The sequence below is a fragment of the Enterococcus durans genome, from assembly GCF_002277935.1.
GTDB classification, from domain to species: domain Bacteria; phylum Bacillota; class Bacilli; order Lactobacillales; family Enterococcaceae; genus Enterococcus_B; species Enterococcus_B durans.
On the sequence record NZ_CP022930.1, the window covers coordinates 460,886 to 670,000 of the forward strand.

Here is a 209,115-nt window from a genome sequence, read left to right on the forward strand (position 1 = left end):
TCCTTGACCATCGGAAGTCATCGTAAAATTATCAAGTGCAACACCCGCATCTAATAATTGTTTCAATGCTTTACTAAAACGGACTTCTCCATCTGTTTTTTCCCAAAAATCAGGATCTTCGCTTGCAGTGAAATCGATAGTACCGCCATTTTTAGCAAATTCAATACATGCATCAAGTAATTCCTGTGTGCGATTCGCATGGGTTGGTAAAAATTGTGAAATGGGAATTTCTGTTTCTTCTACTACTTTTTTCAATAGTTCAAGTTTCCTTGTTCCCCCACCTAGATGGACATTCACGATTCCAGCTTTACCTGATAACATCCCACCCACACGTGCATCAGCAGTGGCACGAGCAAATTCTTCAAAAGTTGGCTGAGAAGAACGGTGATCAGAAACAGCAATTTCACCGATTCCAATTATTTTATCGATTGTCAAAAAATCTTTGATGATCGAATCAGTGACAGTTTTGACAGGTAATCGATACGAGCCTTCATATACAAAAGTAGTGATCCCTTCTGCTTCTAAGCCTTTCGCTTTACTAATGAGCGCAGTCATATCCCGCCCTTCACCATCTGTTCCTAAACAGCCGACCACAGTAGTCACACCAGCTGATGTCAATTGACTCAATGTGACTTCTGGCGTGCGATTTTGAAAGCCTCCTTCACCACCACCTCCTAGGATATGGAAATGACAGTCGATAAATCCCGGTGTCAACAGTTTCCCTTCCCCAGAAATTTCTTCCACCTCTAATTCAGAGTAACCACCTGTAATGTTTTCCTCTAGTGCAATGATCTTATTTCCTGCAAGTAAAACATCTAATTTTCCTAAATAATCTGGTGCGTATACTTCAATTTGTCGAATAAGTTTCATTTTTTTCTTCCTTTCTTATAAAAAAGCAACTGCACCTGCTATAGGTCCAGCTGCTTTTTTGTTCTTCTATTCTTTTATTGTAAACCAATGGCTATCGCGATCATAATAAAAATCGTTCCCAGTACAAAGAAAAATCCTTGCATTTTTATCTGGAATTTTGCCCATTTAGCCCATTCGATACGTGCCACACCTAGTACCCCAATCAAGCTTGCTGATACTGGTGTAAAAGCATCCATGAACCCTGAACCTAATTGGTAAGCTAATACAGCTACCTGGCGTGAAACACCAACTAAATCCGCTAACGGTGCCATGATCGGCATCGTCAACGCTGCTTGTCCTGAATTTGATGTAACGACTAAATTGAAGAGACTTTGGAAGATGTACATCGCCCAAGCGCCAATCACTGCCGGCACACCTGATAATAGTGAACCAATACTGTGTAAGATCGTATTCAATGCAGAAGGCACAGATGCATCTGAACCACCTAATACTAATAAGATTCCTTTCGCCATCCCTACAACAACTGCAGTTCCAGCTAAATCTGCCGCTCCGGATTGGAACGAAGAAGCGATATCATTGACTTTCATATCATCAAGTTTGAAAATCACAGCAATGATCCCAGCTGCCAATCCCATCACAAAGAACTGAGATGCAATTTCTGGAATATAATAGCCTTTCTGGGTAACGCCCCAAACGATCCAAACTAATACAGCCAACATTTCAACTAAGATCAACTTATGTCCTAAGGTAAATGCTTTTCGCTCATCCGTTGTTTTCTTCAAATGACTTCTGAAATATTCATCTGATTTATATGTTACAGAACTTTCCGGATTTTTACGAACTTTCTCTCCGTAGATCATCAAATACCCTGCAGATAGTGCCGTAACGACAATCCACATGATCAAACGGAACGTGGCACCAGATAGTACTGGTATTCCCGCAATCCCTTGCGCTACTGCTACACTGAATGGACTCATCCAAGAGGTAGCATTACCAACTTGAGATGCTACGTAAGTCACCGTAACTGCAACGATCGAATCATACCCGAGAGCAATGACAAAGGGAACCATTACCATAGAAAATGGGATTACCTCTTCTGCCATCCCGAATGTTGCGCCTCCAAATGAAAAAGCGAAAAATAATAACGGTAAAGCAAGGCGCTCTAATCCTTTTGTTTTACTGATAAAAGCATAGATACCTGCATCAATAGCGCCGGTACGCATGATGATCCCAAACGCTCCACCGACAACAAGAATCAAGGCAACGATCCCAACTGCAGAACCATACTTATCGCCAGAAACTAGACCTTCAAAAACAAAATTCAAAAAGCCGAATCCACCAAAATCATCGGTTCCCCAAATCTTCGCTGTTTTATGGAGTTTCTTGGAAGTATCATAAATGCTTTCTCCATATTGGTCATATAACACATCGTCCGTTAGAGAAATTTTGTCAAGTTTCTCTTGTGACAGATTTTTTTCTCCCTCAGAAATGACCTCTTCTAAGCCTTTTTCTGGAACATCTAGTTTTTCTCTTTGTGATGGGTTATCTTGTAAGTCCTCCAACTGGTCAAACACATAAGACTTGTCTAATTCATATGCATAACGGAATGAATCTTGTCGTAACACCGTCCGTGTGCTAGTTTCTCCGTTTGCATCTTTATATTCAATGTCTTGTGTACTGAATTTTCCTGCTGGAACAAGAAATGTTAGTATCCATGCAAATATAACAACGCCAAAAATAATGACATACGTATGCGGAGTCGTCATTTTTGTAAGATCTCTTTTAGGTTTTCCCGAAGAAATTTTTTTCTTCAAAAGCAATTCTTCCTTTCTGTTTACAAATTTAATGAATAAAAAATGGATAAGCAACTAGATTATACAGTAAAAATATACTTGAGACATGAATTATCCATTAAAAAAATTTTTTTCTTTTGACTAAATAAAAATCTCCTAATCGTCATCAAAATATATCTAGTTAAGAAAAATAGGTATATTTTATAATTAATCTTCGATTAAAAAAATTGGGAGCGTCAATAATTTTGTGTAAATAACTCGTCCTTCTGCAAAATAATGGGTTACTCAGTAAACATTGAAGCTAATGTATCCGTCACTTGTTGGAAGCCTTTATGGCTTCTATTTAAGAATTTTTGATTGTATGTATCAAAGATGGATACTAGGAAACGCTCTAGTGATTCTTCATTTTGAAACTGCTCTTTTCTGCGGCTGTATTTCTTGATTTGTTTATTGAAAGATTCGATTAAATTAGTTGAGTAAATGCTTCGGCGGATACCAGGCGGAAACTCATAAAAAGTCAATAAATCTTGATTTTTTATCAGTGACTGCGTCACTTTAGGATAAGTTTTCTGCCACTTCTCAATCATACTCCCTAAAAAGGTATTTGCCTCTTCCTTTGAGCTAGCTTGATAAACAGCCTTAAAATCATCACAGATTTCTTTTCGATCTTTGACACGTACTTTATGAGCAATATTACGGGAAACGTGAACACAGCAATGTTGGTATTTAGCTTTAGGATAAATCTGGTGAATCGTATCTTTCATGCCTTTTAAGCCATCGGTAATAAACAGTAAGACATCATGAACCCCTCTGGAGTAAATGTCCTCTAACAACTCATTCCAAACGTAGGTCGATTCAGTCGGAGCAATCGCATAACTTAGTACTTCTTTAGTGCCGTCTTCTCGTATACCAATGGCAATATAGATTGCTTCTTTGGAGACGGTTTGCCGTTTTAAAGGAATATAAGTAGCATCCATGAAAATAGCGACATACTTATCATTTAGAGTTCTAACTTTAAATGCATTTACTTCTTCAGTCAGCACTTTAGTCATGTTGGACATGGTTTGGGGCGTGTAGTGATGCCCATACATTTTCTCAATCAAGTCTGCGATTTCCGACATGGTAATACCTTTTCGGAAGAGGTGAATGACGGTCTCCTCTAAGGTATCATTCGTCCGTCTATAAGCAGGAACAGTCTGTTGCTTGAACTCGCCGTTGCGGTCGCGCGGAATCTGGAGATGAAGTTCCCCGTACTCGGTCTTGACCGTACGGTCATAGGAGCCGTTACGAGAATTACCCGTGTTAAAACCAATGCGATCGTACTTTTCGTAATCGAGGAAAGCCGTTAACTCCGTTTTGAGAAGCGTATTGACAGCTTTTTCCAAATGGACACGGAATAATTCATTCAAATCGCCTTTGTTCGCTAGAGTCTTTAGAATTTCTGTAGTAAAATCGTTCATATGGAAGTCCTCTTTTCTGTGAATGTGTTGTGGTAACTCTATTCTACAGAAGGGACTTCCTTTTTTCTATTTACACAAAATATTTTACACTCTCAAAAAATTTTCTATCTTTCATCTTTTGTAAAAAGTTGATCCATTTTTCTCATCATATGTAGATAACTTCTATTTATTCATTCCCTGATATTTCCAAATATATATTCATGTTTTCTGCTATTTTTTTTCGTGGAAAACGTTCTCTGCATAAATAAGGTCCATTATTTAAGACTTTTTTTCATTCAATAGATAAACTTCATTGCAATAATCATAACTAATGTACTATAATTGCAGTGTAAAGAGTTTTGGGGAAGACTCTTTCATCAACGTGTATTAAGAGACAAGAAAGAATTCGCAAGAATTCTTTCTTGTCTCTTTTTAACTATATTTTCCATTTACTGTTTCAGTTGGCAGACTGTAAAATAGATCATTTGTTGAAGCAATAGCATTGTAGCAATCGAGGCACCGCCGCAAATTTCAGAATCAACATTTGGCAAAGTCAAGACACCATCATTCATCTTTGCATGATTGTCTAATACCAAATCTGCAAACTCGAATAATCGTAATCCACTACTATGATGTGACTTGATACTTCGGGATAGATCAAATCCCGTGACAACGATCAATGTGTAGTCGTTGTCTTTGATCCACTGTGCTAATTCTATTATACTGGGATTTCTGCCTTCATTTGAAAGAAGCAAAAAGATATCTTCCGATTGTGTAGTAAGTTGCTCAATGATCGCTGTACCTGTTCCTTCTATTTCTTCATATATTCCATTTGCCGGATTTTTTATTAGTGTTCCTGGGATCGATTCTGGCAGCTGTTCCCAAAATTCAAAAGCCACACCGCTAAGTGAGCGACTAGCAAATATCTGTAATTTTCCACCCAAAGAGATTTGCCGAGCTATCCATCTTCCGGCTTGTGCCATGAGCGGTTCTTCGATTCTTAATTTCTTTTCCAATTGATTATAGTAATCAAAGTAGCGTAAACCCATCTGTTTCTCCTGCCTTTACATTCACGACAGAAACAGCTTCCTAATTTTAAGTGAGATAGAAACAGAAAATGACTAGTTTGTGGTAGAGTAGCTAAATACAAAAAAGGTATCAGGCGTTCTGCCCAATACCTTGACATAGCAAATCAACAAGCATTCGATCCCTTGAAAAATCTACAGCAAGGGTAGAATTTTCACCTAAAATTAGGTACAATAAATAAGGTCGATGCAACTGCATTGACTATGGCAAATGATCGGTCAGGGTGTAGACGTGTGACTGGTCATTCCTTGGTAGTTAGTTGCCGCTAACTATCAAGGAGCCTTTTTATTCAGCTGTTTCTATCTGCAACTATTGTAAGTAAACTATCCTACTAACGCAAGTATGAAATAGCAAAAAAACAAAGATAAGAATTCTTTACATAACAATATTTTCAATATCACACTAGTCAAAATCCTATTAGTATAGGATTTTTTATTTTGTTCCTAACAAGAATCAACTGTTATCGACAAATTAAATAAACTATTTTTTTATTCTATTTTTGAACATTTACTTGCAGTTACGCTACTATTATCTACAAAAGCTATTATTCCACTCAAGCACACCACTTCATCTACTCTTTCTTTTGTATTTTTTTTATTATATGATGGAATCACTAAAACTCAATGATTAGGGGAAATTTATGGTTTATGTATGGGGACTTATTCTTTTTTTGATTATTCTAAGAAGCAGAAATTCGAATAAAACAAACCAAAAACAGCAGCGTTGGTCAACTATCCTTTTGATTATTTGTGGCCTACTCGCTATTGGTATGATTTTTTATGCTTACTTTAGTGTGAATAGCTATTCATACTAATAAACGACAAAAGCAAGGGCAAACTCTTTTGAAAACAAGCTAAAAGATCTACAAAAAATTTAAAAAGCAGGTTCCATGAATTTATTTTTGCTTTTTGGAGTGGAACACTTCTGTCTCCGCTTCAAATGTCCTTCTTCCAGGAACAGTCACAGATATATTCACACTTCCGCCTCTTCTCATAAAAAGGGGCAAAAAATAAACTCTTTTTTCGTCTACAATTTATCTGTTTCTAAACTGACCAAAGAACTCTACTCGTACGTATATAGCCTACTTGCAAGAATCAGCAATCTAACATAATACAAAGAAAAAGGACTATGCGCGAACATAGCCCCATGTAGGACCCTTAAAAAGACAGTGACAGTTATTAATTATTTTTTTACCATCTAATCGCCTATCAAAGTGTTTAGATGGTTATTTTTTGTTCTTATGGTCAATCATCAGCAAAACCAACGCCGCAAAAGTGTTCAGCAGTTGAATTGCTTCAAAAGTTGACATGTGCGCAAATACTCTTCGGTTTATGAACAACGTGCAATTGGTGCAGGTCTCTTGACACTTTGAGCGCCTGTGTCATCGGTAAAACGAACCTTACCCGAACCATTAAAGAAAGTATAAAATTTTGATGCTAAGAAAATTGGAACGTTGGTTTGCTTAGCAAGCTTCAGTTTTTTAGCGATGGTTTGAATCAAGTCTTTGTACTTTTTCTTGGAATCGTTTGAGCTAATTTTTCTATCCTTTTTCTTTGTTTTTCTGTAAATTTAGCCAAGACTTTTGGGTCAGTCAACAATAAGTTTAATTCATCACTAAGCGCTATGGGTTGATTCGCCTTTAATAAATTATGACTCATTTTCAGAAAGTTACTTATTTTCTCTTTTCGCGGTAAATCAAGGTACTCTGACTTGATGGCTTGAAACTTATTTTGCGTATCACAAACGCTTAAATTTGTGATCAAATCATGGGCAATCATGCGATAATAAGAATTTTTATGAGTATGTAGTTTCCAAAAATCATCCCAGTAAGGATAAAATAGTGCTGGATTGATTGAACTGGCCTCTTTAATGATCAAATAGCTGTTAAAATAATAGTTGATATGCTTTTTTCCATCTATAACATTATGGATCAGTTTTTCTCTGATTTCGTGATCATGTAAAGTTATTTCAATAAATGGTTCAGGATTAAAACTTGTTGTAGAAAAACATGACTCAATTTCAGCATAATTCATAGACAAACTCCTTTTAATCGTTTTTATTACTAAGTCTTTTCCATCTGACTTCTTGGAATAAATTTGGTCTAGGTAAAAGCAATAAACTATGGTCTTCTTACATAAATTCTATTAACTATATCCATTTTCCATATATTCTTTAATAACAAAAATTTATTTTATTCCGCTCTAAAAAACGTTATGTACTCCTAATAACTAAGGATTGACTAAAAAATCAATAACTCAGATTAAATAACTCAAATTATGTATATGAATTGTAGTATTATCATGGTATCGTCTATTAAAAGAGAACGTTTTTTTAGTAAAGGAGGACCAATTGATTGAAAAAATACATAATCACTTTTGTTATAGCAAGTATACTTGCAACTCTTAGTTACTTTATCTTAGAAAAAAACATGTTGCAATATATATGGATCGGATCACTATTGATTGGTATTGCATTATCTGGTACTGCTGTATCAGGTGATAGAATGAGAGCGAATCAAACAACGGGTTCTGAAAGCTATAATCGAAATTATTTTTTATATCCTTTAATTGTCTGCATTCCTTTCTTTATTCTACACAGTTTTTTTAACAATATTTGACACCTGATTTATGACACATAAGGAAAAGAGAAAGTAGCCTCTAGCGATCTGAGTTGCTAGTAGCTTCTTTCTCTTTTATTTGCTAAACACATTTCTAATCTGAAATTCCTGTAAAAACAATCTAACTAATTTAGTTTCCTTCCTCATGGCCACTGTTGCTACTTTTTTGAAGAACTTTATTTCCAGCTATTCCAGAATTTCTAGTAAGCTACGTCTTATGATCTACTTTTGTTGCCCTCTCCTACTCATAGAAGCTGCATGACGTCCTTTTTTACCCACATGAAATTTCTTGAATAAATGTGGGATATACGCCAACAGATACAGTAGAATGAAAATAACAGCAAAAGTCAAAGCTTCCCAACCACCTAAAGCAAGTTCAAGCATCAAACTTAAAATCGAGATTGTAGCCAAATACCAAACGAAAATCAAAAATGTTTCTTTTCGTTTGACCATTCTAAACATGACATATGCGCTAATCAGCAACACTGGAGTTAAAAACAACCAGTTATTTCCTTCCATCAGCCATTTCAATCCATCAAGAAGCGTTTGACTGATTGTGATTACTTTTCCCATGCACGATACACACCTTTTTATTTTACTTTTCTAAAAATCCGACTTTTCCATTCTACTATAGAAATGAAGAAATCTCGTTCAATTTATCTGGCAAAATAGTTTTTTTAACAAAAATTAAAAACGATCATAGCTACCTTCTTTACCTGTCTAAAGTGGAATTATAGTTCTTTGCTCAATTGAATCACGTATTCTTTCAGTGCCTTCCCAATTTCAGGGTGGTGCAACCCATACTCGATACTGGTTTGCAGATAGCCAAATTTATCTCCGACATCATAACGTTTTCCTTCAAAACACCGCGCAACGATCTTCTGTTCTTTGTTCAATCGATCAATCGCATCGGTTAATTGGATTTCATTACCAGCACCAGGTTTTTGTGTTTCTAAAATTGCAAAAATCTCTGGTGTAAGTAAATAACGACCAATAATAGCCAGATTACTAGGTGAATCTTCTGGTGCTGGTTTTTCTACCAATCCTTTGACCTGGTACAACCCTTGGCCTTCTTTTTCTCCTGGATCGATTATCCCATATTTTGAAGTATCTTTCTGATCGATCTCCATCACGGCAATTGCTGAAGACTGTGTTTGTTCATAATCATCGATCAATTGTTTAGTCAGCGGAACTTGATCCACCATTAAGTCATCCCCTAACATCACAACAAATGGTTCGTTCCCTACAAAAGTCTTTGCCTGCAAAACAGCATGACCTAGCCCATTAGGATGTGACTGGCGAATGAAGTGAAGGTTTATTTTCCCTGTTTCTTCCACTAATTTCAACAAATCATTTTTACCACTTTTACGTAGATTCATTTCCAATTCCACATTGGCATCAAAATGATCCTCGATAGGTCGTTTCTCTTTACCAGTCACAATCAGAATATCTTCAATCCCTGAATTCAGCGCTTCTTCGACTATGAATTGGATCGTTGGTTTATCAACGATCGGAAGCATCTCTTTTGCCATTGCTTTTGTGGCAGGTAAAAAACGTGTTCCTAATCCCGCTGCCGGAATGACTGCTTTCTTGACTTTCATCTTATTCGTCCTCTCACTCATTCAGCGAATGAAAATTCTATCTGAAAGAAAATTCATTTTCCATTTTTCCATCACGCAACATGATTTCTTTCGCTGCTTTTTTGATATCTTCACCCTCATATAACACTTGGTAAATCGTTTGTGTAATAGGCATATCTACTCCAAGCTGTTCTGCTAATTCTACGGCAGCCTTAGTCGTTGAGACACCTTCTACGATCATCCCCATATTTTCTAGCACTTCATCCAAGTTATGACCCTTTCCTAGCAGATTTCCTGCGCGCCAATTTCTTGAGTGAACACTTGTACAGGTAACGATCAGATCACCTACACCACTTAGTCCGATAAAAGTTAATGGATTAGCTCCCATTGCAACACCTAATCGACTGATTTCTGCCAAACCACGAGTCATGATTGCAGCCTTTGCATCATCGCCAAATCCTAATCCATGGATTGCTCCTGCACCGATAGCGATAATATTTTTCAAAGCAGCACCTGTCTCTACTCCGATGACGTCATTATTCGTATAGATTCTAAAATAATCATTCATAAAGAGTTCTTGAACATAGGCTGCTGCAGTTTGATCCGTACTAGCCGCAGTAATCGTCGTGATATCATGGACTGCTACTTCTTCCGCATGACTTGGTCCTGAAAGAACCACGATTGCTTGCCTTTTTTCTTCTGGTATCTCTTCTGCAATCACTTCGGAGATTCGTTTGTGTGTCCCTTGTTCTAACCCTTTACTAGCATGGATGATCACTGGTTTTGTATTCATTTTATTGATCAATTCTTGGGCAACGGCACGAATTGCTTTCGTAGGTACGACAAATAATACCGCATCTGCTCCGTCCACTGCTTCTGCTAATTCGTGATATCCGATAATCGTTTCTGGAATTTTTAAGTCTGGTAAAAAATGTTGATTTGTATGATACGTATTGATTTCATCGATCTGTTCAGGAACATTCCCCCAAATACGCACGTCATGTCCATTTTCTGCTAACGTTTGTGCTAAAGCAGTACCCCAAGAACCTGGGCCTAGGACTGCAATTTTTTGTCTCATGGAAATTCCTCCAAAATCATAGTTGATACTATCCATTATAATATAGATTCTTTAAATATTGGACTTATTTTTGTCGTTTTAATTGTTTGTTTAATACTTGACTACATTATCAAGGAGTAACTTGCTGTCCTTTTCCTATGACAGACGAATAGTATTTTTGAGTATAAGACACTTATTCATCCATTTTAAAAATCCTACTAGTTTTTCCCAAAAGATTCAATCCATATCCTCTTTCCAGATTTCGTTAGCTTATCAATAAATTATTTTTATAATTATTAAATAACCATTTTTCATATGAAATCATTGTGTTTTTTTGAATGACGAATCATCTCTAAAGCTATTCTTATGATGATTCAGAAGTTTTTCTGAAAAAATATTATTTTTTATTTTGTTGCAATAACATACATTTTTAATCAACAGCGAAATAGCTTGTTATACTTATTTTATAGAAAGTTACTTTAGTTATTCTTATCAACATCAAAGGAGGAATGTCGGATGGATTGGTCTGTTACACTTCCAGTAGTACTATAAAAGAAAATGTTTACATAACTGGTAAAAAAGGTAAGGTGGATTCCTTGCCTTTTTTACTTGCTTCACAGCATTTTTACCTTAACACAGCTAATCCATGAAATGGTATCTATGTAAAAAAAACATATACGTTGTTTTTCCAGCAGTCCATCAAAAAACTGGGAAGTTTGGTATTGAAAGCATATATTTCTACCATTATTTATTATCCAAAATAGACAAAAAAATAGCGGATCATTTTATTAAGAAAATGATCCGCTATTTTTGTCTAAATCTGTGAGGTTAGGCAGAAATGTTTCACTCCTAGAAATAAGAAGTTCTTTACAAAAATTATTTTTCATATTTTTATTCGTTTCGTCTTATTTTCCGAAGAGGTTGCTTCTGCTCCATCGTTTTTTTAGATACTACTTTGAATATTCATACGTGAGTTTATGCACTCTTTGCGTACTCATTAGCTGATTTTTTGCCATAAAGCAGCAGTGATATCTGGCGTCCAAGAAGGGATTGCGGTGTGTGCTTGAAGGCAACGATAGGTTCCCCCTTTGTATGTCACAATTTCACCGACCCCATAAGCTTTACCACTAGTCCATGTATCTCCTTGAGGACTTTCACCTAGCGTTGTCACTGCGATTGATGGGCTTGCATCTGATGTGCCAACTGCATTAACTGCTTTCACCTGATACTCATACCTTGTTGCGGCCATTAATCCCGCATCAGAAAAAGTAGTCCCACCGGTAACACCTACACGTATACCTGATCGATAAATTTCATACTGCGTGACTTTTTCACTTGCATCATTGGCAGCCCATCTAAATGTCACAGAATTTTGTGTCAAATTTTCCACCGTTAATTCTCTTGGTGCAGATGGTTTTTGAGTTTGCCCTGTTTCTTTGTTGGTTGTCATCATCAATACGTCTGACCGCAAAGAACGATTACCGGCTGCATCAACTGCTTCAATTGAAAAAGAATACTGTGTTTCAGGTGTTAAGTTTGTAACAGTATAACTTGAGTTAGTACTTGTACCAATGAATTGGTTATCTTGATAGATATTGTAATGTGACACGCGGACATTGTCCGTTGATGGCGTCCAATTGATTGAAACTGTCGAATGTGTTGTTGTTCCCTTTAAGTTAGTTGGTTTAGACGGTTTTTCTGTGTCCGGTGTTTTTTCTTTAAATAGATTTTGGTAAGATTTGGCAAAGGATTCATTGTAGGCTACCCCTGCAGAATTCATCCCTTCATCCCAATTGGCACTCCAAGTCATCACTCCTTTTAATGGTGTATTTTCTTTCTCCATTTGTTCGAATACTTGATAGACAGTGGTTGGATCTTTTACAAAGCCATTAGCAGCCGCATCCTCATTGGCTGGGATTCCTATTGCCAATTTATTTGCTGGGATCTGGATGAAACCACCGCTTCCTTCATTGAATGATTTTGAAATACCATATAAAAAGTCGTACTTGCGACTATCATTGTTTTGCGCGATCCATTCTGTGCCAATACTAATTCCGTCACCTGCCTGATTATATAATTGCGGAGCGATAAAATCATATTCATTTTCCAACGCACGAACATATGGCGTATACGCCTGATTGTTTCTTAAATATGGAAATTCTGGTGCCATTGAAATAATAAAATGTTTGTTTTCTTTCTGATAATGTTCACGTACGATTTTTAAAGCAGCGGGTATGACAGATTGGTTATCGCCTGCTGCAACAGCAGTTTGTTCCAAATCAATATCTAAGCCATCAAAGCCATAACGTTCAACTAAACGTATGATCTCGTTTGCGAAGGCTTGTTCCTCCCCTTTATGTAATTCAATGTGGGAGTCCGCACCTCCAAGTGACATCAAGACTACTCGGCCTTCATTGTTCAATACAGCCACTTTTTCACGAAATTCCTGATCTGCTATGTTGTAAGGCTTAAACGTTGGAATACCTTCCCCTTTCATAAATGCTACAGCGATCACATTATAGAATGAGTTGATTTTATCCAGCTCCAAGTTTGCTGGTTTACCACCACGATATCCTGCACCACGTTCCGCTTCCCAGTTATGGTAATAGCCCACAGAAATTTGTTTATTGGAAATATCTGGCATCGTATCCGCTGCATCTGCTGCTAGAACTGTAGTTCCACCACCTAATAATGTCCCAAAAAGCCCAACTGAAAATAATACTGTTTTTTTCTTCATGTTTTTCCCTCCTTATCTTTTTTACATTTTTAATTAAATCATTTTTTGATAGCGCATATATTTTTTGTTTGGTATTACAACATTGAAATTTTCAAACAAAAAATAACTATGTTCAAATAATACAAATTAATATTTAATTTTATCGATACAAAGATAAGTGTTATGTTATGATTAATTCATCAAAAAATATTGGAGGGATCTAAATATGCCACAACACTCATCACTGATACGAAAATTACGTAAAGAACGAGGTTTAACTCAAGAACAATTGACAAGAGGGATTTCACAACGTGGGACACTTGCTGCCTTTGAATCAAGAGGAACGAAAATCGGGTTTGAATTGCTTTTCAATTATCTTGAACGTATGAATATCACTTTAGAAGAGTATCAGTTCCTCCTAAATAATAACAATCTTTCAAATAAACAAAAATTAACTAACTATCTAATTTATTCCAAAGACGTGTCACCAACACAAGAAAAAGAACTGCTGAATGAATACAAAAAAACAGGGAATATCTATTATCGTTTGATCTACAGCCAGCGTAAATTGATTATCAGCTATCTATGTAATGATGCTTTTAACGAAGAACTAAAAGAAGAAATTGAAACGATCAAAAGATACCTGGAAACAATCGATACTTGGGGCCACTTTGAATTGACTGTCTTTTCTAACTGTCTGTTTATTTTTGATGACCAGTATATCATTCACTCCTTTAAAAACAGTGTCTCAAAAATGAAAGCTTACATAGATGCCACCTACTATTCTGAATTACTATCGAATTTCATTTTAAACGGCTTACGTCTCTCCTTTAATCGCCAATCAGTCACTCTTAGAAAACTCTTCTTGACCGAGTTAAAAAAAATAACGATACATCACAAACAAACATTGGTTACCGCTCACTATAAGACTTTTTCTGCTTTGGATCTTTTAGCTGAAGGGGATCAGTCAGTGATTTCTGAAATCGATCAAAGCATTGCTTTCTTTGAATGGTTAGAATTAACATCTACAAAAGAGTATTATCTTAAATTAAAAAACACTCTTATCCAAAAAAATTCTTAAGAATTCCCTATTGATGATTCGCCCATATTGTTGCAATAACATACAAAATATTTTTATAAAAAAGTCCTCCGTTATACTAAAGTTGTAATAAAAAAGAACATTCTAAGGAGGAACGATCAATGAAAAAAGTGGTACAGTTAGGATTAGGGATCATCTTGGCGACAGCAGGATTCACTGCACTATCAACGGTAGAAGTTTCTGCACATGGGTATATTTCTCAGCCTATCAGCCGTGGCTATCAAGGAAATTTAGAGAAAGACAAAAACTGGTCAGCTGCATTTGAAAAATATGGTGCCGTTATCAATGAACCTCAGTCTTTAGAAGCACCAAAAGGCTATCCAACAGGAGGACCTGCTGACGGTCGAATCGCTTCTGCCAATGGTGCTGTTGGAGATTTCAAATTAGATCAGCAGTCTGCCTCTTTCTGGACAAAACAAACTCTCACAACTGGTCCGAATGATTTTACATGGAAATTCACGGCAAATCATTCCACAAGTAAATGGCACTATTACATCACTAAAACTGGTTGGAATCAAAACAAACCACTTTCTCGTGACGAATTTGAATTTATTGGTGATGTAGACAATAACGGAAATTCTTCCGCTACGACACCGACCCATACGATCAATATCCCAAGTAATCGCTTAGGCTATCACGTCATCTTAGCTGTTTGGGATGTCGCAGATACAACCAATGCTTTTTATAACGTCATTGACGCAAATATCCAAAGCCCTACACTTTTAAGTAGCTTGACAAACTAAAGGACCCGTAATGAACAAAGAAAATACTCCCTTTTCATAAGTGAAAAGAGGTTGGGACAGAAGTAAGAAACACTTTTGTCTCATTCTTTAAAAACGAATAAACGGTGAGAACAGAAGTAACTCCTTCTTATTTCTCGGAGTTAAACACTTCTGTCCCAGCCTCTCTCAAATAAACGGCGTCCAAAAGTCAGGTTTTTCGGAAATTTCAAAAAAAAACGAGCAATACAAAAGCGTATTGTTCGTTTTTTTATCCAATTTCTCAAACCTAAACGACTTTTGTCTCGACCTCTTCTTTGATAGGGCGATCAACTGGGTCTCCTTCTTGCTTACTTATTCCAATAGAAAAATAAGACATCCACAAAAATTCTCTCGATAAGCTTCATTTCACTTTAAAAATCATCGCCATTTATCTTTGTAGCCATTCTGATCAATAGTCGAACTGGCGATAATACCGACGGATATCCAATGGATGACAATTCAATTTTTCCACATGTGCATCGATCCGCTGTGTGACTGCATGCATCAATAAATAAGAAAGTACTCGACCACGATGGGCTTCGTCTATTCCTTCAATCGGGTAATCTTTCGTATCGATCAGCGTATAGTTGGCACAAATCTTAGGTAGTAGTCCTGCTACTCTTTCAGCTAAGACCCGCTGTTCATCTTCACCTAGGAACAAGGTGACTGGTGTTGTTTCCTCGATCACTTCCAATGTTCCATGTAAAAATTCAGCGGCATGGATCGATTTTGATCGAAGCCAGCTTTGTTCTTCCCAATAACACATAGCATAGGAATAAACCGCACCCCATTGATTGCCAGCTCCAATAAAGTAATGCATCGCATCATGCCGATGCTTTTCAGCAAAAGCAAGGCCAAATGCATCTGCTTTTTTCTCTGCTTCCACCAAACCAATCGCTAAATAGTCTTCCAGTTGTTGGTAATACTTTTCATAATCCTCAAAATCACCGTTTTTGTGCATCAAGCGATCTGCAACCATAAAGAATTTGATTTGCTCTGTTCCTAGAGCAGGGTAGGTGATCGTGTAATCACAAAGTCGTGCGAGCGGGCTGTCTTTTGTATCGATGAAGCCGATCAACGTTGCTCCGACTTTTTTTATGTCTTCTACTGCGCGCACTACTTCTTGTGTCGTTCCAGTAACTGAGGATAGTACTACGATTGATTCTTTTGTTAACCGCTTGTTCCCTGTTGTATAATATTCAGCTGCATGCTGGATAAAAACAGGGAGATCACTCTTTCCATTGATATAAGTAACGGCTTGCATCGCTGAAGCATATGTGCCGCCAATGCCTAAATAGTAAACTGCGTCAAATTTTCCATAAAGTCCATCAACGATTTCTTCTACTTGGGGACGTAAAGCTAAGGCACCATTAATTGCTTCTATTTGTTGTTGTTCGTTGAATTTTAACATATTATCCACCTCTTAAATTTTACTTTTTAATACACGATCAAAATCACTGAATATTTTTTGACTCAAATCGATTCCTTTTCCAGTGGCAATCTTATAAGCCAATACTTGAAACGGCACAACTAAGCCTAAGCCAGATAGATATTCTTCGCATGAAAATGCTACACTCAAACTGTTTTCATCTGCTGTTTCCTCTGTCGTAACCGTAAATGTTGCCCCTACGTAAGAGTCCATGTATTCTTTTAAGCATCTTGAGCGTTGCTGATTTTCGCTCTTTGCTTCTATAAAAAACAACACATGTGAAGAATCAGCCTCCAGGTAAGGACCATGCATATATGCTTCTAGTTCAAATCCTTGTGAAGGTTCTCGAACGGTCTCTGTAAATTTGGTCTCAACCTCTTTTGCTGTTCCCCAGTTTGGTCCATAACCAATTGCGATAAACCGTTTTGCTACGCGAAACAGTGCTTGATTCTTTTCATAAAAAGCTTCGGTTCGCTGAATATTCTCAGGAATTTCTGTGATGATCTTTTTTAGCTGATCGATTTTTTCATGTCTTTGCGTTTCCGTGATCTTCCCTTTACTTACGCCAATCGTTATTCCCAAAAGGATCAGCTGTAGAACGGTTGCTGAATAACCTTTTGTCACAAATCCAACTTTTTCAATCCCGATCCTTAGATCGATTACTTGATCCGTTTCAGAAGCAATCGGACTATTCTGATCACTTGTTATTGCAATCGTCTGGATACTTTCGGTCGGAATCGCTTTAATCGCTGTGACTGTTGACGCACTTTTTCCGCTTTGTGAAACGGCAATAACTGTATCTACCGCCGTTGACAAATGACCATAGTGTGTAAAATGAAATGGTTCTTGGATATCTACAGTCAATCCACCATAACTTTCTAATGCAGGTTTTGCTGCTAAGCATGCATTATAAGAAGATCCAGTTGCAAGGATCATGACATTTTTGATAGATGTATAAGCGTCCTTGCTTGAAAAATCATATGCCTCGATAATTGCTGATAATGTTTCGTTTTCCTCGTGGATATAGTCCAACATTGTGACCATTTGCTTCCCTCTTTTCTAAAAAATACCGATCCATGAACTAGCAATGCCAAATATAGCTAATCCAATCAAGATCATTAAAGGTTTTACTTCTTTTTTCAATAAATAGAACACAGCGCCAAATGCACCTAAACATAAAATATTGGGAACAATATCATCGAAAATACTTTGCACAGTTACTGCATTTTCACCTGATCCGATTTTCAAAGGAATATTGATACTGATCATCGTAGCAGTCATTGCACCAACTACCATCAATCCAATGATCGAAGCACCAAATGTCAAACTTTCCATCATTCCATTTGCTTGGATTTTTTTCAAAAATCCGGTTCCCAATCGATAGCCCCAACCAGTTGCTAAATAGCGAAGCAAAATGTGTGGAATATTAAAAATCAGAAGAAAAAGAATAGGCCCCAAGATGTTTCCTTGCAATGCAAGTGACGTGCCAACACCTGTAGCGATCAGGCGTAAAGTCCCCCAAAAGAAGGAATCTCCAATACCAGCTAAAGGCCCCATGAGAGATGTTTTGATGCTATCGATAGCTGTCACATCAAACTCTGGATCATGTATATTTTCTTCTTCCATGGCGGCATTTATCCCTAAGATCAGGGTGACGATATGTGGCGTCGTATTGAAGAATTCTAAATGACGTTTCAAGGCTGCAGCCATGTCCTCTTTCGTATGGTAAAGCTTTTTTAGGATAGGGATGATCGCATATGCGTAAGCCATATTCATTTGTCGCTCATAATTCCAAGAAAATTCCATCTGAAAGGAACGCCAAAATACATGGTTCAATTCTTTTTTAGTGATACGATTCTTGTCTTGTTCAGAAGTCTTCATCTTCTTCTACCTCCCCCGCTGAAGTTTGAACAGCTGTCTTTTGAACATTCATGATGTTTACTACTACTACTGCTAAAATGGCCCCAAAAATAGCAATCCCAGTAACTGGTATCTTCAAGTAAGAAGCCAAAGCAAATCCTAAAAAGAAATAAGGCACTACTTTTTTATTGATCAATAGGCGGGCTAACATCGCAAATCCTAATGCTGGAATCAATCCCGTAGCAACAGTTAATCCGTTTTGAACAAAATCAGGGATTTTTTCTAGCAGGCTGCCTATCGTATTGCTTCCCACCATATAGGAAATCGTCACAATTAGGCCTAACATAAGGGACAGTCCAAACCCAGCGAGTAAATGCATATGTTCAACGCCTTTGTAATTTCCCTCTTCTGCATAACGATCTGCTTTATGGGTCATCAACGGGATCAATAAACCTAAATAAACATTTTTCAAGATCAAAGTGAGCGTTGCAATCGGCAACCCTAATAATAGAGCTGTTTCTGTTCCTGCTCCTGCGGTGATTGCAAATGCTGTTCCTAAAATACCACCCGTCACAACATCTGGTGGGATAGAGGCACCAACTGAAAATGAACCAATAAAAGCTAACTCTAAAGTGGCCCCCATGATGACACCTGCTTTAACATCACCTAACACGATCCCGGTAAATAATCCCGTGACAATTGGCCGAGAAAGCAGGGAAGTACCTAACGCATATTCTGATTGTGCAACAAAAGCAACTAGTCCTAAAAGAACCGCTTGTAGGATCATAATTTAACCTTCCTTTCTCATAAAACTTCTTTGGCAGCTACTTTTTTGTCTGCAGGCACTTGACGGATTTCAACTTCTACTTGTTCCGCCAGCAACTGTTTCAATAATTCTTCTTCTTCGGGTAAAACATTGACCGCTTTTCCTAAACTTCTCGTTCCTTCTTTCGCTTTGATCCCTCCTAAATTGATGTGTTTGATCTCAGGGCAAGCTTTTGCTAATGCATAGGCATCTTTGATCGATTCCACCACAATGAATAATTTGTATTTATCTGTGACACCACTTTGCAACGCACTGATTGAATCTTGAATCGATTTGATCACTAACTTTACGCCCTGTGGTTTAGCCAATTTGATTGTTGTTTTACGTATTTCATTCTTTGGTACATCATCATTTGCAATCAAAATACAATCTGCTCCGATTGCCTGTGTCCAAGAAAATGCAACTTGACCATGTAATAAACGGTGATCTACTCTTGTTAAAATAATCATTTGATACCCCTCCTAAAATTCTTCTTCTTCGATTTTTGTTTTTATGCTTTCATTGCAGAACTGGATCGTTTCTTTCGACTCACGTAATGCTCGTTGAATCAATTCAGTGATTGAATCTACCATTTCGACTTGTGCGACGATCTCGATCAACAAAGGTAAGTTCAATCCAGCAATCAAATAGATGTTTGGTTGATCAATATATTGTAAAAATTCATTATTCACGCTTCCGCCAAACAAATCGGTCAAAATGATCAACTCTTTTCCTTTATGTTCCTCGATCAATTGTTTAACTGATTTGGTCAGATCAAATGATTCAGACATGTAACAATCTAAAGCAGTGATCGAATGATGCGTCCCATAGATAAGCTCCAACGAATTTAAAATGCCCGAAGCAAAATGCCCATGGGAAGCAATGATGATTTTTTTTTCCACTTTAACACCTCTTTCTTACTCTCAATTTAAATAAAGCAAGATACATGCCAAAAATAGTGGCCGTATCTTGCTTTGATCAGAATTCTTCGTCTTTCCCTATCTTCTCTTCAATATTTATCAAAATATCATAGATATAGGCTACCTCTGAAGTAGGAATTTTGACACTGTAATGTTCTTCGATGACACTAAATGCTTCTTTTATAGAATCAAACATTTCTTTTTGACACTTCGATATCGTCTCTTGACCGTGATAATTTTCAATGGGAATTTGTCGGATCAGGCGTTCAATCAAACAGCTGACATGGACGTAAAGCGCGATCTTTTTTGGTGTACTGATGTCTGTAGCCAATCTAAGTTCTAATTCACGTACGAAATATTCGATCTCTGTCATTACTTTTTCCGTATCCAGAATTGTGACCGAATCTAAAACTTTTTCCAATGAAAAATTACGTACGAAGCGCTGATCAAAATCTCCCCTTTCTTTTTCGGGAAAAATTGGTACTAACCATTCAGTGAGCTGATCCATTTGTTCGCCTGAGATCAAGGACTCTATAGATAAATAGGGCGTAACTTCAATTTGCGGATTCATCGTTCCGATGACGCCTATGACATCATACATTGAGAAAACAGTTTCTTTTTTCTTTCTTTCAGCTAACACATGATATTCGTAGGGCATGATTTTTAGTGCATGGTTTGTTGGCAAACTTTTTTCCAATAATTCAGCCATATGAGTAGCTGTTCCTATCCCTGTGGCACAAGTGACAAGTAATGCTTTTGGTTTATGTTTTTCAGGATAGATGATCTTCCATTCTGATTTTGTTGCATCAACGGCTTGCTGAACGATCGTCTCTAGATCCAAAAGGTTCTGCATTTTTTCACCGATCGTGATCGCTAAGGGTGTCGTCACGTTATTCAAGATCACGATCGGTGCAAATACTTGATCTTTAAATAATTGATAGATTTCTTTCAAAGAACCCATGTCCACTAGGATGATCAAGCCGTTCGATAGATCATGATGGTTACTGTAATCAATGATTTCATTCGCAATTTGTTGTGGCGTCACATCTAGTGGCATGTCAAATGATTCAAATAGATCTTGTCCTAATAAACGATTTGCGACATTTGCCATGCTGCTGGCTGTTGCATACCCGTGTGCGGCTATGATCGCTTTGGGGATGCTTTGCTCTTTTGACCATTTCGTCCGTTTCAGATAGATCGTTAAAATTATTTTATCCAACAACGTGCTATCTAAATCTAGTTTTGAATGCGTCAACTCCAAAATACGCGTAGCATACTGATAATTCGCTGGATAAAGTAGCTCTAATTGCTGGGATAAGCCCTTCATTAATTGAAGGATTTCTTCTTCATCTGGTAGCCATTTGACTGTACTACGTTGATACAGATAATAACTTAATGCATACACGGTGTTCCCATCAAATCTGATTTGATAGGCACTTTCCATCTGTTTCAGCGTTTCACGGATCGTATGCATCCAATAGACCAGTAATTCATGCTTTTCTTGCCGGCTTGTCTCAAAGAGCAAAAAATCAAATAAATGCACAACTTCTTCTTTTAATTTATCCTCGCAAATGTTCAAAGAGGTCCCACTTTTTTTGAAAGTCAAAAGCAACTCTTCAAAACAGCGAATGATCCGCTCTTGTTCTGGCTGCCTTTTTTCCATTAGATATTCAAGGTTCTGTTTATCAGTGATCCACACAGCTGATTGGGTCGAATTACTATTGGGAGAAAGCGTTAAGAGATATTTTTGCAGATGTTGCAGTTTGATACATAGCTTATCTTCTTCTTTCTGCTCTGCAAATGCTTTTGCTACCGCAACCTTGACGTTATTCTTCAATTCTCCGATATTGCCGCTAAAATCCTGATTCGATAAAATCGTCAGTACTTGTCCGCTTACTTTCATTGGATACTTGATTTTTCGCTGTTCAGCTAAAAAAAAGGAATAGATCAATTCCAGTCGTTCTTCTTTTTGTCGTTCTTTTAAAGAAGGTAAGTCGATTTTGATCGGTATCCTACGTGTAAAAGTGTGGAGAAAATGGCTTGTTACTTCTTCTGTTGTTGCAAAGAACAAGCGAACATCGACTTTTCTTGCATGGTTCGTATCTCCCATGCGATAAATGATTCCTTTATCTAAATACGTAAACAACTTTTCTTGTCCTTCCGGGCTTAGTCGATGGACTTCATCCAAGAAAAGAATACCTCCATCTGCGGCCTCAAATGCACCTATTTTATCTTGAACTGCGCCTGTATAAGCACCTGTGACATGACCAAATAGATTACTTGTTAACAATTCTGGATTATCCGCATATTGCGCACAATTCAATGTGATGAGGGGGGCATTTTCTGTCAGCAGATCATATTCCAAACAATATTGATAAATAATGTTTACAAGATAGCTTTTACCAGTCCCACTTTCTCCTGTAAGTAAGACAGGAAGTCCCCTATCAGGATAAAAAAGAGCTGTTTTGATTTGCTCGATACTTTCTTTGAGACTGGCGTCATGACCGATCACTAATGAAAATAAATCTTTACTGCGCGCAAATATTGGTTTTTCTTCCTTTATTTTATTTGTCGAAGAATAGAACGTCTTGCTTAAAGGAAAAAATTGATGTTCAAACGCACTTTTATGAAAATAATAAACCGGTCGTGAGTTCACTTTTACTAGCAACTCTTCCTCATTTAATTGATTTAAATAATGGCTGATCGTATTTCGTTTCACGTTGAAATATTCTGCCAATTTCTTCGCTGTAAACACATCGCTTATCTGATCGATATCGATAAAAGCAGTTTGATTCTCTAAATAAGTCAGAATTTCTTTTTTTAGCATTTTTTTCACCTCTCTCCAATAATAGAAAACGCATTCATTTTGTCAATAAAAGATTTTGTTTTTTTCACCATTGATTCAAAAAAAGCGGAACAATCAGCGAAAACGTTAAATTCACTTTAAAGTTTCATTTATGAAAAGGCTTGTTCACTTTTCATTCTAAATTTCATAAGCTACAATGTGAGAGTACCTACTTATATATAGGAATGAATTCATTTAGATATCTTTATTGATATCCAATATGTTCAAGCAGCTAAAAAACCATTACTTCTTTTCTGGATAGTGATTAGCTGAAAACTTTGTTAGGAGGAATCATATGATTCAATTATTACGTTATGCAAAAGATTATCGTAAACAGATCATTTTAGGCCCAGTATTCAAGTTCTTTGAAGCTGTGTTCGAATTGATCCTGCCTCTTTTGATGGCGTCTTTGATCGATAATGGGCTTAAAATGAACGATCGAGGAATGATTATCAAAATGGGGGTCTGGATGATCGCTATGTCAGTGATTGGCTTAGTTTGTGCCATCATCTGTCAATATTACGCATCGGTTGCTTCCCAAGGGTTCGGTACCGAACTGCGCAATCAGCTAATCAAAAAAATCAATTCATTTTCACATAGTGAACTGAACCACTTTGGAACAGATACGCTGATCACACGAATGACAAATGATATCAACCAATTACAGCTGGCTCTCGCAATGGTCATCCGTTTGTTGATCCGTGCTCCTTTTTTAAGTATCGGATCAGTAGTCATGGCATTTGTCATTGATTGGGAAGTGGGCTTATTTTTCTTAGCACTATTACCTATTTTTTCAGTTATTTTATATTTTATTATCAAAAAAACAATTCCTCTTTATCAAAAAGTACAAGAAAAATTAGATCGCCTAAACGCAACTGTTAGTCAAAATCTAAGTGGTGTACGTGTGATCCGTGCATTTTCTCGTACAGCTACAGAAATCGATACATTCAATAACGACACTGATGATCTGGCGAAGAATTATCTTCGTGTTTCGAATATTTCTGCTTTATTATCTCCCGCAACCACTTTGATTATGAATGTGGGGATCATCTGCCTATTGACCGTTGGGGGAATCAAAGTCAATATTGGTAATTTACAACAGGGACAAGTCTTAGCCTTGATCAATTATATGAATCAAATGTTATTGGCACTAATCGTCGTCTCTAATCTAGTGGTCATTTTTACAAGAGCCGAAGCTTCAGGAAATCGAATCAAAGAAGTGTTAGCCACAGAAAATACCATTGTTGATGCCGCTGAACCTCTCACTCCTGATTTCCACTCTCAGAATATGATCCAATTCGATCATGTTGATTTTCGCTATACACCAGATTCTGGCTTAGCCTTACAAGATATCACCTTCCAGCTAAAAAGAAAGACAGTCCTTGGGATCATTGGTCCTACTGGTAGCGGGAAAACCACATTGACTCAATTGATCCCTCGCTTCTATGATGTTAGCGCTGGTGCTATTTCCTTTGACGAAGTCGATGTACGTTCTTGGGACCTTGATTCTTTAAGACACCAAATTTCACAAGTACCACAGACTTCTGTCTTGTTTACTGGAACGATTCGTGAAAATCTACAATGGGGAAAACAAGAAGCGAGCGATGAAGAATGTTGGGAAGCTTTACGGATTGCACAAGCAGAAGATTTCGTTCGCCAACTCCCTAAAGGTTTGGATACTAAAGTAATGGAGAACGGAAAGAATTTTTCTGGTGGACAAAAGCAGAGACTAACCATCGCACGTGCATTGATTGCCAAACCAGAATTGCTTATCTTAGATGATTCGTTGAGCGCTCTCGATTATCAAACCGATCTAAATCTGAGAAAAGCGTTACAAACTTCATTGGACAGCACCGTGATCATCATCTCGCAACGGATCCGCTCGATTCAAGAAGCACATACGATTTTAGTAATGGATCAAGGGAAAATCGTGGCTCAAGGTACTCACGAAGATCTACTAGCGCATTCAGCAGAATACCGCGAAATCGTCGCCTCACAGGAGGAAGCATAGTATGAAAACAAAAAAAATCTCTTGGAAAATCCTTAGACGTTTTGTTCCTTATCTTACGGCTTATTCTAAAGACATTTGGTTAGCTATCCTGTTAGGGATCATCAATGGGATCGCGACTGTTGTTATGACCTTACAGATTGGTCAAAGTATCGATCAAATGATTGGTGTCGGTCAGGTAAGATTCACTAAGCTTTTCCACTTACTGTTACTATTTGGCGGTATCGTTTTGATCAATGTAGTCAGTCAGTGGCTGATCCAGGTCTTGAGTAACCGTCTGGCTTATCTTTCAGTAGCTAAACTTAGAAAAGATGCATTTGCTCGTCTGAATAAATTGCCCCTTCGCTACTACGATCAAAATTCTCATGGGAATATCGTCAGTCGTTTTACAAATGACATGGACAATATCTCCATTGCAATATCAGCCGCCTTCAATCAATTATTCGCAGGTGTAGCGATTATCGTTTTATCCTTTATCTTTATGTTAAGATTAAGTCCTTTGTTGACTTTGGTGGTTGTTTGCTCGACGCCAATCATCTTTCTGGTTAGTTGGATCGTAGCTCGAGCTTCTCAAAATGATTTCGACAATCAACAAAAGATCATTGGAAACATCTCTGGATTCGTTACCGAAAGAATTGGAAATCAAAAGATAATCAAAGCTTTCCAACAAGAAGAAGTGAATCAGCAACAATTTAGAGTATTGAACGCAGATCTCTATGAGAAAGGACAGCGTGCTCAATTTTCATCTTCATTAACCAATCCTTCTTCACGTTTTATTGATCACATGGCTTACCTATCTATCGGTTTAGTGGGCGGGTTGCTTGCGCTAAGAAGTGGGTCAGCGATCACTGTCGGTGTGATTTCAAGCTTTACGATCTACTCCAGTCAATTTTCAAAACCGTTCATTGAGCTTTCAGGTATCACTACTCAAATACAGACAGCTTTTTCTGGTTTAGAACGAGCGTTTGAATTGATTGACCAACCTGAAGAAACACCTGATGATCCAGATGCGTATGCTTTGAATCCAGACACGATCAAAGGAGAAGTCGTCTTCAATCATGTTTCTTTTTCCTATGAACCAAAACAACGTCTGATCGAAAATTTCAACTTCAAAGCTGAACCAGGTCAAACAATTGCGATCGTAGGAAAAACTGGTGCAGGAAAATCAACGTTAGTCAACTTGTTGATGCGTTTTTATGAGACCACTTCTGGTTATATCACTATTGACGACTATGACATCAGACATATCCAAAGAGATACTTTACGGAAAAGCTTTGGTATGGTCCTACAAGACACTTGGTTATTTGACAGTACATTAAGAGAAAACCTTCAGTACGGCAAGCCAGACGCTAGTGATGAGGAAATCAATCAAGCATTAAAAGCTTCTTACATGTATGAATTTGTCGAACGTCTGCCAGAAAAATTAGATACTAAAATTGGCGGACAAGGCCTTAAAATCTCTGATGGACAAAGACAACTATTGACCATTGCTCGTACAATGATCAGTAATCCGCCTATGCTGATCTTAGATGAAGCGACTAGTTCAGTCGATACATTGACCGAAAAGAAAATCCAAAATGCTTTTCTCGCCATGATGCAAGGAAAAACCAGTTTCGTCATTGCTCACCGTCTTTCAACAATCAAAAACGCCGACCAGATCCTTGTAATGGACCAAGGGGCAATCGTCGAGATGGGTACTCATGATGAACTACTACAAAAAAATGGCTACTATCATCAGTTATACCAAGCACAATTTACAAAACAATAATAAAAAACAAGCAGTCTTCTGGGATGGGAAGACTGCTTGTTTTTTATTTTGCATGAATAGTTAAACTACTTAATATCTTTTTATATGGAATACTTCGTCCAACATAATAAATCGCTATGGACTGTAGAGGGATCCAAATCACTGTTTTTAAGAGACGAGGTGCCCAAACGACCCAACTAAATAATGGTACGTGGTACATCATCGCTAGCCATAACGGCGTCAAAATCAAGTTGATGATCAACGTGACGCTCAAGGTAGCTAAGATCGCATTTTTCCAAGTGATTTCTTTTCGATAAAAAAAGAACCCATAGATTGCTCCTTCGATAAAGGCATTCAATGTAAATCCAATAAAGAAGGCTGTTTTTGAAAATAATGCCATTCCTACTAAGTCAGCTAATACCGCTCCAATCCCTGACCAGAAAGGACCAAACAAAATCCCCATGATCACTTGTGGAATAAAGGTCACACTGATCTTAATAAAAGGTGTTTCAATCGATACCAATCGGGATAGGGTGACCATCAAGGCGATCAACAATCCCATAATAGCGATCATACGTGCGTCTAATCTGTTTTTCTTCATTTCCTAGCATCTCCTTTAAGAGCTGCTACACAATACATGCAGCGAATGCGAAAATAAAACCGCGAACAATTCTGTCCTTCGTCAAAGAGGCAACATCCCATCCTCTCAGCACTTAACGCTTTATTTCCTACTCTGATTATTTTGGGAAATCATTCCCAGGCAAACTATAGCATAGTTCACTAGTCACTGTAAATAAAAAAACATATATTTTCAAATATACCTATTTCTAAGTTCGTGATTAGACGACATATTTCTGTATCAAATGGCATTATACTTTAAAAATACCGAATTTTATCAAAAAGATAATGGACGCTTTTCTAACTCATGCACGACTTTACGGAAATCTAAAAAGCCAGCTTCTAATCCTCTCAGGAGTACTTCTGCAGTGCCAATATTTGTTGCAAGCGGAATCTCGTAGACATCGGATAAACGAATCAGTGCAGTAACATCTGGTTCATGTGGTTGAGCTGCTAAAGGGTCCCGTAAAAAAATCACCAAATCCAATTCATCTTCAGAAATCATCGCACCAATTTGCTGATCTCCCCCTAATGGCCCAGATTTAAAACGATGGACTTTCAAGCCAGTCGCTTCTGTGATTTTCGCACCAGTAGTACCCGTAGCGAAAAGTTCATGTTTTTCCAATATTGTTTGATAAGCTGTTGCTAATTTGACCATCATCGGTTTCTTTCGGTCATGCGCGATCAATGCGATTTTCATCTCTATCACTCCTTCTTCTTGCCAAAAAATGTGTCCCTTTTCATTTTACATCAAAGATGAGCACATTGACCAAAATTTAAATCAATTGTTGTTCAATGTGACATAGAAAAAAGATAACGCTTTCACATATAATTTGTTTAACGAATAAAACTAATAGAAAGCGTGGAATGACAAATGGTAGAAATGGCATTAAAACATGTATACAAGAAATATGACAACGCAGAAAACTATTCTGTAACCGACTTCAATTTATCGATCGATGATCGTGAATTCATCGTTTTTGTTGGGCCTTCCGGCTGTGGGAAATCAACAACATTGAGAATGATCGCGGGTCTAGAGGATATTTCAGAAGGTGAACTGAACATTGGTGGGAAAGTCATGAATGATGTAGCACCAAAAGATCGTGATATCGCGATGGTTTTCCAGAACTATGCCCTCTACCCTCACATGACTGTTTTTGATAACATGGCATTCGGTCTAAAATTGCGAAAATATGACAAAACAGATATCAAAAAACGGGTAGAAAATGCAGCAGAGATCCTAGGATTGACTGAATATTTGAAACGTAAACCAGCTGCATTATCTGGTGGACAACGCCAACGTGTCGCATTGGGTCGAGCAATCGTCCGTGATGCAAAAGTATTCTTGATGGATGAACCATTGTCAAACTTGGATGCAAAGTTACGGGTTGCCATGCGTGCAGAAATTGCAAAATTACACCAACGTTTAGAAACAACAACGATCTACGTGACCCATGACCAAACGGAAGCAATGACAATGGCTGACCGTATCGTTATCATGAAGGATGGTTTCATCCAACAAATCGGTACACCAAAAGAAGTATATGACACTCCTGTCAATATGTTCGTAGCTGGCTTTATCGGCTCACCTGCAATGAACTTCTTCCATGTGACTTTGAACAATGGCGTGATCTCAGATGGCCATGGTTTGAAATTGAAAATACCTGAAGGAAAAAATAAAGTTTTAGTGGAAAAAGGTTATGAAGGAAAAGCAGTCATCTTCGGTATCCGTCCAGAAGACATCCACAGCGAGCAAGTCGCTTTAGAAGCTTCTCCAGAAGCCGTGGTCAACTCTGAAGTTGTCGTTTCAGAATTACTTGGTGCGGAAACAATGCTTTATACTAAGACAGGTTCTACTGAATTTATTTCTAAAGTCGATGCGCGTGATTTCCATAAACCAGGTGAAATGGTGGATCTAGCCTTCAATATCAGTAAAGGTCATTTCTTTGATAAGGATACTGAAGAAGTAATTACTTTACCTTAAAATCGCCCCCTTTAAGAACGGCACAGGATAACTCTTGTACCGTTCTTTTTTTCTTTTCAAAAATCAAAAAAAGAAAGCTTTATGAGGACGAGTCCTCATAAACTTTCTTCTTTTGATGATCAGCTGATCATTTTAAGCGACTTTTTTAACTGTCTTGCCAATGATTTCTTTTTTTTCTAATTGTTTTGCTTTAGTAAATATTGGGATATCGAAATATTTGCTCAATGTTCCTGCAACAAAGTAAGCAATATTATAATCTACTAAACTATGGATCAAGCCCCCCACACCCATCAAAATAAATACGGTGTAGAAATAACCACCTGAATAATACGTTTCAGGCATATTCCCCATAAAGAAGAAGGCGCTGACGACTAACATTTCAGTAATCGCATGGATGATGCCGATCACCAGATTAAAACTTTGAAAACGCCAATTTGCTAATGTCACTTGACCGTCTTTCAAAACGATTCGTGGATTTTTTTGTAAGTACCATGCCCCAATAACGGCAAATACTAGATGCGATAATGCACGTAATGCAATAATGAATGGTGTAGATAAAAAGAAACCGAATGTTGTACCTAATGCGACAGCAATTGCTACACCAGGTGAAAAAAATAAGGCAATAAATAATGGCACATGGGAAGCTAATGTAAAAGATGCTGGTGGAATCATGATTTTAGGCATCACCATCGGGATAATCACACCCATACCAATCAATAATGCAGAAATCGTAAGTGTTCGTACTGAATTTTTTTTCATTTTTCCCTCTCCTAACATGTCTTGACACATAAATGTCGCTTTATTTTACCTTTAACTACAAAATGTGTCAAGACACATGCGCAAAAAAATGAATAATCTCTAAAATAAATCAATAAAAAGAAAAATAAACCAGATCAACTAGCGGACAAAAGTGTTCTTCACTTTTATCCCATGCTTTTCTGATCTGGTTTATTTATGAAAGCGGAAATCTTTCATTAAATAGGGGTTCGTTACTAAAAACTTTCCGCTTTATACATTTTACTTCTCTTCCAACGCATTACTTAATGCTGCAAACTCTTCTAAAGATAATGTTTCTCCTCGGCGTTTTGGATCGATATTCGCTTTTTCCAAACTTCTAGTGAGCCAAGCCTTCGTATCTTCTTCTTTCCCATAGGTTGCCTGTAAATTATTCCACAATGTTTTTCTTCTTTGTTGAAAAGCAGCCTTCGTCAATCGGAAAAAGGCTTTTTCATTGGTCACTTTGACCGCTGGTTCTGATCTTCTCGTCAACTTCAAAATAGCTGAATCAACATTTGGTTGAGGAACAAATACTGTTTTTGGAACGATAAATGCTACGTTGGCTTCCATGTAGTATTGTACAGCGATGGACAAAGAGCCATATGCTTTGGTTCCTGGTTGAGCAGAAATCCGATCTGCAACTTCTTTTTGCATCATCACGACCATCTCATCAACGACCAACTCTGACTCCAAAAAATGCATCATAATTGGTGTGGTAATGTAGTATGGAAGATTAGCAACCACTTTCAACGGCAATTCTGCGTCAAAATAGTCCATAGCGGCCTGTTGTAAATCAGTTTTCAAAATATCTTGATGGACCACAGTCACATTCGGATAAGGAGCCAGTGTGTCTTCTAATACAGGGATCAAACGATCATCGATTTCAAAAGCAACGACTTGTTTGGCATTTCTGGCTAATTGCTCGGTTAAAGCACCAATTCCTGGACCTACTTCGATAACGTTCGTTTCTTCATTGATTTGACCCGTTTCTACGATTTTTCTTAAAATATTCGGTTCAGTCAAAAAATTTTGTCCTAAACTTTTTTTAAACGAAAAACCGTGTTTCAATAAAATCTCTTTTGTTCTAGAGGGTGTCGCAATATCACGGTATTCACTCATGTTGTTCCTCCACTTTTTTCATTGCTTGTACAAATTCTTCTGGGGTGATCCGAAACATCTTCAAACGTTTTTCCAATTGCTTACCATTGGTATAACCAATCCGCAATTCATCCCCTAATTTTTCGCGTTTTTCTTTTGCTTTCGCTCCAGCTATTAAACCATGAGCAACAAGAATCTGTCTAGTGATCTCAGTAGTTTCTTTTTCCTCAGCAGGAGTCACGACCTTTTTCAAGGCTTCTAATATTGCTTCATCACTTGCATGTTCTACACCAAGACTTCCCTGTTTACGTGGGCGTGCTTGTTTGCGCGGTAAAAATGCATGTTTGGCTTGTGGCACGACTTCCATGATCGTTTTCCGAATTTTTTCTCCCGAAAAATCTGGATCGGTGAAGATGATGACCCCTCGTGTTTCTTGGGCATGTTCGATTTGCATCAAAATATCTTCGTTGATTGCTGAACCGATAGTTTCGATCGTGTCAGCATCCACTACCTCTTGAAGTCTTCTAGTATCGTCTTTTCCTTCAACGACGATGATTTCTTGGATTTTTAACTTAGTCATTTTCATTTAACCTAAATAGACGATGTGCATTTTTCCATGTATGTCTAGCAACTTCTTCCAGCGTTAGTCCTCGTAATTCTGCAATTTTTTCAACAGTATAGCGAGTATATCCCGGTTCATTTCGCTTTCCACGATAAGGGACTGGTGCCAAATAAGGAGCATCTGTTTCTACTAACAAGCGATCAAGCGGTACATTCGTGGCTGCTTCTTGCACATCTGTAGCTTTTTTGAACGTCACGACTCCACTAAATGAGATGTGCATGCCTAAATCGAGGAATCGCTTTGCCCACTCAAAATCTCCGCTGAAACTATGCATGATCCCGCCAATATCACGAATATCTTCCTCTTTTAAAATCGCATACGTATCTTCAAGCGCTTCCCTTGTATGGATACTGATTGGCAAATTCATTTCTTTCGCAATCGCTATTTGTCGACGAAAAACTCTATCTTGGACCTCTTTAGGGTCTTCCATCCAATGATAGTCCAGACCGATTTCTCCTAGTGCAACAACTTTTGGCGTTGTTAACTGTTCTTGTAATTTTTCTTCGACTTCCTTTGTATAACTGCCTGCTTCTGTTGGATGCCAGCCGATAATACTATATATGTTTGAATAATCATGACTAAGCTGCAGTGATTTGTCGATGGTTGGCGTATCAAAGCCCACAACAGCCATTTTAGTCACGCCCAATTCGTTTGCGCGTTCAATCGTTTCTGGAATATCGTCATTGAATTGTTCCGCATTTAGATGGGTATGAGAATCAAATATCATCTTCTATCTCTCCTTTTCTTCATTACTTTAGCATATAAGCAGCTATGGCAGAAGTATTAAAACTAAAAATCAAGATTTATTTTTAGAAAAATAATTTTTTATGGAAAAAGCATGAGGGACAAAACTAAAAATCAGTTTTCTACAAACTCTCGAATAAACGGCGTCCAAAAATCAGGTTTTTCGGAAATTCCAAAAAAAAAAACGAGCGTGGGACAAAACTAAAAATCAGTTTTGCCACAGACTCTAACTCCGAATAAACGGCGGGAGCAGAAGCAACTCCTTCGGAAATAAGCCGAAATTCACAAAAATTTGAAAAACAATTTTCGTTAATTTCTTCTTATTTCTCGGAGTTAAACACTTCTGTCCCAACCTCGTTTTTTCTCCAATTTCTCAAACCTAAACGACTTTTGTCTCGACCTCACTAACGACAAACGGTAGAAACAAAAAGCAACTCCTTCTTTTTTTGGAACTGAAAACTCCTATTCCAGTCTTTCATTCAACGATTCTATATATGTTTGTTTTTATAAAAATAAACCGGTATTCCTAATAAAGTCACGACAATCCCAATCATCGCAAGCCCTGTCTGAGTGAATAACGTCATGCCCAAAATAAAGACAGCTCCCACGATCGCAATCAAAGGAATAACAGGATATAAAGGAACTTTATAAGGTCGAGGCAAATCAGGTTGTTTCTTCCTTAAAACAAATACTCCGACAAAAATAAGTAGGCTAAACAACCACATCACAAATATCAACATATCTGTTAATAAATCAAATGAACCCACTGTCATCATGACACAAGCAATCACTAACTGAAAGATAGCTGGTGTATAGGGTACTGTAAATTTCTTTGAAAGTTTTGTCAGCTGGTTGCTGAAAGGTAGCTCATTTTCTAATGCCATCGCATAAGGAACGCGTATCCCTGTAAGCGTATAGCCATTCAATGCACCATAAACAGAAATCAAGATACCAATCGTCACGATTTTCCCGCCAATTTGACCAAAAATAACACCAGAAGCATCTGAAGCAGCATTGAGATTCCCTGCAATTTGATCAATAGGCAGTGTTTTTAGGAACACATAGTTGATCAATAGATAAACGACTGTGACAAAACTCAAGCCCAAAATAATTGCTTTCGGTAGGTCCTTTTCTGGATGCTTCATCTCACCAGCCATTGCTCCGACACCTAGCCAACCATCATAAGCAAACAATGTTGCCAGTAACGCACTACTCAATCCTTGCGCAAATGAAATATCTTTTCCTGCTTCGATCGGTAATAATTGCACAGTGCCATTGCCAGGAGTAAGCAAACCCCAAATCACGATAACTGCAAGTGGGATCAACTTGATCACTAAGGTAGCAGATTGCACAGTCGTTCCTACTTTGGTACCAAGCAAATTCAGACCTGTGATCGAAATTGCTGTGATAATAGCAATAACTAGTAAATAATCCGTGGATAATTGTAATAAATTGATCAATTGTGTAGCAAAGATGATGGACAGTGCAGCAATATTTGCTGGAAAATAAATCAAGCTTTGTGACCATCCAAGTAAGAAACTAGGCAATTTTCCATAGGCCGCTTCGATATATTTTACAGCACCACCAGTTTCAGGAATTGCGGTAGCAAGTTCTGCTACGGTCAACCCCGCACAGATCGTCAAAAATCCACCTAGTAACCATACCAATAACGTCAAACTAGTGGACTGTGTACTTGCGGTCACTGCTGCAGTTTTAAAGAAAACCCCTGCGCCGATAACCGTCCCCATTACAGTCGCTAATGCACCGAATAAATTAATCTCACGTTTCAACTTACCTTTCATTCGCATCCCCTTTTTCGATTAGATTTTAGTATAACCTCCAGTATAACGGAGAATATTTCACTTTACCATTACTTTTCAGAAATTTTTACTGTAAATATCCCTCTTTGGGCGGAGGTATCCTAGCAAAATGTTCGTTATACTACTGAGTACGATACTAAAGGAGGAGGATTCATGGATTTTAGACGTTCCTATCCAAAAATAGCCGATTTTTTAGAAAAAAAAGAGCCAATTACTAGAAAAAATCAACTGCATTCTCGCTGGCATTGGCTTACCTTGATCCTATTCGGGCTATTGACTGTTGCTACTTTTACCCAACAAATCTTTTTACTACTTGTTTCTATAGTGGTCGTTGCTTTACTAAAAGGGCCAGGAATGATCTTTTTGGGCACGATCTATGCTTTCTTGGTAGGCTTATTCCCACCCATCGGCATCGTTTTGTCCGTTATTTTTTTCTTACTGAATCTGGGGACATTAGCCAAAAACTGGCGACTCTCATTAACAGGATTCTTTTTTTATGGCTATCCGATTGCTGCGATGTTTCTAAGAGTTTGGAGAAATTGGGACAATATTTGGTTTCTCACTGGGAGCTTAGCCATTGGCTTGCTTGTGCTCCACCTTCTCCTGACAAAAATTTACCAACGGTATGGAATCGGTAGAACGATTTTTTGGTATCTTTTCTCGCTACCCTTTGTTTTTCTGACGGCCCTTTTGCCAAAACGTTTAAAAAGAAGAATCAAGCTTCTACCCAAATCATGATCGATCACTATTCTTAAGTCAGAGATACGCAAAATAGGAAAAATTATTTTGCGTATCTTTGGCTTATTTTTTATGCTTTTTCAGCAATTCAATAATTAAAATAGGCTGATTCATTCATTTAAGACAGGAATAACTGGTTTTAGGACAATCCATCCATTCAGGATAACAACTTTGTTAATCTATAAAAAGAATGGATACTTAAAGACCGTATTGTCAAGTTACTGCTCTATCATACATAGCAGAATAGCTCACCTCACTGATAGAAAAGAAAAAGTTTGATCTTCGCTTATTTTGCGACACTGTATTTTTTCGATGACCTAGAGCGATCTTCATGAAACCTTCTGAGCGTTTCTCTCACTAGACTAGTTACCATAAACTGTTTTCAAAGGAATGAGTGTATGAAAAAATTCAAACTAATTAAACAACATGATGCAAAAGATTGTGGCGTTGCTTGTTTAGCAATGATTTTAAACCAGTATCAAACAACGATCCCCATAAGTAAATTAAGACTAATGTCCAAAACTGACAACCAAGGAACGACCGCTTATGGAATGGTTGCAGCAATGGAACAATTAGGATTTGAATGTGAAGTATTCAAATCAGACGCTTCACTATGGCAAGAAAATCTTTCTTTCCCTTTGATTGCCCACGTCTTCGTTGATGGTTCATTTCTACATTATGTAGTGATCTATGGAATAAAAAATGGAAAAATTTTTATTGCAGATCCTGCAAAAGGGAAAACAAGCAAATCGGCAGAAGAATTCAATAAAGAATGGACAGGAATCGTGCTAACTGCCACGCCTACCGAGCAATACAAACCAGTAAAGGATCAGTTGAAAGGATTGCTTTCATTTATTCCATTATTACTGCCACAAAAAAAAATAATCTTTGAGATCACTTTGTTGTCCTTTTTACTAACGGGATTTGGCATCATCGGTTCCTATTACTTTCAACTGATCATTGATAGAATCGTTCCTGCAAGATCCGCCAATTTATTGGAAATCATTTCTATTGGACTATTGACAATGTACGTGATCCAAGCTTTCCTTCAATATTTGAAACGTTATTTGTTGATCCTATTAGGCCAGCGACTAAGTACTTCGATCATGTTACGGTACTTTGACCATGTACTCCATCTGCCAATGTCCTTTTTTTCAACGAGAAAATCTGGTGAGATCATTTCTCGCTTTCTCGATGCAACTAAAATTGTTGATGCACTAGCAAATGCTACATTGTCATTGTTTCTAGACGCATCGATGGTCATTTCAGTTGGCCTTGTTTTATATATGCAAAATGCGCGATTATTCTTCATTAGTTTAGCAACTATTCCAATCTACGCACTGATCGTTTTTTCATTTATAAAGCGATTTGATCAAACAAACGAGGAACAAATGGAAGCTGGTGCTACTGTCAATTCACAAATCATCGAGAGCTTAAAAGGAATAGAAACAATCAAATCATTTAACGCCACTGACCATATCAGTAATAAGGTAACAGAACAATTCAATGAGATGATGGAAAAAACATTCAAAAATTTAAATTTAGACAATATCCAAGCGAATCTTAAAAATGCCCTGCAAGTCATGAGCTCAACAGTGCTTCTCTGGTTTGGGACGACACTCGTTCTTAAAGGACAAATGACCATTGGCCAGCTGATCACTTATAATGCATTGATGATTTTTTTCACTACGCCACTACAAAATATCATTAATCTACAAGTCAAGATCCAAACAGCCAAAGTAGCAAATGATCGACTAAACGAGGTGCTTTTTTTAGAACAAGAACGACTGGCCGAAAGTGACTTGCTCGACAACCCTATTCGATCAACCGATTCTCCATTGATCGAATTCAAAAACGTTTCATTTTCTTATGGCTTTTCCGAAAATGTGCTAACTAGTTTATCTTGCGTCATCCCGGAAAATTCAAAAACTGCAATTGTCGGAATGAGCGGATCGGGAAAATCGACACTCGTAAAGTTACTAATGAATTTTTATACTCCAGAAGAAGGTGAGATTTTTTATCAAGGGCAGGATCTTCGCTCCATCTCTCGATTGGAACTTCGACATTCTCTCAGCTATGTTCCTCAAGATCCCTTTTTCTTTAGTGGAACTATCATGGAAAATCTGTTATTTGGAATCGAAACAAAACCCTCTTTAGAAGAAATTGAACAGGCATGTGAACTAGCGCAGATAAAGTCATACATCGATCAGCTGCCGTTGACTTATCAGACATCAATCGAAGAAGGAGCAACAAACCTTTCTGGAGGGCAAAAACAGCGTCTTGCTATTGCGCGAGCTCTTTTAAAACAATCAAACGTGATGATATTGGATGAAGCAACAAGTGGTTTGGACACACGATTAGAACATCTTATTATTGATAATTTGATGGCTATCCAGAATAAGACGATCATTTTTATTGCCCATCATTTACCCATCGCCAAGAAATGCGACGTTATTCTTGTCCTTGAGGATGGTCAATTAGTTGAATCGGGCTCGCATCAACATCTACTTGATCTAAACGGAACATACGAAACTCTCTGGGAGATGATGACTGTTGCGTAAAGTGGAAAAATATAAACTAATTATGCAATATCTTTATTAAAAAATCCTTGCTATAATTGGAGTAATATTTTATGAAGGAAGTGTTTTTTTGTGATATTACTCAGTTCACTCGCTTATTTCTTCAATGAATTCTCCAATATATTATTATTCATTTTTTTGATTATCTTATGTACAAAAATCAAACAGAAATCGTTTTTTCTTATTTTACTTTTGCTCAGTCTTCCACTTGCACTAGTCTCGATGGAAGACACCTTGTTAGCAGAAATTGCTATGACACTCCTTTTTATTGCAGTGAGGGCACGCGCATGGAAAGCATCAAAGGAACTTGAGTTGAATGAATTACTGGGGTATTTTATTTCTCTGTCCATTTACTTTATTGTTCCTTTTATGGCATCAAGTTTTGTAAGATTCGTATTAGACCTTCCCTTTAACCGCAATATCAATCATCCTTTAGTATTTATAGTGTTGTCCTTTTCATTAAAATTTGCTGTCTCTTTATTCTCTGTTTGGCTCATTCAAAAAAAGTCTTGAACAAAATTGTTCTTCTAGAGGAGAAAAAAATCTATACGATCCAACTGGGCGTCTCATTAGCTATTATCATTGCAGTTGCTGAGATTCTAAGGGAAATGGATATATTAGGTATCGTCAGTATAATCATGTTGGGTTTTCTCATTGCCCAGTATGCAATCACACTGTTCTTAACTTATATCATTTTAAAAAAGAATGCTGAACGTCAAGAATTAAAAAATTTGAAAGAACAGCTATTGATGATGAATGTATACACCGTTGAAGTAGAGAAAAACTATCAGGAAATGAGAAAATTCCGACATGACTATAACAATCTGTTGCTAGGGTTAAGCACTAGCCCTACTGAAAAAATCGACAAAGGGTATTTGAAAGAAATGATCGATTATTCGCATAAGATGATCGATAACAGTGTAATGAGTTTTTCTGGAATAAGCAATTTAAAAATCGTTCCCATCAAATCATTGATTGTCGCAAAGTTGACTCAGGCTCTACAAGCAAATTTAAATGTCCAATTTGAATGCTTAAAATGCATAAATGCTATAAATATAGATGTAGTCAAAGCGATAAGGATCATCGGGATCCTGTTAGATAATGGTATCGAAGCTGCTTGTGAATCAGAAGAAAAAAAACTGAATATCTTATTCATCACTACAGAGGATAGTTTAGAAATAACTATCGAAAACTCTTTTGCTGGAAAACTGCCTTCCTTATCCTTAATGAATCAAGAAGGATTCAGCAAGAAAGGAAAGAATCGTGGCTTAGGCTTATCCAACATCAAAGAACTACTAAAAAATGACACAAATGCTGAAGTGAATCATTACTCAACAGACGGATTATTCGTCTCAACATTAACAATCAAAAGGAGTGAATTAGATGACTCTACCAATTATTCTTTGTGATGATGATATTATGCTGATGACTCATTACAAACAGATAATCAAGAATCTCATTATGATCAACGACTATGATATGGAATTAGTGCTAGTAACAACAGATCCTCATGATGTCCTGCTGTACCACCATAAAGCAAATTTGACCAATTGCCTCTTCTTTCTAGACATTGATTTAGGAAGAAATTTAACCGGAATAGATGCTGCACAACTAATACGAAAAGAAAACGAGTTTGCAAAAATCGTTTTTATCACTTCGCATCAAGAGTTGGCTTTAGAAACACTAAAACGGCAAATCGCCCCCTTGGATTACATCGTAAAAGACGGCAAAACAGAAAAACAGCAAATTGAAAACATCTTAAAAATCTGCAATGAACAAACGGTGATCAATCATAAATCAAATCTACGTCATGTCTCTTTTGCAATTGGTTCCAGAAATTTTAAAATCGATTTAGCTTCCATCTACTTTTTAGAAACATCTGTCACTCCGCATAAAGTGATTCTCTATGGAGAAAATATGATGTACGAATTTTATGGGAAAATGAATGAATTAGAAAAAGAATATCCAGAATTATTGCGCGTCCACCGTTCTTTTTTAATCAATACGAATCAAATCAGATCGGTGGATTTCAAAACACGAAGGATCGTCTTTCCTGAAGAATATACGTGTGACTTTTCCATTTCAAAAACAAAGGTATTAAAAATGAATCTTAAGTCGTAAAACCGGTCTACTTTTCCAGCCTCCATCATTTTTATTCCTGTATTTTTTACCGCAACTCTGCGCCTACTATCCAATAACAGAGAATCCGTATTTAACTATCATTCAGGATCGATTCTTTTCATTTTAAGACAAATGAATCACTTTCGTCTTCAAATTAGCTATACTTTACCTATCATAAGTAGAGGAGTGATTCGATGAGTAAGAAACAAGCATTAAGCAAAGAAGAACTAAAAAAAATCAATGGCGGTACACCAGGAACAGGGGATATCGCAACAGGGCCTAAAGGTTCAGCAAAAAAAGTTTTAGGCATGACTTGGGATTTTTTAACTGGTCTATTTGACGGTAAATAGCAACTAAGAAGCGGATACCTTCAAATAAAAGAAACAGACAATACCGGCTACCAAAAGTTATTCTAACTTTTGGTAGCCGGTATTTCAGTTTTATTTGGAGTAATCTTGTTGGCATACTGTACTTACGACAAAAGGAGGGTGGGACAAAAGTGAGAAACACTTCTGTCCCACCCTCCCATCATCTAGTCAGCTATGCTGGACTTTTTCTTAACTAAGCGATCTCTGAACCATTTGGCATTGATTTAGGTGCTTCGACTACTTGTAAAGAGCCGTCTGGTGCTTCCGCTGAAAGAATCATTCCTTGGCTGATTTGACCACGCATTTTACGTGGTTTCAAATTCGCTACAATCACTAATTTTTTCCCTATCAATTCATTCGGATCAGGATAAAATTCTGCGATACCAGATAAAATTTGTCGATCTTGACTGTCGCCTGCGTCTAAACGGAATTGCAATAGCTTATCTGCACCTTCCACTTTTTGACAGTTGATCACTTCTGCTACTTTCAATTCTACTTTTTCGAAAACATCAAATTTAATTTGTTTTTCTTTCGTAGAAACTAGTTCAGTTTCTTCAGGGTCCCACTTCACTGTATCTTCATTTGTCTGAGTACCTTCAGACATTTTTCCTTTGATATAGCTGACTTCTTCTTCCATGTCTAAACGTGGGAAGATCGGTGTTCCTTTTGAGACCACTTTTGTACCAGAAGGAAATTCACCGAAGTGTAGTCCTTCAAGATTCATCATTTCAGGATCCAATCCTAATTGAGTAAAGATTTTTGTTGGTGTTTCTGTCATGATCGGTTGTAACAGAATCGCTGTGATACGTAGAGATTCTGCCAAATGGATCATCACACTATCCAATTCTTTTTTCTTTTCTTCATCTTTGGCTAATACCCATGGTTCTGTTTCATCGATATATTTATTTGCACGAGAAATCAACACCCAAATCTCAGCCAACGCAGTATTGAATTCCATTTTTTCCATTGCATCATGGTAACGTCCAACGACATTCGCAGCAGTTGTAGATAATTCACTATCAAATGGCGTCACCAAAGAAGCATAATCAGGTACAACCCCATCACAATATTTATTGATCATCGCAACCGTACGATTCAAGAGATTCCCCAAGTCATTGGCTAAGTCATAATTGACGCGCGATACAAAATCTTCTGGTGTGAATACGCCATCAGAACCGAATGGTACTTCACGTAACAAGTAATAACGTAATGCATCCAAGCCATAACGCTCAACCAACATTTCAGGGTAAACGACATTGCCTTTTGATTTAGACATCTTACCGTCTTTCATCAATAACCAACCATGTCCAAAGACTTTTTTAGGTAATGGCAAGTCTAAGGCCATCAACATGATTGGCCAATAGATCGTATGGAAACGTACGATTTCTTTTCCGACCATATGAACATCTGCTGGCCAGTATTTTTGGAACAAGCTATCATCGTCTGAACCGTAGCCTAGCGCCGTGATATAATTGATTAGAGCATCGATCCATACATAGACCACATGTTTGGGGTTGTTTCTCACTGGAACACCCCAAGTGAAAGTTGTTCTTGAAACTGCAAGGTCTTCTAGACCTGGTTTGATGAAGTTGTTGATCATTTCGTTTTTACGAGATTCCGGTTGAATAAATTCCGGATGTTCTTCATAATACTGAAGCAAACGATCTGCGTATTTACTCATACGGAAGAAATAAGATTCTTCTTTGACTAGTTCTACTTCATGACCACTTGGTGCTTTACCACCGATCACGTTGCCTTCTTCATCTCGATAGACTTCCGCTAATTGCGTTTCTGTAAAGAATTCTTCATCGGAGACAGAATACCATCCTTGATACTCACCAAGATAGATATCCCCTTTTTCTAGTAGACGATCAAATACTTTTTGGACTGCTGCTACGTGATAATCATCTGTTGTACGAATAAATTTATCGTAGCTGATATCAAGTGTCTTCCATAATTTCTTGACATCTGCAGCCATCTTATCCACATATTCTTGTGGTTCCACACCTAATTCTGCTGCTTTTTTTTCTATTTTTTGACCGTGTTCATCCACCCCAGTTAGATAAAACACATCAAAGCCCATCAATCGCTTATAGCGGGCAACTGCATCACAGGCAATTGTAGTATAAGAATTCCCAATATGAAGTTTCCCACTTGGATAATAGATTGGCGTAGTAATATAAAAAGTTTCCTTTTCTGCCATGGGGCTCTTCCTCCTTTATCGCATGATGCGAATTCGTTTCCTTGCTAGTATACCATAAAACAAATAGACTGTTACCATTTTTTCGTTAGCTCGTAACAAATGAAACCCATCTACCGATTTTTTTCATTTGAAAACATGCTATAATAAAAAAGGTTTGGAAAGACACCCTTTTCTATTCAATAAATCATACCTTTACTGAATTTTTGGAACACATTCGATCATGCGTATCGATTTGAAGTACAGGGTTCTGATATTAAGCTCTTGGCATGAACACTTAGGAATAACAGCGATCATTGCATGCCCTGACTAGTTGGTTCGCATCCATACTTTTTTACGATCGAACATCAAGGACGTTTTTTACTTATGCCATGTTTTCTCGTAAAAATCCCTACACCTTTTACACTATTTATTACCATTCATATCATTTAGATAAACTATTTGACCAAGAGAGGTTGGAAGCATAATGAAAAAAAAGCATCTTTATTTCACTATCAGTATCGCACTTCTTTCGCTTGTGCATTTACTGTTCAGCTATTTTTATGTACGCATGTATGGCTATTTTAATCTCCACGGAAATTTGAATAGTTTTGTGTTGGTTTCTCAAATACTCCGTTTTGTCTTGGATGCCTATATCATCGTTTGTGGTTTTTTTGCCATCCGAGAAGAAAAACAAAAAATATTGCCTTTTTACTTACTGTTCTTTCTATTTAATTTGATTCTGCCATTTTTATTTCATGTGTAACTAAACAGCTATTTTTCCATAGGAAATCTTTGGTTTTCTGATAGAGTCTGCTACAATGAAGTAAAAAGGACCCTGCAATCGAGCTAGAAGGAGGACATATAATGAAACAGTTTGCTTCTAAAGAAGAAGAAAAACAATATTATGAACATGAAGCAAGTGAAGCTGATTTTCTTGCTTGGTATCAAAAGCAAGAACGGCCAGAGTATGATAAGCCTTCTTTGACTGTCGATATCGTCTTAATGTGCTATAACAAAGAAGAAGATCAACTAAAAATCTTGCTCATTCAAAGAAAAGGACATCCTTATCGCAATTCATGGGCACTACCTGGTGGATTCGTACAAAAAAATGAGTCTACAGGAGAAAGTGTACTACGAGAAACCAAAGAAGAAACTGGCGTAGTGATCTCCCAAGAAAACATCGAACAACTCCATACGTTCAGTACACCTAATCGCGATCCGCGTGGTTGGGTCGTAACTGTTAGCTATTTAGCATTTATTGGGGAAGAGCCTTTGATTGCTGGAGATGATGCAGAGGAAGTCCAATGGTTCACATTGGAACGTCAAGGAAACAAGATCCATCTAGCCAGTGATGATGTCGCTATTTCTTTGGATTTACTGACCGGTGAGTCCTCTGGTAAAGACACTTTGGCATTTGACCATAGCGAGATCATCCTCAAAGCCTTTAATCGTGTGGTAAATAAAATGGAGCACGAACCCCAAGTACTCCAAGTTTTAGGAAAAGATTTTACGATCACTGAAGCGAGAAAAGTTTTTGCAAAATTCTTAGGCATCGATTTCAAAATGATCGACCATTCTAATTTTAAAAAAGCAATGCTTCAATATTTCGATGAGATCGGTGAACGCCCCGTTGGTATTGGCCGCCCATCCAAAATCTACCAGTTAAAGCCAGGGAATGACGAGTAAATCAAAAAGCAGAAAGAACAAAAGACTCACTTTTGTTCTTTCTGCTTTTTGATTTATCATAATTAGTGAGCTTTTCTTTAAAGAAAATTCCTAGAAACAAAAACAAGTTATGTTTTTTATTAGCAAGGCGATCCCTGGCACCCCTACCAGTTCGATTATTCAAAAATCACTTGTTTCCCGATTTTTTCTAACTCCATACTTTTTTTTTCAGGTGGTTCATTCAATTGCTCGTTCACATTGATAAAAAGCAATGTTTTATTGTACCACTGCGCTTTATATCGCAATTTTGTAATCAATTTATACCAATCTTGCAACTGAAAATCGGCTGAAGAAAGTTCAGATGGAACAGCTTCAACAAATAAGTAATCATAATTGCGGATCAAATTACCAGATACTCTTTCCAAGTAATCTTCTTTTTGTAATTTTTGTTCCTGATAAAGATCCATTACTTTTCTCTTTTGTTTCTGATAATTTCTAGCATTTTCCAAGCGAACTTTTCTTTTTTGAGCTGCTTTACTTTTAATCACCAGTTTTCTCTTGGCAACCTTCATCTTATCTCTCGTTTGCCTGAACAATGGCATTTGTACCTCAACTGGTGATGAAGTTTCCACCAATTTCTTTGGATCATATGCTACCCCTAGCCATCGATTAGTAGTTGGCACTCCGGCGATTTGTACTTCACAAAGTAGAGAAACATAGAAACTTTCATTATACCGTGCTGAAATCGTCGCTGACCGTATAACACCTTCGACCGGACGATGTAATCTCACTTGGATCAGCTCTTTTTGTTTCGGCAGTTTCAAGTACTTATCTTCCAAATAAATCGTTCCTTTTTGATTATTTGTTGTATAAGACTGCCACATACTTTTTTTGTTCTTCAGTTTAGGGAAACTAGCACGCCCATTGAAATAATTGCGAAAAGCGCGATCTAAATTTAATTGGGCATTTGCTAATGCTAAGCTATCTGCTGATTTTAAAAATGCGTATTTTTTTTTTAATGTTGCAGGTGTCATCGAATAATCGATGGCACCTGTTCTCGCATAACTTTCCTGTCGTGCTTTTAGCAAATGGTTATACGTAAAACGCACACAACCAAAATTTTGGATGAACCATTCTTTTTGTGAAGCAGTCGGGTAAATTCGGAATTTAAAGGCTTTTAGCATAAGCACTTACCTCCTAATTTGTGACAAGTAAGGCTTCCTTTTGCCGTTTTAATTTTTTTGAATAATAAGGTACTTCTTGTTCCGTAGCATAGACAAAATGTTCAGGAGCGATCTCTCTTAATGCTCGCACTTGTCCATCATCTGGCTCCGGTTGATATTTGATTCGTTTGCGTTGTCTTTCATGATCAGGATCTGGTAATGGAATGGCAGATAGCAGACTTTCTGTATAAGGATGCACGCCATGGTTATAGATTTCATCACTAGTTCCCATTTCCAATAAACGTCCATTGTGCATCACGCCGATCCGATCGCTGATATGTTTTACCATAGACAAATCATGGGCGATGAACAAATAAGTTAATTGGTGCTGTTTTTGCAGATCTTGTAAAAGATTGACTACTTGCGCCTGGATCGAAACATCTAATGCTGAGATAGGTTCATCACAAATAATGAAGCGTGGTTCGATTGCCAAAGCTCGCGCAATCCCGATCCGCTGACGTTGACCACCTGAAAATTCATGTGGGTAACGGGTACCATGTGTAGGGTTCAGTCCGACGGTTTTTAGCAATTCATCGACTTTTTTTGAACGTTCTTCTGGTGTTTTAGCTAAACCATTGACATCGATTCCTTCTGCAATGATATCTCGAACTTTCATTCGCGGATTCAAAGAAGCATATGGATCTTGGAAAATCATTTGGACTTCATGACGAAACAGGCTCATTTCTTTTTTGCCCTTGATTTTCGTGACATCTTTCCCGTCAAATAAAACTTCGCCACCTGTTGGTTCATTCAAGCGAATGATCGTGCGACCCGTTGTAGATTTACCGCTCCCAGATTCCCCTACTAATCCAAAGGTTTCTCCTTCATAGATATGAAAACTGATATCGTTTACTGCATGCACTTCATTTTTCTTGCCAATGTTGAAGTACTGTTTTAATCCTTTAACTTCGAGCAGTTTCTTTTGCATCAATCATTCCCCCTTGGCTTGCTCGTTTTTTTTCTTTGAAAATAGCCCAGCGTCGTTTGATTTCTTCAGGCGGATTCACTTTAGGCGCTTGAGGAGCTAACAGCCAAGTCGCTGCTTTGTGCGTTTTTGATAATTCAAAAAATGGTGGCTCTTGTTCTGCATCGATTTTTAATGCATATTCATTCCGAGGATAGAAAGCATCCCCTTTTGGTGGATTCAATAAATCCGGTGGTGAACCTGGAATAGCATATAAGCGATCATTTGCACTATCCAAAGTTGGCATAGAACCCAATAACCCCCATGTATAAGGGTGTTGAGGATTATAAAAAATTTCTTCCGAGGTACCTACTTCGATGATCTTCCCACCATACATCACGGCTACACGGTCAGCGACATTTGCTACGACACCTAGATCGTGGGTGATGAAAATGATCGATGTATCGATTTTTGTTTGGATCTCTTTTAGAAGTTCGATGATCTGTGCTTGGATCGTTACATCTAGTGCAGTAGTGGGTTCGTCAGCAATCAGGATCTGTGGATAACAAATCAAAGCGATCGCAATAACGATCCGTTGACGTTGACCCCCAGAGAATTGATGCGGATAGCTATTGATCCGTTTTTCAGCTTCAGGAATCCCAACTAATTTTAGTAAGTCTAATGCAGCTTTTTTCCCCTCTTTTTTCGAGACCTTGTTATGCTTACGTAAAGATTCAGCAACTTGTTTGCCAATCGTCATCGTAGGATCAAGAGAAGTCATTGGATCTTGGAAAATCATCGCAATTTCTTTCCCACGAATCTTTTGCATTTCTTTTTCTGTTTTGCCAACGATATTTTCGCCTTTGAATAAGATTTCTCCAGAGTCGATATTTGCGTTGCTTGATAATAATCGCATGATACTTCTAGTCGTGACTGACTTTCCGCTTCCGGATTCGCCTACGATCGCCAATGTTTCGCCTTTATTTAAATGAAAATTGACGCCACGGATTGCTTGGACTTTTCCAGCATACGTATCAAATGAGATTTCTAAATTTTTTACTTCTAGAATTTTCGTCATATTACTCACTCTTTCATTTTAGGATCAAAGGCATCACGTAAGCCATCAGCTAGTAAGTTAAAGGCAATCATGATAACCGATAGGGTTGCCGCAGGAATCCATAGCAGATATGGTAGATACAAGAACGTCTTGTAGCCATCGCTAAGCATTGTTCCTAAAGAGGCAGATGGTGGTGTTAGCCCTAATCCGATGAAACTCAAGAAAGCTTCAAAGAAAATAGCGGATGGAATACTGAACATCATTTGGATGATGATCACACTTGAGATATTAGGTAAGATATGTTTAAAAGCAATTTTCAACTTAGACTCGCCTAATGTCATTCCAGCTAGTACATATTCTTGGTCTTTTAATTTCATCGTTTGCGCACGAACGATCCGTGCCATCGGAATCCAGTTAGTGATTGCCATTGCTGCTACGATGGAGAAAATCCCCGGTTCAAACACCACGAGCATCAAAATCATCACAACTAAATTAGGAATACCTGAAAGGATTTCTAAGAAACGTTGCATTGCATTGTCCACGCGGCCACCTAATAGTCCTGAGATTAAACCATAAGCCACTCCAATAGTCACATCTAAAATTGCTGCAATAAATGCAATCAATAAAGAAATACGTGTGCCCATGAATAAACGGCTCAACACATCACGACCTAAACCGTCTGTTCCTAAGAAGAAATTCGTATTTGCCGGAACATTTGCTTGTGCATATTTATCAACTAATTCGCCACCTACCATGGCTTTTCCGTTCAACCCATTGATATCGATTCCTGGGATACGCGGAGGCAAGTTGATATATTCCACATTTTGTGCAGTTGGATCATGAGGAGAAACAAAAATCGTTACGATCGAGATCAAGATGATGATTGCTAATACAATCATTGAAACGACTGCCGCTTTATTTTTTTTCAAACGACGCCAAGAATCTTGAATGAAGTTCAATGAAGGTGTGGTGATTTGCTCACGTTCTTCTTCAGTATTTTTTTGTAACGGTAGAAACTCATCTGCAGGAATGTCAGCAATTGTTTCATACTTTTTGGGTATCATTTCCATTTAGCTTCGACTCCCTTCAGAAACTCGGATTCTTGGATCAACTAAACCATAAAGTAAGTCAACTACCAGAATGACGAAAATCAACATAAATGAATAAAGAATAGTTACTGCCATGATCGTTGGATAATCATTCGTCGTGATCGATTTTACAAATTGTTCCCCAATTCCTGGAATCGCAAAGATGTTTTCTACTACTAGCGATCCAGTCATCAATCCAACAGCTAATGGCCCTAAGAGTGTCATCAAAGGAATCAGACTGTTACGAAGTCCATGTTTGAAAGCAATCTCCCAACGACTCAATCCTTTTGCTCGCGCTAATTCCACATAATCACTATGCAACACTTCAACCATCTCAGTTCGGATGAATCGAGCAGAATCCGCTAACGGCGACATAGCTAATGCGATGGTTGGTAAAATCGTATAAGCGAAACCATCCCATTTTGCAATCGGTAATACATGTAATTTAATTGCAAAAATATATTGAAGTAATACTGCAAAAACAAAGTTAGGAATTGAACGGCCTAAAATTGCGACTAATGTTGCAGAAGTATCTGCCCACGTATTTTGCTTCATTGCGGAAATCGTACCTAGAGTCGTACCAATCACTGTTCCAAAGATAATCGCCTGTAACCCTAATTGTAGAGAAGGTCCAACACGTCCAGCTAACAAATGTGAAACTGGTTGGTTTTTAAATTGGAATGAGATCCCAAAATTGCCATGTAATAAATTGGAAAGGTAAATTCCATATTGGACAACCACTGGTTTATCCAGCCCTACTTGTTTATTCAGCATTGCAACGGTTTCAGGACTTAAACGTTCTTGGTTCGTGTATGGTGTACCTGGTAATAATTGCATTAGAAAGAAAGTAATCGTTGCAATCAACCAAAGCGTGATGACCATAAAAAAGACACGTTTCAATACATATTTTATATAACTATTCACTACTATTTCCCCCTAGCTTTTGACTTCTGACAAATGTTTCGCTACATTATTAATAATGAACCAAAGATAAAGGAGCAAATGAATGAAGAAAAAATATTTTCCCTATACACTTGCCGGTGTATTGATTATTCTGATCATTATAAAGAATAGCCTGAACCATCAATTAACACTTATTCAATTATCGAATGATTTATTTTTATGTGCGTTGCCGTTTTTGATTATCGGCGGATTTTTATGGGTTTTTTCCTCGGGTTTCTTTGATCATTTTCAACGATCCATCTATTTAGCCCGAACAAGAAACCGCAAGAAAAAACCAGAATTTTCTTCACTCTCGTCTGCCAGCTATGGTATGTATACCTTTTGGCTGATCATTGCCGGAATCTTGCTTGCTCTTTCTATCGTATTACTAATTCTTTCATTGGTGCTTTAAGTATCTAATAATCATTAGTTAAGGAGACGGAGATTGGGACACATGTCTCAATCTCCGATTCTCCTATTTTTTTCAAAATCAATCGATTATTTTTCTATAGACGTCCATTTATAATCCCATGAAGCGCCGGCAGCGTGGTGAACAATTCCTTTGACTTTTTTGTTAACCAAGTGACCTTCTGCTTTTTGGTATACAGGCACAACACCCATATCATCAGCAGTAATGATCTTGTTCGCTTTTTGCAAATCATCCCAACGTGCTTTTTCATCACTAGCATCGCGTGTAGATGAAGCTTTCACTACGTCGTCGTATTCTTTGTTGCTCCATTGTCCACGGTTATAAGAGTTACCTGTTACAAATAGATCCGTAAAGCTACTTGGGTCAGCGTAGTCAGCAGCCCAACCACCTAATACAGCATCAAAATCACCTGTTCCAGAACGGTCGATACGTACTGAGAATGGTACTGGAGTTGGTTTTACTTTTATGCCTTCAAGATTTTCTTGGATTGAATTTTGAACATATTCAATTACTTTTTTCGATGCATCATCATCTGAAGCCAACAAGTCAAATTCTAGAGAATCAATACCAAGTTCCTTCTTCGCTTTTTCCCAGTATTCTTTTGCTTTGTCTTTGTCATAATAAGCTTGTTTGCCTGCTTCTTTGGCAAAGTCTTCGTTTGTATCTGGGCTTTTTGACATATCGGCTGGGATCAAACTAGTTGAAATAGTTGAACCATCACCTAATACTTGTTTCACTAGTGCATTTCTGTCAATTGAATAAGAAATAGCTTTTCTCAAGTTTGCATTTTTGAATGGAGATTTTGCATCACGTTGATTGAATTCGATATAACTTGTACGAGCTTCTTTTACAGAAGTGTATGAAGGATCATTTGCATTTTGTTGTGCTAATTCACCTGAAAGAATAACATCATCAGCTTGTCCATCTTTAAATAGATTCAAGGCTGTTGAAGATTCTTTTACAACACTTACTTTGATTTCAGATAATTTCACAGAATCTTTATCCCAATAATTATCATTTTTCTTGTAAGTCCATTCAGTATCTGTTCCTGGTCCATCAAAATCTGTTAAAGTGAACGGACCATTATAAACAGCTTTGTCACTTGTTGTTGCATAAGAGTCACCATTTTTTTCCACTACTGATTGTTTTTGTGGGAAGAATGATGGGAATGCAAGTAAGTATTGGAAGTAAGGTGTTTGTTTCGTTAATGTGATTTCTAATTCATAATCACCAACAGCTTTGATTCCCAATTCTGATTTATCTTTTTTACCAGCTGTGATATCTTCAGCGTTTGCTACTGGCGCAAATAGATACGCATATTCAGAAGCAGTTGCTGGATCTACTGTACGTTGCCAACCATAAACATAATCTGCTGCAGTTACTGGATCACCATTTGACCATTTTGCATCATCGCGTAATTTGATTTTATAAGTTAGACCATCTTCACTGACATCTGCTAGTTTAGTTGCGCCTGCTGGTTGAGGTTTACTGTCTTTGTCTAAACGATAAATTCCTTCGTATACATTGTTCAAGGCTGTAAAACTAATTGTGTCTGTCGCTAAAGATAAATCAGCAGTCGGCATTTCTTGAGGTACGACTAAATTGAAAACGCCGCCTCCACTAGCTGATCCTCCACTAGCTGAATCACTACTTTTTGTATCTGTGCCCCCGCCATAACATCCGGCTAATACTAGCCCACATAAGGCAACAACGCTAAATGTCCATTTCTTTTTCATTTTTCGTACCCCTTTATCGAAATTTTCAGAATAATTAGTATTTTCTGAGTTGTTTAAGATTTTAATGAATAATTATTAAAAAAGCAATACTTTTTTCTCTTTTTTCCAAAAAATAATGAATTTTTCGTGAATTATTTACATTTTCTTTCTGAAAATCTTTATTTTTAAAGGGTTTAAGCAACTATCCAAAAAAATTAAATAATTTTGCTAACAGATGGTTTTATGCTATTTCAAGCACTGTATTCTCAAAATTTGCAAAAAAAACTTGGAAAGCAAATAAATTACTCTCCAAGTTACTATTTCTTATTTCAATATATTCTCTATTGCTAAAGATCATTCACTTCCATGTTTTCTAGCAATTCGTTTGGCCATCCAAATATCTGGCTTGTTCCAGCCATTCGCATCCGGAATTACCCCAACGATCTGATAGCCAAGTTTCTCATAGAATTCATAAGGATGATCTTTCCTGTTTTGAATCGTTTCAAGCTTGTCAAAGGTATCTTCAAACAGGTCTTCTTCAATCGCCAAGCTTGTTTGCCCTTCCACATCATCAGTTCCTAAATAGACAACGATTCCTCCTTGTGAGGCAATCTCTTTTTCTAGATAACTCACTAGGCGTGTACCAACTTGTTGCTTACGGTACATACTTTCGACGACTAAGGGATGCAGTTCCCAACCAGTTTGACCATATTGTGGAATCGCACCGACAAAACCAATCAGCTCATCTCCTTCGATTGCAGAGACGGCGATCCTTTCATCTTCCAGCAGTCGCTCTACTTCTTTCATCGGCTGTTCACCGTATTCATCTGGCCAAGTCAATCTCAAAAGATCGGCTAATTGGTCACGTAAAACCAAATTATCACGATCAAACTCACTGATAATCATACCCATCCCCCCATTTCTGCCTATTTTAGCAGTAGATGGAAGAAAAATGAACAATTTTATACCAAAGGTTGTGAAAAGGCTGTTCTGCATCAAACAATAAGAATGAACAGAGAAAAACAGCTTCTCATGTTTTTCATCTGTTTAGGCTTATTGTTGAAGATGCAAGCCTTTGAATACCGCAGATAGGTTGTGAAAAGAGCGATTTGACCTGAGCAATAAGGAGAAAAATCTCGAAATAGCTTTCCATGTTTTGAAAAATTCAGACTTATTTCAAGGAGTTGGTCTTTGAACACCGTCAAAAAGGTTGTGAAAAGGCTGCCCTGCATCAAACAATAAGAATGAACAGAGAAAAACAGCTTCTCATGTTTTTCATCTGTTTAGGCTTATTGTTGAAGATGCAAGCCTTTGAACACCGTGGATAAGGTTGTGAAAGAAGCGCCCAGCTCCGAGCAAATAAGAACTAGATTTTTAAAATAGCTTCTCATATTTTGGAAATCTAGGGTTTATTGCTGAGGAGTTGCTTCTTGAACACCGCGGATAAAGGTTGCGAAAAAAGCGATTTGACCTGAGCATCAGCGTAGAAAAAGAGTGTGAAACAAAAGTATTTCTTTTGCCTCACACTCCACGAATAAATGGTGGAGCAGAAGTAGTTCCTTCGAAAATGGACTGGAATCCGCAAAATTTTGAAAAGCAAATTTCATGAATCCCTTTTCGTTTCGCGAAGTCAAACTCTTCTGATGCCTTATTTGCTCGTTGCTTTTTCTTTTTTCATTTGCTTACTGCGTAATTGGCCACAGGCTGCATCAATATCCGTTCCATGTTCTTTACGGATGACACAGTTTACGCCATTTTTCTTCAGTACATCATAAAACTTCAATACATCAGCTTTAGGACTTCGTGAATACTGATCATGCTCACTGACAGGATTATAAGGTATCAAATTCACATAGACTAGTTTCTTTTTATCTTTCAATAAATCAGCCAATTGCTGTGCATGTTCAGGACGATCGTTCACTTGGTTCAGCATAATATATTCGAATGTGATCCGTCGATTTGTTTTTTCTAAATATTCATCTACAGCTTCCATCAGTTTTTCGATTGGAAAACTACGGTTGATTCGCATGATCGATGTGCGTACTTCATTGTTTGGCGCGTGCAATGAGATAGCTAGGTTTACTTGTAATCCATTGTTTGCAAATTCTTTGATCTTGTTCGCTAAGCCACTAGTTGACACAGTAATGTGACGTGCACCGATGGCCAAACCTTTCGCATCATTGATAATATATAGAAAGTTCATGACATTGTCGTAGTTATCAAATGGTTCACCAATCCCCATGACTACCACATGAGATACTCGCTCGCCTTCTTGTCGTTCATCAAAATAATGTTGCACCATCATGATTTGTGCAACGATTTCTCCTGCTGTTAGATCACGATTTTTTTTCAACAAACCACTCGCACAAAATGTGCAACCGATATTGCAGCCGACCTGTGTCGTTACACAGACAGACAAACCATATTCTTGTCGCATCAACACTGTTTCGATCATGTTTTTATCAGGCAATTCAAACAAGTATTTGACTGTGCCATCTGACGCCTCTTGTACGACCATCTGTTTTAATGGGTTGATAATAAACTGGTCACTCAACTTAGCAATCAAGCCTTTTGAAAGATTTGTCATTTCAGAAAAATCTCTTACACGCTTTTGATATAACCATTCCCATACTTGCGCAGCTCGAAATTTTTTCTCGCCATTTTCTAAAAACCATGCGGTCAATTCTTCAATTGTTAAACCATAAATGGATTGTTTTTCCAAGATTATTTCCCTCTTTTTCTCAAAGTATCGCTACATACTATAACTGATTCTCCAAACTAATGCAACTCTTCACAAAATTATACACTATGTAAATAGATGATATGCGTCTTTTTGTTAAATAAAAAACACTCCAAAAATCTCCTTTACTAAGATTTTTGGAGTGTTCCTATTTTTTAACGCCAGCCCAAATCAGGCGCTACGTCTTTTACGATCGATTCTAGTAGATGCAGATTGTATTCGACACCTAATGTATTTGGAATTGTGACTAGTACAGTATCCGCTTCTTTGATTGCTTCATCTTCTGCCAATTGTTTAACGATTTTATCTGGTTCACCGGCAAAAGTTTTACCGAAAATCGTTGGGTTGCGATGATAAGCCAAAAATCCTACTTGATCTGCTGCCTCATCACCTAATTCACCGAATAACTGACGATCTAAATCTGTTGTGATCGGTTGGATAGACCGAGTCACCAAAGTCCTTGGTTCAAAATCATGTCCTGCTTCTTTCCAGGCTTCCTTAAAGGCACGCAATTGTTTGGCTTGCTGGATATGAAATGGTTCTTTGCTTTCAAAATTGACAAGAGTAGAGGATTGTAAGTTCATTCCTTGTTTGGCTGCCCAAACTGCCGTCTCAGTGGAACCTGATCCCCACCAGATCCGTTCTCTTAATCCATCCGAGTAAGGTTCAATGCGTAATTTCCCGGGACCTTGAGGAAACATCGGCATCGGATTTGGTTCGGCGAAAGGCTTGCCCTCTAATAATTTTAAAAATTCCAATGTCCGCTGACGAGTGATTTCCTTAATTTCTTCTTCACTGTAATCATAGCCAAAATATTTCCAACCATCTAAAACTTGTTCTGGTGAACCACGGCCCACACCCAATTGCACTCTACTTTGGGTGATAATATCCGTCAAGCCAGCATTTTCCGCCATCATATAAGGATTTTCATAACGCATGTCGATCAAACCAGTACCCACTTCGATTTTGCTAGTTTTAGCACCGATAGCAGCCATCAGTGGAAATGGTGATCCAATCTGATCGGCAAAATGATGTACACGAAACCAAGCACCATCGATACCAATTTTTTCTGCTTCAACCGCCAATTCGATTGATTGCAGATATGCATCACTTGCCGTCTTGACTAGTGATCCTTCATCCATCCAGTGACCAAAACTTAAAAAACCAATTTTTTTCATTCCAGATTCCCTCCTTTTAACTAGCACTTACTATTTGTTAGCTTGAAGTGATTCTACTACTTTTTATTTTAAAAAACGAATAAAACATCTCGAAAAACACATTTTTGTGAAAATACACACATATATATAGAAAATCATACCTTTTCCACCATTTTCAAAGGGTAAACTGCTCACTTTTTTCTACACGACAAAAAATCTATCCCATCATTTATCAGTTCTATCCAGTACGTTCTCTAAATGGTTCAGATGATTCACAACAGTCGAAAATGATCGCCATAAAAAATACACTCCTTTTCCAAAAATCATTAGGAAAGGAGTGCTTTATTTCAGATAAAATCAATTTGTTATACTCATACTCATTGACTATATTTCAGATAGTCACCCGTTGTTTTTCTCATTCTTGATCAGATGGCAGAGAATCCATCGGATCTTCTGCTTGTTCGATAAATACTTTACGTGGTTTACTTCCTTCAGATGGTCCTACCACTCCGTGAGCTTCTAACTCGTCGACTAAACGAGCAGCGCGGTTGTAGCCAATCCTAAACCGACGTTGTAACAATGAAATACTTGCTGTTTGCATTTCGATCACTAACGCCTTTGCTTCCTCAAATAGTTCATCTTGCGGTTGTTCTGCCGAACCACTTGTTTCTGCTTCATCCGTTGGCATCATCTTCTCTTCATAATGTGCTTCTTGCTGATCCGTTACAAAACTTACGACTCGCTCAACTTCATGATCGGAAATAAAGGCTCCCTGAACACGGATCGGTTTGTTTTCACCCATTGGTAAGAAGAGCATGTCCCCTCTTCCTAGGAGTTTCTCTGCACCATTTGAGTCAATGATCGTTCGAGAGTCGGTTCCACTTGAAACTGCAAATGCCATTCGTGAAGGAACATTGGCTTTAATGATCCCAGTGATAACATCTACACTTGGTCTTTGGGTTGCCAAGATCATATGGATTCCAGCGGCACGGGCCATCTGCGCTAAACGAATGATCGCATCTTCAACTTCATTACTTGCTACCATCATCAAGTCAGCTAATTCATCTACAATAACTACGATAAATGGTAATGTTGGATGCTTCGTTCCCATTTCAAGATTTTTTTGTTGTACAAATTCATTGTACCCGGTGATATTTCGAACCCCAGTTGCAGCAAATTTTTCGTAGCGCTCTTCCATTTCCTGCACTACTTTTTGTAATGCCTGAGCTGCTTTTCTTGGATTGGTTACCACTGGTGTTAAAAGATGCGGTATGCCATTGTACATGTTCAATTCAACCATTTTAGGGTCGATCATCATCAATTTGACCTCATGTGGTTTTGCCCGCATCAAAATACTAGTGATGATCCCATTGATTGCAACTGATTTCCCACTACCTGTTGAACCTGCCACAAGTAAGTGAGGCATTTTAGAAAGATCCGCTGTTTGTACCCGTCCAGAGACATCGCGCCCTAACGGAACTTCTAATAATTTATCTGGATGGTTTGGCTGCGCTTCGATGATTTCTCTAAATGAGACCATACTGATTTTACTATTTGGTACTTCGATCCCTATCAATGATTTCCCAGGAATCGGTGCTTCCATCCGAACATCTTTCGCTGCTAACGCCAAAGCGATATCATCCGTCAAACTAACGATTTTGCTTACTTTGACTCCTACGGCTGGCTGTACTTCGAATTTCGTCACGGATGGTCCTAAACTCGCTTTCACTACTTTAGCATCCACCCCGAAACTTTGGAATGTCTGTTCTAATACGCCAATATTTTTTTCGATTTTCTTATACTCATCACTTTGGTCTGTCGTTTTTACGGAGTCTAACAAATCAATAGATGGCAATTCATAATCATGATTTTCCTGTTCCGCTTCGATTTCAAACTCTAACGCTGTTCCGTCATCTTCTATGCCTTCTTCCTCTAGACCTGACATCGATGAGGAAGGTGATAGTTGCTGTTCTGTTTTCACAGGATCTGTTGCTGTTGGTTGAACCGTTCCCTGAAAACTGTCGATCGGTACAAAACTCAATTGTTCTGGTTCATCTTCAGAAACTTCTTCTTGATATGAACGTGCGGGTACTTCTTGGTGTTTCTTTGATCGCCGATTTTCCATTTCTGCGATTTCCGCTTCTGCTGCTTCTTTTGCTGCTTGTTTTTTTGCTTCTCTCGCTTCTGCACGTGCTTTTTGTCGTTCTTCTTTTGCCGCTTGCTTTTGTGCCTGTTTAGCTGGATCACCTTCCAATAATTCCTGAAGTCTTTCACCCATTGCTTGCAGACCGTCTAGCAATTGATACCCTTGAAGATTACTAAACAGGATCGCACCACCAACTAATAGTAGAAATGCCACAAAATAGCTTCCTGGTTGAGCAATCAAAAAGTAGGTAAAATGATACAAAATTGCACCGATCATCCCACCACCAACATTATTGCCTACTTGACTTTGCTTAATGTCACTTACGAGCAAATCCCAGGTCGTACCTATGATATTAGGCTCGCCGCTGTGTAATTTACCAAACAAGTGCGCATGAAGAAAAAGTAATATCCCTAAGTAAAAAAGGAGACCACCAAACCAGCGTCGACTCTTTCCTATTTTAAAGTCAGTGTTTTTGATAACAACCCAAAAACCAATAATGGCTAGTAACAAACACAGAATTTGATACGTATTTCCGGCAATGACTCGAAAGCCGTTTGCAACTAAAATACCTAAGAATCCCAATTTTAAAAAGCCGAAGACGGCAAATAATATCAAAGCAAAGCCTACACAGATCGCAAGAAGTTGTTCCTGCTGCTGTTTTTGCTTTTTCGTCTTTTTCTTTTTCTTAGCAGGACGTTTTTTCTTTGCCATTTTTATCCCTCATTTCATCAAGTTCCATTATACAAAAAAAAGCGAGGGAACAAAAGTTTTGTTTCAAAGTTTGGTTGTTTCTTTTATTTCGATGAAAGAATACTCATTTTGGCGATGAAAAAACAGCTTGAAGATGCTGTCCCTAAGGTCAACATTTCAAGCTGTACTTATCAGATATTTTTCCCATTTTCTTGGATCACTTGTTGATACCAATAATAGCTGTCTTTTTTATAGCGTGTCAAAGAACCCTTCTGTGTTTCATCTTGATCCACATAGACAAATCCATAACGCTTTTGATAGCCATTTAGCCAACTTAGTAAATCTGTATAAGACCAAGTGCAATAGCCCAACACTTCGGCACCATCAGAAATTGCTTCTTTGATTGCTTTGACATGACTTGAAAGATAAGCAATACGATAATCATCATGAATCTTATTGTCTTCAGTCAATTTATCATATTCTCCTAATCCATTCTCAGTAATCAAAATCGGTGTACGATAACGGCTAGTGATTCTTCTCAAGGCAATCCTCAACCCTTCAGGATCAATTTCCCAATCCCAATTTGTACGTTCAACAAATGGATTTTCTACTTTCTTGTACATGCCCGGAACACCAGTCTCTTCTGACGAACCTTTCTTCCCAGTCGTATTCATCTTCCCTGCGCCCACACCATCTAATGGATTAAAGGCATTCGTTGCTGTTTGATAATAATTGATCCCTAAGAAATCTGGTTTTGCTGATTCAAGTAACTCAGCGTCGCCTTCTTCGATTTTCGGTGCCCATCCTTGTTCTTCTAAGAATTTCATTGCAGCAATTGGATATTTGCCCCACATATAGACATCCATCCAATAGTTCGCCATTAAGTCTTCTGCATTTTCGGCAGCTAAAATATTCTTAGGATCACTATTGATTGGATAATTTGGTGTATACGCGAAACTTGGACCAATCTTACCAGGCATCTCCAATTCGTGGAATTTATTGATAACAGACGCATTTGCTAGATTCGCAATATGATTGACTTGATACATCCGTTTTGGATCAGTGACTCCAGGAGGATGTACCGCTAATAAATAACCTAATGAAGTAAAAATATTTTGTTCATTCAAGCTGATCCAATAATGGACTTTTCCACGAAAAGCTTGAAATAACGTTTCTGCGTAGTTTGTGAAATCAGCGATGATCTGACGTGATTCCCACCCAGCATATTCATCTTGAAGTGCTTGTGGAAGATCCCAATGATACAGTGTCAACATCGGCTCAATATCATTTTTGATCAATTCATCGATTAGATTTTCATAAAAAGCTAAGCCTTCCTGATTGACTTCGCCACGTCCATTAGGGAAAATCCTTGTCCAAGCGACAGAAAAACGATACGCCTTCAATCCTTGTTCTTTCATCAAGGCAATATCTTCTTTAAAACGGTGATAATGATCTACGGCTAGATCGCCATTGGTCTCTTTAAATGTTTTCCCAGGGATACGGACAAAACGATCCCAAACAGATTCTCCTTTGCCACCTTCTTGCCATGCACCTTCAACTTGGTAAGCTGCTGAGGCTGATCCCCATAAAAAATCATTGGAAAATTCAGTTAACTTTTGGTGTTCCATAAACTTCTTCCTTTCTTGCTTCAATCCTTACCATGTAAGAATAACACGAAACCCCTTTCAATTCAAAATAGAACTTATCTCAGTAGAACAACTAAAACAACAAATGATGATTTTCAATAGTATGTTTCGCTTGTATACTATTTTTCTCTTAAGGTATACATCTGCAATACTACTTTTTCGTTCATCCCATCAAGATCAAATCATCCGTTCGTGTTTCATCTGAAAAAGTGACAATTATGGATCATCCCTGATTTGCCTCATATTTTATGAAGACAAATCCTAGATCTTACATATCTGACTACTCAATATATCTAGCTGATTCTATTTTCTTTTAAGCATCCATAGTTTTTTCATTTGAATAGAATATAAAAGAGTTGGTATAGTGTACAATCTCTTGCTGTACACTATACCAACTCTTTTTTATGATGCACCTGGTGTAACATCTTCTCCAAACCATTTATCTGATATCTTTTGGAACTCGCCATTTTTTTCTAGTTGCGCGATTCCATCATTGATTTTCTTCACTAATTCATCATCACTTTTACGGGCACCTACTACAAAGTTTTCACTTTCATAATCACCAGTCGTCATATTGAATTCATCTATTTCATTTTTTTGTTTTAAATAGTAACCCGCGTAAACTTTATCCATCAACAAGCCATCAATTCGACCGCTTTTCAAATCGATCAAAGCTTCGTTAAAACTATCATATAAGACCGCATCCTTATTTTTTACGATATCCTTCAAAGTTTCAGGTTGTCTTGTGAAGATATCATAACCAGAAGAACCGTTTTGAGCGCCAATGATTTTATCTTTCATCTGTGCAAAACTCGTGATTCCAGATTTCTTAGGAGTGATCAATACTTGGGAGTTCTCCATATATGGCTTTGTAAATTGAACTTTTTTGGCTCTCTCATCCGTTTTCGAATAACCATTCCAGATGAGATCGATCGTGCCATTGTTCAATTCGAATTCCTTCATTGACCAATCGATTGGTTGAAATTCAACATTGATGCCATATTCTTTAAAGACAGCAGTCGCAAGATCAATATCAAATCCTGTCAGTTTACCATCTTTATCTCGAAATCCCATAGGTACAAATGTATCATCTAATCCAACGATTACTTTTTTCTCTTCTTTGATTGTGGACCAATTATCTTCTGTTGCTTTTTTGTTTGTACAACCTGAAAGAAGGATGATTCCTGCAATGATTGCAAGTACAAAACTAAATTTTTTCATGACACATATCCTCCCTCTTACTTGTTTGGAACAACTTTCACTAATTGATCACCGACATTTTCAGCAAAGACAAGATCATGCGTAACAATGATCTGTGTCACGCCTTCTTCTTTCAATGATAGAATCAGTTTTTCAACCTGTTGACGCAACTCTGGGTCTAATGCACTAGTTGGTTCATCATAGGCTAGAACTCGTGGGTTCATCGCAAGTGCTCGTGCAATTGCTACCCGTTGTTTTTGTCCTCCAGATAATTGATACGGATAATTGTCTAACAAATCGCTGATTCCCAAAGATGTGGCCAGTTCTTTTGCTTTTTTCGTATACTCTTCTTTTGACTGTTTCAACACCATTTTTGGTGCTAATGTAATATTATCAAAAATACTTAAGTGTGGGAAAAGTTGGAAATCTTGAAAAACTACACCAACAACTTGTTCTTTTGTTTTTAATTCAAATGGATCAAATGGTGTTCCATCTAAATAAAAGTTCCCGCTATCTGCTTTTTCTATTCCTGCCAAGATTCTTAAAAGGGTTGTTTTACCACCGCCAGAAGGACCAACGATTGCCATTGTTTGACCATCTGGAATCGTTAAATCTAGTCCGTTGATTACTTTCTTTTCTCCAAATGCTTTGCTTACTTTTTTTAATTCAATCATGTGCTTTCCTCCTAGCGATAATAGTTCAATTTTCCTTCAACTTGTTTCATGATGATTGTTAAGACTCCAGTTAATACTAAGTAGATGATAGCGACCCCTAGTAGCGGCAACAATGTAGCATCTCGTTCCATCGCAATCTTGCCGGCACGCATCACATCTCCTAATCCCAAGATGTAGATCAGTGAAGAATCTTTGACTAAATTGATTACTTCATTCCCAACTGATGGTAAAACGATCTTCGTTACCTGTGGAATAATGATTTTTGTGACAGTTTGAAATGGGCTTAGTTGCAACACTTGCGCTGCTTCATATTGTCCTTGAGGAATCGATTGGATACCGCCACGGAATATTTCTGCAAAATAAGCGGCATAATTTAAAATAAATGCGATCAATGCAGCTTCAAAACGATCAAAGACGATTCCTATTGTTGGTAACCCATAGAATACAAAAATCAATTGAAGTAGCAAAGGTGTGCCTCGCATGATCCAAACATAAGTCTGTAAAATATAGCGAATCGGTTTAAAATGCAGAGATAATCCTAACGCTAAGATGATCCCTAATGGTAATGAACCAATCAAGGTAAAAATAAATAATTTCAAGGTTGTGAGAGCTCCCACTAACAATTGCGGCATTACTTCAATCAAATAATTCATTTCTTTCTTCCTCCTTTAAATAAAAAAAAATCCTCTTGACTCTCGTCAAGAGGACGTATAACACGTGTTCCCACCTCTGTTTGTTTCTTCTTCACAAAAGAAACCTCTAACAGTCGTTCCCAGAATTCAGATCGGTCCAAATAAGATAATGCTTTACTTGAATAGCCACGAAAATAAAAAAAGTCCTTTGATCAAACGATCAAAGGACGTAAATTACGTGGTTCCACCTTTTTTTGTCAGCACCTCACGGATACTAACCTTATCTGGTCATCTAACAACGACCGCAGCTATAACGGGCTTCCCGGATTTTCCTACTCTATTTCAGAAAATCGACTCCAAGATGTGTTTCACTATTAACTGCTATCTCTTCTCACCTACCAGAGACTCTCTTAAAACATTTAATCGCTACTTTTCTTTTCGATGTCGTTTGTTTTAACTTACGTGTAATTTACATGATTATTTTTAGTTTGTCAACTCTTTTTTATGATAAACTAGTAAAAAATAAAGGAGGCGTCTTATAATATGGCACTTGCAACTGAACAAGAAGCCTACGAGTTGCTTGATCACTTAGGCATTTCTTATCAGAAAGTGGAGCATCCAGCAATAACTTCTGTTAAAAATATCCCATTTACTCTTCCAGGTCCACAAGTAAAGAACTTATTATTAAAAGCCAAAAAAGGAAAACAAATCTATCTAGTTATCTTACCCGATGAAAAACAAGCAGATCTAAAACAACTTGCAGATCAACTAGAAGAAAAACGTCTATCTTTTGTCTCAGAAGAGCAGCTCAAAGATTTATTAGGTGTTGCACCAGGCACAGTTACACCTCTCGCATTGATGCATGATAAAGATCATCTGATCAAAGTAATCATCGACTCTGATATCGATCAAAAAAGTACTGTCGGCTTCCACCCAAATATAAATACAACCACATTGATCCTAAAATTCACCGATTTCCTAACGATATTAACCCATTTAGACCATGAGCCGATTTATGAAAGGTTGTAAAGGTTGTGAAAGAAGCGTTCAGCTCCGAGCAAATAAGAATTAGATTTCTAAAATAGCTTCCCATATTTTGGAAATCTAAGGCTTATTGTTGAGGAGTTGCTTCTTGAACACCGTGGATAAAGGTTGTGAAAAGACCGTTCAGCTCCGCTGACAATAAGAATGGATTTTTCGAAACAGCTCTCCATGTTTTGAAAAATTCAGACTTATTTCAAGGAGTTGGTCTTTGAACACCGTGGATAAGGTTGTGAAAAGACCGCTTTGACCTGAGCAATAAGGAAGAAAATCTCGAAATAGCTTTCCATATTTTGAGATTTTCTTCCTTATTGTTGAAGGTCAGCTCTTTGAATACCGTGGATTAAGGTTGTGAAAAGGCTGATCTGCATCGAGCAATAAGAACAAACAGAGAAAAACAGCTTTTCATGTTTTTCATCTGGTTGGTCTTATTGCTGAAGATGCAAGCCTTTGAACACCGTGGATAAGATTGTGAAAACAGTTCAACTCTTTGAACTGTTATAGAAAAATCTAAAATGTGCTTCATCTGATGATCACCATAATTTCCCAATTTTTCGGCAAAAAAAGGGAGTGTGGGACAAATCTAAAAATCAGTTTTGCTACACACTCTAATTTCGAATAAACGGCGCCCAAAAGTCAGGCTTTTCGGTAATTAAAAAAACGAGCAATACAAAAAACGTATTGTTCGTTTTTCTCTCCAGTTTCTCAAACCTAAACGACTTTTGTCTCGACCTCTATGCGCTAAGCCCAAATAAATAGCATTAGCAGAAGCAACTTCTTGGAAAATAAGCCGAAATTCAAAAAATTGAAAAACAATTTCATGAATTTCTTCTTACTTCTTGGAGTTGAACACTTCTGTTCTGATTTCTTATTCTCTATTTTTCCATGGCTGCTTTTAGTGCAGCTGCCAGTGGACTTTCCTCTGGTTCATCTGCTTGAGAATATTTTTTCATCAATCGACGTTCTTCATGTTTGGTCATTTTTTTCTTCTGTTCTTTTTTTCCTAGCATTTTCTCCGTTGTACCGTCATATTTGCAACGGAAATAAGATCCATTCTTGCCTTCAATAATTTCCATTTTACGATGACATTGTGGACAACGGTGATTGGACACTTTGGGATCTTTTCGACGACGATAATCACAGTCCTGATTAGTACAAACATAGATTTTTCCATCACGCGTATTTTTTTCGCGGAGATTGGACCCACACTCTGGACACTTCTTTTGTGTGATTGAGAAATCTTGATACGTTTGCTTACTTGTTTTAATTTCCTGTACTAAACGTTTTGTTTCTTTTTCGATTTCTTTTAAGAAGTGTTCTGCCTGTTTTTTACCAGCAGCAATCGCCTCTAGGTCTTTCTCCCAACTTTCAGTCAATTCTGGAGAAACGAGTGAAGGATTCACCAACTCTAATAATTGTTTCCCTTTAGGAGAAACTTGTAAGCCTTGTGGCGTACGTTCCATCAATTCAGATTTGATCAGCTTTTCGATAATCTCTGCCCTTGTTGCTGGTGTACCCAAACTGTATTTTTCCATTTGACCTAAAAGACTCGCTTCAGTCAGCGGTTTTGGCGGTGCGGACAGTTCTTTTTTGATCGTAAAATTCGGTTGGATACGTAGTCCTTGCTGCCAATCAAACTTACTTGTTTCTTCTTGGCTTACTGTTTTCCACCCTGCTTGTAACACTTTGGTTTGACGGAAAATAAATTCTTCTTTGTCAAAAACGACAGTAATTTTTGTCTGGCTCACTTTATGCGGTTCTGCAAATAATCCTAAAAAGCGGGTCACGATCATTTGATAGATTTTTTGTTCTTCATTGCTTAGTTTTTCATAACGAGGACGGTTTTCAGTAGGCAACAACGCATGATGGTCAGTTACTTTATTATCCTGAAAGACTTTGGTTTGACGGACTACAGCCCCGTTTTTTAGATATTGTTTGACCTCTGGAGCAAAATCGCTGACTGCTTGCAACCGCTCACTCATTGTACTTTTCATATCATTCGTCAGATATTTACTATCTGTCCGAGGATACGTTACAATTTTATGTGTTTCATATAGACTTTGTACTAACCCCAACGTTTTCTTAGCAGAATAACCATAACGCTGATTTGCTTCTCTTTGGATCTCTGTTAGATCATAGGGTAAAGGCGCGCTCTCAATCTTCGTTTTCTCTTCAATAGATGAAACGGTTCCTTTTTGTTGGCTTAAACGATGAACCAGTGCTTGCGCTTCTTCCTGTGACTTCAACGCAAATTGATTTTTCTGAGCCATTTTTGCTTGTTCTTTTTCTACATTCAACAAAATCGAAAAATATGTTTGTGGTTTAAACGTTTCGATTTTTCTTTCTTGGTCTCTTACCAACGCTAATGTAGGTGTCTGTACACGACCAGCTGATAAATTATCTTGATATTTCACAGTCAATGCACGAGTAACATTCAAACCAACCAACCAGTCTGCTTTTGCTCTAGCTAATGCTGAATCATATAGCGTATCATAAGCTTTAGCTGGTTTTAGTTGCTTGAATCCAGTCTTGATTGCTTTGTCTGTCTGTGAAGAAATCCAAAGTCTTTTCACTGGTTTGTTAAAATGTATATACTCCAAGATCCAACGAGCGACTAATTCTCCTTCTCGTCCTGCATCAGTCGCGATTACCACTTCTGAAACATCTTTTCGTTGAGCTAATTGTTTGATTGCTTTCAATTGATGACCTGTTTTTGGTAATGGTTTGATGCCTAACTTTTTAGGAATCATTGGTAATGTTTCCATCTGCCAACTTTGCCATTCTTTATTTAGGTCTTCTGGCATTTTTAACCCCAGTAAATGACCAAGGGCCCAAGTAACGATCACCTTAGGTCCTTCGTAATAGTTTTTGTATTTTTGATTAGCACCAAGCACCTTGCTTAGGTCTTTCGCAACGCTTGGTTTTTCCGCTAGAATTAGTTGTTTCATAAAATTCCTTTCTGCTTTCTAAGGTGATTGGTTGATGATTTTTCAATAAAGCCAATCCTTTATATTGTTGTAGATCATCATCACACTCTTCACACCATCGTTCCTCGCCATCATTCCAGAAGGCACTTAGAAAGTTGCTTTTTGCATTGATATACTCATATTGATTTTTGATTGTGAGCCATTTTTTTTCATACTCTGCTTGTGCTTCTTCAAAAGAATCAAATGACTCTTCGATTTCAATATCGTCTTCCCAGTTTTCAAAAAACCACCAAGGCTCATTGTCTCCGAACATGATAACTACTTGATACATATTCGTACTCCTTTTCTTCGCTTTTTCTTAGACTCATCTTAGTCACTTTTCAAGAAAGTTGCAAGAATTTTCTCTTATAAAAGGGACATTTTATGAAGGGACTAAAGATAAAATACCGATTGTTTCATTTGCTTGGTAAAGTTGCAATAAAATCATTGATCATCCAAGAATAACTGTCTTCAGGAGAGACTTTTGGTTCCTTAGTGAAATAGCCCAAAAATCGTAGAGAAAGATACCCATGAATCATACTTCTCAATTCTCTACTACGATGTGTTTTTTCTTCTTTTGTTAATGGGAATGAGTCAAAAATTTGAAGAATGATCTGGTTTGTTTCATGTATCCCGTCCAATAGTATTTCCTCATTTGTATGCGGAATACTGATCAGTAATTCGTAAACAGCTTGATTCGCAAACGCAAAAGATTGATAGATCTGTGCATAGATGCGTAAAGCCTCTGCTCCACTTTTCCCTACTAATGCACGACGTAATTCATCATTGAGTTCTTGCAGTAATCTCGCTGTCAAAGCCGTCTTTACTTCACGCATATTTTTAAAGTGGTTATACAATGAAGGCGATTTGACATCCAGACGTTTAGCTAAATGTTGAAACGTGATTTGTGGAACATCCATCTCTTCTGCTAACTCACGGAAACAGGCGATGATTTTCTCTTGAGATAGATTTCTTTTTTTCATTTCTACGGTCCTCTCATAAGTTAAATCCTCAACAAAATAAGTTTACCATGAAAAACCAAGATAAAAAAGAGAGTTTCATTGATAAACTACATATTGTAGTTTATAATAACTAACTGTAAATGGAAATTTTCAGAAAGAAGGATATTGCATTGGCCACACAGATAAAGGAAAAATTGTTTAGAAAAAGAGAGCCATGGGAGCAAAACTTGTTTGTCTTATGGTTTGGTACATTTATGGCAGGTATTGGTTTTAGTCTAGTCATGCCTTTCATGTCACTTTACATAGATACTTTGGGATCTTATACTACATCGCAGTTAAATTTTTGGAGCGGTATAACATTTTCTTCTACTTTTTTAGTCACGACACTTATCTCACCTTGGTGGGGAAAATTAGCGGACCAAAAAGGCCGAAAATTGATGCTTTTACGTGCCTCATTAGGGATGGCAATCGTTATTTCTTTAATGGGCTGTGTCACAAGTGTCTATCAATTAGTCGCTCTACGTTTATTACAAGGAATCTTTTCAGGTTATATCAGTAATGCAACTGCACTCGTAGCAACAGGCACTCCCAAAGAAAAAAGCGGACAAGTATTAGGTACTTTGGCTACTGGTTCTGTTACTGGAACTTTACTTGGTCCTCTACTTGGCGGAATCTCTGCTTCTGCGTTTGGTTATCGTCCAACTTTCTTTATTACTGGGATCATTTTATTCTTCGTTTTCTTATTAAGTCTCTTCTTTGTTCATGAAAAATTCGTACCAATCAAAAAAGAAGACATGTCTTCTGCCAAACAAATTTTCAAAGATTTAAAATATCCTCATGTGGTGATCGGCATGTTTGTGACTACAATGATCATACAAGCATCAAATAATTCGATCAGCCCAATTATCAGCCTGTATATCCGACAGTTATTGAATGGTCATGGAAACGTGACATTGATCAGTGGTATCATCGCTTCGATTCCCGGGATTGCGACATTGATTGCTGCCCCTCGTTTTGGACGTTTGGGTGATAAGATCGGTAGTGAACGGATTTTAGCTATCGGATTAGGATTCGCCATTCTCGTTTATATTCCAATGGCCTTTGTTACTAATGTTTGGCAACTTGCTGGACTTCGCTTCTTGATCGGTATTTCTGATGCGTGTCTTCTACCAGCTGTTCAGGCGTTGATCACGAAATATTCTCCTCACAATGCAGCAGGCAGAATATTTAGCTACAATCAATCTTTCCAAGCAACTGGGAATGTCGTAGGCCCAATGATCGGTTCAAGTGTGTCTAGTGTGTTTGGTTATCGTGGTGTCTTTATTTCAACCTCTGTACTTGTTTTACTAAACTTCTTACTAGTACGTCATAACACACAGGAAATCCACAACGATGCACAATTGCAAGAAGACACCACACAATCGACAGTCTCGCATCAACATAGCACAAAGTAAAAGAGGTCGTGAAAAGACCGTTCAGCTCCGCCGAAAATAAGAATGGATTTTTCGAAACAGCTTCTCATGTTTTGAAAAATTCAGACTTATTTCAAGGAGTTGGTCTTTGAACACCGTGGATAAAGGTCGTAAAAAGAGCGCTCTGACCTGAGCAATAAGGAGGAAAATCTCGAAACAGCTCTCCATGTTTTGAGATTTTTTGACTTATTGTTGAAGGTCAGCTCTTTGAACACCGTAGATAAGGTCGTGAAAAGGCTGCTCTGCATCAAGCAATAAGAACAAGCAGAGAAAAACAGCTTTTATGTTTTTCATCTGGTTGGGCTTATTGTTGAAGATGCAAGCCTTTGAACACGGTGAATAGAGGTCGTGAAAAGGCCGCTCAGCTCCGCCGACAATAAGAATTAAACTTTCAAATTAGCTTCCCACATTTTGGAAATCTAGCGCTTATTGTTGAAAGTCATTTTTCCTTTTTAAGTAATAAAATAATATCTATAAAAAATAGAAGCTAAAAGTTTGATCGATCATCAAATCTTAGCTTCTATTTTTTATATGACTACTAAATTAAAAATTTTTATTTCTCAGTATTGAGGAAAATAGCTACTACCACTATAGAAATAAGGGTAAATACTGCCATTATCCAGATTTCAGTTTGAAAATTTGTGGTTGTTGCAACAATCAATGATAACCCAATAGGACCACCAATTTGATGCATCGTATTCGTTACACCACTTGCAATACCAGCTAATTTATCAGGTGCTTCATAAACACCCGCAGATGTCACCGGTGCTAATATTAATCCTTGACCTAATCCAAGTATGATCATAGGTACAAAAACAGTCTGCCAATAACCATTTACTGGATTTGAGATTGCAAGTAAAATCAACCCTATAGCTAGTATTATTTCTCCAATAAGTAATACCCTATTATTACCAAATTTCCCTGTTAGCTTTGGTAATTGCATCGCAATTATAAAATTAACAATTGTCAGTGGCAAAAAAGCAAACCCGGATTCTAGCGCTGAAAAACCATATTGGCTTTGCATCATTTGTGGTAAAAAGAACCAAAATGGCAACATAGCCATCATAAATAAAAGACGAGTCGCATAAGCACCAGAACGAATCTTATTTTGAAAAAGTGCTAAAGGTAGAATGGGCGAAGAAGTCTTTCTCTCCCATAATATAAACAAGAATATAAAGATAATACCTACAACTATGAAGCTAAATATCCCTTCAGTAAAACCATAGATAATACCCACCAAACCAATTATGGAAAGTAAACTGCCTAAATAGTCGATAGTTTCTTTTCGACGCGCTGATGATTTCACATACTTCAATGTTAATATAAATAATACGAGAGTAAATGGAACATTTATTAAAAAGCCAGCACGCCAAGAAATCAAGCTAGTCAGTCCACCACCAACTAATAAGCCAATACTTGAGCCAATTCCCGCAGTTGCTCCATAATAAGAAATCGCACGTTGTCTCATATTATTTTGATAGGCATCCATGATCAATGCCAAAGTTGTCGGTGCGATAATGGAACTACCAATTCCTTGTACTGCACGCATAATAATGACCATTTCAGCTGTTTTCGATAGCCCAATCATTAAAGAACTGAAACCAAAAATCAGTAAGCCTATCAAAAAAATACGTTTTCTTCCTAACAGATCAGAAAGGCGTCCGCTTAATAGCAAAAAACCTCCAAAAGTGAGTGTATACGCACTTGATACCCATGAAAGTGCTGAGGCAGATAACCCTAAACTTTTACCTATCTGCACAGAACTTGTAAAAATGATTGAATTATCCATCAATATCAAAAAATAAGATAATAATGTAATTGGTAAAATGACACCGAATTTTTCTCTATTCAAATTTCCTAACTTCTTTCTATCCATTAATCTGTTGGTTTTTTTCTGTTTCAATTTGTACACGATCGATCTTCACCAATTTTTTCTTGAATCAGTTCAGCAACTACCTTTGTATTTCCAGTTCGTGAATAATAGACAATAAATGTTTTGAGATTTTTCATCATTTCACTTCCTTTTATTTTACTTATTATTTTAGATAAACTAATAAACCTAATAATAATGAGACATATAATTGTTATTAAAAATATGAAATTCGTTTCTTAAACGCCTTTATCGCTATTTTTATCACTTATTTATCCATAAAAATACTGCAGCATCAATTATCTAATGATTGATACCACAGAATTCACTTTTACTGTACTATATTGCTAAAATTGTATTCTTTTATCAATAAAAATCAGGTTTTGATTTATTTTCTGAACCAGGTTCCCACAAGCCAATACTTCCTCGAATGTCATTTCTTTTTCCTGTGATATTGTCCATTATAAATTGAGCAATGGCACGTCTCGTAATTTGAGCACCTAAAAACGGTTCTCCCTTAGGACTTGCAATATAGTCCTTTCGATTCCCATTATAGAGCCAAGTCATACGCATATAAGTATAATCCAAATCACTTGCTTCCAATGCTTCTACACCACGCTCATGGGCGACTGACCCTCCCATCATGCGACTATTCCATATAGCAAACGGTTCTGCAACTTCACCATACACGCTAAGTACACCTGCTTGAATGATTCGTTTCACACCCGTTTTATGCATCGCATCGATCACAATTTCTGTTACTTTTTTATTATCAAAATTCATATAAATGATATCTTGATTTTTCATAACATTGATCAAGTCAGTTAAATTTCCAGCATCTCCAGAAACCTTTGTTACATTTGTATAAGGTAAGTCAGCGGCATAACGCCCAAATAAAGTCAAATGTAAATCAGGTTGCTCTTGCAAAAGTGGGATTAATACCTGTGGAACCTGACCGCCAGCACCAATAATCAGTATGTTTTTGCTCATTTTTCTGTATCCAACATCCGATTCATAAACCATTCTACTTGTTGGGGTGCATCATGGTCAAAGAACGCAGATTCTTTCCTATCTAAAGCCGCTATCTTTTCAACATCTTCTTTTGAAAGCTCAAAATCAAAAATATCAATGTTTTCAGCCATTCGTTCAGGATGAACTGATTTTGCTAAAGCAACAATCCCTCTTTGCATTAACCAACGTAATACAACTTGTCCCACTGTCTTACCATACTGTTTACCGATTTCTGTTAATACAGGATTGTTAAATAGTTCGTGACGCCCTTCTGCAAATGGTGCCCAAGCTTCCACTTGTACGCTATATTTTTCATGCCATTCTTGATCTTCAACTCGCTGATTCCATGGATTCACTTCGATTTGATTGACTTGAGGTTTTACCTCATTCAAACCCACAAACTCGATCATCTTAGCTGATTTGAAATTTGAAATCCCAATAGCACGTAATTTTCCTGCTTTTTGAGCCTCAACCATTGATCGCCATGCACCATAAATATCTCCGTATGGTTGATGAATAAGATAAAGATCCAGATAATCCAACCCCATTACTTTAAGAGAATGTTCAATCGTTTCCGCAGCTTTTTCTTCTGGTGCTTGAAGAATAAACAATTTAGAAGTAACAAAAAGTTCTTCTCGAGTAACTAGTCCTTCATTGATGGCACGCTTGATTCCTTCCCCTGTTTCTTTTTCATTTCCGTAAATCGAAGCTGTATCAATCAGACGGTACCCTGCTTTAATTGCTTGATATACTGCTGCAGCTGTTTCCTCCAATGGAATTTGATAAACACCAAATCCTAATTGAGGCATTTCTATACCATTGTTCAAAGTTATTTTCTGCATATTGTTTTCCTCCTCTAATTTTCTTTACATGTTCTATCCTAAACCTTAGAGTTAAGTCCATAGCAAGAGAAAAGATTTATTTTTTTCGTTCCCATAATTTTTCAACTTTATCAGGTTCCATTTCACCTGCTTTAAATTTTGCAATATGGTCATCATACGTTTCTATCTTATAAATAAGTAAGTCTCTAACTTCCTGCATTTCCGCTAATTTTTGCTCTAATTCTTTTAATTGATCAGACAAGATCTGCTTCTGCGCTTTTTCTACATTCTTCGTTTTACGCAATTGTGCCAGCTGAGCAAACTCAATGAGTGATTCAATCGATAAACCAGCATTTCGTAAGTTTTTTGCTAGATAAATCCAATTCAAATCATTCGTAGTATAATCTCGATAACCGCTTTCGTTACGGTGAACAGATGGTATGACACCAACACGTTCATAATAGCGTAGTGTATCTACACTCAAATCAAACATTTCCGCAGCTTTTTTAATATTCATCAAATAATCACCTCATCTTTTTATATAAGTTATCATAAACCTTGAAGTGCACTCCAAGGCAAGCTATTCACTAAATTTGTAAAATTATCAAAAACTGTTGTCCAATTCCTTACAACTTTTGGTAGTACCTCTTTACAAATTGCATGACGGACAAATTAATTACTTGCTGATGCATTAAATTACTTCGTCCGTATTGACCGACTGATGTTTAGAACATACAGTTTATTTAGCCAAAAATTTTTATTATCTCTGAAATATATTAGCGACAATTTCCACCAAATATTCGTTGTACTTTAATTCAAGTTCATCTAAATACTTTTTATTGTTTTCATCATTTCCTCTCACAATATTATCCACTTAAAAATATCCTATCACCATTTTAGTATGTTTTTGGACAACATATAAAAAACAAAAGACTGTAGACAAAGAATTTCTTTGCCTACAGTCTACTAAAAGGACACAGCCTTCTCTTGCTATTCAAGGTTTAATTACTGTTGTGATTAAACATATTGTAAAACTTTTGTTTCTTGATATGCATGGTCGATCAAACCGCCACCTAGACATTCCATCCCATCATAAAAAACGACAGCTTGTCCTGGAGTGATTGCTCGTACAGGTTCGTCAAATACTACTTCTGCACGGTTTCCTTCTAACAAACGTACAGTTACCGGTACGTCTTGTTGACGGTAACGGAATTTTGCCGTACATTTGAATTCTTTAGGCATATCTTCATTTGTAGTGAAGTGGATTTCACTTGCATCAAGACTTGTAGCATACAAAGCTGGATGATGGAACCCTTGTCCTACATATAGCGTATTCGTTGCTAGATCTTTTCCAACAACAAACCAAGGTTTTTGTGAAGCTCCACCGCCACCAATTCCTAGTCCTTGACGTTGACCAATCGTATAGTACATCAATCCTGCATGTTGACCTTTGACTTCACCGTCTAGTGTCACCATATTTCCTTTTTTGGCAGGTAAATAGTTACTTAAAAATTGTTTGAAATTCTTTTCACCAATAAAACAAATACCAGTAGAGTCTTTCTTCTTCGCAGTCGCTAATCCTGCACGTTCTGCAATAGCACGTACTTCAGTTTTTTCCATTCCACCTAGAGGAAAGAGTGTTTTTGATAATTGTTCTTGTGATAATTGACTAAGAAAATACGTTTGATCCTTATTATTATCTACACCGCGAAGCATATGCACAACACCATTTTCATCACGTGTTACTTGCGCATAATGACCTGTTGCTACATATTCAGCACCTAGATCCATGGCATAATCTAAGAAAGCTTTAAATTTGATTTCTTTGTTACACATTACATCAGGATTCGGTGTTCGGCCAGCTCGATATTCCGCTAAGAAATATTCAAAGACACGATCCCAATATTCTTTTTCAAAATTAACAGAATAATAAGGAATGCCGATTTGTGCTGCTACTTTCGCAACATCTTTATAGTCTTCGGTCGCAGTACATACGCCATTTTCGTCAGTATCATCCCAGTTTTTCATGAAGATCCCGACTACGTCATAGCCTTGTTCCTTTAACAAAAGTGCTGTTACAGATGAGTCAACTCCGCCACTCATCCCAACGACAACGCGTGTTTTGCTGTTGTCTGTCATGATATCACCATCATTTCAATTAGATTTTCTGAAACATCTACGAGTTGAAGGTCGCAACTTTTCAGTATTTTACATTATACGTCATATTTTTGAAAATTTCATCCTTTATTTCTCACGCCTTGAACAGACCCCGTCATCTTAAAAAATGAACAGCTCATGATTTGAACGGACAACTCTTTTTTATGTAAGTATCTACGATTCACCAGCAGCAACTCTTTTTTTCAATAGTATTTTTAATTAAGAACGTTTGTCTTTTTTAATCACTTACCATTGTAAACTTGTAGTTATCGCCAAAGAATCCAAATAACGATATGAAAATAGGTCGCAAATACATAATTGATTCCTAGCAGTATCCATTTAGTTTTTCCGTTATCAAGGCCTGTTGAAAGAATAAGTCCTACTAAGCCAGAGATACTCATGAAAATGAGATATTTGATAATTTCTCCGTCAAACGCCATTAAATAGTAATTGATTCTAATGAAATAGGTAATTGAATATAACATTGGAGGCCCTAATAAAAGCATCTGCACCCGTTGTTGTGTTTGTTTTCTTGGCAACCTTCGTGACATTGTAGGTACCAATAAATAAGTAAGGATCGATACGATTAAAATTATCCCTCCAGACAACGGGACAAGGATGACAGCAACCAAATAAATACTACTAAAATGAACGAACATCCCCCATCCTTTCAAAGAGTCTAAATGCGTACCTGTAGCAAAAATAAAACTGATACCACTGAGTAAACAAGAAAGATAATAGACAACCGCTACGTCTGCGTGCAAACCACGACTAAACCAAATAATCATCAGCCATGCCAGTAAGAAAACACTACCGATTAAGAAACACTTTGAAACCTTTGTACACGTTCTACTGTTTATTGGAAACATTCACCTTATTCCTTTCAGATAAAAAATTTTTCATATTTTAGTCGCTTTCCTTTCAAGTGATCAACAACGTGTAGAGCGGCATCTTAATGAAAGAAGATGAGGATGAGGAGGTGGTAATAAGCTGCAAAAAAATAATTGATCCCCAGAAGTATCCATTTAGCTTTTCCATTATTGAGTGTTGTCGAAAGAGTCAAACCAATTAAACCTGAAATGTTAAGGATGACCGTGTATCCCAGAGCGTCCCACCCCAATCGTTCCCCATAAATGATTAATTCGTAATTGATCCTACTAAAAAAAACAGTTGAAAGAATCATCGGTATCCCTAAACAAATGATTACTACCCATTTCTGCTCGTAAACTTTCAGTATCCAGATGGACAGTAGCAAATAGGCAACTATTGCAAGTAACACAGCAGAGCTTTCCCACAATAATAAGCCGATGATATATAGAGACAATACATAAATACTACTAAAATGGACAACTGCAGTTAGCCTTTTTAAAAATTTTGAATGCGTACCTCTAGCAAAAATAAAACTGATACCACTGAGTAAACAGGAAAGATAATAGACAATCGCTACTTCTGCGTACAAACTACGACTAAACCAAATAATCATCAGCCATGCCAGTAAGAAAACACTACCGATTAAAAAATACTTTGAAAACTTCGTGCATGTTTTACTATTTATTGGAAACATCAACATCACTCCTTTAAAAAATTCATCCATTTAGCTATTTATTATTTTGTATACGCCTCTATCACACACTAGGGAGCCCCTAACATGGATAGTCATAAGCCAACTAACTATGCGTTCATTTTTGGTCATCCATTTCGTTTTGCCCAACTTCATTTCAATTCGATAAATATAAAAACCAATTGCTCCCTAACACACAGAACAAATTAAGGAAGATACTGCTTCTTTTTAACCACTGAGGCTCAATTTTTGTGGAAATTATTAAATTAGCACTGCCACTCATCCAGCACCCTGCCATAGTGAGCGCAAGAAAAAGTGGGTTCTCCTTCATAAACGGGATAAAATAGAAGCTCGTAAAGAGAATCGTGATTGTTGATAAAGTCAAAGAAATCTTAGTATACGTTTTACTTTTTAGTGAAAACATAAAAACAACTCCTTTTTCAGTTTTCTTTTCTTATTTATTTTAAAAATAGTTCAAATGCTACTACGAAAAAATGAACAATATTCGACATTGTTGCAAAGAGGTAATTCATTACTAGTAGTAACCATCTCCACTTTACAGTCTTTATTTTTGTTGAAAAGTAAAGTCCAATTAATCCTGAAACGATTATGATAAACATAAAAACAAAACTCACAGGGCCAGGATAATCAAGATACACCTCTATCACACACCAAAGAGACACTGACATGGATAGCCATAAGCCAACTAAATACGCCTTCATTTTCATTTATCTCCTTTCAATTGATAAACATAGGATTGCGGTCATCTGTGAAAGAGTCGTACAAGCAGTTATCTGAATAAAAAACGACTCTTTTAGCGCCTTTTCGAGAAGCAAACAATTCGATCATTAAATCAAGGATCAGTAAATCTCCTAATCAAAAAATGTTATCTTAAATAAAACTATCCTTGTAATTTAATAACAAAAATTAAAAATAAAACCATATGTACAAAACTTATTCAAGCCTTTCTTTTATTAATTACTCTGCTAAAAATCAACAATACGAGTCATTAAAATCAGTATTGTTATCATACATCCGAAATTAATGCGTTTACCTTCGAATTTAAACTTATTTTATCTCCACTATCATGTCACTCCTTTCGCCTTAATTAAAAAACATATAAAATTTTATTTAAATCCACTTATTTATTTTTTATATGTTATTATTCTATCATAAAACTTAGGAGGGATACCTTTGAAATTCAAATTCTTTTTTATAACTTAATGCATAATAAGGTCATGGATAACGATTACAGACATACAAAGACAACTGTATCGTTAATCAATTACCACTTTGTTTTTTGTCCAAGGTATCGCCGGAAAATATTTGTTAATTCCGATGTGGACGCTAGATTCAAATCACTTGTCGCAGAAATTTGCCAAGAAAACGAGTGGAACATCCTTGCTATAGAAACAGACAAAGACCATTGTCATTTGTTTGTGAATGTTCAACCGACATATTCGCCTTCTGACATAATGAAAGTGATTAAAGGAAAGACATCACGAACGTTAAGACAAGAGTTTGAACACTTAAGCAAAATGCCGAGTGTTTGGACACGTTCTTACTTTGTTTCAACGGCAAGAAATGTATCTAGCGCCACGATTAAACGGTATGTTGAGAACCAAAGAACAAGATATTGATAACGTTAAGGAGGTGTGCAGAAATGAAGAAGGCTCATAAGATTCGTATCTATCCCAACCAAAGGCAACAAATTCAATTTCAAAAGACATTCGGTTGCGTCCGCTTCTATTGGAATTTTCTATTAGATCAACGCATAACGAATTACAAAACGAAAAAAGAAAATGCTGACTATCAAGAAGATAAGACAACGTATGCGGCATTAAAAAAGATGGATGAATATTCTTGGTTGAAAGAAGTTGAAGCTCAACCCCTTAGCCAAGTGACCATGGATTTAAATAAAGCATACAAGAATACTTTCAAATCTAACTTTGGTTTTCCAAAATTCAAGAGTAAAAAGTATTCAAAAAAATCCTATCGAACAGCTATGGGTATGAAAGTAAATAACAACTACTTTTACGTATCTAAAGTTGGTTGGGTAAAAATGGCTGAAAATTTGCGGTTCAACGGGAAACTAATGAGCATAACAGTTAGCCAATCGAAATCGGGTAAATACTTTGCCACCTTTTTAGTGGATACCGAAAACTTCCAAAAAGAACCAGTTGAAGAATCAATCGGGTTGGACTTAGGTATCGCACATTTCTGCATAACGTCCGCAGGAGAAAAGATAGATAACGAGAAATTCTATCGATCCATGGAAAAACGTTTGGTAATTGAACAACGCAAGCTTTCAAGAAGATTAGAAGTAGCCAAAAAGCACAATCGTAAATTAGATGAGTGCAAAAACTACCAAAAACAAAAATTGAAAGTATCACGTATCCATGAAAAGATTTTTAACCAACGAAGCAACTTTTTACACCAGCTGTCTTCACGTATAACTGATGAAAACCAAATCATTTGTATTGAAGACTTGAATGTAAAAGGTATGGTTAAGAATCACAAACTAGCTAAATCAATTGCAGATGTCTCTTGGAGTGAGTTCGTCAGACAACTTGCTTACAAGTGTGAATGGAAAGGAAGAACCTTAGTTAAGGTTGATCAATTTTACCCAAGTTCACAAATTTGTTCTTTGTGTGGTCATAAAGATGGCAAGAAAGAGCTAAATATTCGTGAATGGACTTGCAGCAATTGTGGTACACACCACGACCGAGACATCAATGCGAGTATAAATATTAAAACCGAAGGACTTTCGGGGATAGCTTAGTAAATTTGTGTCCGTTAGGACGTATTACCTAAGAACCCCACGACTTTAGTCGTGTGGAGTGTCAGGGGATCGATTGGTTGAATCAGTACACAAAAGAACGAACGTTGATCGTTTTTTCAAAAGATATTGATAAAGATATCGACAGACTAAATAAAGGGACCGCCAGGATCGATAAAGGGTTCAACGAAAGTGGCCAATATGTTTACTGCATTTTATGATGCGTAAAATGCAGAACTGACGGCATCAATTTGAATACATAATCGTAGGAATCGACAAAAAAGCAGTCTTCAATCTTGCCTAAAATGGCTTGATTTGAAAACTGCTTTTTGACGTCTATTGTAAATTGGCTAATTCTTTTTGCTTTTCTTCGTAGATTTCTTCAATTTCTTTTTCAGATAAAGGTGTCCCGAATGGTCTTTTGACTTTCAAGAGCTCTCTTTCAGGCGCATCTACCCCCACATTGACATCATTGCCAATAGGAACACTATAATGATGGATATGCCCATGAAGGTTTCGGATGGTATCATTTGGACCCAGCAGCATGGGATAATGTGTTAAATAATATTGATGATGATTGAATTTGACAATTGCTCCCACGTCATAGAAATAAAATTTTTTTTGTTCCATCTTTATTTCCAGGATCATGTTTTTCCAAATAGCGAAAAAAGTTTCGGCTATCGTGGTTTCCTTTGATAAAGTGAATCGTTCCATTGAGCTGCTAAACTAATTCAAGTATTTCTAGGCTACCTTTTTCATATTGCGGATGCATCGCTAAATCACCAAGATGGTAAACGTGATCTGTTTCTTTGACTACCGCATTCCAACTGGTGATCAATTGCTGGTTCATTTCCTCCACTGTAGCAAATAACCTAGGTGCAAAATCATTTTTCCCTAATAGCGCCGCATGAAAAAAGTGGATATCACTGGTAAAAAAATTCATCTTGCATCCTCCTTCTTTCATTCTTTCCTATAGCGTAAATAAAAGTCTCAAATTATTCAAGTATATCACTCATCAACTGATTCTTTCGTTTCTAACTTTCTCTTCTTTTGTAGCACTTGATCATATGTCCTATCAGAAGGGATCGCATATAATGCAATGCCACAAAGTAACATACCGACTCTACAGGAACAATTTTTCTACTCCTAAACGATCTGCTAAAGATCCAACAAACAATAAACGAATTGAACAAGGGATCTTAAAAAAAGGTAAAAGGTTCTGCGCATGGTAAAATGAATAAAAAATAGGAGGAAACGATAATGGAGATTACTTTTCAAACTGTACTGACCCCTTCAGCGATCACTATCACATTGGATCATGAAGTCGAGAAAATAAATGTAACCGAAGAAAAGATTCCTTTACCCGAAAATTCATTTTATCTCTTTTTTGCTCAAAAAGAGTGCCAAGCAATTGGCAAGACGATCGAACCTAAAAAGTGGGATAAAGTCATTCTCATCCAACTGTCATGGGAAATCGAAGCCCCACATATGATTGCTTCTCTACTTGAAAAAGCACAAGCAAGTGGACTGACGATTATGACAGATGAAACATTAGATAGAAAAATCCCCACAAATATCCAGAAAAAATTGGCTACTCCGAATGAAGAAATTTTGACTATCCTCTCACTATTCGGCTATTCATTAGGCGAACAGCAAAAAACGGAAAAGAAAAAAACAGCAAAGGCTCGCCATCGCTGGTCAAAAAAGATCAGCGAAATCCCCTTTACTGTAAACTTCAGAAACAGCCAAGCAACAATATATTGGCTTAGCCGAAATGAAATGTTGATCAAATCAGGTGCAACACTACTTACCGAAGCACCACGGAATAAAGATGGCTCTGTCGGTTATTCAGCAAAATATGGCGAAAAATTACGAGACGACTTCAAAGAGTGTATTTCTAATGGGAAAACGACCAAAGATATCATTGTAAAAAGTGTCAATGAAGCCAGCTTGCTCCTTTATTTCGGTGGCACAAATAGTTGGCTCGAAATAGTTGACGAAAACGGCAAATCCATCGATGAGTGGACAAAAGTGGAATAGACACAAATCCAATGATACAAATAAGAAACAAAGCCAAAGAGCCGAAGAACTGTTCTCTTCGATTCTTTGGCTCTTTTTATTCAGACCATACGATGAAATCATACTTTTTCAAATAGCCCGCGGCTGATCATACCATCCATCAAAAAATAAAATTTATCTTGGCTCATTTTTTGTTTGTCATCTTTGAAGATATTGACAGCTTTCAATCCATTCGCAGTCGTGATCGACATTTTTAACGTTTTGATGTCTTTTGAAACAGTGATTTTCAGCTTAAAGCCTTCTTTACTTTGTGGAGTTGCATCTAGCGGACGAATCAATTGATAGTTTCCGCCATTTGTTTCAGTAAAGCCATTGTCTCTAAGTGTGTATCTTTTTGCATCTGGGTGCAGACGATAACTCGTTTTTGCGCCCATTACAGTTGCTATTTGTTCAAATGCCATGCTTTTCACCTCGGTAAACTTATTCTACTTTTATTATAAAAGTTTCTGATTTGTTTTACTAGGATTTTTTAGCCAGCTCCATCATCTATTCACAGTCCACAGTGCTTTATGCTTCTCCACGTAGAATTGAGAATCTCCTTGTCATTTTACTTACTCGTTTCTGCATATTTTGCTTCTACAAAATTTTTTACTTTACCTAGTCCGAGGCTGCTAAGCAAGATGACTGGGAAAAACTGGATTGGGAATAGAAAAAGCAAAAGTGACATGCTTAAATATGGTTGGCCTAAGATCATGGTCAGACCAGCAGCAACTACTACCCCAACGAGCAATCCTGGCGTATAAGGGAATAGACTGACAAAAGCAAAACCTATTGCTGTACTTGAAAAAATTGCCGGAAAGATTTTCCCTCCTCGCCAGCCGAATGCAAAACAAAAGTTCGTCAATATGGCTTTCCCTATACCTAATAGAACTAAATTGAAAAATGAAAATTGAAGGGCTTCTTTGGATAAAGGCAACAATTGATGTTCCCCAGAAAACAAAAAATAGGGAGACACTAAGCCAAATACACCGATGCCGATACCTGCCAGTACCGCTTTGATCATTATTCCATTGATTTTTTCTGCTATTTTGTTCGTCAATTTTTCAATTTTTAAAAATATCCAACCAAATATCCCTCCAACCAGCCAACCTAAAGGAGCGAATAAAAGTGCCTGCCACTCCCACTGGATCGTAGTGGAAAAACGGAGTGCAAAAACACTTTCCTCTGGCGAAAACTGTTCAATAAATAAAAAACCTACAATACCAAATAATGTACTGATTGCATACAAACCAATTTTTCTGGCTTTATTTTTCAATTTGAAAGGATGCTTGTTATCAAACACTTCACTGATTCCAGCGAACGGTGCCCGAAAAATCGTTGCTAGCATTGTTCCTATACTGAGCTTCAATAGTTCGTCTTTATGCTCAAAAGTTATTTTTAAATGATCCCCCATCCAAGTGATCATGCCACCCACAACACCCGCAAGTGCAGCTTCTGGTCCAAGGCTGGCGCCAAACATCAATACAACGAGCGCAGCCAAGATGTTTTTCCCGATTCTTCCTTTATAAGAAACGCGATTATTTTTTTTGAATTCTCCTAAGGTTTCTTCGATCGTTGTCGGATAGCGGCCTAAATGTTTTTGAAGCAACCCTACTAAAACGCCACCTACTACCCCTACGATCATTGGGCAAAAAGGAAGTGAAACCATACCCGGAATATCTTGCCAAACTAAATCAATAAAAAAATTAGCGACTAGTAAAAAAAAAGCTGCGACAGCACCAACTATCAGACCTAATACACAGCTGTATACCACAAATAACGCAGAAAATCTCATGTCTTCGCCCCTTTTCTAACACCTACTGAAATTTTTAGCCACTTGCTAAATCGCTGTCTTACTCCTCAGATAATCCTTCGATTTCTTTACGAATAGCCAGCATTTCATTTTCCAAATGTTCAATGTCATCTGAAATCCCTTGTAATTTTTCTGAGAGTTCAGGATTTTCTAAATTATTTTTATACCGTAAGCTATGTTCTAAACTAGCACAAAAGTCCATGGCAATCGTCCGAAATTGAATTTCAACTTTGATTTTTTTTGTTTCTTCAAGAAAGTAGACTGGAACTTCTAAAACAACATGGACACTGCGATACCCACTCGGTTTAGGGTGCTTTAAGTAATCTTTGATCGTCAGAATCGTAATATCAGGATGATGACTCAATGAGTTGATCAATGTGTAGATATCGTCACTATAGGAACAAATCACTCTTAAACCTGCAAAATCTCGGACATTCGCAATAATTGCCTGTTTTGAATAATTTACCTGTTTACGATTCAATTTGTTCACAACGCTCTTGAATCGTTTGATCCTTTTCTGAATTTGATGGATACTGTTTTTTCGTCCTCTGTGACTATTGCTACTTAATTCACGGTCAATAATGAATAGTTTTGTTTCCACTTCATCTAAAGCTGAGTGGTAATAAACCTCTAGTTCTTGATACAATTCAATCGCTTCGACACCCAGTGCACGATTTGTCGCATTCGATTCTTTATTTAAGATATTGATCAATTCCTCAATTGGAATTTCGGACATTTCATCTCACTCCTTAGAAAAAAGTATTTTTGGATGGCGCTCTCATTATAATTTTAGCACAAAGCTAATTTTAAACTCAAAATAGCGCTCACTGGATGATCACTAATCGCTAAAAAGTGTGTGGATAAAATAAAAAACCGCTGAGTTGGTTAGGCTCAGCGGAAAAGAGAGTTGTGGGACAAAAGTAAGAAACACTTCTGTCCCAGCCTCATCTGTTTATTGTTGGTTAGCTTGGTTACGTATTCATCATAAATCACTTAAGCTAAACTATCATACAAATAATCTAATATTTAGATTAAATAGCTCTTGTTTTCAGTAAATTCAAGTGTTCGTTTATTTTTTCAATAACAAATTAGTCATTTTTTGAATGGCTGATGAGATATTTTCTGTCGCTTTGTCCTGTTTTTCTTCTGACGCGTTGAACAAAGCTACATCTACTCCATCTTTTATCGTAATACTTTGGATCATTTCTTCACAGCCTGCAACATAAGAAATATAGGCTTTTTCAAAATTTTTGTGGATTCCCATTACTTTGGCTGGTGGACGAAGCTGACTGATTTTCTTTAAAATCAATTGGTATTTCTTTGTTCCCTCTTTGAATAATCCACTGATTTCAGTTAACTCTTCAGAGCTTAGATCAGCCGTTTTATTTTGGTCGATTGCCTCTCTGATCACTTGGTATTTGGGATGCATTGTTTCTCCGATTTCTTCCGTTTCTTTCACCATTCGATCGACAGCTTGAACATAATAGCCCATATTTGGTAACATTCATTTTCCTACTTTCCGATTTTTATTTCATTTGACTCTTTACTTTTTATTTTACCTGTTTTTATTTCTAAAAGACAGGTTTTCTTCATTTACTATTTGATGACTTATTCGTTATTTCTTAAAAAAGCCTTCCTTCAAACTGTATTGTTTTCCGGATACAATATCATATTGGATCATCTTATAGGCATCATAAAGTGTTTCTTGCTCTTTATTCAATTGTGCTTCTTGACGCCATTGCCCGCCTTGATAGTATAATTCTCGTTCAAACGCAGGCAGTGTTTGTTCCATTTCCAATAACAACTGATAGAAACCAGTCGTTGGTTGTTTGGTTTGCTCTAGCAAATTAGCAGCAAAATAAAATGGACTAGTAATCGCATCATGCGTACTGTTCTCAGTCAATTTCCCTTGATTGTCAAACATCAAAAACTGCGTTTCATGTAACGTTTGCTTATCATTTTTATTTTGGATATCTTCTGAATAGATACCCGGTAAATGATCGCCCCAAAAAACAACTAGCGTTCTTCTAGAAAGATCTTTTAACTCCTCGGTAAATTTTTTCAACGCTTGACTGCTGTAAGCAATATCTTGAAGATAATTGTCTAAACTATTGGTACCACTATCGTCCATCGTCTTTGCTGAATAGTCTAGCTTCGAATACTTCCCATTATATGGCATATGCGTCTGCATCGTTACTAGATGGACAAACTGCGGAGTTTCTGTATTCTTCAAAAGATCCATGACTTCTTTATAGGCAGATTCATCTGAAATATAAGGATTATTATCGATCGTTTCTGTATATTTCATCGTGTCCTCACTAATAAAGCGATCAAAGCCCATCACCTTGTAGACATCTTCCCTTTTATACATGGATGTATTAAAAGGATGGATAGCAGTCGTCTGATATTTTTGGGCGTTCAATGTCGATACGAGTGAAGGCAATTGGTCGATTTTAGGCACAAGCATCGTATAAGGAGTGGTCAACTGTGCATTAAATAGTGCCATTGAAAAACCAGTCAGAGCTTCAAATTCGATGTTCGCTGTGCCACCTCCGTAATTTTGGGAGAGCATATTCCCACTGTAGGTTTGATTTGCGACATCATAATAATCTGCCAGTGGATCTCCTGAGATTTCCACACCATTCAACCGGCTAGGATCAGAGAAACTCTCACTCATGACATAGATGATGTTCGGTTGCTCTTCTGTTGCTTCTTGATTTTTTTTATCAGCCAGTTCCTGATATTTTTCGGTGATCTCTTTGATTTTTGCTTCTGAATATCCACTAGGTTCATCCATTGGGTCAATTTTTAAATTATACAAAAAACCGCCAATAAACCCAGTATTGTAATAATTCATCTTTTGGCTGTAAGGAATCCATAATGCTGTTTTATTATAGGCCTTACGCAAAAGATTATTAGGATTATTGAAATGACTGATATATACCAACGATCCGATCGTTACACAGAATGTAATCATGCGTAGTATCTGGAATCGCCGTCCTTTTTTGAAACTTCGGTAAATCCCCCACAAACCACCAAGCAAGACTAGCACGATCAACCCTAGCAACAAGTAAAAGGAGCCTGTCCCAGTCATTTCCTTCAATAAGCTGAACTCCGTGATCATTTTCAAATCGTCTGGGTAGATAGGCTCTTGTCGATAACTCATTTTTAAGTAATTTGCATACCCTAATATCCCGATACTTACAATGTAAAAGAACATACCGAAAAGAAATGATCCCATAGCCGATACTAAAAGTAAAAAAATCATCAACAATACAAGGCATGCCAATAAGAATTTTTGTGTGTGCCACGAAAAAGCAAAGTTCAGCGCAAGGTCAACAGAAAGATCATTTTGACACCATTGTAAATAGAGATTGCTTAATACAACAATCAATAAAGTAAAAATACTGATTGCTGTGTATTTTAAAATACGCTTTTGTGTTAAAGTCAATTTATTTAAGAGATTGCTTAATTTTCTTTTCAAGTAGATACTCCTTCAACTTTCAGTGAATTGATTATTATTACTGTCTACTTTATTTTAGTAGTTAACCTTTTACAAGTAAAGAAACGAGAAGAATTAATGAAGATTTTTGAATCATCTATGAAGACCAATGCTACAACAAGTCCTAACTCAGACTATAAGAAATCAGGCTATTCAAAAAATTAGAAGAGTTTGCTCTAAAGTTTAAAAAACTGAGACACCAACTTTTTGGTGTCCCAGTTTTTCGGCTCTATACGCTTACTTTTATTCGCTTTTAATTTCTGATTTACTTAGATCTGTAATTTATTTCTTCCAAAAATCATCGAAAACTGAGATTGGCAAATGGCGTTTATGTTGCGTTTTATTCCACCATGCTTCAATCTTTTCTTGCGCATCAACTGGAATTTCTCTGCCTTCTAAATAATCATCGATTTCATCATATGTCACACCGAGTGCTACTTCATCTGCAATCAATGGTTTGCCATCTTCTAAATCTGCAGTTGGTATCTTCGTGTATAATTTTTCTGGCGCATTTAATTCTTTTAATAATTGTTTTCCTTGGCGTTTATTCAAGCGGAACAATGGCAAGATATCTGCTCCACCATCGCCGAATTTCGTAAAGAAACCTGTGATATTCTCTGCAGCATGATCTGTTCCTAAAACTGCTCCAGCTCGTTCTCCTGCAATCGCATATTGCGTGATCATTCGTTGACGTGCTTTGATATTTCCTTTATTGAAGTCGCTGATTTCTACGCCAGCTTCACCTAAAACTGTGACTTCTGCATCTACGGCCGGTTTGATATTCACGCGTAAACTAACGTCTGGTTTGATAAAATCTAAGGCTGCTTTTGCGTCTTCTTCATCCACTTGTTCCCCATATGGCAAACGGACAGCGATGAATTGATAGTCCTCATCTTTTGTTTCTTCGCGCATTTCTTCCATTGTTAATTGCGCTAACCGCCCTGCTAATGTTGAATCTTGTCCGCCGCTGATCCCTAAGACGAATGTCTTTAAAAATGGGTGTTTTTTCAAATATGCTTTCAAAAAATCAATACTTACTCGAATTTCAGCTTTTGGATCAATCGTTGGTTTGACACCTAATTCTTGGATGATTTCTTTTTGTAAGTTCATTGTTTTTCCTCCTTACGCTTCATTGTGCATGTCTGCAACACTTTTTTTCATACGTTCCATCGTCGCCATTTTATGATTCCAACAATCCGTAGATAGATCAACTGGATATTTTTGTGGATTAAGGTCACGTTTGTATTCTTCCCAAAGTGAATCAAGGTTCGTTCGAGTGTATTCCTTGATCTCATCTAAAACAGGCAAATCATAGACAAGTTTTCCATCGATATAGATATCTTGTAAGATTGGACGTGCAGTAAAGTCTCGCACAGTTTTATTGATAAATGTATGGATTGGATGGAACATGAAGATTTCTTCTTCTTCTCGTGGATCTTCGTCCCAAAGAGTGACATAATCCCCTTCTGATTTTCCATCGAAATTACGCGTGATACGCCAAACTTGCTTTTTACCAGGAGTTGTTACTTTTTCAGCATTGCTGGATAGTTTGATCGTATCGATCATTTTACCATCCTTACTTTCAATCGAAACTAACTTGAAAACAGCTCCTAAAGCCGGTTGATCATACGCAGTGATCAATTTTGTTCCGACACCCCAGACATCTATTTTGGCTTTTTGCATCTTTAAGTTCAAAATCGTTGCTTCATCTAAATCATTTGACGCATAGATTTTTGCTTCAGTAAATCCAGCAGCATCTAGCTGTTCCCGTACTCGTTTAGAAATATAAGCCATATCTCCACTATCGATACGTACACCTTGGAAATTGATTTGATCACCTAATTCTTTGGCTACTCTGATCGCACTAGGAACCCCTGATTTAAGCGTATCGTACGTATCCACCAAGAAAACACAATCTTTATGCGTCTTGGCATATGCCATAAAAGCTTCATAATCATTTCCGTAAGATTGAACAAGTGAATGTGCATGCGTACCGCTTGCAGGAATCCCGAATATTTTCCCTGCACGTACATTACTTGTGGCATCTGCTCCACCGATGTATGCTGCACGAGTTCCCCAAACTGCTGCATCAAGTTCTTGTGCTCTTCTTGTTCCAAATTCCAATAAAGGATCATCGCCGATAACTGATTTGATTCTAGCAGCTTTGGTGGCAATCAGTGTTTGGAAATTCACGATGTTCAACAAAGCTGTTTCAACTAACTGGCAATGCGCTAGTGGACCTTCCACTTGGATCAAAGGTTCATTCGCAAAAACCAGTTCTCCTTCACGGGCAGAACGAACTGTTGCTTTGAACTTAAATTCTTTTAGATAAGTTAAAAAACCTTCTGGATAAACATTCATATTACGTAAATACTCAATATCCGTCTCTGTGAATGTCAAATTTTCTAAATATTCGACTAAATGTTCTAACCCTGCAAACACGGCGTACCCATGGTTAAAAGGCATTTCACGGAAATAGCATTCAAAAACAGCGTGCAGATCAGCTCGACCTAATTCCCAGTACGTTTGCATCATATTGATTTGATATAAATCTGTATGCAAAGTCAAACTGTCATCTGGGTATATTTTATTCATTTTTTTATTACTCCTCTTGGCAAGTTTTCATTTCTTTCCCATTATAACAAAAAAAAACCTTAGGAGAAGAAATCTTGATTATTTTCTGAAAAACGTACAAAAAAGACCACTAAAATCAGATATCCAAGTGATCTTAGTGGTCTTTTATTTATACAGCCGAGGCGATAGTTCGCTGCTCAACGATTACGATGTCTTTATTTGGTCGCTTAAACTGGATTCCTCTTTGCTCCAAGTCTTGTTTTACGCCAATATGTACCTTGACGTCTTCACGATCAGATTTTAAAATCCGTCGAACCGCAAAGTCTATTTCCTGCTTTGTGATTTTTTTCTTTGTATTGATCATCACTAATTCTTGTTTATCATACGTATCTACAAATAGAATTTGGGTACGATCTAACGAATACAGCTTATAATATTTGATTGCTGAACCGCCAAAGAAAAAATCGACTATCTTAGGGTAAAACGTCTTGATATTCAAATTATTTGTTACAGGTGTCTCGATTAATTTCATCTCATTCCTCTTTTCTTTTTTATATGGATAAGCGCCCTAAGGAATCGCTTTCAATTAAATCAAAGAATAACAGAAAAAAACTTTTTCTGTTATATTTAGTATAACATAAATCCAGCGATAAAAAAATAGTCATCCTTTCCCTTGACCTTCTCGTTACGTCAAGGAATATGCTAAAGATGTCAGGAGGTAGAAAATGGAATACACTATCAAAAAAATGGCTCAACTCTCTGGTGTTAGTCCGCGAACACTGCGTTTTTACGATGAAATCGGTCTTTTGAAACCAGCGAGGATCACATCTTCCGGTTATCGTATCTATGGACCAAAAGAAGTGGACCGTCTGCAACATATTTTGTTTTATCGTTCGCTTGCATTCAAATTGGAACAGATTCGCGAGATTTTAGACGACCCAAAATTTGACCATCAACAGGCATTACTGGAACATCAGAAAATGTTACAGGAAAAAAGAGACCAGATCGATACTCTCTTGACAACTATCCAGCAAACACTGACGAACTACGAAGGAGGAACACATATGACTGATCAAGAAAAATTTGAAGGATTCAAACAGCAAAAATTAGCAGAAAACGAACTGCACTATGGTCAAGAAATACGAGAAAAATACGGCAACAAGGCAGTGCATGCGACAACTAAAAAGTGGCAAGAGATGGATGAGGAAACTTATCGTGACATGGAAACAATCGAAGAACAGCTTCTAGCTGATTTGACTCACTATCTTCAAGATCCTACAAATCAACAATTGGAAGAGTCTATTTTTGCTTCGCATAAGAAGTGGCTCACTTTTAGTTGGCCTACTTACAGTTTAGCAGCACATAAAGGATTAGCGGCAATGTATCTGTCCGATGAACGATTTACTTCTTACTATGATAGCCGTAGTGGTGTGGGAGCAACAAAAGCATTAAGCGAGATCATAAAAAAACAAACAGAATAATCATACTAGTATCAAATAGAAATAAGAAATAGCGATCGTGACAAAAGCTGTCTGCTACAAAACAAGCACAGATTTCCTAAAAATATTTATCTTTTTGTGAAATTTTGATTTGTTTTTGTAATAGTGACTTCTGAATTACCGATCATTCGAAAAAAGGAATGCGGGACAAAAGTAAGAAACACTTTTGTCCCATCCTCTTTTCTCTCCAATTTCTCAAACCTAAACGACTTTGGTCTCGACCTCTTTTTATTGATTATTCTTTTTATTCATCTCTCGATAAATCGATAAGGAATTTTGATTTGTCCCAACCGTTCCTCGATCAGAAGTTGAAATGCCATTTCTCCACAAGCAATCAGCCCGTGATCGATCGTTGAAAAATCCATGATCTCACTGATCAGTAAATTATCCCGACCAACTATCCGCCGATTACTTTCCAAAAAAGATTGCTGTAAAATCCCAGCTGCGACTGTATCTGAATTTGCTAGCACCCCATCAATTGCTTGTTCTTCAAAGAAAGTGCCTGCTTTGACACCTTGCTCATGATCGATGCAATCCCAATAAACATGTTGCTTTTCAAAGTCCGGAAACACTTTTTTGCAAAGTTCTAATGTGATTTTTGAATTGTAACTGAGTCGACTGCTTCTGCCTAATGTCACACCGAGACGTCTGACTCCTTGATCACGTAGAAAGAAAAGTGCTTCTTCAATCGATTGTTCACGGTCAATAAAGACACAGTTTGCCTTTTTTTCTTTGATTTCTTCACAAAATACAATCGGTCCATATTTTTGATAAGGAAGCAAAGCCTCTAAATGATTCGCTCGAGAAGTAATGATCAGCCCATCAAAGGCTTTACCTGCAAATTCTTCCAGATACATCATTTCACGATCCGCTTGGTAATTTGTAGGTAATAAAGTCACCTTATAGTCCTCATTAAAAGCCGACTCAATGATTCCGCCGATCAGCTGATCAAAATATGGATGATTTGCATAGGGCAAAATAACGCCAATATTTCTTGTTTTCCCATAGCTTAACTGTCTTGCACTTGCATTGGGAACATAGTCGAGCTTCTTCATCATTGCCAGAATCTCTGCGCGTTTTACTTCATCCACATACGGATGTTGATTGATCACTCGAGACACTGTTGAAACAGAGTAACCAGTGAGTCTTGCGATATCTCGAATGTTTGCCATACTCGGTTTTCGCCACCTATACGAAAAGATTTTCTTGTAAATAGTCTACCACAGCATGCCCACATTCGAAAAATTGATAGAATGTTTCATCATATTCAAAGCTGATCCGTTGACCACCTAAATATGTGTCTTTTGTTAAACTAGTAATTTCACTTAAAGGAATTTTTTGAACTATCGTTTTATTTAATCCTTGAAAACTAGAGAGTAACAGCATTGACCCCTTAAATTCTACAAAAGCATAAAAGTAATCATTGGTTATTTCATTGGTCGTTTTGATATAGGTATTCATTATAAATCCCTCCTTTGATGCTTTGAGTATAGCTTATGAAACGCGTCTCATAGCAAGGAGTTTGTTTCTGCTTATTCTTCTGGCTCCCCAAGAGTAGGATCCAAACGATTGGCCGCTAGAATGAATGGTGCCCAGATCAAGGCAGCCACTAACAAGTTTATGATTGTCAAGACGATGGCCCGCCAGTCACCTGCCGTTGCAAGAAAACCACTGATGATCGTAGGCATGACCCAAATCACATTCACTACTACCGGACGCACCAATCCTGCCATCGTGGCAAAGTATGCAATGGTCGCAGTTGCTAATGGCGCTAAAATAAATGGAATCATCAACAACGGATTCAAGACGACCGGCAGACCGAACATCACAGGTTCATTGATATTGAACAACCCAGGAGCAATCCCTAGTTTACCCACTGTTTTATAATCAGCGCGCTTAGATAGTACCAAGATCATGATGATCAACACTAACGTCACTCCTGCTCCACCAGGCCATACAAAAGCCTCAAATGAACCAGCTACCCATTTGAAGGGGATCGGTTCATTATTTTGAAAAGCATTCGTATTCTCTACCATCGCTGTTCCATATAAAGTCTGTAAAACAGGCGACATGATATTCGTTCCATGAAGACCAAAAAACCAGAGAACATGGACAAGCAGAACAATAATAAAGACAGCCCCGTAGCCCTGTGAAAGATGCATCAAAGGTCTTTGGATCGCTTCTGAGATCCAATCAATCAAAGGGACGCCAGCAGTTTGTTTGAACAGATAATTGATAGTACCGACGACATACAATGAGACTACTGCGGGTATGATCGCAGCAAAAGCTTTTGAGACAGCCGGAGGAACAGAATCAGGCATACGAATAATAATGTTTTTACGAATTAGAAGTGCGAAAATGATAACCGATATAAATCCAAAAATCATGGCTGTAAAAAGCCCAGAGCCACCCATATATTTTCCAAAATTAAAATAGCCCCACGCCCCCATTGAAAGTGTTTGCCCGCCTTCCGCATCAGCAAGGACTCCACCAGCAGAAGTAATCATCGTTGCTGCTTCTTCTGATAATTTTTCCGGCAATGTCAACACCGCCGTAGCAGCATCAGGTAAACCAATAATAAAAGCAACTAAAGAAACGATACTACCGGAAACTGGATCTACCCCATAAGCTTTGGCTAAGTTAGCCCCTAAAGATAGTGCAAAAACAACCGCCATGATCGCCAATGTTCCATTCCAGATCAGACCATTCACACCGATAACTGGTGTAAAAAATGTAGTTATTGCATTTCCTTCTCCTAGATACGTATTGGGAAAATCGCGCATAAATGCATTTAGCAACACTGCAATTGCACCAGCCATGGTAGCTGGCATTGTTCCAATAAAAGCATCACGTAAAGCAACTAAATGTTTTTCTGAACCTATTTTTGTTGCGACTGGTAAAATATACCTCTCCATCCACTTCATCAATCCGTCCATTCTTATCCTCCTAAAATCTATTTTTCGTCACTTTGTATGCGTATACATTATAACGATATTATAAATATAGCATATATTTCTAAGCGTGCCTACTTAATGTAAAAAGAATTTTTTATGCCTAGGAAAAATAGTACACTCTGTAGTAATTTTTTCATTTATATGTGATAAATGGAGGTTGTCATGAAACTATTTCGTTTTAACGCACTCTCCATTTCTTTATTCATATATTTTTCTTCTTTATTTCCACCTACATTGATTTTATCCTTTCCTCCTAGAGTTCATCTTATTTTCTCATGGCAACAGGGTTTCCCTTTGTTTAACTAAAAAATACGCTTCCTCATTAACTAGTACTTAGGTCTGATTGTTGTGAAATAACTTTAGTGATAGAGTAAAGAAAAGGGGGAATAGATGATGAAAAAAGCTTCGATTGTTTTCTCGCTATTATTTTTTAATGTAGTCTTCATTTTAGGTGTAGCAGCAAGTGTTTATATCTTTATTGCGAGTTTATGGATAGTTACGGGTTCATTTTTGCTCTCTCCACTTCTACTATTAGGAGCAACCTTGTTGACGATTCAGGATTTTTCAGTTTTTCAAAGCATAGCAAGCATCCTATTGTTTGCTTTGGGCGGGCTACTAGTCCCAGTATGTATCAAAGCAACAAAATACGTAGGAAATATTTCAGCGAAGTACATTGCTTATAACAAGAGATTGATTTATGGATAAGTCGTATTACAGGCTCCAAACTTCCGCTAACTGACCACTATCCTCAGATTTTGTTAACTCTTAAGTCTCCCTGAGGTCGAGACAAAGGTCGTTTAGGTTTGAGAAATTGGAGGCAAAACATACTAAGATTAGAGGGTAATTTCATCCGTCGATGAATTTACCCTCTAATCTTAGTATGTTTTTTTCCTCAAAGCTCCTCATTGAAGCACCTTCCTTAACCGTATAAAACTATTGATTGCTAAAACCGCAATTATTACCCTTCTTACCATTACAGGTCTTCACTATCAAGGAATAACTTTTTTATCCAAACAGCTTTTAAAGGAACACTGGATGTACCAGGACAAGTAACCTTGAAAGCATGAATTCAAATAACACCCTTTTCGATAATACTGACGGACTAGTTCCCCAAAGTCTTTTCATTTCCCCTATGATAAACTAAAAATAGTTAGTAGTTTATTCACTTATGGTTCCTTGAATATCAGTGTTTTAATCTTTTTCTATTTTAAGTTGTTCCACTATCCAACAAAAAAGATCAATAGGAGGAAAGTAAATGAAGAAAGCAAATTGCTTATGCGGTGCTATTTCGATGGAAGTTCAAGACATCCATTCCGAGGTGGGCGCCTGTCATTGTTCGATGTGTCGTCGTTGGGGAGCGGGACCGCTGCTTACGGTTGAAGCAGGAACAGGTGCAACAATTTCCATCCAACCTGAAAACTTAGTTACTCGCTATCAGTCATCTGAATGGGCGGAACGTGGCTTTTGCTCAATTTGTGGGTCACATCTTTTTTATCATCTTCTTCCAGGGGATTCCTACAGTATCCCAATCGATTTATTTGCAGATCAGGAAGGAGCAACACTGACAGTCGAAGTCTATTACGATCAGAAACCGTCTTACTACAATTTTGTAAATGACACGAAAAAGCTAACCGAAGCCGACGTCATGAAAATAGTACAAGAAACGTATTTTAACAAAGAATAGGCACTACATTGAGGTTTTGTTCAACGACAACAATCTTCAATAGAAGAAAATATTACGGAGGGGAAATTCAACGGCCGTTGAATTTCCCCTCCGCTCGTTCTTTAGGCTTACATATAATGAAGTACCTCATTGAAAAATAGGCCAAGCAAAACATGTATCCGATTGGAATCAGCTTTTCCATTCCATCCATAATATATGATGATCAATGCTATCCCGCCTGACACTGACGAAATTTTATGAAGAAATCAGTCCAAACATATTACTGATTTTCTACGATTATTTTTCTTTTCACATCATTTCAGGTAACCCATAAACCGATTTGCAATTTTTGGATCTTAGGAGGAAAATACAAACAGAGGTGATGACCATGGACAAGATAAATTGGGCGACTAGTTCGGTCCAAGCGGCTTATCAAGCACTAGCAAGTTCAGAAAAGGGACTTTCGACAGACGAAGTGCAGCAACGCTTAACCAAATACGGTCAAAATGTAATCAACACAACAAAAAAAGAATCGATTATCAAAACATTTTTATTAAATTTCACAAGTCTGATGGCACTCTTATTATGGGTATCGGGTTTTATTGCTTTATTTGCCGGTATGCTCGAATTAGGGATCGCCATCTGGTTGGTCAATGTGATCAACGGGCTCTTCAGTTTTTGGCAGCAATATCGCGCTAGTCAAGCAACTTCTGCCCTACAAAAAATGTTGCCAAACTATGCTCGCGTCTTACGCAACGGTAAAATAGAAAACACTCTGGTGGAAAATATCGTACCCGGAGATGTCGTACAGATCAAAAGTGGTGATAATATTCCTGCGGATGGCCGTCTATTGCAAGCTGACAGCATGCAAGTCAACCAATCTTCTTTAACTGGTGAATCCACCATCGTTAACAAGGATAGCGCCACATTGACTGCTGATGAAGTCAAAACAGCTGGGCGCTTTGCCGAAGCGAATCTGGTCTATGAAGGAACTTCTGTAGTCAGTGGTAGTGGGTTGATGTTAGTTACCCAAACAGGGATGAAAACTGAATTTGGGCAAATTGCTTCTTTGACCGGTTCCGTTGCTGCAACTCCCAGCCCATTAGAAAAAGAACTAAACGTCTTGACGAAGCAACTTTCCCTGATCGCCATTGTGATCGGTGTGATTTTCTTTCTAGCAGCAGTCTTTTTCGTAAAAAATCCTGTTGTAGAATCATTTATTTTTGCCTTGGGAATGATGGTAGCCTTTATTCCAGAAGGGTTGTTGCCAACAGTCACTTTATCTTTAGCGCTGGCAGTTCAGACGATGGCTAAGAAAAATGCTCTCGTTAAACATCTAAATAGCGTTGAAACACTAGGAGAAACTTCGGTTATCTGTTCTGATAAAACTGGGACCTTGACTAAAAACCAGATGACCGTCGAAAAAGTGTGGTTGCCTTATGCACAGTATGAAGTGTCTGGCACTGGTTATGCACCAAATGGTATCGTAACTAAAGACAGCATGCGGATCGAATTAGCTAAAGAAAAAGATCTATTGCAGCTGATCCGTATCGGTACATTAGATAACGACTCTGCTATTCAACAAATAGATCAGGAATATCAATTAGTGGGTAGTCCTGATGAAGGTAGCTTACTCATTTTAGCAGATAAAGCGGATTATGCTCTGGCAGAAGAGAAAGAACGTTATCAAAGGCTTAGTGAACTACCCTTTGATTCAAAACGCAAACGAATGTCGACGATCCATCAGCAACAAAATGATCGCTTTATTTTTACCAAAGGCGGGATCACCGAAGTCCTCGAATGTTGTACTTACTTTTTACTGAATGGAGAAATCAAACCTCTCGATGATGTACGTAAAAAACAGATTCTTGATCAAAATGACATTTTCGCCAAAGAAGGTCTACGAACATTGGCTTTCGCCTACCGCCGATTAAATCCGGATGAAACAGAATACAGCATTGAAAAAACAGAAAATCAGTTGGTCTTCGTCGGTATCACTGCCAGCCAAGATCCACCACGGGAAAACGTCATCGAAGCAATAAAAAAATGTCACGCTGCTAGCATTCGGATCATCATGGTCACAGGTGATTATGGCTTGACCGCTGAAAGTATCGCCCGCAAAATCGGGATCGTTGAAGGTGACGATGTTCGTGTCGTAACAGGCGATCAACTGTCAGCGATGTCTGATGACGAACTAAAGGAAAATCTTACCCATCAAATCATTTTTGCCCGAGTTGCACCAGAACAAAAATATCGGATCGTTTCGCTTTTACAATCCTTAGGTGAAATTGTTGCATCCACTGGAGATGGGGTCAATGATGCCCCAGCTTTGAAAAAAGCTGATATCGGGGTGGCGATGGGAGTCACCGGTACTGATGTCGCAAAAGAAGCCGCCGATATGATCTTAACAGATGATAATTTCACTTCGATCGTCAATGCTATTGAAGAAGGTCGTACGGTCTATAATAATATACGTAAATTCTTGTTATATATTTTAAATAGCAATATGCCAGAAGCTTTTCCATCAATTTTATTTCTGCTTTCTCGGGGAATGATCCCATTGCCTTTAACGGTGATGCAGATCCTTTCTATCGATCTAGGGACCGATATGTTGCCGGCACTAAGCCTAGCCACTGAAAAAACCGAACCTGGGACGATGAATAAACCGCCTCGCAAACGAACAGATCATCTTTTGACCAAAAAATTGATCTGGAAGGCATTTGGTTGGTATGGTCTGATGGCATCTGTAATATCGATTGGTGCTTATTTCGTAATCAATTATTCTGACGGTTGGCCAACTGTTCCATTGGCAAGCACAGGAAAAACTTATGTAATGGCCACTACAATGACTTTAGCAGCAATTGTTTTTAGTCAGATTGGTGCTGTTTTCAACTGTCGAACAGAAAAAGAATCCTTATTCAAGATCGGTTTTTTCAGCAACAAACGAGTTTTGTTAGGTATTCTTTTTGAAATCTGCCTGTTAGCCGCTCTGATTAACATTCCTTTCTTGCAAGATGCCTTCAGCACCACAAATATTCCATTGATTGCTTGGTTTGGCTTGGCATTGATCCCGATTCCGATCATTCTATTGGAAGAGTTGCGTAAAGCCATATTACGACATCGGACTTCGGTGAAATAAAACTGGAAATCATTGAGCATCCAGCTGATATAATTGGTGAGGTTGGGACAGAAGTGTTTAACTCCGAGAAATAAGCCGAAATTCCAAAAGTCAGTTTTTTCGGAAATTTCAAAAAAAGAGGTTGGGACAAAAGTGTTTCTTACTTTTGTCCCAACCTCTTTTTCATATTACTACACTAACCTAAAAAGGAATCGAAGCGAGGTTTCTACCTCATAAGTTGAACTAATGCTATCATTCGATACAAAATTCTTAATGTAGATATTTGTTCGTGTAGTTCTAAAGTTTTATTTACTCTTTGTTGTGATGGCACATTTATTATTACCTACTCACCAATAATAAACTAGATTATACTCTTTACTTTACTCTTCTATAAATTAAAAAAAAGAGAGAACCCAGATATATCAAGGTTCTCTCTTAAATACTACATCATGCCGCCCATCATTGATGGATCCATTGCTGGCGCTGCTGGAGCCGCTGGTTCTGGCTTGTCAGCTACGACAGCTTCTGTTGTTAATAACAATGCAGAAACAGATGCTGCATTTTGTAATGCTGAACGTGTAACTTTTGTTGGGTCAACGATACCAGCTTCTACCATGTTTACCCATTCGCCTGTTGCGGCATTGAATCCTGTTCCTAATTCAACATTTTTCAATTTATCAACAATTACTGAACCTTCGTAACCAGCATTTTCTGCAATTTGACGAATTGGTTCTTCTAATGCACGAACAACGATCTTGATACCTGTAGCAACGTCACCTTCTGCATCTACTGCAGAAACTTTACCGATGACATTCACTAATGCTGTACCCCCGCCAGAAACCATACCTTCTTCAACAGCGGCACGTGTTGCGTTCAATGCATCTTCAATGCGTAATTTCAATTCTTTCAACTCTGTTTCAGTTGCAGCACCGACTTTAACGACAGCCACACCACCTGCAAGTTTTGCTAAGCGTTCTTGTAATTTTTCGCGATCAAAGTCTGAAGTTGTTTCAGCGATTTGATTTTTGATCAATTGAACGCGAGCTTCGATAGCTGTTTTTTCGCCAGATCCTTCAACGATTGTTGTGTTGTCTTTATCCACAACAACTTTTGATGCGTTTCCTAGGTTTTCGATCGTTGCGTCTTTCAATTCTAAGCCTAGGTCATCAGTGATCACTGTACCACCAGTCAAAATAGCGATATCTTCAAGCATTGCTTTGCGACGGTCACCAAATCCAGGAGCTTTGACAGCGACAACGTTGAATGTTCCGCGAATCTTATTCAAGACTAATGTTGGTAGAGCTTCGCCATCCACATCATCTGCAATGATCAATAATGGACGAGATTGTTGTAAGATTTGTTCTAACAATGGCAAGATGTCTTGAATGTTAGAGATTTTTTTATCAGTGATCAAAATGTATGGATTTTCTAGAACAGCTTCCATTTTATCATTGTCAGTTACCATGTATTGTGATAAGTAACCGCGATCGAATTGCATTCCTTCAACTACGTCTAATTCTGTTTCGATCCCTTTTGATTCTTCGATAGTGATTACACCATCGTTTCCAACTTTTTCCATAGCGTCAGCAATCAAATGTCCTACTTTATCAGAGCCAGATGAAACAGCCGCTACTTGTGCAATAGCTTCTTTTGAATCAACAACAGTTGAAATATTGTGTAATTCTTCTACAGCAGCTTTTGTTGCTAATTCGATCCCACGGCGGATACCTAAAGGATTAGCTCCTGCTGTAACGTTTTTTAATCCTTCACGTACGATTGCTTGAGTCAAGACTGTAGCAGTTGTTGTACCGTCACCAGCAATATCGTTTGTTTTTGAAGCAACTTCAGAAACTAATTTTGCTCCCATGTTTTCAAAATGATCTTCTAATTCGATTTCTTTCGCAATCGTTACCCCATCATTTGTGATCAATGGTGAGCCATATGATTTTTCCAATACGACATTACGACCTTTTGGCCCTAATGTTACTTTCACTGTATCTGCTAATTTATCTACGCCACGTAACATTGCTGCACGAGCATCTTCTGAAAATTTCAATTCTTTTGCCATATCTATTCACCTCATCAAAATTTTTCATTCATTTTAATTGATTGCTTTGTTTTTACTCAACGATCGCCATGATATCTTTTCCAGCGACGATCAAATATTCTTTTCCTTCAAATTTCACTTCTGTACCGGCATATTTTTCAAACATTACTTGGTCGCCTACTTTTACAGCAGCAGGAACTTGTTCCCCGTTTTCTAACAAACGGCCTTCACCAACTGCGATAACTGTTCCAGTTTGTGGTTTTTCTTTAGCTGATGAAGCTAAAACGATTCCTCCAACAGTTTTTTCTTCCTCTTTTGCGACTTCAATAACGACGCGATCACCTAATGGTTTTAACACGATAAATCCCTCCGATAACTCTTTTTTGAATTCATTAGCACTCTAACAAGTCGAGTGCTAACCTACATTTTTAATAATACTCATTCTTCCATTTTTTTGCAAGCTTTTTAAATGAAGTTCTATAATTTTTACGTTATCCCTTACGTTTCAAAACAAAAGAAGGTAAATGAAGTATGTTATAATTAAAGAAAGCGTGGGAGCAGAAGCAACTCCTTCTTAAATAAACCGAAATCCACAAAAATTTGAAAAACAATTTTCATTGATTTCTTCTTATTTCTCGGAGTTAAACACTTCTGTCCAAGCCTCGTTATTCTGTCTAATTTTAAGGAGGACCTTATGTCATTAAAAAAATATAGTTTTCTGAGTATCTTTTGCTATGGATTGATTTTCCTTTCACCTTTGATCCTTTCCTCTGTTGGAATCGTCCATACAACCACAGATTTGATTACTGCGACAGCAATTGCTTATATTTTAGGTGCGATCGTTTTAGCCTTCCTTTATTTTAGACAAAGGGAACCTTTATCCATCGAAGCAGCAGTTCCTAGATCTTCTGTACCTAAAATCATTCTTTATGGACTTGTTGGTATTTTTATCGCCTTGATTCTGCAAAGTTTAGCTGTAACATTGGAAACATTTTTATTTGGAGAAAGTGCGCCTTCTGAAAATACACAAAATATCATCCAAATGATACTTGAAGCGCCAGCCTTCATTGTCGCAACTACGATTGCTGGACCGATCATGGAAGAATTCGTCTTTCGTCGCAGCATTTTGGGTATTGTTGGAAGATATAGTAATTTTTGGGTAGGTGCCATTGTTAGTTCCTTGCTTTTTGCGTTCGCACATAATGACGGACATTTATTGATCTACTTTTTCTTAGGTTTTTTCTTCAGCTTACAATATAAGGTAACTGGTCGAATTTGGACATCAATGATTACTCATGTCGGAATGAACACGCTTGTCGTGATTGTCCAACTCGCTATCCAAAAAGGATTGCTTTCCTATTAAAAATTACCATTGATTTGATAAAAATAAAAAAGCTTTCAATAAAAAATAGAACGATACCAGCATAAACAGCTCGTTCATTTTTATAGGAAAAGCTTTTTTATTTTTTTACTGTCTTTTTTTAGATAACACTTCATTGCCAGAAACAGGATTATTTTCTTGTTTTATCTGTTGCTTTTCTCCTTATTTCTGTCACTTCTACTTTTCTTTCTCGATACACAACTGAAAGTTAGCACATGCAGAATCCCTTCGCCAATTTTTCTAAATAGTTCTACGATGATATCTTCAATGAACGTTACCTTAGTCCTGACGAGATCTTATTGCCGACTCAGTCCTCTCATGCAAAATTTTCTTATTAGACATAAATTCATACCCACGTTTCTTCAGATCCGTAATACTCATATAGGTTTCTGCTTCAACTCCACCGATTTCTTTATCATGTAATAATTTTTGTTTATGTATATAGGATGAGTCCAAGTACATTCGTTTCTGCCTTTGTTCATTTATTTCTGGTCTCTCACTTGTTTGTTTGATATTTTGTTCTTTCATTATCAGTTCTAGATTTTTTCTCTCTATAATTACTTCTCTTCTTTCTAAGTCTACTTCTTTTCTCTCTAAGCACAATTCTCTTTTTTCTAGGTCTGTTTTTCTTTTTTTAAAGTCCACTTCTCTTCTTTCTAGATCTACTTCTTTTCTCTCTAGCTCCACTTTTCTTCTTTCTAGGTTTACTTCTTTTTCAATCATGTCGATTTTGTTTAAATCAAGCTTTAATTTATTTCTGTAAGTTTTTAATTTTTGTCTTTTATATTTATATTTTAGACGTTCAACTTGCGCTTTTGTACTAATTTTCAATTCTTGCCTGTTTGTATTCCTCTTACCTGACACATTGGGTATGCTTCTCTCTAGATTTTGCTTTTTTCTCGCCCGATTCGACGACATTTTTGCCGTATCATCGGATTGCTTCTGTCTTAAATCTTTTTGTTTTTCTACAGTTTTTACCGGCGTTGATTTTACACTTTCCTTTTGAAAAGCATTCGTCTTCTTTTTGACAGACTGCCTTATTTCATTTCCTGTGAGTTTCTTTTTTTTGATTAGTTCTTGTTTGACGAATTTTACTAATTTTGGAGGAACATGGCTAGATCTAGCAACCTTTGTTACACTTGTCACTCTGAGTAGTTCACGTTCAATATGACGTCTTTGATTTACGGTTAACACTAATTTAGTTTTTTTTCTCATTTTCTTTCCCCTTTTTTGGATCAAACGTTTGATTGCTTTGAGCATAACCGATTCTTGGAACAAACAAGCCATCATTATTTCTTCATTTAGAAATAGTTGTTCTGATCTATGATGACAAAAAAACAAGCTAGGATTCACAAAAATTTGTGAGTCCTAACTTGTTATGAAGAGAACATTCTTTTTTTAGTGTATAGATACAACTACTTTTCTCTAATCATGGATCGATCATATTGAAAATAGTTCCGTTGCTTCATCTGGATCTGTGTCATAGACATCAAAGTCATAACCAACGCCTAGATCTTTTTCTTTAAGGACATTTTCCATGGTTAAATGCGCAAGTTCTTTCATATTGTTTTCTTTACTTAAATGTCCCAGATAGATCCGTTTTGTTCGGTCACCAATCACATCTGTCATGACTAGTGCCCCGTCTTCATTAGAAAGATGGCCTCGATCCCCTAGAATCCGTTGCTTTAGATTCCACGGATAAGGTCCCATACGAAGCATTTCCAGATCATGATTGCTTTCCATAAGATAGCCATCTGCATTCTTGATGATCCCACGCATACGATCATTACAATATCCGGTATCTGTCAACATGACAAATGACCGATTTTCTTTGTAGAAACGATAGAATTGAGGTGCTGCTGCATCGTGTGATACCCCAAAACTTTCAACGTCTAGATCGCCAAAAGTTTGAACCTTCCCCATTTCAAATAAATGTTTTTGCTCAATTGGAACATTTCCGATCAACGGCGACATCGCTTCCCAAGTTTTTTCATTGGCAAAGACGTCTAAATGATACTTTCTCGCTAATACACCGACCCCATGAATATGGTCTCGATGTTCATGCGTTACTAAAATCCCATCTAACTGGTCAGGTGTCCGATCAATCTGTGCCATTAAAGAAGTAATTTTTTTCCCGCTGAGTCCAGCATCCACCAGAAGTCGCTTTTTATCACTTTCAATATAAAGTGAATTTCCAGAGCTTCCGCTTGCTAGGATACTGATTTTGAAAGCTGGTTTTTCTTCAGCCATTTCACTACTTCCCTTCTTACTTTGTAAACTTTTTTCATTATACCTACTTTTTTAATGATCTTCCACCTTTGGAATCGTATTATTTGTAACAATCGTATTACTGAATGCATTGACTGATTCAACTTGTGTTACTTTATCAGCTGTTTCGATTGCTACATACCAGATAGGTACATAAACATTTTTTTCACGTACTTTAAGAATACAGGAGTACGCCAATTGTCGCCATAAAATCTTTGAACCTCGGGAAATTTTGTTATTTATATATAATGTTTTGATTGCATCTTCTTCTGTGTGTAATTCTGTTTTCTCACGCAGCTGTTCAATACCTGAAAGATGTGTCTGGGTGTATTTGGTGACTGCGTAGCGGTTATCTACCTTATCCAATGAAAACACGATTTTCGCTGTATCATCATAGAAAGGTAAACCTTCGTACACTTGACTTGCTTCAATTTCAGGAGAGTCTCCACCTAGTGTCGAGAAATGCTTCATATAAATATAATCAGTGCCAAACAATACATCATCTTTATTAGCTAAAAAATCTGCAACAGAATGACCTAACTGATCAGGATCAAACGTACTCTTTTCTGATTCTGTTTCTGATAATGTCTTTGTTAGCACATCATCATTTAATACGACCCCGCTACTTAACAAACCTCTTTTATCTGAACTACGGCGATAATCCGTCAGTTCACTGCTAAGATCTGTTTCTTCTGCACTAAGGTAATACCCTTGACGACTTTCAGAGGAGATTTTCCCTGTATATGAGATGTCATCACTGGCAAGGCGTTGCTGGATCGATTCTGTTTGATCAGAGCGAATAACATTGTTTTCTTGATTTACAGCATCATGGTAACTACTGAATAAGAAAATGTTAAGACCTAAAAAGGCAACGAAAAAGATCCATTCAATCTTTTTAAAATCCATTTATTTCGCCTCCGATCCTGGTAACCTTACAAGCAACTCACTTACGGAATACCATTGTTCTTGATATTTCACATACCATTCTGGCAATAGATCGACGACACGATTCGTTTCTTTGATATTTTGCCATGTATACCCTACGATGATCGATTGGATTTTCCCTTTATCTGCACCTTTATCGACTAAATTTTGAATCACATTTTCTGTATTTGGTAATTCTACTTCCTCATCAGAAGGGATCGGCACTTGGATCGTATTCAAACTTGTTTGGATATTCACCTCAGACCCGCCGGAATCATCACCAATCTCAATTCCAACCTGTCCCTTACTATCCGAACCAAAGACGGGAAATCCTTCTACAAATATCCGATAATCGATTTTATTTCCCTTACGATCAAAGTAGCGCATATTACCAAGAGAACTACCTAGCTTACTAATGTAAGGGAAACTTTCGGAAAAAATATCGCCAGAGGCTTCTTCCGGAGTTTCTCCCCGAAAATCAACGACTTGTGTGTCCGAGTGGATCGACATCGTTTCATTTCTATCATAGAAAATCAATTCACTGCTCTCATCATTATTCTTTACTTCGTCAGGTTTTTGAAAAAAAGCATTTCGAAATACTGTATATGGTTGTTGTGACAAGATGTAACTATATTTCTTCAGTTTCACCGGATTTTTTGTATCATACTGCGTTGCCATGATAGATGGTTCAGCATTCATTTCTGTCCATTTAATACCTGTAGCTTTTAATTCTTTCTCTAGATCCGACCAATCGATCGAAATACTCGCCTCATAAATCGTGTGATCAGAATAATTGATAAAACGTACTTTATCCTTTTTCTCATCAAATTGGATACGATTGAAATAAGGCGTATCATCTTCCTTGGTAATTGCTGAAATATCAAAATTCAAATGAAAGGCATCTTTATATTCGCTTAAAAGCAAAGGTGCATTATACGTAAGTTCGACACCCTCATCAATTGTTTTTGTCTGATTGAACTTTTCTAAGTTTCCAGAAACTACTTCAGAAAGTCGACCAAATCTTGCTCCTTCAACGACCGTTTGTAAACGGGTAATAAGATTCTCACTGTTTGTTTCTTTCAGCGATCCAGCATTTATCCAAGTTAGATGCAACGGTAGAAATACCTCTGATGCTTTACGATAATTTTGAGATTCCACTAATTGCGAGCTAGTTTCATCGACATTGATCGATGTCTTTCCTGCTGGGCTTAACCAAATGGCATAAGAGAAATAGATGCTTAAAGCAATCATCAAAATCAGTCCGATCCGAACAACTTTTTCAGATATTTTCATTCCCACCATTCCTCCTCATAAGGTTCATATGGTAAAGAAATATAGAAAGTTGAACCTTGTCCTTCTTTACTTTCTGCCCAGATTGCACCACGATGTGCTTTTATCACTTCTCTTGAAATCGCAAGACCCAGCCCAGTTCCTCCTTGGGCTCTTGCTCGTGCTTTATCAACACGGTAAAAGCGCTCAAAAACTCGGTTCAAGTCTTTTTTAGGAATCCCTAGCCCTTGGTCTGTAATGCTTAAAATCACATTATTGTGTGTTTCTAGTAATCGACAGGTGATCGTTCCACCATCTGGAGAATATTTGATTGCATTATTCATGATATTATCCACCACTTGAATGATCTTATCTGTATCGATTTCCACCCATAGATCTCTTTGGGTAAATTCTCTTTTGATCCGATAATTTTTTTCCTGATTACCAACCATCATATCAAATCGGTCAAGTACAAAATTGACTAGTTCATTGAAATTCACATATTCTAGTTGAAGTTGCGTATTTCCTGTATCCATCCTTGAAAGATTTAGCAGATCATTGATCATCCGAATCATCCGATCCGTTTCATCTAGCGTAACTTTTAAAAAGTTAGGGGCAACTTCTTCGTCTTTCCAAGCACCTTCACTTAATGCTTCGATATAGCTGCGCATACTCGTCAATGGTGTCCGCAATTCATGTGAAACATTCGATACGAACTCACGTCGTTCTCTTTCTGTTTTTTCTTGCTCTGTGACATCATGAAGAACCGCAACTAAACCACTGATAAATCCAGATTCTCTGCGGATCATCGAAAATTCTACGCGTAAAATCATTTGGTCACTTTCCATCAATCCCGTTGAACGGTCGAGAACCATTTCATTCGGATCTTCCAACAATTTTCGTAACGTGTACTCTTCTTCAATGTCCAGTAGTGTTAAGATCGACTGTCCGATCGCCTCTTCATTTTTTACATCCAACAATGAGATCGCCATGTCATTGATCGTGATCACCTTGCCTCGACGGTCTGTGGCAATTACTCCATCTGTCATATGAGAAAGGACGCTATCTAGCCGATTTCTTTCAGCTTCCATCGTATCTTGTGCTTCTTCGATACGTTCAGCCAATTGATTGAATGTATCAGCCAGTTGCCCCAATTCATCTTGACCATGGACTTTGACTTTCCGACTATAATCTCCTCGAGCGATCCGAATCGCCTGCTCACGCATCTCTCCGATTGGTTGGGTGATGGAACGCGCGACTAGGACGGAAACGATCATAGAGATAAATGCAGCAATCAATGAGGCAGTAAAGAAGATAAGTGCGGTATTATTGATTTCTGAATATTTTTGTTCGATATTGCTTTTGACGTAAAGAGCCCCGATAACGGCATCACCGGTCGGGGATAGGATAGGTTGAATATTGATGTTCACCCGCTTATCGTCATTGTCGAGTGCTACATAGCGTTTGGTTGTGAAGTCATTGATGTCGACATAATCATTTTTTTTACCAATAGAACTTTGCTCACTCACATCTGTTGTCCCACGTATGATCCCTTTTTCGTCCACCACACGCATCTCCAGAATATCGCTAGATGCACTCGTTTCAATAAATCGCTTGATATTCGCATTTACTTCGTCTGTATCTGCACTATCTTTACGATTCAACTCAGGGCTGATCGTAGTTGCTAATGATTCAACCGTCTGATTCATATCTTTGATAAACGTATTGATCGTTGAACGTTCCAGTCCTCGGATGAAATACGCTCCAATAATTTCAATAGAGATCAGCAAAATCAAAATAAATGTAATGGCTATTTTAAAATTGACTGATCGAAAAAAGCGGACTTTCCTTTTCATCAACTACTCCTGTTCTTGGTTACGTAAATAGTAACCGACACCTCGACGCGTCACTAAATAATTAGGGTGACTCGGATTATCTTCAATTTTTTCGCGTAAACGTCGTACTGTAACGTCCACTGTTCGTACATCCCCAAAATAGTCATAACCCCAAACAGTTTGTAATAAGTGTTCACGGGTCATCACTTGACCAATATGTTTGGCTAAATAAAAGAGCAATTCAAATTCACGATGTGTCAATTCGATCGTTTCTCCTCGTTTGGTTACCATGTACGCATCTGGATGGATCGTCAAATCGCCGATCACTAATTCTGACGGCGTTTCTTCCTCTACTTCTTTAGATGCAGTTGCTCCTCTGCGAAGATTTGCTTTGACCCGAGCGACTAACTCACGATTAGAAAATGGCTTGGTGACATAATCATCTGCGCCTAATTCTAGTCCTAAGACTTTATCGATTTCAGAATCCTTTGCCGTTACCATAATGATCGGCATATCGTAAGTTTTGCGTACTTCACGAGCCACTTCCAGTCCATCCATTTTTGGCAACATCAAATCCAGTAAAATCAAATCAGGTTCTACCTCAGTCACTTTTTCCAAGGCTTCTTCCCCGTCATAAGCAGTGTAAACATCATAGCCTTCTTTGGCTAAATTAAATTTGACGATATCCGAAATCGGCTTTTCGTCATCGACAACTAAAATCTTTTTCATAAAGAGCCACCTCTTTTTTATTTATTGTCATACTCTTCTATTATAACTTATTTCCGAATATGTTTCATCTCTGTAAAAAACAAGGTCTCAAAAGCCTTTTTTAAAAGAAAAAAGGTGGAACAAAAGTAAAAACCACTTTTGTCTCACCTCTAGATTCGACTAATCGATGACTATGGCAAACACTTTTCTAAGAATAAAGCGAATATCCTCAAAATTTTAAGAACATTTTTTTGACCTTTATTCCTTGAACCTTAGCATTTCCATTTTCGATTCTTCAAACGAATATTTCTGTTTCTCGCTTCTACAGTTTCTTGCTGTCATCACTCAGAATGACACTGACCTCACATCAAGCTTCGATGGTATCTAGATCTTCGGTTTCCAAGAGGTATTTTGCTACAAGTGCCGCAATGATTCCCCCGACGATTGGTGCTACTACGAATACCCAAACTTGATCCAATGCTTGTCCGCCTACTAAGAATGCTGGTGCTAGACTACGAGCTGGATTGGCAGACATTCCAGTCAACGGTACACCCACGAAATGGACTAGTGTCAATGTCAATCCAATAACGATCCCTGCTAGTCTACTGTTTCCTTTGCTTGGACTTGTCACTGTCATGATCACTAATACAAAAATAAATGTGAGGATGATTTCAACTGCCAAGGCACCACCTACACCCATTTCAAATGTATTTTGCCCTAGATTGTCGACACCTTTACCAGCAGAATCTAATATGCCCGCCAAGGATAATGACGCCGCAAAAGCCCCAACGATCTGTCCCGCAATATAATAAAATAATTCAGTTGTTGTAATGCGTTTGTTCAACCACATTGCAATTGAAACAGCTGGGTTCAGATGTGCACCTGAAATCGTTCCGATACTATATGCTGCTGCAATGATCGTCAAACCAAAAGCCAATGCAATCCCAGTAGTACCGACGATTCCTGAAGCACCACCGCCTAGTACAGCCGCTCCCGTTCCTACAAAAACTAAAATATACGTACCAATAAGTTCAGCAATTCCTTTTTTCATAAAAAAACACCTCCGCTTCTGATTATAACATTTTCTGCAAACTTTCAATAACATATATTATTAAATATTGTGTCATTTAAAAAATGTCCTCCTTACGTAGCTCCATTAATGGAAAACTCCGCAAAAATTACCAAGAAAATAGTTTGTCCTTCACAGATGGATTTCCAGCCTGACTTTTTCGAAAGACTTCTTCACTACATTCTTGGTATTCTTTTCAACGATTATTTAGTTTTCCAAAACTTGTATTCCTACACCTAGCAATCCCGGCCCTGTATGGACAACTAACGCTGGAGAGATTTGTCCAAAGTAAACGTGCTGTGCTTGAGGAAATTCAGTTTTTAGTCTTTCCACCATTGCGATGGCTTCCTCTTTCGCATCACCGTGTGCAACCGCTAGATTGAACACTTTAGCTGTGCCAATTCGTTCGCGCACATAGCCAACTGTTTTATCTAAACTTTTCTTACGACCTCTTGCCTTGCCAACAGTATAATAAATACCTTCGTCGTTACAAGAGATGATTGGGTTTAGTTTTAACGCATTCCCAAGGATAGAAGCAACCAAACCGATACGTCCACCTTTTTGCAGATATTCTAAAGTCGCTACATTGAAGAACACTTTTGTGTGCTCAACTAGTTCGTTCAACTTGTCGATCAATGTCTGCCATTCGACTCCTTCTTCTAACCACTTTGCTGCTTGGATCGCAGAGAAACCTGCTCCGATTCCAATGTTCTTCGTATCTAATACATGCGCTTCCAATTCTTCTTGCTGTTCTGCGATCAGTCGTACGATATTGAAAGTACCGCTTAACCCACTAGAAATAGTAATAGCTAACACTTTATCGTAGCCATCTGCTTTGATCTTTTCAAAAATCTTAGTGATCGTTTCGCCATCTGGTAGAGAGGTTCCAGGGATTTCTTGCGGTAATCTTTGATAGATCTCTTCTGGCGTAATATCGACTTTATCTGTATAAACTTTATCTTTATAGATGATTTTTAATGGGATAACATACATCTGATATTTTTCAATCAATTCTTGTGGTACATCTGTACCAGAATCTACTAAAATAGCAATTTTATTTTTCATTTTTTTTCTCCTCAATTAAATACTCTGTTTCTAAGCTAATCGTCTTTTCTGCCAATAACTTCATCGCAAAAGACAACGTGGCAGACCGAACAGCAATATATTCCACCGGCGTTTCTTGATCAAGGAACGGTGGATAATTTTCTCCTTGCGCTAGTCGGCTGACCATTTTGACCGCAGTTTCTTGTTCAGAGCAGAATAGATTGTAGGCTTCGCGGATTCCTACTGTTTTCCCTTGAAATAAGATACCTTCCTTGATTTCAGGAATCGTCAAGACCTGTTTCAAAGTCGTGATCGCAATCAAAAATGCCACATGTTCTTTGTTATATCTTTTCTTGACAGGCGCTGGTATCATCCCAAGTTTCACATAATTATTGACCATTGATGAGGTAAGTAAAGGATGCTTTTCTCCTTGAATGACTGGAGAAAGATAGCGATCGACTAATGTTCTCACTTGATCCATATAAAGATCTAAATCAGGAAGTTCTTCCCAATGTGGCAAGTGGAAATCTTCTAGGTCTTTTCCCCACTCGATTAATTGTTGCTTCATCTTTTCCATGGTTTTATCTCCCTTTTTTGTTTTCATTTACATCTTATCAAAGTTATCAAAAACATTCAATCTAGTTACCTTAACTAGATGAAAAGTTTATATTAATTTTGCATTTTAAAAAAATATTGAGAAAAAACAAATACAATTGCCCACTTGTTATGACTAACTAACTGGGTAATAGATCTTCTCTATATCAAGAAGCCTTTTATGCATAGGCTTTCAATCTCCCATGGTAAAATGTACCTGAACGGAGGGAACGAGAATGATTTCAACAGATAAATACTTCCAAGGGGAACAAAGAAAATATCCTTTTTTTGAAGGATGGTATTTTAAGCAACAAATCGAAAAAGACGTTTATGCCTTTATTCCCGGTTATTCAGTTGGGGAAGATGGCCTGAAATATCCCTTTATCCAAGTCATCAATCATGAGCATTCCGAAATGTTCTATTTTGAACCTCAAGATCTATGGATCAAAGAAGATCAATTATTTGTTAAGATCGGGACAAATGTATTTAGTGAAAAAGGACTTTTTCTGTCATTAAAAGGTCCGAACTTAACGATCCAAGGGACGATCACATTTGGCGATTTTACTGTGCTAAACAAATCAACCTATGCTCCCAGTATTATGGGGCCTTTTTCTTATCTCTCATTTATGGAGTGTTACCATGGCATCTTAAGTATGAGGCATTCTTTAAAGGGAACTTTAGTATGGAATGGAAAAATCATTGATTTTACGAACGGTATTGGTTATTTGGAAAAAGATTGGGGCAGTTCTTTTCCAGCTACGTATCTCTGGGCACAATGTAATCAGTTTGCGACTTCCGAAGCGAATTTTTTCTTTTCTGCAGCAGAAATCCCCTTTATGGGTAGCCGCTTTTTAGGTATCATCTCTGTATTGCATTATCACGGGAAAGAATATCGTTTTGCTACTTATTATGGTGCCAAGATCATGGATATCTTCTGCGAAGAAAACCAGCTGATTATAACAATCAAGCAAAAAAAATATATATTACAGATCAAAGTCCTGCAAAATGGGGGGCATCCATTGATGGCTCCTCACAAAGGACTGATGAATCGTGTCATTCGGGAAAAAGCTAGTACTGAGATGACAGTGACTTTACAAAAGAACAAACAGATTGTGTTCCATCAGTCAGGAATCGCTGCTGGATTCGAACAAGTCGGGAATTTGCATGGATACACTTACTGATAGAGCAACCAGAATGAATAAAAAGCCCCCATTGAAAGTGAACTTTCAGTGGGGACTTTTCTCTTTGTTTCTTTAAGCATCGTTAAGATTAGGAGACCCGCCGCGGGTAACGGCGGGAAGGAGTAAAAAAATGAAAAAGTGTTAGGGTTTGTTCTCTTACAAGAACTTTTGTTGGTTGGTATACTTATATAATAGGGGGCATTTATGAATAATCTATGAATGATTTCCTATAAAGAAGTAAAGTTTTTTTTGAATTTTTACAAACGCAGACTTGCATTTTAAAATCCATAGTGCTACTATTATAAAGTACTTTTCATATGGGCCGTTAGCTCAGTTGGTAGAGCAGCTGACTCTTAATCAGCGGGTCGCGGGTTCGAGCCCCTCACGGCCCATTGGGTGCCAAACCCACGTCATCAGTACATCTTTGGCTACTTCGGTAGTTTCGAAAAAGATGTACGTGATGACATTTTTTTGTTTTCGGGTAGGATTTTTGGGTATTCACTCATCATTGCTTGCGTTTGATTCGATATTCTATACTTATTGAGGATACCTCTTAGCAAAACTAATGTTATACTATTTTTGTAATGCAATTATTTTTTGAATCGTCTGTAGTACCCCTTGTTCATCATTTGATCGAGTGATGAAATTCGCTGCTGCTTTTGTTTCCTCAAAAGCATTTTCCATCGCAAAACTGTACGTAGCAGCATTCAACAATTCGATATCATTTAAACCATCACCAAATGCCATCGTTTCTTCCTTGGTGACCCCTAACAGCTTTTGCAATTCTTTCACTGTCGTTCCTTTATGCACACCCGCATTTGAAATATCGATCCATGCGGCTTCAGAAGCAATGATATATGCCTGTTCTTTGAACTCCATCAGTTCCTTTACATACTCAAAACATCTTTTCTTTCTATCATAGACAGTGATCTTCACAAAATCTTCGGTTATTTTATTAAGCTCTTCTACCAATTGAACTTCTCGATAGGAACCTCTCACCATCTGTTTGTCCTCTTCAGACGTAGTTTCTTTGATCATCGCTGCAGTCGGCGTACAAGCAATGATCGTATAATCATTGGCAATTTCTTCTAGTTTATTGATCAGTTTGATTCCAAGATCATTCGGCAACAACGATTCGTAAACGTATTCATTGTTGTGCTTGATGCGTGTCGCACTATCACCTAAGATCCATAAATCCTTAGAAAGTTCTGGTCCAAAAAGTTCTTCTACACGTTCACATTGTTTTCCTGTACAAGGAGCAAAGTAAATCGCTTGGTCATCCATCGATCCTTTTACTTGTTGATAAAACTCCTTATCGAAGCTACCCTTACTATCCAAAAATGTTCCGTCTAAATCAGTCAATATCAATTTGATCATGTGTTACTCTCCCCTACTCACTAAAATGTCCTTCTTTCCTCAGTGTAACAACTGGCAGCAACAAGTCAATCCATGCTCAGATTTTTGCAACCTCATTTACAAAAAAACATCTAGAATAGAATTGGTTCTTCTACGCTAGATGTTTTCTTATTCCCCATTGAATTTGAAAAGTATTCTTATTCTTTCCAGCTATCGACTGTTTTTTGATTTTCTTTGATCCAGTCTTGTGCTGCTTGTTGTGGTTCTTTTCCATTGTTGATTTCCAACATGACTTTTTCCATATCTTTTTCTGTCCAATGGAATTTATCTAATACTTTATAAGCTTCAGGCTGATCTTCTTTTAATCCTTTACGTACAACTGTGTGGATTTCTTCAGCATCTCCCATCGCTTTTTTCGGATCTTCCAAATATTTCAGATCATATTTAGCAAACATCCAATGTGGTGTCCAACCGGTGATCACAATTGGTTCATGCTTTTTGATTGCTTGTCCTAAAGCAACAGTCATTGCGCCTGATGAGGAAGTTTCGACAGTCCATCCTTTTAGATTATCGTATTGCTTGACCGTGTTTTCCGCTGCATTGACGACGCCTGCACCAGGTTCGATCCCAGTAATTTTTTTATCTGCTTGGTCAGTTAAATCTGCAATAGAGTTGACATCCATATAACTAGGTACAGCTAGGCCGACTTTAGCACCTGTTAAGTTGGCACCTAGATCGTTGATTTGATCTTTGTATTGTGCATATTGTGAACCATGTGTTTTTGGCAACCATGCAGAAACCATCCCATCTGACTCACCTTTTGAAACAGATTCCCACATGATGGAGTTATCAAGAGGAGTGATTGTAACATCATAGCCCATTCCCTTTAACACTTCCGCAACAACATTTGTTGAAGCGACCTCTGTATCCCATTCAACGTAAGAGAGATTGATTTTTTTCGTTTCTTTTGCACTTGAAAAACTACCTAAACCGATCGCACCTAAAAGCACTACGACTACAGCCCCAATGATGATCCCTTGACGCTTTTTATTTGGTTGTTTTGAGCCATTTACTGCTTTTTTATTATTTGGTTGGTTCAAATGCTGTGTGAAACGGTCAATGATGATCGCCAAGATGACTAATGCTACCCCATTAACGAATCCGTTACCGACTTGCGCACGTTGTAAAGCAGATAACACGCCACGTCCTAAGCCAGGTGCCCCAATCATTGAAGCAATGACAACCATTGAAAGAGATAACATCGTTGTTTGGTTGATCCCAGCCATGATCGTACTTTTAGCTAATGGCAATTCTAGTTTGAATAATTTTTGCCAGCTTGTACTACCAAATGAATCAGACGCTTCGACCAACTCTTTTGGTACTTGGCGAATCCCTAAGTTCGTAAAACGAACAGTCGGTGGTAAAGCAAAGATGACAGAGGCAAATACCCCAGGCACCATACCAATCCCAAAGAAAGCAACTGCTGGAATCAAATACACAAATCCTGGCATTGTTTGCATAAAGTCAAGAATTGGTTTGATGATACTTTGAGCTTTACTGCTTTTTGCCATCAAAATACCTAGTGGCACACCAATGACGATAGAAATAACGCTGGATAATAAAACGAGCGTTACTGTGTTCATCAAGTCTGTCCACAATCCTTGATTATAGATAAACCATAAGCCAATCAGTGTGAAGAGCGTTAATCCTGGACGTTTTTTAGAAATAAAGAAAGCAATAATCGTTAATATCAAGATAAACAATGGTGCGGGAATGACCAAAAGTAAATTAGTGATCCCTGACATTACTGCTTGACCAATTGTTTGTAAAAATGAGAATAATCCTGCAAAGGTCGTTGTAAACCATTCTGTGATGTTCTCTACCCAATCAGCGACTGGTAATCGATAGTTCAATAAATTATTCATCATCACTCACCTCACTCGTTTCTGCTAATGCTTCGATTACACTACCGCGAATGACAACACCTTTTAGTTTGCCATTATCCACAACGGCTAGAGGAGTTGGGGAGTCATAAATGATATTGAAGATATCACTAACCACCATATCTTTACCAATCACCGTTACATTTTCATCTAAGAAATCAATCAATGGACGTTTTTGACGTCTTGCTTCTAATGCTTGATCTGCAGTAATGATCCCTTTAAGATGTCTTTTTCTATCAACAGCCATCAACATACTTACTTCTTCATTCCTCATTCTAGTTAGTGCTACATTTGGCCCATCTGATTCGATGTTCGTCGTTAAAGCAGGTACCATGATGTTTTGGGCAGTCAGTACTTTTGAACGATCGACTTCTTCAACAAATTCACGGACGTAATCATTCGCTGGATGGGTCAAAATTTCTTCACCAGTCCCAATCTGCATGATTTCGCCATCTTTCATCAAAGCGATTCGATCACCAATACGTAATGCTTCATTTAAATCATGTGTGATAAAAATGATTGTTTTTTGTACGTTCGCTTGTAAATCAAGTAACTCATCTTGCATTTCCTTACGGATCAAAGGATCAAGAGCAGAAAAAGCTTCATCCATCAGTAAGATTTCTGGATCATTCGCTAATGCCCTAGCTAGACCGACGCGCTGTTGCATGCCTCCAGATAATTGACTAGGATATTGATCCTTGAACGAAAGCAAACTTGAATTTTCCAATGCTTGCTCTGCTTTTTGTTGCCGTTCTTCTTTTGGTACTCCACGAACTTCTAATCCATATTCAGTATTTTCTAAGATCGTCCGATGAGGGAATAAGCCGAAATTTTGAAAAACCATATTGATTTTATGGCGGCGTACTTCACGAAGTTCTTCTTTACTTAATTTTGAAATATCTTCTCCATCAATATAGATATTTCCAGAAGTCGGCTCGATCAATCGGTTCAGTAAGCGGATCAATGTTGATTTTCCACTACCTGAAAGCCCCATGATCACGAAGATTTCTCCTTCTTGCACATCAAAACTTGCATCATAAACACCAACGGTCGCGCCAGTCTTTTTTAATATATCTGTCTTTGGTTGACGGTTCTTCATCATTTCCAAAGCAGCTTGCGTTTTTTTACCAAATATCTTTGTTAAATTTTTTACTTCAACTTTTACCAAACAAATTCTCCTTTACCTATGTAAATTCATTTTTCTTTCTGAAAAAAGTGACCACACTATACTAACATCGTGTAGTCACTTTTGTCAAAAACGCTAACTATATTCTTTTAATCAAACGAAAAAAAGCTCGGCAAATCCCTTTTAGATTGGGATTTACTAAGCTTAAAATTTGATGAGAAAAAGCAACTCACTTGCAACGCTAATTTTCTGGATAAAAGAAATTAGTCATTCGCTGTAATGTAAATTCATTTCCAATAAAGTGGACTGTATCCCCCGCAGTAAATTTAGCATATGGGCCAGGCGACACAAGCAACTCTTCTTCATGCGAGATTGCAATCACCGTCGCACCAGTTGCTTGCCAGATATTCAACTCGCTGATTGACTGATCGAGATGCGTTGCCTCATTCGTCAATAATAGTTCAAACGGCAATAAGGGGTTCATCTTGTGGATCCTCTTCGTTTGATTTACCAGTTGATCCAGTAATTGAGAAAAGTGATCCAACTCTTCTTGTTGCTTTTCCACACTCGCCATGATCTCCGCTTTTGTTTCTTGGATCGATTGGACATCCTGATATTGCAACAAAAAATCTTTTGCCTTTTCTTTTGATGCTACAAAGGCGCCGCTTCCGTGACGAACCTCCATGATTCCAAGATCGACTAGCACATTGATCGCTTTTCTCGTCGTTTCAGGAGATGCATTATATGTACTTGCTAACGTAGATCTCGCGTGTATTTTCTCACCGATTTTGTAACGATTTTCCACAATCCGTTCTGCCAAATCAACAGCAATCTGTTGATATCTCGGCCGAACGATTTTTTTCTTCCCAGCCATATTTTTTCCTCTCTCTTCTACTTTTCTGTTCCATCTTACTATGGGAAAGAAAAATAAGCAAAAGGTTGTGAACCTAGCGCTATGACCCGAGCATTAAAGAGAAACTACTCGAAACAGCTCTTCATGTTTTGAGTAGTTATGATTTAATGCCGAAGGTCAGCTAGGTGAACACCGTTGATTGTTGTGAGCTCAGCGTTATGACCCGAGCATTAAAGAGAAACTACTCGAAACAGTTCTCCATGTTTTGAGTAGTTATGATTTAATGCCGAGGGTCAGCTAGGTGAACACCGTTGATTGTTGTGAGCTCAGCGCTATGACCTGAGCATTAAAGAGAAGCTACTCGAAACAGCTCTTCATGTTTTGAGTAGTTATGATTTAATGCCGAAGGTCAGCTAGGTGAACACCGTTGATTGTTGTGAACCTAGCGCTATGACCTGAGCATTAGATCATGCTTGAGGAAATAAAGCGCCACACGGAAATAGTCAACGAAGACATTCACATGTGGCACTTTATTTTGCTTATTTAATTTATGTTTATTTCGTACATTTCTTTATGCAGATGTGATTTTTTCTAACTAGAAATCAGTCCACCATCGTTTTCTTCTGAACCTTCTTTACAGGACAGGCACTTTTACATTCATCACATGTTTTTCCTGATTTTAATCGCGAATAAACGATAGCTGCTGCACTGCCAAATATCAAGACGCTTAATAAAAATGTTGCCATATTATTGTTCACCTTCTAACGAAATGGTTAATACGTTACTAGTCTTTGCTTTCTTTTTCAATAATGCATAACAGATACCAACGATACATATCCCTGCCAAATAAGTTGGGATGACTAAATGTCCCCCTTCAAACAAGTGAGAGAGCTGATAGATAATAAAGCTGATCAAATAAGCAAAACCGCATTGATAGCCTACTGCGATCATCGTCCACTTCGCAGAATTCATTTCCCGATGGATTGCGCCAATTGCGGCAAAACAAGGAGCACATAGCAAATTGAATGCTAAAAATGAATAAGCAGCAGCAGATGTATACGTATTTTGCAATGCCAGCCAAATTTCTTGACCATTTTCAGAAACTTCTTTGTGCCCAAATAAAATGCCAAAGGTACCAATGATATTTTCTTTCGCAATCAGACCGGTGATGGTAGCCACAGTCCCTTGCCAGTTTCCCCAGCCAAGCGGTTGGAAAATAGGGGCAATCACACGTCCAAAGCTTGCTAAGATACTTTGACTTTCAGGCACAGCTTGTCCGATAAAATTGTATGAAGATGTAAACCAGATAAGGATACTTGAGACAAAAATAATCGTGCCAGCCTTTTTCACGAATGACTTACTTCGATCATATGTCTGTCTTAGAATGATCGACCATTGCGGCAAATGGTAAGTTGGCAATTCCATGATGAAAGGAGACGTGTCTCCAGCAAATAATTTGGTTTTCTTCAACATGATCCCAGAGATGACGATGGAAGTCATCCCTAAAAAATAGGCAGAAGGAGCAACCCATGAAGCATGAGGGAAAAATGCTCCAGTAATCAATGCAATGATAGGCAATTTTGCAGAACAGGGCATAAATGTAGTGACCATGATCGTCAACCGTCTGTCCTGCTCATTTTCAATCGTTCGACTTGCTATTACACCCGGCACCCCACAACCAGTAGCAATCAGCATGGGAATAAATGATTTTCCTGAAAGTCCAAATTTTCGGAACAATCTGTCCATCACAAACGCTATCCGTGCCATGTAGCCGCAGTCCTCTAAGAAACTCAAGCATAAGAAAAGAACGATTAATTGTGGGAGAAATCCTAAAACAGCCCCAACTCCAGCAATGATCCCATTTAAAATCAATTGTTGCATCCAGTCAGCTACTTGCCACTCAACTAATAACTGTTCAATATGGTTTGGCAACCAACCACCGAACAACGTATCGTTGACCCAGTCGGTTCCGATCGTCCCAATCGTTTGGATGGCTAGATAATAGACAAACCACATAACAAAAGCAAAAATAGGTAATGCAAACCACCGATTGGTAACGATCCGATCGATCTTATCACTGATAGAAAGCTGAAAAGAGTCCTTTGTGACCACACAAAGAGCCGTTAATTGGGTCAACCATTCGTACCGTTCGTTGATGATGATCGTCTCGCTATCTTCATCAAATATCTTTTCAGTCAAACGGATCAATTGTTCGACTTCCTTTAATTGCTTTGCAGAAATTTTTAGACCTTTCGGAATCTCAGGATCGCGCTCAAACAGTTTGATCGCATACCATCGTTTAAAAACGGGAACACTCTTGTCTAAAACATCCTCAATTTCATGCAATGCTGCTTCTAGGCGATCATCATATGTACAAGAGAGCGGTGTTGGCAGCTTCTTATAGGTCGCTTGTATGATCATTTCTGTTATTTTTCCTAGTCCTTCCCTTTTCAATACACTGATAGGAACAACAGGAACGCCTAACCCATAACTTAATTTTTCACTATTGATTTTTCGACCGTCTTTTTTAACGACATCCATCATATTTAATCCCACAATAACGGGAATACCTAAATCAAGCAATTGTGAAGTCAAATAAAGATTTCTTTCCAAATTCATGGCATCTACGATATTGACGATCACATCAGGCCGTTCATCAATCAGATAATTTCTAGCAATCACTTCTTCAGGCGTATAGGGGGAAAGGGAATAGATCCCCGGTAAATCTTGAATATAGATGGTAGGATGTTTCTTCAAGTGCCCTTCTTTTTTTTCGACGGTCACGCCGGGCCAGTTTCCCACATATTGATTTGCGCCTGTCAATGCGTTGAACAGACTCGTCTTTCCACTATTTGGATTACCGACTAGTGCAACTTTCATTTTATCTACTCCTCTTTTTGAACCAGGATCAAGGATGCTTCTTCTTTACGGAGTGTCAATTCATACCCTCGTAATGTGATTTCTAAAGGGTCGCCTAACGGTGCTAATTTTCGTACAGTAACACGCACGTTTTTAGTCACACCCATATCCATCAGACGTCGTTTCACTGCACCCTTCCCATGAATGGCAACCACCACACCACTTTCGCCTGTAGTAAGCTGGTCAAGCGAAGTCCAACTTTCTTCGGAGAACTCGCTTTTTTTTACGATAATCTGGCTTAATAACTCACGGTTGACCGCGATCCGATTATTTTTTAGGAGTAAAATCGAGTTGCTGCCAGATCGATTGATAACGACGATTTTACTTCCTATGATAACTCCTAAATTTTGCAAGTGCTTTTTGACTGAGTCACTGGTCTGTATTCTTTCAATCTGATACACAAGATTTAGTTTGGCTTCTTCTAAAGTTTCCATCAAAGCTCCCTTCTTGTGAAAAAAGTCTTCTATAACTTTTCTCCATTTTATCTATCCATTCAGTCCCAATCCATCTCATTTATTGAGAATCATTCTCACAAAGAATACTCTCTCTAATTGAGAATGTCAATGTTACTTGTGATTTTTTGAGCGTATTTTCATTTCTTTTGATTTTTGTGTGTAAAAAAAAACTTTTTCCCAAGTTTTCCACAGTATTTGCTGTACTAAAACAAGCTTTTTTTCACTTAACGCTTGTTTTCAGCTGTTTTTCAAAAACCACAAAACATAGTATTCCACAGTTTCCACAACACAACATGTAGTGTCTGTCGTTTGACTTTTTTACTAATAGTTTTATACTATTCATTATAGATAAACAGCAGAGTCAGGAGGAAAACAAAAATGAACGTAAAAATATTTTCAAAAAACAATTGTATGCAATGTAAGATGGTCAAACGCTTTTTAGCGGACAACCAAATCGACTTTGAGGAAGTCAATATCGATGAACAACCTGAAGCCATCGATTGGTTAAAAGCACAAGGCTTTCAAAGTGTACCTGTGATCACTTCAGACGTTGAAACAGTGATTGGTTTCCGTCCAGATCAATTACGCAAACTTGCTAGCTAATGAACTGTCAATTGGAATGTATCTCTAATCGGATTTGATGGAAGTGAGGACTCTTTGCCCGAACATCCCCCAAATCCTTTTTTACAGCATCAAAAGAAAGAATTTACCAAAATAAGAAATGAAGGTTGGGCGTATTTATGAGTCTTAAACAATTAAAAGATGTCAGCTATTTTAAGTTAAACAATGAGATCAATCGACCTGTGAATGGTCAGATCCCTTTAAATAAGGATAAAGAAGCATTGACTGCATTTTTTGAGGAAAATGTTAAACCAAATACAATGACTTTTGCTACAGCAATGGATAAAATCAATTATTTAATCACTCATGATTATTTGGAATCAGAATTTATTCAGCTTTATTCCCCTGAATTTATTGAAAAGCTATATCAATTTTTAGACAAACAACATTTTACATTTAAATCATTTATGGCTGCTTATAAATTTTATTCACAGTATGCATTAAAAACAAACGATGGTTCTGCATATTTAGAATCTTATGAAGATCGTGTAGCTTTCAATGCTCTTTATTTTGCAAATGGTGACGAAGACCTTGCTCTTTCTTTAGCCGATGAAATGATCCACCAACGCTATCAACCAGCTACACCTTCATTCTTGAATGCTGGGCGCAAGCGACGCGGTGAATTAGTTTCCTGTTTCTTGACACAAGTGACAGATGATATGAATTCGATTGGTCGTTCCATCAACTCAGCTCTACAACTGTCTCGTATTGGTGGAGGTGTAGGTATTACACTTTCTAATTTGCGTGAAGCAGGTGCGCCAATCAAAGGATATGAAGGAGCTGCTAGCGGGGTTGTTCCAGTAATGAAACTTTATGAAGATAGTTTCAGTTATTCAAATCAGTTAGGTCAGCGTCAAGGAGCTGGCGTGGTTTATTTGAATGTTTTCCATCCGGATATCATTGCCTTTCTTTCAGCAAAAAAAGAAAATGCAGATGAAAAAATTCGTGTTAAAACACTTTCTCTTGGTGTCATCGTGCCTGACAAATTTTACGAATTAGCACGTAAAAATGAAGACATGTATCTGTTCAGTCCCTATAGCGTTGAAAAAGAATACGGTGTCCCATTTTCTTATGTCGACATCACTGCTGAATACGATAACTTGGTCGCTAACCCTAATATCCGTAAACAAAAAATCAAAGCACGCGATCTTGAAAATGAAATTTCAAAATTACAACAAGAATCTGGCTATCCTTATATTATCAATATCGATACAGCCAATCGTGAAAATCCAATCGATGGAAAAATCATCATGAGCAACTTATGCTCTGAGATTTTACAAGTACAAACACCTTCTGTTATCAATGGAAAACAAGAATATGAAGTATTGGGAACAGATATTTCATGTAACTTAGGTTCAACAAATATCGTCAACTTGATGGATAGCCCAGATTTTGGTCATTCAGTCCGTACAATGACTCGTGCATTGACTTATATCACAGATGCCTCAGATATCGACGTTGTTCCACCAATCCAACATGGAAACAAATTGAACCATACGATTGGGTTAGGCGCAATGGGCTTACACACATTTTTCGCCAAAGAACAAATGGAATACGGCTCTGAAGATTCATTGGACTTCACAAATATTTATTTCATGTTACTAAACTATTGGACACTTGTAGAAAGCAACGCGATTGCTCGTGAACGAAAACAAGTATTTCATAATTTTGAAAAATCAGCTTATGCAGACGGTACTTATTTTGATAAATATGTTACTGGAGAGTTCCAACCAAAATCAGAAAAAGTGAAACAATTATTTTCTGGCATTTTTATCCCAAGTGCTGAAGACTGGGAAAACTTGAAACAAGCAATCATGAAAGATGGATTGTATCATCAAAACCGCTTGGCTGTTGCACCAAATGGATCAATTTCTTATATCAACGATACAAGTGCAAGTATCCATCCGATCACTCGTATGATCGAAGAACGCCAAGAAAAGAAAATCGGTAAAATCTATTATCCAGCACCTTATCTTTCAAACGAAACAATTCCATATTATACTTCTGCTTATGATATGGATATGCGAAAAGTGATCGATATCTACGCCACTGCACAAAAGCATGTCGACCAAGGAATGAGTTTAACTTTATTCATGCGTTCTGAAATTCCAGAAGGGCTTTATGAATGGAAAACAACAACCAAACAAACGACGCGTGATCTAAATATTTTAAGACACTATGCTTTCCATAAAGGTGTAAAATCAATTTATTACGTACGTACCTTCACAGACGATGCAGAAGAAATCGGCAGCAACCAATGTGAAAGCTGTGTCATCTAATTGGGTAATCAAGAATATTTAGGACTGTATTTCAAATAAAGGAGCATCACTCATGTCAGAAACTTATTATGAAGCAATAAACTGGAATGAAATTGAAGATGTCATCGATAAATCTACGTGGGAAAAATTGACTGAGCAATTTTGGTTAGACACACGTATTCCTTTATCTAATGACTTAGATGATTGGCGTACCCTTTCTCAATTAGAAAAAGACACTGTTGGTCATGTTTTTGGTGGATTGACATTACTAGATACCGTTCAATCAGAAAGCGGAATGGATCAATTGCGCAAGGATGTTCGTACCCCTCATGAAGAAGCAGTATTGAACAACATCCAATTCATGGAATCTGTTCATGCAAAAAGCTATTCTTCTATCTTCAGTACACTGAATACAAAAAAAGAAATCGAAGAAATTTTTGAATGGACGAATACAAATCCTTATCTGCAGAAAAAAGCAGAGCGTATCAACGAAATTTATAAGCATGGCACACCTTTAGAAAAGAAAATTGCCAGTGTGTTTTTAGAAACATTCTTATTCTATTCTGGTTTCTACACACCACTTTACTATTTAGGAAATAATAAATTGGCGAATGTCGCTGAAATCATCAAATTGATCATTCGCGATGAATCTGTGCATGGTACCTACATTGGGTACAAATTTCAGCTAGGCTATAATGAACTTCCTGAAGAAGAACAGGAGCAATTAAAAGATTGGATGTATAATTTGTTGTATGAATTATATGAAAATGAAGAACGTTATACGGAAGAATTATACGATCCAATCGGTTGGACAGAAGAAGTAAAAACTTTCTTGCGCTACAACGCAAATAAAGCTTTGATGAATCTAGGGATGGACCCACTCTTCCCAGATACAGCAAACGATGTAAACCCAATCGTCATGAATGGGATTTCCACAGGAACAAGCAACCATGACTTCTTCTCTCAAGTCGGTAACGGCTACTTACTTGGTCATGTTGAAGCCATGAAAGACGATGACTATTTGATTGGATTAGACTAGACTGTAAAAGTGATTCGGTTTGAGTAAAATAGGCTGGGACAGAAGTGTTTAACTCCGAGAAATAAGCTATCCTTCACTAAGTATACAACTAACTTTCGTGAGAGATAGCTTATTTTTCATCTTGAAAATTTTTGTTTCCTTTCGCATGCTATTTTATTTGCATAACATCCTCATCTAACTTTCGTCAAGATTTCCGTCAAATTTTCAATCTTCTCATCTGCCAAAGATTGATCAATTGCGAAGGGTTGTTGCAACGCCAACGTATACAAATTAGCTCGCTTAGCGGCTAAAATACCTACCGGAGAATCTTCAATGGCTAAGTGATGTTCTGTTCCCAGCAACTCTTTTGTCCGTTGATAAATTTCAGGATGAGGCTTACTTTCCTTTACATGATCTCCACTCATGATTACATCAAAGTAGGCACCCAACTGACAATCATCAAGCATTTTTTTGATTTCACGCCTTGGTGAGGAAGAAGCAATTGCTAATTTTACCTGCCTTTCTTTTAAGGCTTTTATTACTTGTGGCACTTCTTTTCTTAAAACATCGGGATAAAATATCGGATACCTTTTACGATAATCCATATACTGTAGTTTTAGTTTTTCTCTTTTTTCTTTTTCTGGTATTAGGGTATTCCAAATCCCCTGCTCTGTTTTACCTAAACAATCCAATAGATCACTTGTAGTAGGTTCCTCCTTTATTTCCTCGAAGAAAGCCATTCTCCTTTCAAAATAAAACCGTTCTGTATCAACTAAAACACCATCCATATCAAAAATCACACTATCGAACATTTTTTACTCTCCTTTATTCGAAATAATTTCATGGATCAATCGTACTTCTAAATCTGAAAGTTCAATGGTATAGGCTCTTTCTACTTCTTGAAAAGCTTGTTTAATAGCGGCCATCTGACTTTGATACATTTGTTTATATTTTTTTATATCTTCTTGAGGATCAATATTTTCTTTACGTAAAATCCGTTCAACCATACAACAGCAATGGAGATAGAGTAAAAATCGACGATTACTATTAAAAGATCTATCTAAGATTTTTTCTAGTCTTTCAATCGCTGCTTTAACAAGTGCCAAAACTTTTTCTACGTCTAAAATAACTAAATTTTCAATCATCTTTTTGAGAGAAAAATTAAATATCAAATCATCTCTCAACTTCATTGCATCGATCTCTACTTCATGTTCAACGAGCCGGACCAATTTTTCTACTTCATCTCCTGTAATCAACTCTTCTAACCCTATATAGAGAATATCATCTATTTCAGGGTCCTCTGTACCAATGATTGCTAAAACATCGTAAATCTGAAATGGCAATTCATTTTTCTTATATTGTCTCAATTTTTGATAATCATAGGGAATTACTACTATCTCTTTTTCTACATTGTCTAAACTTTTAGTCAATATCTCTTGGATCTGTATAGCGCTCCCCATCCCCGTATAGCAGCAAGTTAAGATAACTTTTTTCCGATTTCTTTCTGGTAAAATAAACTGCTTTTTTATTCGATTCTCCACTTGAAAAGTTTCACTGATTTCTATAATTGAACGACCTTGCGTGATTTCTTGACCGATTTCTAATAACAACGGGGTCGAAACAGAATCAATCATCAGCAAAGGTCCGCTGATTTTATTGATCAATCGCTTACTTAACTGATTCAAAGAACCCATATCAATCAGTAAAATTAGACCAGCTTCTGTGTGATAATTTTCAATATAGTGGATAACCTGATCTTCAATCTCTGATATCGTGCTGTCAAGAGGCATATCAAAAGCCTGAAATAAATTTTTCTTCAACATACGATTTGCTACATTTGCCATACTGCTAGCGGTCGTGTACCCATGTGCTAATACTAGTGCTTTGATTTTACTTGTGCCTTTCGTGATATTCAAACTATACAAGTAGAATGTAATAAATATCAAATCTTCTTCTAAAAATCGGCACTCCATCCGACTAGCTAATTGACTCAATAGTCTTTTAGCAAACCAAAGTGCCTCTCCCATCGCTTCATCTAAAAACTGAAGAATACGTGGCTTGATAGATAGCCATCTTGGGTCTTCACCTAACAACATTTGATTCTCTTTTAAATAGAGAAAATTGGCAATAACCAGTATACGGTGTCCATCTTGTTCGAATCCATAGTTTTCTGTCATGAACTTCAGCGTAGAACGGATATGGTAAGTTAAAAAGGTGAACAAAGACTCTTCGGTTGAAAAAGAAGGGCGAAAAGTAAATTCATCCATCAATATTGTGACTCTACGAATAGTTTTATCAATGAATCGCTTCGTTTCTCGTTGTTCTTCATAGAATAAAAAATCAGCTAATAGATCGGTAAAAAAATCAGCTAATTTTACTAATTCAACAGATTGGAAATTTTGCGGTTTCGTATGTGGAAGATAAGTACAGGGAGTAGCAACTTGCAGGTTGTCCATCACCTGATCTTTTAATTTTACTAAGCATTCCCGAGGTAAATCTTTGATTGAAACATTCACTTGAGTTCTTTTTTTATCTCTAGCATATGCACTCCCACACGCATATTTGATGATATTTTTTATTTTCCCTACATTTCCTTCGAAATCAGAATGCTGTAAATAGTGGATAACTTTTCTTGATACAGATAATTCCTTTTCCAAAATATTGCTTTCTTCCAGGAAAAAACTATCTACTAAGCTCGCTCGTTCTGTAAGTGAACGTTCCTTAAAACTTGGCAGCCCTACGATTACAGGTAATCTACGCAAAAAAGTTGGTAAGAAGGTTTGTTGTAGATCCTCTGTCGTTGCAAAAATCAATCGGACATTGGCTTGTTTCTCGATTCCATCGTCCCCAACTGGTGTATATTTCCCCGTATCCATAAAAGAGAATAATTTTTCTTGCCCTTCACTCGTCAATCGATGCACTTCATCTAAAAACAAAAATCCTTGATTTGCCTGATGCAATAATCCTTCCTTATTCTGCTCTGCTCCTGTGAAAGCACCCTTTGTATAGCCGAATAAGATACTAGATAATAATTCTGGATTATTGAAATATTGAGCACAGTTCAGAGAAACAAACGGTGCTATCTTTTTGACGACCCCCTCTTGAACAGCATAATCATAGATTTTATGTGCTAAAAAGCTTTTTCCTGATCCACTTGCTCCGCAGATCATGATTGGCAAGCCATTTCCCGGATATAAAACTGCCGTTTTAATTTGTTCAATTTGACCTTTCAAACTACCCTTTGCACCAATTACACTAGCTAAAGGAGATTCTTCAGCTGTTTCTTCCAACAATTCATCTAATGAAGAATAATCCGTTTTTCTAGGAACAAAAAAACAATGTTGAAATGTCTCCCGATGTAAAAATAAAACCGGATATTCTCTGATTTTCAGTAAAATACCTTCTTGGTACGCGTGATTCAAATATCCGCTAACTGTACTACGATTTAGTCCTACTGCCTCAGAAATTGCTTGTGCAGACAATAAAGATGACTCACCTTCATTTATCGTTCTTGTTTGTTGGATTAAATAATCTGTAATAGCCTGATTCATTTGAACACCTCTTTCGTTTTTCTTAGTATAAAATAGAGGTTAGAAAAGTTGCATACTGATTTGAGCATTCGTGGTGAAAAAAAGGAAACTGTTCTCACTTTTATTACTGATACAATAAAGAAACCGCAAAACACGCGTATATGCTTTGCGGTACTTGTGACTCATCTACTCTTTGACATTTAGTACTCTAATTTCCACATATAACGGCGTTTTGTCAACGGATGTTCTCTAGCAATAGCTAATTCTTCTGCGTACACTCGAAAAACAGCTGTAATCACCATTGGATTGAAGTAATCTAGTACTTCGGTAGGAACATGTGCTGACAGCCCATGATCCAATGCATCAACTACAGTTGTTTTAGCATTGAAACGTTCTAAAAATGTTAGGGCACGACTATCGATTTTTCTAGTTTTCCCCTCATTCATCAACAAGATGAATGGAACGTCTTTGTCAACGATCTCAAATGGTCCATGGAAGAATTCGCCACTATGGAATGTTCCTGAATTGATCCATTGCATTTCCATCATTAAACAAATTGAAGTGGAATAAGCAACTTCATGAGTAGCACCACTGCTCATCACATATATCACAGAATCTTCTTTATATGCATCTGCGAATTTTTTTGCATCTAATCTCGCACTTTCTGCAGCTTGTTGGCATAAATCATAAATGTTAGCAAAACCTCTCTGTATTTTGTCGTAATTCACGTATCCCTCTACTTGATTCAAAATTTCCACAGCTAATTGAAGTGCATAACCTGTTTTTTCCAGTTTTGCTGCATAACTTTCAGAAAAACGATGGTAAATGACATAGTCTGCCTCTTTTGTTAACGGTGAATCTACTGTCCGTGTCAAACTGATCACATGGGCATTTCTACTTTTGGCTACAGCATTTGCCTGAACTGTTTCTGGTGTTGTTCCGCCTAACGAAGCAGTAATCACGATAGCTGTTTCGTCAACAGAAGTAGGCGTAGCATAATTGAATTCATTTGCTGTATAGTGACTGATACGTAATTTTTTTGCCTCTTGATCCAAGAAATATTTTGCTGGATACAAGTCAGCTTTTGATGCGCCACATCCGACAAAAAAGACAGATCGTATTTCGTTTTTTTGAACAATTCCCTCAATAATTTCCTTTGGATTCATTTGATGAATACCCCCTAAATTTATAGTTAACCAAATTGGTTAGCACTAATTAAAAATACCCAATACATTTAAAACAATCCCGCCAGCAATGCTAATAAACAACATCCAACCTGTAGGTACTTTTTTCTTTAAAAGCCAGTACATAAAAAATGTTAGAGCTAGCGGTATCATTTTTGGCATCATTTGATCTAATACATCTTGTAGAACAAATGCTTTTCCTACTTTGATCGGTGTTGTTATATCGATCATGCTAGCCACCATCGATCCGATGACCATCAAACCAACAATGGAACAAATGTACATCACTTTTTCCATAAGTCCTTCTCGGTATAACTTATCTAAATATTTATTGCCCATGTTATAGCCGATCTTCCCACCATAATACGTAATAAGTGCAGAGGGGAAAAATGAAATAAGAATGGCTAAAATCGGTCCTAAAACACTCCCATTTTGGGCTAAGTTTATCCCCAGACCAAATGCCAGAACACGAACAGTTCCTTGAAAAAATGAATCCCCTACACCTGATAGTGGCCCCATCAAACTTGTTTTGACTGCATTCACTGCTTCAACATCAAAATTTTCTTTATCCGTCGCATATTGTTCTTCCATCGAAGCCGCTAGACCGAGTACAAAAGCACTGGTTTGTGGTGTACAATTGTAATAAACCATGTGACGTTGATACGCTGCTTTCTTCAACTCTGCATCTTGAGGATCTTTATAGATTGCATCAATGATCGGTGCCATTCCATATAAAAAGCCCATATTCATCTGACGTTCATAATTCCATGAAGCTTGGATTGCCCATGATCGCCAAAAAAATTGACGATATTTCCAATCATTTGGATCTTTTTTTGCCATTATTTTACCCCCTTAATCATCAAGTGGATCAACAACTGCTTGTTGATTCTTACTGAACTTCACTTCTGATAACAATACTGCTAGGATACACGCAAAAGCTGCGATACCGATGATACTCAACCCAGAATAGGCAGTAATCAGAAAACCTAAAAGTAAAAATGGTACTAATTTGTTCGTTAACATCGTATTTAAAAGTAGTGCAAACCCATACGCTGGTAAAATTTTACTTGCTAAAGTTAAACCATTCGTAAGCCATTCTGGAATCGTATTTACAATTTGTTTTACTAAATCAGTCCCCAAATAAATAGCTAAGAATATCGGAATAAAGTACATGCTGGAATACAGTATTGGCCCTAATAAGATGTGTATTCGGCGTGCTTGTCGGTACTTCGCCTCTTTGATCAATGTATCGGCTCGATGACTGAAATTTGATAAAACCGTTCGGAGTAAGATACCAATCATCTGACCTAGCACAGAAATCGGAATGGCAATCGTTAAAGCTGTTTCTGCATTAGCATTTGAAAGTATCGCAAAAGCAGTCGCAATGATAGATGCCATATTCATATCTGGTGGTGCAGCAGCTCCAATGTTTACCAAACCAAGGGACATCAACTCAAGGGATGCTCCTACCATCAATCCTTTTTCCAGATCACCTAGAACCAATCCCACTAAAGTACTGACAATCAACGGACGTTCAAAATTCATTCTTCCTAGTAATCTTGAGTCAAGGATACAAAACACCCCAATGCATCCTAAAGAAATTGCTTGAACTAACATTGCCTTCCTCCTTATCTGTGTTTTATAATTTGTTACCTAAATCTTCTTTTTTAGATGTGGGGACTTGTTGGATCGTTAATTTGATTCCCAAATCTCGTAGTTCTTTTGAATTCGCTGTTTCTTCCGCATTCAAAAAAACTGCGTTCCCATATTGTTTTGAACCTTCTTTCTTAGTGATTCCCCCATAGTTGATTTCAGTTACTTTAGGGTAGTGCTGACAAAAATTCAAAGTATCTTTCGTATTGCCAAAAACAACTAAAATATTATCTTTAAGGGTTTCGATCTTAGGCATTTTTTTCAGCATTTCTGCCACACCGAAAATATTCAGTTGGATGCCGTTCGGCTTTGAAAGGTTCAGTGACATTTTTTTAAATTCATCGTTAGCTGCCTCATCATTTACAACAATGATCCGTGTGATATTCAATGCTTTACTCCATGAAAAGACAACTTGTCCATGTAATAAACGATGATCGATCCGAAATAACTTGATCATAATTCTTCCTCCTTCAATTGTTTTTCCTTGATGATTTTAGAGCAGTTGACAATAGCTGTTTGACTTTCCGAAATAAAATCATTTATTTGTTCTTCTGTTATTTTCTTTGACTGACTAGCAAATAACAGAACTAACGGTAAGTTTAACCCAGCTAATAAATGGACCTGTGGGTATTCCTTTAACAATTGGATCATTTCTGTATTGACACTCCCACCTAGGATGTCTGTGAGAATATAAATATCTTTTTCTGTATTTTCCTCAATCAACTGTTGAACCTTCTCTTTTATAGACTGGTCATCATCTCGAAATGCGCTGAATGCATGGAGATTGTCTACTTCACCAATAATCATTTGTAGTGTCTGTTTCATCCCTTGTGCTAATTGTCCGTGACTTGCTAATATAAGCAGATTCATTTTTTCGCCTCCTTGTTGTCATTTGATTAAAAGCAAATTTCATGCCAATAGTTGTTGATAGAAAAAAAAACGTATATCAAGCTGATCAACATATTGTTCAACACTTATCTATTGGGCTTGCTACAATGTTGATTGAAGTGTTGAAAAAAAAGCATCTCCAAAAGTCATGACGACTTCTAAAGATGCTTTTTTCTAATTTTCTGTTATATGGTAGTGTTTCTATTATTCGTTGATCAATCGATCGCTCTCTGTAGTGTGTTCAAATTTTTTTAATAGATAGATTTTTCGGATATTCAATACCAATGTCTTGATGACCGCATAAACTGGGATACAAATCAGCATCCCCATGATTCCAGCCACACTTCCGGCTCCTATCAAAACTAAAATGATGGTTAATGGATGGATATTCATCGACTTTCCAAATAATAATGGTTTGATGACGTTCCCGTCCAACTGTTGGATGACCAGTATAGAAAGTGCCATATAAAGCGCTTGAAATGGTGAAACAAATAAGCCAACGATCACTGCAGGAACCGCGCCAATGAACGGTCCCACGTAAGGTATGATATTCGTGATCCCACAACATACAGCGAGTAACAAACTATACGGCTGATTAAAAATCGTCATTGCTATAAAACTCAATACACCGATGATCACTGCATCCACGATCGTACTACTGATATAGGCCGATAAAGTATCATTCAGTTCTCTCACAGTTTGCCGCAACTCACCACGTATATTTTGTGGGAAAAATTTTGAAAGTGCATCAATAAACTTATGTCCATCTTTGAACATGAACAATAAAATGAATGGCACTGTAAATAATAGAATAAAAAACTGGAGCATGAAAGAAATGATCTTTGATACACTGCTTGTCAAACTCACCAATGCGATATTGAAGAGATTGCTAAGAGATAAGTTTGCAGAAGCTAACTGTTCCTCCAGATTGAAATTTTTAAATTCTTCTCTTTGTGCCACTTCATTCAGCCATTTACTCGTTTCCTCGGCGTAGGTTGGTAAGCTTCGTGTTAATTGAATCGTTTGTTCGACCAATTGAGGAATCACATTCATGATTGCTAATACTGTAACCACGATCACTACAACTAATACCAAGATGTACCCGTACACTCTTGGTATCCGATGTTTTTCCAAAAACGAAACTACCGGATTAAACATATAGTAAAAGAAGCCAGCAATTAATAAAGGCAAGACAATTGCTGAAATCATTTTTAAAACTGGGCTAAAGACATTCGGCATCTGGATAATAAAAAAGACACCGATAATCGTCAATACCAGTTCAACAGTCCAGAATAATAATTTTGATTCTTTAAATTTTGAATACATACATCTCCTCCAACTGTTGATAAGTCTATTCTATCATTCCCATTAAATTAAAGCGCTATTTTATGAGAAATTTTAACTTTTTCCTTATCCAATCATTACAATCAATAAAAAGGACAAAACATTCATCTCTAAGACCCTCAAAAAATGAATGATTTTTGAAGCCTCATGCTTTTTGTTTTGTCCTTTTTTTATTTAGTTGATACAGAATGAATTTTACTGAGCAATGCTCACCAAATGAAGTTTTGTGATATTTTTATAAGTCGATAATTCTTCAATTACTTCTGCGTAGGTCATGTTTTTAGGTAAATTTATCGTATAAATGTTTTTATATACTCGATAATCCTCTACAAACTTCACGTCAAAATTCACATCTTCGATAATAATATCGCGTTTTTCAAAATAATCCGCCAGAAAATCTTTCGTTTCTTTCCGATGGATAAATTGGATCTCCAGCTTTTTAGTCGTTGGGACATGGATAATTTTTTTGACGACCGTCAATGCAAGCACAATTCCGATAAAACTAATAATAGCAATCGCATAAAACCCCATACCAATCGCAATGCCTACCCCTGCAATTGCCCATAAAGACGCTGCGGTCGTTAATCCTGTAACAGACTGTTTAGTGACGATGATCGTTCCTGCACCTAAAAATCCGACACCACTGACTACTTGAGCAATCAGACGTGCTTCATCTGACCGGATCGTTCCAACTAATTCCGGATATTCTAACGCATCACGCATTGCTTTACTAGCGATTTCCACTTGGATCAGTGCGATGATACACGCACCAATACAAACTAAAATGTGCGTACGCATGCCTGCCGGTCTATTTTTGTACTGTCGTTCAAACCCGATTGCTCCACCAAATAGTAATGCAATCCCCAATCTAAGAACGATTTCTGGAATAGTTAATATCATATCATTCATTTCAACACCCTCTACTTCAATATATCATGTTTGAAAGATGGAAACAAAAAAGACTGATTTCTGGTAGAAAAAAAGAGTGCGTGACAAGACGTTTGTCACACCCTCTTTTTTAGTTTTTGAAAAGTTTGCTTATAATTTGCTTCCAGCAGCATCATCGATAATAACGATGACATTATCGTGATTTTGTAATGCACTGGCTGGCATATCTGTTGTTACAGGTCCATCGATCATTCCTTTGATTGCATCTGCTTTGTTTTCGCCATATGCAAGTAAAACAATTTCTTTTCCTTTAAGAATTGAACCTACACCCATTGATACAGCTTTAGTCGGAACATCCTCTGCTTTTTCAAAGAAACGTTTATTGGCATTGATCGTTGATTCAGTTAAATCAACTACGGATGTTTTCCCATCAAATGGTGCGCCTGGTTCGTTGAAACCGATGTGACCATTTTGGCCGATACCTAAGATTTGGATATCGATCGGATGTTTTTCGATCACTTCATCATACTCTTTGCAAGCTGCTTCAAGATCGTCCGCTTTTCCATTTGGAACGAAAGTTTCTTTAAATGGTTTTTTATCAAACAATTGGACATTCATAAAGTGACGGTAGCTTTGGTCATCGTCTCCACCTAGTCCAACATATTCATCCAAGTTTACAGAAGTCATGTTACTGAAATCTAGATCGCTTGAAGTCATTTCTTTATATAATGTGATTGGCGTACTTCCTGTCGCAAGTCCTAAAACCGTAGCACCATTATCCATACCTTTTTTGATAATTTCAAAAGCTTTTTTTCCGCCTTCTTCAGCGTTTTTCACACGAATGATTTCCATAACGACTACTCCTTTGTTTTTGGTATAGCCCAATTATAGCATCCTTTTTTCTTTTTTACAACATTAGTATAGACCAAATATCGTACTTTTTGTATTTTCTTGACAATCCCTTCCTGTCCGTGTTACGTTGCATTAGATACGATGTTTTTTAGACTGGTTGCATTTTATTCAACTATTTTACAAGAGGCTAGGCCGAAAGTATGAATCCACAGAGTTTTTTTCTGTCCCATCCTCTTTTACCTTACTCTTTTTAGAGAAAATACGAGAAATATTTCCCAAATCATTTTAACTATTTCCCTTGAAATTGAGTTTTAAAGTGTCTTCCTCATCGTTAGAAAGGAAATCACAATGAGTATTTTAACTTTAACAAATATTACCCAGCAATTTGGGGATAAAATTTTATATGAAAATGTTCAGCTACAAGTCAATGCCGGCGAACACCTAGGCTTGATCGGACAAAATGGTGCTGGTAAAAGTACCTTGATCAAAATCATCACTGGCGAGATCTTGCCTGATGATGGTCAGATCCATTGGCAAAAAAATATCCACCGCGGCTATTTAGATCAATATGTAGAGGTAGATGAAACCTTAACGATCGAAGAATTTCTAAAAACAGCTTATTCAAAGGAATTTGAAAAAGAGGCAAAAATAGCTGAACTATATCAAGAATATGGTGAGAATTTCGATGATAGTCTCCTTGAAAAAGCAGGAAAGTTACAAACAGAACTAGATCAGGGTGTTTTTTATCAAATCGATACTTTGGTAGCAGAGATGAGCAGTGGCTTAGGGATCGATGTCCTAGGTCTAGATACCCCTCTAAAAAATCTTAGTGGCGGACAACGCTCGAAAGTCATCTTGGCAAAATTATTGTTGGAGACCCCAGATGTCTTAATTCTAGATGAACCAACCAACCATCTAGACGACCAGCATATCCAATGGCTGACACAGTTTCTCCAAGAATTTGAAGGAACATATATTGTCATCTCACATGACCAAGAATTTCTAGACAAGATCACTACCCACATCGCAGATATCGAATTTGGTAAAATCACAAAATATACGGGACATCTAAAGCAGGCATTGAAACAAAAAGAACAAAATCGTGAAAGCTATTTGCGTCAATTCCATGCACAGCAAAAGCAGATCGAGAAAACAGAAGCTTATATCCGAAAATATAAAGCTGGTTCACGTTCTACGATGGCGAAGAGTCGCCAGAAACAGCTAGATAAAATCGAACGCTTGACACCACCTGCTTCCGCAGCTAAAGCGATTTTTGATTTCCCATTTGCACCGATCGTGACTACTCTTGCTGTTGAAACAACTGATTTAGTTATCGGTTATGAACGTCCTTTACTGGCGCCGATCAATCTGACGATCCGTTTTGGTGAAACAGTAGCTATCCGAGGATTTAACGGGATCGGTAAATCCACGCTTCTAAAAACATTGATTGGAGAAATCACACAGTTAGATGGTGACTATCATTTTCCTGATAATACGAAAATCAATTATTTTTCACAAGATCTCCATTGGGAAAAACCTTTAGAAACTCCTTTACAATATTTAAGTGCCCAATTTCCGAAGGCAACGATCAAGGAGTTACGACGCCAATTAGCTAAATCAGGGCTTGTCAATCAATTAGCCAGTGAACCGTTATCGACCCTCAGTGGTGGTGAGCAAACAAAAGTCAAGCTTGCTCAATTGACGATGAATCAAGGAAACTTATTGATTCTTGATGAACCGACAAATCATATCGACCATGAAACGAAGGATAGTTTGCAAAAGGGTATCCAAAAATTCCCTGGTACTGTCATCATCGTTTCCCATGAACAAGAATTTTACCAAGATCTAGCAGATCGAGTCATTGAGATCGAAGGATTATAACAAACTATGTTAACTAGTTAAACAAGAGGCTAGGACAAAATTGTACGATTTTGTCTTAGCCTCTAACTTATTTTTGAAAAATGCGTTCGTTCATCAATTCTAGGATACTTGATGCGTTTTTTCCCTAAAAACAACATATTGGAAGAAAAAAGCACATAATTGGAAAGCAATTCCAGCCAGTGTTACGCCTGTCCAACCATATTGTTGCCACATTGTAGTACCAAGCAATGAACCAGCTGCTCCACCAATAAAGTACATAAACATAAAAATAGTATTGTTACGATTGCTTGCTGCCTCTCCCAAACCTTGTACTCTCGTTTGGTTCGCCACTTGTCCAAATTGGTTCCCAACATCTAACAAGATGATTGCTAACAATAATACAACCAAATAATCACCTGCAGTAAATAAAGCAATGAAACTGATCGTTTGCATAGCCAAGCCCATACCTACGATCTTGCGTTCTGAATAGGAATCTGCTAGTCGCCCAACAATTGGTGCTGCTACAGCCCCAGATAAGCCAAATATAGCTAAGATCCCAGCTTCAAAAGTTCCCCAATGATACGCCGGACTACTGATATAAAAAATCAATGTTGACCAAAAAATCGAAAATGTCCCAAACATAAAGAAACCGCTGATAGCTGCTTCTCGTAGCAAACGTTGTGTTCTTACTAAATGTGGCAAGCTTTTTAAAGAGTCCACATAAGAAACTGTTTTCGTCGTTGCTACGGTCGTTCTTGGCATTTTCCAATATAACAGTCCTGTTAAAACAGCAACCAAGACTAATGCAAATAAGTAAATCATCCGCCATGAGAAAAGACTCGCTACGATCCCTGAAACAGTTCGAGAAAGCAAGATTCCCACTAAGAGACCACTCAGTAATGTCCCCATCACTTTTCCTCTTGCTTTTGGTCCAGCTAGAACCGCTCCATACGGAATAATGATTTGCGGTACGATAGATAATAAACCGATCAAGAATGATGCACAAGCAAACAACGTGAATGATGGCGCAAAAAAGGCTGCTAATAATGAAATTGCTGATAATGCTGCCATCCGAATAATCAATTTAGGCCGATCAACAACATCACCTAACGGAACTAAAAATAATAATCCTAGTGCATAACCAAGTTGAGTCAACATCGTCAAGATTCCGACGGCACTCGTACTGACGGACAGACTAGTCGCTACTTTCGTTCCAATCGGTTGGATATAATACATATTCGCTACAACTACGCCGCATGTGATCGACAAAAGTAAAATCAGCGAGCGTGTTAACGGTGTTTGTTCGTTTTTTTCCATTTATTTTCCCCATTTCCTTTATTAGTTTACAACTTCTTTAAAAAATAGGAAACAGGAAAGTCTAGCACAACCAATCTTTTATCGATACAAGACAAACATTCGTTATTGAAATCTTTATACAAGAAAAAAATTCATTCTACTTGTTTTTTTCTATGGTCTTTATAGATAACTACAATCAACAAAGTCAAAATCAGCACACTTGCAATCAAGAGCAATGCTGTTTTGCTATATCCATGGAATAAAGCCTCTCCTCCACACGCATACAAAACAGAAGATGGGATCACCCCAATGATGATCGACATCAAAATTTCTCGCACCTGTAAATTCAGCGTCGTCGTTGCAAAGTTGATCACTGATGAAGGAATGATAGGCACCATGTATCCCACCATGATCCCGATTTTTGGGTGTTTCATGCTACGAATCGCTTTGACCCAACGATTTGATTTTTTAGAATGGTCCACTAATTTCAAATGTTGCATAAGAGAAATCGCTAAAATATTCCCAGAAGCATTCCCTACAATATTGATCAATGCACCAAGAAAAGGACCATAGCTTAACCCTACAATCACTCCGATGACTGCAGTAGGTACTCCTGGAACAGCACACATGATCCCCATCAATAAAATCAGGATCACTGCCGCAGAAAGACCATGGGAGCGTACACTATGCAACAATTGTTGTTCATTTGCTTTAGGATCAATTAACAGATGGATATCTGATTGGTATTCCAAGTACAAGTGGTACCCTAAAAAAAGGATCAGCAAAATGCCCAGCGCAATCAATACTTTCTGTAATTTTTTACTTTTCATTTTTTCACCTACCAAAACACTGATTATGTATTAGTGTACCATATATCTAAAAAGAACCAGCCAACCTAAAGATTGGATCAGCGAGTCCTTGTTTATTTCTTGGAATTTGGTTTCTGTCCTTTCATCCTAAAGCCAAACAAAAAAAGCTAGAACCCTCATAGTAAGGATTCTAGCTCGTAATAATCAAGAGTGATTATTTAACAGTGTTGATAATTTAGATGTCTAGTAGTCTCTGTTGCTTATTAGAACAAGATTTTTATTATTTTTCGAAAAAATAAAAAAACTGATATACTTCCATTAAATTTACAAAGTATGGGCAAAAAATAGTCAGAAAATCTCCAGTATGTCAAAAAACTAAATGATGCCATGTTTCTACTCTACGTCAACTTCTTAAGAATCCCCATTAATCTCCTTATCAAGGATAGCAAAACCCTCTGGGGAAATATAGTTAGGAAATTCTTTTTTTATATATGGTGTTATACTATACATCCCATGAAATTTTTGAGATTGAATTAAAGATAAAAACTTATCACGGTACTCATATGAAACAACTAAATCCCATGTATTTAATCCACTACCATGCTTGTCTAACCAAATTTCCCTAAAATTGATTAGTTCTTTCCATATTTTCTTTTCAAGGGAGCTTAATGTTTCTCTAGTTGATAGTGATTTTTTTGCTGTGTATTGTATAAACCCGTTTAAAAAATCAGCCAATTGAATATAAGTATTAGATTTTGAATCTTCCTAAGTAAAATCCTTCAATTTTGTGAAATTATTTGACATGTATCTGCCGTCTATTCCAATTAGTTGGATTTCTCTTCCATCACTAAATAAATTTTGAGAAATAGTTTGAAAAATGGAGTCATATCCTCTTAAATTATCATGAACCACATTTACTCCTATATAATCATTTATTTCGGAAAAAAGATTTATTTGATGTAATAATTGAATCACCCCGGGTATAGTCAAAGTTAAAAAATTTTTTCCAAAATTATTCAATAATGGTCCAAACTCCTCTTTCATTTTTATCAAAGATTCTTCATTGAAATTTTTTACCAAAACCGAAATTTCCATCAATCCCACCGATTCAAATATTTTGCTTAAGTCATCTCTCAAGGATTTCATAAGCTCTATTTTTATAGTATCCTGATTTAGTAATTTTAGGAAATTCTCAAAAAAACTATCTTCTCCATTTTTCACAATGACATTTGCTAATTGTCGTTTAATTTCAACTGGCCATGTTAGTTGATTATTAAAGTATCCGCTGTAAGCAGGATCGAAGAAAGTTTCAACAATTTTTGCAGCAATCATAAATCTCTTCTCCATTATTAAAAAGAAGGGTTTTGCCAAGTTTTTATCTAAAATTTGAAATAGTAGCTCTTCTAAACTCTTTTTACTTTTGTTAGTTTTAAACAGTTTATTTGATTTATACTCGCTTGTAGGTTGCCTTCCGGACCTCCATTGTACGAACAATTTCTCTATTTCATATTTATTTTTATCTTCTATAAGCCAACTACCGTAAATAAAAAAAGGTTGATCTGGGTCAAGCCAATTTGTTCCAGTATTTCCACTTTCATCAATGCTAACCAATAATCTCTCTTCGACTATATCACTCCTTTTTATGTTATCATTCCAATTTCAGCGATTTTTATGAACCTTTCTAAACTAGCGATTGATTCCCAGCTATTACTATACCCCCTTTCTCCTTCTAATTTCTTGATACTTTCAACAAGTTCACTTTTTGTTACACCAAAGATTGGTAGCATATCTTCTAGTACTCTTCTGGACTTCATAGTATTAATGATAATTAATCGCTCATTAATTCTAGGTAAATAAATATATGTTAATGGGAACCAACTATTATAGAAATTAGAATTTTCAATAGGATTTATCTTACTTACATAATACAGCAACATATCAGTTTCAATCAACGCTTTAAATTCTTTTTCTGTTGACCGCTCTTTCATCAAATCCGCGGTTAAGGAAATACGCTTACTCTCTTTTTCAAGCTTTCCATCAAATATAAATCTAGTTGGGTGTCGAAAAATGTAAATGGAAAGAAAATTATGCGACTCATCGAGCTTTAAAATCTTATGTATCTAAAGTGTTCGACTTTGCGATCAAAATAAAGGTCTTAACGGATAACCCAATGACCTATGTTTCCTTATCTACAGGAAAAAATAGGCTTGAAACTAAAAAAGAAGTTTATTTGGAAGCAGACGAGTTAAAGAAATTTCTTACCTACTGTGAAAATGACTCTTTTCCACTAACATTTCCATTTTTTAGACTACTTGCATTTACTGGAATAAGAAAAGGTGAAGCATTAGCACTGACATGGAATGATGTGGATTTCAAAAACAAGCAGCTCACTATCAATAAAACTGCTTCGTTAAATGAAAGAAACAAAGTTATTGCTACTTCATCCAAAACACCAAGCTCAAACCGCACGATTTCACTTGATGCAAGAACAATTGAAATACTGGGACAATGGCGAAAAAATCTACGAGAGTATTTATTAGCATATGGACAGAATGCCTTACAGCCAAATCAATTAGTTTTCGCTTCAAAGAATAATAACCATATCGCATTAACAAGATTCAATAATATCTTAGCGAGAATATGTGAACTTCATGATTTACCACATTTAAATATTCACGGGTTTAGGCATACACATTGCAGTCTGCTTTTCGAAGCTGGTTTATCAGTCAAAGAGGTTCAATATTGGTTAGGTCATTCTGATGTGCAGACTACATTAAATATCTACACTCATGTAACTAAAAAACAAAAAGATGTAGTAGCAGAAAAGTTTTCAAACTATGTTAACTTCTAAGGGATGGTCATAAGGATGGTCAAAAAACAAAAAAAAGCTAGAACCCTCATAATAAGGATTCTAGCTCGTAATAATCAAGAGTGATTATTTAACTGTTACAGTTGCGCCAACTTCTTCAAGTTTAGCTTTTAATTCTTCAGCTTCGTCTTTTGACACGCCTTCTTTAACTGGTGCAGGAGCTCCGTCAACTACAGCTTTAGCTTCTTTCAAGCCTAAGCCAGTTGCTTCACGAACTGCTTTGATAACTTTAACTTTTTGGTCGCCAGTTGCTGTTAATTCAACAGTGAATTCTGTTTGTTCTTCAGCAGCAGCAGCGCCACCAGCAGCAACTGCAGCTACAGGAGCAGCAGCAGATACGCCAAATTCTTCTTCAATAGCTTTAACTAGGTCGTTAAGTTCTAGGATAGTTGCTTCTTTTAACTCAGCAACGATGTTTTCAATGTTCAATGCCATTATAATTTCCTCCGTTTTAGATGTTAATATTTTTATTTATGCTATGCGGCAATTAAGCTGCATCTCCATCTTCTTTTTCTGCCACTGCTTTGACAGCGTAAGCCACGTTGCGGACTGGCGCTTGTAGTACAGATAGCAACATAGATAGAAGTCCTTCGCGATTTGGCAATTTTGCCAATGCTGTGATTTCTTCCAATGAAGATACTTTACCTTCGATGATACCGCCTTTGATTTCTAATGCTTTTGCTTCTTTAGCAAATTCGTCCATGATTTTCGCTGGTGCAACTACATCTTCGTTACTAAATGCAACGGCTGTAGGGCCAGTGAATACTTCGTCCAAGCCTTCTAATCCAGCTTTTTTTGCAGCACGAGAAAGAATTGAGTTTTTGATAACTTTCATTTCTACGTTTGCATCACGAAGTTGTTTACGTAAACGAGTCACTTCATCAACAGTTAGACCACGGTAGTCAACAACGACTACAGATGCTGCTGCTGTAAATTTTTCACTTACTTCATCAACGATTGCTGCTTTTTTTGCGATAATTGCTTCACTCATTTTTGAGTTTCACCTCCTGAATTTTGATGGAAGAGTTCTTTACACTTAGTTATTCACCAAGTATTGTGTATCAATGATCCACTTCGCTCTTAGTGATTCAACATGCTTCGCCTGAGAGGAGACTTCGCTCACTCTGTTCGCCAAGTATTGTTCATCATCTATTCACTTCGTTCTTAGTGATTCACAATAAAAAACTCTATGCCACCGCAGACATAGAGGGACTATTGAAAGTATTCAATAAACGTCCTCGGTAGGAAATTAAGGCGAATGCCACCTACTGTCTTCGGTACAAGTTAATTATTAACCTCAACTAGCTTAGCATGCTAAACTAGTTGAGTCAAGAATTATTTTTTCAGTTGGATCAATCAACGTTCTAATTTAAATTAGAAAGAAGCTTGGTCTACATGGATACCAGGTCCAAATGTTGTTGTAACAGTGATATTTTTCATGTATTGACCTTTAGCTGCTGATGGTTTAGCTTTCACTAATACATCATGGATTGTTGTAAAGTTTTCAACAAGTTTTTCGTTGTCGAATGATACTTTACCGATTGGAACATGGACGTTTCCAGCTTTGTCCACACGGTAAGTTACTTTACCTGCTTTTACTTCGTTCACTGCTTTTGTAACATCCATAGTTACAGTACCAGTTTTAGGGTTTGGCATTAAGCCTTTAGGTCCTAAAACACGTCCTAAACGACCAACAGTAGCCATCATGTCAGGTGTAGCAACAACTACGTCAAAGTCAAACCATCCATTTTGGATTTTTTGAACCATGTCGTCGTCACCTACGAAGTCTGCACCAGCTGCTTCAGCTTCTTTTGCTTTGTCGCCTTTAGCAAATACTAAAACAGTTTGTGTTTTACCAGTTCCGTTAGGTAATACTACTGCACCACGAATTTGTTGGTCTGCTTTTTTAGGGTCTACGTTCAAACGGTATGCAACTTCAACTGTAGCGTCGAATTTTGCAATGTTTGTTTCTTTTGCTAATGCTACTGCTTCAGCAACAGGATAAACTTTACTTGAATCAACTTTTTTTAATGCATCTTGCATTTTTTTGCTCTTTTTAGCCATTTTGGTTCCTCCTTGATTGTGGTTATAACGGTTGTACCTCCCACGTGTTCTATATCTTTCAATACAGAGCCAACTGAGAAGCTACTTTCTTAGGGTGTAGAGATTATTCTACAGTGATCCCCATGCTTCGTGCAGTTCCTTCAACCATGCGCATTGCTGCTTCAACGTTCGCTGCGTTTAGGTCTTCCATTTTTAATTCAGCGATTTCTTTGATTTGATCGCTAGAAACTTTAGCAACTTTGTTTTTGTTTGGTTCGCCTGAACCTTTTTCAATGTTTGCTGCTTTTTTCAACAATACTGCAGCTGGTGGTGTTTTTGTAACGAATGTGAATGAACGGTCTTCGTATACAGAAATAACAACCGGAATGATCAAACCTGCTTGATCAGCTGTACGAGCATTGAATTCTTTTGTGAATCCCATGATATTGACACCCGCTTGACCTAGTGCAGGACCTACTGGTGGAGCTGGAGTTGCTTTACCTGCAGGAATTTGCAATTTAACGATTTTTTCTACTTTCTTTGCCACGAGACATACCTCCTTAAGTCCGTGATGTGGTTAATTGGAGATGCATATTTCTCCTCCCACGTTTTCTCTCATAATCATCTGATTATCAGACAAAATAGTGCGCACGACAATGCACACTGATACAGTATAGCAAATATATTCTTTTTTTCAAGATTTTTTTCTTATAAATTTACATTCTATGGAAGAAATCGATAATTTTCTCCTTAAAACGTGAAGAACCTTCCCTATTTGTTTACCATTTGTGCTAAACTAGCGCCAAGAAGAAATGCTGACATGCGCCAGCTATATATCTGTAAATTTTAACGAGGTGAAGAAATGAAAGAATTAAAATACCGCAGTGTTTTCGATATTATCGGTCCTGTCATGATTGGTCCTAGTAGTTCTCATACCGCTGGTGCTGCTCGAATCGGTAAAATCGTCCGTAGTATTTTTGGCGAACAACCAGATTCTGTCGATATTTATCTTTATGAATCTTTTGCTAAGACTTATCGAGGACATGGTACCGATATTGCTTTAGTCGGCGGCTTATTAGGAATGGAACCAGATGATGAACATTTAGCAGATTCACTGAAATTGGCTTATGAAGCAGGCATGGAAGTATTATTTGTTCCAAAAGCGGAAAAAGCGGAACATCCCAACTCTGTAAAAATGTTGTTAAGAAAAGGGACTCGCAAACTTTCCGTAACTGGGATCTCTATCGGTGGCGGAAATATTCAGATATCTGAATTGAATGGGTTCAAGATCTCATTAAGCATGGGTACCCCTACCCTGATCATCGTCCATCGAGATGTGCCGGGAATGATCGCCAAAGTCACAAACATCCTTTCTGAAACGAATACAAATATCGGGACTATGACGGTTACTCGTGAATCTAAAGGCGAAAATGCGATCATGATCATCGAAGTCGATGACCCGCAAGTAGATGATACTGTTAAAAAATTAAATCAATTGCCAAACATCGATAGTGTCAATTATTTCGATTAAAGGAGGAAGAAAAATGTTTTTCTCTATTGAAGAACTCGTACAGCAAGCAAACGACTACTCCAGTGTCGCTGAATTAATGATTGCTGTTGAAATGGAAATGAGCGGACGTTCACGCGAACAGATCATCGCGATCATGGAAAAAAATCTAAGTGTGATGGAACAATCCATTGCTGAAGGAAAAGCAGGTGTAACATCTGTAACTGGCATTACAGGTGGCGATGCAAAAAAACTAGACGATTATTTAAAGGAAGCTGATTTTCTTAGTGGTGAAACAATCCTGACTGCCGTTCGTAATGCGATTGCTGTGAACGAGGTCAATGCCAAAATGGGCTTGATCTGCGCAACTCCTACTGCCGGCAGTGCTGGAGTCGTACCTGGTGTATTGATGTCTGTTCGTGACCGCTTGGAATTAAGTCATAAACAACAGTTAGAATTTCTCTTTACTGCTGGGGCATTCGGCCTAGTCATGGCAAATAATGCTTCGATCAGTGGTGCAGAAGGTGGTTGCCAAGCAGAAGTTGGTTCAGCCAGTGCCATGGCAGCTGCTGCATTAGTATGTGCAAAAAATGGTACGCCGCATCAAGCCGCTCAAGCCGTTGCAATTACTTTAAAAAATATGATGGGGCTGATCTGTGACCCTGTCGCAGGGCTCGTTGAAGTTCCCTGTGTCAAAAGAAATGCGCTTGGTTCTTCTCAAGCTTTCATTTCTGCCGACATGGCGTTAGCCGGTATCGAAAGTGTCATTCCGCCTGACGAAGTTGTCGCTGCGATGTACCAAGTAGGCAGACAAATGCCCTCTATCTTCAAAGAAACAGCAGAAGGTGGTCTAGCAGCAACTCCAACTGCTAAACGACTAACAAAAGAGATTTTAAAATAAAACGTGGAAATGTTCTTTTATTAGAGGCGGAAAACGAATGTGGGGCAAATCTAAAAATCAGTTTTGCTACAGACTCTCGAATAACCGTCGTTCAAAAGTAGTCTTTTCGGTAATTTCAAAAAAAAACGACTAGTTTTACCTGTTTTGTCGTTAGTGGTGTACTAGATGTTCCCTCAAAAAAATAGCGCGTATCGACGGCTCTGTCGATACGTGCTATTTTTTTTGACTTCTTTTAATCTAGCAACTTAGTGTTTTTAATTTCGTTCACTGTTCTAGTACCAGCCAATTGCATAGTGATCGATAACTCTTTATTCAAATGATCAAATACAGAAGTAACACCTTGTGCGCCACCTAGGTTCAAACCATAGATGACTGGACGACCGATGGCAACTAGATCCGCCCCACTCGCTAGAGCTTTGAAGACATGTTCTCCACGGCGTACTCCTGAATCAAAGATAACAGGAACACGTTTATTGACAACTTCTGCTACTTTAGGCAGAACTTCAAAAGAAGCAGGGCCACCATCAAGTTGACGTCCTCCATGATTCGAAACCCAAATGCCATCTGCACCGGCAGAAATTGCTACTTCGGCATCTTCTGGTGATTGGATACCCTTTACGATCACAGGTAGATTCGTTAAATCTTTGATTTTTTTGATATCTTCTGGTGTCAATCCTTGCTTAGCCGCTGCATAGATTTCAGAGATCCCTTTTCCTTCACCATTTCCACTTGCGCTCTGTTCACTATACGCTGCAAGGTTAGGCATTGGTAATGGAAATTGGAAATGATTGATGATATCTTCTTCTCGATACCCACCTAATGTCGAATCAGCGGTTAAGATAATTGCCTTTGCACCAGCTTCAACTGCTTTGTTCAAGATGAATTCATTAAAGCCGTCATCTTTACTCATATATAATTGGAAAAATTGTGGCGCACCAGGCGCTGCCGCTGCCGCATCTTTGATAGTTGTATTGGCGTACGTGCTGATAGAAAAGATCGAACCAGCCGCAGCAACACCTTTCGCTGTATTCGCCTCTCCTTTTTCATGTGCTAAGCCTTGCGCAGCAGATGGCGCTTGAATGATCGGCGTCTTCAAATCAATCCCAAAAATCGATGTACTTAAATCAGCAGAATCGATCCCTCTCAACACTCGAGGCATGATTTTTTTCGTATTGAACGATGTCGTATTTTCTTTCATCGTCCATTCATCTTCTGAACCGCCACGGATATACCCAAATGCGCCAGCTTCCATGCGCTCTTTTACTTTTCCTTCAAGTGAAGCAATATTTACGATATCAATTGAATGTTCTTCTGTACTTGCCTGATAAGCCATAACTAAATCCCTCTTTCTTTCCTACGTTTAGTCAAGTACTTTTTTCTATTGGTTTTTATCAAGAAAAAAGTATACGAAATAAGCCTAATAAATTAGAAATTTTTTTATTAGGTATGCTATAATTCTAGGTAAGGATATATTCCTTATTGGTCGTTAGAGGCCGTGTATGAGTAATCATACGGACTTGAATGTCGTACCATCGAATGGAGACATTTCAAGAGCTTGTTGATGCAGGCGACGAGCGCAACCTTATGCTTTTTGGGCGAAGGTTGCGTTTTTAGTTTATAGTAATAGTCCACAAGATGATTGGGCCCCGCCGCTTGTTGTCGAATCATGTTCATCATAATAAAATACAAATTTTTTCGGGCCTTCGGATTCCCATGTTTATTCATGTGTTCTTTGGCTGTATATTTTCCAGATTGATATCTTCTGGTATCAACACCGACGAAAGCATTCAATTGCTTATGAGAAGAAAAACGCCGAATATCCCCTAATTCACCAATAATGAGTCCTGCAGAAAGTTCACCAATTCCAGGGATACTTTGATAGAAATCAAATTCTATTGTTTGTTTCGCAATGTCAACTAGCTGTTTGGCGAGTTGTTCTTTTGTTACAAGCAATTGTTTCAATTGTTGGGCATAATACACGACTTTTTGAACAGAAATACTTTGTCCAGATTCAGCTGGATAAGAATTTTGCGCAAGTGAAAGTAAGGTTTGTGCTTTAGCCAAGGCTTTTTGATCGGAGATTTTTTTATCCGTATTTTTCTTTAACACATTTTTTACCTTAGTTTGGCTTAAGTGTGCCAAGTAATCAGGGTGGGGGAAAAGTTCGACAAGATTCAAGGCGAGTTTTGATAACCTGTTCGTGAAAAGTGTTTCCAATTCTGGGAAAGTCAATTGTAAAGCGGTATGCAGGTTCATTCTCGTGCGTTTAATGTCCCTTTCAATTTGTTGATAAAAGCGTGCAAAATCGCGTGTTTGTTTATAGACTTCTGTTTGAGATTGTTTTTGTTTCCGCAAAAATTGACCGTGTGTTTGTGCCAGTCGATGGGCATCTCGTTTATCCGTTTTGACTGAACGTAAGTCAATATTCAGTTGTCTTTTCGCTTCTAAAGGGTTTAATAAACAATAGGCGAAATGATTCTTTTGACAAAAAGTTTCAATGACTCTTGAATAAACCCCCGTTGCTTCAAAAACGATTTGTGGTCGTTCTGGAAGAGCATAAATTTCTTGAAGAAGTGCATTGAAATGTGTTTTATCGTGAAGAATTTCTTGTTCAAAAAGACAAGTATTTTCATGATAAATAACGACATAACTTTTTCCCATTGAGACATCTAAAGCAAGTACATACATAATTTTCATCTCCTAAGAAGTGTTGAAAGATTCTTCACTGCTTCATTTCGTTCCTAATTTCCTTTACACGGGCTCGAAGCCCCAACATACTTAAACCAGGTTTTAAAATGACAGTGAAGAAGACCATTTTTTGTTTGGGACTCGTAGTCCAAGAAAGTGTGGTCGGTCTTTCTTTCACAACCAACTATACGCTTAAAAGAGCGTTAGAGGGTAATTTCATCCGTCGATGAATTTACCCTCTAATCTTAGTATGTTTTTTAGTACAAACTCATCATATTACTCTTACTAAAAGTAAGCAAACATTTATACTCGGTCTGAGTTTAAAATAAAAAAGTGTCACTCACAAGGAGGTCGAGACAAAAGTGTTTCTTACTTTGGTCCCACGCTCGCTTCACTTGAGTTACACTCTTTTAAACAAAAGAATCCAGTTAAATAGCAAGTAGTAGTACTTTTTTCGAAAGCTAGTCGATTCTATTCATTCAGGTTCCAAACAAATTGTTGGACCAGTCGATCCACTTCCTGGTTTTCATGAAGCATACTGTGTGCAGCATTTTCTCCTTCGACGACCTTTTCCTCAACTGGATTTCCATTTTGCTTGAGTAAAGCATACACCGCCAAGGCACTACTCAATGGAACAGTCCCATCACTAGCATCCGTTTCACTCAATTGTCCACCAACTAGCAAGAATTGGGTAGTTGCAGGAACGTTGTCTATCAGTTGTTGGTAATCTTGGTACCGACTAGTTGTCACAGCTGGGCCATTTTTCAGCATATCATTTAAGCTTTGGGTACTGTTTTCTTCAAATTCATTAAATGGCGCCCCTAATGCAACAAACTTTTGGACTTGTGGTAACGATTGATCTTGACCATAAGTAGCAAGATAACGCAGACCGCTGACTCCTCCCATCGAGTGACCAACGATATTTACTTTATCGATGCCATAGGTAGATTGTAGATATGTTAGACACGCTTTGATCCATTCAGTTTGATTCCATTCATTGTTTTTATTATCCGCAAATAATACTTGGACGATCGGATTGTCCGCTTTCTTTGTTAATTCTCCATCAGCCTGTACTTGACCATTGACATCAACCGTCAATGTCAACTCTTTTTGTGCGCTATCTTCTAATCGCTGGATCATTCCTTTAAAGGAGTTGACGGTTCCACTATAGCCATGGAGAAACAGCGTAGGTGTAGTCGTTTTTTCAATTTTTTCTTCTGTTGTTTGTGTTGTTTCTGCCTTCTTTGTTCCAGTGGTTGGCTCATTGGTTGCTTTAGACTGACAGCCAGCAAACAAAACCATCCCTAATCCAATCAAAAAACTGGTCATTATAAATTTACGCCATTTTGTCATGATCTGTCCTCCTACTAATGAATAACAAAAAAAGACGAAAAGAGTTGAGTAACAATCTTTCCGTCTTACTTGTTGCTCCGGCGATATGCTTTTTTTAAACACTTCCAGCAACGTATTAATCGATTTTGTCTACTTGATCAAAATCAAGTTCTGTACTTGTTTCACGACCAAACATATCGATATTCACTTTTAATTTTTCTTTTTCTTCATCTACTTCTGTTACTTGACCTTCTAGTCCAGCAAAAGCACCTTCGATGATCTTGACTACTTCGCCTACTTCGATTTCTAAATCATTTTGGCGTAAGCTCATACCGATTGAACGCAAGATATGGTTCACTTCTTCTGGCAATAATGGCGCTGGTTTGCTTCCTGCACCATGAGAACCAACAAATCCAGTTACACCCGGTGTATTACGAACGACATACCAAGAAGCATCCGACATGATCATTTCTACTAATACATAACCTGGGAATGTTTTATGAACGATTTCTTTTTCTTTACCGTTCTTTACTTCTGTTTCAGTTTCTTCTGGAACAACTACACGGAAAATAAAGTCAGCCATTTTCATACTTTGCGCACGAGATTCGATGTTTGCTTTTACTTTGTTTTCATATCCTGAGTATGTATGCAATACATACCAATTTTTTTCAAAAGATTCCATTAAGGGCTCCTCATTTCATTGTAAAATAAAAAAACCCCAGTTGCCCGAAGTTTTTCCTTCAACCTGATTATAGCACTATTTTGCGATTTTTACTAGCGCCTTATTTTAATAAGAATGCAAATAAACTTTGGATTGCTGTATCCATAACGAAAAACATCACACCAAAAATAATCGACGTTTCGATAACTACCAATGTATCTTTACGTAATTGCTTACGAGATGGCCATGTTACTTGTTTCATTTCTGCTTTGACACTTTTTAGAAACTTCATCCTTTATCCTCCTGTGTTCTATTTTGTTTCTTTATGTAATGTGTATTGATTACAATATTTACAAAATTTATTGATCTCCAAACGTTCGCCGCTTTTTCCTTCACTGATTGATTTTGTGTAGTTTCTAGAACCGCAAACGGAACAAGCTAATGCTGCTTTTTTCTTTGCCATTCGTTGTCCCCCCTTACTGAAAATCAAAATTATACACTTTTACAGTATCATGGAAAAGTTTTTCTGTCAATTCGCATTTAAACGGTCTATTGTTTTGCAATTAATTATGATATGATTAATTTGAAGTGAAGTAAAAATGAGATATATGGAGGTAAAATTATGCTATTAAAAACACTTGTATATAAGAAAAAAGATTTAACAACTGTTACTGAGACCAGCACTTTAGAAGAAGCATTAGAGATTTTAGAAAGTTCTGGCTATCGTTGCGTGCCGATCTTAGATGCTTCTGGAAATATTTTCCGTGGAAATATTTATAAGATGCACATCTATCGCCATAAAGCTAACGGCGGGGATATGACACTACCAGTTACACATCTATTGAAGAATGCCACAAAATTCATCTATTTAGACACATCTTTCTTTAAAGTATTTTTCACGATCAAAGAGCTACCTTATATCGCCGTACTTGATAATGAAAATCACTTCTATGGAATTTTGACACATAGTACCTTGTTGACTATGCTCTCACAATCATGGAGTGTCGAACAAGGTAGCTACGTGTTAACGATTGCGTCTACTGGTAAACAAGGCGATTTAGCAACGATCTCAAAAATCATCTCTAAATACAGCAGTATTGCCAGCTGTATTACACTTGATATCGAAAAGGATGAATTCATCCGTCGTACACTGATCACTTTGCCTGCTGACACAGACGAAAAAGTATGTGAAACGATTGTTAACCAACTTGAAAAGAAAAACTATAAAGTAATCGAGATCGAAAATCTACAACACGCAGAATAAGCTTCGATAAACAGATAATTAGCCAAACAGAACTAGAGAGTGGGACAAAAGTAAGAAACACTTTTGTCCCACTCTTTAAAAACGAATAAACGGTGGGAGCAGAAGCAACTCCTTCGGAAATAAGCCGAAATTAACAAAAATTTGAAAAGCAATTTTCGTTAATTTCTTCTTATTTCTCGGAGTTAAACACTTCTGTCCCAACCTCTATCTTTATATAAACTATTTTCAACTCGCTCTTCCTATACGCGATTTTTAAAATCTAATGCTCGGTCTAAATAATACATCAATGGTGCTGACACAGCCATGATGATACACTCGCTTGCTGCTAATGTGCCATAAGTCGTCCAAAAGGCCTTGCCGCCTGTTGGTACTAACATGTACGCAATCAATCCCATGCTGATCGTAAAGAAGAGCGTATTCAGTGCTAAACGTACTTTTACATTTTTGATTTTATTTTGCAAAATTGCTGTTAAACCTAAAGAAATCAATGTTTGTCCGCCACCGAAAATAACATCTAGTATTCCAAAGCCAAAGAATGCGTTATAGATGATGACTCCTCCTAGTACACCCCAGAGTAATTTCCGATTAAAAACCACTAAATGATTCAAACTTTCAGAGATTCGAAATTGGATTGGTCCAGATGATACTGGTGCAACTAAAATCGTTAACGCTAAATATAAAGCCATGATGATCCCATTCACTACGACGACCATTAATTGTTTTTGTTCCTGTGTCTTTTGCATAATATAATCCCTCATTTCTCCTAGTTTTTTTAACGCGGGATGGTTGATGAACCGCGGTTATCTTAAACAAATAATCATTATAACAGACAATCTATAGATTTAAAACCATAGAATTCTTTGAATTGAAATAGTATCTAAAGAGTGAATGTAAACGTTTGCCAAAACAAAGAAATTATGCTATAAAATAGGTGTAAGAGGCATAAGGATTCCCAGTAGCGCAGACGAAGCAGGTTCTGCAAGAAAAGAATTGTTGTGTATCTAAAAAAGAAAAAAGGAAGTGGGAGTTTGAATAACCTCTTACCTGAACAAGATCTAGCAAGCAGCTGAAGAACTAAGTGGACATATCGAACCTTAGATTTCTTCTCCGTTTCAAACGAACGGATCGAGCGCTTGCTAGATTTTTTTATTTTTTTGAAATCTGTTCTTTTTCATTTCTGCACTCCTCTGCTATAATAACCAAGAATAAAAACATATGGTTTGTTTTTTCTCTTTTTAAAATAAATTTTGATATTCAACAATGAATATTTCAGTCGCTAACCATTGGAGCGTTAAGCGAAAAATTGAGAAGTTCTCTGATTTTATGATTGAGTCTATAGCCAGCTCAACTTCTGAAATGTTTCGCAGGAGGCAAAAATGAAGTTTCATTATTATTTATTAATCAACCAAGCGGCTGGAAGCGGCTCTGGTAAAAAGGTAGCGGACAAGATCATCCCGCTATTTGCTGAAAAGAATCTGACCTATTCTGTTTATTATAGTAAGTGGAAAGGCCATGATGCCCAAATCGCTGAGGAATTAGCAGAAGATACGCTGAAAGAATGGACTGAAGAAACCCGTGAGCAAGAAGCTCCTTTTCCTCTACTTGTAATTGTCGGCGGTGATGGAACACTGCACCAAGTATTGAATACTTTTTACCAACTGAAAGTTAATTTTCCTGTTGCATATATCCCTGCCGGTTCTGGTAATGATTTTGCTAGAGGTATCGGATTATCAAGGAATGCTGTAAAAGCATTAGAAAATGTGCTTGCTGCAACTGAACCTCAGGAAATCAATCTATTAAGCTATGAAGAAAAAATCAGCGATAGACAAGGAGTTGTCGTAAATAATTTTGGGATTGGTTTGGATGCGGCAATCGTGCATGCGACAAATCATTCGAATGCGAAAACTCAATTGAACAAGTATAAATTAGGATCGCTTTCTTATATTTTTTCGATCTTGCGTGTTTTCTTTGTTCAAAAAGGATTCCCTATTTTAGTAGAAACTAGTGGAAAACAGGTCAGTTTTGAAAAAGCTTTTTTATGTACAGCAACGAATCACCCATACTTTGGAGGCGGTGTAGCCATCGCTCCCACCGCTGATATTGCCAAACCAACGATTGATTTTGTTGTCGTGGAGCGGATCAATCTATTCAAGATTTTGTGGATCGCTCTTTTACTGACACAAAAAAAGCAACTCAATTCTAAAAATTTTCACCACTTTACCACTAGTAAATTGCGTATTGTTTCGACTACATCACAATATGGTCAAGAAGATGGTGAAGACACTGAAAAGCAACCGTTCGATTTACAGTTGTCCACAAAAAAGCAACTATTTTGGTGTAATTTAACGCTTTGATAGGCATATAGTTATAAGAGCAAAGAGCGTGGGATAATAGTCTTTCTTAAAAAGAAAAGGTTCTATAATATTTTGTGTTGGTGGAAATCGAAATCGATTTTCTACCAACACTTTTTCTTTGTTTCAATCCAAAAAAAGACTCACATTTGGTAAAATTTAGTCGACAAAAACATTACCCTACCAAAGGAGTCTCTCTATGGATAATCATATTAGAAAATTACTCGGATTAACAGATGAACATTCATTTTTTTGATGAAAAATGGATGACTCGCCTTCCCATTGCGAACACTGCGAATTGGTTCTCATTATCCGCAACGATTCATATACGACACGCACAGAACACGCCGCATGTCGGACTAAGTTTTATCCAAATTTGTCTCCACCAACACAATTTGACGAAGAGCCACTATTTTCAGGGTGATTACTATTAGCTACTTGGTATTGTTCTCTGTCACTAAGTCAAAAAAATTATTGGCTTTTAGATTAAAAAAATTAATTGTCGAAAAATCATAGCCAGTCACCTTAGCCACTTGTAAATAATACTTTTTTTCTGTTTCGATCGTTAAAAGATAGCCTAAATCAAATCCTAAAACCTCCCAATCTTTCACCTCAAAGTTTACAATGCTAGATTTAGGTATACGAATAATATTCTCATCGTAGTTTTCTTCTTTTATGTCAACAGGTGATAACCCGCTTCCTATTTTCTTGATTATTAACTCTTCTTCAGTCGCAATAACCAAAACTATTTTAGTGACGATTATCTTTACTGTTGGGTGAAGAGGTAATACTACTAAAAACGGATGTGCATATTCATAACAACTAAAATAATTACCTTTAGGCGTAAGCCCTAAATGCCTCATAAAATTTTCCGCTTTTTGTTCCAGAACAATATCCGTATACATTTTTAATTCCCCCAACAATAAATTGCATTGATAGCTATACCAGCTACGATTGTAGCAACATTAAATTTCAAAAGTTGTGAAGAGCTCAAAGTTTTCTTAGCTTTTTCAAGCAAAATATCTACAGCTTTATCATAGTCCTTTGACGCAAGAGCATTAATCAAGATTTGCATCGCATTTTCTCCTTGCAACGCATCCCAAACGCCCTTTTCAAGGGGTAACGTACTTATAACAATACAAGCAATATATTTTATAAAATTACGAGTCATACTAGGAATCACGTAATTATCAAAAACAAATTTCCCAGCTAATCCTTCTTCACCTGGAAGTTCTGATTTTGCTTTTATCGCTACAAAATCAGTTGGGATATACTGTTTTGTCGTTGGATCAATATGGCCTGCTTCTTCCAAATAAAATTTTAATTCTTCTACAGCTTGCTTTTTTTGTTCTTCAAGCCTTGTTTCTTCATTCACATTTTCATCTGCATAAATAGCTGATCCAGTACTAATAAAAATTCCCAAAATCATTAGCAATGTCATTCCCAAACAAAAAAATTTAGACTCTTTTAAAACTTTTAACTCCATATATCCTCTCCTTGTTCTATCAATTTTTAATGCTAAATATCAATACAAAAAATACTTACTAACTTGCTATCCTAATTTGTCTTTTATAATTAATCAAATTAGTTATATAAAAAAGTAAGCGTTTTTTTAAAATATTATAGAGAATTTTATCAGCAAAAAAGAGAGTGTAAAATATTTTGTGTAAATAGAAAAAAGGAAGTCCCTTCTGTAGAATAGAGTTACCACAACACATTCACAGAAAAGAGGACTTCCATATGAACGATTTTACTACAGAAATTCTAAAGACTCTAGCGAACAAAGGCGATTTGAATGAATTATTCCGTGTCCATTTGGAAAAAGCTGTCAATACGCTTCTCAAAACGGAGTTAACGGCTTTCCTCGATTACGAAAAGTACGATCGCATTGGTTTTAACACGGGTAATTCTCGTAACGGCTCCTATGACCGTACGGTCAAGACCGAGTACGGGGAACTTCATCTCCAGATTCCGCGCGACCGCAACGGCGAGTTCAAGCAACAGACTGTTCCTGCTTATAGACGGACGAATGATACCTTAGAGGAGACCGTCATTCACCTCTTCCGAAAAGGTATTACCATGTCGGAAATCGCAGACTTGATTGAGAAAATGTATGGGCATCACTACACGCCCCAAACCATGTCCAACATGACTAAAGTGCTGACTGAAGAAGTAAATGCATTTAAAGTTAGAACTCTAAATGATAAGTATGTCGCTATTTTCATGGATGCTACTTATATTCCTTTAAAACGGCAAACCGTCTCCAAAGAAGCAATCTATATTGCCATTGGTATACGAGAAGACGGCACTAAAGAAGTACTAAGTTATGCGATTGCTCCGACTGAATCGACCTACGTTTGGAATGAGTTGTTAGAGGACATTTACTCCAGAGGGGTTCATGATGTCTTACTGTTTATTACCGATGGCTTAAAAGGCATGAAAGATACGATTCACCAGATTTATCCTAAAGCTAAATACCAACATTGCTGTGTTCACGTTTCCCGTAATATTGCTCATAAAGTACGTGTCAAAGATCGAAAAGAAATCTGTGATGATTTTAAGGCTGTTTATCAAGCTAGCTCAAAGGAAGAGGCAAATACCTTTTTAGGGAGTATGATTGAGAAGTGGCAGAAAACTTATCCTAAAGTGACGCAGTCACTGATAAAAAATCAAGATTTATTGACTTTTTATGAGTTTCCGCCTGGTATCCGCCGAAGCATTTACTCAACTAATTTAATCGAATCTTTCAATAAACAAATCAAGAAATACAGCCGCAGAAAAGAGCAGTTTCAAAATGAAGAATCACTAGAGCGTTTCCTAGTATCCATCTTTGATACATACAATCAAAAATTCTTAAATAGAAGCCATAAAGGCTTCCAACAAGTGACGGATACATTAGCTTCAATGTTTACTGAGTAACCCATTATTTTGCAGAAGGACGAGTTATTTACACAAAATTATTGACGCTCCCGCAAAAAAAGCAGCATATCATAAAAAGACGATTTTTAGTCTTAAATTGACACTTTGTCTTTAAAAATGAAAAATATCAATAATGCACCTTTCATAAACAGCATTGAGAAAAGATACTCTTTATAGTATTGATTATGTATTATGAGTGAACCTTAAATCAAAAAAGCGGGACAAAAATCAGAAAAAACCTGATTTTTGTCCCACTCGCTTTCTATTTTTAAGGTTTTACGTTTTCCATACCAATCATTGGATCAATCAGTTGTTTTTCAATTGCTTCTGTTGTCAGAATATACGTCTGAGGTAATCGAGTCGCTTCTGTTTCCTTTTCTTCATCTTTCATCTGCTCTTTTGTTTCTTCAACCGATGAGAATAGATTAACATTACGTTCCTTTTCCTGGACAGACTCTTCTTGTTCGTTGTGCTCATTTTTTTCAGTTGGTGTCTTGGCTGTTTCACCCACGCTAGTGTATGAACCATCCTCAAACGGATCACTTCCACTCAATGAATCCTCGTAAGCTACTAGCTTCGTTCGTGTAGCGATCGTCATCTGCTCGTTTTCTTCAATTCTTTTTTTCAAGGTTGTCTTTCGGCTCGCTGATTCATTCTTCACACATGTAGCATAAGCGTGTTCTTCCCCTAAAAGTATCAGCAATTCTTTACTTCGAGTGACTGCAGTATAAAGCAAGTTTCTCTGGAGCATACGCTGATATTGGTGAACCATAGGCAAAATGACCATTTTGAATTCACTACCTTGTGATTTATGGATCGAGCAACAATAAGAGAGCGTGATCTTATTCCACTCATTCCGTTTATATGTGACTTCATTGGCATCAAATTGAATCACCAATTCATCAATCTTATCTTCAGAATCTTTTGCCAACACAATTCCCGTGATTTCTCCCATATCGCCATTAAACACATTTAATTCCGGCGTATTTACTAACTGGAGGACTTTATCTCCGATCCGATAGACTGTATCGTTCCAATGAACTTCTTTGCGTCCATCCCTTCCCGGATTAAAGATATTTTGCATCATCTTATTCAGCGCATCGATTCCTGCTGGACCACGATACATTGGAGCTAATACTTGGATATCTTGTGCAGTAAATCCTTTGTTTTTCGCTTTTTCCACGATCTTCGCAATCAACGGTTCAATCGTATATGCATCACTTCTGAAAAAGGATCGATCCCTCTGATTCTTTGTAAAATCAGCTGGCAATTGTCCTTCTTTGATTTCATGAGCAAGTGGAATAATACTTGAGCCATCTCCTTGACGATAGATCTGATTCAATTCCATTTTAGGAATCTGATCGATTTCCAACAAATCATGCAGAACCTGACCAGGACCTACAGAGGGTAATTGATCTTTATCCCCAACTAAAATAACTTGCATATTTGTAGGAATAGCTTTAAATAAAGTGTTCGCTAACCATGTATCGACCATCGACATTTCATCGATGATCAATAAACCACCCTCCAGCTCCTTCGTACTGACTGTTGGTGATTTTTCACGTCCATTCAATCCAAGCAATCGGTGGATCGTGCTTGCCGGAAGTCCGGTCGTTTCATTCATTCGCTTTGCTGCCCGACCAGTTGGCGCTGCCAACAATATCGGAAAAATTTCCTGTGTATATTTCGTGGGATCTAATTCCAACCCATTCAATTCTGCAAACAAATTGACGATTCCATTGATAACTGTCGTTTTCCCTGTACCAGGTCCTCCAGTTAAAATGAATAATGGCGAACGGACTGCTTCTGAAATGGCCTTCTCTTGGGACTCTCCATATTGGATACCAAAAACTTTTTCGATACGACGAATATTTTTTTTCACTTCTTTTTCTGGATACTTGATTTCTTTTTTTCGACTAAGCAACCGTTGAATCGAATTACCGATCCCCCATTCAGAGAAAAACAAACTGTTCTCATAGAGATTGGTTCCTTCTTGTTGGATCTTTCCCTCTTCGACAAGTTGGATGATCACTGTTGCCACTTGATCTGGTTGAATTTCAATCGGTCGGCTTGTTTCCAAAATCCTGATGGTTTGGCTAAGAAGCATCTCAGCAGGAACATATGTATCGCCAGTTTGAACCGCATGCTGAAAAATTTGGTGTAAGATTGCTGCTCGGATACGTCTTGGAGAATCGGCGGCGATCCCTAGTTGCTCTGCCAAGTTATCTGCACGTTTAAAGCCGATTCCTTCAATATCTTCAACCAGTTGATACGGATTTTCTTGAATGATATCTAGTGCTTCATTTTTATAAGTTTGGTAGATACTAAACGCAAGCTGACTACCAAAACCATAGCGGTTCAGCCCCATGATCACTTGATCCATTCCATGATTCAAGCGAATCGTTTCCGCGATCATTTCTCTTTTCGGCTTAGTCAAACCAGAAATCTGTTTTAGCACTGAAGGATCAGCAATGATTTTTTCAATCGCTTCTTCACCCAATAACTCAACGATTTTTTCTGCTGTTTTCTTTCCGATACCCGGAAATTTCTCACTAGACAAATAACCAACAATACCGTTGGCTGTAGTAGGCTTTTCTTGCTCATACCGCTCAACTTTTAGCTGTCTACCATATTTAGGATGGTCTACTAATTCACCGTAGAACCGATACAACTCATTTTCTTGGACATCTCCAAAGCTTCCTGTCACAACGATTTCTTTTTCACGATAATCAGCAGTTGTTTCAGTGACCCGAACCAGTAAGACTTTATAAAAATTACTAGGATTTTGATAAAAAATTGCGGCAACTGTGCCAACAAAGTAAGGCATTTCTTCTGGCTGCATTTTGCCGCCTCCTTCAATTATAATAGTGGTTCTGGTTTCGTATCTTTCCCTAAGAAATCGATCTCGTTCCATACTTTTAATTCATAAGGGAGTAAATTATACGGTTCTCCCGTCTCTAAAATCGTAAGACTACTATTGAAGAGTCCGCCCATTTCTCGCAATTGGCTCAATTCTTTTCCCACCATCCATTGAATAGCGGCAGTCAATGATGCGCCATGGCCGACAAAAAGAATCGGTCCCTCATGTTGTGCTACAGCATCCGCTACTACTGTTTCGATCCGCGTAATCGCAGACTCGATCGCTTCTCCTCTAAAAAGGGTAGGATCATATTTATCGAGATGTTGCCGTAGATTAGGCAGTGTTTCAGGATATTTTTGATACATTTCATCAATTGGCTGGCCTTCTAAATCTCCTAATCCTAGTTCTCTCAACTTATCTGTATAAATGATTTCAACTGGATGGGCTAGCTCTTTATTTATCCCTTCTGCTGTATCACGTGCGCGTTTCGCTGTACTGGAATAGATTGCCTTGAACGGCACATATCTCACTTTTTTACCAAAAGCTTTGATTTCTTCATAGCTTTCTGCTAAAAGGGGGGAGTCTCCGTTGCTGCCTTGAAAACGGCGTTCAAGATTCCATTCTGTTTTTCCATGTCTTGTAAAATATAGTTCCATTTGCATCGGACTCCTTGCTGTCACTTTTTAAAAGTAGTGTCTGCTAATTAATAGAATAATGGCTCTGCTGAATAAATAAAATTGCTAGTAAAGGGCATTCTCCTTTTTCTTGCTTAATGCTTGAGCCAGAACATTTGCTAAATAGCCTCTAGTGTAAACGGCATTTCTCAAATTGCCTCTGCGACATTAAGCCGAAAAAGACAAAATATGAAAAGCTATTTTTTCTTTTTCCTTGCTTAATGCTTGAGCCAGGACATTTGCTAAATAGCCTCTAGTGTAAACGGCATTTCTCTGTCTCTGCGACATTAAGCCAAAAAAGACAAAATATGAAAAGCTATTTTTTCTTTTTCCTTGCTTAATGCTTGAGCCAGGACATTTGCTAAATAGCCTCTAGTCTAGCTTATCATTTTCATAGTGATGTGTTAACTCTAAATTTGGAAATCCTTGTTGTCGCAATGCTTCGTAGACGATCATTGCCGCAGTATTTGATAGATTCAATGAACGGACATGTTCATCATTCATCGGGATTCTTAAACATTTTTCTTCATTTTCACGCATGAATTCTTCTGGCAAGCCCGTTGTTTCTTTCCCAAATAAGAAAAAGTGTTCTTCTCCATCTGCAAAATTTTCATCACTGTATACCTTATGGGCAAATTTTGAAATCAAATGAAGTTTTCGATCACCTAGATAAGACAAAAAAGCGTCCAAATTAGGATGGTACGTGATGTTCACGTCATTCCAGTAATCTAATCCAGCACGTTTCAAATGTTTATCATCTGTTGAAAATCCTAGAGGTTCAATCAAGTGGAGTGGTGTATTCGTTGCAGCACAAGTCCTTGCAATATTTCCAGTATTGGCAGGGATCAATGGTTCAAATAAAACGATATGGTTCATAAGGATCAATCCTCTCATCTATATGTTAGTTCATTACTCTCTTTATTTTGGCATAAAAAAAAACGTATCAACTCGGTGTCAGTCACTGCGAGTCGTTACGTTAGTGAAGCTCTTCTCACTAACTTTTATCAGAACAGGAACCTGATAAAAACCAATGAAAAAACAACTTGTGGCTACTATACCACCTATAAACTCTTTTTGCAACCTTTCAAAAACAATATTTCTATTGGAATCGTTTTCTCTTATTTCCTTTTAATAATTCTACATCAATTGTAATTTTTTTCAAAGGATCCTGCGTTAATTGCTCTTTTATCGCTGGGCTGACCTGCCATTCTAAAGGTGACATCGCTAAGAGATCTTGCTGATTTTTTTCAGGTATCTCAAATTCATATGTCACACGTTGACGTCCAACTAACTCCAGAGAATCAGCGAATTTGGCTACTACTCGCTCATTTGAATACTGTTGTTTTTCTGGTTGATCCGGATAAAAAGCTTGTCGAAGTTCTTTTAGATAATTTTCTTGAGGGACGATTTTTAAGATTTCTCCATCATCGGCCAGTACCCGTTGAAATTCTTGGTAATGAGAAGGTGAAAAGATATTCAAGATCGTATTGAATTGCTGATCTTCAAAAGGCAGATTCGTCAAATCTGCCACACACCAAAATGCAGAGATAGGATGCTCTGTCGCTGCGTACACCCCTTCTTTTGAAATATCAAACCCCACAGCGCGGTTTAACGGATGTAGCTGGTCGAGAACAGACAAAAAGCTTCCCTCTCCACATCCAACATCTAACACATCTGCCTCTTGAGGCAATTCTTGTGCTAATAATTCGAGAACCGGCTGATACATTCCAGATTGGATCATTCTGCGCCTAGGTTCGAACATTCCTTGATCATATTCTGTCTTCACAGCATGGGATAAGAAATATAGCGTGCCTTTTTTGGAGAGATCGAAATGATGGTTCTGCTGACACACCAAACCATTATTCGTTGTTTCAATCTTTGTGTGACACAGCGGACAACGAAATAGTCCTTTATTCTTCAGCAAAAACTGGCGTCCTTTGTCGATTTTTTTTAACATTTTCCCGCTCATTTCTCGTTTCAAATAGTAAACGTTGATTTTACACTTTCATCTTACCGTTAGAACAAAACTTTAGCAACTACAAAAAATATGTTACAATCTCCATGACTAAGGCGAATATAAAGGAGCAAGAAAATGATCAAAGAATTTTGCGCAGAGAACTATACAGCGATCCCTTTAGCAATCTCAAGAGGAGCAAACCGTATTGAACTATGTGACAACTTAGCTGTTGGAGGAACAACTCCCAGCACAGGTGTCATTGAGGAAGCGTTAAGTTACGCAGGGGAAAAGGAAATACCGGTTATGACGATCATCCGTCCGCGTGGAGGCGACTTCGTCTATAACGATATCGAATTAAAAATCATGCATACCGATTTGATTGAAGCAAAAAAATTAGGAACTGATGGTGTCGTTTTAGGCTGTTTAACTCCTTCTGGCTGGATCGACGAAGAAGCAATGGAATTATTGCTTGAAACAGCGGAAGGATTACAGACCACTTTCCATATGGCATTTGATAGTATCCCTAAAGACCGCCAGTTTGCAGCAATCGACTGGTTAGCAGAACATGGTGTTGATCGTATTCTGACTCATGGTGGGGATGCAAGTGACCCAATTGAAGCTCATTTTGATCATCTCAAACAATTGATTGCTCACGCTAATGGGCGCTTGATCATTCTTCCCGGCGGAAAAGTCAATTATAAAAACGCCGAATCTGTAGCAACGGCGCTAGGTGTTACTGAAGTCCACGGCACAAAAATCGTACCATTAGACTAAAAAAACGAGCGTGGGACAAAAGTAAGAAACACTTTTGTCCCACGCTTTAAAAACGAAAAAACGGTGGGAGCAGAAGCAACCCTTTCGGAAATAAGCCGAAATTCACAAAAATTTGAAAAGCAATTTTCATGAATTCCTTCTTATTTCTCGGAGTTAAACACTTCTGTCCCAACCTTGTTTTTTGATTCATTCCATGATTGTCTGTTTATATAAATAGCATTCTAGTCATTTCACTTCGGGCATCCATCAAAATACTTTGAACAGAATCATTTCTACATAAAATATCCCATAAATAATGAAGCGATATTGAAATAAATCAATACACTTGTCAAATCACTCAATGTTGTGATGAATGGTCCACTTGCAACTGCCGGATCAAAGCCAAGTCGGTCCATCAACATAGGGATCAGACTACCTGCTAAGTTGGCAACCGTAATCGCAAACAGCATTGCGATCCCTATAACAAAACCCAGAATAAAATTGTGTTTCCAAAATCCAACGATCAAGAAAATCGTTAATCCGGTAATAGCTCCAGTCACTAGTCCAGTTAATACCTCTGCCAAGATCAAACGAACAAACCCATGATCTTTTTCATCTGAGATAGCTAATCGCCTTACAGCAACCGCCAAGGACTGTGTACCAGCATTTCCAGCTGTACCAGTGATCAGTGAAATAAAGACAGCTAGAATACTTGCTTCACTGACTAAATCTTCATAATGACTGATAAGTGAAGCTGTTGACATCCCTAGAAAAAGAAGCGTAACTAACCATGGCAAACGCCTGGAAGCTGCCTTAACAGGGTTCTCATTGATTTCCTCTACGTTGACCCCTGCTAAACCAGAATAGTCACTCGCTGCTTCATCATCAATAACATCAATGATATCATCGACTGTAACGATCCCTAATAGATGATCATCATAATCTGTGACTGGTAATGCCAGAAAGTCATAGTCACGGAAAGTTTGAGCGACATCTTCTTGGTCATCACCTACATGAACAGACAAGACCCGTTCACTCATGAGGTCAGAAATCATCGTGTCGTCATCATTCACAATCAAATCACGCAAAGAAATAACACCAACTAACTGGCCTTCTTGATTGACTACATAGATATAGTAAATCGTTTCTGCAACATCTGCTTCATTTTTCAACACGTACATTGCAGAACGGACGGTTTGATTAGCAACGATCGAAACAAACTCGGTGGTCATGATCGCACCGGCTGTTTTATCTTCGTAATGTAGCAATTCTTTGATCTCGCTGGCATCATCTGTCGACATCAAACTTAAATATTTCGCGATTTGTTTTTTGTCTAGTGTATTCAATAAGTCGACGGCATTATCCGTATACATTTCTGACAACATTTCTGCTGCATAGCTCGGACGCATTTCGTCTAAATACTCTTTCATGTGCTCATTGTCTTCTTCGATCACATCGAACATATCCGCTAATTCTTTAGGAGACAAATACGTGTAGATCAGTTGGCGATCTTCTTCGTTAAGGGATTGATAAAATTGCCCCTGCTCATAAATATGCATCTCCAAGAAGCTGTTTCTAAATTTCTGAATATTATTCTCTCTCAAATCCTGAGATAACTGGGCAAATCTTTCCTCTAATTCTTGATTTTCATCCAAACCAATCTCACCTCACCTTAATCTTCAAACCGTTGAACGATAGCTGCCATGTCCTGTGCCAAAGGCTGCTTAAATTCTAATAATTTTTGTGTGAAAGGATGATAAAAACGTAGATCATAACAATGCAATGCTTGCCGTTCAATACCTAGATCCATTCGTCCGCCATACATTTCGTCACCTAAAAGGGCACAACCAATCTCAGAAAAATGAACTCTGATCTGATGGGTTCTTCCAGTATGCAACTGAATATCCACCAATGCAATTTCAGAGTCTCTTTTTTCTAACCAGTATTCGGTTTGCGCGCTTCGACCATCGACATGGACCTGACGCTTCAACAATGATGAATAGTCCCGTGCAATGGGTAAATCGATCCAACCATGTTCCTTTAAATCATCTAAACTTCCACTAATAAGTGCTTGATATTTTTTGATAAACTTTTTTTCCCTAAGCTGAACATCTAATTTCGCATGTGCAAAACCATGTCTTGCAAACAGCATCAAACCAGAGGTATCGCGGTCAAGCCTCGTGACAACATGAACGACCTGATCCTCATAACCTTGTCGCTTATAGTATGCTTTTACACGATTCGCCATAGTTCCATTCGGGTGGTATTGTGCTGGAATCGAAGAAATACCAGCTGGTTTATTGACCACCAAAAGATGCTCATCTTCATATATAATGTCAATCGGTGTCTCATCTAAGAGTACCGTTTCATGCTCACCTTCAGCAGGAATCACAATGGTTACCTTATCATTGTCTGAAAGAGAAAACAAGACATTTTCTCTTTTGTCATTTACTTTGATCGTTCCACCTTGAAACTTTATTTTAGCTAGCAAACCTTTAGAAATACCTTTTTCTTTTAAAAAGTATTTTAATTGCTGTGGCTGCTCTTTTTCATATCTCCATTCAAATTCCATACTACCCCTCACCAATAAAGGCATCTTTTACACGATGCCAAAAATGCATATGACGATACGACGCAAAATGGATCCGTTCTTTCGCGATTCGATAGTAGATGGAACGGATATTTGATTCTGCAATATCGAGTTGATCGACCGTCACAAGATAGTCTTCTGTATTTTCAAGTTTTATTTCTACCCACTCATCCTGTGCGATGACCATCGGTGAGCCTAATGTTCGAAACACTCGGTTGTTCAATGAAGCAATTTCTGCTAATTGAAAGGCATTGATACTTGGATGGATCACAGCGCCACCAATACTTTTATTATACGCTGTTGAACCAGTAGGAGTTGAAACAGCTAGACCGTCTCCTCGAAAACTTTCAAAAAGTTCGTTTTTAATGTAGACATCCGCCACCATCGTTCGATTGGAGCGTTTGATCGTCGATTCATTCAACGCAAAATAATGTTGATCTGGTTTGTCATCTACGTAGCTGATACGGACATCTAACAAGGGATAACTGACACTTTGCTCACGATTGGTCTGCAAGCTATCCACAAGTTCTTCTAATTCGTAATCCCGCCAATCGGTATAAAAACCTAAATGCCCGGTATGCACACCTAAAAAACGAACATCGTTCAACAGATGCGTATACCGATGAAAAGCCGATAGTAAGGTGCCATCTCCACCAACAGAGATCACTAACTCTGGCTGTTGTTCATCTGTTTGGATCCCCGCTTGTTCCAAAAGATGCTTCAATCGCTCAGTTACTTCTAAGGTTTTGCTTTCTTGATTATGAACGATCGCTACCTTCATCTTTTGCCTCCTCTTTCAGCTTTTCTCTGGTGAGTAATGTCCGATAATAGATATCATCCGATTTTCCTCTGCCATGAGAAAATAGGCGTTGTGCCTCCTGGATTTCTTCTCGTATATTCGACATCTCTTCATCCAATTGGTAGGCTGCTTCCGCCGCCCGTTGAAGTCGCTCACTCATTTCTTCTGGAAATACGCCTTGGTATTTATAGTTTAATGAATGTTCGATCGTTGCCCAAAAATTCATTGCTAATGTCCGAATTTGAATTTCAGCGAGTATTTTCTTTTCGCCACTGATCAATTGGACTGGATACTCGATGACCAAATGATAAGAACGATAGCCACTTGCTTTTTTATTCGTGATATAGTCTCTTTCTTGGATAACCTTCATGTCTTTACGATTACGAATGATCTCTACCACTTGATGAATATCTTCAACAAATTGACACATGATCCTCAAACCAGCAATATCCGACATTTCTTCTTCTAAACGTCCCATGGGGATATGTCGTAACTGTGATTTTGTGACGATGCTGTCAACCGGCTTCACTCTTCCCGTCACAAATTCAATCGGAACATGACGATTCTGTTCTCTGAATTGTTTACGGATCCCACGTAGTTTTACTTTTAATTCTGATACTGTTTGCTCATATGGTGCTAAAAATTCTTCCCAGTCTCGTTCCATAGCTGATCCCTCTACTTCATTAACATTCTTTTTCATTTTACCATATAAATGTAGTTTTTTTGTACCTCTCGCCTTTTTGTATTGACCAAAAAAGAAATTTTAGGCAGAATAGATAAAAGGAGTGTTACATATGTCTAAAATGTTAGAGATCGAATATAAATCTATGTTAACTGAAAAAGAATACGATCAGTTGATCCAACACTATCAATTAGAACCAAAAGATTTTACCGTCCAAACAAATATTTATTTTGATACACCTGATTTTCAATTGGCGAAAAAAAATTGTGGGCTGCGTATCCGCCTTTTAGATACATATGCAGAATATACGTTAAAAACTCCTGAAGTAGCAGGGCGGCTTGAAACAACCGATACATTGACAATGGAAAAGGTCGATTCCTACTTGAATCAACATATTCTACCTACATCAGGGGCTGTCTTTCAGAAACTTTCTGAATTAAACATCGATCCAAAACTATTGATCGAAACTGGAAAATTAACGACTAAACGTGCAGAATTCAAAGTAGCAGAAGGTCTTTTAGCGATTGACCAAAGCTTTGGAGAAAATCTACATGACTTTGAATTAGAACTAGAGGTCGCTGACGCTACTGTTGGAAAAATAGCTTTTGAACAGTTTTTAGAAGCCCATTTTTTACCTTATCGTCCAGCAAAAAATAAGATCCAACGCATGATTGAATCTAAAGATTAAAATTCTATCATTTTCACAAGGCACTTGAGTTCATTTTTTATCATTTTTCTGTTAAGTTATAGGTTGTGAATGAAAGAATTCACTAGTTGTATAGAATCTATTTTGGGGGAGATTCATATGATCGAAATTTATCTATTTGTTAATCCTTTGGGGAAACGCTGCTTTAAATTAGAACAACAATTGTTACAATTTATTGGCGAAGAATACGGAAAAAAATCGAAAGACAAGATGCAATTTCGCTTTCTTCCACTGGTTAATTTGCAGACAATTGGGGATGTCATGCAAAGTAACGGAATTTCTCAAAAAAATCTAACCGAACGGAACCAACTATTTTCAATGACTTACTCTGCTGCATTAGATTGTAAAGCCGCACAGTTCCAAGGAAAGAAAAAGGGACGGCAGTTCTTGATCAAATTGCAAGAAGCAGTGGGTTGTAGAAAGTTACCATATTCTCCAGCGCTTGCTGAATCCCTCTTTGCCGAAATCGGAGGCGATCTAAAAATGTTCAAAGAAGATCGTCAATCAGAATTTGTCAAAGAAGCCTTTTTCTCCGATCAAAAAATTGCTCGTGAGATGGGAATCACTAAGCATCCTTCAGCTGTAGTATATAACTACTCCTGTGAACACGACTTTGGTGTATTAATCGAAGGTTCTAATACCGTTCGACGTATCAAAGAAATTTGTAAAACAAAAGATGACTCTTATCAAGTTTTCGATGGTGAACATTTACATACAAATGCTTCTCGATTAAACTCAGGAAATAGCCATTTATATTTACTTTCTAATTAAAAGTTGTGTGTTGAATAGACTATTGCGAAGATCCTTTCGTGGTAGTCTATTTTTTGTTCAAAAATGGCTTATTTTGTTTCCCAGTCGCTTGTTTAGGTGATGACACGAAAAAAAGCAATGAACATCATCATGGAGTGCCCACAAGTTGTCATCACTTGATTTCTAGCTACAAATACACTCTTTTAAACAAAAAAATCGACCAAGTTTCTAATTCAAGATTCTTGGTCGACTATTTCTGTACTATAGTCGTTATTGTAGATTTTGGTTCAGTTTGTTGAGAAATACCCTTCGCTTACTTAGCTAACATTTCAACGATCGTACGATCAAATTCAGGTAGATCATCTGGATTACGACTAGTTACTAATTGTTTATCCACTACTACTGCTTCATCTTTCACTACGGCTCCGGCATAACCAATATCTGGTCGAACGGTGTCATAGGCAGTCATCGTACGCCCTTTTGTTAAGCCTGTCTGGATGAACAATTGTGGTGCGTGACAGATTGCAAATAATGGTTGATCATTTTTTAAGAAATAAGAAACAAAATCAACGAATCGTTGATCTGCTCGTAGTTGATCCGGTGAAAATCCCCCTGGTATCAATAGCGCGTCAAAGTCTTCAGGAGACACTTCATCGATGCTTTTTTCAATCGTAAATTCAGTTCCTTTTTTCCCTTTGATCGTTTGATTTGCCTCAAATCCAATCAAAGTAACAGAATGACCTGCTTTTTCCAAAGCTTCCTTTGGTGATGATAATTCTACATCTTCCACCAAATCAGTAACGATTGCTGCAACTTTTTTTGTCATTTATCCTCTTCCTTTCTTATCGCTTAATTCAAGCCTAAAGGAATTGAAGAAAGTGTGCAACTAATCTGTTTATACTAATAGTAATAAGGTGTAATAAAGCATTCTGACCGAATCTTCCTTTGTTTATTGTGCTGGTTTCATTTGATTGATTTGATACACTGGGTATTGACCAATCAAATGTACTGGAAACTGTTGCTCTTGGAGTAAGCTTATCGCTTCTTGTAATTCTTTTGCTTGTGCTTTGACTGCTACGTCGATCACAAAAAAGTATTCCCCTAACTGCGTTTTTTGCGGACGAGATTCGATTTTTGTCAAATTCAATTGTTTCTGGGCGAAAACAGCTAATACCTGATACAGTGCCCCGGGACGATTTTCTGGCAGATCAACAAATAACGTTGCTTTATAATCGACTGCCTCTAGATTTGAGGCGCTTGGTTTTGAACCAAGTAGCCAAAAACGAGTTTCATTATTCACGATCGTCTGGATATCTTTTTGAACGACAACGAGTCCAAACTCTTCTGCTGCAGATAACGGGCCAATTGCCGCTAATGCTTGCTCAGGATGGTTTGCTACTTGTTGCGCGCCTTGAGCGGTTGAACCAACTTGTTCGATCTCGACTTTTGGAAAATGAGTTCTTAGAAAAAGCTGTGACTGTGCCAACGCCTGGGGATGACTACAGATTTTTTTTGTCTGTCTCCACTCTTTTTGTCGCTCTTTGTGAACCATCAATTGTTGACGAATCGGAAGAATGATTTCCCCTTGAATAGAAGGCAACGTTTCATAGACATGATCTAATGTCGGTAAGACAGAGCCTTCGATCGAATTTTCGATGGGCACCATCGCATAAGTTAGTTCCTGAATCAGCTGTGCATCGATCAAATCAATCAACGAGTCATACGATATCCACTCACCATTTTTAAAATAGCTAGTTACTGCACTATAAGTAAATGATCCCTTCGGACCTAAATAACCGATTTTCATCATCGTCCAACCTGCTTTATGATTTCTTTTATGATTTCTTCTGGCGTTTTTGCAGTTGTCTCAATCGTTAGTTTTGCTAATTTTTCATACATTTTTTCTCGTGTTGCCAATATCGTTTTTAGCTTCTGATCGCTATTTTCTACAGCCAAAGGACGAATATTGTCTTTGTCTTGCCGTATACGGTCGATCAGAATTTCTGCTTGTCCTTTTAAATAGATCACGAACTGATCTTGCAATACTTTTTGATTCTCTTTTTGTAAGATCACACCACCACCAGTTGCGATAATGGCATCATTACTTAATGCTTCTTTTAATAAAGCGGTCTCCTGCTCCCGAAAAGCTGCTTCACCAAACTCCGTGAAATAATGATTGATAGAACACCCCAAACGAGACACCAACACTTCATCCATGTCGATCACGGGTTGCTCCAAGCAAGCGGCTAATTTTTTACTGATTGTCGTCTTGCCAGCACCCATGAAGCCAATCAAAACAATGGCCGTCATGCTTGCTCCTCCTTGATTAGTTGTGCAAGATCCTGAAAGAATGCTGGATAAGAAATATTTACCGCTTCTGGATTTTCCAGCTCCACAGGTTCCTCTGTCAATAAAGCTGCAATCTGCAACATCATACCGATTCTGTGATCCCCATGACTGTCGACTTTTGCCCCATGCAAAGGCGTAGGACCATGGATAATCAATCCGTCATCTGTCGCCTCGATCGAAGCACCCATCTTCGTTAGTTCAGCGGCAGTGGCATCGATCCGATTCGTTTCTTTGACTTTAAGTTCCTGCGCATCTTTGATAATTGTGGTTCCATTTGCCTGAGTTGCTGCTAAAGCGATGACTGGTAATTCATCGATCAATCGCGGAATGATTTCTCCTTTAATCTCACAGGCATTCAATGTAGCCGAACGAACAATCAGATCAGCAGCTTGATTTTTTTCATCTTCATGAATTTGTTCGATTGTTGCACCCATTTGTTTCAACACATCAATGATTCCTGTACGTGTCGGGTTGATACCGACTTGTTTAAGGATAACTTCACTGTTTGGCAAAATACTTGCAGCGACTAGATAAAATGCAGCAGAAGAAATATCTCCTGGGACTGTTACTTCTTGACCGCTAAGAGTTTGTCCACCTTTCAAAGTGATTACTCGGTCTTCTATATCGATTTGTCCACCAAATTGCTTGATCATTTCTTCTGTATGATTCCTTGATTTTTCTTTCTCGATGATTTTCGTTGTCCCTTTTGCTTGTAACGCTGCAAAAAGAATGGCCGATTTTACTTGTGCACTCGCAATCGGCATCTGGTACTCAATTCCATGTAATGCATGACCAGATACTCTTAGTGGCGGAAACTCGGCATGTTCGATTCCCTGTAATTCAGCTCCCATCTCTCGAAGTGGTTTCATCACACGTTCCATAGGACGGCGATTTAACGAAGCGTCGCCAGCGATTTCAGAAGTAAAGTCGCTTCCTGCCAAGATGCCTAAGACAAGACGCATCGTTGTCCCTGAATTTCCTGCATCTAATCGAGTAGCAGGGGCTGTCAATCCGCTAAATCCTTTGCCATCAATATAGATCTTTTCATTTTTTTCTGTGATGGTGACGCCCAATTGTCTGAATACAGCAATCGTGCTCAAGCAATCCTCTGCTTTTAAGAAATTGTTCACGATTGTTTGCCCCTGACTAATCGCACCAAACATGATACTGCGGTGAGAAATCGATTTGTCAGCAGGAATGGTTAATTCCCCATTGATGCCATGTTTTGTGGTCAATAACTTCATTCACTCAACTCCTTACCCGACAATGAAAATTTTCTGCTTCTATCAACGCTTTTCCTTTTAGCAAGTCGGCTTGATTTTTAAATGACAATTCTAATACGCCAAAAACATCTTCCCTTGTTTCCTGGATCTTTAAATTGATGATCGAAATGCTTGCATGACTCAAAGAAGTAGTGACTTTTGCGACTGCCCCAGCGATATCGGGGATATCGACGTACAGATCATAAAAGGCAGGGATTGCTCCTTGTTTTTTCTGTGGTAGATGATCCCTGGTCTGTTTTGCTTGTGTAAAAAAATCATAAACAGCTTGCTGATTATTAGCTGCTAATTCATTTTTCAGATTTCCCATAGATATTTGCCAGTTTTCCAGCAATTTCAATAAAATCTCTTGATTCGTGATCAAAATATCTGTCCACATCTTAGGATCAGAAGAGGCAATCCGAGTAATATCTTTAAAACCGCCAGCTGCAAGTTGCGAAGCACGTGGGTATTTTTGACTTAGCGTTTCACATGCCTGCACTAAGCCAGCTGCAACGATATGTGGCAGATGACTCAATACGCCAACGATTTCATCATGGCTAGAAGCATCCAAGTCGACAAACTTCGCTCTCGTTGGCTGCAGAAGCTCTTTTAATTCGTCAATACGATCACTCTCAAGGTCATTCGTAAAGATATAATATGCTTCTTCAAACAAATTAGGGTTGCCCGCTCGAACACCGGACTTATGCGACCCCGCCATTGGATGGCCACCAATAAATGTAAATGGTAAGTCTTTTGCTAATTCCATTACTTTTGCTTTCGTGCTTCCTGTATCACTCACTAACACCGAATTTTTAAGAGGAAGATTTGCCAATATTTTCAGATATTCCAGACTGACTTGAACAGGTACAGCCAGCAAGATGATATCCATCTCACTTGCTATTTCAATCCCAGAAACGACCTGATCCACTAGTTGGACTTCTTTGGCTATTTCCCTTGTTTCCTCTGAATAATCCCAGCCGTAAAGAGTGACATTGGGCCCTTTGATTGCCCGGCACAATGATGCACCGATCAATCCTAACCCTATTACCAATACTTTTTTCATGGTTGCCTCCATTAAAATTCTTGGATCATTTGTCGGTGGTCATTAACTGCCTTTTTCAGCTCAGTTAGATTATCTGCCGGAAAATGGTCGAGAATTTCCATAGCTAAAGTTGTAGCAATCACGTGTTCTGCAACCACGGATGCTGCTGGGACAGCTGTGCTATCCGAACGTTCAACGCTTGCTTTATAAGGTTCTTTTGTATCAATATCCACACTCATCAATGGTTTGTACAAAGTCGGGATAGGCTTCATGACTCCTCGAACAATGATCTGCTCTCCGTTAGTCATCCCACCTTCAAAGCCACCTAAGTGATTGCTTGCTCTTTGATAGCCGTTTGTTTGATTCCACGTGATTTCATCCATCACTTTTGATCCTGGACGAAAAGCCGACTCGAAACCGATCCCAAACTCTACCCCTTTAAATGCATTGATACTTAACATCGCTTGTGCTAATTTCCCATCTAGTTTTTTATCCCATTGGACATAGCTGCCTAACCCAGCTGGTACGTTCTCCACTCGAACTTCTACAATACCACCTAAAGTGTCTCCAGCTTTCTTGGTTTCATCAATCAGTGTTTTGACTTGGTCCTCAATGGTCAAATCAACCATGTTGACTTCTGATATCGCTGTTTTTTCTTTGATTTCAGCGACCGAAAGTGTCATCGGTACTTCTGCCTTGATCCCGCCCAAAACAGCAACATGACTCGCAATCTCGATATCCAGTGCGGCTAAAAGCTGCTTCGACAAAGCCCCAATAGCGACACGCATCGTTGTCTCTCTGGCAGAAGAACGTTCCAATACATTTCTAAGATCACGATGTTGGTATTTCATACCACCAACTAGATCTGCATGCCCTGGACGTGGTTTTGCCACACGACGTAATTGTTCATCTTTTTCAGAAACCGGTTCTACAGACATCACTGTTTGCCAATTTTTCCAATCGCGATTCTCAACGATCATCGTGATTGGAGAACCCAATGTTTTGCCATGACGGATACCTGACGTAAGTTGTACTTGATCTTTCTCGATCTTCATTCGCCCGCCTCGGCCGTATCCTCCTTGACGTCTTGCAAGTTCCTGATTGATTTGGTCGACTGATATCGCCAGACCAGCTGGCACACCTTCGATAATCGCAGTTAGTTGTGGTCCATGAGACTCTCCTGCAGTTAAGTAACGCATCTAATCACCTTCTTTTAAATAGTCGTTCATCTCTTTGATTGGTATCGTCTGCACCTTCGCTTGACCGATCTTCTCTAATAAAATGATTTTCAAATTTTGTCCACGTGCTTTTTTATCATGTGTGATTGCTTGGAACAATTCATCTTCTTGCCAAGGTGTATAAGCAGTCGGTAAATGATATTTTTGATTCATTGCAATGATTTGTGCGGTGATTCCTTCTGGCATTTCTCGTCTTGCTTCTGCTTTCCGACTGATTTGGACCATCCCGATTGCTACCGCTTCTCCATGGCTGATTTTCCCATATCCCGCGGTATTCTCGATGGCATGACCAATCGTATGTCCAAAGTTTAGTAGCAAACGACTGCCATTATCATATTGATCTTCTTCAACTACTTTTTTCTTTACACGTAAAGCTTTTTCAATAACCGCTTCACTATGTGCCACTAGATCAGCGATACCTGTATAAGCAGCTAAATCATCCCATAAACTTTTGTCACTGATTGCTCCGCACTTGATGATTTCTGCAATGCCTTCTTGGATTCGTTTTTCAGGAAGTGTCTGCAATGTTTCTGGATCAATCAGCACCCCATCTGGCTGCGCAAATGTCCCGATCATATTCTTCGCTTTTGGTCCATTCACTGCTGTTTTTCCACCGATACTGGAGTCAACTTGTGCCAACAAAGAAGTCGGTATTTGGACAAAGGCGATCCCCCGCATATAAGTAGATGCGACGAAGCCAGCTAGATCGCCGACTACGCCTCCCCCTAATGCAATGATCCCATCACTTCTAGTGAATTGTTCTTCCGCTAGAAAATCATAAAGCACAGCTGCCATTTCAAGGGATTTACTTTTTTCACCAGCTGGTACCACATAGTGGACTACTTCATAGGTTGCTTCCAATTGTTTTTGAATCTGTTCTCCATAAATCGGGAATACATTTGTATCGCTGATGATAGCAATTTTTTTATTTCCCCATAAACCACCGATCCATTCGGAGATTTGTTCGAGAGAATTTCGCTTAATGACAATCTCATAGCTTTTTTCTGGTAAGACAACTTCTAACATTTTCCGCTCCTCTTTTCTATAAAGCGTTGATCTCTTTCATTGCTTCCACTAAAATATCTACTTCCTTCATCATCTTCAAGTAGTTCTTTTCATTCAATGATTGTTGTCCATCTGACCAAGCATGAAGAGGATCTGGATGGATCTCTACGATCATTCCATCAGCACCACTTGCTACACCAGCTCTAGCCATTGGAGAAACAAGATCCCAAACCCCTGTACCGTGACTTGGATCAACAATGATCGGGAAGTGGCTTAATTTTTTGATGATTGGGACAGCGCTCAAGTCAAAGGTATTTCGCGTCGCACGCTCGTAAGTACGGATACCACGTTCAATGAAGATGACGTTGAAATTATTTTGGACAGCAATGTATTCTGCTGCATTTAACCACTCTTCAATTGTACCTGAAATTCCTCGTTTCAAGCCAATTGGTTTACCTGTTTTACCAACAGCCTCTAACAAACGGAAGTTTTGCATGTTGCGGGCACCAATCTGAATGATGTCTGCGTATTCGCAAACAACGTCGATATGTGCTTCATCCATTACTTCGGTGATGACTTTCATACCGTAATGATCCGCTGCTTTACGCATCATCTTCAATCCTTCTACACCCAATCCTTGGAAAGCGTAAGGTGAAGTTCTTGGTTTGTATGCACCACCACGTAAAATTTTTGCACCACCAGCTTTTGCCATGCGTGCCGTTTCCATGATTTGTTCTTCTCCTTCAACGGAACAAGGTCCAGCCATTGTTACAAAACTACCGTCACCGATTTTGACCCCGTCCACATCAACGATCGTATCTTGTGGATGAAATTCACGTGAAGTTAATTTATACGTGTTTGAGATAGGTACTGCTCGTTCCACGATGTCGTATCTTTCAAAAGGAACATCATGGATAACTTTTGGATCGCCTAAAAGTCCTAGAACAAAGCGATCTTTTCCATGATTGATTTGGACATCTAGCCCTTCTTCTTTAATACGTGAAATAACGGGTAGTAACTCATTTTCTTTGATACCTGGTTTAATAATCAAAATCATAAAATAACATCCTCTGCTCTTTATTTTTTTAGTTTACAATTGCTTCATGGCTTTTTTATTCAATAGAATCGATAGATATTCAGTTTGCTTCTCTTTGCTCCTCCTTTATGTATTAAAAAAGCCCACCGTAGAAAATCTACAGTGGGCCATGAATAAATCAAAGAAAAAAGCCACTATAGATTTTTCATCTATGCGGCGAGCAAGTCATCTCAAACATCCTTAGCCATCATAGATACAAACAAGCGCTGATGTTTGTACCCATAACCTCATGAATACAAACCTATCTAAAATAGCTAAAGTAATAATTATTCAGTTGTGTACATAGGGTCATTTTCATAAAAAACCGCTCCAAACTGATTTAAGATTGAACTTAGTATAGATTTGTTTCTGAAAGATGTCAATATCTTTTTCATGATTTTCTTTTTTATTTTTCAATCTAGAGAATATACGAACAAATCCAACTGCAAACCTTCGTATATTTTGATCCTTTTCACTATTTGTTTATAGTTACTTTTCTAACCTTTTATCTTGTTTTCTACCTCCCGCCCAAAAAGCAAAACATACAGTACATTCAGTAATAATAAATGCCGCTACCGACCAATGATAAAAAATCGTCAATCCGAGAATAATAATAATAGCAACGGCTAACATCGCATCTTTCGTTCCAATATTCAGCATATACATTTGTTTTCCCCCATTTCTTTAATAACCAACTCTATTCTCATTCTGTAAAACAAGTCGAAAAAGGAAATTAAATCTCTTTATCCAGTTCACTGGTCTCTTTTTCAAATCATTCATACTTGAGGCATTCAGCATCCCTGTCGAATCGTTTTCGCATCGGCAATATCTAAGGCAAAAGTAAAAATAACTTTTCATTTAACACTTTTCCATGAAATGATCATTTTTCTTCTATTTATTACCGCTAGTATAGCGCTTTTCATTTCTATCAGCAATCATAAACAAAACATTTCTTTAAAAGAATGACTGTTTTTAGACCTAAGTTATGTGATTTTTCCATTGACACAAAATACGAACATGTGTTCTAATTACTAATGAGAGGTGACTGTTATGTTTAAAAATCAAAACCCTAAATTTGATTATACAAAAGAACCTTCCAGGGATATCCTTTGCATTGATTGCAAATCTTTCTACGCTTCTGTTGAATGTGTAGAGCGTAACTTAGATCCTTTAACGGCCAAACTTGTTGTTATGTCTTATCCGTCTGATTGCTTGGAAGAGCGAGGAAGCGGATTGATTTTAGCCTCTAGTCCGGCTGCAAAAAAAGCCTATGGTATCACAAATATCAGCAGAGCAAGAGATCTGCCTTTCCCCTATCCGCGTGATTTATATATTGCACCGCCGAGAATGGCCTATTACATGAAAAAAAATCAACAAATCAATGCCATCTACAAAACTTATGCAGATGAATTGAACCATCACGTCTACTCCGTTGATGAAAGTTTTCTTGATGTCACGAATAGTCTGAAACTTTTTAAAGTAAAAAATGCTTGGGATCTAGCAAAAATCATCTGTGAGGATGTTTATCAGCAAACTGGTATCTACACGACTGTCGGTATCGGTGATAATCCATTGCTCGCAAAGTTAGCTCTAGATAACGGAGCCAAAGATAACCCAGAGCGAATCGCTGAATGGCGCTACGAAGATGTGGCAAATAAGGTTTGGCACATCCCATCACTGACCGAATTTTGGGGGATCGGTCACCGAACAGCTAAACGCCTCAACCGTATGGGTATCACTTCGATCTACGATTTGGCACATGCCGACTATTATCGGCTAAAAGAAAATATGGGAGTCATCGGTACGCAACTGTTTGCACATGCTTGGGGAATCGATCGAAGTTTTTTAGGAGAAAAATATGTGCCTAAATCGAAAAGTATCGGCAACAGTCAAATTTTAAATCGTGACTACACGCGTCAAGAAGAAATCGAGATCGTCATCAAAGAAATGGCGGATCAAGTAGGTACACGATTGCGTCGCGAACATGTAAAAGCGCAAGTCGTCAGTCTCTGGGTAGGATTTTCTTTGGGGTATAAAGATAGCCAAGGCAAGACAGGATTTCATCAACAAACCACCATCGAAGCGACAAATTCAAGTCAACGATTAGCGGCTGTCTTGTTGAACCTCTTTCACAAACATTATCGCCGGCAAGACATTCGAAGTATTGGCGTGAATTGCTCCCATTTGGCCCACACAGACAGCTTACAATTAAATTTATTTGATGAGCCTGAAGTGCAAGTCGCAAATGCAAAAATCGATTTTGTTGTAGATAAGATCCGGCAGAAATATGGATTCAGATCGATCGTCCATGCCCATAGCTTGTTAGAAGGTGGTCGAGCAATTGCACGAAGCTCTCTTGTAGGTGGGCATGCGGGTGGATTAGCCGGTATAGAAGGTGAAGGTCATGCGTCGAACGAAAAAGGAATTTCTCGATTACAATGAATACCGCGACCGCCCTTTTGGATTGAAATGGGGCACAGCATTTGCAATGGATGAACTGATGAGTGGTATCAAAAAAAACGAAGCATGGGCTATCAAAGAAATCCAGCCGCTAACTCCGATGTCTCGTGAGGAAATCGATGCCGTACTATTAGAATCTTTTCTTTACCATAAAAAAATCACCCTTCAACGAAACACAAAAGACGAATTTGGCAGATACCTAGAAAATATTGAAGGAATATTTACTGGTGAAGCTTACGATTATTACTTAGTTCTTGAAGATACGAAGATCTACTGGTCAGATATTCGTCATATTGAGAAAAAAGAGGAGGAAAAATGGTTCACGGTCGCTTTTTCTGACGATGCATCCATACAACCATCCTTACACTCAAAACAGAACATCCAAGAATTGGAACAGATCAAAGATGAATTTTATCAACAATTCCCTGAAGAGGAGTGAATTTTTTATTTATCCCTTCATTGCTTATCATTATCCATTTCCTCCCATTTTTTAGAAAGAAGTGATTCTATTGAAAACTGCTGATAAACATTTCGAAACTATTGTCATTACTACTTTTATAGCCAAGCAACTCATCATTGTCCACTGTAAAAATGGACAAACATATCATGGGTTTGTCCAACCTAATCTCACAGAAAAAGGCTTCATGTTAGAGGAACAGTTTATTTCTTGGATAGATGTCCTAGAGATCCAGTTGACGGATCAATATTTTCAATTTTGGGAAGATATTTTACATTTGGAAAACGAACATAGCTGAATCGAGTAATGAGTAAAAAAAATAGGAAAATGAACTTTTTCTATCAACCAAATGCATTAAAAGAGTTGTGGGAACAAGAGTAATGACCTTCAATAAATTTATATTATCCCTGTATATCAAATCACTAAACAAACGCAAATAGAAACACCAGAGTTATTAGTAATACATGCTGAATTCGTGTTTCTACTGGGATTTTCTGTACTGCTAGTTTATTAATATTACTTTTCTAATTCAGCCACTTAATTACTTCTATTACTATGAAAAAGCATGGCGTCATCTGCCTAGTGTGGAGGTTCAAAGCAGATAGCATTGTATAAAAAATCCTGCTACTTCGCCAGTAGTCGACACGACTCTCTTTTATAGAAAACTATGAACATGGGAAAAATCTAAAAAACATCTCTGCTACAGACTCTCGAGTAAACGGTGGGAGCAGAAGCAACTCCTTCGGAAATAAGCCGAAATTCACAAAAATTTGAAAAGCAATTTTCGTTCATTTCTTCTTATTTCTCCGAGTTAAACACTTCTGTCCTAGCCTCTCTCAAATAAACGGCGTCCCACGGTTAGGTTTTTCGGAAAGTTCAAAAAAAAAACGAGCAATACAAAAAGCGTATTGTTCGTTTTTTCTTCAATTTCTCAAGCCGAGACGACATTTGTCTCGATTGTATCATTCATATATTATCGAATATTCCCAATTCTTTTTCACGAATTGATCCGTCGTTCCTTCAATTCTTTTTTTATTTGTGGATATAGTTTGTCTAAATCGTAAAAAAACATTGTCAGGATCGATAAGCCAATTAGAAGCAAAGGCAGATAGCCATACATGATTTTAATGGCAAATAGCGCTTGTTCACTTTGTTGCGTTACTCCTGCTTGGTAGTTTCCCCAAGCCAATAAAAATCCTGCAAGAGCGCCAGCAATTGCTTGTGCTACTTTTCCCAAAAAGCCGTTGATTGCTGACAGTGAACCTGAAACATTAATTCCTGTTTTCCATTCTCCATAATCCACTGGATCAGCTTGCATTGAAAAATAGATGCTTTCTTTCATACCGTAGCCAATTGCTGAAATTACCGCACCAGCTAAAATAAGCAGCTGCTCTTGTTTAGCCAGAAGAATAAAAACAAGTCCCACAGCTTGAATGAGCGAAGAAAGAATATATAGGTTTCGTTTTCCTAAACGCTTGGCTAAAGTCGGCACTAAAAAATTAGCAAGCATTGGAACAACTGACATGATGGTAGCTACGGAAACCGATAAGGCTTGGCTTCCTATTACTACTGTATAATAATAGACCAACGCGCTTGTTTGGATAAAATAGCCAGTCCACATAAATAGGATATTCACAGCAAAAATGAGCCACGGACGGTTCATTTTTAGTGAAGAAAGAACCTTTTTTAAAGAAATATTTTCTTGTTTTGTCGGGATCTCTCTCACGTTGAAAAAAGTGAATAAGAAAACGAGACAGCTAATGAAACCAAAAATGATCATCAGTATTCTAAAGCCTTTCGCCTGGTTCCCTTCACCAAACGCAGCAACAAATCGTAATGCAGTGGCACTGACAACTGTGGCACCTAGAAAAGCAAAGAATTTCCTCGTTGTTGATAATGCTGTTCGTTCATCTGTATCTGCCGTCAAGCTAGGCAAAATGGATGCCATTGGGACATTGACGATCGTATAGGAAAGTGATAAGCCAAAATACGTAACGTAGGCATAGATCAACTTACCATTAGCAGAAAAATCTGGCACGCTAAAACAAAGATACGCAAACAAAGCAAACGGGATCGCCCCAAAAAGAAAGTAAGGTCGTGATTTTCCCCAACGTGTATGGGTGTGATCAATCAAATAACCTACGAGTAAATCAGTTATCCCATCGAAAAAACGAGTTAATAAAAACATCAGGCTCACCGCAGCGGCGTTCAAAGCCATAATATCTGTATAAAAGAATAGTAGATACAAAGAAATCATTTGCCAGATCAAATTACAAGCAAAATCTGAAACACCGTATCCAATTCTCTGCCGCCATTTAGAAATCGGCTTACTATTCATCGTATTCATTTCTAGAGAATCCATGATCCTACCTCTTTTCTTCGCTAAATATATTTTTTGATCAAATAAGCTGGTGTACAGCTCCACGCATGACAATAACTACTCATGATCGGACTTCCATATGGAGAAAAATCTGGTTCTTCTGGTTTAAAAGCTTCCCAGAATGTATCAGCACCCAGTTCAATCATTTTCCCCCAATAATTTTTCAATAATTGAATCGCTTCTTCTTTCAGACCCGCTACAAACAATGCCTCCACAACATGGTGATACATGTACGGTGTCGCAATCCCAGTGATAGGAAATTGTGTAGAGATCATTTCTTCCATGATTTTGCTATTTTTTTCTTGGTCAAATACTTCTGCTAGTACCATCCATACTTGGCTTGCTACATTGATTTCCTTTGATTGCTCGATGATAAATTGATTTTTCTCTTCATCAAACAGCTGAGTTTGAGCAAACACTGTTAATTCTCCTAGTTGCTCTTGGTAGGTGATAAGATCAGGTTCTTCCATCCATTCTGCTAGTTGGATAAAGCGTTTCAGTGCATAAATCAAGACAGCTTGCCCTGCGGTACTCTTTTCAAATTCATTCGACCAGTCAATAAATACAGGCCATTCGTCTAACAAATTCAGGCGTCCTTCATCATCTACTAACGTCAAAGCTTGATCGATTTGTTTTTTTGCTGCAGGGTACAAATCACTTAATACTTCTTGGTCCTTTGTCTGATAATAAAAATCAGCTAAAATCACAGCGAAAAATAAGCTGTAATCAAATAAAAACGTATCATCGGGAATCAGATTTGGAGCCGTGAAAACATTCGCAGGGATTTTTCCATCTGTCGTAGTCATTCCTCCAAACAGGTATAGACAACGTTTAGTCAAGGCTAAATCCCCGAAGGTAGCATAGTTTGCTAAGGCCTGTAAACGTAGGTCTCCTATCCACAAACGCCGATCTCTTTTCGGACCATCTTCAAAAACTTCTTGCATACAGTCAAACAAAGTTTTTACTGAAATATCGTAGATAGTAGATAACTCGTCATCTTGGATCTCAAACGATGTAAGTTGTTCCATCGCTACACAGCTTTCTGCCACAAACACTGGGTTAGAAAAACTTGCTTGCCATTTTGGTGACGTATCAATTACCGCTAGTTCGATAAATCGACAGCTATAGCGTCTAGGCAATTCCAATCGTGCAGGTAAGACATCTAGATGGATATACTCTTCTTGGATCCAAGATTTTGATAACCATCCATCATAGTCATTGGAGTCTGCAACTACTTCTGCCGGTACTTCAGCAAATTTCACTCGTAAATATAATGGTGCATCCATAGGCGAACCGACTGAAGTAATATCGATGCTAAAATGACCAACGTAGTGATCTCCTAGATCTAAGATAATTTTTTGATCTCTTCCTAAGCCATATTTCGCTAAATCACTGATTTTCTTTTCGCTAACTACGGCTGAATAACCATTCAAGCCATTTTCATCTTCAATGATTTCCGTGATACCAACTGGTTGGATGTCCGTTTTTAAAATTTCTGGTAGATTTTCTTGTGCTTTTTTCAATAACCGTTCTTCTCGATTCCATGTCACGTCATTGTTTATTTGAAATGTAAATGCCATTTTCTTGCTCCCCTTTTTTGCTTCGCGCTCTTATACTGTGAGTTTTTCTTGTTGTTCGTGTTGTTCTTCTTTGATAGTCGTTGGAAGGACAGGATATTTTTTCTGTAAGCGCATCATGATGATTCCTGAAATCGTTGCAACTAACACAATACCTGCAAAACCAAACATTGAAGTTTGGATACGTCCGGGTGCTACCAAATACGGTGTCACAAATGCAAATAATCCACAGCACATCCGTGAAAAGCCATTGATAAATCCTTGCAGTGATGCTCGAACCTCTGAAGGAAATGATTCTTGTGTCCAAACTTTATAAATTGCTTCTCCTGCTAAAGGATTACCAAAGTTGTAAAAAGCGATTGTGATGGCTAAAGCGATAAATCCTGCGCCACCGCCAATCAGCGCCATGCCGAGCATTGCGCCAAATTGGACAATCGCCCCGATGAAGAATGCTTTGTTTCTAAATCTCCCCCCTGCTACAGAGGCAAAAGCAATTGTCGTAACCAGAGAAATCACATTTAATGCAATTCCCAATCCTGTCGCTTGGGCTTGACTAGCACCAGCATTTGTCAATGCATATGTTTGAAATTGTCCCCAAGTGTTGGCTAACAAATTCCAACATACATAGAAAACTAAAATTGCAGCGAAGAACCCTAAATATTTTTGTTTATTGTTACCAAATAAAATTGTTTTGAACGAAACATCCTTAGTTTCGCCAGTTACTTTGATCATTGCTTGACGAGCTTCCCCATCCTCATGGAATTTTCTAAATTTAGGAGAAACAACACGCCAAATCCAAGTAAAAACAGCAAATGCACATAAAATAGCAAAAACGATCCGTGCACCTAAAACACCTTCAACTCCTGATAAAAGAAAAGAGCAAATATACGAAATAAATACACCGACTTGCCAAAAAATTTGAGTAGATGAGATCAATCGTGCTGAAGTTTGTTCATCTGGTGCATCATGAGAAACCACAGTTAAACTTAGTGGTAAGTCAGCCCCAGATGCGACTCCCATAATGATCACTCCTAACAATAGCATCGGGAAACTAGAAGAAAAGATACAGATAGCAGCGCCAATTGCATAAAATAAATTAATCCAGTTAAATGCACGAATAAGTCCAAATAGCTTTGAAATCTGTCCAGTAAACAACGAACCGAAAGCGATTGCAAAAGTGAGTCCACCTGAGATGATCCCTACCTGACCAGTCGTTAACTCCAATCCTTTTTGCCAAACGGGAATCGTAGCAGATAATCCAACAATACAACCCGAGCCAAGCATCGACCCAATACCGGCCGCTACTGCTAATGGTGAATATTCTTTCACCGTAGCTGTCGCTGATTTTTTTTGATTTACCATGTAGAACACTCCTTATTAATAATTTTGATTGTTCGAACACTTTGAATTGTAAACGGATTCTGTCATTTGGACTATAGCAAAAAAACAGGATTTTTTATCCAAATCACAGAATACCTAAACGAAAAGTTACAAAAAAAAAGAGAATAAAATCAGACATTACTGATTTAATTCTCCCACTATTTTATAACTTACTGTTTCTTTAAAAGGCGTTTCTGCAATTCTTTGGGCGTTAGATCTGTATACTTTCCGACTAATTTATAAAGGGAAGCAATTGTTTCAAACCCAATCTCGTATGAGATATCTTCAAAACTTTTATCCGTTTCTCTCATCAATTCGATCGTTGTTTTATAGCGTAACGAGTTGACTAACTCCTGAAAAGAACTGCCAGTTTCTTTTTTTAGTTTATTACTCAAATAATTCGCATTATACCCAAAATGTCTTGCCAATTCTTGTAAGGTCAAATGTCTAAAGTGACTATCGATATAGCGCAAAATAGCAATTAATTCATGATTTTCACGATTACTTACGTACTCTTCTTCTAGATCACGCGTCAATTCGATCAATAATAAAGACAACAATAAATTGAGTGCGCGCATATAATAATCTTGTTTATTATAGTATTCTATAATCATCTTATGCAACAGAACTTGCACTTCTGTGTTATCCCCACAATGAAAGTGGATAAACGCATCGTGTTTTCCCCCTTTTTGTGAAGCATTTAGTAAAAATTCATTCACAAGTCCACGCGATTTCACCATATTCATGACAATTTCTGTGGTGATCGATTCTTCTTTTAACAAAACGTTGATCAAAAGATCATCCTCATTCAATGGATCGATCCGTTGAACGATTTCTTTATCTAATAACAACAGCTCGCCCTCAGATAACACAATTTTTTTATCGTTTACATACTGCACACAAGAACCAGATAACATATAATTAAATTCCACAAATTCATGGGTGTGTGCAGGCATTTCTGCGTAGCGATGATGCTTATTGATAAAAATATTTCCTTCAGAGAAAAATTGTTTTTTTGGCATTTTAGGTACTGCTACTTCTTCATAAGGAAGATGTTGGTCGTTGATATTTTTACCATCTAGACGCTGTTGACACTCAATTTCATTATCTGTCATCAGATATTCTTTTAACTGGATAAATGTAAACATCGGCACCGCCTCCCTGGATTCTATTTTCCACGATAGCGATGCCGATGGCAATAAAATTTTTTCTTATACTTCTAACATCCAAAAGCTAAAAGAAGAACTTCCTAACCCAGTGAAGATTTTTTTTTGGATACTCTTGCGAATAGATAGGGAGAATATCCGAGATAAAAGATAGCCGCAGTACATAGATACAATATCAAGGGTACAATAAACGTTGTGAGAATAATTCCCATCGAAGCACTGGCAATCTGTTCTTTATTTGCGACATATCCAGTGTAAGTCAAAATCAGACCAGGTACTGCTCCTCCCACTGCCATTGCAAATTTCATGATCAGAGAATTGAAGGAGGCCATGAGAGCAGCCGATTCGATCCTCAATTCTTTCCTTATAAGTTCTACATTATCTGCTGACAAACTGTATTGAAGTGTATTTGTCAAACCGAGTCCTATTTGGACCATAACGTATGCGATTAGAAAAATCACTTTTGACTCGTGAAAACTGATCAAACATACCATTGCTATACTAAGTAGCACTAATGCACAGGTATATAGATTTTTCTTTCCTAGCTTTCTTGAAACTTTAGGTACGATCATTCCTGCACCTAAAGCGCCAAAGAGCCCAACAAGACTGGCAACGCTTAGTAAACGTGGATCCTTTAACATATAATTTAGATAATACAACAGTGAACCATTGAAGATATTACTTGCTGCTGTAATAAAAAGCATGCTGACAAAAAGGATTGCAACCGGGCGGATCTTCAAAATGTTCCGAACTTCTTTGAAAGAATAGTTTTTTTCCTTTACGGAATCCACAACTTCTTTATTCACTCTTTCTTTTAAGGCGAGTGTACCTATTATCGTAAAGAATAAAACGACGATCACTGCACCGGTAATCAACACCAGGTAACCAGAAATGCCATCACTATATATTGAAAGCAATAATGGTGCAATCACATTTAAAAGTGTTGGCCCAACGGTATAAGCAATTCCTTTTATTGAGGAAAGAATGTTACGCTCATTTTCTTGATTCGTTAAAACTGGAAGCAGACTATTCAAAGGAATATCCATCAAGTCAAAGGTAACACCTAGTAAAATGTAAGAAAGACTGATTGCAATGATTTTATGACTCGTAAAAAGAAGTGGAGAAAACCAGACAAGTAGATAATTGATACAGCAGATCATCGTTCCGATAATAAGAATAGGTCGATATTTTCCAAATTTAGTTGTTGGAAAGCGATCAATAAAGAAGCCTATGAGTGGATCACTAATTCCATCAAGTAATCTTGAAACTAAGAAAAGTGTACTAACCGTGGCAGGCGCTATACCAATCACATCTGTATAAAAAATCAAAAGATACGTATTTAGCAATGTCATGATCGGAATATTCCCTAAATTCGTTAATGCAAATCCTACTTTCTCAAGTCGGCTGATTTTTGTACGTTGCATTTTGTCCACCTCATCTTAAATCTTCCTCAGATCGTCTCTGGCTCTAACATCACGACACATTCTTTTGCTACTTCTAATGGATATTCTTTACCATCAAATTTCAGTATGCCTCCCGTTTTCGTAGCACTAACAATCAACTGTGTCTCTTCTTTTTTGATTTTCACTAGTCCGTTTTTGATTGGAAACTGTACATCTAAAGTAGTAAATGTATCTAGTTTCGGCTCAACGGCAAATGTCTGATAGCCTGGAGATGTTGGTTTGATCCCTGCAAAATACCGGCCTAATAAATAGATTGGACTTGCTCCCCAAGCATGACATAGACTTTTTCCAAAAGGATCCCCATACATCTCATAAATTGCATCGCCCTTTTCCTCTGGAATATATTCTTCCCAGAAAGTCACAGCATTCTTTTCGACCATTCCGCCCCAGTAATCACACATGATTTGATATACCTGATTTGTTTGCCCCATTTTACAAAGCGCATCTTGTTCAAAGAATTTAAAATACGGCGTTGTAATTTCAGTGATTTCGTCATTTAACAACACATTCTCTAAAATTTGTTCTTTCTTTTCTTGATCTACTAAGTCAAATAAAATAGCAAAGATATTGGCGTGGCGAGTCACGTTTCGGTTTCCTGATTCGTAGGAATCAATAAATGCCTGTTTGTCGTTATCCCAAAAATAAGTCATGACATTTTCTTTTAATTGTTCATATTTTTCTGTGTAGCCATTTTCTTCACCCAAGATATCTGCACAATGTTGCATCGTTTGATAGGCTTTGAGTAGTAAAATTTGTTCAGCAGCTAATGTCCCTTCACGATCCATTTCACTCCAATCAATGAACAGCCAATCTTTCTTTCGCCCATAAATAAATCCAAGTTGATTCGTTTGTGCTTCTAAATAACTCATCATTGATTGCATTTTAGGATAAATCTGTTTCAAGAAAGTCTTGTCTCCAGACATCATATAGTGATTTTCAATTGCTATAACCCACAAGATCGAGTAGTCAACAATTGTATTCATGTGTTGCTTCATCTCATTTTGTCCACGCAAAGCTAACATCGTTCGTGTATTGATCTCTTCATCAAAAAAGAGATATTGGTTAATAAAATAGCTTTGATACGCATCGCCTGACCAGATCCAACGGTCTCTTTTGATTCCATCAATAAAGAATAAGCCACTACACAAAGTAAATGTTTCAACTGAAATAGACCATATCTTATTCAACAATTCGTCATTTGAATGGAAAGTCGCCTTATTTTGTAATGGAAGATACTCATGTATTGCATCAATCGAAACTTGTTCACTTGTGACATTTGGAATAAACAAGTAACGAAACGCGCGTTTTCTTGGGACCGTTTTACTTGTTGCTTGGTTTTCTTTGTAATAACACATCTCGATGTCCAAGGCTTCCGATTCTGATTCTCCATAGCAAATGGTCACAGGTTCATTTACAGCTAATTTGTTAATGGCCAGTGTGCCAAAGATTGCTCTTCCATAGTCGATTAGAACCCCACCCTGTCTTTCAACTTGTGAAACTGCTGAAACTACTTTACATTCATAGTAGACACGGTTTGGATCATGGTCTTTTGTTAAATACAAAGAACTCCATCCAGCAGGTGACTCATCAATAAAATTACTTGCTACCCACCCTAGATCACTTTTGATTATTTCTCCCTCAATAAAAACAGCAGGTAACCCTTCTGTATTTCCTATAAATACACGTATTTTATTTTTTCCTGGTTGGCATGTAATTTCTTTACCTAGAGAATATTTTTTCCCATAGACTTCTGCATAGCCGATACCCGTTGCATAAACAATAAAAGAAGTCTCTTCTGATAATTCATAATAACGTTTGAATTTCACATTTCTATGGCAATCGTCCATGTTCCAATATGCTGGCCAATCATAACCTCGTTCTTCTCTCGAAAAATTTTGTAGTAACCCTTGTCGTATTTCAAAATCGCCTGGATACCATAACCATCTTGCTTGATTGTTTTCGATCATTTTCCTCACTCCTATGCTCTTTTTGCGTTCAACGATCCTTGTTCTCTGTTTTCCTTCTTATCTTCTTTCTTCTGAGTTCTCATCATGAAGATACCCGCCATAGTTGCAACCACTACGATTCCTGCAAATCTATACATGGACGTCTGAATTTTTCCAGGTGCTACTAAGAAAGGAGTGATAAATGCGAATAATCCACAGCAAAGTCGAGAAAAACCATTGATAAATCCCTGGATTGAAGCACGAACTTCCGTTGGAAATGATTCTTGTGTCCAAACTTTGTAAATCGCCTCGCCTGCCATTGGATTACCGAAATTATAAAATCCAATTGTCACAGCTAGTGCGATAAAACCAGCTCCTCCACCAATCAATGCCATTCCGAGCATTGCGCCAAATTGAACGATAGCCCCTACAAAAAATGCCTTGTTCCGATACTTGCCTCCTGATACTGAAGCAAATAAGATCGTAGTGCATAATGAAATGATATTTAAAACAATTCCTAGCCCCGTTGCTTGTGTTTGGCTAGCACCCGCATTCGTCAGTGCGTATGTTTGGAACTGTCCCCATGTATTCGCTAACAAATTCCAACAAACATAAAACAAAAGAATTGCTAGAAAGAATTTCAAATATTTATCCTTTTGTTGCCCAAATAATACCGATTTTATTGAAACTGTTTGAGCTTGTGTAGCCTCGTTTTTTATTTCCTTTTGCCGTTTGATTCCTTCTAAATGGAAGTATTTGAACTTCTGTGAAAATGTCCGCCATAACCAAGTGATGATAGCAAAAACACATAATATGCAGAAAACGATCCTAGCGCCTAAGACACCACTGATCCCTGACAGTAAAAAAGAACAAATATAAGAAATAAAAATACCGACTTGCCAAAAAATCTGTGTAGCAGATACTAGTTCTGCTGAAGTCTTCTCATCAGGTGCATCATGAGAAACAACAGTCAAACTGATGGGTAGATCCGCCCCGGAAGCTAACCCCATAATCAACACGCCACTTAGTAAAGTGTAAAAATCTACTGAAAAAATACAAATGGCAGAGCCAATGGCATAAAACAAATTGATCCAATTAAATGCTTTAAATAGACCCATTCCTTTCGATAGCTTTCCAGCAAACAATGACCCAAAAGCAATAGCGAAAGTTAAGCCTCCAGAGATAAAACCAACTTGTGCCGTTGATAGTTCTAACCCTTTCTGCCAAATTGGAATCGTTGCGGACAATCCGACAATACATCCTGATCCTAACATTGAACCTATTCCAGCAGCCGTTGCTAATTGGCTATATTCTTTAGTCAATGAATTCTTTGATCCTATTTTTCTCATTGATTTTGTCTCCCCCTTCATTCCACACATTTATATTAACCGTTTTCATAAGAGGGAAACAATTTCTAAAATCTAGAATGTTTATATCAAATCTACAGGTTTTTGTGGTAAATTAAACGAGAGTTCTAATAAATATAGGAGGATGGATGGACTGGAAAAAAGAATTATTTCAAGAAACAGAAGTAGAGAAATTGCAAAAATTGACTGGAAAGAACATCAATACAATGAATTTGAATTACCATCGTTCGATAGTTCCAGAAATTCCTAAAGCTGATTTTTTTCAAGTGAGCAATATTGCTGTCACCAAACACGCAAGGTATTCTTACACACCTGCACATACCCATCATTTTATTGAGTTGAATTATATGTTCAATGGAAATTGTACGCAACGCTTAAATGGCGAAACCTTTCACTTAAAAAAAGGAAACTTACTCTTGCTGGATAGAAAAGTCATCCAACAGATTGATTATGTAGGACAAGAAGATATCCTCATAAATTTTTTGATTGATTCTGCTTCTGTGCAAAGTGAGTTACTCCCTAATCTACCTCAATCAACAAATTTGATTACCGATTTTTTCTTTCACTCACCTCATAGAGATGAAGCACACACAAATTATATTTTACTTGATTTGTCTGAACAGTTATTAGCAAAAAAGATCATTGAAAGCCTGATTTTAACAATCAAACAAACAGATAATACAACCAACCCATTACTGAGAAACCTCTTGTTTTCTGCCTTGATGGTTGAAAGCACCCAAGCACCTGTCTTGGCAACAAATAAGAACGTAACAAAAAATGAACCATTGATCCAAATTCTTCAGCACCTGAACAATCACTATACAGATATTACCTTAGAAAAATTAGGTGAAACTTTTGGTTATAATAAAAACTATTTGAGTAATCTGCTTAAAGATAAAACAGGGAGTAGTTTTCAAGAACTTATTGATCAAAAAAGGTTATCCGAAGCAAAACGGCTCATGAACGAAACCGAAGATAGTTTAAGCACAATTGCCCTGAAAATCGGATATAAAAGCGTTCCCTCTATTTTCAAACTATTTAAAAAAGAAACTGGTCAAACTCCCGATTTTTTTAGAAAACAAATGAGGATGAAACAAAAGTGACCTCACTCTTGTCTCATCCTCTTCCTCAATTAAAAATCTCTTCGTAGTTCTTGAAGTCTAGCAACTTCTGTACTTTTTTTGTTGAATGCGCTTCTTTGAAAAAAATCTAACTTTTTAAGCTACTCAACAAATGGTTCTTCTCCTAATGCTTGTTGGGCTGCTAAATTAAGCACGCTCCATTGGCGATCAAAACCTGGTTGGAAGAAGAAATCTGCTTCCGCTAGATCCTCGATCGTTAGTTTTTGTTGGATAGCCAAAGCCAAAACGTTTCCTTGAGCTGTGATATCATAAGTGGATAAGACGGCACCACCAAGGATTTGATGTGTCATAGGATCAAAGAACAATTGGACAGATACTTTTGGATTGCCAAATTTTTCAGGAACATATTTTGGACGTAAGGTGTCTTCATAATAAGAAGAACGGATAGCGACTCCTGCTTTTGATGCTGTAAAACTATTCAATCCGCTAGCAGCAAAATGATAATCAAATACACTTAATGCAGAGGAGCCAACAACGCCACCAAACGGTTTGTTTGGCACTTTTTCAAACAAATGCTGAACGACATAACGGGCTTCTCTTCTTGCTACTGTTGCTAAAGCAATTGGCATTTTTGTACGTGCAGGAACAGAGTAAGCCAATGTTGCATCTCCAACTGCATAAACATCTGACAGATTTGTTTGAAGATACTCGTCCGTAATGATCCATCCACGCTCGTCTAGATCGACTACTCCTTTTAACCACTCCGTATTGGCTTTGACACCAGCTGCTTGAATGACGAGGTCTGTGGCGATCTCTGCTTGTTCTGTCTGGATAGCAGCTACTTGACCTTCACCAGTAAACGCATTGATTTTCGCTCCAGTTACCACGTTGATTCCTTTTTCTTTTAGATGGTCTTCTAAAATATCTGTCATTTCTTTATCTAAATAAGTGCCTAATGGACGATCAATCACATCTAATAGAGTCACTTCTTTGCCTGCTTTACAAAAAGCTTCTGCTGCTTCGATCCCGATATAGCCAGCACCGATTACCGCAACTTTCTTCACGTTCGGATCAGTTAATTTTGCTTTGATTTTCGTTGCCCAATCGTAGCCACGCATTAAGTATACGTTTTCTAAATCAGTTCCTGGAACAGGCAATGAATTTGGTGTCACACCTGAGCTTAAAATCAATTTATCGTATGCATAGTCTTTTGTTTGATCATCTGATGAACGAACAACTGACACAGTTTTTTTATCTGCATTGATTGCTGTCACTTGATGATTGTTTAAAATATGAACATTTGATTGTGGAAAGTTTTCTGGTCTGAAATTTCGTACGTCATTGACATCTGTTACTTGATCTTCTAAATATAATTCCATTCCACATGACATGAATGAAACGTAATCTCCCGCTTCAAATAAAGTAATATCGACATCTTCACCATACCTAGATAACAATTCTAAGATTGATTGATGTCCTCCGTGTGATGCACCGACAATGATAACTTTAGTTTTTTCCATTGATGAAACCTCCTTGTCCAATTATTTAGAATTATTCTAAACAATTCAAACATAACACTCCGTTTTTTATAAATCAAAAGAAATGCGTTCCACATGAAACTCAATAAAAAAAACATTTAGTACGTCGAGGACCCCGATCTAGTAGTGGTAAACGCAAATAACCCGTTGATCCTAAAATCAAGACGATTTTACGATCAACGGAGGTTGAGGTTGGGACAGAAGTGTTTAACTCCGAGAAATAAGAAGAAATTAACGAAAATTGCTTTTCAAATTTTTGTGAATTTCGGCTTATTTCCGAAGGAGTTGCTTCTGCTCCCACCGTTTATTCGAGAGTCTGTGGCAAAACTGATTTTTAGTTTTGTCCCACGCTCTTTACTTGGTAGATTATTTACCTAAAAAAGTACGGATACGTCGGCAAGCTTCTTCTAGTTGAGCCATACTGCTGGCGTAAGAAATCCGGATAAAGCCTTCTCCTTCTGGACCAAATGCAGAACCTGGAATACAAGCCACTTTCCCTTTTTCTGCCAATTGCAAACAAAAATCCCAAGAATTAAGCGTAATTGTTTCTGGCAACTTACAAAATAAGTAAAATGCACCATCTGGTTGTGAAATATGAAACCCTAACGGAGTCAGTTCTTTTAAAAGATAATCTCTTCTCTCCACGTAGCGTTCTTTCATTTTTGCCCCGTCATTCATTCCTGCTGTTAAGGCTTCAACCGCTGCTTTTTGCGAATTTGTTGTAGCAGAAGTAACAAGGTATTGATGGACTTTGATGATTTCATCGATCAAATATTTTTGAGCGAAGATGAAGCCAATTCGCCAACCAGTCATCGCATGAGATTTAGATAGCCCATTGATGACGATAGTCTGTTCTGGTAGATATGTCGCCATCGAAACATGGTCACCCACATAATTCAATTCTGAATACACTTCGTCACTAATGACGAATACTGGATGTTGTTTGATTACTTCAGCTAGTTTGATCATTTGTTCCGCAGATAATAATGTTCCTGTTGGATTACTAGGGTAATTCAAAATGATTGCTTTGATCGACTCACCATAAGTTTCAAATGCTGCCTCTAACTGTTCTGGTTGGCAGATAAAACCCGTTTCTGATGTATCTAACGTGATCAATTCCGCTCCTGCTAGATCGACCATTGGTTTATATCCTGGATAAGCCGGTGCTGGTATCAACACCTTATCGCCTTCTTCTAAGACGGCTAACAAGGAAGCTGCGATCGCTTCAGTAGCTCCCACAGTCGTCAATACTTCTGTTTGGGGATCATAGTCCAAACCGTAACGTTTTTTCTGAAATGCACACGCTGCTTCACAAAGTTCTGGCAGTCCTCTCATTCCAGTGTAGTGTGAATAATTTTCTTCAATTGCAGTGATACCGGCTTGTTTCACATGTTCGGGTGTAGAAAAATCCGGTTCACCTAAAGTCAGTTTGATGATACCAGGGATCGAAGAAATTTGTTGATCGAAATTTCTGATTTTTGAAATTTCCACGGTCTTAAGTCGCGGATTAAAGCGGTTGGTCATATTCATTTGGTTCTCTCCTCTTTGTCGCTGTTGCTACTTGGTCAATAGTTCCTTTGTTTCAAGAATCGTTTTATACCAAGCCACACCTTTTTCTAAAACTGCCATATTGAAATCAAACTGAGCATCATGAAGTGCTGGTGTATCTCCTACCCCTAGAAAGAAAAACACACAAGGGTATTTTTCGGTATATACACCAAAATCTTCTGCCTGTAAAACTGGCTTCTCAAGCTCATGCAATTTTTCTGAATGGGCTAATGCTGCATACAATTTTGCATCATTGTTAACAGCTGGATATCCATCATTATAACGGAAATGGATTGCCACATTTGATTTTTTTTGAAAATTTTCGGCTAAATCAGCTAATTGATCTTTTAAAAAGCGTTGTGTTTTTCGACTGTAAGAACGGATACTTCCAGAAATGACCACTTCATTTGCAAGCACATTACGGATGGTTCCCCCGGTTATTTGTCCGAATTTCAGCAAATGATAGAGATCCGCAGGCAAGCTCTGATCAAAATCATACACTTCTTTCATGAAACGTACGGCATTTTCAATACTATCGATGCCCTTCTCACTGGAAGCAATATGTGCGGACTTTCCTTTGATGATAATATCTGTTTCACTGCTTTGAGCCATGAAAGCACCCGCTCGTGAATACACTTCTCCTTCCGGTAATCCCGGCCATAGATGAAAGCCAAAGATTGCTTTAACTTGATAATGATCCAGTAACCCAGTTTGGATCACACTTTCTGCTCCCCCTGAAATTTCTTCTGAAGGTTGGAAAATCAACACAACGTTGTACAATAATTCATCCACATGTTGTGACACATAGTCTGTTAACCCCAATAACATTGCCATATGTCCATCATGCCCACATGCATGCATGAATCCTTCATGCGTCGAAGCAAATGGCAGATCCGTTTCTTCTTTGATGGGTAATGCGTCGATATCTGTACGAAAGGCAATCGTTTCTTGTTGATGATTGTCAAAATAAAGCAGCAATCCTGTTTCTCCAATTTCATGGAGCACACCTCCGCTATTTTTGACCTGTTCGTACAGATATTTTTTTGTTTTGAATTCATGAAAACCGATTTCAGGAATTTGATGTAATGCCATCCGATGTTTCGCTAACATGAGCGGTCACCATCCCTTCATAAATTCCTTTTACCACTGTTTCATACTGATCGTTTGCGACTCCAATGATCAGGTTCAATTCCTGTGCCCCTTGCGATAAAATCGATGTGCGGATACCCAGTTGATTCAAGATCGATAATACTTTCCCTGATAATCCGATCAACTCTTTATGCGGTCCTCCGACAACGGAAATCAAAGCCAATTCATCAATGATTTCGATTTCTTCTACCCCTAATTTTTCTTTTAGTTCTTTTGTGATCAAAAACAATTTATCGGCGATTGCTTCAGCAGATACAACAACACCGATATTATCGATTCCAGATGGGATATGCTCAATCGAGATACCATAGTTGGCAAAGATGCTCATCGCCTTCCAGATAAAGCCGATTTCATCTGACATATGTCTCTTGAATAGAGTAATCGAAAGAAAATCTTTACGTCCTGCAATCCCTGTCAGCCCATTTTCTTTCTCTACTTCATGGTTGGATATCCTTGTTCCTTTGGCTTCTGGTTCATTGGTGTTTTTGATTTGGATCGGAATATCTGCTTCCTGAACTGGAAAAACAGCTGCTTCATGTAAGACGTTTGCTCCCATATACGCCATTTCTCTTAATTCTCTAAAAGAAATTTCTTCAATGACTTTCGGAGAATCGATGATTCGCGGATCTGCCATCATGATTCCCGAGACGTCTGTCCAATTCTCATAGCTTTCAGCATCCAATGCTTTAGCCAACACAGCTCCTGTGATATCACTTCCGCCACGCCCCAATAGTTTTTCTTTTCCAAATGGATTTGCCCCATAAAAACCTGGAACCACTAGGGTCGTTTGCTGTTCATAAAATGAACGAACTGCCTGAGTCGTTTTTTCGTAGTCGATTTCTCCTTCATAATCAAAGAAGATCACTTCTTTTGCATCTACAAATGTGTAATGGAGATATTCTGCCATTAGCTGTGCTGTCAGATACTCTCCACGACTAACCAGATAATCTTGAGAAACTTTTTCATTCTGCAACCTTGTCTGGATCGCAGACAACTCTTTTTCAATCGGAAAAGTCAACTCTAATAGATCTCTTACCTGAATAAAACGATCACAGATTCGTTTCCAAAGTGGCGTCCAATCCACATCATGTTGGAGATACGCATGGATCAAATACAATAGATCAGTTACTTTGTCATCTTCATTCGTTCGCTTCCCTAAAGCAGAAACCACGATTACTTCTCTTTTTGGATCAGATAGAATGATTGATTTTACTTTTCTAAATTGTTCTTCGTTGGACATCGACGAACCACCAAATTTAGCTACTTTCATTCCTGCCCCTCCGTCATTTCCGTTAGCAGTGCTTTAGCAATCTGAACAGCATTCGCAGCTGCACCTTTTCGGATGTTATCGGCTACGGTATAAAGAAGAAGGCCATTTTCTGATGCCATATCCTGACGTATTCTCCCCACATAGACCTCATCTGTCCCTTTCGCTAAAATGCTTGTGGGATAACGGTGAGCGGGTAAATCATCAATGACTTTTATACCCGAAAAATTCTGTAGGCATTGGCGAACTTCAGCAAGTGTAAAGTCTTTTTCCAGTTCAACCGCAATCGAAACACCATGTCCTGTTTCAATAGGCACCCGCACACAGGTAGCTGAAACTGGAAGATCCGGTTGGTGTAGGATTTTTCGGGTTTCGTTGATCATTTTCTGTTCTTCTTTGGTATATCCATTTTCTAACGCCACATCAATTTCTGGCAGAGCAGTTTGACTAATGTCATAAGGATAAAGAAGAGGTTCTTCTCCTTTTTGTGTCCGATGTAAATCTTCGATCCCTTTTTGACCAGAACCTGACACTGCTTGATAAGTCGAATAGTTCACTCGCGTAATACCAAACGTTTGTTGTAGTGCTTTTAAAGGTAAAACAGATTGGATCGTTGAACAATTGGGATTAGCAATCAACTTGTTCAAGCGATGATCTTCTAAGTTTACTTCTGGTACGATCAATGGGATCTCTGGGTCTTCTCGCCAAGCTGAAGAATTATCTATTACGACCAACCCTTGTTCTCGTGCAATGGGACCAAAAGTTTGAGAAACTCCTGCTCCAGCTGAAAATAGCGCTAAACCATACCCTTCAAATGAAGTCTTAGTCAGTTCTTCGACTGTATATTCTTTCCCCTTAAATACACAGACTCTTCCTGCAGAACGTTTCGAAGCTAACAGCTTGAGACGCCCTACCGGAAAATCATATTCTTCTAAAACTTTCAACATTGTTTGGCCGACTAGACCAGTCGCTCCAACTACACAGGTATCTATTTTGCGCATGTTTCTCATCCTTTCTATAACTCACGTAGTGCATCGATCAATGCAGTATTTTCTCTAGTTTTGTCGTCTTTGATTTTCAATACACGAGCAGGTGTTCCTCCAACGACCGTATCTGGTTCTACGTCTTCTAATACAACTGCTCCGGCAGCTACCACCGCATTTTTGCCGATTCGAACACCTTCGACGACCACTGCGTTTGCTCCTACAAGTACACCATCTTCCACAATGACTGGTTGAGCTGAAGCTGGTTCGATCACCCCAGCTAAAACAGCTCCAGCACCGATATGACAGTTTTTTCCAACGATTGCTCGGCCTCCTAGTATTGCTCCCATATCGATCATTGTCTTTTCGCCAATCTCTGCCCCGATGTTTATAACAGCTCCCATCATGATCACCGCATGATCACCGATGGTCACCTGATCTCTAATGATCGCCCCTGGCTCAATACGGGCATTGATCGTTTTACTATCTAGCAATGGGACTGCACTATTTCGGGCAGTCTGTTCAATCTCGATTTCGAGGATTTTATCTGCCTCTTTTTCTAAGACTGGAGCAATTTCATCATAATCACCAAATACGATTTGACTGTTTCCTTGTCCGAATACCTTCGCTTGACCAAAAGTGATTGGTTCTGTCACATTTAAAAATACCTTCACGGGTGTTTTTTTCTCCGCAGTTTGAATAAAACGAATAATCTCCTGAGCATCCATTTTCTGATCCACTCCCTTACGCTAACATATCTTTCAATTGATACCATCCTGCTGGTTGATCCTTCAACCAAATTGCTGCATTTACCGCTCCATCGGCAAAAATACGATTTGAAAAAGCCTCATGTTTGATACTCAATACTTCATCAGTCGTAGCAAATAATACTTCATGTTCACCAGGTAATGAGCCCACGCGGATACTATGGACGCCGATTTCATCGTCATTTCTTGGCTGTTTTTCCCAACTATAGACTGGGGTAAGCTTTCTCACTTCTTGGATGCTTTCGATCAGTGTCTTTGCAGTACCAGAGGGAGCATCTTTTTTTTGACTATGGTGTTTTTCGATCAACTCGATCTGCCAGTTCTTTAACGCCGCTGTTGCTTGTTGGACTAGCTGATTCATGACTAAAACACCTAAAGAAAAATTCGAACTATATAAAACAGGAATGTCTTGCCCTGCTTGCTGGATTTTTTGAAACTGTTCCGAGCTATACCCGGTTGTGCCAATCACTAACGGAAGCTTTTTTTGCAGGCTATAGGTAAGCAGCTTCTCTAGGTTGTCTGGATGAGAGAAGTCAATCATGATTTCCGGTTCTTCAGTAAATACGAACGCTTCTGTTCCAGTTAATGAAGAAGTAAGTGTTACGGCTTCATCTCCGTAAGTTTGAACGACTTCTTGGATTCTTTTCCCCATTTTGCCATCCCCGATGACCCCGATTTTCATTCTTTCTCACTTCCTTTCGGTTCTAGTAATCGTGCAAGCTGTTCCTTTTTTTCTTCTGCCAAAGAAACAAGCGGCAAGCGTAAAGGACCTGCTGGTAATCCGAGTATCTCCATTGCTGCTTTTACAGGGATCGGATTGGTTTCACTGAATAACGCATGGATCAATGGCAGCGCATCTAATTGGATTGCTTGAGCTTTTTCAATATTTCCATTGTTAAAGGCACTGACCAGATCATGGACTTGCTTAGGCTTTATGTTTGCCCACACACTGATGACTCCACTTCCCCCTACACTTAACACAGGTAAGATCATATCGTCATTTCCGCTATAAAGTACAAAGGTTTCGTTCAATAATCGGGCGACAGCCATTACATATGAAATATCGCCAGACGCTTCTTTGATTCCAATGATTTTTGGATGTTTTGCTAACCTTTCTAAAACTTGGATGGGGATCGTCATTCCCGTTCTGGAAGGTACATTGTATAAGATGATTGGAACTGGAGATTGATCTGCAATCGCAGTAAAATGAGCAAGTAAGCCAGCATCACTTGTTTTGTTGTAGTAAGGAGTAATCACTAAGACTTGATCTGCCCCTAGTTCGGCAAAGCGGGTCACACGTTCAATCGTTTTTTTTGTTGCATTTGTTCCGGCTCCTGCGATTACAGGAACTTTTCCATTGACTTTCTCAACTGTGAACCGTAGAATCTCCTCTTCCTCCTCTGAAGAAAGTGTCGAGGATTCGCCCGTTGTCCCTAATACAAGTAAAGCATCCGTTTTTTCTGAAAGATGAAATGTAATTAGTCTTTCCAACCCATCGTAATCAACTTCACCCTGTTCATCCATTGGCGTAATCAGCGCCACGATTGATCCTTCTATCACTTAATTTTCCTCCCATTCTCTTGACCATTCCCGAACAGCTGGCCCCTTCATCTTGATCTGCTTCTCTCCTGAAATAATTAAATCGCCTAGTTCCAAGTGGACAGTCGCCTTGGGCTCAGAAAGATAACCATGATCTTTTGCTACTACATAAGCTGCACAACAACCTGTGCCACACGCAAGTGTCCAACCAACGCCCCGTTCGTAGGTACGTACAATCAGTTCCTCACTATTCAAAACTTGGACAAAGTTGACGTTCGTTTTCTCTTTGAATAAAGGATGATGACAAATTTGCTCTCCTACATCACGTGTCAACTCTGCTAGTGCATCTTCAACAAATACTACAGTATGGATCGTCCCCATAAATAAACTGGTGATCTTGATACCTTTTTGGTGAATCGTCAACTCTTGATCAATGATTGGTTCTTCCTGTTCCACCGCTAATTTATCCGTTGAATAATCTGGGCTGCCAATCATTGCTTCACAATAAAAAGGATCCTGATTTAAAATTTCGACTTTGATGATCCCCGCTAATGTGTGTACATCGAACTGTGATGCTTGAATGATACCTTGGTCGCGAACATAACGCGAGAAGCAACGGATACCATTCCCACACATAGGCGCACGACTACCGTCTTTATTGTAATAAATCATTTCAAGCGGTTCAGTTTTCACGGCAATCAATCCATCTGTATCGAAATTTTCTTTGCCACACAATTGGATAGCTAATTGGCTATAGTCAGTGACACCATCGTAATCAAGCAGAATAAAATCATTGCCGCAACCATTATATTTGTAGATCATCATAACACTTCACTCCTTAACAAATCTGCGTAGGATTGTCTGCGCACCACGATCTTCGATACACCGTCTTTGACAAACACCACTGCTGGAGTAAGTGCTCTATTGTAATTGCTACTCATGGAGTAACCATAAGCGCCTGTTGCATAAACAGCTAGAATATCGCCTGGTTCTGCCACAGGTAAATAGGTTTCTTGGATCACTACATCCCCAGATTCACACATTTTTCCGGCAACTGTTACCTTTTCGCTTTTTTCAGACTGCAACTTTGTGGCAAGATCACAGGTATATTCAGCTTGATAAAGTGCTGGGCGGATATTGTCTGTCATCCCGCCATCGACAAAATAGTATTTTTTATGTGGTGTTTCTTTGATAAATCCAACAGTATATAGCGTCGTCCCTGCCTCACCCACAATACTTCTTCCTGGCTCGATCATCAGTTGCTGAATGGTTTGTCCTTGTTTTTTCAACGCCTCTTCTGTATAACTGACTAACTCCTGTACTGATTTTTCGATCGGTAATGGTGCATCATTTTCTGTATAACGAATGCCAAATCCACCACCAAGATTCAATGAAAGAACGTCATCAAAATCCTGTAAATAACTAACCAGTTTATCGATTTCAGCTAACCATGCAGACATTTCAAAAATTTGAGAACCAATATGTGCATGAAACCCTTCCAAGAGAAGCTGTTCACTGTCTTGAATGATGTTCAATGCCTTTTGGCAAGCTTCACTTTCATAAAGCATACCGAATTTAGAATCGATATGAGCAGTCACAATGTATTCATGGGTGTGGGCTTCGATCCCAACATTTAGCCGGATCATGACATGGATTTTTTTGTTGTATTCTTGGCTTAAAGCATCTAATAACTCCACTTCCATTTCATTGTCCGCAATGAAATGATTGAGTCCATTTTCTATAGCAAAACGCAATTCATCTGGTGTTTTATTATTCCCATGAAAATAAATCTCTTCTACTGGAAACTCCGCTCGTAATGCCGTATAGATTTCACCGCCGCTGACTACATCTAGGCCTAAATCATATTTTTCAATCAGTTTTAACATCTCAACTGTTTGGAATGCTTTTGACGCATATAATATCTTGGTCTTAAAATGATCTGATTGAAACCCTTGCTTAAACGCCTTTATTGTATCTTCCAATTTTTTCTCATCATACACATAAAGGGGGGTCTGATATTTTGCCACTAATTGACTTACAGGAATTTCACCGATCATTAATTCTGACATGCAAGATTACCTCTTTTCAAAAATGATTTTTTTCTCATCAAATTGGAATTAACTTTGATTGAGATTTAAATTTTATTTGAATAATATTAAACAAAATTTTCTGAATTGTCTAGTATATTCTGAAATATTTTCAGGAAAAATCATCAATCATTCGTTTTTTTGTATATTTACAAAGCTATAGAAAAAATCAATAGAAAACAATGTATATGCTCATTTGATTTTACATTTTTATACATAAAAAAAAGAACTCAACTATTTTTTGAGTTCTTTTTTTCATTCTATTTTTCATTTTTCTTTTAACCGTTTATGTCATTTCACTGAGTATCCAAGAGATTTTTAACCAAAATATAACGCTAAAAACATCAACGATGCGCCCAACATAACGAATAGATGCCAAATGACATGTGTGAATTTTTTACTCTTCATACTATAAAAAATGGAACCAACCGAATAAGCCAAACCACCAGCTACTAAAAGTAATAATCCAGTTAAATTGATCGATTGGTACAATTTAGGGAGAACGATCACGATCCCCCATCCCATGACATTATAAATAATCGTGGATAGTTTAGACACCTGGCTTGCCTTAGTCAATGTCAAACATTTATAAATGATCCCGACCACAGCCGTTGCCCAAATAACACTAAGAAGTAAGACACCCGAGAGACCTTGGACGATCAACAAACAAAATGGTGTATAGGTGCCAGCAATCAATAAGTAGATCGAACAGTGATCAAATACTTGAAATACTTTTTTAGCCTTTGTAAAAATCAAACTATGAAAAAGTGTCGATGAAAAAAAGAGTAGAAAAAGGGAACTCCCATAGATGATAAATGCGACATAATCGAGTGTCGTGTGTGCTCGTTCCATCAAAAGATCAAAACAAACGATACTCATTAGTGCCGCAATCCCATGTGTGACCGCATTCAATACTTCATTCACGATATGATACTTCCGACTAAATCCTATTTCCATTCCGTGTTTCCTCCAATCAAACCAGTTCTCTATTCTGTAATTCCATTATATACTGTTTATAAAAACTTTTACATCTAGTTTTCAATACTATATTAAATCTTAAACATTAAAATTGCAATCACAAACGCTTCCATTTTCAATTATTACTCAAATAAATAAAACAGTGATTCCATAAAGACTATTTTTCCTATTCGTGGAATATTTTCTTTTAGTCCGCGATTGATCCTCCCTATTTAGTCAATAAGAATACCTCTAGATGTATCGAATAACCACTCCACAAAAGATCTATTTGAAAAAGGCCCTCTTAATTGAGCTAATGAGAAAAGGAGTTTACGGATCGAGCGGATTTTTCTTTAATATTGTATCTCCACTCTACCGAGAGATTTCACTCATCAAAATATATTGTCGATTTTAGCGACAAAAAAATTTTGGAATGATCCTCCATCCAACGATTCTAGAGCTATCCCCTTACGGAATCACAAAAAAAATAAGGACTTTTGATGAGTTCCATCCTTGGATACCATCAAAAGCCCTGATTTTAGTTAAAAATTATTTTGACGCACGTTTCAAATATGTGCCTTCTGCTGTATTGATTTCAAGTAGTTCATCTACTTCGACGAAATCAGGAACGTTGACAACTAGACCTGTTTCCATTGTAGCTGGTTTACCTGAACCAGTAACAGTAGCACCTTTGATTGAAGGTTGTGTTTCAACGACACGCAACACAACAGTTGTTGGCAATTGAACACCAATCACTTCACTACCGAAGAATTGAATTTTAACTTCCATATTTTCTAGGATATATTTCATTTCTTCTTCTACAGTTTCAACTGGAATTTCATATTGTTCATATGTTTCAAGATCCATGAAGAATGCTGTATCGTCCATTGTGTATAAATATTGGACAGCCTTCGTGTCGATGTGTGCTTTTTCAAATTTTTCTTCTGGTCTAAAAGTCGTATCGTAAGTTGCTCCTGAACGAACGTCTTTTAATTTCATACGCATGACTGTATTTCCTTTACCAGGTTTGTGGTGGCTTGCGTCTAAAACTTTAATTAGTTTGCCGTCTTGAACAAATGTCATTCCGGCTCTTAAATCACTTGCTGAGATCATTATTTTTGCTCCTTCTTATCTTAATCATAATCAACTTTATTGTATCAGACAACTGGCCATAAAACTAGGAAATTATCTCTTTTTAAGGTTTAGTCTTTGACTTTCGATTTTTTTCATGCTATTTTTAACTCAATTCTTTTTTTGGAGGGAACTAACATGACTATCAGCAATCATAAAGAATTGAATCGTTGCTGTTGTATGGTGCTTAAAAGCAGCATACTATTCGTCACGTCTATTGATAGCCCTTCATATAGTTGAGTATCTCTATTTACATTTATCCTTTAATGGACACTCATCTGATGATTTTCAAGGAGCTGATTTAATAGTCAGCTCCTTTTTTATTTTATATTTTTTTAGGAGGTTCTCATGATTATTACAACGATTACAGATGCGATTGGTTCAACGCCCATTTTTAAATTCACTGAAAAAGATTATCCCATGCCTAAAGATTCAGTGATCTATGCCAAATTAGAAAATTTAAATCCTGGAGGAAGTATCAAAGATCGCTTAGGAAAGTATCTAATTACGACTGGCGTAAAAAAAGGAAAAATCACAAAAAATACGACCATTATCGAACCCACTGCCGGTAACACCGGTATCGGGCTCGCAATTGCCGCATTGAGCTACCAGTTAAAAACGATTTTTGTCGTTCCAGAAAAATTCAGTCTTGAGAAACAGCAAGTGATGAAAGCACTAGGCGCTACCATCATTCATACACCGAGCGAGTTAGGCATTCTGGGTGCGATTGAAAAAAGCAAGGAGTTAGCACAAGCGATACCTGACAGTTATCTTCCTTTACAATTTGAAAATCCTGATAACCCTGCTGCATATTACCATACGCTAGGTCCAGAAATTCTTCAAGAATTAGGAGATCAACTCACTAGTTTTGTTGCAGGTATCGGAAGTGGCGGAACTTTTGCAGGAACAGCCAGCTATTTGAAAGAACAGATTCCTGCCATTCAATTAATTGGCGTTGAACCTGAGGGCTCCATTTTAAACGGTGGGGAACCACACGCTCATGCAATTGAAGGGATCGGGGTAGAATTCACTCCACCTTTTCTTGCAACACTTCCGATTACTCGCTTTGAAACGATTTCTGACAAAGAGGGATTCGACTATACCAGACAGTTAGCTGAAAAAAAAGGCTTGTTGGTTGGCAGTTCCAGTGGGGCTGCTTTTGCTGCTGCTTTACATGAGGTCCAACGTTTACCAGAGAAAAGTACGGTTGTAACGATTTTTCCAGACACAGCTGATCGTTATCTATCTAAGGGAATCTATGAATAAAAACATGCTTTTTTAGATTAACTTGTTATCAAATAAAAGAATTATACACTTTAGGAGGAAATAACCATGCACATTCAAACAAAATTGATTCACGGTGGAATTAGCGAAGATCCAACTACTGGAGCAGTCAGTGTTCCCATCTATCAAACCTCGACTTACCGTCAAAACGGTGTGGGCAAACCCAAACACTATGAGTATTCCCGTTCAGGTAATCCAACTCGGTTTGCTTTAGAAGAACTGATTGCTGATTTAGAAGGTGGAGTAAAAGGCTTTGCTTTTGCTTCCGGCTTAGCCGGTATCCATGCCGTATTTTCCCTTTTTCAAGCTGGTGATCATCTCTTATTAGGGGATGATGTCTATGGTGGAACATTCCGCTTGTTTGACAAAGTCCTCACCAAAAATGGCTTAGAGTATACGATCATCAATACCAGTGATTTAACTCAAATCGAAAATGCTATCCAACCAAATACTAAAGCTTTATACCTAGAGTCACCAAGTAATCCATTGTTAAAAATCACTGACCTTGAAAAAAGTGCTGAGATTGCCAGAAAACATCATTTACTTACAATCGTTGATAATACCTTTGCCACACCTTATTTCCAGAAACCTCTTGATTTAGGTGCAGATATTGTTTTACACAGCGGTACAAAATATTTAGGTGGACATAGTGACGTCGTTGCTGGTCTTGTCACTACCAATAATGAAGAATTAGCTGACTCCATCGCTTTTTACCAAAATGCAATAGGTGGTGTGTTAGGCCCACAAGATAGTTGGCTACTGCAACGGGGAATCAAAACCTTAGGCGTACGTATGGAAGAACATCAAAAAAATGCCTTTCGTGTAGCTGAATTTTTAGCAAACCACCCTAAAGTAGAAAAAGTCTATTATCCTGGTTTAGCTACTCATCCAAATCACACACTTGCACAAGCACAAATGAGTGGATTTAGTGGGATGGTTTCCTTTACATTAAAACAAGATGAAGAAGCAATTCCCTTCGTAGAAGCATTACAATTATTTATCCTAGGCGAAAGCTTGGGAGGCGTTGAAAGTCTCGTCGAAATTCCTTCCGTTATGACCCATGTGTCTGTTCCCAAAGAAAAACGGGAAGCAGCAGGAATCAAAGATGGCTTGATCCGATTGTCAGTAGGTATCGAATATGGAGAAGATCTTTTAGATGATTTGACCCAAGCATTCGAACACTTAATAAAAAGATAAAAATCATTTCAGATTACTACACCTTAAAAGAAATAAGTGTTAGAATCTATATAAATAGCAGCTTGATTATGGAATGTTCACTATTTTCTTCCATAAACAGCTAGTATGAACAATAGTTAGGGGTAATCACACATGAGAATGAACGTTGAAAGTTTTAATCTTGATCACACAAAAGTAAAAGCACCTTATATCCGAGTTGCTGACCGTAAAACGGGAGAACATGGGGATGTTATCATTAAATATGATGTCCGTTTCAAACAACCAAACAAAGAACACATGGACATGCCAAGTCTACATTCTTTAGAACATTTAACAGCAGAATTGATTCGTAACCATGCGGACTATATTGTTGACTGGTCTCCAATGGGATGCCAAACAGGGTTTTATCTAACTGTTTTAAACCATGAAAGTTATGATGATATTTTAGATATCTTAGAAAAAACGATGAACGACGTACTAGAAGCAACGGAAGTACCAGCAAGTAATGAAACACAATGTGGCTGGGCTGCTAGTCACACATTAGAAGGCGCGCAAGCATTAGCACGCGAATTCTTAGCAAAACGTGACGAATGGTCTGAAGTAGAAGCTTAAACACCCTGTTTTAGACAAAAATGTGTCTGGATAATTCACTATATTCGAGCTATTCAAACACTTGATTGAATAAACGGACTAGCTATTTAAACAAAATAAGCGTATGATTTGAGCACAATCAATTTATGTATTCTAAGAGATTATGTAAGACTATTTTGCTCTGAAAAAGCCGGACGATCTGAAGATACTTTTCAATATTTTCGAGATTGTCTGGCTTTTTTTAATCATTTCATGAAGCAAGAAATCATAATACTTTGGAAATACCTTAGGAGGAATTACTGATGAGCATTTATGACTTTACCGCCACACTAGAAAATGGCACAAGCTATTCATTAG

190 protein-coding genes, 1 tRNA gene, 5 pseudogenes, 2 riboswitches and 2 other annotated features (2 of these 200 only partly in view) are annotated in these 209,115 nt (G+C 37.7%); of the genes and pseudogenes, 51 read left to right on the forward strand and 145 right to left on the reverse strand.

The features are described 5' to 3' along the window. The 6 genes from iadA to CJZ72_RS02315 all read right to left on the reverse strand — a co-directional run. Nucleotides 1-870 carry the 5' portion of a beta-aspartyl-peptidase gene (gene iadA, locus CJZ72_RS02290; RefSeq protein ID WP_005876664.1) on the reverse strand. It extends 315 nt beyond the left edge of the window, so 870 of the gene's 1,185 nt are visible here — the first part of the coding sequence; its start codon is at nt 868-870; the stop codon falls past the left edge of the window. 74 nt (nt 871-944) lie between these two features. Further along, nucleotides 945-2,684, reverse strand: coding sequence for a putative basic amino acid antiporter YfcC (gene yfcC, locus CJZ72_RS02295; RefSeq protein ID WP_005876662.1), 1,740 nt, complete (start codon nt 2,682-2,684; stop codon nt 945-947). 260 nt (nt 2,685-2,944) lie between these two features. Beyond that, nucleotides 2,945-4,123, reverse strand: a complete 1,179-nt coding sequence (locus tag CJZ72_RS02300) for an IS256-like element ISEfm2 family transposase (RefSeq protein WP_081133701.1) — start codon at nt 4,121-4,123, stop codon at nt 2,945-2,947. A 428-nt stretch (nt 4,124-4,551) separates the two neighbouring features. Further along, nucleotides 4,552-5,151 (reverse strand): SIS domain-containing protein, encoded by a 600-nt coding sequence (locus CJZ72_RS02310; RefSeq protein ID WP_081135577.1) that lies wholly within the window; start codon nt 5,149-5,151, stop codon nt 4,552-4,554. A 1,366-nt stretch (nt 5,152-6,517) separates the two neighbouring features. Beyond that, nucleotides 6,518-6,688, reverse strand: coding sequence for a hypothetical protein (locus CJZ72_RS14460; RefSeq protein ID WP_161131464.1), 171 nt, complete (start codon nt 6,686-6,688; stop codon nt 6,518-6,520). Beyond that, the gene (locus CJZ72_RS02315; RefSeq protein WP_005876658.1) at nt 6,685-7,221 is read right to left on the reverse strand and encodes a hypothetical protein; all 537 of its coding nucleotides are present in this window, start codon (nt 7,219-7,221) and stop codon (nt 6,685-6,687) included. Before CJZ72_RS02315 ends, CJZ72_RS14460 begins: the two co-directional genes overlap by 4 nt. A gap of 320 nt (nt 7,222-7,541) precedes the next feature. Between CJZ72_RS02315 and CJZ72_RS02320 the strand changes: the two genes are divergently transcribed. Continuing rightward, nucleotides 7,542-7,805, forward strand: a complete 264-nt coding sequence (locus CJZ72_RS02320) for a hypothetical protein (protein ID WP_005876656.1) — start codon at nt 7,542-7,544, stop codon at nt 7,803-7,805. Nucleotides 7,806-8,027: 222 nt separating this feature from the next. Here CJZ72_RS02320 and CJZ72_RS02325 read toward each other — a convergent pair whose 3' ends face one another. The 4 genes from CJZ72_RS02325 to CJZ72_RS02340 all read right to left on the reverse strand — a co-directional run bounded on the left by CJZ72_RS02325 (nt 8,028) and on the right by CJZ72_RS02340 (nt 13,179). Next, complete coding sequence (locus tag CJZ72_RS02325) at nt 8,028-8,378, reverse strand: hypothetical protein (protein ID WP_005876654.1); 351 nt, start codon at nt 8,376-8,378, stop codon at nt 8,028-8,030. A gap of 158 nt (nt 8,379-8,536) precedes the next feature. Then, nucleotides 8,537-9,406 (reverse strand): UTP--glucose-1-phosphate uridylyltransferase GalU, encoded by an 870-nt coding sequence (gene galU / locus CJZ72_RS02330; RefSeq protein ID WP_081135580.1) that lies wholly within the window; start codon nt 9,404-9,406, stop codon nt 8,537-8,539. 37 nt (nt 9,407-9,443) lie between these two features. Beyond that, the gene (locus CJZ72_RS02335; RefSeq protein WP_095443584.1) at nt 9,444-10,463 is read right to left on the reverse strand and encodes an NAD(P)H-dependent glycerol-3-phosphate dehydrogenase; all 1,020 of its coding nucleotides are present in this window, start codon (nt 10,461-10,463) and stop codon (nt 9,444-9,446) included. A gap of 976 nt (nt 10,464-11,439) precedes the next feature. Continuing rightward, the gene (locus CJZ72_RS02340) at nt 11,440-13,179 is read right to left on the reverse strand and encodes a fibronectin type III domain-containing protein (RefSeq protein WP_095443585.1); all 1,740 of its coding nucleotides are present in this window, start codon (nt 13,177-13,179) and stop codon (nt 11,440-11,442) included. A 205-nt stretch (nt 13,180-13,384) separates the two neighbouring features. On the opposite strand from CJZ72_RS02340, the gene CJZ72_RS02345 reads away from it, so the two are divergent. Then, nucleotides 13,385-14,239, forward strand: a complete 855-nt coding sequence (locus tag CJZ72_RS02345) for an Rgg family transcriptional regulator (protein WP_081135677.1) — start codon at nt 13,385-13,387, stop codon at nt 14,237-14,239. Nucleotides 14,240-14,358: 119 nt separating this feature from the next. Continuing rightward, a complete protein-coding gene (locus tag CJZ72_RS02350) occupies nt 14,359-15,000 on the forward strand; it encodes a lytic polysaccharide monooxygenase (RefSeq protein ID WP_095443586.1) in 642 nt (213 codons plus the stop codon). Nucleotides 15,001-15,427: 427 nt separating this feature from the next. Here CJZ72_RS02350 and CJZ72_RS02355 read toward each other — a convergent pair whose 3' ends face one another. The 7 genes from CJZ72_RS02355 to CJZ72_RS02385 all read right to left on the reverse strand — a co-directional run bounded on the left by CJZ72_RS02355 (nt 15,428) and on the right by CJZ72_RS02385 (nt 22,859). Beyond that, nucleotides 15,428-16,429 carry an SIS domain-containing protein gene (locus CJZ72_RS02355; RefSeq protein ID WP_081135671.1) on the reverse strand — a complete coding sequence of 334 codons (1,002 nt, stop codon included), beginning with the start codon at nt 16,427-16,429 and terminating at the stop codon, nt 15,428-15,430. A gap of 12 nt (nt 16,430-16,441) precedes the next feature. Then, nucleotides 16,442-17,491 carry an SIS domain-containing protein gene (locus CJZ72_RS02360; RefSeq protein WP_081135669.1) on the reverse strand — a complete coding sequence of 350 codons (1,050 nt, stop codon included), beginning with the start codon at nt 17,489-17,491 and terminating at the stop codon, nt 16,442-16,444. 15 nt (nt 17,492-17,506) lie between these two features. Next, the gene (locus CJZ72_RS02365) at nt 17,507-18,328 is read right to left on the reverse strand and encodes a PTS system mannose/fructose/sorbose family transporter subunit IID (protein ID WP_081135666.1); all 822 of its coding nucleotides are present in this window, start codon (nt 18,326-18,328) and stop codon (nt 17,507-17,509) included. Further along, a complete protein-coding gene (locus CJZ72_RS02370; protein WP_005876638.1) occupies nt 18,315-19,094 on the reverse strand; it encodes a PTS mannose/fructose/sorbose/N-acetylgalactosamine transporter subunit IIC in 780 nt (259 codons plus the stop codon). The genes CJZ72_RS02365 and CJZ72_RS02370 overlap by 14 nt, the downstream gene beginning before the upstream one ends. Nucleotides 19,095-19,111: 17 nt before the next feature. Next, a complete protein-coding gene (locus CJZ72_RS02375; RefSeq protein WP_081135662.1) occupies nt 19,112-19,582 on the reverse strand; it encodes a PTS sugar transporter subunit IIB in 471 nt (156 codons plus the stop codon). Between the two features lie 12 nt (nt 19,583-19,594). Further along, nucleotides 19,595-20,014 (reverse strand): PTS sugar transporter subunit IIA, encoded by a 420-nt coding sequence (locus CJZ72_RS02380; RefSeq protein ID WP_081135659.1) that lies wholly within the window; start codon nt 20,012-20,014, stop codon nt 19,595-19,597. A 76-nt stretch (nt 20,015-20,090) separates the two neighbouring features. After that, complete coding sequence (locus CJZ72_RS02385; RefSeq protein WP_081135656.1) at nt 20,091-22,859, reverse strand: sigma 54-interacting transcriptional regulator; 2,769 nt, start codon at nt 22,857-22,859, stop codon at nt 20,091-20,093. 313 nt (nt 22,860-23,172) lie between these two features. Here CJZ72_RS02385 and CJZ72_RS02390 point away from each other — a divergent pair, with 313 nt between their 5' ends. Together CJZ72_RS02390 and CJZ72_RS02395 are read left to right on the forward strand one after the other, a co-directional pair. Continuing rightward, complete coding sequence (locus CJZ72_RS02390; protein ID WP_081135654.1) at nt 23,173-24,888, forward strand: ABC transporter ATP-binding protein; 1,716 nt, start codon at nt 23,173-23,175, stop codon at nt 24,886-24,888. A gap of 1 nt (nt 24,889) precedes the next feature. Next, on the forward strand, nt 24,890-26,653 hold the full coding sequence (locus CJZ72_RS02395) for an ABC transporter ATP-binding protein (protein ID WP_005876629.1): 1,764 nt from the start codon (nt 24,890-24,892) through the stop codon (nt 26,651-26,653). 43 nt (nt 26,654-26,696) lie between these two features. Here the strand turns inward: CJZ72_RS02395 and CJZ72_RS02400 are convergent, their stop codons facing one another. Beyond that, nucleotides 26,697-27,233, reverse strand: coding sequence for a folate family ECF transporter S component (locus CJZ72_RS02400; protein WP_081135651.1), 537 nt, complete (start codon nt 27,231-27,233; stop codon nt 26,697-26,699). 37 nt (nt 27,234-27,270) lie between these two features. Continuing rightward, a riboswitch (THF riboswitch) is annotated at nt 27,271-27,370 on the reverse strand. A 157-nt stretch (nt 27,371-27,527) separates the two neighbouring features. Continuing rightward, nucleotides 27,528-27,950: a methylglyoxal synthase gene (gene mgsA / locus CJZ72_RS02405; RefSeq protein ID WP_005876625.1), complete on the reverse strand. Its 423-nt coding sequence runs from the start codon at nt 27,948-27,950 to the stop codon at nt 27,528-27,530. A 174-nt stretch (nt 27,951-28,124) separates the two neighbouring features. On the opposite strand from mgsA, the gene CJZ72_RS02410 reads away from it, so the two are divergent. Continuing rightward, a complete protein-coding gene (locus CJZ72_RS02410) occupies nt 28,125-29,234 on the forward strand; it encodes an ABC transporter ATP-binding protein (RefSeq protein ID WP_005876623.1) in 1,110 nt (369 codons plus the stop codon). A 132-nt stretch (nt 29,235-29,366) separates the two neighbouring features. On the opposite strand, the gene CJZ72_RS02415 is transcribed toward CJZ72_RS02410, so the two are convergent. The 5 genes from CJZ72_RS02415 to CJZ72_RS02435 all read right to left on the reverse strand — a co-directional run bounded on the left by CJZ72_RS02415 (nt 29,367) and on the right by CJZ72_RS02435 (nt 34,277). Then, complete coding sequence (locus CJZ72_RS02415) at nt 29,367-29,993, reverse strand: hypothetical protein (RefSeq protein WP_005880261.1); 627 nt, start codon at nt 29,991-29,993, stop codon at nt 29,367-29,369. A 258-nt stretch (nt 29,994-30,251) separates the two neighbouring features. Continuing rightward, entirely contained in the window at nt 30,252-31,130 is an 879-nt protein-coding gene (gene rsmA / locus CJZ72_RS02420) for a 16S rRNA (adenine(1518)-N(6)/adenine(1519)-N(6))-dimethyltransferase RsmA (RefSeq protein WP_081135649.1), read from the reverse strand. Further along, entirely contained in the window at nt 31,123-31,689 is a 567-nt protein-coding gene (gene rnmV / locus CJZ72_RS02425; protein ID WP_095443587.1) for a ribonuclease M5, read from the reverse strand. The genes rsmA and rnmV overlap by 8 nt, the downstream gene beginning before the upstream one ends. Further along, nucleotides 31,682-32,458: a TatD family hydrolase gene (locus CJZ72_RS02430; protein ID WP_095443588.1), complete on the reverse strand. Its 777-nt coding sequence runs from the start codon at nt 32,456-32,458 to the stop codon at nt 31,682-31,684. The genes rnmV and CJZ72_RS02430 overlap by 8 nt, the downstream gene beginning before the upstream one ends. A 505-nt stretch (nt 32,459-32,963) precedes the next feature. Continuing rightward, nucleotides 32,964-34,277 (reverse strand): APC family permease, encoded by a 1,314-nt coding sequence (locus tag CJZ72_RS02435; RefSeq protein ID WP_095443589.1) that lies wholly within the window; start codon nt 34,275-34,277, stop codon nt 32,964-32,966. A 171-nt stretch (nt 34,278-34,448) separates the two neighbouring features. Between CJZ72_RS02435 and CJZ72_RS02440 the strand changes: the two genes are divergently transcribed. From CJZ72_RS02440 to CJZ72_RS14465, 6 genes are all read left to right on the forward strand, one after another. Further along, nucleotides 34,449-35,033 (forward strand): hypothetical protein, encoded by a 585-nt coding sequence (locus CJZ72_RS02440; RefSeq protein WP_081134126.1) that lies wholly within the window; start codon nt 34,449-34,451, stop codon nt 35,031-35,033. Between the two features lie 398 nt (nt 35,034-35,431). After that, on the forward strand, nt 35,432-37,594 hold the full coding sequence (locus CJZ72_RS02445; RefSeq protein WP_095443590.1) for a peptide cleavage/export ABC transporter: 2,163 nt from the start codon (nt 35,432-35,434) through the stop codon (nt 37,592-37,594). Nucleotides 37,595-37,846: 252 nt separating this feature from the next. Further along, on the forward strand, nt 37,847-38,125 hold the full coding sequence (locus tag CJZ72_RS14660; RefSeq protein WP_227260032.1) for a hypothetical protein: 279 nt from the start codon (nt 37,847-37,849) through the stop codon (nt 38,123-38,125). Then, complete coding sequence (locus CJZ72_RS02450; protein WP_227260034.1) at nt 38,122-39,021, forward strand: sensor histidine kinase; 900 nt, start codon at nt 38,122-38,124, stop codon at nt 39,019-39,021. The genes CJZ72_RS14660 and CJZ72_RS02450 overlap by 4 nt, the downstream gene beginning before the upstream one ends. Beyond that, a complete protein-coding gene (locus CJZ72_RS02455; protein WP_081134124.1) occupies nt 38,996-39,733 on the forward strand; it encodes a LytR/AlgR family response regulator transcription factor in 738 nt (245 codons plus the stop codon). Before CJZ72_RS02450 ends, CJZ72_RS02455 begins: the two co-directional genes overlap by 26 nt. A gap of 194 nt (nt 39,734-39,927) precedes the next feature. Beyond that, complete coding sequence (locus tag CJZ72_RS14465; protein ID WP_179135134.1) at nt 39,928-40,083, forward strand: hypothetical protein; 156 nt, start codon at nt 39,928-39,930, stop codon at nt 40,081-40,083. Nucleotides 40,084-40,294: 211 nt separating this feature from the next. Here the strand turns inward: CJZ72_RS14465 and metG are convergent, their stop codons facing one another. Next, complete coding sequence (metG, locus tag CJZ72_RS02460) at nt 40,295-42,304, reverse strand: methionine--tRNA ligase (RefSeq protein WP_005880240.1); 2,010 nt, start codon at nt 42,302-42,304, stop codon at nt 40,295-40,297. 463 nt (nt 42,305-42,767) lie between these two features. Here metG and CJZ72_RS02465 point away from each other — a divergent pair, with 463 nt between their 5' ends. Continuing rightward, the gene (locus CJZ72_RS02465) at nt 42,768-43,046 is read left to right on the forward strand and encodes a hypothetical protein (protein WP_005880237.1); all 279 of its coding nucleotides are present in this window, start codon (nt 42,768-42,770) and stop codon (nt 43,044-43,046) included. Between the two features lie 101 nt (nt 43,047-43,147). Further along, nucleotides 43,148-43,969 carry an NUDIX domain-containing protein gene (locus tag CJZ72_RS02470; RefSeq protein WP_005880234.1) on the forward strand — a complete coding sequence of 274 codons (822 nt, stop codon included), beginning with the start codon at nt 43,148-43,150 and terminating at the stop codon, nt 43,967-43,969. A 155-nt stretch (nt 43,970-44,124) separates the two neighbouring features. Here CJZ72_RS02470 and CJZ72_RS02475 read toward each other — a convergent pair whose 3' ends face one another. Genes CJZ72_RS02475 through opp3b form a run of 5 tightly spaced genes read right to left on the reverse strand, consistent with a single transcriptional unit; the run spans nt 44,125 to nt 49,144 of the window. Continuing rightward, nucleotides 44,125-45,132, reverse strand: coding sequence for an RNA-guided endonuclease TnpB family protein (locus CJZ72_RS02475; protein ID WP_095443591.1), 1,008 nt, complete (start codon nt 45,130-45,132; stop codon nt 44,125-44,127). A gap of 13 nt (nt 45,133-45,145) precedes the next feature. After that, nucleotides 45,146-46,099 (reverse strand): ABC transporter ATP-binding protein, encoded by a 954-nt coding sequence (locus tag CJZ72_RS02480; protein ID WP_005880230.1) that lies wholly within the window; start codon nt 46,097-46,099, stop codon nt 45,146-45,148. Next, entirely contained in the window at nt 46,074-47,153 is a 1,080-nt protein-coding gene (locus tag CJZ72_RS02485; RefSeq protein WP_081134122.1) for an ABC transporter ATP-binding protein, read from the reverse strand. Before CJZ72_RS02485 ends, CJZ72_RS02480 begins: the two co-directional genes overlap by 26 nt. A 5-nt stretch (nt 47,154-47,158) precedes the next feature. Next, nucleotides 47,159-48,202 (reverse strand): oligopeptide ABC transporter permease, encoded by a 1,044-nt coding sequence (gene opp3C, locus CJZ72_RS02490; protein ID WP_005880227.1) that lies wholly within the window; start codon nt 48,200-48,202, stop codon nt 47,159-47,161. Further along, nucleotides 48,203-49,144 carry an oligopeptide ABC transporter permease gene (gene opp3b, locus CJZ72_RS02495; RefSeq protein ID WP_081134121.1) on the reverse strand — a complete coding sequence of 314 codons (942 nt, stop codon included), beginning with the start codon at nt 49,142-49,144 and terminating at the stop codon, nt 48,203-48,205. It abuts the gene before it with no gap. An 82-nt stretch (nt 49,145-49,226) separates the two neighbouring features. Between opp3b and CJZ72_RS02500 the strand changes: the two genes are divergently transcribed. Continuing rightward, on the forward strand, nt 49,227-49,574 hold the full coding sequence (locus tag CJZ72_RS02500) for a DUF3899 domain-containing protein (RefSeq protein ID WP_016177700.1): 348 nt from the start codon (nt 49,227-49,229) through the stop codon (nt 49,572-49,574). Nucleotides 49,575-49,660: 86 nt separating this feature from the next. Here CJZ72_RS02500 and CJZ72_RS02505 read toward each other — a convergent pair whose 3' ends face one another. From CJZ72_RS02505 to CJZ72_RS02545, 10 genes and pseudogenes are all read right to left on the reverse strand, one after another. Next, nucleotides 49,661-51,328: a peptide ABC transporter substrate-binding protein gene (locus tag CJZ72_RS02505; RefSeq protein ID WP_081134120.1), complete on the reverse strand. Its 1,668-nt coding sequence runs from the start codon at nt 51,326-51,328 to the stop codon at nt 49,661-49,663. 333 nt (nt 51,329-51,661) lie between these two features. Further along, complete coding sequence (locus CJZ72_RS02510; protein ID WP_005880220.1) at nt 51,662-52,213, reverse strand: aminoglycoside N-acetyltransferase AAC(6')-Iih; 552 nt, start codon at nt 52,211-52,213, stop codon at nt 51,662-51,664. Nucleotides 52,214-52,955: 742 nt separating this feature from the next. Beyond that, nucleotides 52,956-54,029 carry a 23S rRNA (adenine(2503)-C(2))-methyltransferase RlmN gene (gene rlmN, locus CJZ72_RS02515; protein ID WP_081134119.1) on the reverse strand — a complete coding sequence of 358 codons (1,074 nt, stop codon included), beginning with the start codon at nt 54,027-54,029 and terminating at the stop codon, nt 52,956-52,958. A 173-nt stretch (nt 54,030-54,202) separates the two neighbouring features. Continuing rightward, complete coding sequence (locus CJZ72_RS02520; protein ID WP_081134118.1) at nt 54,203-55,225, reverse strand: LLM class flavin-dependent oxidoreductase; 1,023 nt, start codon at nt 55,223-55,225, stop codon at nt 54,203-54,205. 394 nt (nt 55,226-55,619) lie between these two features. Then, nucleotides 55,620-57,131 (reverse strand): annotated as a pseudogene (locus CJZ72_RS15205) (DNA translocase FtsK); the annotation flags it as partial. Between the two features lie 197 nt (nt 57,132-57,328). Continuing rightward, nucleotides 57,329-58,061: pseudogene (locus CJZ72_RS15210) on the reverse strand (cell division protein FtsK); the annotation flags it as partial. A gap of 170 nt (nt 58,062-58,231) precedes the next feature. Next, nucleotides 58,232-59,668: a glycoside hydrolase family 1 protein gene (locus CJZ72_RS02530; RefSeq protein WP_081134116.1), complete on the reverse strand. Its 1,437-nt coding sequence runs from the start codon at nt 59,666-59,668 to the stop codon at nt 58,232-58,234. A 420-nt stretch (nt 59,669-60,088) separates the two neighbouring features. Beyond that, nucleotides 60,089-60,907, reverse strand: coding sequence for an amino acid ABC transporter substrate-binding protein (locus tag CJZ72_RS02535; RefSeq protein WP_005880208.1), 819 nt, complete (start codon nt 60,905-60,907; stop codon nt 60,089-60,091). A 17-nt stretch (nt 60,908-60,924) separates the two neighbouring features. Next, on the reverse strand, nt 60,925-61,560 hold the full coding sequence (locus tag CJZ72_RS02540) for an amino acid ABC transporter ATP-binding protein (RefSeq protein ID WP_081134115.1): 636 nt from the start codon (nt 61,558-61,560) through the stop codon (nt 60,925-60,927). A gap of 11 nt (nt 61,561-61,571) precedes the next feature. Beyond that, on the reverse strand, nt 61,572-62,213 hold the full coding sequence (locus CJZ72_RS02545) for an amino acid ABC transporter permease (RefSeq protein ID WP_005880203.1): 642 nt from the start codon (nt 62,211-62,213) through the stop codon (nt 61,572-61,574). A gap of 199 nt (nt 62,214-62,412) precedes the next feature. Next, nucleotides 62,413-62,643, reverse strand: a binding site (T-box leader). Between the two features lie 92 nt (nt 62,644-62,735). Here CJZ72_RS02545 and CJZ72_RS02555 point away from each other — a divergent pair. Continuing rightward, the gene (locus CJZ72_RS02555) at nt 62,736-63,221 is read left to right on the forward strand and encodes a prolyl-tRNA synthetase associated domain-containing protein (protein ID WP_081134113.1); all 486 of its coding nucleotides are present in this window, start codon (nt 62,736-62,738) and stop codon (nt 63,219-63,221) included. 887 nt (nt 63,222-64,108) lie between these two features. Here CJZ72_RS02555 and CJZ72_RS02560 read toward each other — a convergent pair. The 3 genes from CJZ72_RS02560 to CJZ72_RS02570 all read right to left on the reverse strand — a co-directional run bounded on the left by CJZ72_RS02560 (nt 64,109) and on the right by CJZ72_RS02570 (nt 67,182). Further along, nucleotides 64,109-66,181 carry a DNA topoisomerase III gene (locus tag CJZ72_RS02560; protein ID WP_081134112.1) on the reverse strand — a complete coding sequence of 691 codons (2,073 nt, stop codon included), beginning with the start codon at nt 66,179-66,181 and terminating at the stop codon, nt 64,109-64,111. Then, a complete protein-coding gene (locus CJZ72_RS02565; protein ID WP_005880198.1) occupies nt 66,114-66,491 on the reverse strand; it encodes a DUF1033 family protein in 378 nt (125 codons plus the stop codon). The genes CJZ72_RS02560 and CJZ72_RS02565 overlap by 68 nt, the downstream gene beginning before the upstream one ends. A gap of 124 nt (nt 66,492-66,615) precedes the next feature. Further along, nucleotides 66,616-67,182: a TetR/AcrR family transcriptional regulator gene (locus tag CJZ72_RS02570; protein WP_005880196.1), complete on the reverse strand. Its 567-nt coding sequence runs from the start codon at nt 67,180-67,182 to the stop codon at nt 66,616-66,618. Nucleotides 67,183-67,331: 149 nt separating this feature from the next. Between CJZ72_RS02570 and CJZ72_RS02575 the strand changes: the two genes are divergently transcribed. Next, entirely contained in the window at nt 67,332-68,615 is a 1,284-nt protein-coding gene (locus CJZ72_RS02575; RefSeq protein WP_081134111.1) for a multidrug efflux MFS transporter, read from the forward strand. A 571-nt stretch (nt 68,616-69,186) separates the two neighbouring features. Here CJZ72_RS02575 and CJZ72_RS02580 read toward each other — a convergent pair. The 8 genes from CJZ72_RS02580 to CJZ72_RS02615 all read right to left on the reverse strand — a co-directional run bounded on the left by CJZ72_RS02580 (nt 69,187) and on the right by CJZ72_RS02615 (nt 76,056). Beyond that, the gene (locus CJZ72_RS02580; protein ID WP_081134130.1) at nt 69,187-70,509 is read right to left on the reverse strand and encodes an MFS transporter; all 1,323 of its coding nucleotides are present in this window, start codon (nt 70,507-70,509) and stop codon (nt 69,187-69,189) included. A 23-nt stretch (nt 70,510-70,532) separates the two neighbouring features. Next, nucleotides 70,533-70,643 (reverse strand): flavodoxin family protein, encoded by a 111-nt coding sequence (locus tag CJZ72_RS02585; protein ID WP_179135133.1) that lies wholly within the window; start codon nt 70,641-70,643, stop codon nt 70,533-70,535. 226 nt (nt 70,644-70,869) lie between these two features. Next, nucleotides 70,870-71,493, reverse strand: a complete 624-nt coding sequence (locus CJZ72_RS02590) for an NAD(P)H-binding protein (protein WP_081134109.1) — start codon at nt 71,491-71,493, stop codon at nt 70,870-70,872. Beyond that, entirely contained in the window at nt 71,490-72,356 is an 867-nt protein-coding gene (locus tag CJZ72_RS02595; protein WP_081134108.1) for an aldo/keto reductase, read from the reverse strand. Before CJZ72_RS02595 ends, CJZ72_RS02590 begins: the two co-directional genes overlap by 4 nt. 76 nt (nt 72,357-72,432) lie before the next feature. Next, entirely contained in the window at nt 72,433-72,852 is a 420-nt protein-coding gene (locus CJZ72_RS02600; RefSeq protein WP_095443592.1) for a MerR family transcriptional regulator, read from the reverse strand. A gap of 500 nt (nt 72,853-73,352) precedes the next feature. Then, complete coding sequence (gene mnmA / locus CJZ72_RS02605; RefSeq protein WP_095443593.1) at nt 73,353-74,474, reverse strand: tRNA 2-thiouridine(34) synthase MnmA; 1,122 nt, start codon at nt 74,472-74,474, stop codon at nt 73,353-73,355. Between the two features lie 284 nt (nt 74,475-74,758). Further along, entirely contained in the window at nt 74,759-75,361 is a 603-nt protein-coding gene (locus CJZ72_RS02610; RefSeq protein WP_081134106.1) for a hypothetical protein, read from the reverse strand. A gap of 83 nt (nt 75,362-75,444) precedes the next feature. Then, nucleotides 75,445-76,056, reverse strand: a complete 612-nt coding sequence (locus CJZ72_RS02615; RefSeq protein WP_005880181.1) for a hypothetical protein — start codon at nt 76,054-76,056, stop codon at nt 75,445-75,447. A 1,235-nt stretch (nt 76,057-77,291) separates the two neighbouring features. On the opposite strand from CJZ72_RS02615, the gene tnpA reads away from it, so the two are divergent. The 3 genes from tnpA (at nt 77,292) to CJZ72_RS14365 (ending at nt 79,053) form a co-directional block, all read left to right on the forward strand. Beyond that, entirely contained in the window at nt 77,292-77,693 is a 402-nt protein-coding gene (gene tnpA, locus CJZ72_RS02630) for an IS200/IS605 family transposase (protein ID WP_005880176.1), read from the forward strand. A 23-nt stretch (nt 77,694-77,716) separates the two neighbouring features. After that, nucleotides 77,717-78,835 carry an IS200/IS605 family element RNA-guided endonuclease TnpB gene (tnpB, locus tag CJZ72_RS02635; protein ID WP_081134104.1) on the forward strand — a complete coding sequence of 373 codons (1,119 nt, stop codon included), beginning with the start codon at nt 77,717-77,719 and terminating at the stop codon, nt 78,833-78,835. Nucleotides 78,836-78,912: 77 nt separating this feature from the next. Next, complete coding sequence (locus CJZ72_RS14365) at nt 78,913-79,053, forward strand: hypothetical protein (RefSeq protein WP_179135131.1); 141 nt, start codon at nt 78,913-78,915, stop codon at nt 79,051-79,053. Between the two features lie 115 nt (nt 79,054-79,168). Here CJZ72_RS14365 and CJZ72_RS02640 read toward each other — a convergent pair. Next, nucleotides 79,169-79,775: pseudogene (locus CJZ72_RS02640) on the reverse strand (metallophosphoesterase). 317 nt (nt 79,776-80,092) lie between these two features. Here CJZ72_RS02640 and CJZ72_RS02645 point away from each other — a divergent pair. Beyond that, nucleotides 80,093-80,872 carry a hypothetical protein gene (locus CJZ72_RS02645; protein ID WP_095443594.1) on the forward strand — a complete coding sequence of 260 codons (780 nt, stop codon included), beginning with the start codon at nt 80,093-80,095 and terminating at the stop codon, nt 80,870-80,872. A gap of 98 nt (nt 80,873-80,970) precedes the next feature. On the opposite strand, the gene CJZ72_RS02650 is transcribed toward CJZ72_RS02645, so the two are convergent. From CJZ72_RS02650 to CJZ72_RS02685, 8 genes are all read right to left on the reverse strand, one after another. Next, complete coding sequence (locus CJZ72_RS02650) at nt 80,971-81,312, reverse strand: DUF1831 domain-containing protein (RefSeq protein WP_005880167.1); 342 nt, start codon at nt 81,310-81,312, stop codon at nt 80,971-80,973. Nucleotides 81,313-81,458: 146 nt separating this feature from the next. Beyond that, entirely contained in the window at nt 81,459-82,685 is a 1,227-nt protein-coding gene (locus CJZ72_RS02655; RefSeq protein ID WP_095443595.1) for a chloride channel protein, read from the reverse strand. Nucleotides 82,686-82,743: 58 nt separating this feature from the next. Then, entirely contained in the window at nt 82,744-83,439 is a 696-nt protein-coding gene (locus CJZ72_RS02660) for a GTP pyrophosphokinase (protein ID WP_095443596.1), read from the reverse strand. Nucleotides 83,440-83,772: 333 nt separating this feature from the next. Beyond that, a complete protein-coding gene (locus CJZ72_RS02665; RefSeq protein WP_081134100.1) occupies nt 83,773-84,207 on the reverse strand; it encodes a hypothetical protein in 435 nt (144 codons plus the stop codon). 111 nt (nt 84,208-84,318) lie between these two features. Beyond that, nucleotides 84,319-86,187 carry an LTA synthase family protein gene (locus CJZ72_RS02670; protein ID WP_081134099.1) on the reverse strand — a complete coding sequence of 623 codons (1,869 nt, stop codon included), beginning with the start codon at nt 86,185-86,187 and terminating at the stop codon, nt 84,319-84,321. Nucleotides 86,188-86,487: 300 nt separating this feature from the next. Then, nucleotides 86,488-87,315, reverse strand: coding sequence for an ammonia-dependent NAD(+) synthetase (nadE, locus tag CJZ72_RS02675; RefSeq protein WP_095443597.1), 828 nt, complete (start codon nt 87,313-87,315; stop codon nt 86,488-86,490). Between the two features lie 12 nt (nt 87,316-87,327). After that, nucleotides 87,328-88,800, reverse strand: coding sequence for a nicotinate phosphoribosyltransferase (locus CJZ72_RS02680; protein WP_016177683.1), 1,473 nt, complete (start codon nt 88,798-88,800; stop codon nt 87,328-87,330). Between the two features lie 148 nt (nt 88,801-88,948). Then, nucleotides 88,949-89,311, reverse strand: a complete 363-nt coding sequence (locus CJZ72_RS02685; protein WP_081134097.1) for a DUF1827 family protein — start codon at nt 89,309-89,311, stop codon at nt 88,949-88,951. A gap of 193 nt (nt 89,312-89,504) precedes the next feature. Between CJZ72_RS02685 and CJZ72_RS02690 the strand changes: the two genes are divergently transcribed. Beyond that, complete coding sequence (locus tag CJZ72_RS02690) at nt 89,505-90,260, forward strand: MerR family transcriptional regulator (protein ID WP_081134096.1); 756 nt, start codon at nt 89,505-89,507, stop codon at nt 90,258-90,260. A gap of 266 nt (nt 90,261-90,526) precedes the next feature. Here the strand turns inward: CJZ72_RS02690 and CJZ72_RS02695 are convergent, their stop codons facing one another. From CJZ72_RS02695 to CJZ72_RS02705, 3 genes are all read right to left on the reverse strand, one after another. Next, a complete protein-coding gene (locus CJZ72_RS02695) occupies nt 90,527-91,450 on the reverse strand; it encodes a LacI family DNA-binding transcriptional regulator (RefSeq protein WP_081134095.1) in 924 nt (307 codons plus the stop codon). A gap of 16 nt (nt 91,451-91,466) precedes the next feature. After that, complete coding sequence (locus CJZ72_RS02700) at nt 91,467-91,739, reverse strand: hypothetical protein (RefSeq protein WP_081134094.1); 273 nt, start codon at nt 91,737-91,739, stop codon at nt 91,467-91,469. Nucleotides 91,740-91,810: 71 nt separating this feature from the next. After that, nucleotides 91,811-93,214: a PTS sugar transporter subunit IIC gene (locus tag CJZ72_RS02705; protein ID WP_081134093.1), complete on the reverse strand. Its 1,404-nt coding sequence runs from the start codon at nt 93,212-93,214 to the stop codon at nt 91,811-91,813. A 411-nt stretch (nt 93,215-93,625) separates the two neighbouring features. Here CJZ72_RS02705 and CJZ72_RS02710 point away from each other — a divergent pair, with 411 nt between their 5' ends. From CJZ72_RS02710 to CJZ72_RS02720, 3 genes are all read left to right on the forward strand, one after another. After that, nucleotides 93,626-93,937, forward strand: coding sequence for a DUF1700 domain-containing protein (locus tag CJZ72_RS02710; protein ID WP_227260050.1), 312 nt, complete (start codon nt 93,626-93,628; stop codon nt 93,935-93,937). A 550-nt stretch (nt 93,938-94,487) separates the two neighbouring features. Then, nucleotides 94,488-94,916 (forward strand): GFA family protein, encoded by a 429-nt coding sequence (locus tag CJZ72_RS02715; protein ID WP_095443599.1) that lies wholly within the window; start codon nt 94,488-94,490, stop codon nt 94,914-94,916. A gap of 367 nt (nt 94,917-95,283) precedes the next feature. Next, on the forward strand, nt 95,284-98,034 hold the full coding sequence (locus CJZ72_RS02720) for a cation-translocating P-type ATPase (protein WP_095443600.1): 2,751 nt from the start codon (nt 95,284-95,286) through the stop codon (nt 98,032-98,034). Between the two features lie 421 nt (nt 98,035-98,455). On the opposite strand, the gene groL is transcribed toward CJZ72_RS02720, so the two are convergent. Next, complete coding sequence (gene groL / locus CJZ72_RS02725) at nt 98,456-100,081, reverse strand: chaperonin GroEL (protein WP_005880136.1); 1,626 nt, start codon at nt 100,079-100,081, stop codon at nt 98,456-98,458. Between the two features lie 52 nt (nt 100,082-100,133). Next, nucleotides 100,134-100,418 carry a co-chaperone GroES gene (gene groES, locus CJZ72_RS02730; RefSeq protein WP_005880134.1) on the reverse strand — a complete coding sequence of 95 codons (285 nt, stop codon included), beginning with the start codon at nt 100,416-100,418 and terminating at the stop codon, nt 100,134-100,136. Between the two features lie 336 nt (nt 100,419-100,754). Between groES and CJZ72_RS02735 the strand changes: the two genes are divergently transcribed. After that, nucleotides 100,755-101,423, forward strand: a complete 669-nt coding sequence (locus tag CJZ72_RS02735) for a CPBP family intramembrane glutamic endopeptidase (protein WP_005880132.1) — start codon at nt 100,755-100,757, stop codon at nt 101,421-101,423. A gap of 297 nt (nt 101,424-101,720) precedes the next feature. Here the strand turns inward: CJZ72_RS02735 and CJZ72_RS02740 are convergent, their stop codons facing one another. The 9 genes from CJZ72_RS02740 to CJZ72_RS02780 all read right to left on the reverse strand — a co-directional run bounded on the left by CJZ72_RS02740 (nt 101,721) and on the right by CJZ72_RS02780 (nt 111,135). Next, nucleotides 101,721-102,656 carry a hypothetical protein gene (locus CJZ72_RS02740; protein WP_081134128.1) on the reverse strand — a complete coding sequence of 312 codons (936 nt, stop codon included), beginning with the start codon at nt 102,654-102,656 and terminating at the stop codon, nt 101,721-101,723. Between the two features lie 225 nt (nt 102,657-102,881). After that, nucleotides 102,882-103,691, reverse strand: a complete 810-nt coding sequence (locus tag CJZ72_RS02745) for an MBL fold metallo-hydrolase (RefSeq protein ID WP_005878927.1) — start codon at nt 103,689-103,691, stop codon at nt 102,882-102,884. Nucleotides 103,692-103,742: 51 nt separating this feature from the next. Next, entirely contained in the window at nt 103,743-104,615 is an 873-nt protein-coding gene (locus CJZ72_RS02750; RefSeq protein WP_095443601.1) for a two-component system regulatory protein YycI, read from the reverse strand. Next, complete coding sequence (locus CJZ72_RS02755; RefSeq protein WP_095443602.1) at nt 104,616-105,926, reverse strand: YycH family regulatory protein; 1,311 nt, start codon at nt 105,924-105,926, stop codon at nt 104,616-104,618. It lies immediately after the preceding gene. Next, a complete protein-coding gene (gene walK / locus CJZ72_RS02760; protein WP_005878932.1) occupies nt 105,923-107,758 on the reverse strand; it encodes a cell wall metabolism sensor histidine kinase WalK in 1,836 nt (611 codons plus the stop codon). Before walK ends, CJZ72_RS02755 begins: the two co-directional genes overlap by 4 nt. 3 nt (nt 107,759-107,761) lie before the next feature. Continuing rightward, the gene (gene yycF, locus CJZ72_RS02765) at nt 107,762-108,466 is read right to left on the reverse strand and encodes a response regulator YycF (RefSeq protein WP_005878934.1); all 705 of its coding nucleotides are present in this window, start codon (nt 108,464-108,466) and stop codon (nt 107,762-107,764) included. A 346-nt stretch (nt 108,467-108,812) separates the two neighbouring features. After that, a complete protein-coding gene (locus tag CJZ72_RS02770) occupies nt 108,813-109,496 on the reverse strand; it encodes an MIP/aquaporin family protein (RefSeq protein ID WP_081134086.1) in 684 nt (227 codons plus the stop codon). Between the two features lie 225 nt (nt 109,497-109,721). Beyond that, on the reverse strand, nt 109,722-110,579 hold the full coding sequence (locus CJZ72_RS02775; RefSeq protein WP_005878938.1) for a DegV family protein: 858 nt from the start codon (nt 110,577-110,579) through the stop codon (nt 109,722-109,724). After that, nucleotides 110,569-111,135: a DUF1836 domain-containing protein gene (locus CJZ72_RS02780; RefSeq protein WP_081134085.1), complete on the reverse strand. Its 567-nt coding sequence runs from the start codon at nt 111,133-111,135 to the stop codon at nt 110,569-110,571. Before CJZ72_RS02780 ends, CJZ72_RS02775 begins: the two co-directional genes overlap by 11 nt. 253 nt (nt 111,136-111,388) lie before the next feature. On the opposite strand from CJZ72_RS02780, the gene CJZ72_RS02785 reads away from it, so the two are divergent. Together CJZ72_RS02785 and CJZ72_RS02790 are read left to right on the forward strand one after the other, a co-directional pair. Continuing rightward, on the forward strand, nt 111,389-112,333 hold the full coding sequence (locus CJZ72_RS02785; protein ID WP_095443603.1) for a tocopherol cyclase family protein: 945 nt from the start codon (nt 111,389-111,391) through the stop codon (nt 112,331-112,333). A gap of 319 nt (nt 112,334-112,652) precedes the next feature. Beyond that, nucleotides 112,653-112,725 (forward strand) — tRNA-Lys (locus CJZ72_RS02790). Nucleotides 112,726-112,906: 181 nt separating this feature from the next. Here CJZ72_RS02790 and CJZ72_RS02795 read toward each other — a convergent pair. The 7 genes from CJZ72_RS02795 to CJZ72_RS02825 form a co-directional block, all read right to left on the reverse strand. Continuing rightward, entirely contained in the window at nt 112,907-113,710 is an 804-nt protein-coding gene (locus tag CJZ72_RS02795) for a Cof-type HAD-IIB family hydrolase (RefSeq protein ID WP_081134083.1), read from the reverse strand. Between the two features lie 176 nt (nt 113,711-113,886). Further along, nucleotides 113,887-115,614 carry an ABC transporter permease/substrate binding protein gene (locus CJZ72_RS02800; protein WP_081134082.1) on the reverse strand — a complete coding sequence of 576 codons (1,728 nt, stop codon included), beginning with the start codon at nt 115,612-115,614 and terminating at the stop codon, nt 113,887-113,889. Continuing rightward, complete coding sequence (locus CJZ72_RS02805; protein WP_005878949.1) at nt 115,607-116,800, reverse strand: quaternary amine ABC transporter ATP-binding protein; 1,194 nt, start codon at nt 116,798-116,800, stop codon at nt 115,607-115,609. The genes CJZ72_RS02800 and CJZ72_RS02805 overlap by 8 nt, the downstream gene beginning before the upstream one ends. A gap of 199 nt (nt 116,801-116,999) precedes the next feature. Next, entirely contained in the window at nt 117,000-117,632 is a 633-nt protein-coding gene (locus CJZ72_RS02810; protein ID WP_005878951.1) for a GntR family transcriptional regulator, read from the reverse strand. 581 nt (nt 117,633-118,213) lie between these two features. Next, on the reverse strand, nt 118,214-118,357 hold the full coding sequence (locus CJZ72_RS02815) for a hypothetical protein (RefSeq protein WP_016177900.1): 144 nt from the start codon (nt 118,355-118,357) through the stop codon (nt 118,214-118,216). A gap of 1 nt (nt 118,358) precedes the next feature. Continuing rightward, the gene (feoB, locus tag CJZ72_RS02820; protein ID WP_095443604.1) at nt 118,359-120,491 is read right to left on the reverse strand and encodes a ferrous iron transport protein B; all 2,133 of its coding nucleotides are present in this window, start codon (nt 120,489-120,491) and stop codon (nt 118,359-118,361) included. A 5-nt stretch (nt 120,492-120,496) separates the two neighbouring features. After that, a complete protein-coding gene (locus CJZ72_RS02825) occupies nt 120,497-120,964 on the reverse strand; it encodes a FeoA family protein (protein ID WP_081134080.1) in 468 nt (155 codons plus the stop codon). A gap of 399 nt (nt 120,965-121,363) precedes the next feature. On the opposite strand from CJZ72_RS02825, the gene nrdH reads away from it, so the two are divergent. From nrdH to nrdF, 3 genes are all read left to right on the forward strand, one after another. Then, the gene (gene nrdH / locus CJZ72_RS02830; protein WP_081134079.1) at nt 121,364-121,588 is read left to right on the forward strand and encodes a glutaredoxin-like protein NrdH; all 225 of its coding nucleotides are present in this window, start codon (nt 121,364-121,366) and stop codon (nt 121,586-121,588) included. Nucleotides 121,589-121,725: 137 nt separating this feature from the next. Further along, the gene (gene nrdE / locus CJZ72_RS02835) at nt 121,726-123,885 is read left to right on the forward strand and encodes a class 1b ribonucleoside-diphosphate reductase subunit alpha (RefSeq protein ID WP_081134078.1); all 2,160 of its coding nucleotides are present in this window, start codon (nt 121,726-121,728) and stop codon (nt 123,883-123,885) included. 52 nt (nt 123,886-123,937) lie between these two features. Next, the gene (gene nrdF / locus CJZ72_RS02840) at nt 123,938-124,903 is read left to right on the forward strand and encodes a class 1b ribonucleoside-diphosphate reductase subunit beta (RefSeq protein WP_016177897.1); all 966 of its coding nucleotides are present in this window, start codon (nt 123,938-123,940) and stop codon (nt 124,901-124,903) included. A gap of 170 nt (nt 124,904-125,073) precedes the next feature. On the opposite strand, the gene CJZ72_RS02845 is transcribed toward nrdF, so the two are convergent. The 10 genes from CJZ72_RS02845 to nagB all read right to left on the reverse strand — a co-directional run bounded on the left by CJZ72_RS02845 (nt 125,074) and on the right by nagB (nt 135,221). Continuing rightward, entirely contained in the window at nt 125,074-125,694 is a 621-nt protein-coding gene (locus CJZ72_RS02845; protein ID WP_081134077.1) for an HAD family hydrolase, read from the reverse strand. Nucleotides 125,695-125,697: 3 nt separating this feature from the next. Next, entirely contained in the window at nt 125,698-128,433 is a 2,736-nt protein-coding gene (locus tag CJZ72_RS02850; RefSeq protein WP_095443605.1) for a sigma 54-interacting transcriptional regulator, read from the reverse strand. A 179-nt stretch (nt 128,434-128,612) separates the two neighbouring features. Then, nucleotides 128,613-129,578, reverse strand: coding sequence for an SIS domain-containing protein (locus tag CJZ72_RS02855; RefSeq protein ID WP_081134075.1), 966 nt, complete (start codon nt 129,576-129,578; stop codon nt 128,613-128,615). A gap of 45 nt (nt 129,579-129,623) precedes the next feature. Continuing rightward, nucleotides 129,624-130,436, reverse strand: a complete 813-nt coding sequence (locus CJZ72_RS02860) for a PTS system mannose/fructose/sorbose family transporter subunit IID (RefSeq protein WP_081134074.1) — start codon at nt 130,434-130,436, stop codon at nt 129,624-129,626. A 12-nt stretch (nt 130,437-130,448) separates the two neighbouring features. Continuing rightward, on the reverse strand, nt 130,449-131,213 hold the full coding sequence (locus tag CJZ72_RS02865; RefSeq protein WP_081134073.1) for a PTS mannose/fructose/sorbose/N-acetylgalactosamine transporter subunit IIC: 765 nt from the start codon (nt 131,211-131,213) through the stop codon (nt 130,449-130,451). A 22-nt stretch (nt 131,214-131,235) separates the two neighbouring features. After that, nucleotides 131,236-131,706 carry a PTS sugar transporter subunit IIB gene (locus CJZ72_RS02870; RefSeq protein ID WP_081134072.1) on the reverse strand — a complete coding sequence of 157 codons (471 nt, stop codon included), beginning with the start codon at nt 131,704-131,706 and terminating at the stop codon, nt 131,236-131,238. Continuing rightward, nucleotides 131,703-132,119 carry a PTS sugar transporter subunit IIA gene (locus CJZ72_RS02875; RefSeq protein WP_081134071.1) on the reverse strand — a complete coding sequence of 139 codons (417 nt, stop codon included), beginning with the start codon at nt 132,117-132,119 and terminating at the stop codon, nt 131,703-131,705. The genes CJZ72_RS02870 and CJZ72_RS02875 overlap by 4 nt, the downstream gene beginning before the upstream one ends. Nucleotides 132,120-132,341: 222 nt before the next feature. Further along, nucleotides 132,342-133,463: an AI-2E family transporter gene (locus tag CJZ72_RS02880; RefSeq protein WP_005878965.1), complete on the reverse strand. Its 1,122-nt coding sequence runs from the start codon at nt 133,461-133,463 to the stop codon at nt 132,342-132,344. Nucleotides 133,464-133,676: 213 nt separating this feature from the next. Continuing rightward, nucleotides 133,677-134,390, reverse strand: a complete 714-nt coding sequence (locus CJZ72_RS02885; protein ID WP_005878967.1) for an MgtC/SapB family protein — start codon at nt 134,388-134,390, stop codon at nt 133,677-133,679. 129 nt (nt 134,391-134,519) lie between these two features. After that, nucleotides 134,520-135,221 carry a glucosamine-6-phosphate deaminase gene (gene nagB, locus CJZ72_RS02890; RefSeq protein ID WP_081134070.1) on the reverse strand — a complete coding sequence of 234 codons (702 nt, stop codon included), beginning with the start codon at nt 135,219-135,221 and terminating at the stop codon, nt 134,520-134,522. Nucleotides 135,222-135,569: 348 nt separating this feature from the next. On the opposite strand from nagB, the gene CJZ72_RS02895 reads away from it, so the two are divergent. Further along, complete coding sequence (locus CJZ72_RS02895; protein ID WP_081134069.1) at nt 135,570-137,102, forward strand: ABC-F family ATP-binding cassette domain-containing protein; 1,533 nt, start codon at nt 135,570-135,572, stop codon at nt 137,100-137,102. Between the two features lie 99 nt (nt 137,103-137,201). On the opposite strand, the gene CJZ72_RS02900 is transcribed toward CJZ72_RS02895, so the two are convergent. The 5 genes from CJZ72_RS02900 to CJZ72_RS02920 form a co-directional block, all read right to left on the reverse strand. Next, on the reverse strand, nt 137,202-138,398 hold the full coding sequence (locus tag CJZ72_RS02900; protein ID WP_081134068.1) for an MFS transporter: 1,197 nt from the start codon (nt 138,396-138,398) through the stop codon (nt 137,202-137,204). 131 nt (nt 138,399-138,529) lie between these two features. Further along, complete coding sequence (locus CJZ72_RS02905) at nt 138,530-139,207, reverse strand: TVP38/TMEM64 family protein (protein WP_081134067.1); 678 nt, start codon at nt 139,205-139,207, stop codon at nt 138,530-138,532. A gap of 390 nt (nt 139,208-139,597) precedes the next feature. Beyond that, nucleotides 139,598-139,921 (reverse strand): hypothetical protein, encoded by a 324-nt coding sequence (locus tag CJZ72_RS02910; RefSeq protein ID WP_095443606.1) that lies wholly within the window; start codon nt 139,919-139,921, stop codon nt 139,598-139,600. Nucleotides 139,922-139,951: 30 nt separating this feature from the next. Next, on the reverse strand, nt 139,952-140,797 hold the full coding sequence (locus CJZ72_RS02915) for a DUF3800 domain-containing protein (protein WP_157728882.1): 846 nt from the start codon (nt 140,795-140,797) through the stop codon (nt 139,952-139,954). Between the two features lie 29 nt (nt 140,798-140,826). Continuing rightward, on the reverse strand, nt 140,827-141,174 hold the full coding sequence (locus CJZ72_RS02920) for a hypothetical protein (RefSeq protein WP_081134065.1): 348 nt from the start codon (nt 141,172-141,174) through the stop codon (nt 140,827-140,829). Nucleotides 141,175-141,239: 65 nt separating this feature from the next. Here CJZ72_RS02920 and CJZ72_RS02925 point away from each other — a divergent pair, with 65 nt between their 5' ends. Further along, a complete protein-coding gene (locus tag CJZ72_RS02925) occupies nt 141,240-142,037 on the forward strand; it encodes a site-specific integrase (protein WP_081134064.1) in 798 nt (265 codons plus the stop codon). Between the two features lie 84 nt (nt 142,038-142,121). On the opposite strand, the gene rplL is transcribed toward CJZ72_RS02925, so the two are convergent. From rplL to rplK, 4 genes are all read right to left on the reverse strand, one after another. Continuing rightward, a complete protein-coding gene (gene rplL / locus CJZ72_RS02930) occupies nt 142,122-142,490 on the reverse strand; it encodes a 50S ribosomal protein L7/L12 (protein ID WP_081134063.1) in 369 nt (122 codons plus the stop codon). 52 nt (nt 142,491-142,542) lie between these two features. Continuing rightward, complete coding sequence (gene rplJ, locus CJZ72_RS02935) at nt 142,543-143,046, reverse strand: 50S ribosomal protein L10 (RefSeq protein ID WP_005878979.1); 504 nt, start codon at nt 143,044-143,046, stop codon at nt 142,543-142,545. Nucleotides 143,047-143,224: 178 nt separating this feature from the next. Then, nucleotides 143,225-143,351 (reverse strand) — a sequence feature (ribosomal protein L10 leader region). Nucleotides 143,352-143,429: 78 nt separating this feature from the next. Further along, nucleotides 143,430-144,119, reverse strand: coding sequence for a 50S ribosomal protein L1 (rplA, locus tag CJZ72_RS02940; protein ID WP_005878981.1), 690 nt, complete (start codon nt 144,117-144,119; stop codon nt 143,430-143,432). Between the two features lie 103 nt (nt 144,120-144,222). Next, entirely contained in the window at nt 144,223-144,645 is a 423-nt protein-coding gene (gene rplK, locus CJZ72_RS02945) for a 50S ribosomal protein L11 (RefSeq protein WP_005878984.1), read from the reverse strand. 315 nt (nt 144,646-144,960) lie between these two features. Between rplK and sdaAB the strand changes: the two genes are divergently transcribed. Next, on the forward strand, nt 144,961-145,629 hold the full coding sequence (gene sdaAB / locus CJZ72_RS02950) for an L-serine ammonia-lyase, iron-sulfur-dependent subunit beta (protein WP_005878986.1): 669 nt from the start codon (nt 144,961-144,963) through the stop codon (nt 145,627-145,629). Nucleotides 145,630-145,642: 13 nt separating this feature from the next. Further along, entirely contained in the window at nt 145,643-146,506 is an 864-nt protein-coding gene (gene sdaAA / locus CJZ72_RS02955) for an L-serine ammonia-lyase, iron-sulfur-dependent, subunit alpha (protein WP_081134062.1), read from the forward strand. Nucleotides 146,507-146,738: 232 nt separating this feature from the next. Here the strand turns inward: sdaAA and CJZ72_RS02960 are convergent, their stop codons facing one another. The 6 genes from CJZ72_RS02960 to rpmG form a co-directional block, all read right to left on the reverse strand. Then, nucleotides 146,739-147,839 (reverse strand): lactate oxidase, encoded by a 1,101-nt coding sequence (locus CJZ72_RS02960; RefSeq protein ID WP_081134061.1) that lies wholly within the window; start codon nt 147,837-147,839, stop codon nt 146,739-146,741. 143 nt (nt 147,840-147,982) lie between these two features. Further along, nucleotides 147,983-149,203: an IS110 family RNA-guided transposase gene (locus tag CJZ72_RS02965; RefSeq protein WP_095443576.1), complete on the reverse strand. Its 1,221-nt coding sequence runs from the start codon at nt 149,201-149,203 to the stop codon at nt 147,983-147,985. Nucleotides 149,204-149,665: 462 nt separating this feature from the next. Continuing rightward, the gene (locus CJZ72_RS02970) at nt 149,666-150,547 is read right to left on the reverse strand and encodes an alpha/beta fold hydrolase (RefSeq protein ID WP_081134060.1); all 882 of its coding nucleotides are present in this window, start codon (nt 150,545-150,547) and stop codon (nt 149,666-149,668) included. A gap of 115 nt (nt 150,548-150,662) precedes the next feature. After that, nucleotides 150,663-151,208 (reverse strand): transcription termination/antitermination protein NusG, encoded by a 546-nt coding sequence (nusG, locus tag CJZ72_RS02975; RefSeq protein ID WP_005878994.1) that lies wholly within the window; start codon nt 151,206-151,208, stop codon nt 150,663-150,665. 100 nt (nt 151,209-151,308) lie between these two features. Then, nucleotides 151,309-151,479 (reverse strand): preprotein translocase subunit SecE, encoded by a 171-nt coding sequence (gene secE, locus CJZ72_RS02980; protein WP_005878996.1) that lies wholly within the window; start codon nt 151,477-151,479, stop codon nt 151,309-151,311. A gap of 18 nt (nt 151,480-151,497) precedes the next feature. After that, nucleotides 151,498-151,650 carry a 50S ribosomal protein L33 gene (rpmG, locus tag CJZ72_RS02985; RefSeq protein WP_005878997.1) on the reverse strand — a complete coding sequence of 51 codons (153 nt, stop codon included), beginning with the start codon at nt 151,648-151,650 and terminating at the stop codon, nt 151,498-151,500. Nucleotides 151,651-151,809: 159 nt separating this feature from the next. Here rpmG and cbpA point away from each other — a divergent pair, with 159 nt between their 5' ends. Beyond that, entirely contained in the window at nt 151,810-152,451 is a 642-nt protein-coding gene (cbpA, locus tag CJZ72_RS02990; protein ID WP_005878998.1) for a cyclic di-AMP binding protein CbpA, read from the forward strand. Between the two features lie 239 nt (nt 152,452-152,690). On the opposite strand, the gene CJZ72_RS02995 is transcribed toward cbpA, so the two are convergent. Beyond that, nucleotides 152,691-153,194 (reverse strand): QueT transporter family protein, encoded by a 504-nt coding sequence (locus CJZ72_RS02995; protein WP_081134059.1) that lies wholly within the window; start codon nt 153,192-153,194, stop codon nt 152,691-152,693. A gap of 14 nt (nt 153,195-153,208) precedes the next feature. Next, a riboswitch (PreQ1 riboswitch) is annotated at nt 153,209-153,255 on the reverse strand. A 572-nt stretch (nt 153,256-153,827) separates the two neighbouring features. Between CJZ72_RS02995 and CJZ72_RS03000 the strand changes: the two genes are divergently transcribed. Both CJZ72_RS03000 and CJZ72_RS14370 read left to right on the forward strand, forming a co-directional pair. Further along, nucleotides 153,828-154,805, forward strand: coding sequence for a diacylglycerol/lipid kinase family protein (locus tag CJZ72_RS03000; RefSeq protein ID WP_081134058.1), 978 nt, complete (start codon nt 153,828-153,830; stop codon nt 154,803-154,805). A gap of 196 nt (nt 154,806-155,001) precedes the next feature. Beyond that, nucleotides 155,002-155,166: pseudogene (locus tag CJZ72_RS14370) on the forward strand (ISL3 family transposase); the annotation flags it as partial. 70 nt (nt 155,167-155,236) lie between these two features. On the opposite strand, the gene CJZ72_RS03005 reads toward CJZ72_RS14370, so the two are convergent. Together CJZ72_RS03005 and CJZ72_RS03010 are read right to left on the reverse strand one after the other, a co-directional pair. Next, nucleotides 155,237-155,707: a hypothetical protein gene (locus CJZ72_RS03005; protein WP_081134057.1), complete on the reverse strand. Its 471-nt coding sequence runs from the start codon at nt 155,705-155,707 to the stop codon at nt 155,237-155,239. Between the two features lie 2 nt (nt 155,708-155,709). Beyond that, the gene (locus CJZ72_RS03010; RefSeq protein ID WP_081134056.1) at nt 155,710-156,288 is read right to left on the reverse strand and encodes a streptococcin A-M57; all 579 of its coding nucleotides are present in this window, start codon (nt 156,286-156,288) and stop codon (nt 155,710-155,712) included. Nucleotides 156,289-156,542: 254 nt separating this feature from the next. Between CJZ72_RS03010 and CJZ72_RS03020 the strand changes: the two genes are divergently transcribed. After that, nucleotides 156,543-157,721: an IS256-like element ISEfm2 family transposase gene (locus CJZ72_RS03020; protein ID WP_081133701.1), complete on the forward strand. Its 1,179-nt coding sequence runs from the start codon at nt 156,543-156,545 to the stop codon at nt 157,719-157,721. Nucleotides 157,722-157,989: 268 nt separating this feature from the next. Here the strand turns inward: CJZ72_RS03020 and recD2 are convergent, their stop codons facing one another. From recD2 to CJZ72_RS03040, 4 genes are all read right to left on the reverse strand, one after another. Continuing rightward, nucleotides 157,990-160,563: an SF1B family DNA helicase RecD2 gene (gene recD2, locus CJZ72_RS03025; protein ID WP_081134055.1), complete on the reverse strand. Its 2,574-nt coding sequence runs from the start codon at nt 160,561-160,563 to the stop codon at nt 157,990-157,992. A gap of 17 nt (nt 160,564-160,580) precedes the next feature. Continuing rightward, nucleotides 160,581-161,237, reverse strand: a complete 657-nt coding sequence (locus CJZ72_RS03030; protein WP_095443608.1) for a histidine phosphatase family protein — start codon at nt 161,235-161,237, stop codon at nt 160,581-160,583. Nucleotides 161,238-161,627: 390 nt separating this feature from the next. Beyond that, nucleotides 161,628-162,131 carry a tRNA (uridine(34)/cytosine(34)/5-carboxymethylaminomethyluridine(34)-2'-O)-methyltransferase TrmL gene (gene trmL, locus CJZ72_RS03035; RefSeq protein ID WP_005879005.1) on the reverse strand — a complete coding sequence of 168 codons (504 nt, stop codon included), beginning with the start codon at nt 162,129-162,131 and terminating at the stop codon, nt 161,628-161,630. 223 nt (nt 162,132-162,354) lie between these two features. Beyond that, on the reverse strand, nt 162,355-163,212 hold the full coding sequence (locus tag CJZ72_RS03040) for a methyltransferase domain-containing protein (RefSeq protein ID WP_081134053.1): 858 nt from the start codon (nt 163,210-163,212) through the stop codon (nt 162,355-162,357). Between the two features lie 135 nt (nt 163,213-163,347). On the opposite strand from CJZ72_RS03040, the gene CJZ72_RS03045 reads away from it, so the two are divergent. Then, nucleotides 163,348-163,986 carry a copper homeostasis protein CutC gene (locus CJZ72_RS03045; protein WP_081134052.1) on the forward strand — a complete coding sequence of 213 codons (639 nt, stop codon included), beginning with the start codon at nt 163,348-163,350 and terminating at the stop codon, nt 163,984-163,986. Between the two features lie 272 nt (nt 163,987-164,258). Here the strand turns inward: CJZ72_RS03045 and mgtE are convergent, their stop codons facing one another. Genes mgtE through CJZ72_RS03065 form a run of 4 tightly spaced genes read right to left on the reverse strand, consistent with a single transcriptional unit; the run spans nt 164,259 to nt 168,018 of the window. Beyond that, nucleotides 164,259-165,620 carry a magnesium transporter gene (mgtE, locus tag CJZ72_RS03050; RefSeq protein ID WP_095443609.1) on the reverse strand — a complete coding sequence of 454 codons (1,362 nt, stop codon included), beginning with the start codon at nt 165,618-165,620 and terminating at the stop codon, nt 164,259-164,261. Nucleotides 165,621-165,637: 17 nt separating this feature from the next. Next, nucleotides 165,638-166,537: an RluA family pseudouridine synthase gene (locus CJZ72_RS03055; RefSeq protein ID WP_005879009.1), complete on the reverse strand. Its 900-nt coding sequence runs from the start codon at nt 166,535-166,537 to the stop codon at nt 165,638-165,640. A 1-nt stretch (nt 166,538) separates the two neighbouring features. Further along, nucleotides 166,539-167,336 (reverse strand): NAD kinase, encoded by a 798-nt coding sequence (locus CJZ72_RS03060; protein ID WP_005879010.1) that lies wholly within the window; start codon nt 167,334-167,336, stop codon nt 166,539-166,541. After that, nucleotides 167,314-168,018: a GTP pyrophosphokinase gene (locus CJZ72_RS03065; protein ID WP_005879011.1), complete on the reverse strand. Its 705-nt coding sequence runs from the start codon at nt 168,016-168,018 to the stop codon at nt 167,314-167,316. Before CJZ72_RS03065 ends, CJZ72_RS03060 begins: the two co-directional genes overlap by 23 nt. Nucleotides 168,019-168,148: 130 nt before the next feature. Between CJZ72_RS03065 and CJZ72_RS03070 the strand changes: the two genes are divergently transcribed. Together CJZ72_RS03070 and CJZ72_RS03075 are read left to right on the forward strand one after the other, a co-directional pair. Continuing rightward, the gene (locus CJZ72_RS03070; RefSeq protein WP_081134050.1) at nt 168,149-168,724 is read left to right on the forward strand and encodes a CYTH domain-containing protein; all 576 of its coding nucleotides are present in this window, start codon (nt 168,149-168,151) and stop codon (nt 168,722-168,724) included. A gap of 117 nt (nt 168,725-168,841) precedes the next feature. Next, a complete protein-coding gene (locus CJZ72_RS03075; RefSeq protein ID WP_081134049.1) occupies nt 168,842-169,513 on the forward strand; it encodes a ClpXP adapter SpxH family protein in 672 nt (223 codons plus the stop codon). Nucleotides 169,514-169,805: 292 nt separating this feature from the next. On the opposite strand, the gene CJZ72_RS03080 is transcribed toward CJZ72_RS03075, so the two are convergent. The 9 genes from CJZ72_RS03080 to CJZ72_RS14470 all read right to left on the reverse strand — a co-directional run bounded on the left by CJZ72_RS03080 (nt 169,806) and on the right by CJZ72_RS14470 (nt 178,129). Continuing rightward, nucleotides 169,806-170,318: a type 1 glutamine amidotransferase domain-containing protein gene (locus tag CJZ72_RS03080; RefSeq protein WP_005879014.1), complete on the reverse strand. Its 513-nt coding sequence runs from the start codon at nt 170,316-170,318 to the stop codon at nt 169,806-169,808. A gap of 123 nt (nt 170,319-170,441) precedes the next feature. Beyond that, nucleotides 170,442-171,299 carry a prephenate dehydratase gene (gene pheA / locus CJZ72_RS03085; protein WP_179135135.1) on the reverse strand — a complete coding sequence of 286 codons (858 nt, stop codon included), beginning with the start codon at nt 171,297-171,299 and terminating at the stop codon, nt 170,442-170,444. Continuing rightward, on the reverse strand, nt 171,299-171,802 hold the full coding sequence (locus CJZ72_RS03090) for a shikimate kinase (RefSeq protein WP_081134047.1): 504 nt from the start codon (nt 171,800-171,802) through the stop codon (nt 171,299-171,301). Before CJZ72_RS03090 ends, pheA begins: the two co-directional genes overlap by 1 nt. Continuing rightward, nucleotides 171,799-173,085 carry a 3-phosphoshikimate 1-carboxyvinyltransferase gene (aroA, locus tag CJZ72_RS03095; RefSeq protein ID WP_081134046.1) on the reverse strand — a complete coding sequence of 429 codons (1,287 nt, stop codon included), beginning with the start codon at nt 173,083-173,085 and terminating at the stop codon, nt 171,799-171,801. The genes CJZ72_RS03090 and aroA overlap by 4 nt, the downstream gene beginning before the upstream one ends. A 4-nt stretch (nt 173,086-173,089) precedes the next feature. After that, nucleotides 173,090-174,166 (reverse strand): prephenate dehydrogenase, encoded by a 1,077-nt coding sequence (locus CJZ72_RS03100; protein WP_081134045.1) that lies wholly within the window; start codon nt 174,164-174,166, stop codon nt 173,090-173,092. A gap of 11 nt (nt 174,167-174,177) precedes the next feature. Next, a complete protein-coding gene (gene aroC, locus CJZ72_RS03105) occupies nt 174,178-175,344 on the reverse strand; it encodes a chorismate synthase (protein ID WP_016177880.1) in 1,167 nt (388 codons plus the stop codon). Continuing rightward, nucleotides 175,345-176,409, reverse strand: coding sequence for a 3-dehydroquinate synthase (aroB, locus tag CJZ72_RS03110; RefSeq protein ID WP_005879020.1), 1,065 nt, complete (start codon nt 176,407-176,409; stop codon nt 175,345-175,347). It abuts the gene before it with no gap. 16 nt (nt 176,410-176,425) lie between these two features. After that, nucleotides 176,426-177,445, reverse strand: a complete 1,020-nt coding sequence (gene aroF, locus CJZ72_RS03115) for a 3-deoxy-7-phosphoheptulonate synthase (protein ID WP_016177879.1) — start codon at nt 177,443-177,445, stop codon at nt 176,426-176,428. A gap of 507 nt (nt 177,446-177,952) precedes the next feature. Further along, complete coding sequence (locus tag CJZ72_RS14470; RefSeq protein ID WP_095443610.1) at nt 177,953-178,129, reverse strand: hypothetical protein; 177 nt, start codon at nt 178,127-178,129, stop codon at nt 177,953-177,955. Nucleotides 178,130-178,513: 384 nt separating this feature from the next. Here CJZ72_RS14470 and CJZ72_RS03125 point away from each other — a divergent pair, with 384 nt between their 5' ends. The 3 genes from CJZ72_RS03125 (at nt 178,514) to CJZ72_RS03135 (ending at nt 180,678) form a co-directional block, all read left to right on the forward strand. Then, nucleotides 178,514-179,905 (forward strand): Y-family DNA polymerase, encoded by a 1,392-nt coding sequence (locus CJZ72_RS03125; protein ID WP_081134044.1) that lies wholly within the window; start codon nt 178,514-178,516, stop codon nt 179,903-179,905. Beyond that, the gene (locus tag CJZ72_RS03130; protein ID WP_081134043.1) at nt 179,868-180,362 is read left to right on the forward strand and encodes a hypothetical protein; all 495 of its coding nucleotides are present in this window, start codon (nt 179,868-179,870) and stop codon (nt 180,360-180,362) included. Before CJZ72_RS03125 ends, CJZ72_RS03130 begins: the two co-directional genes overlap by 38 nt. Before the next feature lie 61 nt (nt 180,363-180,423). Further along, entirely contained in the window at nt 180,424-180,678 is a 255-nt protein-coding gene (locus tag CJZ72_RS03135) for a hypothetical protein (RefSeq protein WP_227259860.1), read from the forward strand. 699 nt (nt 180,679-181,377) lie between these two features. Here CJZ72_RS03135 and CJZ72_RS03140 read toward each other — a convergent pair. From CJZ72_RS03140 to CJZ72_RS03170, 7 genes are all read right to left on the reverse strand, one after another. Further along, nucleotides 181,378-182,727, reverse strand: coding sequence for an MFS transporter (locus CJZ72_RS03140; RefSeq protein WP_034873514.1), 1,350 nt, complete (start codon nt 182,725-182,727; stop codon nt 181,378-181,380). Between the two features lie 35 nt (nt 182,728-182,762). Then, nucleotides 182,763-184,340 carry an alpha-L-rhamnosidase-related protein gene (locus CJZ72_RS03145; protein WP_081134040.1) on the reverse strand — a complete coding sequence of 526 codons (1,578 nt, stop codon included), beginning with the start codon at nt 184,338-184,340 and terminating at the stop codon, nt 182,763-182,765. A 30-nt stretch (nt 184,341-184,370) separates the two neighbouring features. After that, nucleotides 184,371-185,699, reverse strand: coding sequence for an MFS transporter (locus CJZ72_RS03150; protein WP_005879028.1), 1,329 nt, complete (start codon nt 185,697-185,699; stop codon nt 184,371-184,373). A gap of 188 nt (nt 185,700-185,887) precedes the next feature. Continuing rightward, nucleotides 185,888-186,865, reverse strand: a complete 978-nt coding sequence (locus CJZ72_RS03155) for an AraC family transcriptional regulator (RefSeq protein ID WP_081134039.1) — start codon at nt 186,863-186,865, stop codon at nt 185,888-185,890. A 101-nt stretch (nt 186,866-186,966) separates the two neighbouring features. Further along, entirely contained in the window at nt 186,967-188,307 is a 1,341-nt protein-coding gene (locus CJZ72_RS03160) for an MFS transporter (protein WP_095443611.1), read from the reverse strand. Between the two features lie 26 nt (nt 188,308-188,333). Further along, nucleotides 188,334-190,313, reverse strand: coding sequence for an alpha-L-rhamnosidase-related protein (locus CJZ72_RS03165; protein ID WP_095443612.1), 1,980 nt, complete (start codon nt 190,311-190,313; stop codon nt 188,334-188,336). 11 nt (nt 190,314-190,324) lie between these two features. Beyond that, entirely contained in the window at nt 190,325-191,641 is a 1,317-nt protein-coding gene (locus CJZ72_RS03170; RefSeq protein ID WP_095443613.1) for an MFS transporter, read from the reverse strand. Between the two features lie 146 nt (nt 191,642-191,787). On the opposite strand from CJZ72_RS03170, the gene CJZ72_RS03175 reads away from it, so the two are divergent. Then, nucleotides 191,788-192,762 (forward strand): AraC family transcriptional regulator, encoded by a 975-nt coding sequence (locus tag CJZ72_RS03175; RefSeq protein ID WP_081134036.1) that lies wholly within the window; start codon nt 191,788-191,790, stop codon nt 192,760-192,762. Nucleotides 192,763-192,881: 119 nt separating this feature from the next. Here CJZ72_RS03175 and CJZ72_RS03180 read toward each other — a convergent pair whose 3' ends face one another. After that, nucleotides 192,882-194,261 carry an FAD-dependent oxidoreductase gene (locus CJZ72_RS03180; protein WP_081134035.1) on the reverse strand — a complete coding sequence of 460 codons (1,380 nt, stop codon included), beginning with the start codon at nt 194,259-194,261 and terminating at the stop codon, nt 192,882-192,884. Nucleotides 194,262-194,465: 204 nt separating this feature from the next. On the opposite strand from CJZ72_RS03180, the pseudogene CJZ72_RS15215 reads away from it, so the two are divergent. Beyond that, nucleotides 194,466-194,591: pseudogene (locus CJZ72_RS15215) on the forward strand (DUF3788 family protein); the annotation flags it as partial. 54 nt (nt 194,592-194,645) lie between these two features. On the opposite strand, the gene CJZ72_RS03190 reads toward CJZ72_RS15215, so the two are convergent. The 11 genes from CJZ72_RS03190 to efp all read right to left on the reverse strand — a co-directional run bounded on the left by CJZ72_RS03190 (nt 194,646) and on the right by efp (nt 205,689). Further along, nucleotides 194,646-195,809 (reverse strand): pyridoxal phosphate-dependent aminotransferase, encoded by a 1,164-nt coding sequence (locus tag CJZ72_RS03190; protein WP_081134033.1) that lies wholly within the window; start codon nt 195,807-195,809, stop codon nt 194,646-194,648. Between the two features lie 27 nt (nt 195,810-195,836). Further along, the gene (locus CJZ72_RS03195; protein ID WP_081134032.1) at nt 195,837-196,937 is read right to left on the reverse strand and encodes a M20 family metallopeptidase; all 1,101 of its coding nucleotides are present in this window, start codon (nt 196,935-196,937) and stop codon (nt 195,837-195,839) included. Then, the gene (locus CJZ72_RS03200) at nt 196,897-198,246 is read right to left on the reverse strand and encodes an aspartate kinase (protein ID WP_081134031.1); all 1,350 of its coding nucleotides are present in this window, start codon (nt 198,244-198,246) and stop codon (nt 196,897-196,899) included. Before CJZ72_RS03200 ends, CJZ72_RS03195 begins: the two co-directional genes overlap by 41 nt. Then, nucleotides 198,243-199,244 carry an aspartate-semialdehyde dehydrogenase gene (locus CJZ72_RS03205; protein ID WP_081134030.1) on the reverse strand — a complete coding sequence of 334 codons (1,002 nt, stop codon included), beginning with the start codon at nt 199,242-199,244 and terminating at the stop codon, nt 198,243-198,245. The genes CJZ72_RS03200 and CJZ72_RS03205 overlap by 4 nt, the downstream gene beginning before the upstream one ends. A gap of 14 nt (nt 199,245-199,258) precedes the next feature. Next, on the reverse strand, nt 199,259-199,954 hold the full coding sequence (gene dapD, locus CJZ72_RS03210) for a 2,3,4,5-tetrahydropyridine-2,6-dicarboxylate N-acetyltransferase (protein WP_005879039.1): 696 nt from the start codon (nt 199,952-199,954) through the stop codon (nt 199,259-199,261). Nucleotides 199,955-199,970: 16 nt separating this feature from the next. Continuing rightward, a complete protein-coding gene (gene dapB / locus CJZ72_RS03215) occupies nt 199,971-200,675 on the reverse strand; it encodes a 4-hydroxy-tetrahydrodipicolinate reductase (RefSeq protein WP_081134029.1) in 705 nt (234 codons plus the stop codon). Next, on the reverse strand, nt 200,672-201,553 hold the full coding sequence (dapA, locus tag CJZ72_RS03220; RefSeq protein ID WP_081134028.1) for a 4-hydroxy-tetrahydrodipicolinate synthase: 882 nt from the start codon (nt 201,551-201,553) through the stop codon (nt 200,672-200,674). Before dapA ends, dapB begins: the two co-directional genes overlap by 4 nt. After that, nucleotides 201,554-202,357: a diaminopimelate epimerase gene (gene dapF / locus CJZ72_RS03225; protein ID WP_081134027.1), complete on the reverse strand. Its 804-nt coding sequence runs from the start codon at nt 202,355-202,357 to the stop codon at nt 201,554-201,556. After that, nucleotides 202,354-203,601 (reverse strand): diaminopimelate decarboxylase, encoded by a 1,248-nt coding sequence (gene lysA, locus CJZ72_RS03230; RefSeq protein WP_081134026.1) that lies wholly within the window; start codon nt 203,599-203,601, stop codon nt 202,354-202,356. Before lysA ends, dapF begins: the two co-directional genes overlap by 4 nt. 336 nt (nt 203,602-203,937) lie before the next feature. Then, nucleotides 203,938-204,576, reverse strand: coding sequence for a PAQR family membrane homeostasis protein TrhA (gene trhA, locus CJZ72_RS03235; protein ID WP_005879044.1), 639 nt, complete (start codon nt 204,574-204,576; stop codon nt 203,938-203,940). Nucleotides 204,577-205,125: 549 nt separating this feature from the next. Next, on the reverse strand, nt 205,126-205,689 hold the full coding sequence (gene efp, locus CJZ72_RS03240; protein ID WP_005879045.1) for an elongation factor P: 564 nt from the start codon (nt 205,687-205,689) through the stop codon (nt 205,126-205,128). Nucleotides 205,690-206,055: 366 nt separating this feature from the next. On the opposite strand from efp, the gene CJZ72_RS03245 reads away from it, so the two are divergent. The 4 genes from CJZ72_RS03245 to CJZ72_RS03260 all read left to right on the forward strand — a co-directional run. Beyond that, the gene (locus tag CJZ72_RS03245; RefSeq protein ID WP_081134025.1) at nt 206,056-206,973 is read left to right on the forward strand and encodes a PLP-dependent cysteine synthase family protein; all 918 of its coding nucleotides are present in this window, start codon (nt 206,056-206,058) and stop codon (nt 206,971-206,973) included. A gap of 66 nt (nt 206,974-207,039) precedes the next feature. Then, nucleotides 207,040-208,188 carry a cystathionine gamma-synthase gene (locus tag CJZ72_RS03250; RefSeq protein ID WP_081134024.1) on the forward strand — a complete coding sequence of 383 codons (1,149 nt, stop codon included), beginning with the start codon at nt 207,040-207,042 and terminating at the stop codon, nt 208,186-208,188. 132 nt (nt 208,189-208,320) lie between these two features. Further along, a complete protein-coding gene (locus CJZ72_RS03255; protein WP_005879048.1) occupies nt 208,321-208,779 on the forward strand; it encodes an S-ribosylhomocysteine lyase in 459 nt (152 codons plus the stop codon). A 281-nt stretch (nt 208,780-209,060) separates the two neighbouring features. Next, on the forward strand, nt 209,061-209,115 hold the start of the coding sequence (locus tag CJZ72_RS03260) for a glutathione peroxidase (RefSeq protein WP_081134023.1). Its footprint extends 416 nt past the window's final position; only the first 55 of its 471 coding nucleotides appear in the window; the start codon lies at nt 209,061-209,063; the stop codon falls past the right edge of the window.

Excerpts from the sequence above, each read along its gene's own strand:
- CJZ72_RS02535 (WP_005880208.1), bottom strand. The coding sequence starts at position 60,907 with ATGAAAAAATTTAGTTTTGTACTTGCAATCATTGCAGGAATCATCCTT.
- CJZ72_RS03195 (WP_081134032.1), bottom strand. The coding sequence starts at position 196,937 with ATGTTAGCGAAACATCGGATGGCATTACATCAAATTCCTGAAATCGGT.
- CJZ72_RS02880 (WP_005878965.1), bottom strand. The coding sequence starts at position 133,463 with ATGTATTCAAAATTTAAAGAATCAAAATTATTATTCTGGACTGTTGAA.
- CJZ72_RS02395 (WP_005876629.1), top strand. The coding sequence starts at position 24,890 with ATGAAAACAAAAAAAATCTCTTGGAAAATCCTTAGACGTTTTGTTCCT.
- CJZ72_RS02370 (WP_005876638.1), bottom strand. The coding sequence starts at position 19,094 with ATGATCCTACAAGCGGTTCTTTTAGGACTAGTTGCTTTTGTTGCACAA.
- CJZ72_RS02345 (WP_081135677.1), top strand. The coding sequence starts at position 13,385 with ATGCCACAACACTCATCACTGATACGAAAATTACGTAAAGAACGAGGT.
- CJZ72_RS03160 (WP_095443611.1), bottom strand. The coding sequence starts at position 188,307 with ATGCAACGTACAAAAATCAGCCGACTTGAGAAAGTAGGATTTGCATTA.
- CJZ72_RS02735 (WP_005880132.1), top strand. The coding sequence starts at position 100,755 with ATGTCATTAAAAAAATATAGTTTTCTGAGTATCTTTTGCTATGGATTG.
- CJZ72_RS02870 (WP_081134072.1), bottom strand. The coding sequence starts at position 131,706 with ATGATCAAGTTATTTCGGATCGATCATCGTTTATTACATGGACAAGTT.
- dapF (WP_081134027.1), bottom strand. The coding sequence starts at position 202,357 with ATGATGATCTACAAATATAATGGTTGCGGCAATGATTTTATTCTGCTT.
- rplJ (WP_005878979.1), bottom strand. The coding sequence starts at position 143,046 with ATGAGTGAAGCAATTATCGCAAAAAAAGCAGCAATCGTTGATGAAGTA.
- CJZ72_RS02685 (WP_081134097.1), bottom strand. The coding sequence starts at position 89,311 with ATGAAATTAATCGAGACACCTGTAACAAATAATTTGAATATCAAGACG.
- CJZ72_RS02780 (WP_081134085.1), bottom strand. The coding sequence starts at position 111,135 with ATGGAAAAGATGAAGCAACAATTAATCGAGTGGGGAAAAGACCTAGAA.
- CJZ72_RS02960 (WP_081134061.1), bottom strand. The coding sequence starts at position 147,839 with ATGGCTTATCAGGCAAGTACAGAAGAACATTCAATTGATATCGTAAAT.
- CJZ72_RS03090 (WP_081134047.1), bottom strand. The coding sequence starts at position 171,802 with ATGACGGCCATTGTTTTGATTGGCTTCATGGGTGCTGGCAAGACGACA.
- CJZ72_RS02445 (WP_095443590.1), top strand. The coding sequence starts at position 35,432 with ATGAAAAAATTCAAACTAATTAAACAACATGATGCAAAAGATTGTGGC.
- nusG (WP_005878994.1), bottom strand. The coding sequence starts at position 151,208 with ATGGAATCTTTTGAAAAAAATTGGTATGTATTGCATACATACTCAGGA.
- CJZ72_RS02905 (WP_081134067.1), bottom strand. The coding sequence starts at position 139,207 with ATGAAAAGTAAAAAATTACAGAAAGTATTGATTGCGCTGGGCATTTTG.
- CJZ72_RS03030 (WP_095443608.1), bottom strand. The coding sequence starts at position 161,237 with ATGGAACTATATTTTACAAGACATGGAAAAACAGAATGGAATCTTGAA.
- CJZ72_RS03205 (WP_081134030.1), bottom strand. The coding sequence starts at position 199,244 with ATGCGCAAAATAGATACCTGTGTAGTTGGAGCGACTGGTCTAGTCGGC.
- lysA (WP_081134026.1), bottom strand. The coding sequence starts at position 203,601 with ATGTCAGAATTAATGATCGGTGAAATTCCTGTAAGTCAATTAGTGGCA.
- CJZ72_RS02470 (WP_005880234.1), top strand. The coding sequence starts at position 43,148 with ATGAAACAGTTTGCTTCTAAAGAAGAAGAAAAACAATATTATGAACAT.
- CJZ72_RS03150 (WP_005879028.1), bottom strand. The coding sequence starts at position 185,699 with ATGGTAAATCAAAAAAAATCAGCGACAGCTACGGTGAAAGAATATTCA.
- CJZ72_RS02415 (WP_005880261.1), bottom strand. The coding sequence starts at position 29,993 with ATGAAAAAAAATTCAGTACGAACACTTACGATTTCTGCATTATTGATT.
- CJZ72_RS02715 (WP_095443599.1), top strand. The coding sequence starts at position 94,488 with ATGAAGAAAGCAAATTGCTTATGCGGTGCTATTTCGATGGAAGTTCAA.
- opp3C (WP_005880227.1), bottom strand. The coding sequence starts at position 48,202 with ATGGAAATGATACCCAAAAAGTATGAAACAATTGCTGACATTCCTGCA.
- CJZ72_RS02390 (WP_081135654.1), top strand. The coding sequence starts at position 23,173 with ATGATTCAATTATTACGTTATGCAAAAGATTATCGTAAACAGATCATT.
- CJZ72_RS02845 (WP_081134077.1), bottom strand. The coding sequence starts at position 125,694 with ATGTTCGATAGTGTGATTTTTGATATGGATGGTGTTTTAGTTGATACA.
- CJZ72_RS03200 (WP_081134031.1), bottom strand. The coding sequence starts at position 198,246 with ATGAAAGTAGCTAAATTTGGTGGTTCGTCGATGTCCAACGAAGAACAA.
- yycF (WP_005878934.1), bottom strand. The coding sequence starts at position 108,466 with ATGAAAAAGATTTTAGTTGTCGATGACGAAAAGCCGATTTCGGATATC.
- CJZ72_RS02740 (WP_081134128.1), bottom strand. The coding sequence starts at position 102,656 with ATGAGAAAAAAAACTAAATTAGTGTTAACCGTAAATCAAAGACGTCAT.
- CJZ72_RS02560 (WP_081134112.1), bottom strand. The coding sequence starts at position 66,181 with ATGAAACAACTAATTCTAGCGGAAAAACCAAGCGTTGCGAAAGACCTA.
- tnpB (WP_081134104.1), top strand. The coding sequence starts at position 77,717 with ATGAAGAAGGCTCATAAGATTCGTATCTATCCCAACCAAAGGCAACAA.
- CJZ72_RS02325 (WP_005876654.1), bottom strand. The coding sequence starts at position 8,378 with ATGGGAAAAGTAATCACAATCAGTCAAACGCTTCTTGATGGATTGAAA.
- CJZ72_RS02375 (WP_081135662.1), bottom strand. The coding sequence starts at position 19,582 with ATGATTATTTTAACAAGAGTAGATCACCGTTTATTACATGGTCAAGTT.
- CJZ72_RS02585 (WP_179135133.1), bottom strand. The coding sequence starts at position 70,643 with ATGAAAAATCTCAAAACATTTATTGTCTATTATTCACGAACTGGAAAT.
- CJZ72_RS02475 (WP_095443591.1), bottom strand. The coding sequence starts at position 45,132 with ATGCTAAAAGCCTTTAAATTCCGAATTTACCCGACTGCTTCACAAAAA.
- nrdF (WP_016177897.1), top strand. The coding sequence starts at position 123,938 with ATGTCAGAAACTTATTATGAAGCAATAAACTGGAATGAAATTGAAGAT.
- CJZ72_RS03175 (WP_081134036.1), top strand. The coding sequence starts at position 191,788 with ATGGACTGGAAAAAAGAATTATTTCAAGAAACAGAAGTAGAGAAATTG.
- tnpA (WP_005880176.1), top strand. The coding sequence starts at position 77,292 with ATGGATAACGATTACAGACATACAAAGACAACTGTATCGTTAATCAAT.
- CJZ72_RS03000 (WP_081134058.1), top strand. The coding sequence starts at position 153,828 with ATGAAGTTTCATTATTATTTATTAATCAACCAAGCGGCTGGAAGCGGC.
- dapD (WP_005879039.1), bottom strand. The coding sequence starts at position 199,954 with ATGGATGCTCAGGAGATTATTCGTTTTATTCAAACTGCGGAGAAAAAA.
- CJZ72_RS02875 (WP_081134071.1), bottom strand. The coding sequence starts at position 132,119 with ATGAATCTGCTTATATTAGCAAGTCACGGACAATTAGCACAAGGGATG.
- CJZ72_RS02680 (WP_016177683.1), bottom strand. The coding sequence starts at position 88,800 with ATGAATAAAATATACCCAGATGACAGTTTGACTTTGCATACAGATTTA.
- CJZ72_RS02360 (WP_081135669.1), bottom strand. The coding sequence starts at position 17,491 with ATGGTCACAATGTTGGACTATATCCACGAGGAAAACGAAACATTATCA.
- CJZ72_RS02465 (WP_005880237.1), top strand. The coding sequence starts at position 42,768 with ATGAAAAAAAAGCATCTTTATTTCACTATCAGTATCGCACTTCTTTCG.
- pheA (WP_179135135.1), bottom strand. The coding sequence starts at position 171,299 with ATGAAAATCGGTTATTTAGGTCCGAAGGGATCATTTACTTATAGTGCA.
- rplL (WP_081134063.1), bottom strand. The coding sequence starts at position 142,490 with ATGGCATTGAACATTGAAAACATCGTTGCTGAGTTAAAAGAAGCAACT.
- CJZ72_RS02400 (WP_081135651.1), bottom strand. The coding sequence starts at position 27,233 with ATGAAGAAAAACAGATTAGACGCACGTATGATCGCTATTATGGGATTG.
- trmL (WP_005879005.1), bottom strand. The coding sequence starts at position 162,131 with ATGAACCATATCGTTTTATTTGAACCATTGATCCCTGCCAATACTGGA.
- CJZ72_RS02690 (WP_081134096.1), top strand. The coding sequence starts at position 89,505 with ATGGAATACACTATCAAAAAAATGGCTCAACTCTCTGGTGTTAGTCCG.
- nadE (WP_095443597.1), bottom strand. The coding sequence starts at position 87,315 with ATGAACTTACAAAAAGAAATCATCCAAGAATTAGGTGTCAAACCAACG.
- CJZ72_RS02315 (WP_005876658.1), bottom strand. The coding sequence starts at position 7,221 with ATGAATTATGCTGAAATTGAGTCATGTTTTTCTACAACAAGTTTTAAT.
- CJZ72_RS02340 (WP_095443585.1), bottom strand. The coding sequence starts at position 13,179 with ATGAAGAAAAAAACAGTATTATTTTCAGTTGGGCTTTTTGGGACATTA.
- CJZ72_RS02500 (WP_016177700.1), top strand. The coding sequence starts at position 49,227 with ATGAAGAAAAAATATTTTCCCTATACACTTGCCGGTGTATTGATTATT.
- CJZ72_RS03040 (WP_081134053.1), bottom strand. The coding sequence starts at position 163,212 with ATGTTAAAAAAAATCGACAAAGGACGCCAGTTTTTGCTGAAGAATAAA.
- CJZ72_RS03130 (WP_081134043.1), top strand. The coding sequence starts at position 179,868 with ATGCGTCGAACGAAAAAGGAATTTCTCGATTACAATGAATACCGCGAC.
- CJZ72_RS02410 (WP_005876623.1), top strand. The coding sequence starts at position 28,125 with ATGGTAGAAATGGCATTAAAACATGTATACAAGAAATATGACAACGCA.
- groL (WP_005880136.1), bottom strand. The coding sequence starts at position 100,081 with ATGGCAAAAGAATTGAAATTTTCAGAAGATGCTCGTGCAGCAATGTTA.
- CJZ72_RS02665 (WP_081134100.1), bottom strand. The coding sequence starts at position 84,207 with ATGTTACCAAATATGGGCTATTATGTTCAAGCTGTCGATCGAATGGTG.
- CJZ72_RS03075 (WP_081134049.1), top strand. The coding sequence starts at position 168,842 with ATGATCGAAATTTATCTATTTGTTAATCCTTTGGGGAAACGCTGCTTT.
- CJZ72_RS03145 (WP_081134040.1), bottom strand. The coding sequence starts at position 184,340 with ATGGCATTTACATTTCAAATAAACAATGACGTGACATGGAATCGAGAA.
- CJZ72_RS03190 (WP_081134033.1), bottom strand. The coding sequence starts at position 195,809 with ATGAATATGACCAACCGCTTTAATCCGCGACTTAAGACCGTGGAAATT.
- aroA (WP_081134046.1), bottom strand. The coding sequence starts at position 173,085 with ATGAAGTTATTGACCACAAAACATGGCATCAATGGGGAATTAACCATT.
- recD2 (WP_081134055.1), bottom strand. The coding sequence starts at position 160,563 with ATGCAGCCAGAAGAAATGCCTTACTTTGTTGGCACAGTTGCCGCAATT.
- CJZ72_RS02430 (WP_095443588.1), bottom strand. The coding sequence starts at position 32,458 with ATGATATTTGATTCTCATACCCATCTAAATGCGGAACAATTCAATGAC.
- CJZ72_RS02855 (WP_081134075.1), bottom strand. The coding sequence starts at position 129,578 with ATGAATCCAAAGGAAATTATTGAGGGAATTGTTCAAAAAAACGAAATA.
- CJZ72_RS02505 (WP_081134120.1), bottom strand. The coding sequence starts at position 51,328 with ATGAAAAAGAAATGGACATTTAGCGTTGTTGCCTTATGTGGGCTAGTA.
- nagB (WP_081134070.1), bottom strand. The coding sequence starts at position 135,221 with ATGGAAATCATTCGTGTGAAAAACGCTGAAGAAGGCGGAAAAAAAGCT.
- CJZ72_RS02895 (WP_081134069.1), top strand. The coding sequence starts at position 135,570 with ATGAGTATTTTAACTTTAACAAATATTACCCAGCAATTTGGGGATAAA.
- CJZ72_RS02775 (WP_005878938.1), bottom strand. The coding sequence starts at position 110,579 with ATGAAAAATAAAATTGCTATTTTAGTAGATTCTGGTACAGATGTACCA.
- secE (WP_005878996.1), bottom strand. The coding sequence starts at position 151,479 with ATGAAGTTTCTAAAAAGTGTCAAAGCAGAAATGAAACAAGTAACATGG.
- CJZ72_RS02885 (WP_005878967.1), bottom strand. The coding sequence starts at position 134,390 with ATGAATGATATGATATTAACTATTCCAGAAATCGTTCTTAGATTGGGG.
- CJZ72_RS03180 (WP_081134035.1), bottom strand. The coding sequence starts at position 194,261 with ATGGAAAAAACTAAAGTTATCATTGTCGGTGCATCACACGGAGGACAT.
- CJZ72_RS03100 (WP_081134045.1), bottom strand. The coding sequence starts at position 174,166 with ATGAAAAAAGTATTGGTAATAGGGTTAGGATTGATCGGTGCATCATTG.
- CJZ72_RS03155 (WP_081134039.1), bottom strand. The coding sequence starts at position 186,865 with ATGTTTACATTTATCCAGTTAAAAGAATATCTGATGACAGATAATGAA.
- CJZ72_RS02825 (WP_081134080.1), bottom strand. The coding sequence starts at position 120,964 with ATGGAAACTTTAGAAGAAGCCAAACTAAATCTTGTGTATCAGATTGAA.
- CJZ72_RS02385 (WP_081135656.1), bottom strand. The coding sequence starts at position 22,859 with ATGCTAAAAAAAGAAATTCTGACTTATTTAGAGAATCAAACTGCTTTT.
- sdaAA (WP_081134062.1), top strand. The coding sequence starts at position 145,643 with ATGTTTTTCTCTATTGAAGAACTCGTACAGCAAGCAAACGACTACTCC.
- CJZ72_RS02660 (WP_095443596.1), bottom strand. The coding sequence starts at position 83,439 with ATGTCCGAAATTCCAATTGAGGAATTGATCAATATCTTAAATAAAGAA.
- CJZ72_RS03245 (WP_081134025.1), top strand. The coding sequence starts at position 206,056 with ATGATTATTACAACGATTACAGATGCGATTGGTTCAACGCCCATTTTT.
- CJZ72_RS02335 (WP_095443584.1), bottom strand. The coding sequence starts at position 10,463 with ATGAGACAAAAAATTGCAGTCCTAGGCCCAGGTTCTTGGGGTACTGCT.
- CJZ72_RS02745 (WP_005878927.1), bottom strand. The coding sequence starts at position 103,691 with ATGGCTGAAGAAAAACCAGCTTTCAAAATCAGTATCCTAGCAAGCGGA.
- CJZ72_RS02480 (WP_005880230.1), bottom strand. The coding sequence starts at position 46,099 with ATGCAAAAGAAACTGCTCGAAGTTAAAGGATTAAAACAGTACTTCAAC.
- CJZ72_RS02510 (WP_005880220.1), bottom strand. The coding sequence starts at position 52,213 with ATGATTATCAGTGAGTTTGATCGTGATAATTTGGTTTTACGTGACCAA.
- CJZ72_RS02530 (WP_081134116.1), bottom strand. The coding sequence starts at position 59,668 with ATGGAACACCAAAAGTTAACTGAATTTTCCAATGATTTTTTATGGGGA.
- CJZ72_RS02565 (WP_005880198.1), bottom strand. The coding sequence starts at position 66,491 with ATGTATCAAGTAGTTATCATGTTCGGAGACAATGAGCCTTGGTGGTTT.
- CJZ72_RS02705 (WP_081134093.1), bottom strand. The coding sequence starts at position 93,214 with ATGGACGGATTGATGAAGTGGATGGAGAGGTATATTTTACCAGTCGCA.
- CJZ72_RS03170 (WP_095443613.1), bottom strand. The coding sequence starts at position 191,641 with ATGAGAAAAATAGGATCAAAGAATTCATTGACTAAAGAATATAGCCAA.
- CJZ72_RS02815 (WP_016177900.1), bottom strand. The coding sequence starts at position 118,357 with ATGGCAACATTTTTATTAAGCGTCTTGATATTTGGCAGTGCAGCAGCT.
- nrdE (WP_081134078.1), top strand. The coding sequence starts at position 121,726 with ATGAGTCTTAAACAATTAAAAGATGTCAGCTATTTTAAGTTAAACAAT.
- CJZ72_RS03080 (WP_005879014.1), bottom strand. The coding sequence starts at position 170,318 with ATGACAAAAAAAGTTGCAGCAATCGTTACTGATTTGGTGGAAGATGTA.
- rpmG (WP_005878997.1), bottom strand. The coding sequence starts at position 151,650 with ATGGCAAAGAAAAAAGCAGCATTAGCTTGTTCCGTTTGCGGTTCTAGA.
- CJZ72_RS14465 (WP_179135134.1), top strand. The coding sequence starts at position 39,928 with ATGAGTAAGAAACAAGCATTAAGCAAAGAAGAACTAAAAAAAATCAAT.
- CJZ72_RS03065 (WP_005879011.1), bottom strand. The coding sequence starts at position 168,018 with ATGGAACGAGACTGGGAAGAATTTTTAGCACCATATGAGCAAACAGTA.
- CJZ72_RS02770 (WP_081134086.1), bottom strand. The coding sequence starts at position 109,496 with ATGAAAAAAGGAATTGCTGAACTTATTGGTACGTATATTTTAGTTTTT.
- CJZ72_RS03005 (WP_081134057.1), bottom strand. The coding sequence starts at position 155,707 with ATGTATACGGATATTGTTCTGGAACAAAAAGCGGAAAATTTTATGAGG.
- cbpA (WP_005878998.1), top strand. The coding sequence starts at position 151,810 with ATGCTATTAAAAACACTTGTATATAAGAAAAAAGATTTAACAACTGTT.
- rsmA (WP_081135649.1), bottom strand. The coding sequence starts at position 31,130 with ATGAGTGAATACCGTGATATTGCGACACCCTCTAGAACAAAAGAGATT.
- CJZ72_RS03250 (WP_081134024.1), top strand. The coding sequence starts at position 207,040 with ATGCACATTCAAACAAAATTGATTCACGGTGGAATTAGCGAAGATCCA.
- walK (WP_005878932.1), bottom strand. The coding sequence starts at position 107,758 with ATGAAAAGGAAAGTCCGCTTTTTTCGATCAGTCAATTTTAAAATAGCC.
- dapB (WP_081134029.1), bottom strand. The coding sequence starts at position 200,675 with ATGAAAATCGGGGTCATCGGGGATGGCAAAATGGGGAAAAGAATCCAA.
- CJZ72_RS03060 (WP_005879010.1), bottom strand. The coding sequence starts at position 167,336 with ATGAAGGTAGCGATCGTTCATAATCAAGAAAGCAAAACCTTAGAAGTA.
- aroB (WP_005879020.1), bottom strand. The coding sequence starts at position 176,409 with ATGTTAGAAGTTGTCTTACCAGAAAAAAGCTATGAGATTGTCATTAAG.
- CJZ72_RS02995 (WP_081134059.1), bottom strand. The coding sequence starts at position 153,194 with ATGCAAAAGACACAGGAACAAAAACAATTAATGGTCGTCGTAGTGAAT.
- CJZ72_RS03055 (WP_005879009.1), bottom strand. The coding sequence starts at position 166,537 with ATGGAATTTGAATGGAGATATGAAAAAGAGCAGCCACAGCAATTAAAA.
- CJZ72_RS02435 (WP_095443589.1), bottom strand. The coding sequence starts at position 34,277 with ATGAAAGGTAAGTTGAAACGTGAGATTAATTTATTCGGTGCATTAGCG.
- CJZ72_RS02750 (WP_095443601.1), bottom strand. The coding sequence starts at position 104,615 with ATGGATTTTAAAAAGATTGAATGGATCTTTTTCGTTGCCTTTTTAGGT.
- CJZ72_RS02755 (WP_095443602.1), bottom strand. The coding sequence starts at position 105,926 with ATGAAAATATCTGAAAAAGTTGTTCGGATCGGACTGATTTTGATGATT.
- CJZ72_RS03020 (WP_081133701.1), top strand. The coding sequence starts at position 156,543 with ATGAACGATTTTACTACAGAAATTCTAAAGACTCTAGCGAACAAAGGC.
- efp (WP_005879045.1), bottom strand. The coding sequence starts at position 205,689 with ATGATCTCAGCAAGTGATTTAAGAGCCGGAATGACATTTGTTCAAGAC.
- CJZ72_RS02785 (WP_095443603.1), top strand. The coding sequence starts at position 111,389 with ATGATTTCAACAGATAAATACTTCCAAGGGGAACAAAGAAAATATCCT.
- CJZ72_RS02720 (WP_095443600.1), top strand. The coding sequence starts at position 95,284 with ATGGACAAGATAAATTGGGCGACTAGTTCGGTCCAAGCGGCTTATCAA.
- CJZ72_RS03255 (WP_005879048.1), top strand. The coding sequence starts at position 208,321 with ATGAGAATGAACGTTGAAAGTTTTAATCTTGATCACACAAAAGTAAAA.
- galU (WP_081135580.1), bottom strand. The coding sequence starts at position 9,406 with ATGAAAGTCAAGAAAGCAGTCATTCCGGCAGCGGGATTAGGAACACGT.
- CJZ72_RS02645 (WP_095443594.1), top strand. The coding sequence starts at position 80,093 with ATGGAGATTACTTTTCAAACTGTACTGACCCCTTCAGCGATCACTATC.
- feoB (WP_095443604.1), bottom strand. The coding sequence starts at position 120,491 with ATGAAAGTTGCACTAGTCGGTAATCCAAATAGTGGAAAGACGAGTCTG.
- CJZ72_RS02860 (WP_081134074.1), bottom strand. The coding sequence starts at position 130,436 with ATGGCAAAAAAAGATCCAAATGATTGGAAATATCGTCAATTTTTTTGG.
- CJZ72_RS02615 (WP_005880181.1), bottom strand. The coding sequence starts at position 76,056 with ATGTTTCCAATAAATAGTAAAACATGCACGAAGTTTTCAAAGTATTTT.
- metG (WP_005880240.1), bottom strand. The coding sequence starts at position 42,304 with ATGGCAGAAAAGGAAACTTTTTATATTACTACGCCAATCTATTATCCA.
- CJZ72_RS02865 (WP_081134073.1), bottom strand. The coding sequence starts at position 131,213 with ATGTTAGTTCAAGCAATTTCTTTAGGATGCATTGGGGTGTTTTGTATC.
- CJZ72_RS02650 (WP_005880167.1), bottom strand. The coding sequence starts at position 81,312 with ATGGCATTTGAACAAATAGCAACTGTAATGGGCGCAAAAACGAGTTAT.
- aroF (WP_016177879.1), bottom strand. The coding sequence starts at position 177,445 with ATGATTTTGATTATTAAACCAGGTATCAAAGAAAATGAGTTACTACCC.
- CJZ72_RS02355 (WP_081135671.1), bottom strand. The coding sequence starts at position 16,429 with ATGTTAAAATTCAACGAACAACAACAAATAGAAGCAATTAATGGTGCC.
- CJZ72_RS03010 (WP_081134056.1), bottom strand. The coding sequence starts at position 156,288 with ATGGAGTTAAAAGTTTTAAAAGAGTCTAAATTTTTTTGTTTGGGAATG.
- nrdH (WP_081134079.1), top strand. The coding sequence starts at position 121,364 with ATGAACGTAAAAATATTTTCAAAAAACAATTGTATGCAATGTAAGATG.
- CJZ72_RS02580 (WP_081134130.1), bottom strand. The coding sequence starts at position 70,509 with ATGGATAGAAAGAAGTTAGGAAATTTGAATAGAGAAAAATTCGGTGTC.
- CJZ72_RS14470 (WP_095443610.1), bottom strand. The coding sequence starts at position 178,129 with ATGTATATGCTGAATATTGGAACGAAAGATGCGATGTTAGCCGTTGCT.
- CJZ72_RS02600 (WP_095443592.1), bottom strand. The coding sequence starts at position 72,852 with ATGAATATTAAAAAAGCTGCGGAAATGTTTGATTTGAGTGTAGATACA.
- CJZ72_RS03140 (WP_034873514.1), bottom strand. The coding sequence starts at position 182,727 with ATGAATACGATGAATAGTAAGCCGATTTCTAAATGGCGGCAGAGAATT.
- CJZ72_RS02310 (WP_081135577.1), bottom strand. The coding sequence starts at position 5,151 with ATGGGTTTACGCTACTTTGATTACTATAATCAATTGGAAAAGAAATTA.
- CJZ72_RS02965 (WP_095443576.1), bottom strand. The coding sequence starts at position 149,203 with ATGAAAATTATGTATGTACTTGCTTTAGATGTCTCAATGGGAAAAAGT.
- CJZ72_RS03070 (WP_081134050.1), top strand. The coding sequence starts at position 168,149 with ATGTCTAAAATGTTAGAGATCGAATATAAATCTATGTTAACTGAAAAA.
- CJZ72_RS02455 (WP_081134124.1), top strand. The coding sequence starts at position 38,996 with ATGACTCTACCAATTATTCTTTGTGATGATGATATTATGCTGATGACT.
- CJZ72_RS02595 (WP_081134108.1), bottom strand. The coding sequence starts at position 72,356 with ATGCAGAAAATAACTTTGAACAATGGTATAGAAATGCCTCAATTAGGA.
- CJZ72_RS02570 (WP_005880196.1), bottom strand. The coding sequence starts at position 67,182 with ATGAAAAAAAGAAATCTATCTCAAGAGAAAATCATCGCCTGTTTCCGT.
- CJZ72_RS02700 (WP_081134094.1), bottom strand. The coding sequence starts at position 91,739 with ATGAATACCTATATCAAAACGACCAATGAAATAACCAATGATTACTTT.
- mgsA (WP_005876625.1), bottom strand. The coding sequence starts at position 27,950 with ATGAAAATCGCATTGATCGCGCATGACCGAAAGAAACCGATGATGGTC.
- CJZ72_RS03045 (WP_081134052.1), top strand. The coding sequence starts at position 163,348 with ATGATCAAAGAATTTTGCGCAGAGAACTATACAGCGATCCCTTTAGCA.
- aroC (WP_016177880.1), bottom strand. The coding sequence starts at position 175,344 with ATGCGTTACTTAACTGCAGGAGAGTCTCATGGACCACAACTAACTGCG.
- CJZ72_RS02800 (WP_081134082.1), bottom strand. The coding sequence starts at position 115,614 with ATGAATAATTTATTGAACTATCGATTACCAGTCGCTGATTGGGTAGAG.
- CJZ72_RS02300 (WP_081133701.1), bottom strand. The coding sequence starts at position 4,123 with ATGAACGATTTTACTACAGAAATTCTAAAGACTCTAGCGAACAAAGGC.
- CJZ72_RS02350 (WP_095443586.1), top strand. The coding sequence starts at position 14,359 with ATGAAAAAAGTGGTACAGTTAGGATTAGGGATCATCTTGGCGACAGCA.
- CJZ72_RS03125 (WP_081134044.1), top strand. The coding sequence starts at position 178,514 with ATGTTTAAAAATCAAAACCCTAAATTTGATTATACAAAAGAACCTTCC.
- CJZ72_RS02810 (WP_005878951.1), bottom strand. The coding sequence starts at position 117,632 with ATGGCTGGGAAGAAAAAAATCGTTCGGCCGAGATATCAACAGATTGCT.
- CJZ72_RS02795 (WP_081134083.1), bottom strand. The coding sequence starts at position 113,710 with ATGATCAAATTGATATTGACTGATTTAGACGGAACATTTTTGGATAGT.
- CJZ72_RS02695 (WP_081134095.1), bottom strand. The coding sequence starts at position 91,450 with ATGGCAAACATTCGAGATATCGCAAGACTCACTGGTTACTCTGTTTCA.
- CJZ72_RS02850 (WP_095443605.1), bottom strand. The coding sequence starts at position 128,433 with ATGAATCAGGCTATTACAGATTATTTAATCCAACAAACAAGAACGATA.
- CJZ72_RS02610 (WP_081134106.1), bottom strand. The coding sequence starts at position 75,361 with ATGTTTCCAATAAACAGTAGAACGTGTACAAAGGTTTCAAAGTGTTTC.
- CJZ72_RS02710 (WP_227260050.1), top strand. The coding sequence starts at position 93,626 with ATGAAAAAAGCTTCGATTGTTTTCTCGCTATTATTTTTTAATGTAGTC.
- CJZ72_RS02485 (WP_081134122.1), bottom strand. The coding sequence starts at position 47,153 with ATGACGAAAATTCTAGAAGTAAAAAATTTAGAAATCTCATTTGATACG.
- CJZ72_RS02970 (WP_081134060.1), bottom strand. The coding sequence starts at position 150,547 with ATGACAAAATGGCGTAAATTTATAATGACCAGTTTTTTGATTGGATTA.
- CJZ72_RS03165 (WP_095443612.1), bottom strand. The coding sequence starts at position 190,313 with ATGATCGAAAACAATCAAGCAAGATGGTTATGGTATCCAGGCGATTTT.
- CJZ72_RS02545 (WP_005880203.1), bottom strand. The coding sequence starts at position 62,213 with ATGAATTATTTGATTGAAGTAATGCCGCAATTGTTAGTGGGAGCTCTC.
- mnmA (WP_095443593.1), bottom strand. The coding sequence starts at position 74,474 with ATGACAGACAACAGCAAAACACGCGTTGTCGTTGGGATGAGTGGCGGA.
- CJZ72_RS02920 (WP_081134065.1), bottom strand. The coding sequence starts at position 141,174 with ATGAAAGAGCGGTCAACAGAAAAAGAATTTAAAGCGTTGATTGAAACT.
- CJZ72_RS02540 (WP_081134115.1), bottom strand. The coding sequence starts at position 61,560 with ATGATTGAATTAAAAAAAGTAAGCAAAGCATTTGGAGAAAAGAAAGTA.
- sdaAB (WP_005878986.1), top strand. The coding sequence starts at position 144,961 with ATGAAAGAATTAAAATACCGCAGTGTTTTCGATATTATCGGTCCTGTC.
- CJZ72_RS02365 (WP_081135666.1), bottom strand. The coding sequence starts at position 18,328 with ATGAAGACTTCTGAACAAGACAAGAATCGTATCACTAAAAAAGAATTG.
- CJZ72_RS02440 (WP_081134126.1), top strand. The coding sequence starts at position 34,449 with ATGGATTTTAGACGTTCCTATCCAAAAATAGCCGATTTTTTAGAAAAA.
- CJZ72_RS02655 (WP_095443595.1), bottom strand. The coding sequence starts at position 82,685 with ATGAGATTTTCTGCGTTATTTGTGGTATACAGCTGTGTATTAGGTCTG.
- rplA (WP_005878981.1), bottom strand. The coding sequence starts at position 144,119 with ATGGCTAAAAAGAGCAAAAAAATGCAAGATGCATTAAAAAAAGTTGAT.
- CJZ72_RS02590 (WP_081134109.1), bottom strand. The coding sequence starts at position 71,493 with ATGAGCAAAAACATACTGATTATTGGTGCTGGCGGTCAGGTTCCACAG.
- trhA (WP_005879044.1), bottom strand. The coding sequence starts at position 204,576 with ATGGAAATAGGATTTAGTCGGAAGTATCATATCGTGAATGAAGTATTG.
- rnmV (WP_095443587.1), bottom strand. The coding sequence starts at position 31,689 with ATGACTAAGTTAAAAATCCAAGAAATCATCGTCGTTGAAGGAAAAGAC.
- CJZ72_RS02900 (WP_081134068.1), bottom strand. The coding sequence starts at position 138,398 with ATGGAAAAAAACGAACAAACACCGTTAACACGCTCGCTGATTTTACTT.
- CJZ72_RS02555 (WP_081134113.1), top strand. The coding sequence starts at position 62,736 with ATGGCACTTGCAACTGAACAAGAAGCCTACGAGTTGCTTGATCACTTA.
- CJZ72_RS02520 (WP_081134118.1), bottom strand. The coding sequence starts at position 55,225 with ATGAAAAAAATTGGTTTTTTAAGTTTTGGTCACTGGATGGATGAAGGA.